At 61.8% G+C, this 188,560-nt stretch carries 157 protein-coding genes, 7 tRNA genes and 3 pseudogenes (1 of these 167 running past the window's edge); 54 read left to right on the top strand and 113 right to left on the bottom strand.

The window, feature by feature from the left end; translation table 11 throughout:
- Positions 1-726: 726 nt before the first annotated feature.
- From IFT47_RS11010 to IFT47_RS10975, 8 genes are all read right to left on the bottom strand, one after another.
- A complete protein-coding gene (locus IFT47_RS11010; protein WP_192172641.1) occupies positions 727-4,302 on the bottom strand; it encodes a glycosyltransferase in 3,576 nt (1,191 codons plus the stop codon).
- Positions 4,303-4,422: 120 nt separating this feature from the next.
- Positions 4,423-6,012: a flagellar hook-associated protein 3 gene (locus tag IFT47_RS11005; protein ID WP_192172642.1), complete on the bottom strand. Its 1,590-nt coding sequence runs from the start codon at positions 6,010-6,012 to the stop codon at positions 4,423-4,425.
- Between the two features lie 13 nt (positions 6,013-6,025).
- Positions 6,026-8,068, bottom strand: coding sequence for a flagellar hook-associated protein FlgK (flgK, locus tag IFT47_RS11000; RefSeq protein WP_192172643.1), 2,043 nt, complete (start codon positions 8,066-8,068; stop codon positions 6,026-6,028).
- 10 nt (positions 8,069-8,078) lie between these two features.
- Positions 8,079-9,371: a flagellar assembly peptidoglycan hydrolase FlgJ gene (gene flgJ, locus IFT47_RS10995; protein WP_192172644.1), complete on the bottom strand. Its 1,293-nt coding sequence runs from the start codon at positions 9,369-9,371 to the stop codon at positions 8,079-8,081.
- Between the two features lie 12 nt (positions 9,372-9,383).
- Complete coding sequence (locus tag IFT47_RS10990) at positions 9,384-10,493, bottom strand: flagellar basal body P-ring protein FlgI (protein ID WP_192172645.1); 1,110 nt, start codon at positions 10,491-10,493, stop codon at positions 9,384-9,386.
- Positions 10,494-10,506: 13 nt separating this feature from the next.
- Positions 10,507-11,220: a flagellar basal body L-ring protein FlgH gene (gene flgH, locus IFT47_RS10985; RefSeq protein ID WP_192172646.1), complete on the bottom strand. Its 714-nt coding sequence runs from the start codon at positions 11,218-11,220 to the stop codon at positions 10,507-10,509.
- 97 nt (positions 11,221-11,317) lie between these two features.
- The gene (gene flgG / locus IFT47_RS10980; protein ID WP_065987266.1) at positions 11,318-12,106 is read right to left on the bottom strand and encodes a flagellar basal-body rod protein FlgG; all 789 of its coding nucleotides are present in this window, start codon (positions 12,104-12,106) and stop codon (positions 11,318-11,320) included.
- 47 nt (positions 12,107-12,153) lie between these two features.
- Complete coding sequence (locus IFT47_RS10975) at positions 12,154-12,894, bottom strand: flagellar basal body rod protein FlgF (protein ID WP_192172647.1); 741 nt, start codon at positions 12,892-12,894, stop codon at positions 12,154-12,156.
- Between the two features lie 271 nt (positions 12,895-13,165).
- Between IFT47_RS10975 and IFT47_RS10970 the strand changes: the two genes are divergently transcribed.
- Positions 13,166-13,345, top strand: a complete 180-nt coding sequence (locus IFT47_RS10970; RefSeq protein WP_192172648.1) for a hypothetical protein — start codon at positions 13,166-13,168, stop codon at positions 13,343-13,345.
- Between the two features lie 1,005 nt (positions 13,346-14,350).
- Here IFT47_RS10970 and IFT47_RS10965 read toward each other — a convergent pair.
- From IFT47_RS10965 to IFT47_RS10935, 7 genes are all read right to left on the bottom strand, one after another.
- A complete protein-coding gene (locus IFT47_RS10965; RefSeq protein WP_192172649.1) occupies positions 14,351-16,087 on the bottom strand; it encodes a flagellar hook protein FlgE in 1,737 nt (578 codons plus the stop codon).
- Between the two features lie 256 nt (positions 16,088-16,343).
- A complete protein-coding gene (gene flgE, locus IFT47_RS10960) occupies positions 16,344-17,678 on the bottom strand; it encodes a flagellar hook protein FlgE (protein ID WP_192172650.1) in 1,335 nt (444 codons plus the stop codon).
- 28 nt (positions 17,679-17,706) lie between these two features.
- Entirely contained in the window at positions 17,707-18,432 is a 726-nt protein-coding gene (locus tag IFT47_RS10955; RefSeq protein WP_192172651.1) for a flagellar hook assembly protein FlgD, read from the bottom strand.
- A 15-nt stretch (positions 18,433-18,447) separates the two neighbouring features.
- A complete protein-coding gene (flgC, locus tag IFT47_RS10950; RefSeq protein ID WP_133775926.1) occupies positions 18,448-18,891 on the bottom strand; it encodes a flagellar basal body rod protein FlgC in 444 nt (147 codons plus the stop codon).
- Positions 18,892-18,894: 3 nt separating this feature from the next.
- On the bottom strand, positions 18,895-19,302 hold the full coding sequence (gene flgB, locus IFT47_RS10945) for a flagellar basal body rod protein FlgB (protein ID WP_192172652.1): 408 nt from the start codon (positions 19,300-19,302) through the stop codon (positions 18,895-18,897).
- 1,062 nt (positions 19,303-20,364) lie between these two features.
- Positions 20,365-21,192 carry a protein-glutamate O-methyltransferase CheR gene (gene cheR, locus IFT47_RS10940; protein WP_192172653.1) on the bottom strand — a complete coding sequence of 276 codons (828 nt, stop codon included), beginning with the start codon at positions 21,190-21,192 and terminating at the stop codon, positions 20,365-20,367.
- 44 nt (positions 21,193-21,236) lie between these two features.
- Positions 21,237-22,169 carry a chemotaxis protein CheV gene (locus IFT47_RS10935; protein WP_192172654.1) on the bottom strand — a complete coding sequence of 311 codons (933 nt, stop codon included), beginning with the start codon at positions 22,167-22,169 and terminating at the stop codon, positions 21,237-21,239.
- 74 nt (positions 22,170-22,243) lie between these two features.
- Between IFT47_RS10935 and flgA the strand changes: the two genes are divergently transcribed.
- From flgA to IFT47_RS10880, 11 genes are all read left to right on the top strand, one after another.
- Complete coding sequence (flgA, locus tag IFT47_RS10930; RefSeq protein ID WP_192172655.1) at positions 22,244-23,005, top strand: flagellar basal body P-ring formation chaperone FlgA; 762 nt, start codon at positions 22,244-22,246, stop codon at positions 23,003-23,005.
- Between the two features lie 170 nt (positions 23,006-23,175).
- Positions 23,176-23,493 carry a flagellar biosynthesis anti-sigma factor FlgM gene (gene flgM, locus IFT47_RS10925; protein ID WP_192172656.1) on the top strand — a complete coding sequence of 106 codons (318 nt, stop codon included), beginning with the start codon at positions 23,176-23,178 and terminating at the stop codon, positions 23,491-23,493.
- 49 nt (positions 23,494-23,542) lie between these two features.
- Positions 23,543-24,010, top strand: coding sequence for a flagella synthesis protein FlgN (locus IFT47_RS10920; RefSeq protein ID WP_074893095.1), 468 nt, complete (start codon positions 23,543-23,545; stop codon positions 24,008-24,010).
- Positions 24,011-24,092: 82 nt separating this feature from the next.
- Positions 24,093-24,833, top strand: coding sequence for a flagellar brake protein (locus IFT47_RS10915; RefSeq protein WP_192172657.1), 741 nt, complete (start codon positions 24,093-24,095; stop codon positions 24,831-24,833).
- Between the two features lie 336 nt (positions 24,834-25,169).
- Positions 25,170-25,424, top strand: a complete 255-nt coding sequence (locus IFT47_RS10910) for a PAAR domain-containing protein (RefSeq protein WP_192172658.1) — start codon at positions 25,170-25,172, stop codon at positions 25,422-25,424.
- A gap of 8 nt (positions 25,425-25,432) precedes the next feature.
- Positions 25,433-26,416, top strand: coding sequence for a hypothetical protein (locus tag IFT47_RS10905; RefSeq protein WP_192172659.1), 984 nt, complete (start codon positions 25,433-25,435; stop codon positions 26,414-26,416).
- Positions 26,413-29,199 (top strand): type VI secretion system Vgr family protein, encoded by a 2,787-nt coding sequence (locus tag IFT47_RS10900; RefSeq protein WP_192172660.1) that lies wholly within the window; start codon positions 26,413-26,415, stop codon positions 29,197-29,199. The genes IFT47_RS10905 and IFT47_RS10900 overlap by 4 nt, the downstream gene beginning before the upstream one ends.
- Positions 29,200-29,201: 2 nt before the next feature.
- Positions 29,202-31,166 (top strand): phospholipase D-like domain-containing protein, encoded by a 1,965-nt coding sequence (locus IFT47_RS10895; RefSeq protein ID WP_192172661.1) that lies wholly within the window; start codon positions 29,202-29,204, stop codon positions 31,164-31,166.
- Position 31,167: 1 nt separating this feature from the next.
- Entirely contained in the window at positions 31,168-32,208 is a 1,041-nt protein-coding gene (locus tag IFT47_RS10890; protein WP_244655931.1) for an SEL1-like repeat protein, read from the top strand.
- Positions 32,209-32,258: 50 nt separating this feature from the next.
- Positions 32,259-33,347 carry an SEL1-like repeat protein gene (locus IFT47_RS10885; RefSeq protein ID WP_192172662.1) on the top strand — a complete coding sequence of 363 codons (1,089 nt, stop codon included), beginning with the start codon at positions 32,259-32,261 and terminating at the stop codon, positions 33,345-33,347.
- A gap of 5 nt (positions 33,348-33,352) precedes the next feature.
- A complete protein-coding gene (locus tag IFT47_RS10880; protein ID WP_192172663.1) occupies positions 33,353-34,147 on the top strand; it encodes a hypothetical protein in 795 nt (264 codons plus the stop codon).
- Positions 34,148-34,407: 260 nt separating this feature from the next.
- Here the strand turns inward: IFT47_RS10880 and IFT47_RS10875 are convergent, their stop codons facing one another.
- Both IFT47_RS10875 and IFT47_RS10870 read right to left on the bottom strand, forming a co-directional pair.
- Positions 34,408-35,880, bottom strand: coding sequence for an MFS transporter (locus IFT47_RS10875; protein ID WP_192172664.1), 1,473 nt, complete (start codon positions 35,878-35,880; stop codon positions 34,408-34,410).
- A 54-nt stretch (positions 35,881-35,934) separates the two neighbouring features.
- Positions 35,935-37,176, bottom strand: a complete 1,242-nt coding sequence (locus IFT47_RS10870) for a glutamine synthetase family protein (protein ID WP_192172940.1) — start codon at positions 37,174-37,176, stop codon at positions 35,935-35,937.
- A 353-nt stretch (positions 37,177-37,529) separates the two neighbouring features.
- Between IFT47_RS10870 and vioA the strand changes: the two genes are divergently transcribed.
- Together vioA and IFT47_RS10860 are read left to right on the top strand one after the other, a co-directional pair.
- Positions 37,530-38,648: a dTDP-4-amino-4,6-dideoxy-D-glucose aminotransferase VioA gene (vioA, locus tag IFT47_RS10865; RefSeq protein ID WP_192172665.1), complete on the top strand. Its 1,119-nt coding sequence runs from the start codon at positions 37,530-37,532 to the stop codon at positions 38,646-38,648.
- Positions 38,649-38,725: 77 nt separating this feature from the next.
- A complete protein-coding gene (locus IFT47_RS10860) occupies positions 38,726-42,241 on the top strand; it encodes a glycosyltransferase (protein WP_192172666.1) in 3,516 nt (1,171 codons plus the stop codon).
- An 80-nt stretch (positions 42,242-42,321) separates the two neighbouring features.
- Here the strand turns inward: IFT47_RS10860 and IFT47_RS10855 are convergent, their stop codons facing one another.
- From IFT47_RS10855 to IFT47_RS10815, 9 genes are all read right to left on the bottom strand, one after another.
- Positions 42,322-43,341, bottom strand: a complete 1,020-nt coding sequence (locus IFT47_RS10855) for a ketoacyl-ACP synthase III (RefSeq protein ID WP_192172667.1) — start codon at positions 43,339-43,341, stop codon at positions 42,322-42,324.
- Positions 43,342-43,348: 7 nt separating this feature from the next.
- Positions 43,349-43,990 (bottom strand): acetyltransferase, encoded by a 642-nt coding sequence (locus IFT47_RS10850; RefSeq protein WP_192172668.1) that lies wholly within the window; start codon positions 43,988-43,990, stop codon positions 43,349-43,351.
- Positions 43,987-44,748 (bottom strand): SDR family oxidoreductase, encoded by a 762-nt coding sequence (locus IFT47_RS10845; protein WP_192172669.1) that lies wholly within the window; start codon positions 44,746-44,748, stop codon positions 43,987-43,989. The genes IFT47_RS10850 and IFT47_RS10845 overlap by 4 nt, the downstream gene beginning before the upstream one ends.
- Complete coding sequence (locus IFT47_RS10840; RefSeq protein ID WP_192172670.1) at positions 44,749-45,852, bottom strand: 3-oxoacyl-ACP synthase III family protein; 1,104 nt, start codon at positions 45,850-45,852, stop codon at positions 44,749-44,751. It lies immediately after the preceding gene.
- The gene (locus IFT47_RS10835) at positions 45,849-46,919 is read right to left on the bottom strand and encodes an aromatic ring-hydroxylating oxygenase subunit alpha (protein ID WP_192172671.1); all 1,071 of its coding nucleotides are present in this window, start codon (positions 46,917-46,919) and stop codon (positions 45,849-45,851) included. The genes IFT47_RS10840 and IFT47_RS10835 overlap by 4 nt, the downstream gene beginning before the upstream one ends.
- Positions 46,920-47,030: 111 nt before the next feature.
- The gene (locus IFT47_RS10830) at positions 47,031-47,258 is read right to left on the bottom strand and encodes an acyl carrier protein (protein ID WP_237254702.1); all 228 of its coding nucleotides are present in this window, start codon (positions 47,256-47,258) and stop codon (positions 47,031-47,033) included.
- 356 nt (positions 47,259-47,614) lie between these two features.
- Positions 47,615-48,325 carry a class I SAM-dependent methyltransferase gene (locus tag IFT47_RS10825; protein ID WP_192172672.1) on the bottom strand — a complete coding sequence of 237 codons (711 nt, stop codon included), beginning with the start codon at positions 48,323-48,325 and terminating at the stop codon, positions 47,615-47,617.
- A 128-nt stretch (positions 48,326-48,453) separates the two neighbouring features.
- Positions 48,454-49,302, bottom strand: a complete 849-nt coding sequence (locus IFT47_RS10820; RefSeq protein WP_197983844.1) for a phytanoyl-CoA dioxygenase family protein — start codon at positions 49,300-49,302, stop codon at positions 48,454-48,456.
- On the bottom strand, positions 49,299-49,877 hold the full coding sequence (locus tag IFT47_RS10815; protein ID WP_192172673.1) for a class I SAM-dependent methyltransferase: 579 nt from the start codon (positions 49,875-49,877) through the stop codon (positions 49,299-49,301). Before IFT47_RS10815 ends, IFT47_RS10820 begins: the two co-directional genes overlap by 4 nt.
- Before the next feature lie 354 nt (positions 49,878-50,231).
- Between IFT47_RS10815 and IFT47_RS10810 the strand changes: the two genes are divergently transcribed.
- The gene (locus tag IFT47_RS10810) at positions 50,232-53,786 is read left to right on the top strand and encodes a glycosyltransferase (protein ID WP_192172674.1); all 3,555 of its coding nucleotides are present in this window, start codon (positions 50,232-50,234) and stop codon (positions 53,784-53,786) included.
- A gap of 16 nt (positions 53,787-53,802) precedes the next feature.
- Here the strand turns inward: IFT47_RS10810 and IFT47_RS10805 are convergent, their stop codons facing one another.
- On the bottom strand, positions 53,803-54,831 hold the full coding sequence (locus IFT47_RS10805) for an AraC family transcriptional regulator (RefSeq protein ID WP_192172675.1): 1,029 nt from the start codon (positions 54,829-54,831) through the stop codon (positions 53,803-53,805).
- 188 nt (positions 54,832-55,019) lie between these two features.
- On the opposite strand from IFT47_RS10805, the gene IFT47_RS10800 reads away from it, so the two are divergent.
- Together IFT47_RS10800 and IFT47_RS10795 are read left to right on the top strand one after the other, a co-directional pair.
- Complete coding sequence (locus IFT47_RS10800; RefSeq protein ID WP_192172676.1) at positions 55,020-56,204, top strand: acetyl-CoA C-acyltransferase family protein; 1,185 nt, start codon at positions 55,020-55,022, stop codon at positions 56,202-56,204.
- A 12-nt stretch (positions 56,205-56,216) separates the two neighbouring features.
- Entirely contained in the window at positions 56,217-57,068 is an 852-nt protein-coding gene (locus IFT47_RS10795) for a 3-hydroxybutyryl-CoA dehydrogenase (RefSeq protein WP_192172677.1), read from the top strand.
- 292 nt (positions 57,069-57,360) lie between these two features.
- Here IFT47_RS10795 and IFT47_RS10790 read toward each other — a convergent pair whose 3' ends face one another.
- The 6 genes from IFT47_RS10790 to gabT form a co-directional block, all read right to left on the bottom strand.
- The gene (locus IFT47_RS10790) at positions 57,361-59,742 is read right to left on the bottom strand and encodes an efflux RND transporter permease subunit (RefSeq protein WP_192172678.1); all 2,382 of its coding nucleotides are present in this window, start codon (positions 59,740-59,742) and stop codon (positions 57,361-57,363) included.
- Positions 59,743-59,768: 26 nt separating this feature from the next.
- On the bottom strand, positions 59,769-60,851 hold the full coding sequence (locus tag IFT47_RS10785) for a WD40/YVTN/BNR-like repeat-containing protein (protein WP_192172942.1): 1,083 nt from the start codon (positions 60,849-60,851) through the stop codon (positions 59,769-59,771).
- 358 nt (positions 60,852-61,209) lie between these two features.
- Positions 61,210-62,169 (bottom strand): omptin family outer membrane protease, encoded by a 960-nt coding sequence (locus IFT47_RS10780; protein ID WP_192172679.1) that lies wholly within the window; start codon positions 62,167-62,169, stop codon positions 61,210-61,212.
- Between the two features lie 174 nt (positions 62,170-62,343).
- On the bottom strand, positions 62,344-62,832 hold the full coding sequence (locus tag IFT47_RS10775; RefSeq protein ID WP_003174918.1) for an Lrp/AsnC family transcriptional regulator: 489 nt from the start codon (positions 62,830-62,832) through the stop codon (positions 62,344-62,346).
- A 44-nt stretch (positions 62,833-62,876) separates the two neighbouring features.
- Positions 62,877-63,551 (bottom strand): 2-haloalkanoic acid dehalogenase, encoded by a 675-nt coding sequence (locus IFT47_RS10770; RefSeq protein WP_192172680.1) that lies wholly within the window; start codon positions 63,549-63,551, stop codon positions 62,877-62,879.
- 51 nt (positions 63,552-63,602) lie between these two features.
- On the bottom strand, positions 63,603-64,901 hold the full coding sequence (gene gabT / locus IFT47_RS10765) for a 4-aminobutyrate--2-oxoglutarate transaminase (protein WP_192172681.1): 1,299 nt from the start codon (positions 64,899-64,901) through the stop codon (positions 63,603-63,605).
- A 214-nt stretch (positions 64,902-65,115) separates the two neighbouring features.
- Between gabT and IFT47_RS10760 the strand changes: the two genes are divergently transcribed.
- From IFT47_RS10760 to IFT47_RS10750, 3 genes are all read left to right on the top strand, one after another.
- Positions 65,116-66,042: a 2-hydroxyacid dehydrogenase gene (locus IFT47_RS10760; protein WP_192172682.1), complete on the top strand. Its 927-nt coding sequence runs from the start codon at positions 65,116-65,118 to the stop codon at positions 66,040-66,042.
- 782 nt (positions 66,043-66,824) lie between these two features.
- Positions 66,825-67,958 carry a colicin E3/pyocin S6 family cytotoxin gene (locus IFT47_RS10755; RefSeq protein ID WP_192172683.1) on the top strand — a complete coding sequence of 378 codons (1,134 nt, stop codon included), beginning with the start codon at positions 66,825-66,827 and terminating at the stop codon, positions 67,956-67,958.
- Positions 67,959-67,965: 7 nt separating this feature from the next.
- Positions 67,966-68,205 (top strand): pyocin S6 family toxin immunity protein, encoded by a 240-nt coding sequence (locus IFT47_RS10750; RefSeq protein ID WP_065987231.1) that lies wholly within the window; start codon positions 67,966-67,968, stop codon positions 68,203-68,205.
- A gap of 340 nt (positions 68,206-68,545) precedes the next feature.
- Here the strand turns inward: IFT47_RS10750 and IFT47_RS10745 are convergent, their stop codons facing one another.
- The 12 genes from IFT47_RS10745 to IFT47_RS10690 all read right to left on the bottom strand — a co-directional run bounded on the left by IFT47_RS10745 (position 68,546) and on the right by IFT47_RS10690 (position 82,653).
- Entirely contained in the window at positions 68,546-69,628 is a 1,083-nt protein-coding gene (locus IFT47_RS10745) for a tartrate dehydrogenase (RefSeq protein WP_192172684.1), read from the bottom strand.
- 20 nt (positions 69,629-69,648) lie between these two features.
- Positions 69,649-71,109 carry an NAD-dependent succinate-semialdehyde dehydrogenase gene (locus IFT47_RS10740; protein WP_192172685.1) on the bottom strand — a complete coding sequence of 487 codons (1,461 nt, stop codon included), beginning with the start codon at positions 71,107-71,109 and terminating at the stop codon, positions 69,649-69,651.
- Between the two features lie 117 nt (positions 71,110-71,226).
- On the bottom strand, positions 71,227-72,396 hold the full coding sequence (gene argE, locus IFT47_RS10735; protein ID WP_192172686.1) for an acetylornithine deacetylase: 1,170 nt from the start codon (positions 72,394-72,396) through the stop codon (positions 71,227-71,229).
- Positions 72,393-73,547 (bottom strand): NAD(P)/FAD-dependent oxidoreductase, encoded by a 1,155-nt coding sequence (locus IFT47_RS10730; RefSeq protein ID WP_192172687.1) that lies wholly within the window; start codon positions 73,545-73,547, stop codon positions 72,393-72,395. Before IFT47_RS10730 ends, argE begins: the two co-directional genes overlap by 4 nt.
- Positions 73,544-74,935 (bottom strand): FAD/NAD(P)-dependent oxidoreductase, encoded by a 1,392-nt coding sequence (locus IFT47_RS10725; RefSeq protein WP_192172688.1) that lies wholly within the window; start codon positions 74,933-74,935, stop codon positions 73,544-73,546. The genes IFT47_RS10730 and IFT47_RS10725 overlap by 4 nt, the downstream gene beginning before the upstream one ends.
- Positions 74,917-75,225, bottom strand: a complete 309-nt coding sequence (locus IFT47_RS10720) for a (2Fe-2S)-binding protein (protein WP_192172689.1) — start codon at positions 75,223-75,225, stop codon at positions 74,917-74,919. The genes IFT47_RS10725 and IFT47_RS10720 overlap by 19 nt, the downstream gene beginning before the upstream one ends.
- Positions 75,222-77,063 (bottom strand): ABC transporter ATP-binding protein, encoded by a 1,842-nt coding sequence (locus IFT47_RS10715; RefSeq protein ID WP_192172690.1) that lies wholly within the window; start codon positions 77,061-77,063, stop codon positions 75,222-75,224. The genes IFT47_RS10720 and IFT47_RS10715 overlap by 4 nt, the downstream gene beginning before the upstream one ends.
- A gap of 1 nt (position 77,064) precedes the next feature.
- Positions 77,065-77,940, bottom strand: coding sequence for an ABC transporter permease (locus IFT47_RS10710; RefSeq protein ID WP_108123039.1), 876 nt, complete (start codon positions 77,938-77,940; stop codon positions 77,065-77,067).
- Positions 77,937-78,893 carry an ABC transporter permease gene (locus IFT47_RS10705; protein ID WP_172612910.1) on the bottom strand — a complete coding sequence of 319 codons (957 nt, stop codon included), beginning with the start codon at positions 78,891-78,893 and terminating at the stop codon, positions 77,937-77,939. Before IFT47_RS10705 ends, IFT47_RS10710 begins: the two co-directional genes overlap by 4 nt.
- A 12-nt stretch (positions 78,894-78,905) precedes the next feature.
- Entirely contained in the window at positions 78,906-80,543 is a 1,638-nt protein-coding gene (locus IFT47_RS10700) for an ABC transporter substrate-binding protein (protein WP_192172691.1), read from the bottom strand.
- A 108-nt stretch (positions 80,544-80,651) separates the two neighbouring features.
- Positions 80,652-81,926 (bottom strand): NAD(P)/FAD-dependent oxidoreductase, encoded by a 1,275-nt coding sequence (locus IFT47_RS10695; RefSeq protein WP_192172692.1) that lies wholly within the window; start codon positions 81,924-81,926, stop codon positions 80,652-80,654.
- A 58-nt stretch (positions 81,927-81,984) separates the two neighbouring features.
- A complete protein-coding gene (locus tag IFT47_RS10690) occupies positions 81,985-82,653 on the bottom strand; it encodes a haloacid dehalogenase type II (protein ID WP_074887989.1) in 669 nt (222 codons plus the stop codon).
- A 544-nt stretch (positions 82,654-83,197) separates the two neighbouring features.
- Here IFT47_RS10690 and IFT47_RS10685 point away from each other — a divergent pair.
- The 4 genes from IFT47_RS10685 (at position 83,198) to IFT47_RS10670 (ending at position 86,802) form a co-directional block, all read left to right on the top strand.
- On the top strand, positions 83,198-83,926 hold the full coding sequence (locus IFT47_RS10685) for an AraC family transcriptional regulator (RefSeq protein ID WP_192172693.1): 729 nt from the start codon (positions 83,198-83,200) through the stop codon (positions 83,924-83,926).
- 77 nt (positions 83,927-84,003) lie between these two features.
- Positions 84,004-84,960 (top strand): DMT family transporter, encoded by a 957-nt coding sequence (locus IFT47_RS10680; protein WP_192172694.1) that lies wholly within the window; start codon positions 84,004-84,006, stop codon positions 84,958-84,960.
- 255 nt (positions 84,961-85,215) lie between these two features.
- Positions 85,216-86,067 (top strand): GNAT family N-acetyltransferase, encoded by an 852-nt coding sequence (locus IFT47_RS10675; RefSeq protein ID WP_192172695.1) that lies wholly within the window; start codon positions 85,216-85,218, stop codon positions 86,065-86,067.
- A gap of 21 nt (positions 86,068-86,088) precedes the next feature.
- Positions 86,089-86,802 carry a cupin domain-containing protein gene (locus IFT47_RS10670; RefSeq protein ID WP_192172696.1) on the top strand — a complete coding sequence of 238 codons (714 nt, stop codon included), beginning with the start codon at positions 86,089-86,091 and terminating at the stop codon, positions 86,800-86,802.
- A 406-nt stretch (positions 86,803-87,208) separates the two neighbouring features.
- Here the strand turns inward: IFT47_RS10670 and IFT47_RS10665 are convergent, their stop codons facing one another.
- Positions 87,209-88,093: a LysR family transcriptional regulator gene (locus IFT47_RS10665; RefSeq protein WP_192172697.1), complete on the bottom strand. Its 885-nt coding sequence runs from the start codon at positions 88,091-88,093 to the stop codon at positions 87,209-87,211.
- Positions 88,094-88,188: 95 nt separating this feature from the next.
- Here IFT47_RS10665 and IFT47_RS10660 point away from each other — a divergent pair, with 95 nt between their 5' ends.
- The 5 genes from IFT47_RS10660 to IFT47_RS10640 all read left to right on the top strand — a co-directional run bounded on the left by IFT47_RS10660 (position 88,189) and on the right by IFT47_RS10640 (position 93,726).
- Entirely contained in the window at positions 88,189-89,325 is a 1,137-nt protein-coding gene (locus IFT47_RS10660; RefSeq protein ID WP_192172698.1) for a DSD1 family PLP-dependent enzyme, read from the top strand.
- On the top strand, positions 89,315-89,749 hold the full coding sequence (locus IFT47_RS10655; RefSeq protein ID WP_192172699.1) for a RidA family protein: 435 nt from the start codon (positions 89,315-89,317) through the stop codon (positions 89,747-89,749). Before IFT47_RS10660 ends, IFT47_RS10655 begins: the two co-directional genes overlap by 11 nt.
- The gene (locus tag IFT47_RS10650; RefSeq protein ID WP_192172700.1) at positions 89,746-90,927 is read left to right on the top strand and encodes an NAD(P)/FAD-dependent oxidoreductase; all 1,182 of its coding nucleotides are present in this window, start codon (positions 89,746-89,748) and stop codon (positions 90,925-90,927) included. The genes IFT47_RS10655 and IFT47_RS10650 overlap by 4 nt, the downstream gene beginning before the upstream one ends.
- Positions 90,924-91,769: a GNAT family N-acetyltransferase gene (locus tag IFT47_RS10645; RefSeq protein ID WP_192172701.1), complete on the top strand. Its 846-nt coding sequence runs from the start codon at positions 90,924-90,926 to the stop codon at positions 91,767-91,769. The genes IFT47_RS10650 and IFT47_RS10645 overlap by 4 nt, the downstream gene beginning before the upstream one ends.
- Before the next feature lie 493 nt (positions 91,770-92,262).
- The gene (locus IFT47_RS10640; RefSeq protein ID WP_192172702.1) at positions 92,263-93,726 is read left to right on the top strand and encodes an aldehyde dehydrogenase family protein; all 1,464 of its coding nucleotides are present in this window, start codon (positions 92,263-92,265) and stop codon (positions 93,724-93,726) included.
- Between the two features lie 238 nt (positions 93,727-93,964).
- On the opposite strand, the gene pepN is transcribed toward IFT47_RS10640, so the two are convergent.
- Genes pepN through IFT47_RS10610 form a run of 6 tightly spaced genes read right to left on the bottom strand, consistent with a single transcriptional unit; the run spans position 93,965 to position 100,538 of the window.
- The gene (gene pepN, locus IFT47_RS10635; RefSeq protein WP_192172703.1) at positions 93,965-96,661 is read right to left on the bottom strand and encodes an aminopeptidase N; all 2,697 of its coding nucleotides are present in this window, start codon (positions 96,659-96,661) and stop codon (positions 93,965-93,967) included.
- 29 nt (positions 96,662-96,690) lie between these two features.
- Positions 96,691-97,521: a DUF2797 domain-containing protein gene (locus IFT47_RS10630; protein ID WP_163022093.1), complete on the bottom strand. Its 831-nt coding sequence runs from the start codon at positions 97,519-97,521 to the stop codon at positions 96,691-96,693.
- Positions 97,518-97,778, bottom strand: coding sequence for a YeaC family protein (locus tag IFT47_RS10625; protein ID WP_074888021.1), 261 nt, complete (start codon positions 97,776-97,778; stop codon positions 97,518-97,520). Before IFT47_RS10625 ends, IFT47_RS10630 begins: the two co-directional genes overlap by 4 nt.
- Positions 97,779-97,807: 29 nt before the next feature.
- A complete protein-coding gene (locus tag IFT47_RS10620) occupies positions 97,808-98,680 on the bottom strand; it encodes a rhomboid family intramembrane serine protease (RefSeq protein WP_192172704.1) in 873 nt (290 codons plus the stop codon).
- Complete coding sequence (locus IFT47_RS10615; protein ID WP_192172705.1) at positions 98,677-99,648, bottom strand: metallophosphoesterase; 972 nt, start codon at positions 99,646-99,648, stop codon at positions 98,677-98,679. Before IFT47_RS10615 ends, IFT47_RS10620 begins: the two co-directional genes overlap by 4 nt.
- Positions 99,648-100,538 (bottom strand): NAD(+) kinase, encoded by an 891-nt coding sequence (locus IFT47_RS10610; protein ID WP_037011709.1) that lies wholly within the window; start codon positions 100,536-100,538, stop codon positions 99,648-99,650. The genes IFT47_RS10615 and IFT47_RS10610 overlap by 1 nt, the downstream gene beginning before the upstream one ends.
- Before the next feature lie 187 nt (positions 100,539-100,725).
- On the opposite strand from IFT47_RS10610, the gene IFT47_RS10605 reads away from it, so the two are divergent.
- On the top strand, positions 100,726-101,727 hold the full coding sequence (locus IFT47_RS10605) for a DUF1853 family protein (RefSeq protein WP_192172943.1): 1,002 nt from the start codon (positions 100,726-100,728) through the stop codon (positions 101,725-101,727).
- Here IFT47_RS10605 and IFT47_RS10600 read toward each other — a convergent pair.
- The 5 genes from IFT47_RS10600 to IFT47_RS10580 form a co-directional block, all read right to left on the bottom strand.
- Positions 101,690-102,973, bottom strand: a complete 1,284-nt coding sequence (locus tag IFT47_RS10600) for an arsenic transporter (protein WP_192172706.1) — start codon at positions 102,971-102,973, stop codon at positions 101,690-101,692. The two genes, IFT47_RS10605 and IFT47_RS10600, sit on opposite strands and share 38 nt — an antisense overlap.
- Positions 102,967-104,118, bottom strand: a complete 1,152-nt coding sequence (locus IFT47_RS10595) for an MFS transporter (protein ID WP_346630701.1) — start codon at positions 104,116-104,118, stop codon at positions 102,967-102,969. Before IFT47_RS10595 ends, IFT47_RS10600 begins: the two co-directional genes overlap by 7 nt.
- Before the next feature lie 364 nt (positions 104,119-104,482).
- Positions 104,483-105,823, bottom strand: a complete 1,341-nt coding sequence (locus IFT47_RS10590; protein ID WP_192172708.1) for an MFS transporter — start codon at positions 105,821-105,823, stop codon at positions 104,483-104,485.
- 150 nt (positions 105,824-105,973) lie between these two features.
- Entirely contained in the window at positions 105,974-107,002 is a 1,029-nt protein-coding gene (locus tag IFT47_RS10585; protein ID WP_192172709.1) for a 1-aminocyclopropane-1-carboxylate deaminase/D-cysteine desulfhydrase, read from the bottom strand.
- 108 nt (positions 107,003-107,110) lie between these two features.
- Complete coding sequence (locus IFT47_RS10580) at positions 107,111-109,150, bottom strand: NADPH-dependent 2,4-dienoyl-CoA reductase (protein WP_192172710.1); 2,040 nt, start codon at positions 109,148-109,150, stop codon at positions 107,111-107,113.
- A 285-nt stretch (positions 109,151-109,435) separates the two neighbouring features.
- Here IFT47_RS10580 and IFT47_RS28100 point away from each other — a divergent pair.
- A pseudogene (locus IFT47_RS28100) lies at positions 109,436-109,909 on the top strand (MCP four helix bundle domain-containing protein); the annotation flags it as partial.
- Between the two features lie 12 nt (positions 109,910-109,921).
- A pseudogene (locus IFT47_RS10575) lies at positions 109,922-111,076 on the top strand (methyl-accepting chemotaxis protein); the annotation flags it as partial.
- A gap of 34 nt (positions 111,077-111,110) precedes the next feature.
- Here IFT47_RS10575 and IFT47_RS27870 read toward each other — a convergent pair.
- Positions 111,111-111,242 carry a hypothetical protein gene (locus tag IFT47_RS27870; protein WP_274598104.1) on the bottom strand — a complete coding sequence of 44 codons (132 nt, stop codon included), beginning with the start codon at positions 111,240-111,242 and terminating at the stop codon, positions 111,111-111,113.
- Positions 111,243-111,284: 42 nt separating this feature from the next.
- On the opposite strand from IFT47_RS27870, the gene IFT47_RS10570 reads away from it, so the two are divergent.
- The 3 genes from IFT47_RS10570 (at position 111,285) to ilvA (ending at position 115,643) form a co-directional block, all read left to right on the top strand.
- On the top strand, positions 111,285-112,436 hold the full coding sequence (locus IFT47_RS10570; RefSeq protein ID WP_192172712.1) for a carbon-nitrogen hydrolase family protein: 1,152 nt from the start codon (positions 111,285-111,287) through the stop codon (positions 112,434-112,436).
- Positions 112,437-112,439: 3 nt separating this feature from the next.
- On the top strand, positions 112,440-113,480 hold the full coding sequence (locus tag IFT47_RS10565; RefSeq protein WP_192172713.1) for an AraC family transcriptional regulator: 1,041 nt from the start codon (positions 112,440-112,442) through the stop codon (positions 113,478-113,480).
- Between the two features lie 618 nt (positions 113,481-114,098).
- Positions 114,099-115,643 (top strand): threonine ammonia-lyase, biosynthetic, encoded by a 1,545-nt coding sequence (gene ilvA, locus IFT47_RS10560; protein ID WP_192172944.1) that lies wholly within the window; start codon positions 114,099-114,101, stop codon positions 115,641-115,643.
- 205 nt (positions 115,644-115,848) lie between these two features.
- Here ilvA and IFT47_RS10555 read toward each other — a convergent pair whose 3' ends face one another.
- The 31 genes and pseudogenes from IFT47_RS10555 to IFT47_RS10405 form a co-directional block, all read right to left on the bottom strand.
- A complete protein-coding gene (locus tag IFT47_RS10555; RefSeq protein WP_192172714.1) occupies positions 115,849-116,727 on the bottom strand; it encodes a DUF2242 domain-containing protein in 879 nt (292 codons plus the stop codon).
- Between the two features lie 261 nt (positions 116,728-116,988).
- Positions 116,989-118,254 carry a 3-phosphoshikimate 1-carboxyvinyltransferase gene (gene aroA / locus IFT47_RS10550; protein ID WP_192172715.1) on the bottom strand — a complete coding sequence of 422 codons (1,266 nt, stop codon included), beginning with the start codon at positions 118,252-118,254 and terminating at the stop codon, positions 116,989-116,991.
- Positions 118,255-118,450: 196 nt separating this feature from the next.
- Positions 118,451-118,527: transfer RNA gene (locus tag IFT47_RS10545), tRNA-Asp, on the bottom strand.
- Positions 118,528-118,649: 122 nt separating this feature from the next.
- Positions 118,650-118,726 (bottom strand) — tRNA-Asp (locus IFT47_RS10540).
- Positions 118,727-118,800: 74 nt separating this feature from the next.
- Positions 118,801-118,876: transfer RNA gene (locus IFT47_RS10535), tRNA-Val, on the bottom strand.
- 161 nt (positions 118,877-119,037) lie between these two features.
- Positions 119,038-120,249, bottom strand: coding sequence for an O-succinylhomoserine sulfhydrylase (locus IFT47_RS10530; RefSeq protein ID WP_192172716.1), 1,212 nt, complete (start codon positions 120,247-120,249; stop codon positions 119,038-119,040).
- 21 nt (positions 120,250-120,270) lie between these two features.
- Positions 120,271-121,779 (bottom strand): amidophosphoribosyltransferase, encoded by a 1,509-nt coding sequence (purF, locus tag IFT47_RS10525; RefSeq protein ID WP_065986403.1) that lies wholly within the window; start codon positions 121,777-121,779, stop codon positions 120,271-120,273.
- Positions 121,780-121,791: 12 nt separating this feature from the next.
- Positions 121,792-122,379 carry a CvpA family protein gene (locus IFT47_RS10520; RefSeq protein ID WP_037011737.1) on the bottom strand — a complete coding sequence of 196 codons (588 nt, stop codon included), beginning with the start codon at positions 122,377-122,379 and terminating at the stop codon, positions 121,792-121,794.
- Positions 122,380-122,658: 279 nt separating this feature from the next.
- The gene (locus IFT47_RS10515) at positions 122,659-123,363 is read right to left on the bottom strand and encodes an SPOR domain-containing protein (RefSeq protein WP_192172717.1); all 705 of its coding nucleotides are present in this window, start codon (positions 123,361-123,363) and stop codon (positions 122,659-122,661) included.
- Positions 123,347-124,653, bottom strand: a pseudogene (gene folC / locus IFT47_RS10510) (bifunctional tetrahydrofolate synthase/dihydrofolate synthase). Before folC ends, IFT47_RS10515 begins: the two are co-directional and overlap by 17 nt.
- The gene (gene accD, locus IFT47_RS10505; RefSeq protein ID WP_192172945.1) at positions 124,650-125,570 is read right to left on the bottom strand and encodes an acetyl-CoA carboxylase, carboxyltransferase subunit beta; all 921 of its coding nucleotides are present in this window, start codon (positions 125,568-125,570) and stop codon (positions 124,650-124,652) included. Before accD ends, folC begins: the two are co-directional and overlap by 4 nt.
- A 284-nt stretch (positions 125,571-125,854) precedes the next feature.
- Complete coding sequence (locus IFT47_RS10500; RefSeq protein WP_192172719.1) at positions 125,855-126,475, bottom strand: phosphoribosylanthranilate isomerase; 621 nt, start codon at positions 126,473-126,475, stop codon at positions 125,855-125,857.
- Positions 126,476-126,534: 59 nt separating this feature from the next.
- Complete coding sequence (gene truA / locus IFT47_RS10495) at positions 126,535-127,359, bottom strand: tRNA pseudouridine(38-40) synthase TruA (RefSeq protein ID WP_122623808.1); 825 nt, start codon at positions 127,357-127,359, stop codon at positions 126,535-126,537.
- A gap of 212 nt (positions 127,360-127,571) precedes the next feature.
- A complete protein-coding gene (locus tag IFT47_RS10490) occupies positions 127,572-130,388 on the bottom strand; it encodes a FimV family protein (RefSeq protein WP_192172720.1) in 2,817 nt (938 codons plus the stop codon).
- A 116-nt stretch (positions 130,389-130,504) separates the two neighbouring features.
- Positions 130,505-131,515, bottom strand: a complete 1,011-nt coding sequence (locus tag IFT47_RS10485) for an aspartate-semialdehyde dehydrogenase (protein ID WP_192172721.1) — start codon at positions 131,513-131,515, stop codon at positions 130,505-130,507.
- 108 nt (positions 131,516-131,623) lie between these two features.
- Positions 131,624-132,187, bottom strand: a complete 564-nt coding sequence (locus tag IFT47_RS10480) for a DUF1285 domain-containing protein (RefSeq protein ID WP_192172722.1) — start codon at positions 132,185-132,187, stop codon at positions 131,624-131,626.
- A 10-nt stretch (positions 132,188-132,197) separates the two neighbouring features.
- Positions 132,198-132,803 carry a DUF4823 domain-containing protein gene (locus IFT47_RS10475; RefSeq protein WP_192172723.1) on the bottom strand — a complete coding sequence of 202 codons (606 nt, stop codon included), beginning with the start codon at positions 132,801-132,803 and terminating at the stop codon, positions 132,198-132,200.
- Between the two features lie 117 nt (positions 132,804-132,920).
- Entirely contained in the window at positions 132,921-133,607 is a 687-nt protein-coding gene (locus IFT47_RS10470) for a TetR/AcrR family transcriptional regulator (protein ID WP_192172724.1), read from the bottom strand.
- Positions 133,608-134,073: 466 nt separating this feature from the next.
- Entirely contained in the window at positions 134,074-134,859 is a 786-nt protein-coding gene (locus IFT47_RS10465; protein ID WP_192172725.1) for a TatD family hydrolase, read from the bottom strand.
- Between the two features lie 15 nt (positions 134,860-134,874).
- Positions 134,875-135,231: a PilZ domain-containing protein gene (locus IFT47_RS10460; protein WP_037011754.1), complete on the bottom strand. Its 357-nt coding sequence runs from the start codon at positions 135,229-135,231 to the stop codon at positions 134,875-134,877.
- A gap of 43 nt (positions 135,232-135,274) precedes the next feature.
- Positions 135,275-136,261, bottom strand: coding sequence for a DNA polymerase III subunit delta' (locus IFT47_RS10455; protein ID WP_192172726.1), 987 nt, complete (start codon positions 136,259-136,261; stop codon positions 135,275-135,277).
- Complete coding sequence (gene tmk, locus IFT47_RS10450) at positions 136,254-136,898, bottom strand: dTMP kinase (protein ID WP_192172727.1); 645 nt, start codon at positions 136,896-136,898, stop codon at positions 136,254-136,256. The genes IFT47_RS10455 and tmk overlap by 8 nt, the downstream gene beginning before the upstream one ends.
- A gap of 43 nt (positions 136,899-136,941) precedes the next feature.
- Positions 136,942-138,165 (bottom strand): endolytic transglycosylase MltG, encoded by a 1,224-nt coding sequence (mltG, locus tag IFT47_RS10445; RefSeq protein ID WP_192172728.1) that lies wholly within the window; start codon positions 138,163-138,165, stop codon positions 136,942-136,944.
- A 3-nt stretch (positions 138,166-138,168) separates the two neighbouring features.
- A complete protein-coding gene (gene pabC / locus IFT47_RS10440; RefSeq protein WP_192172946.1) occupies positions 138,169-138,984 on the bottom strand; it encodes an aminodeoxychorismate lyase in 816 nt (271 codons plus the stop codon).
- Positions 138,984-140,228, bottom strand: a complete 1,245-nt coding sequence (gene fabF / locus IFT47_RS10435) for a beta-ketoacyl-ACP synthase II (RefSeq protein ID WP_192172729.1) — start codon at positions 140,226-140,228, stop codon at positions 138,984-138,986. The genes pabC and fabF overlap by 1 nt, the downstream gene beginning before the upstream one ends.
- Before the next feature lie 107 nt (positions 140,229-140,335).
- Positions 140,336-140,572, bottom strand: coding sequence for an acyl carrier protein (acpP, locus tag IFT47_RS10430; RefSeq protein ID WP_007987170.1), 237 nt, complete (start codon positions 140,570-140,572; stop codon positions 140,336-140,338).
- 186 nt (positions 140,573-140,758) lie between these two features.
- Positions 140,759-141,496, bottom strand: coding sequence for a 3-oxoacyl-ACP reductase FabG (fabG, locus tag IFT47_RS10425; RefSeq protein ID WP_192172730.1), 738 nt, complete (start codon positions 141,494-141,496; stop codon positions 140,759-140,761).
- A gap of 15 nt (positions 141,497-141,511) precedes the next feature.
- Positions 141,512-142,450: an ACP S-malonyltransferase gene (gene fabD / locus IFT47_RS10420; RefSeq protein ID WP_192172731.1), complete on the bottom strand. Its 939-nt coding sequence runs from the start codon at positions 142,448-142,450 to the stop codon at positions 141,512-141,514.
- Positions 142,451-142,588: 138 nt separating this feature from the next.
- Positions 142,589-143,596, bottom strand: a complete 1,008-nt coding sequence (gene plsX, locus IFT47_RS10415; protein ID WP_192172732.1) for a phosphate acyltransferase PlsX — start codon at positions 143,594-143,596, stop codon at positions 142,589-142,591.
- Positions 143,597-143,600: 4 nt separating this feature from the next.
- Positions 143,601-143,783, bottom strand: a complete 183-nt coding sequence (rpmF, locus tag IFT47_RS10410; RefSeq protein WP_003179396.1) for a 50S ribosomal protein L32 — start codon at positions 143,781-143,783, stop codon at positions 143,601-143,603.
- 13 nt (positions 143,784-143,796) lie between these two features.
- Positions 143,797-144,324, bottom strand: coding sequence for a YceD family protein (locus tag IFT47_RS10405; RefSeq protein WP_192172733.1), 528 nt, complete (start codon positions 144,322-144,324; stop codon positions 143,797-143,799).
- Between the two features lie 106 nt (positions 144,325-144,430).
- Here IFT47_RS10405 and IFT47_RS10400 point away from each other — a divergent pair, with 106 nt between their 5' ends.
- Positions 144,431-145,009, top strand: coding sequence for a Maf family protein (locus IFT47_RS10400; protein ID WP_192172734.1), 579 nt, complete (start codon positions 144,431-144,433; stop codon positions 145,007-145,009).
- A 74-nt stretch (positions 145,010-145,083) separates the two neighbouring features.
- Here IFT47_RS10400 and sppA read toward each other — a convergent pair whose 3' ends face one another.
- From sppA to rluC, 3 genes are read right to left on the bottom strand one after another with little or no spacing between them, the layout of a single operon-like run.
- Positions 145,084-146,076 carry a signal peptide peptidase SppA gene (gene sppA / locus IFT47_RS10395; protein ID WP_192172735.1) on the bottom strand — a complete coding sequence of 331 codons (993 nt, stop codon included), beginning with the start codon at positions 146,074-146,076 and terminating at the stop codon, positions 145,084-145,086.
- Between the two features lie 7 nt (positions 146,077-146,083).
- Positions 146,084-146,764 (bottom strand): HAD-IA family hydrolase, encoded by a 681-nt coding sequence (locus IFT47_RS10390; protein ID WP_192172736.1) that lies wholly within the window; start codon positions 146,762-146,764, stop codon positions 146,084-146,086.
- Positions 146,754-147,713, bottom strand: a complete 960-nt coding sequence (gene rluC / locus IFT47_RS10385) for a 23S rRNA pseudouridine(955/2504/2580) synthase RluC (protein ID WP_192172737.1) — start codon at positions 147,711-147,713, stop codon at positions 146,754-146,756. Before rluC ends, IFT47_RS10390 begins: the two co-directional genes overlap by 11 nt.
- A gap of 713 nt (positions 147,714-148,426) precedes the next feature.
- Between rluC and rne the strand changes: the two genes are divergently transcribed.
- The gene (rne, locus tag IFT47_RS10380) at positions 148,427-151,783 is read left to right on the top strand and encodes a ribonuclease E (protein WP_407073232.1); all 3,357 of its coding nucleotides are present in this window, start codon (positions 148,427-148,429) and stop codon (positions 151,781-151,783) included.
- Positions 151,784-151,850: 67 nt separating this feature from the next.
- Here the strand turns inward: rne and IFT47_RS10375 are convergent, their stop codons facing one another.
- The 8 genes from IFT47_RS10375 to IFT47_RS10340 form a co-directional block, all read right to left on the bottom strand.
- On the bottom strand, positions 151,851-152,447 hold the full coding sequence (locus tag IFT47_RS10375; protein WP_192172739.1) for a nucleotidyltransferase family protein: 597 nt from the start codon (positions 152,445-152,447) through the stop codon (positions 151,851-151,853).
- 62 nt (positions 152,448-152,509) lie between these two features.
- Positions 152,510-153,529: a UDP-N-acetylmuramate dehydrogenase gene (murB, locus tag IFT47_RS10370; protein WP_192172740.1), complete on the bottom strand. Its 1,020-nt coding sequence runs from the start codon at positions 153,527-153,529 to the stop codon at positions 152,510-152,512.
- Between the two features lie 46 nt (positions 153,530-153,575).
- Positions 153,576-154,340 (bottom strand): 3-deoxy-manno-octulosonate cytidylyltransferase, encoded by a 765-nt coding sequence (gene kdsB, locus IFT47_RS10365; RefSeq protein WP_192172741.1) that lies wholly within the window; start codon positions 154,338-154,340, stop codon positions 153,576-153,578.
- Entirely contained in the window at positions 154,337-154,522 is a 186-nt protein-coding gene (locus IFT47_RS10360) for a Trm112 family protein (RefSeq protein WP_071551147.1), read from the bottom strand. The genes kdsB and IFT47_RS10360 overlap by 4 nt, the downstream gene beginning before the upstream one ends.
- Before the next feature lie 17 nt (positions 154,523-154,539).
- A complete protein-coding gene (lpxK, locus tag IFT47_RS10355) occupies positions 154,540-155,535 on the bottom strand; it encodes a tetraacyldisaccharide 4'-kinase (RefSeq protein WP_192172742.1) in 996 nt (331 codons plus the stop codon).
- Positions 155,535-155,966, bottom strand: a complete 432-nt coding sequence (locus IFT47_RS10350) for an ExbD/TolR family protein (protein ID WP_065993112.1) — start codon at positions 155,964-155,966, stop codon at positions 155,535-155,537. The genes lpxK and IFT47_RS10350 overlap by 1 nt, the downstream gene beginning before the upstream one ends.
- Positions 155,963-156,637, bottom strand: a complete 675-nt coding sequence (locus tag IFT47_RS10345; RefSeq protein WP_192172743.1) for a MotA/TolQ/ExbB proton channel family protein — start codon at positions 156,635-156,637, stop codon at positions 155,963-155,965. The genes IFT47_RS10350 and IFT47_RS10345 overlap by 4 nt, the downstream gene beginning before the upstream one ends.
- Positions 156,638-156,721: 84 nt before the next feature.
- Complete coding sequence (locus tag IFT47_RS10340; RefSeq protein WP_192172744.1) at positions 156,722-158,938, bottom strand: DNA internalization-related competence protein ComEC/Rec2; 2,217 nt, start codon at positions 158,936-158,938, stop codon at positions 156,722-156,724.
- 153 nt (positions 158,939-159,091) lie between these two features.
- On the opposite strand from IFT47_RS10340, the gene IFT47_RS10335 reads away from it, so the two are divergent.
- On the top strand, positions 159,092-159,607 hold the full coding sequence (locus IFT47_RS10335) for a DUF2062 domain-containing protein (RefSeq protein ID WP_192172745.1): 516 nt from the start codon (positions 159,092-159,094) through the stop codon (positions 159,605-159,607).
- Between the two features lie 171 nt (positions 159,608-159,778).
- Here the strand turns inward: IFT47_RS10335 and IFT47_RS10330 are convergent, their stop codons facing one another.
- The 3 genes from IFT47_RS10330 to IFT47_RS10320 form a co-directional block, all read right to left on the bottom strand.
- Positions 159,779-160,558, bottom strand: a complete 780-nt coding sequence (locus tag IFT47_RS10330; protein WP_065993104.1) for an ABC transporter permease — start codon at positions 160,556-160,558, stop codon at positions 159,779-159,781.
- Positions 160,555-161,487 (bottom strand): ABC transporter ATP-binding protein, encoded by a 933-nt coding sequence (locus IFT47_RS10325; RefSeq protein ID WP_192172746.1) that lies wholly within the window; start codon positions 161,485-161,487, stop codon positions 160,555-160,557. Before IFT47_RS10325 ends, IFT47_RS10330 begins: the two co-directional genes overlap by 4 nt.
- Positions 161,488-161,706: 219 nt before the next feature.
- The gene (locus IFT47_RS10320; RefSeq protein WP_192172747.1) at positions 161,707-162,330 is read right to left on the bottom strand and encodes a glutathione S-transferase family protein; all 624 of its coding nucleotides are present in this window, start codon (positions 162,328-162,330) and stop codon (positions 161,707-161,709) included.
- 213 nt (positions 162,331-162,543) lie between these two features.
- Between IFT47_RS10320 and IFT47_RS10315 the strand changes: the two genes are divergently transcribed.
- From IFT47_RS10315 to IFT47_RS10300, 4 genes are all read left to right on the top strand, one after another.
- Entirely contained in the window at positions 162,544-164,988 is a 2,445-nt protein-coding gene (locus IFT47_RS10315; protein WP_192172748.1) for an acyl-CoA dehydrogenase, read from the top strand.
- A 198-nt stretch (positions 164,989-165,186) separates the two neighbouring features.
- On the top strand, positions 165,187-165,390 hold the full coding sequence (locus IFT47_RS10310) for a hypothetical protein (RefSeq protein ID WP_192172749.1): 204 nt from the start codon (positions 165,187-165,189) through the stop codon (positions 165,388-165,390).
- Between the two features lie 64 nt (positions 165,391-165,454).
- Positions 165,455-165,865 carry a PA2817 family protein gene (locus IFT47_RS10305; protein WP_133776461.1) on the top strand — a complete coding sequence of 137 codons (411 nt, stop codon included), beginning with the start codon at positions 165,455-165,457 and terminating at the stop codon, positions 165,863-165,865.
- 714 nt (positions 165,866-166,579) lie between these two features.
- On the top strand, positions 166,580-167,668 hold the full coding sequence (locus tag IFT47_RS10300; RefSeq protein WP_192172750.1) for an LLM class flavin-dependent oxidoreductase: 1,089 nt from the start codon (positions 166,580-166,582) through the stop codon (positions 167,666-167,668).
- A 74-nt stretch (positions 167,669-167,742) separates the two neighbouring features.
- On the opposite strand, the gene IFT47_RS10295 is transcribed toward IFT47_RS10300, so the two are convergent.
- Positions 167,743-168,561, bottom strand: coding sequence for a class II aldolase/adducin family protein (locus tag IFT47_RS10295; RefSeq protein ID WP_192172751.1), 819 nt, complete (start codon positions 168,559-168,561; stop codon positions 167,743-167,745).
- Positions 168,562-169,092: 531 nt separating this feature from the next.
- Between IFT47_RS10295 and IFT47_RS10290 the strand changes: the two genes are divergently transcribed.
- From IFT47_RS10290 to IFT47_RS10280, 3 genes are read left to right on the top strand one after another with little or no spacing between them, the layout of a single operon-like run.
- The gene (locus IFT47_RS10290) at positions 169,093-171,420 is read left to right on the top strand and encodes a hypothetical protein (protein ID WP_192172752.1); all 2,328 of its coding nucleotides are present in this window, start codon (positions 169,093-169,095) and stop codon (positions 171,418-171,420) included.
- Complete coding sequence (locus tag IFT47_RS10285; protein ID WP_192172753.1) at positions 171,411-172,631, top strand: hypothetical protein; 1,221 nt, start codon at positions 171,411-171,413, stop codon at positions 172,629-172,631. Before IFT47_RS10290 ends, IFT47_RS10285 begins: the two co-directional genes overlap by 10 nt.
- A gap of 10 nt (positions 172,632-172,641) precedes the next feature.
- Positions 172,642-173,298, top strand: a complete 657-nt coding sequence (locus IFT47_RS10280) for a DUF1266 domain-containing protein (protein WP_192172754.1) — start codon at positions 172,642-172,644, stop codon at positions 173,296-173,298.
- Between the two features lie 79 nt (positions 173,299-173,377).
- Here IFT47_RS10280 and IFT47_RS10275 read toward each other — a convergent pair whose 3' ends face one another.
- Entirely contained in the window at positions 173,378-174,283 is a 906-nt protein-coding gene (locus IFT47_RS10275) for a LysR family transcriptional regulator (protein ID WP_192172755.1), read from the bottom strand.
- Positions 174,284-174,483: 200 nt separating this feature from the next.
- On the opposite strand from IFT47_RS10275, the gene IFT47_RS10270 reads away from it, so the two are divergent.
- From IFT47_RS10270 to IFT47_RS10250, 5 genes are all read left to right on the top strand, one after another.
- Entirely contained in the window at positions 174,484-175,092 is a 609-nt protein-coding gene (locus IFT47_RS10270; protein ID WP_192172756.1) for a cysteine dioxygenase family protein, read from the top strand.
- On the top strand, positions 175,089-176,669 hold the full coding sequence (locus IFT47_RS10265) for a rhodanese-related sulfurtransferase (protein WP_192172757.1): 1,581 nt from the start codon (positions 175,089-175,091) through the stop codon (positions 176,667-176,669). The genes IFT47_RS10270 and IFT47_RS10265 overlap by 4 nt, the downstream gene beginning before the upstream one ends.
- A gap of 330 nt (positions 176,670-176,999) precedes the next feature.
- Entirely contained in the window at positions 177,000-178,022 is a 1,023-nt protein-coding gene (locus tag IFT47_RS10260) for an ABC transporter substrate-binding protein (RefSeq protein WP_192172758.1), read from the top strand.
- Positions 178,023-178,046: 24 nt separating this feature from the next.
- Entirely contained in the window at positions 178,047-179,417 is a 1,371-nt protein-coding gene (locus IFT47_RS10255; RefSeq protein ID WP_192172759.1) for an LLM class flavin-dependent oxidoreductase, read from the top strand.
- A complete protein-coding gene (locus IFT47_RS10250; RefSeq protein ID WP_192172760.1) occupies positions 179,414-180,601 on the top strand; it encodes an acyl-CoA dehydrogenase family protein in 1,188 nt (395 codons plus the stop codon). Before IFT47_RS10255 ends, IFT47_RS10250 begins: the two co-directional genes overlap by 4 nt.
- Positions 180,602-180,721: 120 nt before the next feature.
- On the opposite strand, the gene IFT47_RS10245 is transcribed toward IFT47_RS10250, so the two are convergent.
- Positions 180,722-183,010: a molybdopterin guanine dinucleotide-containing S/N-oxide reductase gene (locus IFT47_RS10245; RefSeq protein ID WP_192172761.1), complete on the bottom strand. Its 2,289-nt coding sequence runs from the start codon at positions 183,008-183,010 to the stop codon at positions 180,722-180,724.
- A 48-nt stretch (positions 183,011-183,058) separates the two neighbouring features.
- Positions 183,059-184,006 (bottom strand): ABC transporter substrate-binding protein, encoded by a 948-nt coding sequence (locus tag IFT47_RS10240; RefSeq protein WP_342345376.1) that lies wholly within the window; start codon positions 184,004-184,006, stop codon positions 183,059-183,061.
- A gap of 368 nt (positions 184,007-184,374) precedes the next feature.
- On the opposite strand from IFT47_RS10240, the gene IFT47_RS10235 reads away from it, so the two are divergent.
- Positions 184,375-184,665 (top strand): type II toxin-antitoxin system ParD family antitoxin, encoded by a 291-nt coding sequence (locus IFT47_RS10235; RefSeq protein ID WP_192172763.1) that lies wholly within the window; start codon positions 184,375-184,377, stop codon positions 184,663-184,665.
- 2 nt (positions 184,666-184,667) lie between these two features.
- Positions 184,668-185,024 carry a type II toxin-antitoxin system RelE/ParE family toxin gene (locus tag IFT47_RS10230; RefSeq protein ID WP_192172764.1) on the top strand — a complete coding sequence of 119 codons (357 nt, stop codon included), beginning with the start codon at positions 184,668-184,670 and terminating at the stop codon, positions 185,022-185,024.
- A 138-nt stretch (positions 185,025-185,162) separates the two neighbouring features.
- On the opposite strand, the gene IFT47_RS10225 is transcribed toward IFT47_RS10230, so the two are convergent.
- From IFT47_RS10225 to IFT47_RS10210, 4 genes are all read right to left on the bottom strand, one after another.
- A tRNA-Gly gene (locus tag IFT47_RS10225) sits at positions 185,163-185,238 on the bottom strand.
- A 3-nt stretch (positions 185,239-185,241) separates the two neighbouring features.
- Positions 185,242-185,317, bottom strand: a tRNA-Glu gene (locus IFT47_RS10220).
- 103 nt (positions 185,318-185,420) lie between these two features.
- Positions 185,421-185,496: transfer RNA gene (locus IFT47_RS10215), tRNA-Gly, on the bottom strand.
- Between the two features lie 2 nt (positions 185,497-185,498).
- Positions 185,499-185,574 (bottom strand) — tRNA-Glu (locus tag IFT47_RS10210).
- A gap of 264 nt (positions 185,575-185,838) precedes the next feature.
- Here IFT47_RS10210 and IFT47_RS10205 point away from each other — a divergent pair.
- Positions 185,839-186,612, top strand: a complete 774-nt coding sequence (locus IFT47_RS10205; RefSeq protein ID WP_192172765.1) for a hypothetical protein — start codon at positions 185,839-185,841, stop codon at positions 186,610-186,612.
- Between the two features lie 48 nt (positions 186,613-186,660).
- On the opposite strand, the gene IFT47_RS10200 is transcribed toward IFT47_RS10205, so the two are convergent.
- Both IFT47_RS10200 and IFT47_RS10195 read right to left on the bottom strand, forming a co-directional pair.
- The gene (locus IFT47_RS10200) at positions 186,661-187,143 is read right to left on the bottom strand and encodes a GAF domain-containing protein (protein ID WP_192172766.1); all 483 of its coding nucleotides are present in this window, start codon (positions 187,141-187,143) and stop codon (positions 186,661-186,663) included.
- Positions 187,140-188,033 carry a DUF815 domain-containing protein gene (locus tag IFT47_RS10195; RefSeq protein ID WP_192172767.1) on the bottom strand — a complete coding sequence of 298 codons (894 nt, stop codon included), beginning with the start codon at positions 188,031-188,033 and terminating at the stop codon, positions 187,140-187,142. Before IFT47_RS10195 ends, IFT47_RS10200 begins: the two co-directional genes overlap by 4 nt.
- An 86-nt stretch (positions 188,034-188,119) precedes the next feature.
- Here IFT47_RS10195 and IFT47_RS10190 point away from each other — a divergent pair, with 86 nt between their 5' ends.
- A protein-coding gene (locus IFT47_RS10190) for a hybrid sensor histidine kinase/response regulator (RefSeq protein WP_192172768.1) crosses the window boundary here: on the top strand, positions 188,120-188,560 show its beginning. 1,878 nt of this gene lie beyond the right edge of the window; 441 of the gene's 2,319 nt are visible here — the first part of the coding sequence; the start codon lies at positions 188,120-188,122; its stop codon lies off the right edge, out of view.

The following is a 188,560-nucleotide window of genomic DNA, read 5'->3' as shown; positions in this document are numbered from 1 at the left end:
GTTATCTGCCACCGACCGTTTACGAACGGACGATGGCCTTGAAACCACCTATCGAGGTGTCCGGAATTAGTTGACCACTACATCGTTCGGCACACCGCATAATTGAGGGTGCACATTCAGGCCCCTTCCCGGCTGAAGCCGGTCCCACATTCACACCGCGTACCGTCAGTAGGACCGGCTTTAGCCGGGAAGGCGGCATACGTCATGCCGCAAAAGTGAGGGTGCACATGCGGGCCTTTTCCCGGCAGAAGCCGGTCCTACATTCACACCGCGTACCGTCAGTAGGACCGGCTTTAGCCGGGAAAGCGTCATGCGTCACACCACAAAATTGAGGGTGTGCATGCGGGCCCCTTCCCGGCTGAAGCCGGTCCTACATTCACACCGCGTACCGTCAGTAGGACCGGCTTTAGCCGGGAAGACGTCAGACGTCACACCGCAAAAGTGAGGGTGCACATTCAGGCCCCTTCCCGGCTGAAGCCGGTCCCACGTTCACACCGCGTACCGACTGTAGGACCGGCTTTAGCCGGGAAAGCGTCATGCGTAATACCACAAAATCGAGGATGCACATGCAGGCCCCTTCCCGGCTGAAGCCGGTCCTACATTCACACCGCGTACCGTCAGTAGGACCGGCTTTAGCCGGGAAGGCGTCATGCGTAACACCACAAAATTGAGGGTGCACATTCAGGCCTCTTTCCGGCTGAAGCCGGTCCTACTGAAACACCGTGCTTAATCCGCCAGCCACCCGTTGACCCAGTGCTGGAGGTTGTCGCCGCGCAGGACGTAGTCGCGCATGACCACTTCTTTCAGCTCATCGCCCATGCGGTAGCTGGCGTCCGGGTCGGCCAGGTGCATGCGGATCGCTTCCAGCCATTCGGCGGTGCTGTTGGTCATCACGCGGGTGCATGGCAGGTAGCCGTCGTACGCCCGGGTGTCGGTGCAGATCACCGGGTAGCCGCAGGCGCCGTATTCCAGCAGGCGCAGGTTGCTTTTGCAGTCGTTGAAGATGTGGTGTTCCAGCGGCGCCAGCGCGAGGTCCAGGTTTAGGGCCGCCAATTTGGCCGGATAGGCCAGCAAGCCCACTGACGGATAAAACTCGTGCACGTACGGGCGCAGCGACTCGGGGCACATGCCGAAGAACACCCAGTCGACCTGATCGGCCAGCTCGCGCACGACCTCGGCGATGATTTCCAGATCGCCGGCATGGCTGGTCCCGCCGCCCCAGCCCACCCGAGGCTTCTTCGAGGTCCGGCGCTGGCTGCGCAGGCCGGTCCAGAGCTGTGAAGCCAGCATGTTCGGCACCACGCGGATGTCGTGGTGCATCCCCGACAGCGCATCGGCCAGCGTCACAGTCGACACCACCACCCGATCACACAGGCTGGTGCCCAGACGCACCATCGCTTCCATGTTCGACGGCATGCTGCGCAAGTGGCCGTTCTTTTTCGGCACGCTGATCACGTAGTCGTCCAGCTCGTAAATGCGCCGGGCGTTGGAGTACGCCTTGAGGCTGGCGACCTGATCGATGGAATTCTGGCTGTAGCGGCACTGCACGACGATCACGTCCGGCGACTGACGCTCCAGCTCGATGATCGACGGCAGGTCGTAACTCATCCGCCCTTCGATTCGGCCATCGGCTTCCAGCTCCAGAAACGGCTGGGACACCCGGTAATGACCCACCGCCGTGCTGTTGACCGGGATCGCCAGCACATTCGGCAAACGGCGCGATGAATAAGGGTTCCAGCCTTTTTTAAGGCCCGGTTCCAGGCTATAGAACGAACCGGTCAGGCGCAGGTTCGGGTTGTAGGCCGGATCGCGGGCGAGGATCGGCAGCCAGCGTTTGTAGAAGGCGTGCTGATCGTCGACTTGGGATTGTTTTTCGCGCACCTGTTCCGCCGGTGTCGAGGCGCCGATCGCCAGCACGGCACGGGGTGCCCAGACCACCAGATGGCCGGATTCGCGCACGCGCAGGCAGAAATCCACTTCGCTCAGGCTGCCGGTGAATTCATTGCTGTTCAGGCCACCGAGCTGCTCGAACAAGGCCCGGCGCACCAGCAGGCAGTGGCCGCCCACCGCGCTCAGATCCTGGGCCGCTTGCAACCGCAGCAGATGACCGGGCGCGTGCAGTGGCTCGCCAAAAAACGCAGGGCCGGCCGGGCCGTGGTAACCCAGAATCAGCCCGGCCTGCAGGATGTAGCCTTCGGGGGTGAACAGCTTGGCGCCGACCACGCCGACTTCTTCCCGCCGGCCGTGATTGACCAGTTCGCCCAGCCACGCGGAATCGGCCACCACCGCGTAGATGCTGAGCATCAGCAGGTGCTCGCCGCGGGCGTGGGCAGCGGCGAAGTTGCGCACGTCGGCGCCGTTGCCCTGCCCTTCGTAATGCAGCACGCGCAGGGTATCGCCGCCGATCTGCTGCATGTCCGCCAGCCAGGATCGCGCTTCCGGGTTTTGACTGGCGCAGTCGACGATCAGCACTTCGAACGGCGCGTAAGCGGTCTTCGACAGCAGCGATTCGATGCAGCGCTGCAACGCCGCCAACTGGTCCTGATGGACGATGATGATCGACACCAGCGGACGCGCGTCGCTCAGGTAATCAATGTGATTGACCCACTGCCCTTCCACCTCGCGCAGCTGATGGGCGATGCCCATGCGGTGCAGATGCCCATCGAGCACCGGAGCGTTTTGCGACATGACCTCATCGAGCGCGAGCCACGCCTGGAAGGGAAACTGCGACTCAACGAGGATTTCCGAAACGTGCTGAACCACCACGCCATGGGCTTCGGTCAGTCGCCAGATGGCGTCGTGGGGGGCCAGTTCGCCGTAGGTGGAATCGAAACCGCCTAGCCTGACCAGCGCGTCGATCTGAAACGCCAGCACCCGGCCAACGTAGGGGTAACTGCGCAGCAGGTCGAGGTTGAAGTCAGGCCGGAACACCGGCTCGGCCGATTCGCCTTCGTGCAGCGCGCCTTCGTCGCCGTACAGGCACAGCACGTCCGGCGAGTGGGCAACGCGTTCGGCGAGGATCAGCAGCGCGCAATCGGTGAGCCGATCCCCCGCCCGCAGCAGGTAGCACCAGTCGCCGCGCTCAAGCTGAGGCAACAGGTCATTGAGTTGCGCCAGCCAGTCGGGCTGCAGCGGCAAGGTGAACACACGGCCTTCGAGCACCGGCGCGTCACAAGCGCTGGACAGCACCAGGGTCAGTTCGGCGGCGTACAACTGCGCGTCGAGACTGGCCAGGGTCAGCGCCACACCGGCGGCACTGGCGTGTTCGTCGAGCACCACCGCCACCATCTTCGGCTGCGACGGCCATGTCGCGACGTTATCCGCCACGCGCAGGCGATCGGCGCCAAACAGGGTGCGGAAGCTCAACCATTGCTGGTACAGCTCGGCAAAACTTTCGCTGTCGGTGCCGACCCGCCACGGCAAGGCGGCCTGTCGGTCACCGAGCATGCGGCTGAGGGGCAGTTCTTGCCAGACACGGGGCTGCTCCAGCGCCTGAGTCAGCGGCACGAAGCGCACCCAGCCGTATTCGGGGGCGTCTTCGCCGGTGCGCGCCTTGAGCATCTTGCCCAGCCATTGACGCTCGTCGGTGATCAGATCCCTGACCCACTGCTGACGGCTGAAGCGCTCCGGGTGCAAGCGCTCGGCGCTGAGCACGTCGTTGAGCATGACCATGTTGCCGCGCTTGAGCAGACAGACGTAGAGCACGAAATCCACCAGCGCGGTGAAGCCGTCGCCCACTTCACGGAGCGCCGGCAGAATCACCTGCACATCGCTGCGGCGCATCAACGAGCTGCTGAAGCCGCCGAGGAAGTTGGTCGGCGAAATATCGAATACGGAGAGCAGATCGGCGCCGTAGAACACCGAGCTGGATTCGGCCAGCGGCGCGTTCTCGATGCGCACCGGCAGCTGAATGTCCTGGGGGTCGCAGAAATAACGCTGGGCCAGCACCAGGCTGACGTCGTCATGCTCGACAAGCACGCTGGCCTGACGCGCCACCGCCGCCGGAAAAAGCCGGTCGTCGTCGCAGAAAAACTTGATGAACTCGCCCTGCGCTTCGTGCAGGCACACCAGCAGATTGCCGACGAAACCCTGACGCGTAGGGTTGCGCACGTAACGCAGGGTGACCGGGCTGGAGTCCAGGTACTTTTCAACGATGCCCTGGATCTCGTCGGTCTGGCTGTCGTCGCAGACCACCACTTCAAGGGGCCTATAGGTCTGGGCCAGGGCGTCCTGAAGCGCTCGCTGAAAGAAGCGCGGGTTGTAGGCGGGAATGACGAGGCTGACGAGAGGAGCTGAATTCACGGGCGGGACTCACGAGCGGTGCCGCGCCCCGGGGAGAGGATCGGCATAACCGCTGACAATACGGTTGACGCTCAACGGTGGCGACACCTGTGGATCAGGTGCCGCCCTCCGCTGGGCCGATTACAACTTGCTGAACAGGTTCAGCGCCGACAGTTGGGTGAACACCAGCTGCGAGGCTTGCAGCATGGTTTTCTGCAGGGTCAGACGGGCGATGGCATCGACCGGGTCGGACGCGGTGATCGTGCCCGATTCGGTGGTGCCGTTGTCGATCATGGTCTGGTTGGTCACGCTCTGATCGGTCGCGGTCTTGGCCCGGGCACCGCCTTCGCTGGTGGCATTGATGATCTGCTCGGCCGCACTTTTCAGGTTACCGATGGTGGAGGTCATCGTGGCCTGCAGTTTCTGCTGGGCAATCGGGTCGCCATCGACCTTGCCGTTGAGCGCGGTAATGACCTTGGACAAGGTGTTCAGCACGTTCTGGCTTTGCTGGGTCGAAGACTGCGCGGTGAACTGGTCACCTGCCGCCATCGCCGGCGGCGTGCCGCTGAAGGTGAACGTCACGCCGGAGGCCGTCGCCGTGTTACCGCTCAGCGTGCCGGTGGACACCGCTTTGCTGGTCGCCGGGTCATAGGGCGCTGCGTACAGATTGAAGTTGGTGGCATCCGTAAAGCGCACGACAGCGCCGCCCGACGGGAAGGTTTTGTCGAACGCGGCCTGATCGGTCACCACCGAGCTGGTGATCACATCGGTCGAGGTGTTGGCCGGCAGACGCGAAGTGCTCACGGTGCTGGGGGAAACACCCAGCTGGAAGGTGTGGTCCTTGACGGCCGCGTCGGCGGCGCTGGTGCTTGCGTACTGATCTTTGGTCAAGTTGATGTTCAGGTTCAGTTCCAGGCCCCGGAAGGTGATGGCCTGGTTCGCCGAACTGGTGGACGCAAACTTGCCGGCGGCCGACGCCTCACCCGTCACATCCTGGTTGTTTTTGTCCAAGATGGTATAGGCCGTGCTGCTGGTGAAGGAGATCTTGTAGGGCTGGCCGGCGGTGAAACTGGTGTCGTAGGTGGAGGCATTGCTGACGCTGCCGCCGGACAACGAGATCACGCCGTCATCCGCGCCAGCGACCAGGGTCGTTGAGGTGCGCGTGGTGTTGGTCGCTTGTTCGAATGCATCCCAGCCGGTGGTGTTGCTGGCCATGGAGATGCCCGTGCCAACGGCCAGCAGGTTGCGCGTCTGGTCGCCCTGATAGCTGTAGGTGCCGTCGGAGCTGACGGCGTATGGCGCGGTGGTGCCCTTGGACCCGGAGAACAGGTAGGTGCCGTCGGCGTCCTGGCTGTTCATCAGGCCGAGAATCTGCCCCTGCAACTCCTTGAGCTCGGAGGCGTTGGCCTGGCGGTCCTTGTCGGTGAACGAGGTGTTCGCCGCCCCCAGTACCAGCTCTTGCGCGCGCTGAATCGCCGAGGTGATCGACGTCAAGGCCGTCTCGGTCTGCACGACGGTGGTATTGATCGTGTCGATGTTGGATTTGTACTGATTGAGCATCGTGCCCTGCTGCTGCAACTGCAGCACACGGCCCGCGCCGACCGGATCATCGCCGGCCGTGTTGAGCTTGACCTGGCTGGCCACTTCGTCACCGGTTTTGGTGACGTTGGCGTAACTGCGCGAATAGTTCGTGGCGCTGGTTTCGTAAAACTGGGTCGTTGAGATACGCATGGATTACGATTCCTTAAAGACTGTTGATCAGCGTGCTGAAAATGGCTTGAGCGGCTTTGATGATCTGCGACGAAGCGGTGTAGTACTGCTGATACTTGACCAGGTTGGCGGCTTCTTCATCCAGCGAAACACCGGAAACGCTGTCGCGCGCACTCTTGGCCTGGGTAAGGACGGCGGTGGTGGCCGTCGAATCATTCTTGCCCTGCGCCGCCTTGCTGCCGACGGTGGTAATCATGTTGGCGTTGGCGCCGCTCAGGCTCATGCCCGTGCCATTGCCGGCTGCGCTGTCGAGGGTCTGTTTGGTCTGCAGGGTACCGACCGAGGTCGCGTTGCGGTTGTCCAGAGACCCGGCGCCGGTCATGGCGATGCTGTAGGTGTCGCCACTGTTGGCCGAGCCGGCGAGGGTCATGCCAAACTTGAACGACTGCGCAGCACCCGACGAGTCGGTGTAACCCACTTCCAGACTGATGTCGTTGGACTGGCCTTGAACAATCGACCCCTTGATTGCATTGCCGGACTTGTCTTTGACCGCCGCGCCCTGCGCATCGACCAGCGTATAGGCTTGAGCACCATTGGTGACATCGCCCATGAGCAAACGCATCGGCGTCGAGGCGGTGAGCGCGTTTCGCAGATCGGCCGTCGCGGTCGGGTTGTAGATGTCGGCCTGGGTCGACAAGACAGGCTGGGTGAACGTGCCCGAGCCTTTGCTCACGATGGAGCTGCCGGTCAGCGGACTGGCCGAGGCGATGGCTTTCGGGTCGGTCATCACCACCTTGATACCGTCGGCACCGGTCTTGGTCGGGCTGATCTTGAAGCTGTCACCCTCGGTGGAGGTGCCATTGAATTTCAGCGAGAAGCCGTCGATGACCGGCGCAGTGGTGGCGCTGGTGTTGTACGAACCCATGTCCCTGCCGTCCGGCAGCCGCTTGACGCTGTACTGGCCGCTGGCATCGGTGAAGGTCACCTGATAATCGTTGGTCTGCAGCGCGCCGCTGTTGGCAATGGACACCGCGAAGTTGCCCGAGGACTGATCGTTGGTCGTGTTGGCAAGGCTGCGCTGGCTGGTCAGGCTCGGGTCATTGACGCTGATAAACAGGTTGCTGCCGAAGTTGCCGTTGGCGTCCACACCCTGGTTGAGCTGGCTGTTGATCTGGTCGGAAGCGACCACCGCCAGACGGCCCAGCTCGCTGGCGGCCGGCTGCAGCACGTCGCTGCGATAACGCAGCAACCCGCCAAGCGAGCCACCGGTTACCACACTGGAGACATCAACTTCGTTGTTCTGATATTTCAGTTTCAGCGCATACACGCTGGGGTCGCTGTCACTGGGCACGGCGCTCAGGGTATTGGCGGTGGTGCCGGTGACCAGCGGCTGGCCGGTGCCGATGTAAACGTCATAGCTGCCGTTGTTTTCAACGACCTTGGCGCCGACCAGTTCATTGAGCTGACGTACCGCCTCGGTGCGCGAATCGAGCAGCGTGTTGGGCTGACCGCCGGAAGCCTGGGTCTCGGTGATCTGCTTGTTGAGGACGGCAATGGACGACGCCAGTGCATTCACCTGCCCTGTTGCCGTGGTCAGCTGGGTATTGATGCTGGCGTTCTGGTCCTTCATCTGCGCCGAGATGGTGTTGAACTGACCGGCCAGCGCCGATGCACTGGTCAGAAATGTCGTGCGCGCAGCCGTGTCGGTCGGCCCGGACGCCAGGGCGCTCAGGTCAGTGAAAAACTTCGCCAGCACCGTGCTCACGCCGGTCGAGCTGTCGGACAGCATCGAGTCGAGCTTGCTGGCCTGGCTCAGGTACGCGGTGGCGTCGGCGTTGAGCGATGTGCTGGTCTGCAACTGGTTATCGAGGTAGCCGTTGTAGATGCGGCGCACGTCGGACAACGTCGTACCGGTGCCGATGAAACCGACGCCGATGTTCTGCTGAGCCCCGGCGGCGGTCATCACTTGCTGACGCGAGTAGCCCTGCGTGTCGACGTTGGCAGTGTTGTTGCCGATCGTCGTCAATGCTGCGCTGCTGGCGGTGAGTCCCGAAAGCCCGATTGAGATCAGTGACATGGTTCAAACCTTATAAAGTCGTGGAAGAGCCCGAGGCGGATGCGTAGGTCTGGTAACTCTTCATCTGTTTCGCTATCTGAGAAATCTTGCTGGCATAGGACGGGTCGGTTGCGTAGCCGGCCTTCTGCAGCTCTTTCACAAACTGTTCCGGGTTATCGGCGGATTTCAGGGTTTCTTGATAGCGATTGTTGTTCTGCAGGAAGCTCACCAGGTCGTGGAAGCTGCTGGCGTACGAGTCGTAGGCGCGGAAGTCCGCGGTCTCCTTGACCATCTGGCCGTCACGGAACTCGCTGGTGATCGCGCGGGCTTCCGGTCCTTTCCAGCCGCCCTGGGCCTTGATGCCGAACAGGTTGTGGCTGCTGCCGCCGTCGGACTGACGCATGATCGATTTGCCCCAGCCGGTTTCCAGCGCGGCTTGTGCGACGAGCACGCTCGGATCGACGCCAATACGCGCGGCAGCGTCCTTGGCCAGCGGCATCATCGTGGCGACGAAGTCATCCCGGTTGGCGAATGCACTCTTGCCCGGCGCCAGCGGTGTCTGCACGCGACTGCGCACATAAGCGTCAGCGTCGGCGGAGTACTGAGGCCCGACGGTCCAGTCGCCATTGCTCTGAGACCCTGCGCTTTTCGCGGCGGCCACGGCATTGGAAACGGCGATGCGGTTCTTCAGTGTGGTAGCGCTGGTGCTCGCGTCCTGGCCGGCGGCGGTGGCGGTGTTCGGGACGATGCCGGCCATGATGCGGTCGCTGAGTTTGCTCGGCAGCGACAGGCGACGGGAATTCAGCGCTGCCACGTCGCTGTGCGCGGTGCCGTCGGTTGCGGCGGGCGCAGTCACCGAACGGGTGGCCCACAGCGGACGCTGAGCGATGTGCGTGGCCAGACCGGTCTGGGCAGGCGCGTCGGCTTTGCCGTCGACCTTTGCCGTGGTCTTGTTGTTGCCGGACACAAGCCCGGTGGCCGGCGCGACTTCAGCGCCCTTGTTTTTCGACAGCTGACGCATGAGCACGTCCTGCAGACCAATGCCGCCACCCTCGCGAGACATGCTCACCGACAGCTGCTGGTCATACATGTCCTGATACTGCCGCGTCGCCGCGGTGTTCATCGGGTTGTCCTTGGCCAGCACTTCGTTGGCCGAACGCATGGCCTTGAGCATCTGGCTGACGAACAGCGACTCGAATTCCTGCGCGACTTTCTTGAGGTTGCCCTCGCTGTCGCGATCACCGGTTTTCATGGCCGTCAGACGATTGAGGTCGGTGTACGCCCCTGAATCACCTGAAGAAACGCCGCCGCTTGGAATGCTCATTCAGTTTGCCTCTTAAATCACGATCAGGTCGGCTTGCAACGCGCCGGCCTGTTTCAGTGCTTCGAGAATCGCCATCAAGTCGCCCGGCGCTGCGCCCACCTGGTTAACCGCGCGGACAATCTCATCCAGCGTGGTGCCCGGACCGAACTTGAACATCGGGTGCATTTCCTGCTGGGCGTTGATCTTCGAACGCGGGACCACGGCGGTCTGGCCGTTGGAGAACGCGCCCGGCTGGCTGACGATCGGGTCTTCGGTGATGGTCACGGTCAGGCTGCCGTGGGTCACGGCTGCCGGCGACACCTTGACGTTCTGGCCGATAACGATAGTGCCGGTCCGCGAGTTGATGATGACTTTGGCGGACGTCTGGCCCGGATCGATTTCCAGGTTTTCCAGCACCGACAGGTAATCAACACGCTGATTGGGGTCCAGCGGCGCGGTGACCCGCACAGAGCCGCCATCCAGCGCCTGAGCGACGCCTGGGCCGAGCATGTCGTTGATCTTGTCGACGATGCGCTTGGCGGTGGTGAAGTCGTTGCGATTGAGGTTCAGGGTCAGGGAGTTGCCCTGGTTGAAGCCACTTGGCACGGCACGTTCAACCGATGCACCGCCTGGAATGCGCCCGGAAGACGGCACGTTGACGGTGATCTTCGAACCGTCGCGGCCTTCGGCATCGAAGCCGCCGACCACCAGGTTGCCCTGGGCCACGGCATAGACGTTGCCGTCGATACCCTTCATCGGGGTCATCAGCAGGGCACCGCCGCGCAGGCTTTTCGAGTTACCGATGGACGACACGGTGATGTCGATCTGCTGACCCGGTTTGGCGAACGGCGGCAGGTCGGCGTATACGGCCACGGCCGCCACGTTTTTCAGCTGCACGGTGCCGGAACCCGCCGGCACCTTGATGCCGAACTGCGAGAGCATGTTGTTGAAGGTCTGCAGGGTGAACGGCGTCTGGGTGGTCTGGTCACCCGTGCCGTTGAGCCCCACCACCAGACCGTAACCGATCAACTGGTTGGTCCGTACGCCGGAAATGCTGGCGATGTCCTTCAGGCGCTCGGCGTGGGCGCCCATCGCGGTGGTGAACAGCAGCGCTGCCGCTATCAGTTGCTTGAACGTGATCATGGCTATCCCGCTATCAGAAAGGGAACAACGGGCTGAGGAAGAATCGGTCGAACCAGCCTGGCTGACTGGAATCGGCAAACGCGCCTGTACCGGAATAAGTGATGCGTGCATCGGCGATGCGAGTCGACGACACGGTGTTGTCAGTGGCAATGTCGTCGGCGCGAATCAGGCCGGCGATGCGCACCAGTTCGTCACCGGTGTTCAGGGTCATCCACTTCTCGCCGCGCACCAACAGAATGCCGTTGGGCATGACGTCAGCGACGGTCACGGTGATCGAGCCGGTCAGGCTGTTGCTCTGCGCCGCCTTGCCGTCACCCTTGGTGGCGCGGTCGCCGGTGTATCCGGCGTCCAGGCTGAGGTTGCCGCCGCCAACCGGGTTGTTGGTGCTGACGCCTGCGCCAAACAGCGAGGTCAGGCCAAGGCTGGTTTTGCTGGTCTTGCTGATCCCGGAGCTGGCGGCCTTGCTGGCAGCCATCTTCTCGGAAAGCGTGATGGTGATGATGTCGCCGACCCGATAGGCCTTGCGGTCGCCGTACATGTTCTGCTCGAAACCGGCCTGATAAATCGAACCGTTGCTGGCCGCTGAAGGCAGCGGCGTGCGCGGCAACACCGGCGTGTAATAAGGGTCATTGGGTTTGGCCGCAGGCGCAACGCAGCCGGTCAGCAGCGCGATACCGCACACAGGAGCTGCCAACAGGGAAAGCCGCAATACAGAGAGCCGTTTCATGACACTTAAAACCTCGCGGTGTAGCAGGCGTTTTTCAGGCGCCCCTTGGAATTGATCAGGTGTTTCGCAACAGGACATCAGGCGTTTCAAACAGGGCTTACAGGTTCTGGGTCACGTACTGGAGCATCGAGTCAGCGGTCGAGATCACTTTGGAGTTCATCTCGTAGGCGCGCTGGGTGGTGATCATGTTCACCAGCTCTTCAACGGTGCTGACGTTGGAGTTTTCCAGGGTGTTCTGCTTGACCACGCCCAGACCGTTGAGGCCCGGCGTACCGACCTGAGGTGCGCCGCTGGAAGCGGTTTCCAGGTACAGGTTGCCGCCCTGGGATTGCAGGCCGGCCGGGTTGATGAAGTCCGCGGTCTGCACGTTACCGATGATCTGTGGCGTGGCGGTGTTGGCCGAGGTGGTGATCGACACGGTGCCGTCTTCGCCGACGGTGAAGGTCTGCGAGTCTTGCGGAACGACGATCGCAGGCTCCAGCGCGTAACCGTTGGCGGTCACGATCTGGCCGTTGCTGTCCAGGTGGAACGTACCGTCGCGGGTGTAGGCCAGGGTGCCGTCAGGCTGACGGATCTGGAAGAAACCGCGACCGTTGACCGCCATGTCCAGCGGCTGGTTGGTGGTCTGCAGGCTGCCGGCGGTGAAGTTTTTCTGGGTGCCGACGATGCGCACACCGGTACCCAGTTGCAGGCCCGATGGCAGCTCGCTGTCCTGAGTGGACTGGGCGCCTGGCTGACGCTTGATCTGGTAAAGCAAGTCCTGGAATTCCGCACGGTCGCTTTTGAAACCGGTGGTCGAAACGTTGGCCAGGTTGTTGGAAATGGTCGTCAGGTTGGTGTCCTGGGCGGCCAGACCGGTTTTAGCAACATAGAGTGCCGGAAGCATGTTTGAATCTCCTCGAGCGCCTGTTTATCGGCGCAAGCTGTCAGTCATTAGCCCATTTGCAAGACGCGAGCCATCGACTCGTCATCCTGCTCGGCGGTCTTCATCATCTTGATGTGCAGTTCGAATTGGCGGGACAGCGCCAGCACCGAGGTCATCTCGTCGACGGCGTTGACGTTGCTGGCCTGCAGAAACCCGGATTCGACCTGCACGTCAGCATCGGCCTGGGCCGGTCTGCCGCTTTTGGTGTGCATCAGACCGTCGGGGCCTTTTTCCATGGTGGTCTGGTCGCCCTTGACCAGCTTGATGCGGTCGATCTGCGCCATGACCTGCGGGCTCTCGCCCAGCGAGCGAACGCTGATGGTGCCGTCGGCGCCGATCTCGATCTGCTGCTGCGGAGGCACGGCAATCGGCCCGCTGTTGCCCATGACCGGCAAACCATTGCCATCACGCAACACGCCGAGGGCGTCGATGTTCATGCTGGAGGTGCGGGTGTAGGCTTCGCCGCCGTCGGGCGTCTGCACCGCCATCCAGCCGTTGCCTTTGACGGCGACGTCCAGATCGCGACCGGTGTCGACCATCGCACCCTGGCTGAAGTCAGTGCCGGGACGTTCGCTCATGGCGTACGCCCGGGACGGGTTGACCTCGCCGAACACGGGCATTGAGCGCGCCTGTTCGAGGTCGCGCTGAAACCCGTTGGTCGAAACGTTCGCCAGGTTGTTGGCATGGGCCTTTTGGGCGATGGCGTTTTCCGACGCTCCGCTCATGGCCACGTATAGCAACTTGTCCACAGTCTTCCTCCTCCGACAGACGCTTGCCGCCTGTAGCTGTACTGAACAGGTCATAGCAATAATCGAACCAGTTTTTCAGCGGTGATACAAAGCGTTGATTCCTCAATGATTCCGGCGGCATTTGGCGGACCGGGATCCGGTTTGGGCCGCCGCGCGACAGCGGACTGCCGGTTTCCTGCAAATCGACGGCAGCGAGCGCCAGAAAACTCTCCATGGGGTGCGAAACTTGCAGCGTTTTATGAATTCGCTTGAGTCGCTACGGAAAACTGTCATGGGTCTGCGCATCGCCCTGCTCTTTACATTGATTGCCTGCTCGTTTGCCGTGTGGGCGGCGCCGGCGCCCTACTTCCTCTGGCAAGGCGCCCACCGCACCGTCTGCGCCCAGACCAGCCCGGGCAAAGGCTGGACCCGGATCAGCGCCGCGTATGTGAAGTCGGATTGTTCGATTTGACGGGTTTTGATCTGCTGCAGCTTGATTGCCTGACACGCCGCCTTCCCGGCTAAAGCCGGTCCTACAATGATCTCGGCACAACCGGATATCCCGGCTCGACGCAAGACCTGTAGGCGCGAGCTTGCTCGCGAAGGCGGTTTGTCTGTGCCATCCCTCTCGTCTGACCCACCGCATTCGTCAGCAAGCTGACTCCCACAGGTTATGCGCACGACGCTGAAATCCCGGCGAACGCCGATCCTGTAGGAGCGAGCTTGCTCGCGAAGGCGGTTTGCCTGTGATGAATCAACCATCTGACACGCCGCCTTCCCGGCTGAAGCCGGTCCTACAATGATCTCGGCACAACCGGCTATCCCGGCTCGACGCAAGACCTGTAGGAGTGAGCTTGCTCGCGAAGGCGGTTTGCCTGTGATGAATCAACCGTCTAATACGCCGCCTTCCCGGCTAAAGCCGGTCCTGCAATGATCTCGGCACATCCGGATATCCCTGCTCGACGCAAGACCTGTAGGAGCGAGCTTGCTCGCGAAGGCGGTTTGCCTGTGATGAATCAACCGTCTGACACGCCGCCTTCCCGGCTGAAGCCGGTCCTACACTGATCTCGGCGCAAGCGGATATCCCTGCTCGACGCAAGACCTGTAGGAGTGAGCTTGCTCGCGAAGGCGGTTTGTCTGTGCCGTCCCTCTCGTCTGACCCACCGCATTCGTCAACAAGCTGACTCCCACAGGTTATGCGCATGACGCTGAAATCCCGGCGAACGCCGATCCTGTAGGAGTGAGCTTGCTCGCGAAGGCGGTTTAGCTGTGATGAATCAACTGTCTGACACGCCGCCTTCCCGGCTGAAGCCGGTCCTACACTGATCTCGGCACCACCGGCTATCCCTGCTCGACGCAAGACCTGTAGGAGTGAGCTTGCTCGCGAAGGCGGTTTGCCTGTGATGAATCAACCGTCTGACACGCCGCCTTCCCGGCTAAAGCCGGTCCCACCTTCGCGTTCACGCTAAATCCCGCATCAAGTCGCGCGTATCAGGGTCTGCATCAGTTCCGCCTCCGTCGAGAGGGTTTTCGAGTTGGCTTGATAGGCCGTCTGCGCCTGGATCAGCTCCACCAGCTCGTTGGTCAACGTGACGTTGGAGCCCTCCAGCGAATGGCCGATGACACTGCCCAACGTGCCCACGCCCGGCGAGTCGTAATTGGCGACGCCGGAGGCCAGGGTTTCGACCCAGCGGGTGTCGCTCACCGGCTGCAGCCCCTGGTTGTTGGCGAAGCTGGCAAGCATGACTTGACCGACATTGCGGTGCAGACCATTGCTGAACCCGATCATCAGCATGCCGCTCTTGTCGATCGTCAGCTGGGTGGCCTGCCCCGCTGCGTGGCCGTCGATGACGGGGTTGATGCTGCCCGTGGCGGCGTTGTGCTGACTGATCTTGTTGAAGTCCATGACAATCCCGTCGGCATTTCCCACCGCGCCGTTCGCGCCCCAACGCCCGCCCGGTTTGTTGCCGTCCAGCGGTTTGGCCGGCACCCAGCCTTCGAGGGTCAGGGTGTTGTTGGCAGCGGTCAGCCATTGACTGCCGATCAGCGATTGCAGCGAGCCGCCGGAGTCAAACAGCATGCTTGCCGTCGACGGCGCCGTACTGGTCGGGTCCTGCGGGTTACGCCCGTCGATCAGCGTATGCATCTTCCAGCTGTTGCTGCCGTCTTTGACAAAATACTGGGTCATCTCGTGACGCATGCCGAGGCTGTCGAACACGCCGTAGGTGGACGCCTTGGTGTAAGTAGTGATGTCTGCCGGATTGAAGGTCGGCACGGGCCGCGGCATGAGCGAATCGGCCGGGTCGAGCACGGGCAGGCCACCGTCCAGCAACGGCAGTGAGATAGGGCCCGGCGCAGGCGCGGGGCTGGCGGTCCAGCTGCCGTTGACGTTGATCGCCGGACGCCACTTCTGCAGGGACAACTCGGTGTCGGAAATCATCTTCACCGCCGCCGTCGAACCCGTGACCGAGAGCCTCCCCGCCGCAGACACCTGCAAACCGATCTCCAGCGGAGCGGTGCTGGTGGGGTCCAGCGGATTGACGCCGTCGACGAGAATGTACGACGTCCAGTTGTCGTCTTCAGTCTTGACGAAGTACTGCTTCAGTTCGTGATCCTGTGGCGGAACGCCGGCGTCCTGAATCAGCCGCCCCGTTACCCGCGTGTAGGTGGTCGGGTCGCCAGGGTCGAAGCGCGGGATGGCGCCGAGTGACGGCGACGCCGCATTCAGGTTGAGGGTCTGCTCCATCTTGCCGGTGGCCTTGGGCGACATGTCGGCAGCGTCGATCTTCAGGTCCGTGCGAACGCCGCTGATCACCTCCCCCGCGTCTGTCACCCCATAGCCCTGCAAGCGGCTGCCGTGGGAGTCCACGACAAAATTCTGTGCATCCTTGATGAAGGCCCCTGACCGGCCGTAACTGATGGAACCGGCGTCACTCATGACAAAGAAACCGTTGCCCTGAATGCGCATATCAAGCGCCCTGCCCTCGCTGGTGATGACGCCGCCGGGCGCAAAGTTCTGCGAAACGTTGGCCACCTGCACCCCATCACCCGAGGCCGTCCGGCTGCCCCCGAGCATGGATGAGGAATAGACCGCCGAGAACTCGGCGCGTGAGGATTTGAAACCGGACGTGTGGACGTTGGCAATGTTGTTGCCGGCCACTTCCATGCGCTTGTGCGCCGCGTGCAACCCTGAAACCGCTGTGTTGAATGACATGAACACTCCCTGCGCCGTTGTTCAACGACACGCTCGTCAATGCATCGAGATCGCGGGCAAAGGAATGCAATCGAACGGACCGCGTAAACGACGCCGCTCAATGGCATTTATTTGTCAGCGATCTCGATTCTCGCAAAGACGAAAGTAGGAAGTTTCCAGTTGTAGAGTGGGACGGCTCTCGATATTTCAGTCAAAAAAAAGGCATAAAAAAAGCCCCTCAGAGAGGGGCTTCAGCGAACGTATCCAGGGACCGCTATCAGGTCATCTGAATGATCGTCTGCATGATGGTGCTTTGCGTCGAAATGGTCTTGGCGTTCGCCTGGTAGTTGCTTTGCGCCTTGATCAGGTTGACCAGTTCACCGGTCAGGTCGACGTTGGATTCTTCCAGCGCCTGCCCGGTCAAGTAACCCAGCGTACCCGACTGTGGAGCGCCCGTGACCGGGATGCCCGACGAGGCCGATTCGCGCCAGTTGGTGCCGCCCGCGGGTGCCAGCCCCTGAACGTTGGCGAAGTTGGTCAACGACACCTGACCGATCACCTTGGACTGACCGTTGGTGTAAGTCGCGAACATGTTGCCGGTGGCGTCGATGTTCATCGCTGTGATCTGGCCGGTGGCGTAACCGTCCTGGGTCTTGGTGATTGCACCCGAGACCGCGTTGGTCTGGGTGGTCGCCAGCATATTGAGCTTGATCCCGCCCGCGTTGGCGGACGCGCCGTTGCTTGACCAGGTGGTGGTGCTGCCGACGGTGGTCTTGGCGGCCGGTACCCAGTTGTTGATCGAGAAGACGCCGTCAGTACCTACGCTCACGTTTGGCGAATTGGTGGTATCAGGGGCGCCGGTGCCGCTGGTGATCAAGCCACCCGACGAATCGAAGGTCACTGCGGTCGCGTCAGCAGTAGTGGAGTTTGGATCGCTGATGCTGCGGCCATCGACCAGGCTGTACATCGTCCAGGTATTGGTGCCCGTCTTCGAAAAATACTGGTCGAGGGTGTGTTCGTTACCCTGACTGTCGTACAGCGGCGTGCTGTAGGTGGTGGTGTAGCTGTTGGTGTCGGACGGCGAGAACGTCGCAACCGTCGGAACCGTCGACGAGGAGTTCAGGTTGGAAGCGACAGTGATCAAGCTGGTGCTTTTCGGCGCCAGGTTCGACGAATCCACACGCAGGTTGCTCAGCACGCCGGTGGAGACATTGCCCTGACCGTCAACGCTGTAGCCCTGCAGGTTATTGCCCGCTTCGTTGATGATGTAGCCGGCGGAGTCGGTGTGAAATGCGCCGGCACGGGTGTACAGCTTTTCGCCGTTGTTGCTCAGCATGAAGAAGCCGTTGCCGTTGATCGCCAGGTCCAGGCTGCGGCCGGTGCCGGTGTTCAGCGTGCCTTGGGTGAACTGCTGCGAAACCGCGGCGGTGGTGACGCCGCTGCCGGTGTTGGTGCCGCCGGAGGTGCCGCGAATCGATTGGGCGTACTGGTCAGCAAATTCCGCACGGGAAGATTTGAAACCGGTGGTCGCGACGTTGGCAATGTTGTTGCCGGTAACGTCGAGACTTTTGTTTGCGGCGTAGAGCCCACTAAGACCAACATTGAAAGACATGATTAACTCCTGCGCCGTCTAGTCGGCTCTAAATTCCGATTTGCTTGATTTTTGACAGTGCCACCTGGGTGCCGCCGGCAAGGTTCAACGTCATGTCAGAGCCCGTTGTGCCCATGGTCACGCTGCTCACTGTCGCCGGCAGATAGGTGCTCAGATTAGTAGCGGTGCCGTCCAGATTGCCGTTGGCGACGAAGCTGTAATTGCCCGCTGCCACCGCTGCGCCGCTGTCGTCCAGGCCATCCCAGCTGAAGGACGTGGTGCCAGCCTTCTGAGTGCCCAGATCGATGGTGCGCACGACGTTGGTACCGGTGCTGTCGTAGATCTTCACCGTGGTGTCGGCGCTGGACGATGGCAGCACCACCGAACCGGTCATGGCCTTGCTGGTGTCGACGTAGGTGGAACCTGCGTCCACGGTTACCGAGCGGCCAACCAGCGACGAGGCCTGCAACGCCTGGGACGACTGATACAGGGTGCTGATCGAGTCGACCGAGGTGCTCAGGTTCTGCATGGTTTCCAGACTGCTGAACTGAGCCAGCTGGGCCACGAACTCGCTGTTGTCCTGAGGATCGAGCGGGTTCTGGTTCTGCATTTGCGTGACCAGCAATTGCAGGAATGAATCCTTACCCAGCGAACTTGAGCCGGTGAGGCTGCTGGTGTCGGTGCTGGATTTGGTGCTGGTGCCTGTAGTTCCGGGGGTCGTGCTTTGCAGCCCTTTGAGGAACGTCGAGGTAGCGTCTGTGCTTGAGACCGTCATGGATTTCGCCCTTTATCACTGACCCAGGGTCAGGACCTTCTGCATCATTGTTTTCGCGGTGTTCATGATTTCCGCGTTGGTCTGGAACGAACGGCTGGCCGAGATCATGTCGGCCATCTCGTTGACGACGTTGACGTTCGGGTAATACACGTAGCCGTTCTTGTCGGCTGACGGGTGATTTGGCTCGTAACGTGCTTCGAGGTTGGAGGCGTCTTCGACGATGCCGGAAACCTGTACGCCGGTGCCGGCCTGACCCTGGTCTTCGAACAGCGAGGCGCTGCCGCCGGATTCCTGGCCCTGGAAGACCGTGGCGAACACCGGATGGCGGGCGCGGTAGGTCTTGTCCATGCTGGAGGACACGGTTTCGGCGTTGGCGATGTTGCTGGCCACGGTGTTGAGTCGGGTGTTCTGGGCACTCATGCCGCTACCGGCAATATTGAAAACACTGGATAGGGACATGGATTACTCTCCGCGCAGGGCTGCAACCAGCCCTTTGAATTTGCTGTTGAGCAAGGTAAAGCTGGCCTGAAAACCGATGGCGTTTTCGGCGTAGTTGGCGTTTTCGACCTGGGAGTCGACGGTGTTCTGATCGAGCGACGGCTGCGACGGGGTGCGGTAGAGCAGGCTGGCTTCGCCATCGCTCATGCCTTCGGCTTCGATGTGACGGCTATTGGTCATGTCGAGGGCGAAGTGGCCGTTGTTGCTTTTGTCGCTTTGGGCGGCCAGGACTTTGGAGAAGTCGAGGTCACGCGCCTTGTAGTTGGGGGTGTCGGCGTTGGTGATGTTGTTGGCCAGCACTTCAGCACGCTGGGCGCGGAAGTTGAGCGCTTTTTCGTGGATGCCGAGGGCGTTTTCAAAACTGATGCTCATGTCGGGACCTTTGAGGGCTGACCAGATGTACGTGCAGGAGTTATAGCAATGTGCGTGCCACTTGCTGGAACTGCCGTTTTTCGCGGGCTGCAGGGGTGTTGGTGCAGGGGGATGACAGAAAAGCGGCAAGGGATTTCCGCTCGATGGGAGGAAAGCGGCAAGAGCAGTGCCGTTTTTTTGCCGTTGCCGACGCTGCCGCTTTCAAAAGCCGGAGTCGGCTCTTGCATTGTGTACATCCCTCGCTACTCGGCGGCGCTGATGTTTTGGGCTCGGCCTAACGGCCTTGGTTTCGCCTTCGGCGAGTTACTTGGAAAAGCACCCCAAGTAACCAAGGGTGCTTGCTCCTGGTTTGGCCCTTCGTTCCTCAGGGTACCCTCACTCCGACGACGCTCCGTGGGCCCGCGCCGAACGGACATCCATGTCCTAGCGGCGCTCTCGCGGCATCCATGCCGCTCGGCCCACTCCGCGTCGTCTGCGTTCGGCCGGCACCCAAGTCGCGATTGGCGGTGTCTGGACTTTTTGTGTACGAAGATCAAAAACAAAAGCAGATCAAAGGCTTCCCGGCTAAAGCCAGTCCTACGGACTGCATGCGCTGCTGTTAGTGGGACCGGCTTTAGCCGGGAAGAGGCCAGTGCAGGCGCTTGCTATTTTGCTGATCAGACACCCTACCTGTGGGAGCGAGCTTGCTCGCGAATGCCGTTGCCGTTGCCGTTGCCGTGCTGTTGATCTTCATACGCAAACGGTCCGGTCACCGCCGAACGCGACTTGGGTGCAGGCTGAACGCAGGTCTCGCGGAGTGGGCCGAGCCGCAAGGATGCGGCGAGAGCGCCGTCAGGACATGGATGTCCGTTCGGCGCGGGCCCACGGAGCGAGACCGGAGTGAAGGAACCCTGACGAAGGAAGGGCCCAACCAGGAGCACAAAGCCCTAGGTTACTTGGGGCTTTATCAAGTAACTCGCCGAAGGCGAAATATCTGCCGTGAGGCAGATGCCCTACCAGCGCCAACACGAAACAAAAAACCCCGCCTAAGCGGGGTTCTCATCAAAGCAAAACCGCAGCCAATCACTTGGCCTGATAAATAATCCCGGGACTGCACTGCACCATCTGATAATGATCGGGCAACCCGTTCAACGCCTCCGACGCCCCCAGGAACAAATACCCCCCCGGCTTCAACGTCGAATGAATACGCAGCAAAATATCCTTCTTCACCTCTGCCGAAAAATAAATCAGCACGTTGCGACAGAACACGATATCGAACTTGCCCAACGCCGCATAACTGTCCAACAAATTGAACGAACGAAACTCCACACGGCTCTTGATCGGCGCCTTCACCGTCCAGCGCCCTGGCGTCTTCTGATCGAAGAAACGCTGCAGACGGTCCGGCGACAACCCTCGGCCGATGGCCAGACTGTCGTACTCACCCGTCTTGCAATTGTTCAACATCAGACCCGACAAATCCGTCGCCACAATCTGCGCACCCGACTTCAACTGCCCCGGGTTACTGCGCTCGAACTCATCGATCGTCATCGACAGCGAATACGGTTCCTGACCCGACGAACACGCCGCCGACCAGATGCGCAAACGCTGGTTGGGGCTGGCCTTGATCGCCTCGGGCAAGACCTTGTTCTTCATCACCTCGAAGGGGTACGTGTCGCGAAACCACAACGTCTCGTTGGTGGTCATCGCATCCACCACCTGCTCACGCAAACCACTGCGCGGCTGAGTCTGGATCCGCTGGATCAGCTCGCCCAACGATTTGATGGACTGCTGCTCCATCAACTTGTTGAGGCGGCTGGAAACCAGGTACTGCTTATTTTCACCCAGCAAAATGCCACAGGCTTTTTCCAGGAATACCCGGAACTGATCAAAATCCAAATTACCTGTAGACATGCCGCCTCTCAAATCATGTGAACAGCAAGGAGGAAAACCCCTCCTCAGCTGATATCTGCCGCCTTGATACGATCTACCACCCTCGCCGCCAGATCGTCTGGCCGGAACTTGGCCAGGAAATCATCCGCGCCGACCTTCTTGACCATCGCCTGGTTGAACACGCCGGACAACGACGTATGCAACACGATGTGCAACTTCTGCATGCGCGGGTCGCTGCGAATCTCCGCAGTGAGGGTATAGCCATCCATCTCCGGCATTTCAATGTCGGAAATCATCATCAGGAATTCTTCTTCCGGCTTCTTGCCTTCATCCACCAGTTTGCGCAGGAAATCGAGTGCCTGACGACCGTCATTCAACGCCGTGACTTCCACGCCGACGGTTTGCAGGCAACGCGTCACCTGTTTGCGCGCCACCGAGGAGTCATCGACCGTCAGCACGCGCAGCGACAGAGCCTTGTGCTGAACCTCCGCCGTGACCACGCCGACCGAGATGTTCTCGGACACCGGCGCCACTTCGGCGAGGATCTTCTCGACATCGATGATTTCCACCAGCTGGTTGTCCAGACGCGTCACTGCCGTGAGGTAGTGGTCGCGACCGGTGCCCTTGGGTGGCGGATGAATGTCTTCCCAGTTCATGTTGACGATGCGTTCCACCGCATGCACCAGGAAGCCCTGAATCTTGGTGTTGTACTCCGTGATGATCACGAATGAATTGGTAATGTCAGCCAGCGGCTTGCCACCGGTCGCCAACGCCAGATCGAGGATCGGGATAGTCCCGCCACGAATATTTGCCACACCGCGCACAATCGGACTGGATTTGGGCATATGGGTAAGTTTCGGGCACTGAAGCACCTCTTTTACCTTGAACACGTTGATCCCATACAACTGCTTGCCGTCCAACCGGAACAACAACAGTTCAAGGCGGTTCTGCCCGACCAGTTGAGTGCGCTGGTTTACTGAATCCATCACACCAGCCATGCACCACACCTCCCAAAAACGACCAATTGCGCTACCGGAACGGTAAGCGGCACGGGCCTTGCTATTTACTCATCATGAACACACAAACGACAGTATCCCGACGCCCGGCACCCGCAACCCGCAGCTTTGTCTGCGTGCTGGTCGCGCTGTGTCTGTTGTGTGCCGCCAGCCTGAGCCGCGCGGACAACATGACCCTGCCTGAAACACTTATCGGCGTGACCCAGGGCTTTCTTGAATTCACAGTTGAAGACTACATGGCGACCAACCAAACCGCCGGCCGCTACGAAATTGAAGTCAAGCAGCTGGACCCGCGTCTGCGCATGCCGCTGTGCGACAAGGATTTGACAGCCTCACTGGAAAGCCCGGCCCAGCCCATCGGCCGCGTCACCGTGAAGATACGCTGCGAAGGCACGTCCCCGTGGACGGTGTTTGTGCCGGCCCAGGTACACCTTTACCGCAATGTGGTCACGGCCGTGCGGCCCATGAAGCGCGACGCAATCGTGAGTGAAAACGATGTGGCGCTGCGCGAACGCGACGTCAGCCTGCTGGGGCAAGGCTTCCTGGATTCAGTCGATCAGGCAGTCGGGCAAAAAGTTGTCCGACCAACGGTCATCGACCAGATCCTGACGCCCGTCCACCTCGATCAGCCGCAAATGGTCCATAAGGGCGACCAGGTGGTGATCAGTGCGCGCAGCGGTTCAATGAGCGTGCGCATGCCGGGCGAAGCCTTGTCCGACGGCGGTTTCAACGAGCAAATCCGGGTGAAGAACCTCAACTCCCAACGGGTGATCAAGGCCAATATCGTTGCGCCCGGGCAAGTCGAGGTCGCTATGTAACTGACATGTGAAGGTAAGACCTCTGGCGCTGCGCTTGCGCTTTTCCTACACTCGGAACCCCTGTGCTCCGTGCGAAGTCCATTCGAGACTGTTTTCGCACGGGCCCTAAAGTTATTCCGGGTCTGGCCGAAACCAAGGCAAGCGTCCTAGAACCCAGAGGTTTTTCAATCATGGTCATCGACTTCAATCGTTTGAACAGCTCCACTACCGTTGGCGGTACAACACGTACTGCCAGCACCAAGGAAGCCAGCAAAACCGAAGCTACGGCAGCGGTCAGCGGCACCTCGAGCGTGCCCGGTAGCGGTGAGGCAGTACATTTGAGCAGCGAAGCTCAACAGTTGCAGAAGATCAGTGATTCGTTGCGTGATCAGCCTGTCGTCAACAGCGCCCGTGTGGCTGAGTTGAAGCAGGCGGTCGCCGACGGCAGCTATAAGGTCGACAGCAATCGTGTTGCAAGCAAACTGCTTAACTTCGAAGCCCAGCGCTAGCCCCAGGTCTGCGCAGGGGCTTCTGGACGCTTAAACACCAGGGCATGCGATGCAAGACACTACATTGCTTCAACTGATCACGGACGACATTGCGCCAACCCGGCATCTGCTGGACATCCTGAAGGCCGAGTCAGTGGCGCTTCACGGGCGCAATATGGTCGAGATGGAACACATCCTGGCGCAGAAACAGGCGCTGGTGATCGTGCTCGAGCAGCATGGACGCCGACGTACCCAGCTGATGACCAGCCTGGGTCTGCCCGCCAATCGCGCGGGACTCGAAGAAGTGGCGAAACATTCGTCAGTGGGTGAAGCCTTGTTGACCGCAGGCGATGAACTCAGCGCGCTGATGAGTGAATGCCAGGCGGCCAACGAACAGAACGGCAGCCTCATCCAGCTCCAGCAACTCACCACGGCACAGCAGTTGAGGATTCTCAACGGCGGCGACACGCCCACGCTGTACGACAGTCGCGGTTCGACGTCGGGCAAGGCCAGGCCGCGTCCGCTCAGCCAGGCGTAAGTTCTTGTATCAAGGTGCGCACTGTGGTGGCAATATGCCGCACGCTGCACGCTGCCGTTATTTGCCTGGAGATGGATAGACCGTGAATGCCTCAAGCGCGGACGATGTTCCGCAGCCCCCGAAGGTACTGACCACCCCGTTGGAAATCGCCGCCAATCTGCGGCTGCTGATGGAAAGTCATGACCCGTTGATCATCACGTTTCACGAACGCACCCAGCGTTTTCAGAGTTACGTGATCGACGTCGACCGTGACACCAATCAGGTCATTTTCGACGAGATGATCCCCCGAGATGGCGAGCGTTTCCTTGCCAGCGGTGAGCCCTTCCGGGTCGAAGGTTTTCACGACGGTGTGCGCATCGCCTGGGAAAGCAAAGCCCAGCTGACCGTGATCGAAGAGCCGCGCAGCTATCGCGGCCCTCTCCCTGAAGAAGTCGTCTATCACCAGCGCCGTAACGCGTTTCGCGCGGCCTTGAAGCTGGCTTCGCTGATTGATGTCGAGATTGGCGGCGACCGGCTCAAATTTCCGTTGCGCGGCAAACTGCTGGATGTCTCCGCCACCGGCTGCAAGCTGCGCTTTGAGGGCGATATCTCCGAGCGCATGCAACTGGGCCAGGTCTATGAGCGCTTCATCGCCTCCCTGCCCTTCGGCAACATGACCACGCCGGTCGAACTGCGCTATCTGCACTTCGAAGAAAGGATCAACACCACGTTCGCCGGTGTGCGCTTCCACAACATGAGTGGATTGGTGCAGCGTCAGGTCGAGCGTTTCGTGTATCAGCTGCAGCGCGAAGCGCGACGCTTCGACAAAGACGACGATTTCTGATCGTTTGTGATGACCGGCTGGCGCGTTTCAGAACGTGCTGGCCGGTTGCCGACATCCGCTTCTATCGCCTCCCCCATAACGCGCACATCCAATAGCGCGTCCTGATCCCTTCCCACAACGCCTCCCGCCCCGCTCCACCCCCCTCCAACCCACGCCTGTTCGATCAAAATGCGAACCTCATCACGCCCGCGTGTAGGACTCTTCACCGCGCCAAAGTAGGACGCGTCTTGAAAAAATCTGTGCCACTTTCAAGGCCCTGACCCTGTGTTAATTTCGCGGCTCAAACGCACCGGAGCATGGACGCTCGCCGCGGCCACATCTCAGGGAAGTTTCGTCATGCGCCCCATCATCGTTCTCAACGACCCCACCCTCAAAGGCGGTCGAGTCATTCAAGGCTCGCCCTCCACGTTCCTGCACGGTCTCGAAGTCGCCCGTCACGGCGACGGAGTGCTCTGCTTTCACGGCCCCTGTGCAATCGCCGAAGGGGATGAAACCTGCCTCGTCGATGATCGGCCCATTGCCCGCGACGGGGATCGCCTGCTGTGCGGCGACGCCCTCGTCGCGACCCACGATGACTGCTGCATCCTGTAGGGGTCGTCATGAAATATTCCTTTTTGAAACGGCTGCTCGGCAAACCTGCGCAGCTGCCACCCCCCGCCGTCCCGCAGCAGTACGTGGCGCCACCGCGCAGCATGTACGACCGAATTTCCGAAAAGCGCCTGGCGCAGGAAGCCGCCCAGCGCCTGCTGGACCGGGCCAAACCCCGAGGTGATTTCTGCGCGCAGAGCGTCAGCGTCGAGGACGTCTGGCTCCGATTGCCCGGGCACTCCCTGGACCAGCAGTTACCTGTCCAGGACATCCCCAGGCACGCGAACGCGCTGAGCCACGATTCAAGGCTGATGGCTGCCAACGGCTCGCGCCGACTGTTGCGGCGGATCGAGATCGACGCGGTTCCTCTGCCCTCGATCAACCCGCTCGCCCGCGCCATGGAACTGCTGCAGGCGACCCTGACCCAGTGCCCGCTGCTCGAGCGAGTTGCGGACTGGACGCAGGTTGAAGTGCATCTGTTCACGCCGTCCCATGTCGATCCACTGGTCTGGTTCGAGACCGTGGTGAGTGTGTGGCCCCAGGCGTGGCTGCCCGGCGGCGGTTTCCGTATCGCCGGCCAGGCACCGGGGCCGTGGCTTGCCGAATTGCTGTCCAGCAACCTGAGCATGCCCAATCACCTGTGCCTGAGCCTCGACAGCTGGGCCACTCTGCCGGCCAACGCACACGTTGCGGCTCCGGCGCCCCTGGGTGAGGTGGGATCCCTCGTTTCACTCAAGCGGGACGCGCGGACCGATACCGCGAATACCGCCCCCGAGCAGACCTTCAATCAGCAGTTTCAGGCCCCGTCGCTGTGCGGCCAGGTCGGGACCGTGGCTGCCGAATGGACGCGGATGGCCCTCGGCTGCCTGGCGGCCCGCGCCGCCTCCGGCCAGGCCCAATGGGTGATGGACCTTACCGACAGCGATTCAAGCAGCGGATCAATCATCGCTACCCCCCGTACCGTGCCCACTGCCCCGACAGGAAGTCCGACATGACCTTCGCAACACACTCTGCCTTCAACCTCACTGGCATCAGCCAGGAAGGACGCCTGCTCGAACTCGCGACGCCACTGACCGAGCCGCTGCTGGCCGTGCGCGTCCATGGGGTCGAGCGACTCGGCCGAAACCCGCGTTACTGCGTGGATGTCGTCAGCGAGTCGACACGCCTCGACCCCCATCAATTGATCGGCGAGCCGGTTCGCCTCGCCATCAAGGGCGCCGACGGCAGCCACAGTTACAAACACGGCTTCGTGGGCAGCGCGCGCTACCTCGGCAGCGACGGTAGTTTGCAGGACTGGCAGCTCGAATTCGCGCCGTGGTTCAGCCTGCTGGAATACCGCCAGGATTGCCGCATCTGGCAAGACATGACGTTGATCGACATCTTCACCGACGTATTCCGAGGGCATCCCCAGGCGCAAGGCCGCTATGAATTCAACTTGCGCCACGAGCACCCGCCGCAGTCCTACGTCACCCAGTTCAACGAAAGCGACGCCCACTTTGTGCAGCGCTGGTGCGAGCAGGCCGGCATCTATTGGTACGTCGTCCATGAGGCTGACCAGCACCGGATTGTGTTCGTCGACAGCGTCCTTGACCTGCCGCCGCTGGAGCCGGAAGCGCTGCCTTTTCACACCCAGACGGCCGCGCTGGATCACGACAGCATCGTGGAATGGAGTCAGGCCGACACGCTGCTGAATGGCCACGTTCTGTGGAGCAGCAATAACTACCGCGCTCACCGCCAGCCGCTGTCTGCCCGCTCCATGGGCCTTAATCCACCGGGGGCAGCGAAGACGCTGGAACGCTACAAATACCGAGGCCAGTACGCGTGGCACAGCGAAGACGATGGCAACTGGCAGACACGGGTGCAAATCGAGCAGGTGGAATCAGCCGCGCGGCGCATCACCGGCCATGGCGGCGTCCGGCACATGCTCCCGGGTCACGGGTTCGAGCTGCGCGGGCATCCGCTGTATGAGGACGGGCCCGCTAAACGCCGTACGTTTCTGCTGATCGCCGTCGATTTCTTCGCGCAAAGCAATTTACCCGTTGCACTGACGCGCCGTGAACGGCCCGGCAGCCTGCAATCGCGCCTGAAAGAGCTGGGCGCCGACAAGCCGTCCGAGAAAGGCGAAGGATTTTATTGCAACGCGTTCGAGGCTCAACGCCTGGACGTCCCGTACCGCAGTGCCTTCGAACACCAAAAGCCTGCTAACCCCGGGCCGCAGACCGCCGTGGTCGTGGCGCCCAACGGCGGGCCATTGCAGACCGACGCGCTGAATCGGGTGTGCGTGCGCTTTCACTGGGACCGCCTCCGATCACCGGAAAAAGCACCCAGTTGCTGGCTGCGCATGCTGCAAAACAGCAGCGGCGCCGGTTGGGGCAGTGTCTACGTGCCGCGGGCAGGTGAAGAAGTGGTGGTCACCTTTCTCGACAACGACATCGACCGCCCGCTGATCCTCGGCCAGGTCTACGGCGGCGACAAACCGGCGTGGCATTCCACGGGCCGGATGAGCGGCTACAAAAGCCAGGAAATCGACGGGCTCGGTTACAACCAATGGGTGATGGACGACACCACGGCGCAGTTGCGCACGCAGATCCACAGCAGTCACGGCCACAGCCAACTGAACCTCGGCTGCCTGGTCGATCAACAGGGCAATGACCGCGGCGCGTGGCGCGGTGACGGGTTTGAATTGCGCACCGATGCCTCCGGCGCCATTCGGGCGCCGCAGGGTTTGTACCTCAGCACCTGGCGGCGCACCAAGGCACAAAGCGGGCATCTGGACAGCAGCGAGGCCAGCCAGCAGTTAAGCGACGCCTTGCAGCGGATGACGGCCCTATCCGACAACGCCGCTCAGCACAATGCCCTGTCGCTGGAGGAAGGGGTCGACAACCTGAACCGTCTGCATCAGGCCGCCACGCATTCCCACCGCCAGGGCAATGCGACCTCTCAGGGCTATGACGCGCCGCTGATCGTCGCCTCGGCGCCCGCCGACATCGCCGTTGTCACGCCGGAGAACATCCAGTTGCACAGCGGCCGCCACACCAGCCTCTCCAGCGGTGAAGACATCAACCTCGCCAGTGCACGCTCGCTGCTGGTCAGTGTGGGTCGCAGCATCAGCCTGTTTGCCCGCGACGCCGGGGCGAAGCTGTTCGCGGCCAAGGGCAAGGTTGAGATTCAGGCCCAGGACGACGCCATCGAGCTGACCGCCAAAGACAGCGTGCGCATCACTTCCACCGCGCGAACCATCGAGATCGCTGCCCAGGAGGAAATTCTGCTGACCTGCGGCGGTGCCTTTATCCGCCTCAAGAACGGCGATATCCAGATTCACGCGCCCGGCACCATCGACATCAAGGCGGCGAAGAAAACCATCGGCAACGCCAGCCAGATGGACCGCGAGCAGACGCCGTGGCCGCAAAGCACGGCGGGTCAGACGCTGACCCTGCTGGCCGGGCAAAGCAGCGCCGCCAGTCACCAGCCGTGGACCGGCATGCCTTACACGGTCTTCGCCGACGGGGTTGAGATTGAAAAGGGTGTGATGTCGAGCGACGGGAAAATAAGCGTCGAGCACCGGGTATCTCGCTCGCGCTACCGCGTCGAACTGGCCAACGGCGCCAGCTATGACATCCCGGTCAGCGGCGATTACCTCGGCGATCAGGACAACGGCGCCCGCGCCAACCGCGGCCTGCATCGCCATCAACACAGCCTGACGCCCGGTTCGGGCGAAGCACCCAGTCAGTACCGCGAAGACTACGACCGCCTCAATGGTCCAGACACGGAAGCCTGAAGATGAACACACCCAGCATCACCTGCCCCATCGCCACCCGCCAGACCTCATCAGCTGTCATGAATCAGCGCTGGATGGTCGAGTGCAGCGAGTATTCGCCCAAGCCTGCGACCTTCGAGCCGCTGGTGAATGGCGAACGAGCATTCGGCGCCGTCCACGACGCGATCATGGCCGCGAAGCATTCGGTCGAGATCATCTGCTGGGGGTTTCAGCCTTCGATGTATTTCAAGCGCGGCGGTGATCAGCCGCAGTGCATCGGCGAATTGCTGGTCAATAAAGCCTCCCTTGGCGTGAAGGTGCGCGTGCTGTGCTGGTCCGACAGCGCGCACCTGACTGCGATGTTCGCGGAGAACATGACGCCGGGCCGCAACGTGGCCTCTATTGCATCGCACGCCGGCGACTGGCGATCCATGTGGCAGCAAGCGTATGACTGGGAATGGTACCGCCGCGCCTCACCCCCTGACACCGGTGCCACTTCGCTGGTGGAGAGGGTGTTCCCCGGACTGAAGGGCTTCCGGTTAACCAAGTTACTGGCACAAGAACTGTTCAAGGCGGGCGCGCGGCCTTTCGAAAACATCGAGTTTGCGGTCCGCGACCTGGGCCTGGCCGACCGAGCGGAGATTGCCTACCAAATATGGACCCGCTCCCGAGAGCAAGGCGCGGCAGAGCTTGAGGCCGCCGGCAAGGCGGCGGCGATGTCGGTGATCCCCACCCATCACCAAAAAATGGTGCTGGTGGACTACGAACACGCTGACCGCGCGGTCGGGTTCGTCATGGGCCACAACATGCTCGACCCTTACTGGGACCGCGACGACCACGCCTATGCTCCTGCGGATGATGTGTCCGGCCGCAACGGTTCTACGCCGCGCCAGGACATATCCAGCCGCGTCACCGGCCCGGTGCTCCAGGACCTGAACGCCAACTTCACCCAGGCCTGGCTTAAAGCAACCGGCATTGACCTGCAGACCGCCCGTGAGCCCCTCGCCGCCAATCTCAAACCGCGCAAGGGTTTCGGGCCGCCGATGATGGCGCAAGTGCTGCGCACTCAGACCGAGGCCGGCAAGCGCGACATCCGGACGATGTACCTGCAAGCGGTGAACAACGCGACCCAGTTCATCTACATCGAGAACCAGTACTTCCGCTGGAAGCCATTCGCCGACGCCGTTGTCGACATCGCCCGGCGCCATGCCGAAGGCGGCCGCGACCCCGGCGAACACGGGTACCTGCATTTGTTCGTCGTCACCAACTCCTCCGACGAGGGCATGGCCGACGGCGCCCTCGGCACGTTTCGCATGCTTCGTCAGTTGGGCCGCAGTGAAGTCATGCCCTCTGTGGCGCGTCTCGAACACGATGATTACTGGCAGGCGAAGCTCGATGCGCTGCGCGAGGAGCACTTTGCTGCGTTACGCAAATTGACGGCCTATTACGACCGGGCGGACGCAATGGGCAGGCTTGATGGACCCATCGAACGGTTGGAAATCGAACGGGATGAACTGGTCAGGCAATACAAAGAGCTGGCGGGGAAAATTCACCAGGAGAGAAAAGCGCCTATTACTCCGACAGAAGTCCCGGGATTGAAAGTCCATATCTGCACACTCGTCGCCCCCGACTCCCCGCCTGATAACTGGCTGGAAGTGTATATCCATAGCAAGCTGATGATTGTTGATGACGTGTTTACCACGCTGGGCTCGGCGAATATCAATGAGCGGAGTATGAGCTCGGACAGCGAGTTGAATATATGCGTCGAGGATCCGGCGGTGGCGCGGCCGTTGAGGAGGCAGTTGTGGGGGTTGCATACAGGGAAGGAGGATGTAGGGGATATCAGTGAAGCGTTTAAAGCGTGGGGTGAGAGAATCAGAGCAAATAAGTTAGCGCATGGGCAAGAGCAGGGTGCTACCAACCAAAAACCGGTATGTTCCCTAGTTGAATTTTTACGAACCAGCCCTAGCCGTAAGAACATAGATTGAAATGAACATCAAACTTTACGGACTACTGGTACTGGCGCTTTCCGCAAACGGTTGCGACATGAGGGACGAACCTGTGACATATTTTATTCCTGAAAAGGCTGACTACGATGTTGCGTTCAAACGTCTAGAATTTACTTGCGTGCATGAATCTGACGCATTACCGGGATTGCATCCAGACGCGCAAACTCTATATCGCTACGCGCTGCATTTAACCCAGGTAAAGGGACCGAAAGATTTCAACCTCGCCGCACGATTCTACCGAATTGCTGCCGCGCATGGTCACTATCGTGCCGCGACCAATCTCCAAGCATTGCTATCACAAGGAATGACGAATGCTTCGCATCCGGCACGCGAAACGATCAACCTAGCGGAGGAATTCATGGAGTTAAATATTCCTGGAGCTTACTACGACATGGGCCACTATCTAGAGCTAGGATACGGAGTCAGCCAAGACAGGTCAGCTGCGCGCTACTACTTTAGGCGCTCGGCCGACTTAGGAAATCCGGACGCGCAATACTATGTCGCCGAGCAACTTTTTCAGCTTAAAGGAGGGGGAAAAGTTGCATCTCAAATGCGCAAGTGTGCAATGGAACAAGGCCACCTTAAAGCCGCAGGAGAATATGGTGCTTTGAAGCAAAATCAGGGAGATTTTCCGGAGGCACTGCGTGCTTATCAACTAGCAGTTAAATCGGGTGACTCCTTAACCGCAATGACGCTCAAAAACGCATTCAACGGCGTAGAGCCTGAAAACAGACTTCACTATCTCGCACTCAATAAAGACACCGAGCGGTCCAGGCGGTATCGACTGATCGAAGCCTTTTTAGACAGATACGAACACCTCGGCGCCAAAGTCCCCGACATCGATCAGATCGCACCCCTCCCCCCAGCCAAACTTCCCGATTGGGACGAAACATTCGAATGGAAGCGCAAGCGCGACGCAGCCGTGACTCCGTCGCCACCCAGCAAAGAACTGATCGCGCGGATGTGTGAGGAGAAGCAACTCGATCCAGCCACAGGCTGGCCGTTGAGTGGGTTGAGGTAATACACCTCGCTGATGAGCAATAAAAGCAAATAGTAAATACAAGGACTGATATGAACTACCTCGGATCAGCAGGGTTGCTAATAGCGCTATCTCTGAGCGGCTGCGACACCAAAGTCGAAGAATCAAAAAGCTTCGTCCCTGACTTCACCGATTACAATGCTGTGTCCAGAAACCCGAAGTTTGAGTGCGTGCAGGAGCCGGACTGGCTACAACACATCAGTCCTCACGAGGATGCCTTTTACCAGTTTGGACGGCACCTCTCCCAAGTGAGAGGTCCGAAGGATTTCGATCAAATTGCACGTTACTATCGAATTGCCGCTGCCTATGGTGATTATCGTGCAGCGAGGGGCTTGCAAGCCTTGCTAACACAGGGCAAGACCACTGCTGAGAGGCCAGCCGAAGAAGCTATAGGTCTGGTGAAGCACCTATTAGCCCATGGCAACCCCAGGGGCTATTACGATATGGGGCTTTATCTTGAGTCCGGATATGGAGTGCAACAGGACAGTTCGGCTGCGCGCTACTACATCAGACGCGCGGCTGACTTGGGCAATCCGGAAGCACAATTCCTGACAGCACAATCACTACTTCAATCGTCTAAAAACAGCTTTGTTGCATTATCCATGCTGCGCTGCGCTATGGCACAAGGCAGTGTTGATGCCGCAAATCAGTACTTTGAGATCAGCTCCAACAAAGGGGATTTTGAACAAGCGCTGCTCGCCCTTCGTACCGCCACTAAATTTGGAGACGTCGAAAGCGCATCTGCTTTAGCGAGCACTGATTACGGCAGCGGACTTGAGAGGGACTCCAGGATGTTTAATCCGGACGAACGTGTTGAGGGAGATCGGCGATACAAACTTATTGCACGCTTTCTAACCAGGTACAAAAATCTTGATCCCCAAGTGCTGGACATCGACGAAATCGTTCCACTTCCCCCAACAAAACTTCCCGTCTGGGACGAGACATTTCAATGGAAGCGTGCTCGTGATGCAGCCATTACGCCGTTAGCGCCAAGTAAGTTAACGATTAATGAAATGAGCAGACGAAAAGATCTCAGTCCAACAACCGGATTGCGGTTGAGCCCGTTAAGACTGAAGCTCAAGGCTATCAGAAAGAAATTGCAATGGCGTAGCTGGGATTAAAATTCATGACTAAACGATCGAACAAACTCTTGTGCTTCGTGCTTGCGTCAATCTCAGTGATGAGCTTTCTTGCGATAAGCCAATTCGGTAACCAACCATTTATTATTAAATCACCCGGCGCTGCTTCGTACGTCTTTAACTGGAATCCGCTTCTCGATCTAGACTATGCAAGCGCGGAGTGGGTTTTCGAATCTATCAGCGAGCAAGCGGTGTCGGGAGTGATTAGGGACGCCATCCGGGATCAAGAAATCTGGATAAGGACGCCTGAAGCCACGGTTGACGATAAATACTTCTCCTGTACCCCTATCAGCCTGAAGAAACCAAGCAAATTCGCACTGGCCGCGTTCGACGAAGCGGAAAAGCCCGCTTCCGGGCCTATGGCCAGATTTAACTATGTTGAGGCGGCTCGAGAAGGTTATTGGCGAGCCGCTGCGCGCCTGGTGACTTTGAATCTTGACGAAGGCTACCCTCTCTACGCCGTCCCGCTGGTGGCCTGGCTCCTACAAAACAAGGTTCCAGCGGGACATAACCTACTGGCGGATATTTTAGTCACACATTCTGAGGGACCGGATTTTGATCCGGCGGGTCTTGGAACGTCACTCAGGTGGCGGGCCGCTCTCAATGGCGATCCGGATGCTTTGTCGAAAATGGCAGACCTGCTGACGCGTGAAGGCGAGCCGCAGTTTGCCAAAACGCTGCGTGACTGCGCCGAACGTAACAGGCAAACATTCGGGGAATACGAGGATAGCCCTTGGGATTCATTCCTGCAGTGGCTGCTGGAGGCCGGATCTACCCCGTAGAGTTTTGCCGGATGATGCACCGCATTCTTGAGCAAGCGCACCGCAGGTTCAGCGCGCGACTGATCGGCAGTTGAATGGAGATCAACTGTAGGAGCGACCGGGGTGGCGCTCCACCTTGCTCGCAAATGCGCCAGGCCAGGCGAAATCCATGTCACTTACATTGCGCCTTCGCGGGCAAGGTGGACCGCCACCCCGGTCGCTCCTACAGGTTTAGCGGTAAAGCAGATGCACTCGGCGGGGTCGGAATCAGCCAGGCCCCATCACAAAGGCCGATCCACCCCGACATCCCGACGCACTTCAACCGCCTCCTCCGGCCCAGCCGCATCAGGTTCAGCAGCCACTTCCTCATCCATAATCGCCACCGGACGCACAACGCCCTCACCCGACGCCACAACCCGCTCCACCATCTCTGGCTGCACTTCAGATTCAGCCGCCATATCCGGCGCCACATCCGACGAAACCTCAGGCTCAACGTCCTGCATCTGATCCTGCACCACCTGCTCATCAACCCGAGGGTCAAGGGCAACCACCAGCGGGGAGCTGGACATGCTGTCGGGCATCGCGATGTGGTGCAGCGGGGCATCTTCGACCTGGTGCAGGTTGGTGACGGCTTTTGGACGAATACGCAGCACCAGCACCAGCGCCACGAAGCAGACGAAGGCGTAGAGCATGTTGCTGCCGAACATCTTCATCAGCACGCCGGACACCAGGGGGCCGACACTGGCGCCGACGCCGTAGGTCATCAGCAGCATGGCGGTCAGGGACACGCGGCGTTCGCCTTCGACGTGGTCGTTGGAGAAGGCCACGGCCAGCGGGTACAGGGAAAACTGCAGCAGCGAGGCCAGGAATCCCACCGCCAGCAACAGCTCCATCGGCACGCTGGGGAGGATCGCCAAGGGCAGCGAGGCCAGCACCAGCAAACCTGCTACGCCGCGAATCAGCCAGGCGCGGTCGTAGCGGTCTGACAGCTTGCCCAGCGGTCCTTGCACGATAAGGCCCGCGCCGATGCAGCTGGCCATAAACAGGCCGACATGCTCGGTCGACAGCCCCTGTTGCGCGGCATACAACGGCGCCAGACCGTAGAACGAGCCGATGATCATGCCGGCGCTCAACACGGTGGTCAGGGATTGCGGCACCCGGCGCATGAAGAACAGCGGTTCCAGCGGTGCCGGGTGCATCGGCGCCGGGTGAATGCTGCGGGTCATTGCCACGGGCACGAGGCAGAGCGCAAAACACATCGCCACGAGCATCAGCAGCTCAGGGCCCAGTTGCGGGTGGATGACCAGAATCAGCTGGCCGAGCACCAGCCCCAGGTACGACGCGATCATGTACAGGCTGAACACCGTGCCGCGCTGCTTGGGCGAGGCCTGTTCGTTGAGCCAGCTCTCGATGACCATGTACTGGCACATCATGCCCAGGCCGACAATCATCCGCAGGAAGATCCACGCCGGCAGGTAGTCGAACAGACCGTGGCCCAGGACCGCCGCGCCGACGATCCCGGCGCAGGTCGCGTACGCACGGATATGCCCGATCCGGCCGATCAGCCGGTGGCCGATCTTGCCGCCCAGGGCCAAACCGACATAGTTCGCGGCCATCAACGCACCCACCCACAGGCCATCCACCTGATCGGCGGCCAGACGCAAGGCAAGGTAGGTGCTGAGCAGGCCCGAGCCGATCAACATCATCAGCGAGGCAAAATACAGCGCTCGAAAGGACTTCCAGATTTGGCGCATAGCTTTCCAAAAAACGGAAATCCCCGGCTTCAGAGGATTTCCGAACAGCGATTCTTAAGCCTGAGCGGCCAGAACGCGGCGCTCCCAGGGGGTGATTTCGTTGAAGAAGCTGGTCAGTTCCAGGGTCTTCGACGCGACGTAGCCTTCGATGAATTCGGCACCAAACAGTTCCTTGGCCAACGAGCTGCGAGTCAGACGTTCCAGGGCAGCGTGCAGGGTACATGGCAACGACAGATTATCGGGCACAACGAATTCGCCCTGGATCGGCGGCGACGGTTCCAGCGCGTGCTCGATACCATAAAGCCCCGCAGCCAGACTGGCCGCAATGGCCAGATACGGGTTGGCGTCGGCGCCTGGCAGACGGTTTTCGACCCGACGGGCGACCGGTGCGCTGGCCGGAATGCGCAGGCCCGCCGAACGATTGTCGTGGGACCAGCACGCGTTGTTCGGCGAGGCGAACGGATGGCAAAGGCGCTGATAGGAGTTGACGTTGGGCGCAAACAACGCGGTGAAATCAGCCATCGCCGCCTGCTGCCCGCCGATGAAGTGATGGAACAGCTCAGTGGCCTCTCCCTGATCGTCGCTGAAGATGTTCTGGCCGGTGGTGGTCGCGACCACGCTCTGGTGAATGTGCATCGAACTGCCGGGGGTGTGCGCCAGCGGTTTGGCCATGCACACCACGATCAGGCCGTGCTTGAGCGCGACTTCCTTGAGCATGTGTTTGAACAGAAAGGTCTGGTCGGCGAGCAGCAGCGGATCGCCGTGCAGCAGATTGATCTCGAACTGGCTGACGCCCATCTCGTGCATGACGGTGTCGCGGGGCAGGCCCAACGCCGCCATGCAGGCATGGACTTCCTTGAAGAAAGGCCGCAGGCCGTTGTTGGAACTGATGCTGAACGCCGACTGGCCGTCCTCGCGACGACCGTCCAGACCGACCGGCGGCTGGAAGGGCTGGCTCGGATCCGGGTTGGCGGCGAAGACGAAGAACTCAAGCTCAGTGGCCACCACCGGTGACCAGCCATGCCAGGCGTAGCGGGCGATCACCGACTTGAGCTGACCGCGGGTGGATAGCGGGGACGGCTGGCCGTCGAGCTCGTCGGCGTCGCAGATTGCCAGAGCGCGAGGCTCGTCGCTCCACGGCAGACGGTGAATCTGCTGCGGGTCGGCAATCAGGGCCAGGTCGCCATCGTCGCTGCCGTAGAATTTCGACGGCGGATAGCCGCCCATGATGCATTGCAGGAGCACGCCCCGCGCCAGCTGCAACCGACGGCCCTCGAGAAAGCCCTCCCCGGTCATCACCTTCCCTCGTGGCACGCCGTTCAGATCCGGCGTGACGCATTCAATTTCATCAATGCCCATCAGTCGCTGCGCGAGTGAATGGTGGTCATCGCTACTCATGACTCAAATCCTTTTTATGGGGCAGGCCGCAGGGCGGCAAGGCGTACAAAATAAGCGTCAGGCGTTCGGAATATCAAGCGCATCTTTGCCGCACGGCGGGTTGGCCGGCTTCTTGCTTTTTCGGTGCCATAGCGCCGCAAACGCCATTTCGATGACGGCGAGCGTTCGACGACGCCAGCCATCACAGCGCGGGCGTTCCGCCGTGCGTCAACGCGCACAGCCCGCAGCGCGTCAGAGAGCACAGGAAGCTTATGAGTAAAACGATCCCGGTCACCCAGCCGCTGCTGCCTCCGCTGGAAGAGTTCATGCCCTATCTGCAGCAGATATGGGACAGCAAGCGCTTGACCAACGCCGGGCCTTTCCATGAAAAGCTGGAGAAAGACCTGGCCGCGTACCTGGGCGTCGACCACTTGTGCCTGTTTTCCAACGGCACGCTGGCGCTGCTCACGGCGTTGCAGGCGTTGCGTGTGACCGGCGAAGTCATCACCACGCCCTACTCGTTCGTTGCCACCGCCCACTCGCTGCTGTGGAACGGGCTCAAACCGGTGTTCGTCGACATCGCGCCGGGCACCTTCAATCTCGACCCTGACCGCATCGAAGAGGCCATCACCCCGGCGACCACGGCCATCATGCCGGTGCATTGCTATGGCATGCCGTGTGACGTCGACCGCATCCAGCAAATCGCCGACCGCTATGGCCTGAAAGTGATCTACGACGCCGCCCACGCCTTCGGTGTGCAGCACCAGGGGCAGAGCCTGCTGCGCAACGGCGACCTGTCGGTGCTCAGTTTCCACGCCACCAAAGTCTTCAACACCTTCGAGGGCGGCGCGATTGTCTGCCCGGACGCGAAAACCAAAAAACGCATCGATTACCTGAAGAACTTCGGTTTCGCCGATGAAGTGACCGTCGTTGCCCCCGGCATCAACGGCAAGATGAGCGAGATCAACGCCGCGTTCGGCCTGTTGCAGCTCAACTACATCGATGGCGCGCTGGAACGCAGAAAGCAGATTGATTCGATGTACCGCGAAGCACTGACGCAAATACCGGGCATCGATTTGCTCTGGAGCCCCGGCGAGCACCACAACTATTCGTACTTCCCGGTGCTGGTGGGCGACGCCTTCCCCATCAGCCGAGACGCCTTGTTCGAGCGCTTTCGCGAGCAGGACATTCTGGTCCGGCGCTATTTCTACCCGTTGATCTCGTCGTTCCCGATGTACCGCAGCCTGGAATCCGCCAAACCGGACCGCCTGCAGGTGGCGAGCGACGTGTCGAATCGGGTTCTGTGCCTGCCGATCTTCGATAGCCTCACCCCGGATGAATTCGCCCGCATTATCGCGATCATGCAGACGGTGCTGGCCGAGCACCGCTGAGCCGCGCCCACATTCACATCGCCGGTCCGCCCCCATGAGCGTGAACCGGCGCCCGTCATCCGTCGCAAGGTAACCCGATGAGCGCTTCACGCCTGGTCAGCATCGTCATTCCCGCCTACAAGCCCACGTACTTCGAGTTGGCGCTGCGCAGTGCCTTCGCCCAGGATTACGATCAGCTGGAGATCGTGATCTGCGACGACTGTCGTGACGGCGGCATTCGCGCGCTGGTGGATCAACTGACCCCTGACAGCCCGTTTCCCGTTCGTTATTTCTACAACGAAGATTCGCTGGGCGAGGCGCTGAACGGCGCACGCGGGGTCAGGGAGGCGCGGGGCGAGTACATCAAGTTTCTCTACGACGACGACCTGCTGGAGCCCGAGTGTGTAAGCGCGCTGGTCGACGTGCTGCACGGTTACCCGGACATCACCCTGGCGGCGGCCACCCGTCGACTGATCAACGAGAAAGGCGACGTTCTGCGTGATAACGTCCTGACGTTTTTCCCGTTCCAGGAAGACGTGGTCATACACGGGCCGGAGCTGGTGGCGCTGCTCTCGGAGCTGCCGTTGACCTTCATGGGTGAACCCAGCTCGGTCATGTGCCGGCGCGACAGCGTGTTGGCGTATGGTCAGGACATCATGTCGCTCAAAGGTCTGCCTATTCACTGGCTTGGCGATATGAGCCTGTACGTCAAGCTGCTCCGAGAAGGCAATCTGGCCCTGCTCGGCCGACCGCTGTCGCGCTTCCGCATGACCGACACCCAGAGCAGCAGCATCGCCAGGGCCACGCCGCAGATCGCCAAAGAAGGTCACGCCAACTATTACCGCATCACCAAAGAGCTGGGATGGCTGCGCGAGCTGGCTGACAACGGCGACGTAAAGGTCGCCCCCCTGCGTGACCGGGAGAACTTCGCGCCCTTTAACCTGCGAGCCTGGTTTCTGCAGAAATCCTCGTCGGAGATCCGCCAGGACCAGATTCTGGAGTGGGCCTGGCAGCGACGCCCCGCCGGGCCGCAGAAGCCGCACATCGTGCAGTACTTCCAGCAGCACAATGGCGCGCCGACCTTTGCGGTCATCATTTGCGACCTTCACAATCGGCAGCAGGCGCTGATCAAGACCCTGGTCAGCGTCGAAGCCGCCACCCGCGGCTGGATGCCCCCGAGCGTATTCGTGCTCTACGACGGCAGCCGTGACACGCCGCAACCCGTGGCGGAGAGTCCCGCCATTTATCTGCCGGTGACGGGGCACAACCCCGCGCCGCAGCTCAACCGACTGATGGACGAACAGGGTTTCGACTGGTTCCTGATGCTCGACGCAGGCGCGACCGTGAGCGTGGCCGGATTGTTCAAGGCAGCGGTCAAGATCAGCGAAGGGCCGACTACCCGGGCCCTGTTCGCCGATGAAATCGCCCAGCCCCAGGACGACACGTCGGAAGTCATGCTGCGGCCGGACTTCAGCCTCGACTATCTGCTCAGTTGCCCCGCCGTCACCAGCAAGCACTGGATGTTCAACCGCTATTCGGTCATCGATGCCGGCCGATTCGACCCGCACTACCCTCAGGCCCTTGAGCTGGACCTGATCCTTCGCCTGATCGAGCACGATGGCATGGGCGGCCTCGAACACATTGCCGAGCCCTTGGTCACCTATCGACCTGACGCACGCGAATCGAACCCCGATGAAACGCGAACGCTGCAGCGCCACTTGCTCGCCCGGGGCTATGAAAACGGCCAGGTGATTGAGACGCGGCCCCGGCAATACCAGATCAAGTACGGCCACGCGGGCCGGCCCAAGGTCTCGATTATCATCGCCACCCGGGATCAGATCCTGCTCCTGCAGCGGTGCGTCGAGAGCATTCTGGAAAAAACCACGTACCCGAATTACGAGATCCTCATCGTCGACAACGACAGCCAGACGCCTGAGGCCGTTGACTGGCTGAATGGCGTCGCGGCCATGGGGCTGGAGCAGGTGCGCGTGCTGCGTCATCCCGGCGAATTCGACCGCTCTGCCCTCTACAACAGCGCCGCACGCCAGGCGACCGGCGAGTACTTGTTGCTGCTCGACAACAGTACCACCGTGTTGCACGGCGACTGGCTCGACAACCTGCTCAATCATGCGCAGCGGCCGGAAGTCGGCATCGTCGGCGCAAAACTGCTGGCGCCGGACAACACGATCCGCCACGCGGGCCTGATCCTTGGCCTGCACGAGCCGGTCACCCCGGCGTTCCGCGGCCAGAGCGGCGCCAGCGAAGGCTACATGCAGCGGCTGACGGTGGATCAGAATTACAGCGCGGTCAGCGATGCGTGCCTGATGATCAGTCGGGTATTGTTTGATGCGGCGGACGGGCTGGACGAGGGCGCGCTGAACAATCGTCATCGCGGCGTCGACCTGTGCCTGCGCGTGAAGGAGTCCGGGCGGTTGATTGTCTGGACGCCCCACGTGGTGCTGCTTCACGAAGCGGCCCAGGCCGAAGCGCCGGATGAACACGCAAAGCACGCGTTGTACACCAAATGGCTGAAGTACATCGCCCATGACCCTGCGTACAACGACAATTTTTCAGCCCGCGCCCAGGGCCTGCAGCTGGAAACCAACACCGCGCTGACCTGGCGGCCGCTGAGCTGGCGCCCCGTGCCGATCGTGCTGTCCCACCTGAACGACCTCTGCCCGGGGAGCCAACGCCTGAACGGTGCGCTGGACACCCTCGCTGACGCGCTGCTCATAGAGCATGTGTCCGTGCCTGACGTCCTGACCCTCGGCGAGTTCGCCCGCCTGCGTCCGGAAGCGTTGATTCTCCAATGCCCCTTGAGCGAAGCGTCCCTTGACGACATCCGCACGATCAAGGCTCACAGCCAGGCGCTGCGCCTGTGCGACATGGATCAATACCCGCCGTCAGCCGAGCGATTGTCCGGCGCGCCTTCAGCGCAACAGGTGCGTGCCGGTCTCGAGGCCAGCCTTGCGCTGATGGACAAGGTGGTGGTGTCCAGCACAGGGCTGGCCGACGAACTAAGCGCATTGCATCCGCACATTGACGTCATCGAAACCCGGCTGAGCGAGCACTGGCGGCGAGTGCAGTGCCATTCGCTGCCCCACGACAAGCCACGGATCGGCTGGGTCGGCACGCAGGCTGAGGTGAACGATCTGGCGTTGATTGCGGACGTGATCAAGGCCTTCGCCGACCGGGTCGAGTGGATTATCATGGGCCCGTGCCCGCAGGCCCTGCGCCCTTATGTTCATGAATGGCGCAGCCCGGTGGAAGGTGTCCTGTATCCCGGCGTGCTGGCGTGTCTCGACCTGGACCTCGCCCTGATTCCCGCCGGCGACGACGTGTTCGGCGAATACAGAAGCTGCCGCCTGGCACTGGAATTCGGCGCCTGTGGCTATCCGGTCATCGCCACCGACGTGCAGGGCCTGCGCAACAATCTGCCGCTGACGCGGGTACACAACACGACTGCCGACTGGACCGACGCGATCGACCAGCACCTCAACGATCTGGACGAATCAAAACGACTCGGGCAGGCATTGAAGCAGCGCGTGATGAGTGACTGGATTATGGATGAGGCGTATCTGCAGCGCTGGCTCCAGGTGTTGCTGGACCGCTGAATAAAAAAGGGCTCCTTCGTGGAGCCCTTTTTGCGTGCGGCTGAACAGTCACCTTACGCGCCGGAGGGTGACGCCTTCGCTCACCAGCGAATCACGCAGCCACCCCACGAATACCCCACGCCGAACCCCACCGCCGTGATCACGCTGCCGGGTTGCACCTGGCCTTTCTTCAGGGACTCTTTCAGCGCAATCGGAATGCTGCACGACACCGTGTTGCCGCAGTGTTTGAATTCGGTGATGAATTTCTCCGGCGCCAGCTTCAGTCGACGACGCAGCGCTTCGAGCATGAACTGGTTGGCTTGGTGAAAGACGAACAGGTCGGAAGACTCGACCGTGAACTGCTCGTCGAACAGTGAGGCGAACAAGGCCGGGACCCGGGTCATGGAGAATTCGAAGATCGCCGGGCCGTTCATGTACAGGTCCGCGTCCGAACGGACATTGCCGCTGTCGTCTTCGTACTCGACGGGCATCTGTTCTGCATCGAACGGCCGGCGGGCAGCGCCCATGGGTACGATCAGGTTGTTCGCCCCGGCGCCGTCGCTGCCGTAGCGAAAACGATCGAGGCAAGGCCCCTCCTCGTCCGACGCTTTGATGAGCGTGGCCGCAGCGGCGTCGCCAAACAGCGTACGCACGCTCTTGTCTCGGGGGTTGATGTAGCGGCTGTAGGTTTCGGCGGTGATCAGCAGCACGTTCTTGCACTGGCCGGATTCGATGAAGCCCTTGGCAATGCCCAGCCCGTAGATAAACCCCGAACAACCCTGATTGAAATCGAACGCGGCGCAGTGCTGGGACAGTTGCAGGCGATGCTGCAGGATGCAGGCGGTGGCCGGGAGCATGTGATCGGGGCTTTGGGTGCAGTAGATCAGGCAGTCGATTTGCTCTCGCGCCGTGGCGCTGTTGGCGAAAAGTTTTTCACAGGCGCGAAACGCCAGGTCCGAGGCGGTCTCGTCGTCGGCAATGATGTGCCGCTGGCTGATCCCGGTCTTCTGGAAAATCTTGTCGACGTCCCACTCCGGAAACGCTTCGGCCAGCATCTGGTTGTCGAGCACGCCCTCGGGCAATTCGTATTCGATTTCGGCGATTCGAGCGTAGGTAGGCATGTGGTTCTTATCCTGAGATGCACTTGGCCGGCACACCGAAAACCACGCTGCCGGGTTTGACCGCCCGCAGCACCACGCTGCCGGCGCCGACCACAGCCCCTTTTCCGACGCGCACCTTGGGCAGCACGGAGGCGCGCGAACCGAGGAACACTTCGTCTTCCAGCACCGCGCCGCCGGTCAGATCACAGTGCCCGCTGAGGGTCGAGAACTGGCCGATGACGGTGTCATGGCCGACGGTGCACAGCGAGTTGATCGTGACGAAATCGCCAACGACCAGATCAACCGACAGCACCGAAAACGGACAGACCAGCACGCCCTGCCCGATCGTCACGTTCTCGCCAACGATGGCCGTCGGGTGAATCAGCGTGAAGAACGCCGCGCCCTTGGCCAGCAGCTTTTCCACCACGTACTTCTTGTCGGCGGGCTTGCCGATGGCGCAGAGCAGCAGCTCATCGTCCGCCGGTTCGTAGGCGTCGATGGTCGAGAGGATGTCGGCGTAATGATTGAAGCGATTGAGCGACAGGCTCCCGTCATCAATGAAGCCGCCAATGACGTAATCCGGGTTGTGCTCGACCCAGTCCTTGAGCCAGGAATGGACCTCACGGCCCAGCCCGCCTGCGCCGACGATAATGAGTTTTTTGGTGTTCATTCGGCCAGGTAACCTCCATCGACAACCAGCGACGTACCCGTGACCCAGCGCGCGGCCGGTGACAGCAGATAATTGACGGCGTAGGCCACGTCCAGCGGATGACCGAGCCCCAGCGGATGTTTGCGTTCGATGGCGGCCATGGCGTCTTCGCCGACCAGGCCTTCGAGTTTCTCCGCCATTTCGGTTTTGATCACGCCGGGCGCAATGGCGTTGACGCGAATGCCTTCCCGCGCCAGCTCAAGGGCGGCGGCGCGAACCATGGATTCAACCGCGCCCTTGCTCGCGCAGTAACCGATCAACGCGGGTTGGGCGACCTGAGCCATGACCGACGACAGCATGACGATGCTCGACGGGTTGCGGCACACGCCTTTTTGCCTGAACGCCTTGATCAGGGAAAAACCGGACGTGACGTTGGTGGCGAAAATGGTTTCCCAGTGATCCAGGCCCATGGCCCGAATCGGCAGCGGCAATTGCACGCCTGCCGCATGCACCAGACCGTCGAATGGCGAGCCGTTGCGCGACAGTGCTTTCAGCCAGGCGGAGACATCGCCGCCACCCAGAAAATCAAAGACTTCGACCGAATGCCCTTCGCCTTGCAACTGGCTCAGGGTTTCTTCCAGGCGTTGAGCGTCACGGGCCACGGCGACGATTCGTGCGCCCTGTCGGCTCAGCCAGATCGCCACTTCACGGCCGATCCCGGAAGACGCGCCGGTGACCAGGATGGACATGCCGTCCAGGGAAAAAGGATTGCTCTGCACTTACGCCTCGCTACTGTCTGTGCCGACCAGCGTCAGCGGGCTGATCCACGTGTTGTCGAGATCGACGATGCAACCGGCCCACGAATACCCCACGCCGAAACCGGCGAGCAAGTGCTGGCCGTGCAGGGTCGAGCCGCTGTCGGCCGTGGCCGCATTCGCGCCAAGACTCAACGCCAAGGGAATCGACGCGCTGCTGGTGTTGCCGACGTTCTGCAGATTGAGCACGACCTTTTCCGCCGGCAACTTGGTCTTCTTCGACAAGTGCTCGAGCATGAAGCGGTTGGCCTGATGGAACACATATTTGTCGATGGAGCGTTGCTGTTCCTCGGCGTGCTTTTCCAGGGTGCGCACCAGCCCCGGCACGCGGGCCAGGGTGAAGGCAAAGATCTCGGTGCCGTTCATGTACAGGTCGAACGGGCCACGCACATCGTCTTCACTGGTGGAGCCATCGGCCCCCTTGCGGTCACGAAACCCGCCGCCGGGCACGATAAGGTTCTTCTCGCCACGGCCATCGGTGCCAAGCACGAAAGGCGCGCCGGCAACGGTGTCATCGTGGTCGAGCAACGTGGCGGAACCGGCATCGCCAAACAGCGCGGCCACCGAGCGATCGCCCGGCGCTACCAGTTTGCTGATGGTGTCGCCGACCAGCAGCAGTACGCGTCGGCTGCCGCCACCGGCGATCATCGCCGACGCCATCCACAGTCCATACACGTAACCCGAGCAGCCCATGTTCACATCGAGCGCGGCGGTGGTGACCGGCAAACCGAGGCGCCGTTGCAAGGTGCAGGCGGTGGCCGGGAGCACGTAGTCCGGGGTCTGGGTGATGAAGATCAGCGTGTCGATGGACGTTTTGTCGATGGCCAGATCCGCCAACAGACGCTCGGCCGCCTCGACACACAGGTCCGACGTGCATTCGTCCTGCACCACATGCCGGCGCTCGATGCCGGTGCTGGCCATGATCTTGGCGATGCTCTCGTCGCCGAAGCGCCCGGTCAGGTCCGCGACATCCGACACGCCCTTGGGCAGCGCACAGGCGATGCCCCTGATTTTGACGTTGGCAATGCTGCGCACTGCGTCAGCGCTACTGCCAGTGACGCTACTCATACCCGTTCCTCGTCAACCGTTGTGACGGCACCGGCCTGTCGTGCCCACTCCGCGCAGGACGCCCGAAAATGCAGAAGCTTGGCTTCCAGCGAGCTGTAATACCGCGGGGCATTCCAGGACCAGGTGTCGCCAGGAATTCGTTTGCAGATGGTGTGATCTTCTTCGAACACGGTCCGGTTGTTCTCGGCCGTGGACGTCATGAACGTGGACACGATCTCGTCGTATCGCTCGGACGCGGCCCGCAGCGGGTACAGCTGGCTGGTGAACCAGGTCCGGTCGGGTTGTGCAGAAGGAAAGAAATTCTGCATCGACCACGAGTAACCGTAAGTCGAGGACAGCATCGAAAACGGATACAGAAAGAGGCTCACGTACCCCGCGTAGGCCTCCCTCGGGGTGAAAAAGCGCGACAGGCTTTCCAGCCGTCGGGCGACTTTCTCGTTCTCCACCGGGGCGTACCAGATGGAGTTCTCGCCGTAAAACACATTCTCGCCGATGCCCAGTTTCAGGGTCGCGAGGGTGTCCCGGTGCACGAGGGGGATGTGGTACGGCTCGAGGGCGTTTTCCAGGGCAATCGGCCAGTCGGCTTCAAACACGTAGCGATTGAAATCCGAGGGCTTGTTCAAATCCGGGGTGGTCTGCTCAAGCAAGGTGAAGATGTGCTGACCCAACTGGTCAGGCAGCGACGCCCGGGGTTCGATGGCAAAAAACACCAGCTCGCCACAGGTCGCCAGCTTGAAGAAATTCAGGCTGGCGCTGCCGATGTCACAACCGACGAAACGCTTGGCGTCAGGGATGCGCAGCTGTCCGGCGGCGTAGTTCCAGCCGTGATAGGGACACAGAATCCGTTGCTGGCCTGCGTCTTCGGTGAAAAACCGCGTCCCCCGGTGGGGGCAGCGGTTGTCGAAGGCGATCAGATTGCCCGCGTCATTGAAAACCACGACTTCGAAATCCAGCACATTGAAGCGCACAAAATCCTTGTCGTCGGCCACTTGCGACTTCAGGCAAAGCGGATGCCAGTAGGCTTTCACCAGGTCCGGCGCGATCCGTTGTGAGGCTGTGCACGTCATGAGTCTGTCCAGAAAACGGGGTCACGCGTGAGAGCGCTACAGCCAGGGCCGCGTGGCTGCCCTGATGTTGAAGCGCTTTCGGTAATGGAGCGCCTTATCCGGAAACCGGGTTTATTCCGAAACCAGCGTGATGACGTCCCGGACGGTTTCGCACTTGTTCAGGCGCGAAGCCGAAATGGTTTTCTCCAGGCGCTCGTCGACCAGGGCCATAAAGGTCACCAGGGCAATCGAATCCCAGTCCAGCGGCTGGTCGACTTTGAGGGTGCCCTCATCGGCTTCCATCGCTTCTTCGATCAACGCGACGACTTGCTCTTCCAGTGCCACTGCTTGCTCTACCATCTCTCGCCACTCCACGGACCATGATCGGACGCCTTCGCCGATGCGTAGTGGGACTGAAGCAAGTTCCGAACCAGAACCCGAAAAGCAGGCGCCAGGCCACGGATCGTATGGGGTACAGGGGTTTCCGGGAAAGTTGGAAGAATTGAGGGGAGACAAAAAAACGGCGCGCTCGAGATGCGACCAGGCCGTTGTATCTGGATTGACTGCAGCCAACGACGTAGGTCAGGCGTTCTGCGATCAATCGTGGGAGCGAGCTTGCTCGCGAAGACGCCGGCACACCCAGTCAATCTCCAGCGGCGGAATCCTGTCTTTGCGGGCCACTACGGTGGCCCGCGCTGGATCAGCGCCCATCGTCATTACTCTGCAGTTCTTTCCTCACCGATCTTCGCGCCGCGCATGTGGAACACCAGCATCGTGCCTTCGATGTGATACAACTCCAGGCTGCCGGCCAGGTCTTCCAGGTAGCGGGTCAGCTCGGGAAACTGCGGATTACCGTAGTCATGCCAGACGATGCAGCTGCTGTCGCCACCGAGCATCTTCAGCGAGTTTTCGGTGTCGCGCTTGACGTATTCGTACTCGTGGTTGGCATCGACAAAGATGAAATCGAACTTGCCCGCATAGGGCGACGGATCAAAGGTCATGGAGTCTTGCAGGATCTGCCTGACCATGGCCTTTTTCGGCGACTGGTTGTACTTGCGGCTCGACAGCACGGCCTTTTCGGCGAGCAACTTGTCATCGCCCTGAAACACGACGCCGTCGGTGTCCGGCAGGTCCAGCGTGTAAATGCGTGGCTCGCTGTCGCCGTTGTCCGGCAGATCTTCCAGCACCAATCGGGTGGTGCGCCCGTCGAAGGTGCCGAACTCGAACACGAAGTCCGGGTTGATGGCGCGGACCAGCTTGAGCAGCATCACCGATTCAAATGCCGTCAGGCTGCCGGCGCCGTCGGCGGGGGGCATGAAGAATTTGACCTCTTCTTCCCGGCCGTCCTCAATGCTCAGCACGCGGTAGGGCCGAATGTGCATCAGCGCTGAAGGCGCGTATGTGCGGGTCGCGAGACAGGTATCCATTTTCTCTCCTCAAATCGGTTGTCAGACGCAGGGGCGCATAATTGGGTCAAGCTGCGCCAGCGGGGTCAGTGTTCAGGGGGCGGTATCGACTGATACCTGCAACGCGCGGACAGGTCCGGCGTGTTGAATCATTCGGTTGAGTCAGTGGCGACACGTGCGGCGTCGGCCTTCAACTGCGCCAGTTCTCTTTCGTATTTAACGATCTTCAGAATGCGTGAATTGACGAAGTGACGCGTGATGTCTTTGGGCGAGAAAAATAGGTTGGTCTGCCATTCGCCGCAGATCAGTTCTTGCCCGGTGGGGTCGTCGGCAGGCTGGATAATCATGTCGGCCATGATGCGATCGACGCCCGAAACGTTCGGTCCTGACTCATGCCACAAGCGACTGTCCATTATCACGAAGTCGCCCGGCGCAAGTTCGGGGGTGACCGTCGGCCACTGCACCTCGAAACTGGCGGGATTGATCTCACCGGCATCGCCCAGAGAACCCAACGCGTGTGAGCCCACATGAAACGTCATGCCGCCGTTGTCTTTGTTCACGGCGCTGATCGCCACAAAAACGCTGCACTTGTTGCTATTGCCTGCGTGATAACAACTGTCCTGGTGCAAAAACACTTTGTTCGCACTCAGCGCGTCCTTGATCACAAAGCGATGGTTATACAACGCGATGTGCTCGCCCATCAGCGGCTTCAGCGTATTAGCGAAAACCGGCTCGCGGTACAGGTGCGCGAGGCCTTCGGGCAGCTGTTCGTTGAGGGACACCGGGTTGGCACGATTGACGTCCCGGCCCTTCTTCAGCACCGCGCTGTAAAAGCTTTTCCACTCGTCTTGCCATGCTTCTACGACCGCCCGTGGCACGGCGTTGCGCACCACGAAGACGCCTGTCTTGCGGAACACGTCGACGTTGAACGTGCCCGACGAGAGCGCGGGAATCAGCGCCTCAAGGGACTTCACGGTGTCGTGCACGGCGGCGTTCATATGAAACGGAACGTCAGTTCGCTGTCTTTGGTTTCCTTGAACTTGTTACACCGGGCAAGGACGTTATAGCGAATCGGGAACAGTTCACGGTCCGGGGATTCGAGAATATCGATCTCGACGATATCGAAGTCGCGCAGCAGCGCATTCCAGCCATGTTCGGTAATGCGCCAGCAGTCCGGGCTCGGACCGTGTATGCGCCAGTTCAATGGGGCGGAAATCAGCAGATAACCCTCATGTTTGAGGATGCGGCGAATCTCCTTGATGGTGTCGAACGGGTTCAGCGTGTGCTCGATGACTTCCATGCAAACGACGCAGTCATAGGCGCTGTCGGCAATGAATTCGTTCTTGCGGGTGATATCGCCAACAAGGGTCGGCCCGTAAGTGTCGACGATGTCGAAGGTATCAACGGCGAACTGGGTGAAACTTTCCCGAACCAGCGAACGCTCCTGGGGCCCGACTTCCAACAACCGTCCGGTCTCTTCGTGGAGCAACTCGGCGGTCTTCTTGACGAAGTGCTGCAAGTGATCGCGGGCCAGCTGGAACGTGTCGTTATCGAATTTCGAAGGTGTTGCCATGGTATGTCCCGCTGTCTGCCTGGAGCAGTGATTGGAAGGTGATCGGAGTGAAGCAAAGCCGCCTGTCTTTCGAGTATCGGCATGAATACGACGATCATTAATCTACTCAAGCACGCTTTCCAGCAGGCCTCAAGACCTATCACGCAAGCACAACTGGCCACCCTCGCAGGGCCACTAATTGGCCAGCAGGTGCAGGTTTCACGGCAAAACCTGATGCCCATCCGTTGGCCGGAATATTGCTTCATCGGATGTTCATGCCCGAGGCGTCATTTTCATGACGGGTCGCTTGCGCCCCCCGTTCTGCTGTCAATGCGCCGATGTTCGAGGCACGTTTTTCAACTACCGGATACCCCCATGGATTCTCAACGACTGGTCAGTGTCGTCATCGCCGTCTGCCGTACCGATTTTTTTGAAACCGCGCTGAGCAGCGTGATCGGGCAGACCCACGATGCCATTGAAATCGTGATCTGCGACGACGCCACGGACGGTCTGGCAGAAACCGTAACGGACCTGTACCGGGCGTCGTGCCGCTGGCCGATTCGCTACCTGCGCAACGAATTTCCCGAGGGCGCAGACGCCTGTTTCAACCGCGCCGTTGCCGAAGCTTCCGGGCAGTACATCAAGTTCATGGCGGGTGACGCCGTACTGGCGCCGGACTGCATTCAGCAGATGGTCGCGGCGCTGGAGGTCAATCCCCAGGCCTCACTGGCGACTGCGCACCGCCAGTGGTTGAACGCCGAGGGCGTGGCGCTGCAAGAGAATCTGGCGACCCGCTTTCGCGTCACCGAGCCCACGGTTTTCCACGGGCCTGACGTGGTTGCGCTGCTGGGGGAGTTCACCTGCAATTTCATCGGTGAGCTGAGCAGCGTGCTGTGTCGCCGCGATGACCTGCTGGCGTTGGGCGCCGACCTGTTTTCCCTCAACGGTGAATCCGTCGGCCCGCTGGGGCACTTGGCGCTGTACGCCAATTTGCTGCACGACGCCGAGCTGATCATGCTGCCGGCCACGCTGACGGGCACGCGTATCGCGCCGCAACAGCTGACCGAACAAGGCATCGAAATCGTCGGCACGGACAGTGATCATCTGCCCCTGTTTCATCGGCTGATCCGTGAAGCCGGCTGGGCCAGCACGTCGCTGGACAACGGCTGGGTCAGCGCCCGCCCGTTATCGGCAACCCAGGGGTTTACCGATTTCAACCTGCTCGCGCAGTTGTCCGCGCCGTTGCCGCAACGGCTGAACCCGCAGCAGGTCGAGGCCTGGCTCGGTCATCGCGTGCCGACGGCCGAACAGCAAACGCAGATCGACCAGCACCTGGCCGACGTCGGCGCGCCTTCGCTGTTGGTGGTGATCAAGGATGTTGCCAACGCCCCGGAGAAGATTCAGCGCAGCCTCGACAGCCTGGCCCTCCACGGCGCCCTGCACGCTGCCATGAACGTCGTGGTGTTGACCGACGCGACCGAGCTGCTGGCCACCTTGGTCGGCCCTAGGGTGACCACCCTTGCCATCGGCGCTATGAACACTGCCGCGCTGCTGAATCAGGTGGTCGAAAACCACCGTTTTGACTGGCTGATCGCGATTGACGCCGGCACCCAATTCACGCCGTTCGGCCTCGCTGCCAGCGCGCTGAAGCTGCTCGCATCCCCTGACGCCCGCGCCGCCTTCGCCGACGAAATGCACCGGCGGCCTCGGGGTGGCTTGAGTTCAGCCATGCGCCCGGACTTCAACCTCGATTATCTGCTGAGCTACCCGCTGCTGACCGCAGGTCATTGGCTGTTCCGGCGGCAGACCCTGGTGGACCTCGGCGGCTTCGATGAGCGCTTCGCCGATGCCGCTGAATTCGACCTGATCTTGCGGTTGTATGAGCGTGAAGGCGCCGGGCAGATCGTTCACATCAGTGAGCCGCTGCTGGTCTGTGACCTGCCGGAAGCGGTGGATAATCCTGACGAAATCGCCACATTGCAGCGCCATCTGCAGGTGCGAGGTTATCCGCGCGCGGTCATCGAACACACCCTGCCCCGCCGCTACCACGTGCGCTACGGCCACACCGATCAACCCTTGGTGTCGATCATCGTCCCGACTAAGGATCAGCTGCCGTTTCTGCAGCGCTGCGTCGAAACCCTGCTGCACACCACGCGCTACCTGAATTACGAACTGCTCATCGTCGACAACAACAGCGAAACCCCCGAAGCCCTCGAATGGCTGGCGCGCATCGACGCCCTGGGCTCGGCGCAGGTGCGCGTGCTGCGTTACCCGCACCCGTTCAACTATTCGCGCATCAACAACGTCGCTGCGGCCCAGGCCAAGGGCGATTACCTGGTGCTGCTGAACAACGACACCGCCATCGTCCATACGCGTTGGCTGGACGAATTGCTCAATCACGCGTTGCGGCCTGAGGTGGGTGTGGTCGGCGCCAAGCTGCTGTTCCCCAACGGACGCATGCAGCATGCCGGCGTGCGCCTGGGCATGGACGGCCCGGCCGGTCACCAGCACATCGGTGAGCCCGGGCACATTCAGGGTTACATGCAGCGCGTGCAGGTGGATCAGGACTTGAGCGCGGTGACAGCGGCGTGCCTGATGGTTCGCCGCTCGATTTACGAGGCCGTCGGCGGGCTGGATGAAGAGGCCTTCGTCGTGTCCTACAACGACGTCGATCTGTGCATGAAAGTTGGCGCCCTCGGCTACCTGAATGTCTGGACACCCCACTCGGTCTTGATCCACGAGGGCAGCGTCAGCCAGACCCACGTCGACACCGCCACGCAGCAGGCCAAGCGCAAGCGCTTCGTCGGCGAGCAACTGGCGATGTACCGCAAATGGCTGCCAACCCTGGCGAACGACAGCGCCTTCAACCGCAATCTTTCGTTCGACCTGCAATCTGTCGAGCTCGAACTCAACATGCCGCTGGTCTGGCGGCCGATGGCCTGGCGCCGCGATCCGGTGGTGCTGGCCTACCCCGCCGGCCTCTGGGCCTCGCCCCATGAGCGGGTGATCGCACCGTTCGAGACGCTGCAAGCCGCCGGTGTTGTGGACGGCATGCTCAGCAGCCAGGCGCTGTCGATTCCCCAGGAGGGTCGCTTCAAGCCTAACGTCGTGGTGTTTCAGGCCCGGCTCGACGCCGACCACCTGCAAACCATCGCCCGCGCCCAGCTGTTGCCGGATGCCTTCGTGGTGCTCGACATCAATGACCTGCAACTGGGTTCCCGGACGCCAGGCGAAGACCCGTTCGCCTTCGATGCCGAGTGCGTTGACCTGCTGCAGAAGAGCCTGCATCAGGCCCATCGCGTGATCGCTTCGACCCAAGTGCTCGCCGATATCGCTCGCGAATTTCACGCGGACGTGCGGCTGCTACCTTCGCGCCTGTCGCCTCAAGTCTGGGGCAACCTCGTCTCGCGCCGTGGCGTGGGTGGCAAGCCAAGGGTCGGTCTGGTCAGTGATCGCTGGCAGCCACAGGATCTGCACATGATGCTCGCCGTGGTCGAGGCTCTGGCAGGAGAGGTGGAATGGATCGTGTTGGGCGATGACCAGGGCGTGCTGCGCAGTCATGCCCATGAATCCCACGACCGGCCGCCCGCCGAGCAATACGCCACAGCCGTCGCCGACCTGAACCTCGATCTGGCCCTGCTTCCCGCCGTGGATAACCTGTTCGGCGCCTGCAAGAACAACATCACCCTGCTGCAACTCGGCGCATGCGGTGTGCCGGTGATCTGCAGCGATGTTCGCGCCTACGCCGGCGAATTGCCGGTGACGCGGGTGCCGAACACGCTGGAGGCCTGGGTCAACCTGATTCGTGCCCACACCATGGACCTGACCAGCGCCGCGCTGCTGGGCGACGACTTGCGCGAGCAGGTGCTTCGCGACTGGATGTTCGACGATGCGGCTGTTCAGGCCTGGCGCGAGGCATGGCTGCCCTGATACCGGCGGCGGCTCATCAGTCGGCCGTCATTGAGTTGCTGGCGGCTTGCTTCCTGCGGTAGCCGCCCGGACTTTCCCCCGTCCATTTCTTGAACGCCCGGTGAAACGCGCTGGGCTCCTGAAACCCCACCAAGGACGCGATCTCCACCACGCTCAGCTCGGTGTCGCGCAGCTTCTGCTGGGCGATGCCGCGGCGAACGTCGTCCTTGATCCCTTGAAACGCGCAGCCCTCGCGCTCCAGCCGACGGCGGAAGGTGGTGGCACTGAGTTTCAGTTCATCGGCCATTTCCAGCAGCGTCGGCCAGTGGCCGTAATGGCTGTTGCGCAGGCGCTGATAAACCTGCGCCGCCAGCCCACGCTGGTTGCGGTAGCGAATGACCAGCCACTGCGGCGCAGTGCGCAAAAACGACTTGAGCGACGGCAACGACTGCACCACCGGCAGACGCAGGTGGTGACTGGAGAACTCGATTTCGGTGCGTTGCTCGCCAAAACTCAGGTTGAAACCCCACAGCAGTGAGTCGTCGCTGAGACGCTGACGGCGCTGGCGAAACTGTGCGCGGTCGATGCTGATGCGGCGCCCGCCGAGCCAGCACAGCAGGCTGATCATCAACAGCAGAAACGTCTCTTCACCGAAGCGCTGCCGGACCGGGTCGTCTGTCGTGGTGTCCACCGCGAGCACGGCGCGCGAGCCGCGGACGATGAGGCTGCCGCGAAAGTCGCGCAGGAACAGGCCGAAATTGCTCAGGCACTGGCGCAGGGCCTTTTCCAGAGTGGGTTCCTGAATCAGCCCCCGGCAAATCAGGGCGAAGCTGCCCAGGGGCATGCCGTGGGAGTCGAGGCCGAAAAACTCGTCACCCAGTTCCTTGATCTGAATCAGCCACAACGCCGCAAATGCGCTGGCCGAGACCCGCGCCGTGGGGTCGTCGAGCAGCGCCATGTCGATCTCCGCCGCCTCAAGAACCGACTGCAAACGCAGTGGCTGGTCGCGCAGCGCGTGGACGATCAACTGGACGAAGTAGATCGACACTGAATCCTTTTCCCGCATGACCGCCTTTCCCTTCTTGAATGGTGCACCACGGATCAGGCGCTGATGGTAAAGAACGCCAGCCCATCTGGACAGTTTCGGCATAGGCCCGCCCCGAACGCCGATCTAGACTTGCCCGCAGTCAGCACCGGCTGAAACACCGTTTCGCGGTGCCGCCCCCATAATTCCAATACGTATCAGGAGTCCCCATGAGCACACCCGAAGTTTTCGTCGTCAGCGCACTGCGTACCGCCATCGGTGGATTCGGCGGTTCCCTCAAGGACGTCTCGCCCATCGAACTGGGCACCCAGGTCAGCCGCGCCGCATTGGCCAAATCCGGTATCGCACCGGAGCACATCGGCCATGTGGTCATGGGCCACGTGATCCCCACCGAAGTACGCGACGCCTATCTCTCCCGCGTCATCGCCCTGGAAGCCGGCCTGACCAAAGAAACCCCCGCCATGAACGTCAATCGCCTGTGCGGCTCCGGCCTGCAGGCCATCGTGTCGGCGGCGCAGTCGCTGATGCTCGGCGACACCCAGGCCGTGCTGGCCGGTGGCGCCGAATCCATGAGCCGTGGCGCGTACATCATGCCCCAGGCCCGCTGGGGTGCGCGCATGGGTAATGTGCAGGCGTACGACTACATGCTCGGCGCGTTGCACGATCCGTTCGCCAATATCCACATGGGCATCACCGCCGAGAACATCGCCGAACATTACGGCATCACCCGCGCCGATCAGGACGCCCTGGCGCTGACCAGTCAGCAGCGCGCCGCCCACGCCATCGCCGAGGGCCGTTTCGAGAGCCAAATCGTGCCGATCGAGATCGCCACGCGCAAAGGCACCGTGACCTTCGCCCAGGACGAACACGTGCGTGGCGACGTGACGGCCGAGCAACTGGAGAAGATGAAGACCGCGTTCAAGAAGGACGGCACCGTCACCGCCGGCAACGCGTCCGGCCTCAACGACGGCGCGGCGGCGCTGGTGATGGCCAATGGCGACATGGTCCGCGCGCACGGCCTCAAGCCGATGGCGCGTCTGGTGGCGTATGCCCATGCCGGGGTTGATCCGGCGATGATGGGGTTGGGGCCGATCCCGGCCAGCCGCAAGGTACTGGAGCGCGCCGGCCTGACCGTGGCGGATCTGGACGTGATTGAATCCAACGAAGCCTTCGCCGCCCAGGCCTGCGCCGTTGCCCGTGAGCTAGGCTTTGATCCGGCCAAGGTCAACCCGAACGGCTCGGGCATCTCCCTCGGCCACCCGGTGGGCGCGACGGGGGCGATCATCGCCACCAAAGCGATCCACGAGCTGCACCGGGTTCAGGGCCGCTATGCGCTGGTGACCATGTGCATCGGCGGCGGTCAGGGCATCGCCGTCATTTTCGAACGCGTGTAAGGAGGCTTGTCGATGAGCATGCAACACATCGCCGTGATCGGCGCCGGCACCATGGGCAACGGCATCGCGCAGGTCTGCGCGGTGGCGGGTTTCGACGTGACCCTGCTGGACATTTCCGACACGGCACTGGAGCGTGGCATGGCGACCGTGCGCAAGAACCTCGAGCGGCAGGTGACCAAGCAGACGGTCGCGGCCGATGTCGCCGAAGCGGCCCTGGGGCGCATCAGCGTCACCACGGACTATGGCCAGTTGAATGGCGCTCAACTGGTGATCGAAGCGGCCACCGAGAACCTGGAACTGAAGCTGCGCCTGCTCAAGCAAATCGCCAGCCATGTCGACCGCGAGTGTGTGATCGCGTCGAACACCTCGTCGCTGTCGATCACGCAACTGGCGGCCAGCGTCGAGCACCCGGAGCGGTTCATCGGCCTGCACTTCTTCAACCCGGTGCCGATGATGAACCTGATCGAGGTCATTCGCGGTTTGCAGACGGCGGACACCACCCACATTGCGGCGATCAAGCTGGCCGAGCGGTTGAACAAGACTGCGATCACCGCCGGCAACCGCCCGGGGTTTGTGGTCAACCGGATTCTGGTGCCGATGATCAACGAGGCGATTCTGGTGTTGCAGGAAGGCCTGGCCACTGCTCAGGACATCGACGACGGTATGCGCCTGGGCTGCAACCAGCCCATTGGCCCGCTGGCGCTGGCTGACTTGATCGGGCTGGACACCTTGCTCGCGATCGTCGAAGCGTTCAACGAAGGCTTCAACGACAGCAAATACCGCCCCGCTCCGCTGCTCAAGGAAATGGTCGCGGCGGGGTATCTGGGGCGCAAGACCGGGCGTGGTTTTTTTGTTTATAACTGAAGGCCGGTGAGCACGACCTAAGCGGGTCTGGCGCGGGTTGTGGGAGCGAGCTTGCTCGCGAAGAGGCTTGGACATCCGCCGAAGCTTCAGTGGCAGAAATAAAGTATTCGCGAGCAAGCTCGCTCCCACAGGTATTGCATCCGCTCAGGGCTTAAGGCGGTGCGAGTTCCAATTGAACGGCTAAAGGGGACTGATTTATTTACAACGCCTCACCGTAAATTAATCTGTCCCCGTGCCATAAAATTTGGGGTGGTAATACCGGCCCCTTCCCGGCTGAAGCCGGTCCCACAGGTCAATGGGAAAACAGCGAATTCCCGACCTTGCCCGCCATCTTCTCCGGTTTGATCAGGAACCGCGCCAGCGCCGGCAACAGCCACAGGGCGCCGAACATGTTCCACAGCAGCATGAAGGTCAGCATCAGGCCCATGTCGGCCTGGAACTTGATGGCCGAGAATATCCAGGTGCACACCCCGATCGCCAGACACAGGCCAGTGAACAACACCGCTTTGCCCGTGGACTTCAGCGTCTGGTAATACGCTTCCTGCAACGGCAGTCCCGCCCGCAGGAAACTCTCCAGTCGGCTGTAGATGTAAATCCCGTAATCGACCCCGATCCCCACCCCGAGCGCCACCACCGGCAGCGTTGCGACTTTCACGCCGATGCCCATGAACGCCATCAGCGCGTTGCCCAGCACCGACGTCAGCACCAGCGGCAGGACGATGCACAGCGTCGCCGCCCATGAACGGAAGGTGATCATGCACATCACCGCCACGCACACGTACACCAGAATCAGAATGGTCAGCTCGGCCTGCTTGATGACTTCGTTGGTGGCCGCCTCGATCCCGGCGTTACCTGCCGCCAGCAGAAACTCCAGGCCATCCTTGTTGTTCTGCTGAGCGAACTCCTGCACGGCATGCACGGCGCGATCCAGGGTTTCGGCCTTGTGGTCGTTGAGGAAAATCAGCAACGGCGCCAGGGAACAGGTGTTGTTGTACAAACCGTCAGCGCGGGAAATCGAGCTGTTAAGCACGTCCTTGTTGCGCGACAGCGACTCCCATTTCAGGTTGCCCTCGTTCATCCCCTTGATGACCTGCTTGGACACGGTCACCAGGGAAATCGCCGATTGCACCCCTGGCGTATTCTCCATTTTCCACGACAGCTCGTTCATCGCCGACAGCGTCTGGTACGCCGAACAGCCTTCAGGCGGCGTCTTGACCATCACCACCAGCACATCGGAGCTGGTGGAGTAATTGTTGATGATGAAACTGTTGTCCTGGTTGTAGCGCGAGTCCGGCCGCAGTTCCGGCGCGCCTTGATCGAGGTCGCCGATCTTCAGGTTATGGCCGTACCAGAGGCCGCCCACCAGCGCGACCAGTGCCAATGCCACCGACACGCGGGCGACTTTCGGCGCGGCAAAGTTCGACAGCAGACGCCAGAATGGATGCTCGCGCACGGCATCCTCTTTACTGCGCACCACGGCTTTTTTGCTGATGCCAACGTAGGAAATCGCCACCGGCAGGAGGATCAGGTTGGTGAACACGATCACCGCCACGCCAATGGACGCGCCGATGGCCAGCTCGCGGATCACGCCGATGTCGATGATCAGCAACGTGATAAAGCCGACGGCGTCGGCAAGAATCGCGATCATCCCCGGCAGGAACAACTGGCGGAACGTACGGCGTGCTGCCGTAAGCGCGCTGTCGGCATCACTGGATTGCAGGGCGATGCCGTTAATCTTCTGCACGCCGTGGGAAATACCGATGGCGAAGATCAGAAACGGCACCAGCATCGAGTAGGGATCAAGGCCGAAACCCACCACATGCATCAGGCCCAGCTGCCAGATCACGGCGATCAACGTGGTGCTCAACACGGCGATGGTGCTGCGGGCGCAGCGGGTGAACCACATCAGCAGGACCAGGGTGATCAGGAACGCGATGCCAAAGAACATCACCACCATGATCAGGCCGTCGATGAGGTCGCCGACCTTCTTGGCAAAACCGACGATGTGAATCTCGACATTGGGGTTCTGCGCTTCGTACTTGTCGCGAATCTTCTCTTCAAGCTGGTGGGAGAACTGACGGTAATCCAGCGGCAGCAGTTTGCTCTGGTCGTTAGGGTCCGGGTAGAACTCCTGCAACGGCACATCGACGATGCTCGACTTGAAGTTGTTGGAGACCAGACGCCCGACTTGTCCGGACTTGAGAACGTTATTACGCAGCTTGTCGAGGCTCTGTTGCGAGCCGTCGTAGCTCTGCGGAATCACCTCGCCGCCGGCAAAGCCCTCCTCCGTCACTTCAGTCCAGCGCACGCTAGGGCTCCACAACGACTTGAGGCCGGAGCGGTCGACACCGGAGATGTAGAACACCTCGTCGTTGATCTGCCGCAGGGTCTCCATGTACTCCTTGGAAAAGATGTCGCCCTGCTTGGCCTCCACCGAAATGCGCACGGTGTTGCCCAGGTTCGCCAGGTCGTTGCGGTGCTCCATCATGTTCTGAACAAACGGATGCCCCAGCGGAATCATTTTTTCGAAGCTGGTGGACGGGCGCACCAGGGTCGCTTGCCAGAACAGAAAGATGCTGACCAGCAGGCAGATGCCGATCACCGTCTTGCGGTTGTTGAAAATCAACTGCTCCAGGCGCGTCGGCTTGTCGTGGTGTTGTTGAAGGTTGCTCATGGAAACGTGTCCTCGCCTGCTTGTTCTTATTGTTGAGCGCTGTCAGCGCCCGTCGGCGAGGTGACGCGAACGCCGCCCTGTCCCACCAGAACCAGATTGCCTTTGTCGTCCTCGGCTACGCCGGACAACGAAAGCCGGTCGGGGCGATTGGCAACCGTGAAGCTTTCGCCATCGTCCGTGCTGCGCATGACGCTGCCGCCGTTGCCGACCAGCACGATAGAGTTGTCCGGCATCAGTGAGGCGTTGGCGATGCTGAACTCCAGCGGGCCGCGCTCACCCTGTAGCGGGACGGGCTCCCAGGTGGTACCGAAATCGGTCGAACGAAACAAATTGCCGCGCAGGCCGTAAACCAGCAGCGTGTTGGATTCCGCCGTGCCTACCGCGCCGAACAACGAGCCCTGATAGGGGCCTTCGAGCTTTTCCCAGGTCTGGCCGTCGTCCGGGGAGCGGAACATGCTGCCCTGTTCACCGACCACGAACAGGCCGGCGTCCTTCACGTACGCAATGCCGTTGAGGTGAAACTGGTCTTCGTTGTCCAGCCGGTCGCCGATGTCTTCCCAGTGCTGGCCGCCATCGGTGGTTTCCAGCACCGCCCCGTAGGCACCCACGGCAATCCCGGTGGTCAGGTCCTTGAACCAGACATCCAGCAACGGCGCTTCGCGTTTGAGGTCTTCGAACTGTTTGGTCCAGGTGGCGCCGGCATCGCTGCTGGCGAGGATCTGCGCATCGTGGCCTACCGCCCAGCCGTGTTGCTCATCGACGAAATACACCGCCGTGAGCATCTGGCGCGTCGGCACTTTGGCCTGGGTCCAGGTTTTGCCCTGGTCATCGGAATAGAGAATGTGGCCGCGATCCCCCACCGCCACCATGCGCTTGCCGGCATGGGTTACGTCCAGCAGCAGGCTGCGGGAGGCTTTCGCGGATTCGAGGGCGTAGACGGCGGAATCGCCAGCGTTGGCAGGGGCGTCGGCGGGCGTCCTGTCAGCGGGCGTGCCATTAGCGGGCGTGCCATTAGCGGGCGTGCCATCAGCGGCCAGGGCTGCGCCGCAGAAGTTCGAGGAGAGAAGCAGGGACAGAGCAGCGTGGAGAGGCAGGCTCTTGAAAAGCATCCGGGCGCTGAAATGGCCCCGAATGACCGCAAACCGAGTGCGCCGAATGACGGGCTCACGCATGAAGCTACCCCTTTCTTTATTTTTATTGGGTGCTTCAGAAGGCCGTTTCCACCGCGCAGACGCTCTAGCCTGCACGCGACGTGGCCGTACCGAAGCGACCCCATCCTAGTCAGCTTTGGAAACGTATGACAATCGACATGACGTTATCTTTTGTTAAGCAGCGAGCGCTGATTGGCGTGTTATCACTGGGAGTGATTGAGTTAATTCACCGTGTGTAGCATCGCTGGGCCGTGGAGCTCCCATTCAGGCGTCAACCGTGCCGGGCCGCTCGGCACAGCACGGTTGTCGGCTTGGCTCAGAAAGCGTAAGTGAGCGCCAGCGTGGACATCGTCGTCCTGGCGGACTGACTGCCCGCGTCACCTGCGATACGGAAGCGATCGCCGCTGTGGGTGTCCTTGATCAGCGTGCTGCCTTTCGCCTCGGCGTACACCTGATGATCCACACCCGCCCTCACCGAAAGCTGCGGACTCACACGGTAACTGAGCGCAACCGCCAGACTTTGCATGCGGCCGTCGTTTCCGTAGTCACCGTCGTAGGTCACGCCGGTGACATGATGCCGATCGTGATCCCGCGCCCGAACCCACTGGCTGTATTTGAACCTGCCTTCCAGCGTCCAGTTGCGGAAATGGTAGAGACCGACCAGCCCCACATAAGGCGTGTCGTAGGTCTGCTGATAGGAAATGCCTTTCTCACCTGCCGGGAATTCTCCGGACTCGTCGCGGAACCCCTCGCCCGATGAATAGGTGTAGCGCCCGCCCCTCGCCTGCCAGCCGAACTGATTACGCTGATAACCAAGCATCACACCCAGGGCCACATCATCACGCTTGAGCGCCCACGCGGTGGCGGCGAAATCGGCCTGCCAGGCTTTGCTGACCTGAGTGTCCGGATGATCGGAATAGTGGCTCCAGTCGCCGCGATCTTCCTCCAGCCAGTCGTAATCCTTCAGATGCCCATCGCCCTTCGCCACCCGCGTCCAGCCGTTCAGATCAAGGGACAGCCAGTTTATCGGCTGGTACTTCACGCCCAGATGCAGCGTCGGCACCTGCTTCATGCTCCAGTTCAACTGGCTGATCTTCTGCCCGCTTTCAACGTCGTACACCTTTTCCCGCGCCTGACCATTCAACAGCCCGACACCCAGACTCACCCCAACCGCCCCCAGCTGGAACTGCTCCTCGCGGGTTGTCTGCGCCTCGGCCAACGCCTCGGCGTTAAACGCAGCCAACCCTACCCATAACAGCGTATTCCTGCCCTTCATCACCCACTCCGCACTCTTCTTATTGAGATTTTTGCCCAGCGCCGCACGCCGCTGGACAAGGAGCGAAAGGATGAAGCGCCGCGAAGGAAATCTCTGCCGGGCGGTTCTGAAGGAACTGCGTGAAAGCTAAACGTTGGCGTTGGGAAATTGCCTACAAAGCCGTCGAAGGTCTGTTCAGTGACGCAACAATTTGCGCAATGGCACCCCGTCCTTGAGCACCGGCGACTTGATGACGATGTAGCTGAAGTACTTCGAGATCCCGATGTTTTTGTCGAGCAGGCTTTCCACCACTTCCTGATAGTGCTGGATGCTGCGGGTCATGAAGCGCACCAGGTAGTCATAGCCGCCGCTGATCAGGTGGCATTCCAGCACTTCGTCCACTAAGCGGATGTTGGATTCGAACTTGGCGAAGTCTTCGCGCTTGTGGTCGCTGAGGGTGATTTCGGTGAAAACGGTGACCGAATCGGTAATCTTGGCCAGGTTCAGATGCGCTTTGTAGCTAGAGATATAACCGGCCGACTCCAGCCGTTTGACCCGCTGCAGGCAGGGGCTGGCAGAGAGGCCGACGGCATCGGCGAGGCTGACATTGGTCATGCGGCCGTCCTTTTGCAGTTCGACCAGGATGCTGATGTCGATCCGATCCAGCTTTACGAGCCCTTCCATCACGTACCTCTTGACTGCCGTTGTAAGACAATCTTCTAGCAAAATCAGCGCCGTAAAGACAGCTGATGCTGCGCCACCAGGTCGGCCATGCTGTTGATGCAGTATTCCGCCGCGCAGGGCGAAGGCTGACGCGACCGGTGGCGGCCGATCAGACAGCGGTCCAGCGCGGCGAAGGGCTCGACCGACGGCCTCGTCACGTGCAGGACCGGTTGCACCTGATCGCCCTGATCCGTGAGCCATTGCGGACCTTCGGCCAGGGAAATGAAATCTTCCGGTGCAATTCCCAGTCGCTCGCACAGCACGCCGCGATCCTCGGCATCGCGGTCGCCGCGCACCAGAAGTCGATAGAACTTGCGCAGGTAAAGCATCGCCCCCGGCGCGTCTTCGAACAGCGACCAGTTGCCCGCTGAACGGGCAAAGCTCATGCCCTCCTCCCAACTGGCGTGCAGGCCCCATTTTTCCGCCAGTTGGCGATGGGCGAAGCACAACAGGCCACTAAAACCCAGCTCGGCGAAGCGCGGATACAGGCTCGCAACCACCGCGCTGAATTCGGCCAGCACGTCATCCCTGGCCGGCTGCCCGCCGCGGCTGTCGAGCAGCGGTTGCAGCGCGGCCCAGACACCCGAATCGCGATCCACCAGCACTTCATCGCAATCGATCAGTAACGCTCGGTACTCTGTCAGTCCAAATCCTGTCAGCCCCAAATCTGTCAGCCCCATGTGGATCGAACCTCCCGGATGCATCTGGCCCGTTACGGGCAAGGCGCTGCTTCAATTCGAGTTCAAGACCCGTGCCAAGGCGGCGTCGAGGATCTGCACGGCTTCGTCGACCTGGGCTTCTGTCGTCACCAGCGGCGCGAGGAAGCGCAGCACGTTGCGGTAAACGCCGCATTTGATGACCAGCAAACCACCGGCACGGGCTTCGTCGATCACCCGTGAATTGAGATCGGCGTCCGGGGTGCGCGCGGCGTCATCCTTGACCAGCTCGATCGCCAGCATGAAACCGGTGCCGCGCACATCGCCGATGCGCGGGTAGCGCGCCTGCAAACCGATCAGGCCACGGCGCAGGCGCTCGCCCAAAAGCTGGCTGCGCGCGAGCAGTTGTTCTTCCTCAAATGCATCGATCACCGCCAGTGCCGCTGCGCACGCCAGAGCGTTGCCGCCATAGGTGCCGCCGAGGCCGCCGGGCAGCGGCGCGTCCATGATGTGCGCCTTGCCGACCACGCCCGATAACGGCAGGCCACCGGCGAGGCTCTTGGCGACAGTCACCAGATCAGGCTGGATGCCGGCGTGCTGGTAGCCGAACCAGGTGCCGGTGCGGCCGAAACCGGTCTGGATCTCATCGAGGATCAGCACGATGCCGTGCTTGTCGGCCAAGGCGCGCAGGGCCTGGAGAAACTCCGGCGGCGCGGTGAGGAAACCGCCATCGCCCTGCACGGGTTCGATCAGAATTGCAGCCACGCGGTCCGGTGCCACTTGGGTGGCGAGCAATTCGTTCAGCGCGGTGATTGCGTCAACGCTGCTAACGCCGCGATACGCGTTCGGGTACGGCGTATGGAACACTTCCGGCGCAAACGGCCCGAAGTTCTGCTTGTAGGGTTGGCTCATGCCGGTGAGCGTGGTGCCGAGCAAGGTGCGTCCATGGAAGCCGCCGCGAAAGGCGATGACCGCTGAACGGTTGGTATGGGCACGGGCGATCTTCACCGCGTTTTCCACCGCTTCGGCGCCGGAGGTGAAGAACGCGGCCTTGTAGGCTTCCTGCCCGCCGATCATTTCGCACAGGCGCTGGGCCAGGTCGAGGTAAGGCGTGTAGGCCGCCACCTGGAAGCAGGCGTGGGAGACTTTTTGCAGTTGAGCCTGCACGGCCGCGACCACTTTCGGGTGGTTGTGGCCGATGTTGAGCACGCCGATGCCGCCGACGAAATCCAGGTAGCGCTTGCCATCCACGTCCCACAATTCGGTGCCCTGGGCGCGGTCGATCACCAGCGGGTGCGCGGTCACCAGGCCACGGGGCACAAATTGCTCGCGCTGACGGAGCAAAAGAGGGGTTTCGTCGACTTTGCTGTTCATGGCATTTCCCATCGTGAGTCCGGCAACCTGGAGGCGGTTGCGATGCTGTTCAGGTTACGGCGTGCGGGCAACGCACTTAGCCGAACTTGGCCCGTGAGAAATTCGGATCAACTGTTTTGGCCCCGCCTTTCAACAGATCCTGCGCCGGGCTTGGGGGATGATGTGGGCTGGCTCCCTACACTTCCCTCCAACGTCCTTTCAGCAGGAAACGCCCATGGCCTTGCTCTACAAAGCCGACCCCGCGCGCGCGCCACACTGGCAGACGCTGTTCGCCGAACACGCACCGGACATCGAATGGCGCGCCTGGCCGGACATCGGCAATCCCGAAGAAGTCGAGTACCTGGCCGCCTGGCAGGCGCCGGATGATCTGACGCAGTTGCTGCCCAATCTGAAGGTGCTGTTTGCGCTGTCGGCCGGGGTCGATCAGCTGGATCTGTCGCGGTTGCCGGCGGACCTGCCCGTAGTGCGGCTGCTGGATCCGGGCATTACGCGAGGCATGTGCGAATACGCGACGTGGGCGGTGTTGAGTCTGCACCGGGACATGCTGCGGTACCGCGAGCAGCAGGCGGCGCGGCGTTGGCAGGCGCATCTGTTGCAGCCGGCAGAAAATCGGCGCGTGGGGGTGATGGGGTTGGGCACCCAGGCGCAGCAGATTCTGGCGACGCTGGCGCCGGTCGGGTTTGCCTTGTCGGGCTGGGCGCGCAGTGTTCATGAGATTGAGGGGGTGGACTGTTTTGCGGGTCAGGCGCAGTTGTCGGCGTTTTTGGGGCAGTGCGATATTTTGCTGTGTGTGTTGCCGTTGACGGAGCAGACGGAGGGGATTCTGGACCGGAATCTGTTTGCGTTGCTGCCGCGGGGTGCGGGGCTGGTGAATATGGGGCGCGGCGGGCATCTGGTGGAGGGGGATTTGCTGGAGGCGCTGGAAAGTGGGCAGTTGGGCGGCGCTGTGCTGGATGTGTTGCAGATGGAGCCGGCGGCGGCTGATCATCCGTTTTGGGGGCACCCGCAGGTGGTGTTGACGCCGCATGTGGCGGCGATGACGCAGCCGGCGAGTGCGTTTGGGGTGTTGCTGGAGAATATTCGGCGGTTTGAGCGGGGGGAGCGGATGGTAGGTCAGATAGATCGAAACCGGGGCTATTGAGATCCAGATCAAGATCAAAAGCGTCGGCCTAACGGCCTCGGGTTTCGCCTTCGGCGAGTTACTTGGAAAAGTCGAAAGTCGCACCATCCCCAAGTAACCAAGGGTGCTTGCTCCTGGTTGGGTTCCTCCTTCGTCGGAATACCCTCACTTCGACGACGCTCCGTGGGCACGCGCCGAACGGACATCCATGTCCGCAACGGCGCTCTCGCCGCATCCATGCGGCTCGACCCACTGCGCGTCGTCTGCGTTCGGCCTGCACCCAAGTCGCGATTTGTGGTGTCTGGACTGTTTGTGTATGAGGATCAAAAGCAGATCAAAAGCAGATCAAGGGCTTCCCGGCTGAAGCCGGTCCTACGGGGATCGCCGCCCCTCCCACTGACACCCCGCATGCTTTTTTAGTGGGACCGGCTTTAGCCGGGAAGCTTTCGATCTGATCGTTCCCACCCTCCGCGTGGTAATGCCGCCCCGGACGCTCTGCGTCACGCCATTTATCTTTTGATCGTTCCCCACGCTCCGCGTGGGAATGCATCCCCTGACGCTCCGCGTCATCGGTCTCACTGATGTACGCGCCCTCATAGTGGGACCGGCTTTAGCCGGGAAGAGGCCCGCGCAGTCGCTATCAATTTCGCGGTGTGCCACCCGATGCTTTCCCGGCTAAAGCCAGTCCCACGGCAATCTAAAGCCTGTGCGCCCGGCAACATCCCGTAACCCCCACGCCGTTGACCACTCGTCGACCCGACCGCATCCTGCGCCGCCTCAAATTGGCAGGCATCAACAAGGTCATGTTCAAGGACGACAAAAAAGATCCCTTTGGGGACGACTCGATTTTCAAAGGGCTTCCCAACGGGGGCGCGTCATGGACACCGTGGAATCCGCCTCCCGAACCCGTGCGGGTGCCCACTCCGATGCCAGAGCGCTGGCCGGCCCCGAAGGAGCGCACGGACAAGGTCTTCTCCAAATCCTGCACCGGGGAATGGTGCAGTACTGACGCCGGCACTGAGGTAGAGCCCGCCTCCAACTTCGGCGCAATCATGATGGCGGGCGCCATGCTGTTGCCTTCCGCCTCCGACGCCATTGCCGCCGCACTCGGCGCAGACATGGGACTGGGCCGTATGGCTGGTGGCGGCATCATGCAGCGCAGCCACACCTGGCTGCTTCGCGGAGCCGGCGGCCCGGCGAGTCTGTTCATCGTCGGCATGCTCCCGGCGAAGATGGGCGACGGCACGCTCTACACCGACGACGAATTGCGCAACCTGACCCAGGCGACAACACGGGTGCGTTTCCAGTTGCGCCGTGATGCAGAAGGCGAGTTGCAGATCTACGGCATCCATTCCAAAGCATCCGGCGACGACTCGGTCCGCACCGTGCAAGCCCGCTGGAACGCCGACAAAAGTGCGATGGAAGCCCATCTCAACGGCATCACCATCCTCATGACGCCCCGCCTGGGCCGACACGGGAGACTGGAACCGCTGGTCTACCCTGAAAACAGCGATGCCCGATTAGGCACCATCCTCGTCCACCCGATCCCGGAAGACTCCGATAGCCAACTCGAAGGCCTCCCCGGCGACGACATCACCGCTGAAGACTGCATCTTGGTCTTCCCCGCTGATTCGGGGCTGAGGTCGATGTACGTGGTGTATGCGCGGCCGTTTAATGGGGATCATGGGTATCATCCGCCTCCGCTGGACCTCCCAGGCTTTCCAGACGCCAAGAAAGCAGACAGTAAAACAATGGTCCAAGGTGGTGGAGCGAAGCGACGACGCTGGAAAGATCCCAAAGGCCGAATATTTGAGTGGGATAGTCAGCACGGGACTGTCGAAATGTATGACAAACAAGGCAAGCACTTGGGGGAGTTTGATCCTCAGAGCGGCGAGCGAACCAAGCCGGCCAAGCCCGGCCGTAAAATTGAAAAGTGAGAGTTCTATGTTCCTCTATATATTTGGATTTTTGCTCGACAGCACCGAAGACGACTCGCTGAAATTTGAAATGAAGATAGATCCGTCGTTGAATGACGAAATCGTAGCGCGGCTCGGCCATGCAAGCCTAAACGCGATGGCGGAAGGTGACTGGCCGCTGACAAACGAGCAGGTCACAATGCTGTCTTCAATCACGGGACGCCAACTTCCGACCGATCTGAAGCTCCTGATAGGCGTCGTAGCGTGAGCACAGCACGGGGCCAACCACCCTCTGGATAACTTAATGAGGCGTTCCAACCAAAGCATTCGCGAGCAAGCTCGCTCCCACAGGGACGGTGTCCGGGCATGAAATTTTGATCGTTCCCACGCTCTGCGTGGCAATGCAGCCCCGGACGCTCTGCGTCCCTGTGGGACCGGCTTTAGCCGGGAAGGCGTCGGCGGCCATACCGGAAAAATGATATTGCACACACCGGCCTCTTCCCGGCTGAAGCCGGTCCTACTATTGGAACGCGTACCCTTACGCCTTCCCGGCTAAAGCCGGTCCCACCAACGTCAAAAACCAGTCCCACCGAACACCGCGCCCGCCCCTAAACCAACCTCCCGGCAATCGCCGCCCCCACATCTTGCGTCGAGCCCTTCCCTCCCAGGTCCGGGGTGATCGGGCCTTCGGCAATCACCTGTTCAATCGCCTGCAAGATCCCGTCGTGGGCCGCGCGGTAGCGTTCGTCGCCGTTGCCGAGGAAATCCAGCATCAGCGCGCCGGACCAGATCATCGCGATGGGGTTGGCGATGTTCTGTCCGTAGATGTCCGGCGCGGAGCCATGCACCGGTTCGAACAACGACGGAAACCGCCGTTCCGGGTCGAGGTTGGCAGACGGGGCTATGCCGATGGTGCCGGCGCATGCCGGGCCGAGGTCCGACAGGATGTCGCCGAACAGGTTCGACGCCACGACCACGTCAAACCGGTCTGGTTGCAACACGAACCGCGCGCACAGGATATCGATGTGCTGCTTGTCCCACGTCACTTCGGGGTAATTCGCCGCCATCAACGCCGTGCGTTCGTCCCAGTACGGCATGCTGATGGAGATGCCGTTGGATTTGGTCGCGGCCGTCAGGCGTTTGCGCGGGCGGGTCTGGGCGAGTTCGAAGGCGAATTTGAGGATGCGGTCGACGCCGCGGCGGGTGAATACCGATTCCTGCAGCACGAATTCGTGTTCGGTGCCTTCGAACATCTTGCCGCCCACCGAGGAATATTCGCCCTCGGTGTTTTCACGGATCACCACGAAATCGATGTCGCCCGGTTTGCGTCCGGCCAGCGGACAAGGCACGCCGGGGAACAGGCGCACCGGGCGGATGTTCACGTATTGGTCGAAGTCCCGGCGAAACTTGAGCAGCGAGCCCCACAGGGAAATGTGGTCCGGCACCTTGTCGGGCCAGCCCACGGCGCCGAAGTAGATCGCGTCATAGCCCTTGAGCTGTTCGAACCAGTCGTCGGGCATCATCTGCCCGTGCTGGAGGTAGTAGTCGCAGTGGGCCCAGTCGAGCACATCAATGCTCAGGTTCAGTTGCCATTTTTTCGCCGCCTGTTCCAGTACCCGCAGCCCTTCCGGCAGGACTTCCTTGCCAATGCCGTCACCCGCAATCGCGGCGATTCTGAATGCCTTGCTCATGGTGCGCCCCTTGCAATGAATCAGTTCAAGCCGCCGATGTGGAAGGCTTTGACTTCAAGGTACTCGTCCAGGCCGTACTTGCTGCCCTCGCGGCCGAGGCCCGATTGTTTGATGCCGCCGAAGGGCGCGACCTCCATCGAGATGATCCCGGTGTTGAGGCCGACCATGCCGAACTCCAGCGCCTCACCAAAGCGCCACGAGCGCTTCAGGTCCTGGGTGAAATAGTAGGCGCCCAAACCGAACGGCGTGGCGTTGGCCAACGCCAATGCCTCGGCCTCATCAGTAAAGCGCATCAACGGCGCCACCGGGCCGAAGGTTTCCTCGTTCGCCAGCAACATGCCAGAGTGGGCGTCAGCCAGCACGGTGGGTTGCACGAACGGGCTGTCGCCGGATGGAATCCCGCCGCAGAGCAGTTTCGCGCCCTGGCTCAGGGCATCGTCGATGTGCCGGGCCACTTTGCTCACCGCCGCCGGGTTGATCAGCGGGCCGATGGTCACGCCCTCGTCCAGGCCGTTGCCGACCTTGAGTTTGCCGACCTCCTCCACCAGCCGCGCGGCGAAGCGGTCGTAGATACCCGCCTGCACCAGAATGCGGTTGGCGCACACGCAGGTTTGCCCGGCGTTGCGAAATTTGCTGATCATCACCCCGGCCACGGCCTGTTCCAGGTCGGCGTCATCGAACACCACAAACGGCGCGTTGCCACCCAGTTCCAGGCTCAGGCGCTTGATGTGTTCGGCGCTCTGGCGCATCAGCAGGCGGCCGACGGCGGTGGAGCCGGTGAAGGAAATCTTGCGCACCGCCGGGTTGCCGGTGAGTTCTTCGCCGATGCCCGCGGGCATCCCGGTGATGACGTTGAACACGCCGGCCGGAATACCGACGCGTTCGGCCAGCACTGCCAGGGCGAGGGCCGACAGCGGCGTGAGTTCCGACGGTTTGACGATGATCGGGCAGCCGGCGGCCAGGGCCGGCGCGCATTTGCGGGTGATCATCGCGTTGGGGAAATTCCACGGGGTGATCGCGGCGCAGACGCCCACGGGTTGCTTGAGGGTCAGCAGGCGGCGGTCGCCAGTGGGCGCCGGCATGGTTTCGCCGTAGACCCGGCGCGCTTCTTCGGCGAACCATTTGACGAAGCCGGCGCCGTAGCGGATTTCGCCCTTGGCCTCGTTCAGCGGCTTGCCCTGCTCGCAGGTCATGATCAGCGCGAGGTCATCGAGGTTGTCGATCATCGCCTGAAACCAGCGCTCCAGCAGCCCCGCGCGTTCTGCCGCCGGGCGCGCGCGCCAGGCCGGCCAGGCCTGCTCGGCGGCTTCGATGGCGCGGCGGGTGTCGACCGCGTCCATGGCCGGGACCTGCGCCAGCAGATCGCCGCTGGCGGGGTCGCGGACGTCCAGGGTGGCGCCACTGTCAGCAGCGATCCACTGGCCGTTGACGTAGGCGCGTTCAGCCAGCAGGCCGGGGTCTTGCAAGCGATTCTTGAGCATGGTCGAGTCCTGATCCGAGACAGATTCCAGTCTAGGGATCTGGCTCGGACGAGGATGCCGAAAGCGCCTTCAAACCAGCGCGGCGTGCTGAAATTCACGTCAGGACGGCAGGCTCTGCTACGCCTTCAACGAGCCCAGTAATCCCTGCAGAAAGCGCTCGCCGGCGTCCATCTGGCTGACCTCGATAAACTCGTCGGGCTTGTGCGCCTGCTCGATGGAACCGGGGCCGCACACCACCACCGGCACGTCCAAACGCTGCTTGAACAGACCGCCTTCGGTGCCGAACGAAACTTTGGTCATACCGGTGTCCGGCGCAGCGAACTGCTTGAGAAAGCTCACCGCTTCGACCGTCGGGTGGGTGTCGAGGCCGGGGTAGACGTTGATGGTTTCGATCTCGATGGCCGCCACGCTGGAGAGCTTTTGCGCCTCGCGCACGATCACTTCGGCACGGTCGCGCATCTGCTCGATGAACTGATCCAGATTGTCCGCCGGCAGGCTGCGCACCTCGAAATCCAGGGTGCACAGGTTCGGCACAATGTTCAGCGCCTTGCCGCCGCTGATCTGGCCGACGTGCACGGTGCTGTAAGGCACGTCGTAGTCGGTGTCCTGAGCGCCGTGCTGTTGCAGATGCTGCTGGCTCTCCCGCAGGGAGGCGATGAAGTCGCAAGCCACGTGAATGGCGTTGACCGAGCGCGGCGCAAGGGACGAATGAGCCTCCTGACCCCGGCAATAGGTCCGGTAGGAGCCCTTGCCCTTGTGGCCCAGCACGAACTGCATGTTGGTGGGCTCGCCAATAACGCAGAGGAATGGCCGCACCGGCGCCAGGTGCAGCACGTCGAGCAAGCGCCGCACGCCGACGCAACCGATCTCCTCGTCATGGGACAGGGCCAGTTGCAGCGGGCGGTTGAGGGGGCGTGTGAGTGAGTGCTCTGCCGCGTCGAGCATGGCGTCGATGGCCAGGGCGATGAAGCCCTTCATGTCGCAGCTGCCACGGCCATAGATGCGCCCGTCCTGCACGGTGGCGGCGAAGGCCGGAAAGGTCCACGCCTGCCCCGCCGCCGGCACCACGTCGGTATGCCCGGACAGCAACACGCCGGGCTGGTTTTTGGGACCGGTGCTGGCAAACAGGTTGGCCTTCTTGCCACTCTCGTCCTTGACGATCAGCGACTCGATGCCCTTGGTCAGCAGCAGGTCGCGGACGTAATCGATCAGGGCCATGTTGGACTCCGACGACACGGTTTCGAAGGCCATCAGCCGTTTCAGAATCTCGAGAACGCGGGGTTTCATGAGGCGTGGCTCCGTTGCACGGCGGGATGGGCAAAACGCGTGATGGAGAATGCCTCGATCGGGGTCGTGGTGCGACCGGTATCGAGCAGTTCGGCCATCACGTCACCGACGCCGGGGCCGAGCTGAAAGCCGTGGCCGCAGAAGCCGAAGGCGTAGAACAGCCCGTCGACAGTGCCGCTGGGGCCCATGATCGGCAGCGAGTCCGGCAGGTAGCCTTCAATGCCGCTCCACACGCGGATGATGTTCAGATTGCCGACGCCCGGCAGCAGCCGGCGCATCTGCTCGGCCTGATTGAGGATGCTGCGCGGTTCGACAGCGGCGCGACGGTTGAGCATGTCCGGTTTGCTGCGAAAGCCGCCCCCGATGACGATGTTGCCCCGGGGAATCTGGCGGAAATAAATCACCTCTTCGGCGATCTTGGTGTACACGCCGATCACCGTCGGCAAGGCGTAGGGCACCGGTTCCGTGACCGCCATCTGCGGGCCGTGGGTGTCCAGCGGCACCGGTTCCCCGAACTGCGCCGAGAGTTTCTGGCCCCAGGCGCCGGCGGTGATCAACAGCTGCGCGGCGTGGAACTGACGGCCGTCGGTGGTGGTGACGTGAAAATCACCGCCGACCTTCTGGACCTCGGCCACTTCCGTGCGCTCTTCAATCTGCGCCCCCAGGCGCCGCGCGGCGCGGGCAAAGGCCGGCGCGGCAAGGCGCGGGTTGGCGTGGCCGTCGTGAGGGGCGTACGAGCCGCCTTTGACGTCCGCGCCGAGAAAACCAAAGCGCTGATGCAGCTCGGCGCCCCGGTAGATTTTCAGGTCCAGCTGCTCGGCCTCCGGGGCGGCGGCATAGGCCTCCAGCTCGGCGATTTCGTCTTCGCGATAACACACGCGCATGTGCCCGGTGGGGATGAATTCCAGATCATCGTCGATCAGTTCCGGCAGGCGTTTCCACAGCGCGTACGAGCGGTTGGCCAGCGCCAGTTGCCCGAGGAATCGTCCTTGCCGGCGCACGTTGCCGAAGTTGACGCCGCTGGCGTACTGACCGACCTGGTCGCGCTCCAGCAGGATCACCGACTGCCCGCGCTGACGCAGAAAGAACGCCGTCGCTGAGCCCATCACGCCGCCACCGACGATCACCACATCTGCTTTTTGCACGCTCATGGCGACACCTCCTCAATGAGCATCGACAAGGGTTTGACCGGCGCCTGCCCGCGCTGGCGACCGACTTCCTGCACCTGCACGCCGGCTTCTGCGGCGATCACTTCGGCACCCGCTTGCGAGCAATAACGCCCTTGGCAGCGGCCCATGCCGACCCGGCTGAAAGCCTTGGCGCGGTTGACTTCGCAAGCGCCCTTCTCGTTGACCGTGCGGCGCAATTCGCCCGCCGTGATCATCTCGCAGCGGCAGACGATGGCGCTGTCGGGCAAGGCCTTGGCCTGTTCAGCAGCCCAGGGAAACGCTTCGGCCAGGCCCAGACGAAACTGGTCCATCACCGCCAGCGCCTGTTGCTGTTCATCGCGCAGCCCGGCATTGAACGGCTGTTTGAGGTCTTCCAGCAGCGCCAACGCCACTCGCCGCCCGGCATGCTCGGCAGCATCGGCGCCGCGAATTTTCGCCCCGTCGCCCGCGGCATAGACGCCGTTCACCGAGGTCCGACCGGCCTCGTCCGTCGCCAGCCACCATTGGCTGGAGGCTTCATCGAAGGCCATGGCGCAACCGGCCAGATCACCCAGCTGGGTTTCCGGACGCAAGTGATACCCCAGCGCCACGGCATCGGCCTGCACGGTCACGGCCTTGCCGCTGCCCGTCGTGAAACGCACGCCTGCCACGCCATTGGCGGCATCGCCCAGCACCTCTAACGGCTTGACGCCGAGATGCACCGGCACTTTGGCTTGATACAACTGCGCCAACAGTTTCATGCCGGTCCACAGCAGACCCGGCCGCGCCAGCAGCTTGGGCAGGGCTTTGATCCGCAGGCTGAAGGGCGAGGTATCGAGGACCGCGGCCACAGTCGCGCCGGCTTTGACGTACTGGCTGGCGACCAGGTACAGCAACGGCCCGCTGCCCATGAAGACCACGCGATGACCGATGGAAACCGCCTGATTCTTCAACGCGATCTGCGCCCCGCCCAGGCTGTAGGTGCCCGCCAGTTGCCAGCCTTCGATGGGCATCAAGCGGTCGGTGGCGCCGGTGCAGAGGATCAGCGCGTCATAGTCCAGCGTGGTGTGGCGGCCCTGATTGGCGCAGCACAGCTGCCCCGGCGTGAGGTTCCACACGAGGGTATCCGGGCGGTAATCGATGGCGCTACGGATGCGGTCGAAGGTCTGGTGCAGGTCCTTGGCCTTGTCGGCTTCGCTGCCATACAAAGTGCTGTAGTCGCGGGTGAATCCGTCCGGCTGGCGGCGGTAGATCTGCCCGCCGTCGCGGCGGTTTTCGTCCACCAGAATCGGTTTGATGCCGGCCGCCAGCAGGGTTTCGGCGCAGCGCACGCCGGCCGGTCCCGCGCCGACGATGACGACGCGATGGGTGCTCAGCTGTGCAGTGGCCATGTCGCCTCCGGTTGTGTGGTGACGATGTCCAGCCCGTCGCGGACTTCGTTGGAGCAGGCGCGCAGGCGTTCGCCGCCACGGGTCCAGACCCAGCAATCCTGGCACGCGCCCATCAGGCAGAAACCGGCGCGGCGGCCGCTGTCGAATTCCGACTGGCGCAGCGCGGTGCCCTGGGTCAGCAACGCCACCATCAGCGTGTCGCCCTGCAATGCGTCGACCGGCGCGCCATCCACGGTCAGCTTGACCGTCGGCCGGCCCTGTTCGGCCAGCCTCACAAAACGCCCTTTCATGCATACGCTCCAAAGCTTGTGGGGGTGACGCCGCGCTGGGTCGCCAGCAGATCGGCGGCGTCGCGGTGGCACAGAATTTCACTGCCGTTGTTCAGGGTGCGGCGGTTCGGCGCGGTGCGGTTGCACAGGCCGTCGATGCGCATCGGGCAGCGATTGAGGAAGGTGCACAGCTCCGGCAGGTTGGCCCGATCGCCGATCGGCGGCAGCTCGCCGCTGGTGGCGCCGCAGGTTTCCAGCCAGCCTTGACGCAGTTCCGGCACCGAATGGATCAACAGGTCGGTGTACGGGTGGTACGGCGCTTCGGCAAAGGATTCGCGGCGGCCGGCGTGGACTTTGTGGCCGCTGTACATCACCACGATGTCGTCGCACAGCGCGCGCACGGTGGAAATGTCGTGGCTGATGAACAGGTAGGACACGCCCAGTTGCTGACGCAGGTCGCGGAGCAGTTCGAGGATCGCCGCGCCGACCACGGTGTCGAGGGCCGAGGTGACTTCATCGCAGAGAATCAGGTCGGGCTTGGCAGCCAATGCCCGGGCCAGATTGACCCGCTGCTTCTGGCCGCCCGACAGTTCATTGGGACGGCGGTCGGCCATGTCCCGGGGCAGGCGCACCAGGTCGAGCAGCTCGCCGATGCGCGCCTGCAACGCCGCGCCCTTGAGACCGAAATACATTTTCAGCGGACGGCTGAGGATGGTCGCCACGCTGTGCATCGGGTTGAGCGCGGTGTCGGCGTTCTGGAAAACCATCTGAATCCGGCGAAACTGCTCCGGCGTGCGCTCGGACAGGCTGCCGCCCAACGGCTGGCCGTCGAAGGTCAGGCCGCCGAGGGCCGGGGTCAGCAGCCCCGCCACGACCCTTGCCAGGGTGGATTTGCCCGAGCCCGACTCACCGATCACGCCGATGGCCTGGCCACGTCGCACGGTCAGGTCGATGTCTTCCAGCACGCGAATCGCCGGCATGCCCTGCAGGTTTTTGTTGCCGTAGCCGGCGGTCAGGCCGGTGATGGTCAGCAGTGGGCTTTCTTCAGCAACGCCACACGGCGGACGAATGCGCGTGTCGGGGCGCGCAGCCGCCAGCAGGCTGCGGGTGTAGTCGTGGGCCGGTGCCTTGAGCAGCGGCGCGGTAGCGCTTTGTTCGAGAATCTGCCCGCCGTTGAGCACGACAATCTGGTCGGCCATTTGCGCGACCACGGCCAGGTCGTGGGACACGTAAACCGCCGTCGCGCCGCGTTCTCGCACCACGCGCTTGAACGCCCGCAGCACGTCGATCTGGGTGGTGACGTCCAGCGCGGTGGTCGGCTCGTCGAGCACCACCAGCAGCGGGTCGCTGATCAGCGCCATGGCGGCCATCACCCGTTGCAGTTGCCCGCCGGAAACCTGGTGCGGGTAGCGGCGGCCAATGCGTTCCGGGTTTGGCAGGGCCAGGTCGCGGAACAGGCCGATGGCCTTGGCTTCCAGTTCGGCGCGGGTGCCGAGGCCGTGGATTAACGGCCCTTCCACCACTTGGTCGAGGAGTTTTTTCGCCGGATTAAAGGCAGCAGCCGCGCTCTGGGCAATGTACGAGACGCGATTGCCGCGCAGGCCCTGCAACTCTTTTTCGCTGAGGGCGAGCATGTCGTGTTCGCCGACCTGCACCACGCCACCGGACAATCGGCAGCCCCGTCGCGCATAACCGAGCAAGGCCAGGGCAATCGTGGTTTTGCCGGAGCCGGACTCGCCGATCAGCGCCAGCACTTCGCCCTTCTCCAGGGCAAAACTCACGCCCTTGACGATCTCCACTTCGCTGCCCGGATCACCGGCCACCACGCGCAAGTCTTCGACGCGAATCAACTGGGTCATATCAATGGCCTCCCGAGCGGCGACCGCGTCGCGATGACAGGTAGTCGATCAGCAGATTGACGCCGATGGTCAGCGTGCCGATGGCCAGCGCCGGAATAATGATCGCCATCGCGCCCTGATTGAGGCCGCCGATGTTTTCCCGCACCAGCGAACCCAGGTCGGCGTCCGGCGGTTGCACGCCGAGGCCCAGAAAACTCATGCCGCTGAGCAACAGCACGATGTAGCCGAAACGCAGGCCTAGGTCGGTGAGCACCGGGTTGAGCATGTTCGGCAGGATTTCCCGGCACGCCACGTACAGCTTGCCTTCACCCCGGGTGCGCGCCACTTGCACGTACTCCAGCGCTTCGATATTGACCGCCATGCTGCGGGCCACCCGGAACGAACCGGGGATGTAGCTGATGACCGCCGTGCAGATCAGCAGCGTGACCGACGAGCCGAAGGCCGAGACCATGATCAGCGCAAGCATTTTGCTGGGGATCGAAATGAAGGCGTCCATGATCCGGCTGATGATTTCGTCCAGCCACTTGGGCGAAACCACTGACAGCAGCGCGCAGCCGGTGCCGAAGAAGCTGGCCAACAGCGCCGCCACCAGCGACAGGCCGACCGTGAAGCGCGCGCCCACCAGCACTCGGCTGAGCATGTCGCGGCCCAGGTAATCGGTGCCGAAGGGATGCGCCAGGCTGAAGCCTTCGAAGATGTTGTCGGAGATCACTTCCCCGACCGGGTGCGGCGCCAGCCACGGGCCGAACAGCGCCACCAGCAGCCAGATCACGCAGACGGCAGCACCGACCAATCCCAGCCAGGACGGGTTGCCGGAGACCTTGGCCAGTGCCAGGGCTGAAGACGCAGGCCTGGATTTCGCAATGAGCGGGTTCATTGGTTTCTCAGCCTCGGGTTGGAGAGGATGGCGCAGAGGTCGGCAAGCAACACCAACGCCAGATAGGCCGCGCAGAACAGCATGGTGCAGGCTTGCACCAGGGCCATGTCGCGGTTGGTCACGGCATCGACCATCAGGCTGGCGATGCCGGGGTAGTTGAAGATGGTCTCGACGATCACCACCCCGCCGAGCAGGTACGACAGGCTCAGGGCGATGGCGTTGGCTATCGGCCCGATGGCGTTGGGCAACGCGTGGCGCAGGACGATGCGGATCGGGCTGACGCCTTTGAGGCGGGCCATTTCCACGTACGGGCTGTCGAGCTGGTCGATGACGGCGGCACGGGTCATGCGCGCCATCTGCGCCACGATCACGCAGCACAGGGTCATCACCGGCAGCGCGTAGGTGCGCAGAAATTGCAGCGGTGACGTGATGTCGGTGGCGTAGGACAGCGCCGACAGCCAACCGAGGTTGACCGCGAAAATCAGCACCGCCAGGGTCGCCACCAGAAACTCCGGCACTGCAACCATCGCCAGGGTGATGAAACTCAGGCAGCTGTCGATGCGCCCGCCCCGACCCATGGCCGAACCGATACCGAGGATCAGCGCCAGCGGCACCGACACCAGCGCCGTGGCGGCCGCCAGCATCAGCGTGTTCGGCACCCGGCCGGCCATCAATTCACCCACCGGCATCGCGTTGGACACCGACTGGCCCATGTCGCCGGTGAGCAGGCTCATCAACCAGTGCAGATAGCGCAACACGCCGGGTTGATCGAGTCCCAGTTTCAGGCGCAGTGCCGCCACCTGTTCAGGGGTGGCGAACTGGCCGAGGGATTGCTGCGCCGCGTCGCCCGGCAGCACGGCCGTGATCGCGAACACGACCATGGACACGATCAACAGGGTCACGACCCCGGCACCTAAGCGCCGGCAGATCAACCACAGCGTATGGCTATTCATCGCACTGCCTCCTCAAGCGTCCAGCCACACCTGCTCGGCGAACATGTAGCCCATGAAGCCGCCCAACGGGTTCGAGTCGTAGCCCTTGATGCGCTGGTCGACGCCGTCGATGTTGCTGATGAACACCGGCACGCCGATGCCGCAGTGATCGTGGACCAGGGTCTGCATGTCGCCGTACATCTTGGCGCGCTTGGCGTCGTCGGTTTCGCCCCTGGCCAGCATCAGCAACTGGTCGAACTGATCGTTCTGCCAACCGGACTCGTTCCATGGCGCCTTGGACTGGAAGAACTGCGAGAACATCACGTCGGCGTTCGGTCGCGGGTTGATGTTGCCGAAGCTCAACGGGTGCTTCATCCAGTGATTGGACCAATAGCCGTCGCTCGGCAGGCGGTTCACGTCCAGCTTGAGGCCGGCCTGTTTTGCCGATTGCTGCAGCAGCACGGCGATGTCCACCGAACCGGTCGCGGCAGGCGACGCCATTACCGGCATGGTGATGCTTTCCATGCCGGCTTTCTTCAGCAGGAACTTGGCTTTTTCCGGGTCGTAGACCGTCTGCGGCAAGTCGGTGTTGAAGTAGCGCGACCCCGGCGCAATCGGGTGATCGTTGCCGACCACGGCGAAGCCACGGAACACGGCGGATTTGACCTGTTCGCGGTCCAGCAGCAGTTTCATGGCCTGGGTGAATTCCGGGCTTTTGCCAGGCAGCTGGTCCTGGCGAATGATCAAGTCAGTGTAGTTGCCTGAGGGTGCATCGACGACGCGGTGTTTGGGGCTGGCGGCGATGCGCGTGGTGGAGCGCGGGTTGACCTCGTTGATCATGTGCACGTCGCCGGACAGCAGCGCGTTGACCCGCGACGGCTCGTCGGCAATGGCGATGAATTCGATCTCGTCGAGGTACGGCAGGCCCGGTTTCCAGTAGTTCTTGTTGCGCACGGCCACCGAGCGCACACCCGGCTTGAACTCGCCGACGGTGAACGGCCCGGTGCCGATGCCTTTGTTGAAATCGGTGGTGCCCTCGGGAACGATCAGCAGGTGCGACACGGCGAGGATCGACGGCAGTTCGGCGTTCGGCGCGCTGAGGCGGATCTGCACTTCGTTCGGGCCGGTGGCCTTGATTTCGGCGAACTGCTCCATCAGCGGCATGACTTTGGAGCCGGTGATCGGGTCCTTGTGGCGGCTGAGGGAGAACACCACGTCGGCGGCACCGAGGCTCTTGCCGTTGTGGAAGGTCACGTCCTTGCGCAGGGTGATGGTCCACAGCGTGGCGTCGACGTTGTCGATGCGCTCGGCCAGTTCCAGCTGCGGCACCAGGTGCTTATCGAAACGGGTCAGGCCGTTGTAGAACATGTAGTGACGGGCATAGTCGGTGGACAGCGCGCCCTTGGCCGGATCGAGGGTGTCGGCGGTGGAGCTGGACATGCCGGCGACGCGAATCTTGCCGCCGGGTTTGCCCTTGCCGCCGGCTGTGGCTTCTTCGGCGAACAGTTTGCCGGCGCTGCCGAACAGGCTGCCCGCCCCCGCTGCGGCGACGCCGGCAAGGCCGAGCATCTGCAAGGCGTTGCGCCGCGACATACCGCGATTGAGGCCTTCGAATACCCGCAGGCTGTCTGGGCCGGAGATAAGCTCGGGGGTGTCTTTGTGGTCAGTCATATCAAGGCTACCTGTCGATGATCGGGATATTCGAGTGCTCACGGATGTCCGGAGCGTCCTGGAAACGCAGACGACGGTGACGCTACAACGGGCGACTCAGCGCAGGCGTCAGTGCAGATAGTCCTGCAAGCGGTAATACGCGCCCACGAACGGCAGAAACCACGGCTTGCCGAAGTGACCGGGGATCGCCGGCCAGTCCAGTTCACGCCAGGGATTGGCCGCCGCGTTGCCGGCCATCACCTCGGCCATGACCTGGCCCATGTGCACGGACATCTGCACGCCATGGCCGCTGTAGCCCATGGAATGGAACACGCCGCCGTGCTGGCCGGCGCGGGGCAGGCGGTCGGACGTCATGTCCACCAGACCGCCCCAGCAGTAGTCGATTTTCACGTTGGCCAATTGCGGGAACATGTTCAGCATCGCCGCCTGCAGCACCTTGCCGCTCTTGGCGTCAGATACGCCGTCGGACATGGCAAACCGCGCACGGCCGCCAAACAGCAGGCGGTTGTCCGGGGTCAGGCGGAAGTAGTTGCCGATCTGGCGGCTGGTCACGTACGCCCGGTGCTGCGGCAACAACTCGTCGATCAGCGCCTGGGGCAAGACTTCCGTGGCGATGACAAAACTGCCCACCGGCACGATCCTCCGGCGGTACCAGCCGAGGTCGCCGTGCTGGCAAGCGCCGGTCGCCAGCAGCACTTGGCCTGCGTGCAGCGAGCCCTTGGCGGTGTTAACCTGATAACCGCCGGCCTGGGGCTTCCAGTCCTTGACCGGGGTGTGTTGGTAAATCATTGCGCCGCGCCGGGCAGCGGCTTCCGCCAGACCGACCCCAAAGCGGCCGACGTGCATCTGCACGCCATTGCGCTGCAACAAGCCACCGTGAAACTGCGACGAGTTGACTTCGGCACGGGTCTGCTCGGCATTCAGCAGCTCGACGTCGGCGTCCACCTCCTGGCGAATCAGCTCGCAGGTGCGGGCCAGGCCTTCGTAATGCAGGGGTTTGGCCGCCAGCTTGAGCTTGCCGTTGCGCAGCAGATCGCAGGCGATCCCTTCCTGCTCGACCAGCGACACCACGGTCTGCACCGCTCTTTCATAGGCCTGGTAATAGGCGCGCGCCCTGGCCGCACCGAGACTGGCGTGCAGACCGGCGTAATCCTGCGCCACGCCGGTGTTGCACTGCCCGCCGTTGCGCCCCGAGGCTTCGCCGATGACCCGACCGGCGTCCAGCACCACCACGCTGGCCCCCTTGAGCGCCAGGGCCCGCGCCGCTGACAGGCCGGTGAATCCACCGCCGATCACGGCCACGTCGACCTGCCCGGGCAAGCCGCCGAGTTGGGCACCGGTGAAGGCCGGTGCGGTGTCGAGCCAATAGGATTCACTGCCCATCTTTAACCCCTTATTGCTAAAACGGCGGCGCTGAAACGGCGTGGAGACGGCGTTTGAGTTACAGGCCCACGAGCGCCGGCAGTCCGCCGATGTCGGTGATCTGCTGGTACTCGAAGTACGCATTCGCCGGGACTTCATGACCACGGGCCACGAACGCCTTGTGCTTGATCTTCATGTCGTGGGCCGACATCAGGTCGTAACGGAAGCTCGAAGACACATGCAAGATGTCTTCCGGGCCGCAGCCGAGGTTGTCGAGCATGAACTCGAACGCGGCCAGACGCGGCTTGTAGGCCTGGGCCTGTTCGGCGGTGAACACCTTATGGAACGGCGCGCCGAGCTTGTCGACGTTGGACATGATCTGGCTGTCGCTGGCGTTGGAGAAGATCACCAGGGGAATCTTGTCGGCGATCTTCGACAGGCCGGCCGGCACGTCGGCGTGGGGGCCCCAGGTCGGCACGGCGTCGTAATACAGTTGACCTTCATCGCGGTACTCGACGCCCCAGCGCTTGCAGGTCCGGGCCAGGGCAGTCTTGAGAATGACGTCGTACGGCTGCCAGTCGCCCATGACCTGATCAAGGCGATACGCCGAAAAGTCTTTGACGAACTGGTCCATCTGTTCAGGCTTGACGCGGTCGGCGAAGAGCTCGCGGGTCATGGTGCCCATGTGGAAGTTGGTGAGCGTGCCGTAGCAGTCGAACGTAATGAATTTGGGACGAAGAAAGCTCATTGAGTGCGGTCCTGAAGTCAGTTGAGTGTGGCAAGCGTTCGCTGCCCTGGCGGCGCGTCGGCCTCGTTGCAGCACAGCTTCATTACATCACTGTGAAATCAGCATATGCCGTCTAAAACGACCCGTGCTTAATACAAACCACCGTTTTGGTGGCTGGGCTCAGCAGAGTTTGCGGTGCGCGCCAGCCTTGGGCAGGGCCTGTGTTTGTGCGCTTTTAGGGGGCTTTTGAAGGCGTTCGGGCGGGCAAAGGCTTAAGAATGGGCGTCGGGGCGGCAGATAATGTGGCGTGGTACGCGCGGGATTAACTGATTCTGCGGTGAGGGCAGATTCTGCTTTCGCCCCCTCCCTGGATGACGGCTGACTGACCCGGGCTCAGCCACTGCGGTGCAGCCATTCTGTGTCGGCGTGCAGGACATCGGGCGGGCACAACGGCCTGTTCGCCAAGTGGTAGAATCCCGCCCCCCGCACCGCATCGGTAAGGTGCACGGGCACGGGCACGGCGAATGCTCGACCCTGAATGACCCGCCTGGCGGGATGGTGCGCTATGTTTGTAAACCTTGAAGTCCGCAGCTACGACAGGGAAAACCCCAATCACCAGCACGACCACACTCAGTTGGTGCTGCCGATCCGCGGGCGAATGGAAATCAACGTGGACGGTCGTGAAGGGGCTATCGATCAGTCATTGGCAGCCGTGGTGATGCCGGGCTCGGCGCACTCCCAACTCACCCACGTTGACAGCCGGTTTCTGATCCTGGACTGCGCCGCGACTACGCTGGAGGCCTTGCACATCGCGCCGCTGGCCAAGCGTGTGTACGTGCCGGTTTCCCCCGCCACCCGGCGGCTGATCGAGTTCGCCGAGCTGATCGGCAATGAGCAACTGGCCTTGAGCGCTTCACAGCTCGGCCCGCTGTTGCTGTCCTCCCTGTTGTCGGACACCGTCGGATCGCCGTCGCCCATGGCTCAACTGATGGGCCGTCTGCGAGCCACGCCCGGTGACCACTGGAGCAATGAGGTCATGGCGCACGCGGCAGGCATGAGCATCAGTCAACTGCACCAGCGATTCCGGCAAATGTTCGGACAAAGCCCGCAAACCTTCCTCACTGATCTGCGCATTCAGGAAGCTCAGCGATGGCTGCGTGGCACCTCGTTGTCGATCGCCGAGATTGCCTTGCGTGCAGGCTTCTCCGATCAGGCCTCCTTCACCCGGGCCATGCAGCGTGTCAGCGCCACGACACCCGCCGCATACCGCAAGGCGCACAAACAGCCTGGGTAAAAAATTCGACCGGTACGGACAATACGCCCCGATTCCATTGCCCCAGACTTGTGGCTTTAGGGTTTGGAGCGGATGAAATGTTGGCTGATCGAGCACTGCTAAAAGGCATCGGCTACGGGGTGTGTGCGGGGCTGTGCTGGGGGGTGATTTTTCTGGGCCCGCAGCTGACGCCGGGCTTGAGCGGCCTGCAGTTCGCCGTCATCCGATTCCTCTGCTACGGCGCCATCTCCGCAGCGCTGTTGATGCCCCGGTGGCGCCGGGTCTGTGCGCAACTCGGTATGGCTGACTGGAAATCACTGTTCTGGCTGAGCCTGATCGGCAACCTCCTCTACTACTCGCTGGTGGGCACCGGTGTGCAATGGGTCGGCATCGCCACGACATCCCTGATTGTCGGACTCATTCCGGTCATCGTGACGCTGGCAGGCCGTCATGACGCCAACGCCGTCCCTTTGCGCAAGCTGATTCCTTCGCTGTGTTGCGCGGTCGGGGGCGTCGTACTGATCAGCTGGCACGCCCTGTTCAAAGGCGACAGGCCGGATGCATTGACCAACGTTGGCGGGATTTTGTGTGCGGTGGGCGCACTGGTGACCTGGAGCTGGTACGCCGTGAGCAACGCTCGGCGACTGGTTCAAGTCACCGAGGTGTCGTCCCATGACTGGGCGCTCCTGACCGGGGTGATGACCGGCGCGCAGTCCCTGCTGTTGGCAGTGCCTGTCCTGGGGTTTCAGGCCTGTACGTACAGCGCCGCGGACTGGCTGCATGTTTTGGGAGTGGCCGGGGGCGTCGCCTTGCTGTCCTCGGTGGTGGGTGGCGCGTGCTGGAATCAGGCAAGCAGGCTGCTGCCGCTGGCGCTCAGTGGACAAGTGCTGGTGATCGAGACATTGGCGGCGCTGGTGTTCGGCTTTATATGGGAGCACCGACTCCCTGACAACTTTGAGTGGGCGGCCATTGTGCTGCTGGTGACCGGCGTTGTCTGGTGCCTGAATTGTCACCGTGGCCCGCGCCGTGAGGCGAATGCGTCGGTGGGTGCATGAACGGTGCCCATCCGGCAAAAGTCTGTCTACCGCCCGCTGCAACTGCTTGAAAAAAGCGCTCGGTGCCGTGTTATTCAGCATCAATGTCCCGTGGCATTTGCTGCCGCCCTCGCCCCGGATTTAAGTACGAAGTAGGGTCCCGTCCCCCGGGGCGCGACGAATCTGCCGAATATCCCGAGCCCTCTTGTCAGCCCTCACATCAGGTGGGATACAGGCGTTCAGTGCCACTTGAATAACGCATAACGGAGCCTCGCCATGTCCGCCCTGCCGCACCCTTCTTATACCTATCGCCCCATGACCGTGGCCGACTTGACCGCCGCCCATGATTTGTCAGTGCAACTGAAATGGCCCCATCGCCTGGACGACTGGGCGATGCTGCACCGGGTCAGCGACGGCTTCGTTGTGATGGATGGCGGCCGCCTGATCGGCAGCGCCTTTGTCTGCTCCCAGGGTGACTTCGCGACCATCGGACTGGTGATCGTCAGCAACGATTATCAGGGCCAGGGCATTGGCCGCCGCTTGATGGAGATGGCCCTCGCCGCGTGCGAGCCGCGTACGCCGATTCTTAACGCCACCGTCGCCGGCAAGCCGTTGTATGCCAGTCAGGGTTTCGTCGAATTTGGCCGGGTGCAGCAGCATCAGGGCCAGGCCATCGTCCCGGCGCTGGTGGAGCTTGCTGACGGTGAAACCTGCCGCGCGCTGACCACCGACGACCACGCCGCCCTGCTCGACCTCGCCAAAGCCGCCAGCGGCCTGGACCGCCGCGACGTGCTGCGCGACCTGCAAGTGGAGCACGCCGTGGGCATCGAGCGTGACGGTCAGCTGCGCGGTTTCGCCCTGCTGCGGCCGTTCGGGCGCGGGCGCTGCATCGGGCCGGTGGTGACGGAAAACATCCATCAGGCCCAGCACCTGATCGGTGTGTTGCTTGCGCAGGTGCCGGACACCTTTGTGCGTATCGACATCCCCGTGGCCTGCGGCCTGAGCGACTGGCTGGAAACGGCGGGCCTGAAGAACATCGACACCGTGGTGCAGATGGCCCGAGGCACCCCGCCCGAGGCCAGTCAGGGCGTGCAACCTTTTGCGCTGATCACCCAGGCGATCGGCTGACTTTTTTACGGAGCATCAACCATGTCATCTCCCGGTATTTTGTTGTTGGCGCGCGCTGATGGCAGCGGTGTTTCCACCTCTTTCAACTCGGCGCCGTTGAGCGCCTTTGATCCCTTTGCCGAAGCGCGACAGGTGGCGTGGCGCGGCGATGACGGGGTGTCGGCCGGGCTTGTGCGGTTCACCGGCGACGCGTTGATCGAGGACTTTCCCTACAGCGAGACGCTGGTGGTGCACGCCGGCCATATGGTGCTGAGCAGCGCGGAGCAGACGCTGGAGTTGGGCGTCGGTGACAGTGCGGTGATTGGCCGTGGCAGTCGCGTGGCGTTGCATGCCAGCACTGGCAGCGAGTGGGCGTTTTGTGCGGTGGATGTGGCGGATACCCCTGCGCGACCCGGTTTGACGCTGTTGCCGGCGCATACGTGGCTGGAGCCGTCTGCGACGCTGGAGCCGCCGATTTTGATCGGGCCTGCGCCGCAGTGTCGGGCGTTGAGTCTGTTCGAGGATGAGGTGACGGCGTTGAAGGTGGGGATCTGGGATTCGACGCCGTATCAGCGCCATGGTCGTGCGCATCGGTTGCATGAGTTGATGCATCTGTTGGAGGGGAGCGTGACGCTGGCCGATGATGAGGGCGGTGAGGTGACGGTTAATCCGGGGGATACGGTGTTTGTGGTGAAGGGGGCGTTTTGTGCGTGGACCAGTACGGTGTATGTGCGCAAGGTCTATGCGGTGAAGTGATTTTTTTTAATCAAGATCAAGATCAAGATCAAGGGCGTCTGCCTGGGGGCAGACTGTTTCGCCTTCGGCGAGTTACTTGGAAAAGCACCCCAAGTAACCAAGGGTGCTTGCTCTCGGTTGGGCCCAACTTCGTCGGGTTCCTTCACTCCGGTCCCGCTCCGTGGACCCGCCGCCATCCGCCATCCATGGCGGGGGGCGGCTCTCGCGGCATCCATGCCGCTCGGCCCACTCCGCGAGACCTGCGTTCAGCCTGCACCAAAGTCGCGATTGGCGGTGTCTGGGCTTTTTGCGCACGAAGATCAAAAGCGCGCTTACGCTTAGTAGGACCGGCTTTAGCCGGGAAGAGGCCAGTCGCAGCGCCGACGTTGTTGCGGTGTAACGCCTGCTTGCCGATCGAACTCGCCGTTCACACCTTCAACGCATCTTCCAGAAACGCCACTAACGCTTGCACCCTCGGGCTGCGCAGTTTGCGGGAGGGTACGAGGAGGTTGACGGGGGCGCTGTCGAAGTTCCAGTCGGCGAGGACGCGGATGAGGTTGCCGCTGGCGATGGCGTCGCTGACGTCCCATTGCGAGCGCAACACCAGGCCCAGGCCTTGTTCGGCCCAGCGGCGGGCGACGCTGCCGTCGTTGGTCAGCAGGGCCGGTTCGACGCGCAGGGTTTTGCGGGCGGGGCCTTTGCGCAGGTGCCAGAGGGTGACGTCTTCGTCGTTCTCGCGGATGCAGATACAGCGGTGGGCGCTAAGTTGGTCAGGCGACGTCGGCTCGCCGTGTTCTTGCAGGTAGGCCGGGCTTGCGCACAGCCAGCGTTCGTTGGGGGACAGTTGCCGCGCGGTCCACAGGCTGTCGTTGAGGTGGCCGATGTGGATCACGGCGTCGCTGTCGTGGCGATCCGGCCAAGGTGTTTCGCGCAGGTCCAGGTGCAGGCACAGCTGCGGATGCAGCCGGATGAAACGCGCCAGCAGCGGCGCCAGTCGCTGTCGTCCGAAACCGAACGGCGCCGCCAGTCGCAGGGTGCCGACCAGTCTTTCGTCCTTTTGCCGGAAGGACTCGGGCAGTGCTTCCAGCTGTTCCAGCAACAGCGCGCTTTCCCGGGAGAAGCGTTCGCCATCGGCCGTCAGGCTCAGGCGGCGGGCGTCGCGGTTGGCCAGGGTCAGGCCCAGTAGGGTCTCCAGTTTGCGCAGGCGCATGGACAGCGCCGGCGGCGAAACATTGAGCGCTCTGGCCGCCGCACTCAGGGATTCGGCACGGCTCAGGGCGACAGCCAAGCGCAGGTCTTCGATGGAGATCATTCACTCTTACTTAATGATTGATGAGACTGGATTGAACCACACCTTAACGACAGCTGAGTAGAGTGCAGCCTGTCCCTCGCCACCCGAGTTCCGTCATGTCTACGCCGATCGCTTCTCTCGACACGCCCGCCGCGCTGGTGGACGTCCCGCGCATGCAGCGCAACATCCAGCGCATGCAGCAGCGCATGAACAGCCTCGGCGTGCGGTTGCGTCCCCACGTCAAGACCAGCAAATGCCTACCGGTGATTCAGGCGCAGATGGCGGCCGGCGCCAGCGGTGTGACGGTCTCGACGCTGAAAGAAGCCGAGCACTGTTTCAACCAGGGCATCAGCGACGTGTTGTATGCGGTCGCCATCGCGCCCGGCAAATTTTCTCAGGCACTGGCGCTGCGGCGGGCCGGCTGCCACCTGAGCGTGCTCACCGACAGCGTTCAGGGCGCCCATGCCATCGTCGCCTTCGCGAAGGAGCACGACGAACGCTTCCCCGTCTGGATTGAGGTCGACTGCGACGGTCATCGGTCCGGCCTCGCTGCCGAAGACCCGGCACTCATCGACGTGGCACGCATCCTCATCGACGGCGGCGTGCAGCTGCGCGGTGTGATGACCCACGCCGGTTCCAGCTACGAACTCGACAACCCCGAAGCCCTGCAAGCCCTCGCCGAACAAGAGCGAGCCCTCTGCGTTCGCGCCGCTCAACGCATTCGTGACGCCGGGATGGCCTGCCCGGACGTCAGCATCGGCTCCACGCCCACTGCCCTCTCGGCCCTGAACCTGGAAGGCGTGACCGAAGTGCGCGCGGGCGTCTATGTGTTTTTCGATCTGGTCATGCACAACATCGGCGTCTGCCAGGCCGACGAGTTGGCCCTGAGCGTGCTGACCACGGTGATCGGCCATCAGCAGGACAAGGGCTGGATCATCACCGACGCCGGCTGGATGGCCATGAGTCGTGATCGCGGCACCCAGCGTCAGCGCCACGATTTCGGTTACGGCCAGGTGTGCACCGAAACGTGCGAGTGGATCGAAGGGGCGTTGGTCACAGGCGCCAATCAGGAACACGGGATCGTTACCTTGGGCGGCGCCGACAGTGCCGACCTCGCCACACGTTTCCCCATCGGCAGCCACCTGCGCATCCTGCCCAACCACGCCTGCGCCACCGGCGCGCAGTTCCCGGATTATCACGCCCTCGACGCCGACGGCGCGGTGCACACCTGGAGTCGTCTGCATGGCTGGTGATCTCGAAATCATTCACACGCCCCACGCAGCGGCGCCGGGCGGGCATTATTCCCAAGCAGTGGCTTACGGCGGCGTGGTGTACGTGTCCGGGCAGTTGCCGGTGCGCGCCAATGGCGAGCACAGCGCCGACCAACCGTTCGAGGTGCAGGCCTCAATTGCCCTCGACAACCTCATGGCGATCCTTGCACAAGCGGGTTTGAGCCCCAGCGATCTGCTGAAAGTCACGGTCTACGTCGTGGGCATTGAACACTGGCCGGCCTTTGACCAACTCTATGGGCGATACCTGGGTGAGCATCGACCCGCCCGCGCCGTGGTGCCGGTCCCGGTCTTGCATCACGGTTACCTGATCGAAATCGAAGCCGTGGCGCGTGACCTGCAACCCCGCGGCCTGCCAGCCCGTAACCTGCAAGAGGAGCCTTCATGAATCCGCAAAAAAGCGATGTGCTGGTGATCGGCGGTGGCGTCATGGGCGCCTCGTCGACGTTTTTCCTGCAGCGGCGCGGTTGCTCGGTGACGCTGCTGGAGCGCGACCAGATCGGTCAGTACGCCAGCGGCGTGAACTTCGGCAACGTCCGCCGCCAAGGGCGTTATCTGGGCCAGCTCGAACTGGCGAACCGGTCGTGGGGATTGTGGAAGCGCCTGCCGGAGTTGATCGACGACGACCTCGAATTCATCCCCAGCGGGCACATGCGCGTGTGTTATCGCGAAGACGAAATCGCCGAGCTGGAGGCCTATGCCGCTGCCCCGGAAGCCGAGCAACTGGACCTAAAAATCTATCGCGGCGCCGAGCTGCACAAGCGGTTCCCCTTCCTTGGCGCAGAGGTGAAAGGCGGCTCCTACGCGCCCCACGACGGTCACGCCAACCCGCGTCTGGCGGCACCCGCCTTTGCCCGCGCGGCTCGTCGGCTTGGCGCACGGATCGAAGAACGCACCGAGGTTGCCGACGTGCAAAAGGTCGGCGGCGTGTTTCACGTCACCACCACTGACGGGCAATTGTTTGTCGCCGAGCAGCTGTTGATCACCGCCGGCGCATGGGCGACCAGGCTGTCTCAACAGTTCGATGAACCCGTGCCCTTGGAGCCCAACGGCCCGCAGATGTCGGTGACCGAGCCGGTGCCCTACGCATTGCCGACGGTGATCGGCGTGTTCACCAAGATCAAGGAAGAGGTGATCTACTTTCGGCAGATCCCGCGCGGCAACATCATCATCGGTGGCGGCGCCCGTTGCGCGCCGGACATGGTCAACCGTCGGGCGTTTTTCAAGCCTGAAAGCCTGCTCAATCAGATGCGCCAGATGAAGCGGCTGGTACCCGGCGCCGAGAAACTCAACATCATCCGCACCTGGAGCGGCATCGAAAGCTACACGCCGGACTCCCTGCCGGTGATGGGCCGCAGCGGCATGGTCGACGGGCTGTTTTACGCCTTCGGTTTCTGCGGCCATGGCTTTCAGCTCGGCCCTGGGGTCGGCGATGTGATGGCCGAACTGATCAGCACCGGCAGCACCAGCACGTCCATCAGCCCCTTCGACATTCGCCGGTTTACTCAGCCATCACTCGTACCGCAATTGGCGACCAGCCTTTTCAGCACAGGAAAACTCATATGAGCGACGCCTACGTTTATCGCATGGCCACAGCGGCCGACATACCCGCCGCCCACGCGCTGTCCGTGCAGTTGAAGTGGCCCCATCGCGAGGCAGACTGGGCGATGGTGCAGCGCACGTCCGAGGGTTTTGTTGCCGAGCATGAGGGGCAATTGGTGGGCGTGGCGTTTGCTTGTCATCAGGGGGCTTATTCTTCCATCGGGCTGGTGATCGTCAGTGATCAGCACCAGAGCAAAGGCATTGGGCGCCGGTTGATGAACCTGTGCCTGGACGCCGCCGCGCCGCGCACGCCGATCCTCAATGCCACTGAATCAGGGGCGCCGCTCTATGTAAGCATGGGTTTCGTCGAATACGCGCGGATTCAGCAGCATCAGGGCGTGCCTCAGACGCCGCCTGTTCCGGCTGCGATGGGGGCTGGGCTTTGTCGCGAAGTGACCGAGGCCGACTACCCGCAGGTGATCGAACTGGCCAACGCTGGCAGCGGGCTGGATCGCACGGCGGTCCTCAATGACCTGCTGCCGATGGCGGAGTGTGTGGTGGGCGTCGAGGTTCACGGGCAACTGAAAGGTTGCGCCCTGCTCCGCCGTTTTGGCCGCGGGCATCTTATCGGGCCGGTGGTTGCGCAGAATCTGGAGCAGGCGCAACAGATGATCACGCACTTGCTGGGCCTGATCCCTGGCGCGTTTGTGCGTTTCGATATTCTGGCTGATTGCGGACTGGTGGATTGGCTGGAAGGTCTGGGGCTGCCATGCGTTGATCGCGCGCCCCGCATGGTGCTGGGCGAACCGCCGCAGTCGCGGGATGGGATTGCCCAGTTTGCGATGGTGACCCAGGCGATTGGGTGAACGTTGCCAGGCGCGGCGCCATTTGTAGGACCGGCTTCAGCCGGGAAAGCGTCAGGCGCCACACCGCAAAATCGATGGCGCTCACACGGGCCTCTTCCCGGCTGAAGCCGGTCCCACTGAAATCAAAAGCGCGTGCACCCCCCAATGATGCAACGCGCTGCCTTTAGTGGGACCGGCTTTAGCCGGGAAAGCGTCGGATGCCACACCGCAAAATTGATGGCGCTCACACGGGCCTCTTCCCGGCTGAAGCCGGTCCCACTGAAATCAAAAGCGCGTGCACACCCCAATCGTGCACACCCCAATGATGCAACGCGCTGCCTTTAGTGGACCGGCTTCAGCCGGGAAGGCGGCAGCGGCAACACCGATGGATTCAGCAGATTCTCCCTTGCAGGCCGCAACAACGGCATCTTTTGCCTGGGCCGGTTTGTTAGCGTATCGAGACGTCAGGACTCGCTGTTCGCAGCACTTATCACCGCTCCAGGGAGCTAGCTGGATGACCTCACACTCTTCACACACCCACGGCCTTGAGCTGCACAGCGCCGGGCAGTTTTACATCAATGGCGAGTGGACTTCACCCGCGGTTCCGGCTCTTCTGCCGGTGATCAATCCCGCCACTGAAGAGGTGGTCGCCGAGGTCGCGCGGGGTTCGGCCGAGGACGTTGATCGGGCCGTCGCAGCAGCGCGCGCGGCGTTCCCCGGATGGTCAGAAACGCCAGTCGCTGAACGCGCATCGATCCTGAGCAACATCCACGCGCTGATCCTCGAGCGTAAAGAGCCGCTGGCCCAGGCCCTGTCGCTGGAAATGGGCGCGGCCATCAGTTTCTCCCGCGCCATGCAGGTACCGCTGGCCGCCGAGCACGTGCGGGTGGCCCGGGATCTGCTGTCCACCTACCGCTTCCAGACCGTCGAAGGCAGCACCGCCATCGAGCGGGAAGCCATCGGCGTCTGCGGCCTGATCACGCCGTGGAATTGGCCGCTCTACCAGATCACCGCCAAAGTCGCGCCGGCCCTCGCCGCCGGTTGCACCGTGGTGTTGAAACCCAGCGAGCTGTCGCCGTTGAGCGCTTTGCTGTTCGCTCAACTGGTCCACGACGCCGGCCTGCCCCCCGGCGTGTTCAATCTGGTCAACGGCAGTGGTCCTGACGTCGGCGCCGCGATCGCCGCACACCCTGACATCGACATGATTTCCATCACCGGCTCGAACCGTGCCGGCGCCCTCGTCGCGCAAGCGGCGGCCGTGACGGTAAAACGCGTGACCCAGGAACTGGGCGGCAAGTCGCCGAACGTCATGCTGCCCGACGCTGACTTCGCCAAGGCCGTGCCGCTGGGGGTGCTGTCGGCCTTCCGCAACGTCGGCCAATCGTGCAGCGCGCCGACCCGGATGATCGTGCCCCGCGCCCGCCTCGCCGAAGTCGAAGCGCTGGCCGCCGACACCGCCAACGCGTTGATCGTCGGTGACCCGCAATCCCCCGACACCCAACTCGGCCCGATTGCCAACGAAGCCCAGTTCAGCCGCGTCCAGGCGATGATCCAGGCTGGCATCAGCGAAGGCGCGAAACTGCTGTGCGGCGGGCCGGGCCGCGTGCCGGGGTTTGAAAAAGGTTATTACACCAAGCCAACGGTGTTCTCCGAAGTGGGCTCGGCGATGCGCATCGCTCAGGAGGAAATCTTCGGCCCGGTGCTGTGCATCCTCGCCTACGACACCATCGACGAAGCCGTGACCATCGCCAACGACACCGTCTACGGTCTGGGCGCCCACGTGCAGGCGCAGGACCTCGAACTGGGCCGCGCCGTCGCCTCGCGCATCCGTGCCGGGCAAGTGCATTTGAACCATCCGGCGTGGAACCCCATGGCCCCTTTCGGCGGCTACAAGCGCTCGGGCAATGGCCGAGAGTACGGAGTTATGGGATTTGAAGAGTATCTGGAGACCAAGGCGATTATCGGCTTCAACGCCTGATCGCCAGCTGGCCGGGATCCTTGGACGTCGCAAATTGTGGGACCGGCTTCAGCCGGGAAGGCGTCATTCGTCACACCGCAAAATGGGTGGCGCACAAACCGGCCTCTTCCCGGCTAAAGCCAGTCCTACGAAGGCGTCGCGTGCAAGACAGCATCCGAAGCCGCTGAAACCAGGAATCAGCGCCCACAAAAAAGGGCTGTCCGCGCAAACGGACAGCCCTTTTCAACAACCGCCCGATTTACGCCAGGCTTTTGCTGACCACTTCATACACGTCCGGCGACAGCGGGCCGGAGGCGAGGATGCGCTCCAGTTCCGCCTTCATCAGCGCTTGCCGCGCGCTGTCGTACTTGCGCCAGCGGGTCAGCGGCGCCAGTTGGCGGGAGGCGATCTGCGGGTTGAATCCGTTCAGCTCGATGACCAGATCGGCCAGGAAGCGATAGCCCGAACCGTCCGCCGCGTGGAAGTTGATCAGGTTCTGCCCGGCAAAGGCACCGATCAGGGCACGCACCTTGTTCGGGTTCTTCATCGTGAACGCCGGGTGCTGCATGAGCGCTTTCACACGCTCCAGCCCGCCCGGCAAGGTGCTGCCGGCCTGTACGCTGAACCACTGATCCATGACCAGTGCGTTGTCCTTGAAGTTTTCCGCGAACACTTCCAGCGCCTTGGCCTTCTCGGCCTCGAACGGCGAGTTCACCAACACGGCCAGGGCGGTCAGGCGCTCGGTCATGTTGTCGGCCGTGTCGAACTGATCGATGGCGGCGGCCAGGACTTCCGGCTTGCCGGTCTGCATCAGGTAAGACAGCGCGATGTTCTGCAACGCACGGCGAGCGAAGTGCTCGGACGCAGCCACATACGGCGTCTGCTTGGACAGCTCGCGGTTGGTCTGATAACGCGTCCACAGTGCGTCGCTCAGTTTGTCGGCCAATTGCTGACGGGCAAACTCCCGCGCGGCGTGGATCGCATCGACGTCCGCCACTTCGCTGATTTCGATCAGATACGCCTCGCCCGGCAGCGACAGCATTTCCGCGACCATGGCCTGATCCAGAGTCTCGTCCGTCAGCACCGTGTGCAGCGCGGTGATCAGACGCTGATCCATGACCAGCGGCTCGCCCTTCTGGTGCTGGGCAATCAAGTCCTGCAGCACTTGAACCGACAGTTGCTGACCGGCGTCCCAGCGGTTGAAACCGTCGCTGTCGTGCTGCATGAGGAACATCAGCTGATCGCGGTTGTACGGGAAGCTCAGTTTCACCGGCGCCGAGAACCCGCGCAGCAGCGAAGGCAGCGGCTGCTCGGCGATGTCGATGAAGGTGAAGGTCTGCTCGGCTTCGGTCACCGAGAGCACGCGGGAGGTGTTCACCGCCGGTGCCTCGCCCTGCAGGCGCAGCGGAAGCTCCTGACCCTGGGCGTCCAACAGACCCATGGCGACCGGAATCACGAACGGCAGCTTCTGATCGCCCGGCTGGCCCGGCGTGGTCGGCGTGCTCTGACGGAAGGTCAGGCTGTAGGTCTTCGCGGCAGCGTCGTAGGACTCGCTGACCGCCAGACGCGGCGTGCCGGCCTGGGAATACCAGCGCTTGAACTGAGTGAAGTCGACACCGTTGGCGTCTTCCATGGCCTTGACGAAGTCGTCGCAGGTCACGGCCTGGCCGTCGTGGCGCTCGAAGAACAGGTCGCTGCCCTTGCGGAATCCTTCCACGCCCAACAGGGTGTGGATCATGCCGACCACTTCCGCGCCCTTTTCGTACACGGTCAAGGTGTAGAAGTTGGAAATCTCGATGAAGCTGTCAGGGCGCACGGCGTGGGCCATGGGGCCGGCGTCTTCGGCAAACTGGTGAGTGCGCAGGTAGGCCACATCCTGGATACGCTTGACCGTGGCCGAGTTCATGTCCGCCGAGAAGCCGGAATCACGGAACACCGTGAAGCCTTCTTTCAGCGACAGCTGGAACCAGTCGCGGCAGGTGACGCGATTGCCGGTCCAGTTGTGGAAGTACTCGTGGGCGACGATCGCTTCGACGCGCTGGTGAGCAGCATCGGTGGCGGTTTCGGCGCGGGCCAGCACGGCGCTGGAGTTGAAGATGTTGAGGCCCTTGTTCTCCATGGCGCCCATGTTGAAGTCGTTGACCGCAACGATCATGAAGATGTCCAGATCGTATTCGCGGCCGTAGACCTCTTCGTCCCAGCGCATGGACTTCTTCAGGCTGTCCATGGCGTGCTGGCATTTGTCGACGTTTTCCGGCTCGACGAAGATGCGCAGCGTGACCTTGCGCTGGCTCATGGTGGTGAAAGTGTCTTCGATGCACCACAAGTCACCGGCCACCAGTGCGAACAGGTAGGCCGGCTTCTTGAACGGGTCCTCCCAGGTTGCCCAGTGACGCTGGGTGTCATCGGAGGGGCCGGCGGCGATCAGGTTGCCGTTGGACAGCAGGATCGGGAAAGCCTGCTTGTTGGCGCTGACCGTCGTGGTGAATTTGCTCATCACGTCCGGGCGGTCGAGGTAATAGGTGATCTTGCGGAAGCCCTCGGCCTCGCACTGGGTGCAGAACATGCCACTGGATTTGTACAGGCCTTCCAGGGCGGTGTTGGTTTCCGGGTGGATCTTCACGGTGGTGTCGAGGGTGAAGGTCTCGGAGGTGGGCTGGACGGTCAGGCTGTCAGGGGTCAGCCGGTAGCCGTTCTGTGCAAGGTCGCCCTCGGACAGGTCGACATCCGCCAGCTTCACCGACAGCAATTCAAGCTGCTGGCCGTCGAGTTCCAGCGGTGGCAAGGCCGCGCCTTGAGCAAGGGCGGCGCGCTCCGGGTTGCGGCGCATCACCAACTGCGCGTGGACCAGGGAATGGTCGTCGAACAATTCGAATGTCAGGTGGGTCTCGTCAATGAGGTACTCAGGCGCCTGATAATCCTTCAGGTAAATCATTTTCGGCTGGTCGGTGCGCATGCGGTTGTCCCTTCTTCTGCTAATACGGGCTACTGATGCACGGCGAGTTGATACGCCGTGTATTTGCGAATATTGATCACGCCGGTGTCGAAGATCAGGTACTGCCCTTTGACGCCCAGCAGGGTGCCTTCGGCGATCGGATCCTTGTCCAGATTGAAGCTGACGATCTTGGTCGGGTAGGCCTCTACCGGGTATCGGATCTCGATGGGCTCGACATCGTTCATCACCTGAATGGCCTGCAGGCCAAAGCGCATCTGCAGCGCGACCAGGCCTTCGGCGCAGGACTCGAACAGTTGCTGACGAATCGCGGCCAGGTCAACCGCCGGCGCGTCGCCCTTGAGCAGCGCGCGCCAGTTGGTGCGGTCGGCCACCTGGCTGCGGAACAGGTCTTCCACAAAGCCGGACTGCTGGCGCGTGGCGCAACGCACAATCGGCAACGCCTGACTGGCGCCCTGATCCAGCCAGCGCGTCGGCAGCTGGGTTGCGCGGGTGATGCCGACTTTGACGCCCGACGAGTTGGCCAGATAGACCACGTGATCGGTCATGCAGAACTGCTCGCCCCACGCCGGATCGCGGCAGGTGCCATGCTCGTGATGGCAGCGTTCGGGGCTCATGATGCACAGGTCGCACTGCGCCAGCTTGAGCATGCACGGGTAGCAATAGCCCTGGCTGTAGCTGGTTTTGGTGCGCTTGCCGCAATGGCTGCAATGAATCGCACCCAGAAACTCAAGGCGCACGGTCTTGCCGATCAGCGGATTGACCGGGATCTGTGAATCACCCAGCCGGAACGCGTATTCCACCCGCGAGGCCTCAAGCCGCGCGGACATTTTGTTGACGGAGCCTCTGCCGATTTCAATCAATGAATGGAGTCCGATTTGAACAGGATATTGGGCACTGGCGCCGACTTCGAGGCGCACTCTTGCGGGCCCATGTAGCCGATGCGCTGGTCCTCGGGCACGTTGCGCACTTCCCAGGCAATCAACGCCTGCAGCGACAGCTCACGTTGCTCCTGGGTCAGCTTGCGGCCGTCGGACCATTTGCCGATTTCCACCGCCAGCTTCAGGCTTTCGTAGACGTCCGGGGTGATGTTTTCGATCATTTCGACAAAAGAGGACATTGGGTTCTCCCAGAATGTAGAGGGCAATTTTAGTGTTTGCGGCGGGCCAGCGCACCGCCCACAAGACCTGTAGCACAACCGATGATCAGTCCGCCGACGTGGGCGCCGTTGGCGATTTCGCCAAACCCGAGCGCACCGACGACGCCGGACAGGCACACCACCAGCCAGATCAACATCATCCCCAACACACCCCGTGGTAAACGATACATGGGGTAGGGGGCGAGCAATTGAAAGATCCAGCAATGGCCGAGCAAGCCATAAAGTACCCCGGACAGGCCGCCGAACAGGCTCGGGCCGCTCCAGAAATACTGGACGTAATTTGAAAACGCGCTGAACGCCAGGGTCAGCCCGAGCAATTGCCAACCGCCCTGGCGCATTTCGATGCGCCGACCCAGTTCCCAGAACCACAGCGCGTTCATCACCAGGTGCAGCAGGCCGAAGTGAATCAGCATCGGCGTGACGACCCGCCACCACTGCCCTGCCCCCAGGGACGTTTCCACCGGCAGGAAGCGGATGTACTCGCCGTTGACGCGGAAGTCGTTGAAGGTCAGCCAGCTCAAGGCCTCGAAGTTGTCGCCGAGCAACGTGACGCCGGCGACGATCAGGCACAGCAGCAAGACCACGCTGGTCACCGGGCTGCTGCGCACTTGCACCAGCGGGCTCGGCCTGCTCACGGCCACGACTTCGCGACCCGGCGGCAACTGCGCGGTCGGGTCGCCTTCGGGGTATTGCTGATACAGCTGGCGGATGTCATCGGCCAGTTGCGGCGCATCGGGCACCCACAGCACTTGCTCGCCGGCCTCTTCGCTGACCCGATGGGGCACGTTGAGGCGCCGTAGCAATTCGACAAAACCGCTCAGGTCGGTTTGAAGCGGCAGGCGTAAGACAGCAACCGGACTCATTGACCTATCTCCGGTCGGGTGACGTCGACCCAGACGAACTTGTCCGGGTCAATTTGGGTTTCCTGATCCAGCCGGTAGGCGACCAGTTTGCCGTAGAGCACGGCGCTGTAATCCAGGCACGCCAGATTGGGGCGGATCGGCGCGGGTATGCCGCTGCGCCAGTAGTGACCGACGAACAACAGCGGCTCATCGGCGCCGTACCGCAGCAGCGCGTTTTTCTCGCTGGGGGACAGCGGCCGACGGGCCACCGGCTCCGGCAGCGCGTCAGGCTGGAACACCACGTCGCCGTAGGTCTGCGGGTCGTCTTCCCAGAATTTGGTGCGGAACGAGGCGCGGGTCAGGCCGTCGCCACCGGTCAGGGTCATGCCGTGGGGCAGGCGCATGTCGGTGCCGCGCAGCAGCCGATCAAACACCGCGCTGGCAAAACTGCCCGGCTCCGCCGAGGCCTGCACGAAGGCCTGATCGATGCGGCCGTCGCCATGAACGCTGCGCAAGGGCTCGATCAGGCTGGCATCCCAACAGGCGTGGACGACACGAAAGCGCTCGGCGTCGATGAACAGCGGCAGCTGGTAAAACCATTTGAGAAAGTCATTCCAGTCACCGGGGTGCTGCTCGAACTGCGCCAGGGTTTCGCCCAACAGGCGGGCATGGCGCGGCGTATGTTCGCGCACCCACTCATGGCCGCTGTCGGGCGGCGCCGGCGTGCTCCAGCCCAGGGCGTTGAATTCATGGTTGCCCATGATGCAGAACGCCTGGCCGGCCTCGACCATGTCACGGACGATGTGCAGCGCTTCGCGGATGCGCGGGCCGCGGTCGATGATGTCGCCGAGAAACACGGCGATGCGTTCAGGGTGGCGCCAGACGCCGGCCTGAAAGCGGTAACCAAGGGTGTCGAGCAAGTGCTCAAGGGTCTGGGCACAACCATGCACGTCACCGATCAGATCGTAGCCACGCGCGGGATCGAGCATCAGTCGCTCCCGCCGCCAAGCCGACTGCCCCAACCGAGTTTGGTCCGGCAGACTTCGTAGTAGTTGTGGTCGAGGGGGTGAATGAGGCGCAGCTTCTGCGGCTTCTTTTTCACGGTCACGGTGTCACCCGGCGCGCAGGTGAAGTGGTTCTGGCCATCGCAGGAAACCTGTGGGTAGATCGTCATGTCCTTTGAGACAACGATTTTCAGCTCACTGTTTCCATCGACGACAATCGGCCTGCCGGACAGCGTGTGCGGGTACATCGGCACGATGACGATAGCGTCGAGCTTGGGGTGCATGATCGGGCCGCCCGCCGACAGCGCGTAGGCCGTGGAGCCGGTGGGCGTGGCGACGATCAGGCCGTCGGCCTTCTGGCTGCAGACGAACTGGCCGTCGATGTAAATTTCGAACTCGATCATCCGCGTGGATTTGCCGGGGTGCAGCACCACGTCGTTAAGGGCGTCGCCCTGGCCGATCGCTTCGCCATGGCGGCGCACTTCGGCCTGCAGCAGGAAACGGTTTTCCACCAGATAGTGGCCGTCGAGCACTTCGGCGACTTTGACTTCCAGCTCATCGGGGCGAATGTCGGTCAGGAAGCCCAGGCTGCCACGGTTGATGCCCAGCACCGGCACGTTGTGCTTGGCCAGCGCACGGGCAGCGCCGAGCAGACTGCCATCGCCGCCGACGACGATGACCATGTCGCAGACTTCGCCGAGCATCTTGCGCGAAGAGGTCTGCAAACCATGCCCCGGCAGGACCTCGGCAATGGCGTCTTCGAGGATCACATGCAGGTGCCGGGATATCAGGAATTTCTTGAGTCGGCGAACGGTCTCCACCACCTGGGTACTGCCCAGGCGACCAATGATGCCGATATTTCGAAATTGCTCCATGGGGCTCCCGCAGGCTTGATGCGTGTAAAGAACGCGATTATGGGCGAAGGGGTCGGGGGCGGCAAATGGGCTCTCTGCGCGCAACCTTCGAGCAGCGCCGTTCCAAGGGTACGAAATGTACGGGTTGCTTCCGAAGGCGACGGTGGAGCGGTGGCCCCAAGCGCCCATCACCCGCTATTCTGCCTGGATGAATAACCCTTTCCCGTCCCTGAGCGCCCTGCCCCGTCAGCTGCGTACGCCCACCGTGCGTGACCTGGCGTGGGTGATCCTGTCGCCGCCTCTGCTGGCGGAAACCCGGTGGCCCCAGCGTCACCCGCTCAGCGGCAGTGACTGGGTGCAGCAGCCCGAGGCGCTTGAAGTTTTTTTAACGCAGCTGGACCAGGACGACAGCGCACTCAGCGACTGGCTGGCGAGAAGCTCGACGCGCCGGCTCGGGCTGTATTACGAGCGGCTGTGGCAATTCGCAATCCAGCACGCGCCAGACGTCGAGCTGCTCGCGGCGAATCTGCCGATCCAGGGCGAAGGGCGCACGCTGGGCGAGCTGGACCTGCTGCTGCGGGATAAAGACGGCGTTCACCACGTCGAGCTGGCGATCAAGCTCTACCTTGGTCGGGAAGACCAGGACGGCGAAGATCCGGCGCACTGGCTGGGTCCCGGCTCCGTCGACCGGCTGGATGTGAAGCTCGCCCACCTTAATGAGCATCAACTGCCCATGTCAGGGCGCCCGGAAAGCACAGCCGTTCTCGCCGCGCGAGGTGTGGAGACCTTCAGCGCTTCGCTCTGGTTGGGGGGTTATCTGTTTTATCCGTGGTCCCTTTATCTCGGGCATAGGACCGACGCCCCGCCACAAGGGGCACACCCTGAGCATCTGCGCGGCACGTGGTTGCATCAGAAGGACTGGCCGGACTACGCAGAAAACAGCCTGGACGGTCGCTGGCAATTGCTGCCGCGTCCGGCCTGGCTGGCACCGGCGCGCTGCGACGAGGCATGGACACCCCGTGAGTTTCAGGACTGGCTGGACGCCCTCGACCCGCTGTCGCCGGCGCAACTGCTGGTGCGCCTGATTCGCCATGCCGACGGCCACTGGGAAGAGGCCGAGCGGCTGTTTCTGGTGTCGGACCTGTGGCCGAACGTGCCGGACCCGCGCCGCGTTACAGGCTCAGTCGCAGCACCAGCGCCGCGAGGGTAATCAACAGCACCGGCACGGTCAGCACGATGCCGACGCGGAAGTAATAGCCCCAGCCGATGGTCACGCCCTTCTTTGCCAGCACATGCAGCCACAACAGCGTCGCCAGACTGCCGATCGGGGTAATTTTCGGGCCCAGGTCGCTGCCGATGACGTTGGCGTAAATCATCGCTTCCTGCAGCACGCCGTGGGCGTGGCTGGCATCAATGGACAACAGGCCAATCAGCACCGTCGGCAGGTTGTTCATCACCGACGACAGCAGCGCCGTCAGCACGCCCGTGCCCATCGCCGCGCCCCACAAACCGTGTTCGGCAAAGCGATCGAGCCAGGTCGCGAGGTAATCGGTCAGGCCCTGATTGCGCAGGCCGTACACCACCAAGTACATGCCCAGGGAGAAAATCACGATCTGCCACGGCGCGTCTTTCAATACCTTGCGCGTCGAGATGCGGTGGCCCTTGGCGGCAATGCCCAACAGGATCGCTGCGCACACGGCGGAGATGGCGCTGATGGGAATCCCCAGCGGTTCCAGGGCAAAACAGCCCACCAGCAGAATCCCCAACACCCACCAGCCGGTCTTGAAGGTCGCGCGGTCCTTGATGGCCGAAGACGGTTCGGCCAGTTGCGAGGCGTCGAAGGTTTTCGGGGTATCGCGGCGGAAGAACAGCATCAGCACTGCCAGCGTGGCGGCGACGCTGACCAGATTCACCGGCACCATCACCGAGGCGTAGCGGTTGAAACCGATGCCGAAATAGTCGGCGGACACGATATTGACCAGGTTGGAGACCACCAGCGGCAGGCTCGCGGTGTCGGCGATGAACCCCGCCGCCATGACGAAGGCCAGGGTGGTCGCCGGCGAAAAGCGTAGCGCCAGCAGCATCGACATGACGATGGGCGTGAGGATCAACGCCGCGCCGTCATTGGCGAACAGCGCCGACACCAGCGCGCCGAGCAGCACGATAAACGCGAACAGCCGCCGGCCCTTGCCGTTGCCCCAGCGCGCCACGTGCAGCGCGGCCCAGTTGAAAAACCCGGCCTCGTCGAGCAGCAGGCTGATAATGATCAGCGCAATGAACGTCCCGGTGGCGTTCCAGATGATGTGCCAGACCTGAGGGATGTCACTCAGGTGCACCACCCCGAAAATCAGGGCGAGCACTGCGCCAAAGGTTGCACTCCAGCCGACACCAAGGCCTTTGGGTTGCCAGATCACCAGGGTGATGGTGACCAGAAAAATCGCGACGGCTATCAACATCTTTTTGAAGTTCTCGGAAGCAGGATGGCGAGGATGCCCAACAGCGGCAGGTAGGAGCACAGCGTGTAGACATAAACGATGCCGTGAAGATCCGCGAGGTGCCCCAATAATGCAGCGCCGATACCGCCGAAGCCGAACATCAGGCCGAAGAAGATGCCGGCGATCATACCGACGTTGCCCGGCACCAGCTCCTGGGCGTAGACCACGATGGCCGAAAACGCCGAGGCCAGGATGAAACCGATGATCACGCTGAGCACGCTGGTCCAGAACAGGTCGGCGTAGGGCAACGCGATGGTGAACGGCGCCACGCCCAGAATCGAGAACCAGATCACCGCCTTGCGGCCGATGCGATCACCGATCGGCCCGCCGAAGAACGTGCCCGCCGCCACCGCCGCCAGAAACATGAACAAGTGCAGTTGCGAGCTGGCGACCGACAGCTGGAATTTGTCGATCAGGAAGAAGGTGAAGTAGCTGGTGAAGCTGGCCATGTAGAAGTACTTGGAGAACACCAGCATTGCCAGCACCACCAGCGCGCTGGTGACCCGCCGTTTCGACAGCCCGTGGGTCGCCGCCTGGCCGGCCTTGATCTTGAACAGCGCCAGGTGCGCCTTGTACCAGCGGCTGATCGCGTACAGCAGGCCTACGGAAAACAGCGCCACCAGCCCGAACCAGGCGATGTGGCCCTGGCCGAACGGGATGATGATCGCCGCCGCCAGCAGCGGCCCGATAGCCGATCCACTGTTGCCGCCCACCTGAAAGGTCGATTGCGCCAGGCCAAAGCGCCCGCCTGAGGCCAGCCGGGCGATGCGCGAGGCTTCGGGGTGAAAAGTCGACGAGCCGATGCCGATCAACCCTGCGGCGAGCAAGATCAGCGGGAAGCTGCCGACGGTCGCGAGCAGCATCACGCCGCCCAGAATGCACAACGAGCCAACCGGCAGCACCAATGGGTTGGGATGACGGTCGGTGAAATAGCCGACCCAGGGCTGAAGCAACGACGCCGTGACCTGAAACGTCAGGGTGATCAGCCCAACCTGGGTGAAACTCAGGCCGTACGAGGCCTTCAGCATCGGGTAGATCGAAGGCAGGATCGACTGGATCAGGTCATTGAGCAGGTGCGCCAGTGCCACCGCACCGATGATGCGCATGACCAAGGGGCTTGATTGCGCTGATTGCGGGGCGGGAACGGGTTGGGTATCGGTCGCGGGCACGGTTGCAGGGCGAGTAACGGCCATCGGGTCCATCCATCGAACGTTGACGCGCCGTCGGACTCGTTACAGAACATGTCAGCGGCACAAGGGGTCGCCAATGTGCCATTTTTTGGGGCGCGGCTGCCATGTTTTGTTGCTGATTTGTGAGTGGGATAGCGTGTTGCAGTTGTTCTGGCACCCCGTTATCGTCTGGCAGGCGCAACCCTTGTGGGAGTGAGCTTGCTCACGAAGACGGCCTGCAATCCGCCGAAACTCCAGCAGATATTCCGACATCTACGCGAGCATAGAGCACCGCCCCCAGTCAAACCACCGTCTGCAATCTGCCCCGCGCCGTCAGCGAACCCTCGACCTCATGCAGCGACACTTTGGATGTCTCCGGCAGGGCCAGCCCGCCCGCCAGCGCCAGCAGCGCGATCACGATCAGGTAAAACGCCGGCGCCAGGTTGCTGCCCGTCGCGCCGATCAACCAGGTCGCCATCAACGGGGCCGTTCCGCCGAAGATTGTGTACGCCATGTTGTAGGTGATCGCCGAAGCGGTGTAGCGGGTGCGTGTCGGAAAGGTCTCCGACAACAGCGCCGCCGTGACCACTCCGCACAGGACCGCGCCAATCGCCAGCAACATCACGCCGACGATCGACGCCACGAACGAACCGGAACTGGCCATCAAAAACGACGGATACACCACCACGATCAGCAGGACGCAGGTGCTAAGCACTGTCTTGCGGCGCCCGACCTTGTCGGAAAATGCCCCGGCCACCGGACAGATGGCGGCGGCGAACAGCAAGGCAATCAACGACACCAGCAGCGCCGTCGCACGGCTCAGCCCGCCCGCCACCTGCAAGTAGGTCGCGAAATAGGTGGTGAACATGTAGAACGACAGCGCCGTCAGCGACACGAACGCGCCGAGGCAGCAAATCGCCGCGCCGTGGTTGCGCAGGGTTTCCTTGAGGGGCGAATGAGCGACAGCATGCTCCTGCTTGACCGCCTGAAACGCCGGGGTTTCGTCCAGTTTCCAGCGCAGGTACAGCCCGACCAGCCCCAACGGCGCTGCGATCAGAAACGGCAGCCGCCAGCCCCAACTGCCCATGGCTTCGGCGCTCAGCGAGGCTTCCAGCGCGTAGGCAATGATCGCCGCCGCCGCGAACGCCGAAAAAGTCGATACCGGCACGAAGCTGCCGTACCACGCCCGCTGCGTGCGTGGCGCGTGCTCCATCAAGTAAGCGCACGCCCCCGCGTACTCGCCGCCGGCAGAAAAGCCCTGGGCGCAGCGAATGAGGGTGAGCAAGACGGGCGCCGTCACGCCGATTGCCGCGTAGGTCGGCAACAGACCGATGATCGTCGTCGCCCCGGCCATCAACAGGATGGTGAACGCCAGCGTGCGTTTGCGGCCGATACGGTCGCCCAGCATGCCGAAGAACACCCCGCCCAGCGGCCGAAACGCGAAGGCCACGGCGAACACTGCGAAGGTTTTCAATAACGCCGCGCTGGCATCGCCGCTGGGGAAGAACTGCTGGGCGATGGTCGTGGCCAGAAAGCCGTACACCGCGAAGTCGAACCATTCGACGAAATTGCCGATGGCGGCGGCAACGATGACTTTTCTCAGAGTGGCAGGGTCAACCTGCTCAAGGACGGGAGTGGTCATGCATACCTCGGCGCACGTGGGAAAGATCCGATTATCGACACAGCGCCCTGCCCGCCCGACTCCAGAAATGCCGCCGACGTACTCAGGACCGACCTGTCGGGAGGTGTGGGCCGCAGGATTCGTGCCAGTACGCGAATGCGTGCCTGGGCGTCAGCGATGTGCTAGTTCAGGATCGAAAGTTCGTTTGCCCTGTAATCCCCCCGTGTGCAGGAAAATCAGCCGCGTGCCCTTGGCGACTCGGCCCGAGATCACTTCGTCGTGCAGCGCCAGCAAAGCCTTGCCGGTGTACAGCGGCTCGAGGGGTATTCCGGATTCGGCTTCGTGGCGCGCGATGAAATCGAGCAACGCGGGGTCGGTCTTGGCGAAGCCGCCACGGCTGGCGTCGAGCAACCGGTAACCCTGAGGTTTACAGCTCGCAGCCAACGTGGCGTTAAGCGCCTTCTGATCACGTTCTGGCAAGGTCGCCGGTTTCGACAACGACACCGCCCCTGTAGGAATGAGTTTGCTCACGAAGGCTGAAAGAATGTCCTCCACATTGCCCTCAACCCCATGACCATCGGGCACCGCCATCGCGCCGATCACCTCATGCTGCCCCGCCTCCGCCAGCACCAGTCCAGCCAATGTGGTGCCAGTCCCGCACGCCAGCCACCAGCAGTCGTAATCTTCCCATCCCAAAAGGCCGAGCTGGCTGCGCGCCTGTTCGACGATTTCAACGCAGCCCACTGCCCCGTCGAGCCCGCTGCCGCCTTCAGGCACCGGATAAAGATGCGGATAACGCTCGCGCCACGGCACCCAGAAATCCGCCTCATGCCGCGCGCGATATCCGGCGTAACCCAGCCAGTGCAGCTCCATGCCGAATGCCTGCAGATCCAGCACCGTCGGCGTCTCGACCGCATGCCCGCGCAACAACCCGACCGTGGCAAAACCAAAGCGCTTACCCGCCGCCGCCAGCGCATGCAGGTGATTGGAATGCGCGCCGCCCAGGCTGATAACGCCCTGTGCGCCGGCCTGTTCAGCCGCCACCAGATGGTGCTTGAGCTTGAACCATTTATTGCCGCTGATCAGCGGATCGACAAGGTCCAGCCGCAGGATCGCCGCCTCCACGCCGGCTGCCTGGAGCCAGTCGAAACGGAGGAGTTGCAGCGGTGCACAAGGAAGTGGTGATGAAGGAGCAAACATGAAATCGGTCGGGCAATGAACGGTGCGCGAGTCTAGCACTCGTCAGGCTGGAGTCTCGGTTTGGGGGGCCGTGTTGGGGGATTCCCCAACCGTCAGCCCCCCAAACCCTTACAACCCCGCCGCCAACCGCGACCCCTGATCAATCGCCCGCTTGGCATCCAGTTCAGTCGCGACATCCGCCCCGCCAATCAGATGCACGCTCTGCCCCGCCGCCTTTAGCCCGTCATACAGTTCACGCAGCGGATCCTGCCCGGCGCAGATCACCACGTTGTCCACCGGCAATAGTTTCTCCTCGCCCTCTGCCCCAATCCGAATGTGCAGACCCGCATCGTCAATCTTCAAATATTCCACGCTGTTGAGCATCTGCACCTGTTTGTTCTTAAGCCCCGTGCGATGAATCCAGCCGGTGGTTTTGCCCAGGCCATCGCCAACTTTCGTGGCCTTGCGCTGCAGCAGGTACACCTGACGCGCCGGTGCATGGGGATGGGGCTTGATCCCGGCCACGCCACCCCGCGCTTGCAGTTGGGTATCGATGCCCCACTCATCCCAGAACGCATCGCGATCCAGGCTGGTGTAGACGCCCTGATGGACGAGGAATTCCGACACGTCGAAGCCGATGCCGCCCGCGCCAATCACGGCGACGGACTTGCCCACCGGCTTGCGGCCGAGGATCACGTCGAGGTAGCTCAGCACCTTGGGGTTGTCGACGCCGGGGATGGCGGGCGTTCGTGGCGCGATGCCGGTGGCCAGAATCACTTCGTCATAGCCTTTGCCGAGCAGGTCATCAGCCGTGACCCGGGTGTTCAGGCGCAGGTCGACGCCGGTGGTTTGCAGCTTGCGGCCGAAGTAGCGCAGGGTCTCGAAGAACTCTTCCTTCCCCGGAATGCGCTTGGCGATGTTGAACTGCCCGCCGATTTCGCTGGCCGAGTCGAACAACGTTACTTCATGCCCGCGCTGGGCCGCGACGGTTGCGGCAGCGAGGCCCGCAGGACCGGCGCCGATCACGGCGATTTTGCGGACCTGAGTGACCGGCAGGTAATTGAGCTCGGTTTCATGGCAAGCGCGTGGGTTGACCAGGCAGCTGGTGAGTTTGCCGCCGAAGGTGTGGTCGAGACACGCCTGGTTGCAGCCGATACAGGTATTGATCTCGTCGCTGCGACCCGCCGCGGCCTTGTTGACGAATTCGGGGTCGGCGAGAAACGGGCGCGCCATGGAGACCATGTCGGCGTCACCTTCGGCCAGCACCTGCTCGGCAATTTCCGGGGTATTGATGCGGTTGGTGGTGATCAGCGGGATCGACACCGAGCCGCGCATTTTCGCCGTTACTTTAGCGAACGCAGCGCGCGGCACCTTGGTGGCGATGGTCGGAATCCGCGCTTCGTGCCAGCCAATGCCGGTGTTGATCAGCGTGGCCCCCGAACGCTCGATGGCCTGGGCCAGTTGCACCACTTCTTCCCAGCTACTGCCGCCCTCGATGAGGTCGAGCATCGACAGTCGATAAATGATGATGAAATTCGGGCCGACGGCTTCACGCACGCGCCGCACGATCTCTACCGGCAGGCGCATGCGGTTGTCGTAGCTGCCGCCCCAACGGTCGGTGCGATGGTTGGTGTGGGCGACGAGAAACTGGTTAATGAAATAGCCTTCGGAGCCCATGATTTCGACGCCGTCGTACTCGGCGGTCTGCGCCAGGGTCGCGCAGGTGACGAAATCCTGAATCTGCTTCTCGATGCCCTCTTCGTCGAGCTCTTTGGGTGTGAAGGGGTTGATCGGCGCCTGGATCGCGCTCGGTGCCACTTGCTTGGGGCTGTAGGCGTAGCGCCCGGCGTGAAGGATCTGCATGCAAATCTTGCCGCCAGCCTCATGCACGGCTTTAGTGACGACACGATGGTTGGCGGCTTCTTCCGGCGTCGACAGCTTGGCCGCCCCCGAATACACCCCGCCTTCAGCGTTCGGTGCGATACCGCCGGTAACCATCAGGCCGACCCCGCCCCGTGCGCGCTCGGCGAAATACACCGCCATGCGCTCGAACCCGCCCGGCTTCTCTTCAAGCCCGGTGTGCATCGAGCCCATCAGGGTGCGGTTGCGCAGCGTGGTGAAACCCAGGTCCAGGGGAGCGAGCAAATGCGGGTAGTGGGGGGCGGCCATAAAAACTCCATCGAGCATCATCACGGGGCGCGAGCGCTCTGTGGCGCTCGTCGAATCAGTCAGGGCCTTGGATGAGCGCCTTGTACATGGCGCTAACAGTAAACAGCAGCCCGATCATGCTCAATGACTGAAAGTAACAATTCAATGATCTAGCGGTGCACCTCATCGTTCATCGGGCCAGCCTCCAGATTCGGCCTTCGGCGCCGATAGCCCCACAACGACCTTGCCGCACCGCCTCGATGGCTGAGCAATGTCCTTTTTCTCAATACCTCGGCAGGACGATCAATGAGCTGGATCAATGATGCAAAAATTTCGACCAAGTTGATCACAGCCTTTACGCTGTGCGCATTCATTACCCTGGGCGTGGGCGTACTCGGAAGCCGTGGTGTTTCTGACCTGTCGGACAGCCTGAAGCTGGTGTTCAGCAACAACCTGGTGTCCGTCGCAAAAACCGGCCAGGCCAAAACCAACGCCGTAGGGCAAAGCCGCGATCTGTATCGGTTATATACGGCGACGGCCGCCGGCATGCCCCAGGGCGTGAAGGACGAAGTGATTGCATCGATGAACGCCAACCAGCAGCAAAGCGAGAAAGCGTTCGCCGAATACCGCAAGACCCCGCTGGCCGACGATGAGCGCGCGGCGGGCGACCAGATGGAAAAAGACTGGCCGGCCTACCAGGCACTGGTCCAGAAATACGTCGGCCTCATGAAAGCCGGCGACCTTGATAACGGCCGTGCCTTGTTGTTTGGCGATCTGCAGGCGGCGTTCCGCGTGGTGCTCGATGAATTGACCGTTATGGTTGAGTCCAATAACCGGCAGATCGGCGAAGGCGCCGAGGATGCCGCCCGCATGGAGTCCTCCGCCAAGACCTCGCTGTACATCGGCATCGCTATTGCCTTTCTGGCGGCGATCTTGCTGGGTATGTTCATCAGTCGCCTGATCAGCCGTCCTCTCGCCTATGCGGTCACGAGCGCGCGGAGCATTGCCGGCGGTGATCTGACTCAACAGATTGTCAGCACCGGCCGTGATGAAGCCGGGCAATTGTTGACGGCGCTGGGCGAGATGCAGGGCAGCCTGAAAAGCACCATTCAGCAGATTGCCGATGCGTCCAGTCAACTGGCCTCTGCCGCAGAAGAGCTGACCGCCGTCAGCGATAACGGCAGCCGAGGGTTGGTCCGCCAGAACGACGAGATCCAGCAGGCCGCGACCGCCGTCACGGAAATGACTTCCGCTGTGGAAGAAGTGGCGCGCAACGCCGTGTCGACTTCCGACGCGTCTAGGACCACCAGCAAACAGGCCAGCGAGGGCCGCGACCAGGCCCGTGGCGCCGTCGAAGCCATCAACAGCGCGACCACCGAAATCGCCACCTCGACCAACATGGTCCGCGACCTCGCCGTGCAGGTCCGGGACATCGGCAAGGTGCTGGACGTGATTCGCGGCATCGCCGAACAGACCAACCTGCTGGCCTTGAACGCCGCCATCGAAGCCGCCCGTGCCGGTGAGCAGGGCCGGGGCTTTGCCGTGGTCGCCGACGAAGTCCGGGCCTTGGCCGCGCGCACCCAGGCCTCGACCGGTGAAATCGAAGGCATGATCAACAGCGTCCAGGCCAGCGCCGACCAGGCGGTCGGGGCGATGGGAAAAAGCCAGTCGCTGGTGACCGACACCCAGGCGCTGGCCCAGGCAACGGGTCGCGCGCTGGAGCAGATCGCCGACGGCATCGCCCAGATCAACGAACGCAACATGGTCATCGCCACCGCATCCGAGGAGCAGGCGAATGTCGCGCGCGAGGTGGACCGTAACCTGGTGAACATCCAGGATCTGTCTACCCAGACAGCGGCCGGTGCGCACCAGACCAATGCGTCGACTCAGGACCTTTCCCGCCTGGCGGTTTCGTTCAACACGCTGGTCAGCCGCTTCCGCCTGTAAACGCGCTGCCCGTGATGCCTGCAAATCGCCGGCATCACGGTTGATTCATACAGCGCAGGCGGCCGCCGACGCCGCCTCGCTTCAATGCCTTCGCCGAATGGCCGCCCTGGTCGTTGGCAAACCTTCTCCAAATCGCCGTTTTGCCGTAGCCTTCCGGCAACGTCATGGCGCCCCGTGCGCCTTCTTCAGAGGCAGCTCTCCTTTCTTCATGCGCAAAGTTCTCGGCTCACTTACCGCAGCAGTGCTGGTGATGCTTCTCGTCAGCTACGGGCTGTGGACGGGCAAGCGTCATGTCGGGCACTACCTGACGGACCTGCGCATCCAGTTGGTGATCAACGACGGGCAACCCGGGGAACGCGGCAACCTGCTGGGCATTCAGCCCGAGCTGTTCCCTTCCGATTATTCGAGCGTCAAGCGCCTGCACCGCAAGCTGGCGTCCTATCTGGTGCAGGCTCGCGACCATGGGCTGCTCAACGATAAAACCATCGTGGTGCTGCCCGAGCACATCGGCACCTGGTTGTTGGCGGTGGACGAAAAAACCCAGTTCTATCAGGCCACCACTCTCGAAGAAGCCATGAACTGGCTGGCGTTCAGCAACCCGCTGCTGTTCATCGACGCGGTGATTCACGCGCGGGGCAGCAGCCGCTTCGAGGATGCGCGTTTGCGCATGAAGGCGCACAGCATGGCGCAGGACTATCAAACCGTGTTCGGCGGGCTGGCGAAGGAATTCGGGGTAACGCTGGTGGCGGGCTCGATCGTGCTGCCCAGCCCGCAGGTGGAAAACGGTGAACTGCGCATCGGCCGTGGCGCGCTCTACAACAGCAGCCTGGTGTTCGGCCCCGACGGCCTGCCCTTGGGGCAACCCCAGCGTCAGTTGTTTCCGGGCTGGAATCAGCGGGGATACATCCGACCCGGCAAGGACGCGCCGCTCAACGTAATCGACACCCCCGCCGGGCGACTGGCGACGCTGATCGGCAGTGACAGCTGGTACCCCGACAACTACGCGCGCCTCAATGCCAGCGGCGTCGAGCTGATTGCGGTCCCGGCCTACGTCGCCGGCACGGACGGCTGGTCGCAACCCTGGCGCAGCGACAAGCACGACGCGCTGGCGGCCCATCTGAACCTGGGCGCCAAGCCGATCACCCAGGGCGAAGCCTGGCGTCGATTGGCCCTGACACCGGCCAGCACGGCGAAGGCCGGCGTCAGCGTGTTCATGCGCGGCCAGTTCTGGGACCAGGGCAGCGCCGGCCACAGTTTCGCCAGCCGCGACGGGCAGAGCATCGCCGAGCAATCCATCAGCGCCGCCCCGAAAGGCGTCCGCACCGGTCATGGCGCGCGCCTGATCAATCTGTGGTTGTAACCGATGACCTCCCCTCGCGTGCGTCTGGGCGATCTGTCCGTGGGTTTCGTCCACAGCCTCGCCGATGCTGTTCGCGGCGAAGGCAAGAACCCGCAACCGCTGCTTCAGCAATACGGCCTGGATGCCGCGCGACTGGGTGAGGCCGGCGCCCGGCTGTCGATCCCGCGCTACATGCGCCTGGGCCATGGGGCCATCGAACTCACCGGCGTGCCTGCCCTGGGCCTGCGGATGGGCCAATCCAGTCGCTTGAGCCACGCCGGGCTCGCCGGCATCACCGCTGCCCAAGCGCCAACGGTGCGGGAAGCGGCGCGGACGCTGATTCGCTTTGAAGCGCTGTACGGCTCGAATTATCGCGGCCAGTCGAGCCTGTACGAAGACAGCGCCGGTGCCTGGCTGCGTTTTTACTCGATCAGTCCGTACAACGACTACAACCGCTTCGTGGTGGATTCGATTCTCAGCGGCTGGCTGCATCAGCTGTCGACCCTGAGCGGGACGAAGCTTGTCGCCGAACGTCTGGAGATCGAATTCGACGCCCCCGCCTACGCCGCGGAATACGCCACGCTCTGCGAGCAGCCCGTGAGTTTCGCAGCGGGCGTCAACCAGTTGCGCCTCAACCAGCATCAGCTTGGCCTGCGCAACCCCGACCACGTGCCGAGTACCTGGCGGCATCTGCTGCAGGTGTGTGAACGGGAACTGGAACAGCTCACCCGCACTCGCAGCCTGCGCGAGCGCATCACCCAATTGCTGGGGCCGTTGTTGAATGGGGGGCGGGAGCCGGATCTTGAAGAAGTGGCCGCGCGACTGAAGCTGCCCACCTGGACGCTGCGCCGCAAGCTGGCGGACGAAGGCACACAGTTTCGCGCGATCCTCAATGACACCCGGCGCGACCTCGCCATGACCTACATTCGGGACACCGAACTGGCCTTTGGCGAAATCGCTTACTTGTTGGGATTTGCGTCGGCCGAAGCCTTTCAGCGGGCCTTCAAACGCTGGACCGAACAGACGCCCGGTGCGTTTCGTCGTAGCCAGCGCCAGTCGCTCTGACTGGCAGGCGTGGGCTTTCTTACAACTCAGTGGCGTCTTCGGCAGGTTCCAGCGGGTCCATCTCGTACGCCTGGTATTCCAGCAGTTCTTCCTGGTACTCGTCCATTATTGCGCCCTCGTGGCGGGTTCTTGTGATCGATGGTGCTTTTGTGTCGCTGAGTCATTCAGCAGCAGATTCACTGACTACGCGCCCAACCCTAAAGTGCCCTCATGAACAAAAAATGAAGTCCCGTTGAACACTAGACGCGCCCGGATAAACGGCAAGTGCCAAATGATCTCCAAGCCTTCTTTGGGCTCGCCCTCCGTTTTTTTCGGCCTGCCAGTTTTTTAGCGATGACGGGGTTAGCCCCCTTGACGACCTCGCCGTGTTCGCAATAGTCTCGACGCCATGAACGCACCCCAGCATTTCTTCGTCCAGATAATTATTACCGCCATTCCAGTCATGGCGGGTTAGCCGACGTTTGCACCCAACCCGCCCTAGAGGCGGGTTTTTTATCTCTGTCTCCCGGGCCAAAAACCACATCAGGAGCCAGACATGATCATTCGCCCTTCCCTCGCTTTCTTCGCCGCCAACCTGATCATCGCAAGCCTTTCCACGAGGCCCACACGATGAATCAGATGCCAGCCCAGCCGCTCGTTCAGGGCGACTTGCTCAATCACTACGTCAAAAAGATCCTGACCTCCCGCGTGTATGACGTTGCCGTGGAAACCCCTCTGCACGCCGCCCGCCAGCTGTCTGCGCGCCTGGGCAATAACGTGCTGCTCAAGCGCGAAGACTTGCAGCCGGTGTACTCCTTCAAGATTCGCGGCGCGTACAACAAGCTGGCGCAGTTGAGTCCGGAAGAACTGGCGCGGGGCGTGGTGACGGCGTCTGCGGGCAATCACGCCCAAGGCTTGGCGCTGGCAGCAAAGACCCTAGGCGTGTCCGCCACCATCGTCATGCCCAAGACCACCCCCGAGATCAAGGTCGAAGGCGTGCGCTCTCGGGGCGGAAAAGTCGTACTGCACGGTGACTCGTTTCCCGAAGCGCTGGCGTATTCGCTGAAGCTGGTTGAGGAACACGGCTACGTCTATGTTCACCCGTATGACGATCCCGACACCATTGCCGGGCAAGGCACCGTGGCGATGGAAATCCTGCGTCAGCATCAGGGGCCGTTGGATGCGATCTTCGTCCCGGTCGGTGGCGGCGGGCTGATTGCCGGCATCGCGGCGTACGTGAAATACCTGCGCCCGGAAATCAAGGTGATCGGCGTCGAACCGGACGATTCCAACTGCCTGCAACAGGCCATGGCCTACGGCGAGCGCGTGGTGCTTCAGCAGGTCGGGTTGTTCGCCGATGGCGTGGCGGTGGCGCAGATCGGGCAGTACACCTTCGAGATCTGCAAGGATTACGTCGACGAAGTGATCACGGTCAGCACCGATGAAATCTGCGCGGCGATCAAGGACATCTACGACGACACCCGCTCGATCACCGAGCCCGCCGGCGCCCTGGGAGTGGCCGGGATCAAGAAGTACACCGAACAGTACGAAGTCACCGGGCAGACCTTCGTTGCCATCGATTCCGGAGCCAACGTCAACTTCGACCGCCTGCGCCATGTGGCCGAGCGCGCTGAGCTGGGCGAAGGCCGCGAGGCGATCATTGCCGTTACCATTCCGGAACAGCCGGGCAGCTTCAAGGCGTTCTGCGCAGCAATCGGCAAGCGGCAGATCACTGAATTCAACTACCGCTACCACACTGACCGCGAGGCACACATCTTTGTCGGCGTGCAGACCCACCCCGACACCGACCCGCGCAAAGCCCTGATCGCGAGCCTGACGGAGCAGGGTTTCCCGGTGCTCGACCTGACCGACAACGAACTGGCCAAACTGCACCTGCGGCACATGGTCGGCGGGCATTCGGAGAGGGTCAGCGATGAGGTGGTGCTGCGCTTTGAATTCCCGGAGCGGCCGGGCGCGTTGTTCAACTTCCTGAACAAGCTGGGCGGGAAATGGAATATTTCGATGTTCCACTACCGCAATCACGGCGCCGCGGATGGCCGAGTGGTGGCGGGGTTAGTGGTGCCGGAGGATGAACGGCATCTGGTGCCCCAGGCCCTGGCGGAGATTGGGTATCCGTATTGGGATGAAACCAAGAACCCGGCGTATAAGCTGTTTTTGGGGTGATGCGGCTACGAACGACACCGAAGATCTGCAGGCCCAGCGCACCCTTGCTCGCGAAGACTTCAGTACAGCCACTAAACCTCCAGTGGCTGAAATGACCACTTCGTGAGCAAGGTGGAGCGCCACCCCAGTCACTCCCACAGGTTTTGAGTTTGCTGCATGTGCGGTGTCAGCACGCGGCACCTCACCTGGGAAGTAGCAGCGCAGCTCACTGCGCCGGCGTTGACTCAACCGCTGGCGCAGCGCTCGGCTCGGTGGTCGTTGCCGGCGCAGGCGTTGTGGCAGGCGCGGCCTCCGCAGGCGTCGCTGTTTCGGCCTTCAACGGCTCCGGTTCGGCAGGCGCAGGCATTGGCTCGCTGCTCTGTTCGGCAGCGGGCGCAGGCTGAGTCGCAGGGGTTGCCAACGGCGCTGGCACAACTGGCGTCGTTGCAGCTGGGGCGGCAGCGGCAGGTGCAGCCGCCGGCTTCTGCTCGGTCAACGCCGCCGGTTTGCCCGGCACCGGCTCAGGCATGCCCAGGTCGGTCTTTGGCTTCTCTTCAATGTGCGCGGCTTTCTTCACTTCAGGCGGCAGGAAGTTTTCCACCAGCCCGAAGAAACGATCATAAAACTTGGACGATGCCACGGTTTCACTGGCGACCTTGACCATCGAGTCGTCGGTCGAGCCAATCGGCATAGACACCGAGCCCAGCACCCCTACCCCCAGGCTCGCCGAGTTGTTGACCTTCTTCAACGCATAGCGATCCTGCAGTGCGTTGGCGAACATGGTGGTCTTGTTGTCGGCACTGCCGTCCGGCGCACACACAACGTTGAAGCTGATCTCCATGTGGGTTTCGCCGGTCTGCTGGAAGCTTTTATGGCCGCTGATCACTTTGGGATCGCTGCTGGTGATGATGTAGCCCTGGCTCAGCAGTGCCCGCCGGGCCGCTTCGCAGGTGGCGGCATCCGACACCGGGTAGTTGCGGGAGAACGTCCCGGCATCGTCGAAATTCTCATGCTCATAGACCGTCGGTTTTTTCGACGAGCAGCCTGCGGCAGCCAGCAGGGTAATGACCCAGCATGCGGTACGAAAGCTCAGTAATTTAGGCATCAAACATCCTGGGGCAATTGGTCGACTGAAAGTGGACCGGAGAAAACGCCGGTAAGTCTGCAACAAGCCTGCCATGGGATCAACGCAGAGTTTGCAACCGTGTGGATACATCGAAAGGGTAACTGTGCACGGGGCCTGCACCCGTGGGCCTGTCCGGGAAGCGCAGGGTGCGCTGATCAGACCGCAAGAGGGTCGGAAAAATCGGCACGCCGGGCCTGGCATCGATCAGTCGACTGCCTCAGGCCCGGCATGCTCTGGGCTTCAGACCTCGCCGTGCACCAATTTCACGCCGAGGAATTCCAGCGCACGCCAGTAGCCGGGGTAAGTTTTGCCGACGCATTCCGGATCCTGAATCCGCACGCCTGCCACCTTCAAGCCGGCCAGCGCGAAACACATGGCAATGCGGTGGTCGGAGTGCGTGTTGATCAAGGCGTCGCTGCTGGTCCCCGCCAGACTCGGATCAGACGCAACGAGTAAGTCATCCCCTTCTACCGAGGCCAGTCCGGGGCGGACCTGATTCAGGCCATCGTGCAGCGCCTGAACGCGATCGCATTCCTTGACTCGCAGGTTAGCCAGATCGACGAAGCGCACCGGCGTCTCGTTGAAAGCTGCCAGCACCGCCAGTGTAGGAATCGCGTCCTGCATCTGTGAGCCATTGATGACCGCAGGCATCTTCGGAAACTGCACGATCACTTCCATGGCCTTGGCGTCTGGCTGAGTGAACGCCTCCCCCGCCACGCCCAGGTCGATCTTGCCGCCGGTCAATGCCTCGGCAGCCCACAAATAAGTCGCGGCCGATGCGTCGGGCTCAATCTGGTAATCGCAGGCGGTGTAACCCGTCGGCGCAACGCGCCACAACGCATCATCCAGCACCTCGACCTCGGCCCCGAACGCACGCATGCAGGCGATGGTCAGGTCGATGTAGCCACGGGCGCCGATCTCCTTGCCGGTCAGCGCCACTTCAATCGGCGCATCGCCACAGGCCGCCACCATCAACAGGGCGGAAACGTACTGACTCGACAGGCCGCCGTCGATTTCAAAGCGAGTGGCGGTGATCGAACCGGTCCCGTGCACCACCACCGGCGGACAACCGGTGGCGCTTTCCGCGTTCAAGCCGCCTTTGCGCAGTGCCTCCAGCAACGGGCCGATCGGGCGCTTCTGCATGTAGTGATCGCCGTCCAGCGTAACGCTGCCATTCACCGTGCACACGGCCGCTGTCAGGAATCGTACCGCGGTCCCGGCATTGCCGAGGAACAGCGCGTCTTGCGGCGCCTCAAGATGCCCGCTGCTGGTGACGACGAAGCTGGTGTCGTCTGGCTCGTCGATGGTCACGCCCATCTGCCGCAGGGCGTTGGACATGTGACGGGTATCGTCGCTTTTCAGTGCACCGCGCAAATGGCTGGTGCCCTTGGCGAGGGCTGCCAGGAGCAGCGCGCGGTTGGTGATGGACTTCGAGCCGGGCGGCGACACATGGCCCGTCAGCGGTACGCCCGGCGGGATGACAGTGATGGTTTGGTTCATGCCCATGGTCCAGCTCTCCAAATTCGAAATCAGGCACCGCACAGCGCCGCGTTTACAGCCGGCGATGATGGCATTTATCGCCGGGCTGTGCAGCATCCAGCGCGACAGGCGATGCTTTCGCCAAATCGCAGGCACAAAAAAAGCGATCCAGGGATCGCTTTCTCTGTTGCTTCAAGGCGTTCAAGGACCGCGAAGCTATGTATGGCGCAGCGGACGGGACTCGAACCCGCGACCCCCGGCGTGACAGGCCGGTATTCTAACCGACTGAACTACCGCTGCTTGTCGCACAGATTTGCATCTGCTTAACGCTGTTGAAACCGACCCTTGGGCCTGCTTCGTAAAACACTGACCGAAAACCTTGGTTTTCAATCTCAAACCGGGAAACCCCAATTCGGAAAATGTGGCGCAGCGGACGGGACTCGAACCCGCGACCCCCGGCGTGACAGGCCGGTATTCTAACCGACTGAACTACCGCTGCGCATTGCGTGGACTTTCGTCCTGCTGAATCTCAGTATCCTTCAGCGTCTGATGCTGCTGTGAAACACTCAACGATGGTGGGTGATGACGGGATCGAACCGCCGACCCTCTGCTTGTAAGGCAGATGCTCTCCCGGCTGAGCTAATCACCCTTGCTTCGCTGAGGCCGCGAAATTTACGCAGGTGACGAACCTAAGTCAATAGCCCGCTTGAAGTTTTTTTAAAAAGAGCGATTTTTAGCAGCAAGCACGAAGCTGCACATCAGGAACAAAAAAGCGAGCCCCGAGGCTCGCTTTCTTGTTCAGGCACCTGCTTACAACGCAGCCAGACCCCGCGCGAGATCCGCCTGCAGGTCAGCGACGTCTTCCAGCCCTACCGCAACGCGGATCAGGCTGTCACGAATACCGGCGGCTTCACGTTCCTGCGGCGACAGCCGACCGTGGGACGTGGTGCTCGGGTGGGTGATGGTGGTCTTGGTGTCGCCCAGGTTGGCGGTGATCGAGATCAACCGCGTGGCATCGATGAAGCGCCACGCGCCATCCTTGCCACCCTTCACTTCAAAGCTCACCACCGCGCCGAACGCCTTCTGCTGACGTTTGGCCAACGCGTGCTGCGGGTGGCTCTCGAGACCGGAGTAATGCACCTTCTCGATGCCCTCCTGCTGTTCGAGCCACTGCGCCAGTTCAAGGGCGCTCTGGCAATGGGCACTCATGCGGATGTTCAGGGTTTCGAGCCCCTTGAGGAACAGCCAGGCGTTGAACGGGCTCAGGCTCGGGCCCGCGGTGCGCAGAAAACCGACGACTTCTTTCATCAGTTCGCTGCGACCGACCACCACGCCACCCATGGCGCGGCCTTGACCGTCGATGAACTTGGTCGCCGAGTGCACGACCACGTCCGCCCCCATGCGCAGCGGCTGCTGCAGGGCCGGGGTGCAGAAGCAGTTATCGACCACCAGCAGCGTGCCCTTGGCGTGGGCGATTTCCGCCAGCCCGCTGATGTCGACCAGCTCCGCCAACGGGTTGGAAGGCGATTCGACAAACAGCATCTTGGTATTCGGTTTGATCGCCGCGTCCCAGCCGGACAATTCGGCGAGGGGGACGTAATCGACCTCGACCCCGAAGCGCTTGAAGTACTTTTCAAACAGGCTGATGGTCGACCCGAACACGCTTTTCGACACCAGCACATGGTCGCCGGCGCTGCAGAAGCTCATTACCGTAGCGAGAATGGCGGACATACCGGTGGACGTCGCCACCGCCTGCTCGCCGCCTTCCAGCGCGGCCATGCGCTCTTCGAACGAAGCCACGGTCGGGTTGGTGTAGCGCGAATAGACGTTGCCGGGAATCTCTCCGGCGAAGGTCGCGGCCGCCTCGGCTGCCGTGCGGAACACGTAGCTGGACGTGAAAAACAGTGGATCGCTGTGTTCGCGTTCCGGCGTGCGGTGCTGACCGGCACGAACCGCGAGGGTGTCGAAACCGACGCCCTCGAGATCGCTGTCCAGTCGACCGGCATCCCATTCCTGAGTCATGCCGCCTGCTCCTTGTCTGGATTAGTTGTTGTACAGATCGATGATCGCGCTCACCGCCTGAGTCTTGACCTTGGAGGCGTCATTGCGCGCCTGCTCGATCTTGTTCAGGTAGTGCTCGTCGATGTCACCGGTCACGTACTTGCCGTCGAAGACCGAACAGTCGAAATTGTCGATCTTGATCTTTTTGCTGCCGCTCACCGCCTCGATCAGGTCATTCAAGTCCTGATAGACCAGCCAGTCGGCACCGATGAGGTCGGCCACGTCCTGGGTGGAACGGTTGTGAGCGATCAGCTCGTGGGCACTCGGCATGTCGATGCCGTAGACGTTGGGGAAGCGCACGGCCGGGGCCGCGGAACAGAAATAGACGTTCTTGGCGCCGGCTTCACGGGCCATCTGGATGATCTGCTTGCACGTGGTGCCGCGCACGATGGAGTCGTCCACCAGCATCACGTTCTTGCCACGAAATTCCAGCTCGATCGCATTGAGCTTCTGGCGCACGGATTTTTTCCGCGCGGCCTGGCCCGGCATGATGAAGGTGCGGCCGATGTAGCGGTTCTTGACGAAGCCTTCGCGGAATTTCACGCCCAGGTGGTTCGCCAGTTCCAGCGCCGCCGTACGGCTGGTGTCCGGAATCGGGATGACCACGTCGATGTCGTGATCAGGACGCTCGCGCAGGATCTTGTCGGCCAGCTTCTCGCCCATGCGCAGACGCGCCTTGTAGACCGAGATGCCGTCGATGATCGAGTCCGGGCGCGCCAGATAGACGTGTTCGAAGATGCACGGGGCGTATTTCGGGTTGGTGGCGCACTGACGGGTATGCAGCTTGCCGTCTTCGGTGATGTACACCGCTTCACCCGGGGCCAGGTCGCGGATCAGGGTGAAACCGAGCACGTCCAGCGAGACGCTCTCGGAGGCGATCATGTACTCGACGCCTTCGTCGGTGTGACGCTGACCAAAGACGATCGGGCGGATGGCGTCCGGGTCGCGGAAGCCGACGATGCCGTAACCGGTGATCATCGCCACGACCGCATAACCGCCACGGCAACGCTTATGCACGTCGGTGACGGCCGCGAAGATGTCTTCCTCAGTTGGCTGCAACTTGCCGCGCACGGCCAGCTCGTGGGCGAACACGTTGAGCAGGACTTCAGAGTCGGAGTTGGTGTTGACGTGGCGCAGGTCGGATTCGTAAATCTCCTTGGCCAACTGCTCGACGTTGGTCAGGTTGCCGTTGTGCGCCAGGGTGATGCCGTAAGGCGAGTTGACGTAGAACGGCTGGGCTTCGGCTGACGTGGAGCTGCCTGCCGTTGGATAACGTACGTGACCAATGCCCATGTGCCCGACCAGACGCTGCATATGGCGTTGGTGGAACACGTCCCGAACCAGACCGTTGTCCTTGCGCAGAAACAACCGGCCGTCATGGCTGGTCACGATACCGGCAGCGTCCTGGCCGCGGTGCTGGAGGACGGTGAGCGCGTCATAAAGCGCCTGATTGACGTTCGACTTGCCGACGATACCGACGATGCCACACATGCGACACAACCCCTACTTAGTGGAACTGGATTTACCGAACACTTCCGGCGGCGTTGTAGGCGGCAGGAGGTGATCCTTGAACGGGATGTCAACAGGTACGCTGACTCCGCTGGCTAGCCACTTGCTGGACATCCCGAGAATCAGGTTTTTCGACCAGTCAGCGACCATGACAAATTGCGGGAGCAGCCTGGACTGCTGCCACCATTGATCCTGTTGCACCGGGCCCAGGCTCAACAGCCCGACCGCGACGACAACCAGCAAGGCTCCGCGCGCCGCGCCGAAGACCATGCCCAGAAAACGATCGGTCCCGGACAGCCCGGTGACGCGAATCAGTTCTCCAATCAGAAAGTTGACCATGGCGCCGACCAGCAGTGTGGCGACGAAAAGAATGGTGCAGCCCGCAATCACGCGCGCCGAAGGTGCTTCGATGTAGTTGACCAGATACTGGGCCAGCGATCCGCCAAACATCCAGGCGACGGCACCTGCGATGATCCACGTCAGCAAGGACAGTGCTTCTTTGACGAAGCCGCGCTTGAGACTGATCAAAGCGGAGATGGCGACAATTGCAATGATCGCCCAGTCAACCGGAGTAAATGACACGTCGCAGCCTACAGACTGATAAGGCGGCGGATTTTAGCAGAGCACTCGCCTGCCGGTAAGCAGCGATTGCGGATGAAGGCCAATTAAGGCGAACTATTGGACTTTGTTCGAGGTCGGGGCGGGTTGAACCCTAAGTCGAGGGTGTCAGATCCGGCCCCTTCCCTGGTGGGACCGGCTTTAGCCGGGAAGGCGGCATTTGCCACACCGCGAAATCGAGGGTGGCTGATCCGGCCTCTTCCCGGCTAAAGCCGGTCCTACTGGGGGAAGGCGTCAGTCGAGTTACCTACGCTCCGGCTGGAAGCGCACGACGATGCCTTTGATTTTCTGCTGCTTTTCCAGCGTGTCACGCAGACGATCGGCTTCGGCGCGCTCGATCACCGGGCCCACGAAGACACGGTTCACGCCATCGGAGGTGCGGATGTAGGCGTTGTAGCCCTGAGTGCGCAGGGTCTTCTGCAGATTGTCGGCGTTGGCGCGGTTGGACAGGCTCGCCAGTTGCACCGACCACGTGACCGACAGACCATTTGCATCGACTCGGCTGGTGTCAGCCGCCGATGCGACGGGTGCTGGCGCTTGAGCGGGTGCAGGTGTCGGCGCCGGAGCAGGTTTCGCGGGCGCGGTCTGAACGGCCTTAGGCGCAGCAGCCACAGGCTTGGAAGGCGCTGGCGCAATGGGCATTGCCGGCGGCTGCTGACTGGTGCGCTGCTGAACGGGCTGAGCAGTATGGGTGGACTGAGCAGGCTGGGTCAGTTCGTCATCGGTCGGCACGGGCTCCTGCGGCAATGGCTGCTGTTCAGGCACGCTGACCGGCTCGACCTTGATCGGCGAGGTGGCCGGCGCTTGCGGAGCGGCAGGCGCATCGACCTGCACACGGCGGGCTTCGTCCTGACGCGAAAACAGCATCGGCAGAAAAATCACCGCGATGGCAATCAGCACCAACGCTCCCACCATGCGCTGTTTGTACGCTTTATCCAGCAAAGCCATGTGTCACTTCCTCCGTGACGCGCCAGCAAGCCATTCCAGGGCCTCGGCTACGCAGTAAAAAGACCCGAACAGAACAATCTCGTCGTCGGCTGTCGCGTGGGCGCACTGGGCTTCAAGCGCCAGCGCGATACTCGGGTGAGACGTCACGCGAGCGCCAAGGTTCTGCAACGCCTGTTCGATCTCTTGTGCCGGACGACTGCGCGGCGTTGGCAGCGGCGCCACGGCCCAGCTGCTGAACGTTTCGATCAACTCCGCCAGAACGCCTTGCAGGTCCTTGTCATTGAGCAGACCGAACACCGCCAGCCGCTTGCCTGCCACCGGTCGCTGATTCAGGCGCTGGGCGAGAAACGTTGCCGCATGGGGGTTATGGCCGACATCCAGCAGAAGGCTCAGCGATTTGCCCTGCCAGTCGATGCTGCGACGATCAAGGCGACCAGTGACGCGCGTGTTGACGAGCGCATCGCGAAGGGTCGCCTCATCCCACGGCAAATCCAGCAGCAGGTAGGCCTGCAGCGCCAGGGCCGCGTTCTGCATGGGCAGGTCGAGTAACGGCAGCGAATGCAGTTCGACTTTCCGGCCGTTTGCGTCGGTGCCCGACCAGTCCCAACCCGTCGCGTTGATCTGCACCTCGAAATCGCGACCGCGCAGCGACAGCGGGCAATTCAGTGACCGCGCCTTGTCGAGCAATGGCTGCGGTGGATCGAGATCGCCGCACAGCGCGGGCTTTCCTTCACGGAATATCCCGGCCTTCTCGAAGGCCACGCTCTCACGGGTATTGCCTAGAAACTCCGCGTGATCGACACCAATGCTGGTGACCAGCGCCATGTCGGCGTCGATCAGGTTGACCGTATCGAGCCGCCCGCCGAGACCGACTTCCAGCACGACGGCGTCCAGCCCGGCGTGCTCGAACAGCCAGAAGGCTGCCAGCGTGCCCATCTCGAAGTAAGTCAGGGAGACGTCGCCACGGCCACGCTCGACCACCTCGAACGCCGCGCACAGCTCGGCGTCAGTCGCCTCAACGCCCTGCACCTGGACACGCTCGTTGTAGCGCAGCAGGTGCGGCGAACTGTAAACGCCGACCTTCAGGCCCTGTGCCTGCAACAAAGAAGCAACGAATGCGCAGGTCGAGCCCTTGCCGTTGGTGCCGGTGACGGTGATCACTTTCGGCGCCGGCCGGGTCAGGCCCATCTGCGTGGCCACCTGCTGCGAACGTTCCAGCCCCATGTCGATGGCCGAGGGGTGCAGTTGTTCCAGGTAACTGAGCCAGTCGCTCAAAGAGCGTGCGGTCATAGGTTGGCCGGAGCAGGCGGCACAACGATCGGCTCAAGTTTCGGCGCCACGAATTTCGGCGTCGGCAGCCCCATCATCTGCGCCAGGACGTTACCCAGACGCTGACGCAGTTCCTGACGGTGGATGATCATGTCGATCGCGCCATGGTCGAGCAGGAATTCGCTGCGCTGGAAGCCTTCCGGCAGCTTCTCGCGCACGGTCTGCTCGATCACGCGAGGGCCGGCGAAGCCGATCAGGGCCTTGGGCTCGGCGACAATGATGTCGCCCAGCATCGCCAGACTGGCAGAAACACCGCCGTAGACCGGGTCGGTCAGCACGGAAATAAACGGCAGGCCTTCTTCACGAAGACGCGCCAGCACGGCCGAGGTCTTGGCCATCTGCATCAGAGAGATCAGCGCTTCCTGCATGCGCGCACCGCCGGAGGCCGCAAAGCAGATCATCGGGCAACGGTTTTCCAGCGCGTAGTTGGCGGCTTGTACGAAGCGCTCACCCACGACCGCACCCATCGAGCCGCCCATGAAGGAGAACTCGAATGCGCTGCACACCACCGGCATGCCCAACAGGGTGCCGCTCATGGAAATCAGCGCGTCCTTTTCACCGGTCTGCTTCTGCGCGGCGACCAGGCGATCCTTGTACTTCTTGCCGTCGCGGAATTTCAGACGGTCCACCGGCTCCAGATCAACGCCGATCTCCTGACGGCCTTCGGCGTCCAGGAAGATATTCAGACGGGCACGGGCGCCGATGCGCATGTGGTGGTTGCACTTCGGGCAGACGTCCAGGGTCTTTTCCAGCTCCGGGCGATACAGCACCGCTTCGCAGGACGGGCACTTGTGCCACAGACCTTCGGGCACCGAGCTCTTCTTGACCTCGGAACGCATGATCGAAGGGATCAGTTTGTCTACCAACCAGTTGCTCATGCTTTCTTTCTCCAGTACCGATGGCTCGAACGCGATGGCAATCGGTGCCATGCGCATGCCCTTAAACCAATGTCATGTACGGTGCCGCCAAATGTCGTACAGCGATCGGCGCGAGGCCTGACCTGCCAGAACAACATTCACCAACACCACTCTCAACTTCCATCACGAGACGCAAGACGTCTTCGCTCAATCAATTCGGCCACGCGCATCAGCGGATGGCAGGCTAGTGGACGGCGACCGTTGGTCCGCCGTCACATCCCGGCCAATGTTGCCGGGCAAATGCCCTAAGCCCCGTGTACAGCACTCATGAATGCACGGATCTTGTCGTGGTCCTTCAGTCCTTTGGACTTCTCCACCCCGCCGCTCACATCAACCGCGTAGGGCTGCACCTGCGCGATGGCCTGGGAAACGTTGGCCGAGGTCAGGCCACCGGCGAGAATCACCGGTTTGCTCAAATGTTTTGGAATCAGCGCCCAATCGAAGGTTTCACCCGTCCCGCCCGGAATGCCCGCGACATAAGCGTCGAGCAGGATGCCGCAGGCGTTGGCGTAGGCATCGCAACTGGCCGCGATGTCGTCGCCGGCCTGAACGCGCAGGGCCTTGATGTACGGACGGTTGTATCCCTCGCACTGCTCAGGGGTTTCATCGCCGTGAAACTGAATGAGGTCGAGGGGAACGACGTCGAGCAACGCTTTCAAGTCAGCGCGCTCGGCATTGACGAACAGGCCGACGGTGCTGACGAAGGGCGGCAGCGCGGCAACGATAGCCTGGGCCTGCTCCACCGTCACGAAGCGCGGGCTCTTGGGATAAAACACCAGCCCGATGGCGTCAGCTCCCGCGTCAACGGCGGCCAACGCATCTTCTATGCAGGTAATCCCGCAGATCTTGCTGCGAACGGCTGACATGTAGTGGAGACCTCAAGCCTTGCGAAAGTCCCGGATGGTAGCAAATGCAGTCACCTGCGTCAGCCGTCCAGTTCCGAGAAGCCAGTGAGAAAATGCGGGCCGATGTAGCGATCCGGTAATGGGAACTCGTCGCGGTATTCCACCTGAACCAGGTACAGGCCGAAAGGATGAGCCGTCACCCCGCCAGTTCTTCGCACTCGGCTTTCGAGCACTTCCTTCGCCCACTCGATCGGCCGCTCCCCTGCCCCGATGGTCATCAGGACGCCGGCAATGTTGCGCACCATGTGGTGCAGGAAGGCATTGGCCCGGACATCGATGACGATCATCTTGCCGTGGCGGGTGACGCGCAGATGGTGAAGCTGCTTGATCGGCGACTTGGCCTGGCATTGCCCGGCACGGAACGCACTGAAGTCGTGGGTACCGACCAGATACTCGGCGGCCAGCGCCATGCGTTCGGCATCGAGCGGGCGGTGGTTCCAGGTGATTTCCTGGCCCAGGTGCGCCGGGCGGATCTGATCGTTGTAGATCACATAACGATAGCGACGGGCGATGGCTTTGAAACGCGCGTGAAAATGCGCGGGCATGACCTTGGCCCAGGTCACGCTGATGTCGTGGGGAAGATTGATATTGGCGCCCATGGTCCAGGCTTTCATGCTGCGCTCGGCCTGGGTATCGAAGTGCACCACCTGACCGCACGCATGCACGCCCGCATCGGTGCGCCCGGCACACATCAGTGACACCGGCGAATCGGCCACTTTCGACAGGGCATTTTCCAGCGTTTCCTGGACGGTCAGCACGCCGGTCAACTGGCGCTGCCAGCCGCTGTAGCGCGAGCCTTTGTATTCCACGCCCAGGGCGATTCTGGAAAAACCTTCGGCGGCCAGTTCGGCTGCCGCTGTTTCTGCCTCGGTGTCTGTAGTTGCCAAGAGCTTAAAGCCTGTCGATGTGCGCAAGGGCGGCCATTATACGGATCGAAAAGAAAGACGCCATCGGCAGCGGCCAACGGTTAACCCGGAGGCGAGGGACAAGCCGAAATGCCCGACCCGGAAACGCAAACGACCGCCGAAGCGGTCGTTTATTACAGCGGTGAATCCGCTCAGACAAGGCGCGACAGCATGTCCCGTGCTTCGGTCTTCTGGCCGTCGTCACCTTCCGCCACAACCTCATCGAGGATGTCGCGCGCGCCGTCGGCGTCGCCCATCTCGATGTAGGCCCGGGCGAGGTCCAGCTTGGTCGCGGCTTCGTCGGTGCCGGACAAGAAGTCGAATTCCGGTTCGTCGTCCGCCAGCAGAGCATCGTCCTCGGTGAAATGAGGCGATGCTTCCACCGGCTTGTCCAGCGCCGTGTCGAACGGCTTGGCAATCGGTGGCTGCTCAAGGCTCTGGGAAAGACGGTCCAGCTCGGCATTGACGTCGTCGATCTCGGAGGCGAACGCCTCGGACGCCTGCTCGGTTTCCATCTCGTCAGCCAGTGAGAGGTCGAAATCGGCAGGCAACTCGATGTCGTCTTCCAGCCCAGGCTTGGTGGCGCCCAACGATGCAGGCTGTTCGAACGGCGGCAGATCACGCAGATCGTCTTCCATTCCCAGCAAGTAATCGTCTTCGGCCTTCAACGCCGGCTGATCTTCTGCCAGATCCAGATCGAAATCGTCCAGATCGGCCGGTTTGGCAGCAACGGATGTCGCCTGCTGCTCGCGCAGGATCGCGTCGAAATCCAGATCATCGGCAGCCGACCCGGCAAACGGCGCGTCCAGGTCCAGATCGTCGAGGGCAGCGTTGTCCTGCGCAGCGGCGCGGTGTGGCGCAGCAGCAGGGGATTCGCTGTCCAGGTCATCCAGGCTCAGGTCAAAGGCGTTGTCGAACTCTTCGTCCAGCGGCACTTCGGTGACCGTTTCGGCAGCCGGAGCAGGCTGCGCGGCGACTTCAGGCTCATCATGGAGCAGCTCTTCAACGTACTTTGCGTCCATTTCCGCTGCCAAAGCCGCCGCTGCTGCCACCCCTGCGGCCGCCGCAGCCGCAGCGGCCATGGACGGATAGCGGGATTTCAGCTCTTCGACTTCAGCGTGGTTCTTTCCCGTGGCGATCAGTTGCCGCTCCTGCGCGACAAACCCGGATTTGTTGTCCTGCTCGGCATAGACTTCCATCAGCTTGAGGCGCAGATCACTGCGCTGCGGCTCGTGCTTGATGGCGTCTTCGAGAACGGCGACCGCCTGATTGGTGCGGCCATATGCAATGTGGATTTCAGCCTGAACGAGCGCGTCAGCCGGATGTTCGCGGACCGGCTCGGCGACGGTCGGCGCCGGCGGCGTCTTTGCGTGGGGCGCCGGCGCCTCCAGGCCTTCGAAGCTGCTGGCAGGCATGTCCATGTCGGACGCGAAGTCAGACTCTTCGGCCAAGGCACGTGCCATCTGACGATGCCGTTCGGCTTCGATCAGCGCGTTGCGGCGGCGGGCCAGCAGCAACAGAAGCAGCAGCAACAGCAACAACGCGCCGCCGCCGATCAACCCCATCAGCATCGGGCTGGCGAGGATCTTCTCGAGGGCGCTGCGGTTGTCTTCATCGACCACCGGTTCTGTCGGCACAATCAGCGCTTGATCGGGCGTGGCGCTGGTAACTGCCGCCCCGTCCACTGGCAATGCGTCTTCCGGGGCGATTTCGTCGGGGGCCTTGCCGGCGACATCAGGCGCCGCCGCGTTCGGCACGACCTGGGCCTGCATCGCCGGGTTGGCGGCGTTGTTCGGATTGGTGACGCTGTTGGGGCTGACCGCGGGATTGGCAGGATTGGCGGCATCAATGGGCGGCGGAACCGCTGCGCCCGACGCCTGCATCTTCGCCAACTGGTCATTCTTCAGTTGAATCAGGCGCTGCAGTTTGTCGACCTGGCTTTGCAGGTCGGTCATGCGGCTCTTTAGCTCGGCATTGTCCCGACGCGTGGTATCCAGGCTTTCCTGGGTGGTCGCCAGCTGGTTGCTGATATCGGCATTGTCACCGGCTTTGCCTTTCGCGCCCGCCTTGTTGGCAGAGACGAGGCTGAGGTTGTCCTTGGCGTCAATCTGCGACGGCGCAGCGCCAGCCCGGTCGCGACGGGTCGCATCAACCTGACGCGCACCGCTCGGCAGGCGTCGGCCTTCGCGCCAGGCGCGATTCTGCTCGGCCACTTCGGCCACCGCGCGGGGCTGCGCGAGCGCTGTTGATTCCTGCGGCGACGGCAGACGCAACACCTGACCTTTTTTCAGGCGGTTGATGTTGCCGGCAATAAAGGCATCAGGGTTCAGCGCCTGAATCGCCAGCATGGTCTGCTGTACAGTCCCGCCATTTTTCACGCGCTCGGCAATTTCCCAGAGCGTGTCGTTATTGGCGGTGGTGTATTGAGTGAATTTGGGTTCCGGCGCCGGCGCTGGAGCGGGCGTTGGAGGCGCAGCGGCCGGTGTTTCGGCGGCGGGAGCCGGAGCAGGCGCGGCGCTCGGTGCCGTCGAAGGCAGTTGAGCGGCGGCCGCAGCGGCTTGCGGCGAGAATTTCGGCGGGTCCAGCAACAGGCTGTACTCGCGCAGCGCACGGCCATTGGGCCAGAGCACTTGAACCAGGAACTTCACGTAGGGATCGCGGATGGGTTTGGTGGAGGTGATGCGCAACACGCTCTTGCCACCGGGATTGACAACCGGAGTAAAGGTCAGGTCATCCAGGATCGCCACCCGGCCGACGCCGGCCTGAGCAAACTCCGCAGAAGTCGCCAGACTCGGCACTACCTGGGAGGCATTGAGGTCCTGCACTTCCGTCAGCTCGATTTCGGCCAACAGCGGCTGATTCAGGGTCGACTTCACGGTCAGACCGCCGAGGCCGAGCGCTTGGGCCATTCCCGATGACAGCGCCGAAGCCGCAGCGATTGCTAAAACGAGTTTACGAACCTGAACCATAGCCCATCCCTTGTTTGAAATTTCCCCGGCAATCGCGAAGATAATGCCTGCTCGGGTGTAGGGCGTATCGACACGCCGCAGCTAGAATGATTCTTCGAGTTGTGGGCAAGTATCTTTTACGCAACATCTTTTATCAACAACTCAGCCACCTGCACAGCGTTCAACGCGGCGCCCTTGCGCACATTATCCAGCGTGACCCAGAAATTCAGTTCACAAGCGTCGTCGACGCCCCCGCGCAAACGTCCTACATAGACAGCATCCTGTCCTACCGCGTCGCCCACCGGCGTCGGGTAATCGCCGGCCTCAACCAGCTCGATGCCCTCAGCCGTTTCCAACGCCGCATTGACCGCGTTGATGTCAACCGCCTCGCGGGTCTGCACCGACACGCTCAGGCTGTCGCCGAAGAACACCGGCACCTGGATGCAACTCACGCCGACCTTGATTAAAGGCAGCGAGAGCAACTCGCGCAACTCACTGACCAAACGTTTTTCAAGTGGCACATGACCTTCGGCGTCAGGCTTGCCCACCTGGGCCAGCACGGTGAACGCCATCTGCCGGTCAAACACCTTGGGTTCGAGGGGGCGAACGTTGAGCAGCTCGGCGGTTTGCCGGGCCAGTTCGGTGACCCCTTCGCGGCCCATGCTCGACACCGCCAGGCACGCCGTCACGGTGATCCGCTCGATGTTCAGCAGTGCGCGCAACGGCGCCAGCACCAGCGCGAGGGCGGCGGTGCTGGAACTTGGGCAGGCCACCTGCTGCGGTGTGGCCAGATCAGCCAAACGGGCGCCGTTGACCTCGGGCACCACATTCGGCGCCTGCTCGACGGACAAGCCGGCGGACAGGTCGATCACCACGCAACCGGCGGCGGTGGCGCGCTCGGCGTAGCTGCGCGTCACGGCAGCGCCCGCGGCGAAGAACGCAATCTTGGCCTTGCTGAAATCAAAGGCATCGACTTCACGCACGCGGACGTTCTTGCCACGGTACGGCACCGAGCTGCCGGCCGATTCGACACTGGCGAGCAGGTGCAAATCGCCGACCGGGAAGTCGCGCTCTTCGAGAATCTGGACGATGGTTTCGCCGACAGTACCGGTGGCGCCAATCACGGCGATATCAAAGGACTGACTCATGGAAAAACCTCAGGAAAAATCGGGGGGCGGCACTGTAACTGCCTGGCAAAAGTCAGGCAATTGGCCGCGAGCGGATTAGCGAACGTGGTGGAAACAGAAATGGAGGGATCAGGGCTCAAGGCCAATGGGGAAGAATTCGCCACCACTCCATACCCCCAGCCAGCGCTGGCCGTCGATCTCACGCACCACGGCCAGGTCCACCAACTGATAGAAGACGTTGCGGTGGATCAGCGCTTCGAGGTTGTTGCGCACCAGAATATAAGGCGCCGGTTCCTGGCTCTGCGGATCGAGGTCAATACGCAGCGGGTGGTCGGTCCCCGCCTCCACCACGTCGTCGACGTTGGTAGTAAAGCGCAGCAACTGCGACTCACCGCTGCCTTCAACGTCCAGCAGGACCGCCACAAAAGGGGCGTCGTCGACCTTGATGCCGACCTTCTCGACCGGGGTGATCAGAAAGTAATCGTCGCCATCACGGCGAATAATGGTGGAAAACAGCCGGACCATCGGCTTGCGACCGATGGGCGTGCCCAGATAGAACCAGGTGCCATCGCGGGCGATGCGCATGTCGATGTCACCGCAGAAATCCGGGTTCCACAGGTGCACCGGCGGCAAGCCCTTGCCGCTCCTGGCAATCTGGGCCAACAGATCGTTGGCTTTGTCCTGCCCACTCATACGCCACTCCTCAGCGGGCTTCGACGCCCAGCAAACCCCGAGCGTAAGCTTCCATCGGGGGTCCTAGCAAATCCTCGGGCTTGGTGTCGTACAAAGTCAGCAGACCACCACGGAGGTGAATGCGTGCCGAATCGATAAGGTAGCGAGTGTTGGTTTCGATCAGCATCAGCTGTATGACGCCGTTGTCGATGCCAAGACGGTCCACTGCTTCCTGGTCGGACCACTCGTCAAACGTGCCGATGCGGTCATCAGCCTTGGCAAAACGTGTGTACAGCAGATAATGCGCGCCGGCGGCCCGAGCCTCGTTCATCGCGTCATCCAGACCTTCCGGGGCGCGGGCGCGTCGGACCATCGGGAAGTATTCGATAAAACCGTTGAAGGCTTCTTCGGCCACGACATTGGGACGCGGGTAGGCGCCGCCCGGAGGAGCAAAGGCGCCTTGGGCGATATAGATGAACGAGTCAGGTTGCACGCGAAAGTTGTTCAACCGGCGGGTCGAACTGTGATCCAGCAGCCCGGCGTCACTGAGCTCATCGTGAGCGCCTTGTGCCAGATCGCTGACGTGCATGCAGCCACTCAACGCCAGTAGAGCCAGCAGTAAAACCAGGCTACGCATGTTTATCTCCAAAGTCCGGCGACGGAAAACCGGCGAATGGCCGGTTAATGCAGCTTTTGCGCCATGTCGGACCTGGAGAAGGTTTCGCTCGCTGAATCGGGTTTTTGCGGCTGCGATTTATTCGGCAGCAGGGTCAGCCTGGGAGTCGGATTGGCGCTCGGGTTTGGTCTCGTGGCCGTGGTCGACATCCCGCTTGCGCTTGTTGCCCATGCGCACACCGATGTCCATCAGGAACTGGAAGAAACCTTCCTGATCTTCAAGGACATTGCTCCAGAACGGCGAGTGGTACAACGCCACCGCGCCATGCACCAGAGCCCAGGCGGCGCAGTAGTGGAAATACGGAGGAACGTCTTCCAACTTGCCTTCGGAAATTCGGCCCTTGATCAACAGGGTCAAGTGCTCGAAGTTGGAGGCGCGGATCTTATGCAACTCCTCGACCAGCTCCGGCACCTGATTGCCCTTGACCACCTTCTCTTCCAGGCGGTCAAACAGCCGGTAGCGCTGGGGGTCGCGCATGCGGAATTCAAAGTAGGCGCGGGACAGCGCTTCCTTGTCCTTGTCGACGTCCGCCGAATGCAGCAACTCGTTCAAATCGCGCTCGTAGTCGAGCATCAGGCGCAGGTAGATCTCGGCCTTGGATTTGAAATGCTTGTAGATGGTGCCTTTGCCGATACCCACGGCATCCGCAATCATCTCGACAGTGACGCTGTCTTCGCCCTGTTCAAGGAACAGCTTGAGCGCGGTGTCGAGAATCTCCTGCTCACGGCGGCGAAACTCACGGACTTTACGAGGTTCTTTCTGCATAGGAGGAGACTGTGGGTTCGAAATCGGAAGCGCCACATTATGCCTATCCCGCAGCAGAATGCACGAACGATCAGACCTGTATCCGTTTTCTGACGATTTTCGACAACGGCAGGCAAAAAGGAAACGCTCGAGGCCGAAACAGTCTCGGTTTTTGGCGGGATGAGACAGGCAGTCGAAAATCAGGGGCGTCGGTGGAATTGCGGTATCAGCAGGCCGTCAGGTATTCCAAAACTGTTTAAAAATCGTACAGCGTGCGGCTGGACGCCTGCGGATTATAGCCAATACTTATATTCGCCAACGCAGCATCTCCCCCAAGTGCCAGCGTTGGTAAGGACACCAATGGATAGCGTGTCTTTGTTTTACTCCTAATGGTCTTAACCCGGATTCACCCCCCAGAACCCGGGTTTTTTTTGCCTGCGATTTGCTGAACGCCAGGGGCTTGGCAAGCACTGCCATGCACGGCGGATCAGCCCTTGACGCGCGCCAGCGGGAACAGCCGCTTGAAGTTCTCGCTGGTCTGCTCGGCAAAACGCGCGTAGGTCTCGCCGCGCAACATCGCCAGAAACTCGGCCACTTCACGCACATATTGCGGCAGGTTGGGCTTGCCGCGATACGGGATCGGCGCCAGGTACGGCGAGTCGGTCTCGACCAGCAGACGGTCGGCGGGCACTTTGCTGGCGACGTCCCGCAGCGCGTCAGCATTGCGGAAGGTGACGATGCCGGACAGCGAGATATAAAACCCAAGATCGAGCGCGGCCTTGGCCATGTCCCAGTCTTCGGTGAAGCAATGCAGCACGCCGGCTTGAGGCAACGCGGCTTCGCGTAACAGCGCCAGCGTGTCGGCACGCGCACCGCGGGTGTGGACGATCACCGGCTTGCCGGTCACGTTGGCCGCCTGCAGATGAAGCCGGAACGAGGCCTGCTGCAACTCGGCCGCCTCAGGCTCGTAGTGATAATCCAGCCCGGTTTCGCCGATGGCCACGACGCGCGGATGGTTGAGTTCGCCGAGCAGCCACTCCAGCGCAGGCGCCTCGCCGGGCTTGAGGTCCAGCGGGTGAATGCCGACCGAGCAATCAACGTCGTCGTAGCTATCGGCCAGCGCTTTTACGGCACCGGCATTCTCGGCACTGACGCCGATGCACAGGAAGTGCCCGACGCCCCGCTCTCTCGCCGCTTGCAGGGCGTTGTCGAGGGAGCCGTCGTGGGCGCTGAGGTCGAGGCGGTCAAGGTGGCAATGGGAATCTACAAGCATGGCGGCGGGGGCAACTTACATCGTGTGGGTAGGACGGTCGGACTTAAGCGCTCCGGCCAGGTAGTTTTCAATCATGTTGCGCGCGGTGTTGTCGCCATCGTTGAACTGCACCCCAACGCCAGCGGCGCGGTTCCCCTGAGCGCCCTTCGGGGTAATCCAGGTGACCTTGCCCGCGACCGGAATCTTTTCAGGCTCGTCCATCAGGTTGAGCAACATGAAGACTTCATCGCCCAGCTTGTAGCTTTTGCTGGTGGGAATGAACAGGCCGCCGTTTTTGATGAACGGCATGTACGCGGCGTACAGGACGGACTTGTCCTTGATGGTCAGGGACAGGATGCCGTTACGTGGACCTGGACTCAGTGGCACGCTCATCTCGTTTCCTCAGGCAATGCATGATGTCATGCAGATGGCCAGTCTAACCCTGTCCGGTCAGGCCTGCCCACTGCACCAATAACGCTTCGAGCAACAAAACCCGGTTGAGGTTCGCTTTTGACATGACCTTCTGGCGCTGCAGCAGCACCCAGTCCTGAATCGCCAGCACATTGCGCTGGGACGATTTCTGCGCCAGATACTGCACGACCTTGCGCATGTCAGTCAGGCCCAGGCCTTCTTCGTCCTGGGTCAGCTGATAGCGCAGGATCAGGCTCGACCAGTCGCAGAACCAGTCGAACAGCAACAACAGCGGTATGTCCTTCCAGCCTTCGGCCAGCTGGGTCGGCGATTGCTGGCCCTTGAGCAGCTTTTTAACGCCGTCCACCACCAGCGCCCGTTGCTCATGAACACCCTGGGCGTGCAGCTTGACCGCCACCAGGGGCGAACCGGCCGCGAGGGTCAGCAACTCAACGCGTTCCTGCTCGGTGCAATCGGGCAGCGCATCGGCCAGCCAGGCGATGCTCATGGCATCACTGGGCAGCGGACACGCCTGTTGCACGCATCGGCTCTTCACCGTAGGCAGCAGCCGACTCGGCTGATGGCTGACCAGTAACAGAACGGTGTTGCCCGACGGCTCTTCCAGACTTTTCAGCAGGGCATTGGCGGCGTTGATGTTCATCGACTCGACCGGCTCGATCAGCACCACCTTGCGCCCGCCCATCTGCGCGGTCTGTACCACGAAACTGACCAGATCGCGCACTTGATCGACCTTGATGGCCTTGTCGGCTTCTTCAGGCTCCAGCACGTAATGGTCGGGGTGACTGCCGGCCGCCAGCAGCGAGCAGGATTTGCATTGGCCGCACGCTTCAAGGCCTGCCGGGCGTTGGCACAGCAGCAGGTACATCAAACGCTCAGCCAGCGCCCGCTTGCCGATACCGGCCGGACCGTGCAGCAAATAGGCGTGAGCATGTTGCTTGCGGCCCGCCAGTTGCTGCCACAGGCCATGCTGCCAGGGATAAGCCTCAGCCATGCCGGCGAGCCGCCAGCAGCGCGGTCAACTCAGGCACCAGCACATCAAGGGAAGCCTGGACTTCAGTCAGCGGCAGCGCCGCGTCTACCAGGCGGTAACGCTCAGGCGCAGCGGCCGCGCGCGACAGATACGTACTGCGCACGGCGTCGAAGAACGCTCGGCCCTCTTGCTCGAAACGGTCCAGCTGACCGCGCGCGGAAGCCCGGGCCAGGCCGATCTCGATGGGCAGATCGAACACCAGGGTCAGATCGGGACGCAGCGCGCCCTGGACGAAATCTTCCAGCACGGCGATGCGTTCGATGGGCAGGCCTCGGCCGCCTCCCTGATACGCGTACGTGGCATCGGTGAATCGGTCGCAAAGCACAACGGCGCCCCGCGCCAACGCCGGGCGAATCAGCGCGGCGAGGTGCTGCGCGCGGGCGGCGAACATCAGCAGCAGTTCGGTATCCACGAACATCTGCTCGTCACCCGGCGTCAACAGCAGCTCGCGGATACGCTCGGCGAGCGGCGTACCGCCGGGCTCGCGGGTCAGGACGACATCAATGCCCTCACTGCGCAGCCGTTCGGCCAGGTAGTCGCGGTTGGTGCTTTTGCCCGCGCCTTCGGGGCCTTCCAGGGTAATAAACAAACCGGTCACGGGCAGTCCTTGGTCAGATTCATGGCGAGTGTGCTCGCGGTTGTCATTTGCCGGGGTCATTGGCTGGAGTCGACGGAGCTGCAGCGTCTGTCTGCGGTTTCGGCGACTGCTCGCTCGCGTCCGGCTCAGCCCCCTTCGGCTCGGTCGCCTTTGATTCTGTCGATGGCGGCTCTATGGGTTGCGGCTCTGAAGGCGGCTGCTCGACGGTATTCGCCGGCAGCGCCGGTGCAGCGACAGGCGCCGGGCTGGAACGATAGTCCGCGCGACGCTTGAGCTGAAACTCCTTCACTGCTGCGTTGTGCGCATCCAGATCGGCGGAGAATACGTGACTGCCGTCCCCTCTCGCCACGAAGTACAGGCTGTTGCCGGCCACCGGGTGCATCGCCGCATGGATCGCTTCACGCCCGACCATGGAAATCGGCGTTGGCGGCAAACCGGAGATGACATAGGTGTTGTAGGGCGTAGGTTCTTTCAGCAACGCGCGGGTGATCTTGCCGTTGTACCGGTCGCCGAGCCCGTAAATGACGGTCGGATCGGTCTGCAGCAACATGCCTTGCTGCAAGCGACGCACGAACACACCGGCAATCTGGCCGCGTTCCTGAGGCACGCCGGTTTCCTTTTCCACCAGCGATGCCATGATCAGCGCCTGGTAAGGATCGGTGTAAGGCACATCGGCAGCGCGCTTCTCCCATTCCTCCTGAAGTACTTCATCCAGGCGGTTGTAGGCTTGTTTCAGCAGCTCGACGTCGGTCATGCCGCGCACGTAGCGATAGGTGTCCGGGAAAAACCGGCCTTCGGGGAAGACGTCCGGATGCCCCAGCTTCGCCATCAGCTCGGTGTCGCTGAGGTCGCTCGCCGTCTGCTCCAGCTTGACCTGTTTGGCCAGTGCCGCGCGCACCTGACGGAAGGTCCAGCCCTCCACCAGGGTGACGCTGTACTGCACCACTTCACCTTTTTGCCAGAGATCGAGCAGCGACTCGGCGTTCATGCCCGGTGCCATGCGGTATTCGCCACTGTGCAGTGACTGGCCCTGCAGATTGAAGCGCCAGTACAGGCGCAGCCAGAACGCGTCCTTGATGACACCGTCGGCTTGCAGCCTATTCAGCACGCCGGTCGGCGAAGAGCCCGACGGCACATCCAGCAGTTTTTCCTGGGTCAGATTGAGGGGCTGCTGCAGCGCGCTGTTCTGCTGCCAATAAGCCACGCCCAGCAACAGCCCCGCCAGAACCACACCTGTTTCCAGCAAGACGAGTAATTTTCGGATCACGAATCAGATATCCAGAAGCCCGCGAACAAGGTGTTGGAGTTTACGGGTCAGCGGCCCAACCGGCCAGTTGAGATGCTCGACGCCGCGCACCGGCCAGATGCCGTACACGCTGTTGCAGACAAACACCTCATCGGCCTTTTGCAGGTCGGACATCTGCAGGTCAAGCTCACGGGCCGGCATGTTCTCGCGCTCCGCCAGCGCCAGGATCTCGGCCCGCATCACGCCGGCCACGCCACAGCGGCGCAGGTCCGGCGTCAGCAGCACGCCGCCCTTGACCATAAACAGATTGCTGTAGACCGCTTCAACGATACGCCCCGAAACGTCCCGCATCAGCCCTTCGGCGTACTCGGCACTTTGCCATTCGCCACGGGCCAGCACTTGCTCAAGGCGATTGAGGTGCTTGAGCCCGGCCAGCAGCGGCTGCTCGGCGAGGCGGGTCTGACAAGCGAACAGTTTGACGCCCTGCGCTGCATGGGCCTCGGGATACGCCGGCAGCCCACTTGCCTGGAGGATGCGTCGCGGCTGCGCGTCCGAAGTGGGTGCATAGCCCCGCACGCCATCGCCACGGGTAACGATGAGCTTCATCACACCGTCACCCAACTGGGCAGCGAAGCGGCAGCATTCCTCTTCGACCAACGCCAGATCCAGGTTCAGCGCCAGGCGCTGTGCCCCCAGTGCCAGGCGTTGCAGATGACGCGGGAAGAGCAATGGCTGTCCGGCCTTGACGAGGACGGTCTCGAAGAGACCATCGCCGTACGCCAACCCCCGATCCTTGACGGCAAGGGAGTCAGCAGCAAGGCCATCGATCCAGCTCACGATCATTCGGCGTACCGGCGGAAGACCAGCGAACCGTTGGTGCCACCAAAACCGAAGGAGTTGGAGATCACCACGTCGATCGGCATCTTGCGCGGCTCGTGGGGAACGAAGTCCAGGTCGCAGCCTTCATCGGGCTCGTCGAGGTTGATCGTCGGTGGCGCGACCTGATCCTTGATCGCCAGCACACTGAAAATCGCTTCGATTGCACCGGCGGCGCCCAACAGGTGGCCCGTCATCGACTTGGTCGAACTGACGGCCAGTTTGTAGGCGTGCTCGCCGAACACCTTCTTGATGGCGCTGACTTCGGCCAGATCACCTGCAGGCGTCGAGGTGCCATGGGCGTTGATGTATTGCACGTCCTCTGGACGAATCTTCGCGTCACGCAGGGCATTGGTGATACAGCGCGCGGCACCGGCGCCGTCATCCGGCGGCGAGGTCATGTGAAACGCATCGCCGCTCATGCCGAAGCCGATCAGCTCGGCATAAATCGTCGCGCCCCGGGCTTTGGCATGCTCGAGCTCTTCGAGGACCATGGCGCCGGCACCGTTGGACAGTACAAACCCATCGCGACCCTTGTCCCACGGACGGCTGGCGCGGGCGGGCTCATCGTTGCGGGTAGACAGCGCGCGCGAGGCGCCAAAGCCGCCCATGCCCAAGCCGCAGGCCGCCATTTCAGCGCCGCCGGCAATCATCACGTCGGCTTCGTCGTAAGCGATGTTGCGCGCGGCCATGCCGATGCAGTGGGTGCTCGTGGTGCACGCAGTGGCAATGGCGTAGTTGGGGCCCTGTGCGCCGAGGTGGATCGACAGGAACCCGGAAATCATGTTGATGATCGACCCCGGCACGAAGAACGGGGATATCTTGCCTGGCCCCTGTTCATGCATCAGCCGGCTGGTGTTCTCGATATTGGTCAGGCCCCCGATGCCCGATCCCATCGCCACGCCGACGCGCTCGCGATTGGTGTCGTCGATCTCGATACCGGAGTTGCGCACGGCCTGAAAGCTGGCAGCCAGCCCGTACTGGATGAACAGATCGAGTCTGCGGGCCTCTTTGGCCGACAGGTATTCCTCGACGTTGAATCCCTTCACCGATCCGCCAAAACGGGTGGTGTATTTGGACAGGTCCGTGTGTTCGATAGGCCCAATGCCACTCTGGCCAGCCAGAATGCCTTGCCAGGTGCTCGGCACATCCGTGCCCAAAGGCGTCAGCATACCCATACCGGTGACCACGACGCGTCTACGCGACACAGGACTCTCCTTTCTTCTATTGATGAAACGCTGCCCTATTCAAAGAAAAAACCGCACGCCAGGGGCAGTGCGGTTTCTCCAGGACAGCAAACTACGATTACAAAATCTTACGCCTGGTGGGCAGTAACGTAATCGATAGCGGCTTGTACGGTGGTGATCTTCTCGGCTTCTTCGTCAGGGATTTCGGTCTCGAATTCCTCTTCCAGAGCCATTACCAGCTCTACGGTATCAAGGGAGTCGGCACCCAGGTCTTCAACGAAGGAAGCAGTGTTCACGACTTCCTCTTCCTTGACGCCAAGTTGTTCGGCAACGATTTTCTTGACGCGCTCTTCGATGGTGCTCATACCGTGTTTTAACTCCTAGTGGACAAATTCAGGCAGCTGGCCGATGGGTAAGTGTATAGAAGAGGTTTTGCGCATTTCAAGCTAAACGCAATTCCCGCTACGCCCAACAGCCCTCTACCCCTTAAAAGATTTCAGCTTTATAACGGATTTTAGACAGCCCGTATGACATTTTTTCGATACGACCGGTCACATGTACATGCCGCCGTTAACGGGGATTGTAGCCCCGGTAACGTAGCCTGCACCTTCTGAGGCAAGAAAAGCGACAACATGCGCGATCTCTTCTGCCTGCCCCAGTCGGCCCAGAGGAATCTGTGCCGTCAGGGAATCACGTTGCGCTTCTGGCAGCTCGCGGGTCATGTCGGTGTCGATGAAACCCGGCGTCACCGAGTTGACCGTCACTGCGCGCGACCCGACTTCACGTGCCAGGGCACGGCTGAAGCCTTCCAGACCCGCCTTGGCGGCTGCGTAGTTTACTTGACCTGCGTTGCCCATGGCACCCACCACCGAACCAATGCTGATGATCCGGCCCCAACGTGCCTTGGTCATCCCGCGCAGAACGCCCTTGGACAGGCGAAACAGACTGCTCAGGTTGGTGTTGATGACGTCATGCCACTCGTCATCCTTCATGCGCATCATCAGGTTGTCACGGGTGATACCGGCGTTGTTGACCAGGATCAACGGCGCACCAACGCGTTCGGTGATCTGGGCCAGCGCGGCGGCAACGGATTCGTCGCTGCCCACGTCCAGCGCCAGGCCGAAGCCTTCGATGCCGTTTTCCTTGAAATAAGCGGTGATCTTCTCGGCGCCGGCTTCGGACGTCGCCGTACCCACGACGGTGGCGCCGTTACGACCCAGTTCAAGGGCGATCGCCCGGCCAATGCCACGGCTCGCGCCGGTGACAAGTGCAACTTTACCCTGACTCATGCAGGCGTCTCCTAATCAGGCCAGCGCCGCGCGAGCGGCGGCGAAGGCGTCTGGGGTATTGAGGTTGTGAGTGGTCACGCCATCAGCGCAGCGCTTGTTCAAGCCGGCGAGCACCTTGCCCGGGCCGCACTCGACCAGTTGCAGGGCGCCCTGAGCCGCCAAGGTCTGAATCGATTCGACCCAGCGCACCGGCTTGTACAGCTGCTGCAGCAAATCGGTTTTCAGCGTTTCGAGATCGGACACGACACTCGCAGTGACGTTCTGAACCAGCGGGATCTGCGGCACCTGCCAGTCGATGGCGGCGATGGACTCGGCGAAGCGTTCGGCTGCCGGACGCATCAGTTCGCAGTGGGAAGGCACACTCACCGGCAACGGCAAGGCGCGCTTGGCGCCTTTGGCCTTGCAGACTTCGATGGCGCGCTCGACAGCGGCCTTGGCACCGGCAATCACAACCTGCCCGGGCGAATTGAAATTCACCGCGCTGACCACCTCGCCCTGAGCCGCTTCGGCACAGGCGGCTATAACCACCGCATCGTCGAGACCCAGAATGGCCGCCATGCCGCCCTGCCCCGCCGGCACAGCTTCCTGCATTAATTGACCGCGACGCTCGACCAGCTTGACCGCGTCCGCAAGGCTCAGGCTGCCGGCCGCGACCAGCGCGCTGTACTCACCCAGGCTGTGGCCGGCGACATACGCCGGGCGCACGCCGCCTTCCGCCAGCCACAGGCGCCACAAGGCAATCGATGCAGTGAGGATGGCAGGCTGGGTTTTATCGGTCTGGTTGAGGCTCTCTTCCGGGCCCTGCTGGGTCAGCGCCCAGAGGTCATAGCCCAGCGCAGCGGAAGCTTCTTTGAACGTCTCCAGCACCAGCGGATGCTGCGCGCCCAGCTCGGCCAGCATGCCGAGGGACTGCGAGCCCTGGCCCGGAAAGACAAATGCGACGGAAGCAGACATTAACAAGCCCCTGATTATTCTCGTCAAAATGAGCGTCCGGCGGGCCGAACGCGAGGTAATTCAATGTGTTGCGATGGACAGTTGGATGACCATGCGGTCACAGGCGTCACATTCTAGCCCAAGACTCGCATTGAAGCCTTAAAGCAGATCCTCAAGACGACCGCGCAAGCGCTGCGGGAGGTTTTCCTGAATCTCGATCAGCGCCCGCTGTATCGCGCTCTGGAAACCCTGAGCATCGGCCGAGCCATGACTCTTCACCACGATGCCCTGCAAACCGAGAAAACTGGCACCGTTATGCCGCGCCGGGGCCAGATCGGCCTTGAGCCTGCCGAGCACAGGCCTTGCCATCAAACCCACCAGTCGCGACAACACGTTGCGGCGAAACAACCGCTCAATCCGCTCGCCAATCATCAACGCCAGGCCTTCGCTGGACTTCAGCAGCACGTTGCCGACAAAGCCATCGCAGACCACGACATCCGCCTCCCCCCGATACAGGCCATCCCCTTCGACAAAGCCGATGTAATTCAGCCCCGGCGCGGCCTGCAAAAGACTCGCGGCCAACTTGACTTGCTGATTGCCCTTGATGTCTTCGGTGCCGACGTTCAGCAGTGCGACTCTGGGTCGCACCACGCCCAGCGCCTCGGCGGCCACAGAACCCATCACGGCGAACTGATAAAGATGTTCGGCGGTACAATCCACGTTCGCACCCAGATCCAGCAACTGGCAATAACCGCGCTGTGTCGGAATCGCGGCCACCATGGCCGGCCGGTCGATACCGGGCAAGGTTTTCAGCACGAAGCGGGACAGCGCCATCAAGGCACCGGTATTGCCTGCACTGACACAGGCGTGGGCCTTGCCATCGGCGAGAAGCCCCAGCGCAACGCGCATCGACGAATCAGGCTTGCCGCGCAAGGCCTGGGACGGACGCTCATCCATGGTGATGATCTCGCTGGCATGCACAACGTGCAGGCGTGAGCGATCGACACCGGAGTGGCGGGCGATGAGTTCTTCAAGAAGGTGGGATTGACCGACGAGGGTCAGGTGCAACGAGGGTGTAGCAAGCAGGCAGGCAATGCTGGCCTGAACAATGTGGCGGGGACCGAAGTCCCCGCCCATTGCATCGATCGCGATGACCGGAGCAGACAAGAAATTACTCGTCAGCGCCCTTGTCGATCACTTTACGGCCACGGTATACGCCTTCTGGCGATACGTGGTGACGCAGGTGAACTTCACCGGTGGTTTTTTCTACAGACAGAGTGCTAGCCTCGAGAGCGTCGTGGGAACGACGCATGTCACGGGCAGAGCGGGATTTTTTGTTCTGCTGAACAGCCATAATTGATTAACTCCTAAACGTTTGGGTCACGCTTTAACTGCGCCAATACACTGAACGGGTTGGACCGCGTTACCTCGTCCTCGCTCGGTTCGGACTCGTTGAGGTCCGCCGGCGGCTGGCATTCTTTCGGATCATGAGTTGGAACAATGGGCAAGGCGAGCAGAAGCTCATCCTCGATCAAAGCCAGCAGATCCATGGGATCTTCGCCGAGTTCCAGCACGTCATAGCCTTTCGGCATCGACTGGGTGTTTGCACCCTCCTTCACCACGGCATAACTGCATTCGCTGTGGATCGGAAAGGTGACCAGCTCAAGACAACGCTGGCAAACCATTTTGACTTCGACGTCAATTGCACTGTGGATAACCACAGCGCGCTGCTCGTCTCGCTCAAAAACGAATTTCGCCTGCACCGTACCGAGATTGTCAGCAAGCGGGTCGCAGAGTCTCTCCAAATCAGCCAGCAGCATCTCTCCCTGAAGAGTAGTGCCACGATCAGCTAATTTGCGCGGGTCAACGTGAGGTGGAATCGGGTCATTCAACATAGGCGCAGCATTCTAGGGACGACCCTGGCGACTGTCAAAGGAAATTCAGGCCTGTTCGCAACCTGACCTGCTGATTACACTCGACTTTCATGTTTCGGAGCCACCCATGCTGCCTCTACTCCTTGCTTCCAGCTCGCCTTACCGCCGTGAATTGCTCGATCGCCTGCGCTTGCCATTCGTCTGTGCGTCGCCTGACATCGACGAAAGCCGCCGGCCGAACGAGCCTGCCATCGACCTTGTGACTCGCCTGGCGCGTGAGAAGGCCATGGCACTGGCCGAGCGATTCCCCGACCACCTGATCATCGGCTCGGACCAGGTCGCCGTGCTTGGCGAGCAGATCCTTGGCAAGCCGCACACGTTCGAGCGCGCGCTGGAACAGCTGAAGGAGAGCAGCGGCAACAGCGTCAGCTTCCTCACCGGCCTTGCGCTCTTCAACAGCCGCACGGGTCAGTGCCAAGTTGATTGCGTGCCCTTCACCGTGCACATGCGCCAGCTGGACGAGGCGCGTATCAGCCGCTACCTCCACGCCGAACAACCCTATGACTGCGCCGGCAGCTTCAAGGCCGAAGGACTGGGCGTCAGCCTCTTTCGCAGCACCGAGGGCGCGGATGCGACCAGCCTGATCGGCCTTCCTTTAATACGCCTGGTGGACATGTTGATGAACGAAGGCATCGAGCTGCCCTGATTTCGACAAAATAAACAGATGCGAAAAGCCCGACCAATGGCCGGGCTTTTCTTCACACGCGAAGGCTGAAGCGATCAGCGCAGGGACGGCCCCTTGAAACCTGCCCACATCGCGATCTGCTCGGCCACGCTGGCGCCCATCTTTTTGGAGAAACGATCGAACGCCGACTCTTGCACCGTGTAATCGACCATCTCTTTCTCGCCGATGATATCCCGCGCGACGTAGCTGGCACTGCCAAGCCCATCGACCAGACCCAGACCCACCGCTTGCTCGCCTGTCCAGACCAGCCCCGAGAACAGTTCCGGATGGTCCTTGTCTTTCAGGCGATCACCGCGACCCGCCTTCACGCTGGCGATGAACTGCTTGTGGGTAGTGTCCAGAACGCCCTGCCAGAAGGCAGTCTCGTCAGGCTTTGGCGGCTGGAACGGATCAAGGAACGCCTTGTGCTCGCCCGACGTGTAGGTACGACGGTCAACACCCAGTTTTTCCATCGTGCCGACGAAACCGAAACCGGCTGCCGTGACACCGATCGAACCCACCAGACTGGCTTTGTCCGCGTAGATCTGGTCGGCGGCGCTGGCGATGTAATACGCACCGGACGCGCCCAGATCAGTGATCACCGCATACACCTTGATGTTCGGCTTCTGCGCGCGCAGACGACGGATCTCGTCGTAGATATAGCCGGACTGCACCGGACTGCCGCCCGGGCTGTTGATGCGCAGAATCACGCCCTTGGTTTTTTCATCTTCAAACGCTTTCCGCAAACTGCCAACGATGTTGTCGGCGCTGGCCGCCTCGGTATCGGCGATCATGCCCTTCACTTCGATCAGCGCCGTGTGGCTCGTGCTGCGTGAAGCGCCCTTGCCGAAATCCATCAGCGGCGAGAACAGTGCCAGTGCGCCGAACAGATAAAGAAAGGTCAGGGATTTGAAGAAGATTCCCCAGCGCCGCGACCGACGCTGCTCCTGCACGCTGGCGAGCAGGGTCTTTTCCAGCAGTTTCCAACTTTTTGCATCCCCTGCGTCGTCGCGCTCTGGCGAAGACGGAGATTTCCATTCGTCCGACATAGATCAGTTACCCCAACAACGAAGTTTCAGCAGTCCGCGCACCCAACCAGGTGCGCAATTCGGAAAAGTGCTCGATCGCCAGACGCGGCTGGTATTGAAGCAGGGAGCCAAGCGCTTGCGCGCCGTACCCGACAGCCACCGAATCCATTCCGGCGTTACGCGCCATCAGCAGATCGAACGAAGCGTCGCCAACCATCAGCGCCTTTTCAGGCCTGACGCCGCAATGCTGCAGGATTTCATTGAGCATCAGCGGATCGGGCTTGCTGGCCGTTTCATCCGCCGCGCGGGTGGCGTCGAAGAAGTCGGTCCAGCCGTGCGCCTTCAACACCCGATCCAGACCACGCCGGGCCTTGCCGGTGGCGACCGCCAGACGATAGCCCTCGGCACGAAACGCCTCCAGCGACTCATGCACCCCGTCGAACAGTTTCGAGGGTTCAACGTCCATGGCCATGTAACGGTCGGCGTAGTGCTGCCGGAAATCGATCAGATCATTGGCCGTGATATCCGGGTACAACGTGCGAATAGCTTCCGGCAAACCCAGACCAATGATGCCCTTGATCGCGGCATCGTCGCGCACCGGACGACCGGCAAGCTGTGCGGCGGCTTGCATCGCGTCGACGATACGACCGATGGAATCGGACAGCGTGCCGTCCCAGTCGAATATCAGCAGTTCGTAATCAGGGCGCAAGCAGCAATCGCTCCACGGTCTTGGCCCACATCTCGTCGACGGGCGCTTCGAGTTTCAACTCGCCACCATCCGGCAGTGGCACGGTCAGGGCATAGGCGTGCAGGAACAGACGCTTGCCGCCGAGATCACGAATTTCGCGGCTGAAATCTTCATCGCCGTACTTGGGGTCACCGGCGATGCAGTGGCCGGCATGTAAGGCGTGGACGCGAATCTGGTGGGTACGGCCGGTAATGGGCCGGGCTTCGACCATGGTGGCGAAGTCGCCGAAGCGGCGCAGGACCTTGAACAGAGTCAGCGCCTCCTTGCCCTCCTCATTGACCTCGACCATGCGCTCGCCGGAGCGAAGATTGCTCTTGAGCAACGGTGCCCGGACCTGCTTCTGCGCGGTCGGCCAGTTTCCGCGGACCAGCGCCATGTAACGCTTGTCCACGCCGTCGCCGCGCAACTGTTCGTGCAGGTGGCGCAACATGCTGCGCTTTTTAGCGATCATCAGCAGCCCGGAGGTGTCACGGTCCAGACGGTGGACCAGTTCCAGCTCCTTGGCGTCGGGACGCAGCTGACGAAAGGCTTCGATGACGCCAAAGCTCAAGCCGCTGCCGCCGTGAACCGCGATGCCAGCGGGCTTGTTGAGGACGATCAGGCCTTTGTCTTCATGGACAATGGCGGCCTCAAGACGCTGCAGCAAACCCTGGGCAACCGGCACAGGTTCGTCGCGCTCAGGCACTCGAACGGGTGGGACGCGCACGACATCGCCCGCCTGAAGCTTGTACTCGGGCTTGATCCGGCCCTTGTTCACACGCACTTCGCCCTTGCGCAAAATGCGGTAAATCAAGGTCTTGGGAACGCCCTTGAGGTACGTGATCAGAAAGTTATCGATGCGCTGACCGGCAAATTCCGGCGCAACCTCTACCAGCCGGACGCCGGGGGTTGGGGGGGTAAGATTTGTCATGGCGCAAATCATAACAATTTTTTATGGATTTGAAGCACTTAATGATTGCTGCTATAGTCGCGAACGCCGCCAAAAGCGGCCTGGACAGCGGACAAACGGTATGACAGCCGGCCCTGCCCAACGCAATTCACGAGGGCGCGAGGCCGTCCTACGGGGCTTTCGGTGACAACGGAAGATATGCAAGCGTAACGAGCGCAGGTGACATGAGGCCTGAAACAAGCCCGATCGCAGAGTGAGTCACTCGCCATCGAGGCCCACGTTCAAGGCCAGTTCACAAAGTGCAGTCGCTGGCAGTCGCTCCGGGCGAATGCTTCGGAAACCATGCCTTATTTGAGCCATGACGCGCGGACTTCCCATGGAAGATCGCGATAAATGCAACCCGCTGCGGATTCAGCGCACGGCAGCACCCGAATTATCAGGGATACGTGTGGGGTGGAGACGCACAACCGTCGGACTGTGTAGCACAAGGCTTTATTCAAGACGCTTCATATCGTCCGCTACCGATGGTTGATTCCTCCTCCTGACAAAGCTTTTGCTGACAGGGTGTCATTTGTCACCACAGCAAGCAGGAACGTCGTCGCGACTCGGCCCCGCTGGCCGAACCTCGTTAGACACTGGAGTGTTCAAGCACTCCTGACGTGCCCTGACACCGACCGTGAGAAGTCGTGTGTGCCGAACGCCGTTTCCGGCAGCCCGGAAACCGACGGTACTACATGAAAAGAATGCTGATTAACGCAACTCAACCCGAAGAGTTGCGTGTTGCGCTGGTAGACGGCCAGCGCCTCTACGACCTGGACATCGAATCCGGGGCCCGCGAACAGAAGAAGGCCAACATCTATAAAGGCCGGATCACGCGTATCGAACCCAGCCTTGAAGCCGCGTTTGTCGACTTCGGCTCCGAGCGTCACGGCTTTCTGCCGCTGAAAGAAATCTCCCGCGAATACTTCAAGAAGTCGCCCGAAGGCCGCGTCAACATCAAGGACGTCCTGAGCGAAGGCCAGGAAGTCATCGTTCAGGTCGAGAAAGAAGAGCGCGGCAACAAGGGCGCTGCCCTGACCACGTTCATCAGCCTCGCAGGCCGCTATCTGGTCCTGATGCCGAACAACCCGCGCGCCGGCGGCATTTCCCGTCGTATCGAAGGCGAGGAGCGCAACGAACTGCGTGAAGCGCTGAACGGCCTGATCGCCCCTGCCGACATGGGTCTGATCGTTCGTACTGCCGGCCTTGGCCGCAGCAGCGAAGAAATGCAGTGGGACCTCGATTACCTGCTGCAACTGTGGACCGCGATCAAAGAGGCTTCCCTCGACCGCTCCGCGCCCTTCCTGATCTATCAGGAAAGCAACGTCATCATCCGCGCCATCCGCGACTATCTGCGCCAGGACATCGGCGAAGTGCTGATCGACAGCGTCGAAGCCCAGGAAGAAGCGCTGACGTTCATCCGTCAGGTGATGCCGCAGTACGCCAGCAAGATCAAGCTCTACGAAGACAGCGTTCCGCTGTTCAACCGTTTCCAGATCGAAAGCCAGATCGAAACCGCCTTCCAGCGCGTCGTCGAACTGCCTTCCGGTGGCTCCATTGTCATCGATCCGACCGAAGCACTGGTGTCCATCGACATCAACTCGGCGCGCGCCACCAAAGGCAGCGACATCGAAGAGACCGCCCTGCAGACCAACCTTGAAGCGGCTGAGGAAATCGCCCGTCAACTGCGTCTGCGCGACATCGGCGGCCTGATCGTCATCGACTTCATCGACATGACCCCGGCCAAGAACCAGCGCGCCGTGGAAGAAAAGGTCCGTGAAAGCCTCGAAGCCGACCGTGCCCGCGTTCAGGTGGGTCGCATCTCGCGCTTCGGCCTGCTGGAAATGTCCCGTCAGCGTCTGCGTCCATCCCTGGGTGAGAGCAGCGGCATTGTCTGCCCGCGTTGCAACGGCACCGGCATCATTCGTGACGTTGAATCGCTGTCCCTGGCAATCCTTCGCCTGATTGAAGAAGAAGCGCTGAAAGACCGCACGGCCGAAGTGCGCGCTCAAGTGCCGATCCCGGTCGCTGCGTTCCTGCTCAACGAAAAACGCAACTCGATCACCAAGATCGAACTGCGCACCCGCGCGCGCATCATCATTCTGCCGAACGACCATCTCGAAACCCCGCACTTCGAAGTGCAGCGTCTGCGTGATGACAGTCCGGAAGCCCACAGCCTGCAGACCAGCTATGAAATCGCTGCCGCTGCTGCTGAAGTGGAAGAAGTTGCACCGCCTGCCGCTGCTACCCGCACCCTGGTTCGCCAGGAAGCGGCAGTCAAGACCGCTCCGGCCCGTGCCAACGCACCGGTTCCGGTTGAAGCCGCTGCACCGGTTGCCGCTGCCCCTGCACCGGTTGCCCACGAGCCAAGCTTGTTCAAAGGCTTGGTGAAGTCGCTGGTCAGCCTGTTCGCTTCCAAGGAAGAGCCTGCCGCTGCCGCACCTGCCGCCGTGGTAGAAAAACCGGCTGCCGAGCGTCCTGCGCGCAACGATGAGCGCCGTAATGGCCGTCAGCAGAGCCGCAGCCGTAATGGTCGCCGTGACGAAGAACGCAAGCCGCGTGAAGAACGTGCGCCGCGTGCCGATCGCGAAGAACGCGCACCCCGTGAAGAACGTGCCCCACGTGAGGAACGCGCGCCTCGTGAAGAGCGTGCACCGCGCGAGGCGCGTGAAGCCCGTGAAGAAACTACCGCACCGCGTGAAGAGCGTCAGGCCCGTGCGCCTCGCGAAGAGCGTCAGCCACGTGCTGGGCGTGAAGACCGCAAGCCGCGTGAAGAGCGTGTGCGTGAACTGCGTGAGCCGATCGACGCCGCACCGGCTGTCAACCTGCCCCGCGAAGAACGCCCTGAGCGCGCCCCGCGTGAAGAGCGTCAGCCGCGTGCGCCGCGTGAAGAGCGTCAACCACGCGCCGAACAGGCTGTAGTGGCTGCCGAAGACGAAACCCTGCTGACCAGCGAAGAGCAGCAGGATGACAACCAGGAGCACGCCGAAGGCGATCGCCCTCGTCGTCGTTCACGTGGTCAGCGTCGTCGCAGCAACCGTCGTGAGCGTCAGCGTGATGCCAACGGCAATGAAATCGAAGGCAGCGAAGGCGTTGAGGGTTCGGAAGGCTCTGAAGCCCACGACGGCGAAAGCACTGAGCACAGTCATGAGTCCCATGACGAAGTGCACGCAAACGCCGACCGTGGCGATGTCGCTGCAGGTGCAAGCGTTGCTGCCGTAGCGGAGCGCGTCATCAGCGCCACCGCCGAAGCCGATGCCCACCGCCAGGCTGAACGTGCGAACACGTCCGTTGAAGCCCGCGCGACTGAAGCAGCACCGGTGGCTCAGGCCTCCGAAGCAGCGCCAGAAGCGCCCGCCGTCGAGTCCCCTGCCCCTGAAGCCAAGCGCTCTGTGTTGCCGGAAGTGGAAGTGGCAACATTCGACGCCTCACTGAGCCCGTTCGAACGCCAGGTGAAAGCCGCCGCTGAAGCCGAATCGACCGACACGCCAGCCAGTGCCGAGACTTCGGTCGCTGTTGAAGCGCCAGCGGTTGTGGAAGCCCCGGCCTTTATGCCGACTCCTGCGCTGGTGCATGAGGCGGTTGAAGTCGCCGTGGCTGAGCCGGTTCACGTTGTTGAGCCTGTTAAAGCCGAGCATGTCCAGGCTGCTGAGCCTGTTCAGACGGCCGAGCCTGCCGAAGCGTCTGAGCTCGTTCAGATCTCTGAACCTGCTCAAGCCGCCGAGCCAGTGCACGCCAAGGCCTCGGTAATCGACGCGCCGACCGTGGTTGAACCCGTTGCTCAGCAGCCTGTGGCCGCTGAACCGGTCATCGCGCCAGCCGTAGAAGCGCCAGCTCAGACTGCAGCGCCGGAAATCGTCGCTGCGCCAGTCGCTGTCGAACCTCCTCAAGTGCCGGTTGCAGAACCGGCCAAAGAAGAGACGCCTGCGCTGCCGGTTGCCAGCAATGGCCGTGCACCGAACGATCCCCGTGAAGTGCGCCGCCGTCGTCTGGAAGCCGAGCGTCAGCAGAAAGAGGCGCAAGCCTCGGATGAGCCTAAACCGCTCGTTTAATCGGCGGTAACTAAAAAGCCCCACCTGTGTAAGCAGGTGGGGCTTTTTTATGCCTGGAGGTTTGAAATCAGCCGGGTTGAAAGATCAGCGCAGCAGGCACGTCCACGTCCCACAACACACCTGGGTCGTCAACCTCGATCTCCTTGATCCGCGCGCCCTGGAAAAGCCGTTTGGCGCCCTTCTCCCCGGCAAGTGCCATGAGCGCCGGCCCGAACGCACGACCAAAAGCGACGGGGTGCCCATAACGCCCGCCATGGACCGGTACGCTGATGGCGTCGTCCTCCACCGAGCAGGCCACGCGCTCGAGTGTGTCAGCATGAATGAAGGGCATGTCGCCCAACGCAATCAACCAGCCGCGATGAGCAGGCTCGGCCGATACAGCAGCGGCGATGCTGTCGCCCATGCCAGGGGAATCCAGCACCACCACTTCACAGCCGTGGCGCAGACCCAACTCGGCCACGCTGCAGTAATCGGCTCGTGTCAGAAGGACGGTTTTATCGGCGAGGGTTTTTACGTGGGCAAGCACCTGCTCCAGCACCGATCGCTCCATGCCGTCACGCCCGATGCATTGCGCCAGCAGCTTGTTGCGGTGGTCACCGGCAACCGCTCGATAGCGACTGCCGAGGCCCGCCGCCAGCACGACGGCACACAGCGTTTCACTCATGTTCAACCCTCATGGGATACACGCTGACTGAAACTCAAAGCGGAAGAGGACGGATCCCACGGTCAATACAGGTTAGGCTCCATCTCAAGCGCAACACCGAAGCGCTCGAGGATGTCCGCCTGAATCCGCTGCGCGAGACCGAGCAATTGCCCGCCCGATGCCTGGCCGTAATTGACCAGCACCAGCGACTGCAGCGCATGAACGCCGGCGTCACCATCGCGAAAGCCCTTCCAGCCCGCCTGCTCGATCAACCAGCCGGCCGCCAGTTTTACCTGACCATCGGCCTGAGGGTAGCCGACCACGCCAGGGTGCGTGAGTTTGATGACAGCCACACGCTCGGCGGACACCAGAGGGTTCTTGAAGAAGCTCCCCGCGTTGCCCAGCGTCGCGGGGTCCGGCAGTTTTTCGCTGCGAATGGCGCAGATCGCCCGGCTCACGTGGATCGGCGAAGGCTCTTTGATGCCCTGCTCTTCCAGCCGCTGACGCACCGGACCGTAATCGAGATGCAGGCTCGCCGAGTAACTGAGCTTGAAGCGAACCCGCAGGATCAGCCAGCGGTTTGGCTGACGCTTGAACAGGCTGTCCCGGTAACCGAACGCGCAGTCGGCCAGGGCAAATTCCCGCAGCTCGCCGTTGTGTCGATCGATCGCGGTCAGGCTGTGGAAAACATCCTTGAGTTCAACGCCGTAAGCGCCGATGTTTTGCATCGGTGCAGCGCCGACGGTGCCCGGGATCAGGCTGAGGTTTTCCAGCCCGGCCAGTCCCTGAGCGAGCGTGTCCTGGACGAAAGGATGCCAGGGCTCCCCAGCCTCCGCTTCAACAATGGCGCCGCCGCAATCCTCGTGGGTGATGCGGATGCCCCGGCTGGCCATGCGCAACACGAGGGCATCGACGTCACGGGTCAGCAGCAGGTTGCTGCCGCCGCCGATGACCATCAGCGGCACGTCGTGGCTGGCCGAATACGCGAGGGCCTCGCGCACGTCGTCGTCGCTGAACGCCTCGGCAAAACGCCGGGCACGCACAGCCACGCCGAACGTGTTGTAGGGCTTGAGAGACACGTCGTGCTGCACATTCAGCGTCATGGGTGCATCCGCGAAAACAGTGGAAGAGTGACCAGACCCATGCCCATCAACCCTCCAGCAGACGACGAACGCGTTCCAGGTCTTCGGCGGTGTCGACGCCGGCCGGAGGCGCTTCAAGGGCATCGGCCACGTGAATGCGCACGCCGTGCCAGAGCGCACGCAACTGCTCGAGGTTTTCGGTGTTTTCCAGCCAGCATGGGCCCCAGCTGACGAAGTCGTGGAGGAACCCGGCGCGGTAGGCATAAATGCCGATGTGACGGCGATACGGCACGCCTTCCGGCAGCTCGTCGCGGGTCTTCGCCAGCGCATCGCGAGCCCAGGGCAGCGGCGCGCGGCTGAAGGTCAGCGCCAGACCATTGAGGTCCGAGCAGACCTTGACCACATTGGGATTGAACAGTGATGCCACGTCCTCGATCGGCTCGGCGAGGGTCGACATGCGCGCTTCGGGGTGTGCGGCGAGATTGTCGGCAACCTGATCGATCACGGCGGGCGGGATCATCGGCTCGTCGCCCTGGACGTTGACCACGATGGCGTCGTCGGCCAGACCCAGCTTGGCGGCGACTTCAGCCAGGCGGTCGGTCCCGGAGTTGTGATCGTCGCGGGTCATCAGCACTTCGGCGCCGAACGACTGGCAGGCGTCGACGATGCGCTGATCGTCAGTGGCAACCACCACGCGCTCTGCGCTGCTTTTGCACGCCTGTTCCCAGACGTGCTGGATCATCGGCTTGCCGGCGATGGTTTTCAACGGCTTGCCCGGAAAGCGACTGGAGCCGTAGCGTGCCGGAATGACAACGGTGAACGCTGCGGTCATTTGTCCAGACGCTCGTCGGCGGTGAGGGTGCGCGCTTCGCTTTCCAGCATCACCGGGATGCCGTCGCGGATCGGATAGGCAAGGCCGGCGCCTTTGCTGATCAGCTCGGTTTTATCGGCGCTGAGCTTGAGGGGACCCTTGCAGATCGGGCAGGCAAGAATGTCGAGCAATTTGGTGTCCATAAGAGATCCTGAGCGAGTCATGGCAAAAGACGGGTTAACTGCGAATCGAACCAACTGACGAACGCCGGCGAAGGCGCGGCTTCCACGGCCAGATACCACCAGTCCGGCGCGGCGAAGGAGGCGCATTTGACGGCGTCCTTCTCGGTCATGACCACGGGCAATGCCGGAGTGAACGACAGGGATTGGGCACTGAACACGGCGTGGTCGGCGAACGCATGTGGAACAGGCCGCCAGTGTAGTCCTTCGAGGGTGTTGAAGAAACGTTGTGGATTACCGATGCCGGCCACTGCGTGGACCTGCTGACCGGGCAGGAAATGATCGACCGGCCGGCGTTCACCGGTGACCAGGTTGACCAGCGTGGAGGGCTTGAGCTGAAACCCAAAGCCGTCTTCGCGATCAGCGCCCGCGCCGTTGTACAGCAGCGCATCTACGCTTTGCAGCCGCTCGACTGGTTCGCGCAACGGGCCCGCCGGCAGGCAGCGGTGATTGCCAAGCCCGCGAACGGCATCGATCAGCACCAGTTCGAGGTCGCGGTTCAGGCGATAGTGCTGCAGGCCGTCGTCGGAAAGAATGAGGTCGAGGGGCTCTTCAGCCAGCAAGGCGCGCACGGCTTGCGAGCGGTCCGGGTCGATCATCAGTGGCACGCCGGTGCGATTGACGATCAGCAGCGGTTCATCGCCCGCGTGCTCGGCAGTCTGTTGCGGCACTACGCGCCAGGGCAGGCTCGGCGGCTTGGCGCCATAGCCCCGACTGACCACACCGACGCGCAGGCCGCGGGCCCGGCAATGGTCGATCATCCAGAGAATCAGCGGCGTCTTGCCGGTGCCGCCGATGGTGATATTGCCGACGACAACGACCGGAACGGGCGCTTTATAGATGTCGCCCTGCCCTGCGAGGAAACGCGCGCGCTTGCGGTTCACCACGCGCCGGTACAGGCATTCGAGCGGGCGCAATAACACCAGCGCCGGATGGCCGTTGTACCAGGCGTCGAGCAGTCGGTCAGTGAATGCCATCAGTTAGCCGATGCGGCCTCGACGGTGGTCATGCGCAAATGAGCGAAACCGAGTTTGCCGGCAGCATCCATGGCGGTAATCACCGCCTGATGGGGGGTCTTGCCGTCAGCGCTGATCGACAGCGGCAGGCTGGTGTCGCCCTCGGACTCCTTTTGCAAGGCATCAATCAGGGTTTCCAGCTTGCTGTCGCCCAGCAGCGTGTTGTTAACCGAGTAAACACCGTCGGCATTGATGGTGATGTCGAGGTGCTTTTTGTCGACGTCATCGGCCGAAGCACCGGTCACCGCCTGGGGCAGGTCGACGCGCAGCTGGGTTTCCCGGGTGAACGTGGTGGTCACGACAAAGAACAGCAGCAGGATGAACACCACGTCGATCAGCGACACCAGATTGATGTCGATGGTCTCCCTGGGCTTGCGACGGCGGAATTTCACTTCTTCTTGCCCTCGCCACGCGCGGCAGCCTTGATGTCCGGCTTGGCGTCGGTCAGATCGACGTCACGATCGCCCTGCACGACTTCCACCAGCTTGATGGCTTCCTGTTCCATGCCGACGACCAGTTCATCCACGCGGCTTTGCAGGTAGCGGTGAAAGAAGATCGCGGGAATCGCGACGGTCAGGCCAGAGGCGGTGCAGATGAGTGCCTTGCCAATACCGCCGGCGAGCATACCGGCGTTACCGGTCATGCCGCTGCTGGTGAACGAGCTGAAGATGTCGATCATGCCGAGCACGGTGCCCAGCAGACCCAGCAGCGGGGCCATGGCAGCGATGGTGCCGAGTGTTGCCAGATAGCGTTCGAGCTCGTGAATAACCCGGGCTGCGGCCTCCTCGATGCACTCTTTCATGATCTCGCGGCCATGACGGGAATTGGCGAGGCCTGCGGCGAGGATTTCACCCAATGGCGAATCGGCGCGCAGCTCTTTGAGCTTTTCGGCGCTCAGCTGGTTGTCCTGAATCCAGCGCCACACCTGGCCGAGCAAATGCGGCGGCGTGATGCGGCTGGCGCGCAGGGTCCAGAGGCGTTCAATGATGATTCCGACGGCGGCGATGGAACTCAAAATGATCGGTAGCATCATCCAGCCACCTGATTTGACCAGTTCCCACACAGCGACCACCCCCTCAAAAAAAGTGGCGCCACTCTAACATAGCGTCGGCGCCTCGCCGAACGTGTCGATGAATAACCAGACCTTTCAGTCACGCCAGAAGCGTCGCGTCCTACGTTCGGCCATCGCCGTTTCGTAGGCGCCCAATTGCACGGTGATAGCGCCCAGCACAGCGCTGTCGTGAATCTCCATGCCAGACCATGCATACCGCGACATCACCAGAGGATGGGGATGACCGAACGCATTATTACGGCCACGGGAAATCAGCACGCCCCGGGCGCCGACCGCGCGCAGAAACGCCCGGGACGACGAGCTGCGGCTGCCGTGGTGGGGGGATTGCAGCCAGTGGGCGCTGACGTTGAAGCCATCGGCGAGCATGGCGCGCTCTGCCTCCACGTCGATATCACCGGTCAGCAACAGCCGCTCGCCGTTGGCCTCGACGCTGAGCACGCACGAGGCCTGATTGCCCTCGGCGGCTTGCTCCCAACTCCAGGTGGAAAAAACGACTTCATCCCACGTCCATGTTTCCCCGTTACTGCAGGACTCGGCCGACAACTCGGCAGGCATGCGCCCTACGTCTCCCGCCAGCACTCTCGCAACGAGCACGCCTTTTAGAACAGCGGCGGCGCCACCGGCATGATCAGAATCGGCATGACTGAGCAGCAGCGTGTCCAGCTGCCTGACCCCGGCGCGCCGAATGGCCGGCAACACCACGCGCTCGCCGATATCGAAATCGCCGAAGCGCGGCCCCGCGTCGTACAGCAGGGCGTGATCACGGGTACGGAGCAATATGGCAAGACCCTGCCCTACGTCCAGTTGCAACACTTCGACTTGCCCGGCGGGCACTGTCTTCTGCGGCGGAAAGATGCACAGCAACAGTAACGGCCAGCCCAGCGGACGCATCGGCAGGCCTTTGGGCAGTAACAGCAGCAACGCGCCGAGCAGGCTGAGCGGCCAGACCCACACCGGCACGTGGGGCCCGGTCCAGGCGGGAGCGAGATCCGCCATGAACGAGAGCCATCGAAACAACCCGTCCATCGAACCGCCCCCCAGCCACAGCAGGCTTTCGCCAAGGGATGGAATCGCCAGCAGCAGCGTGCCGAGCAACGCCAGCGGCAGAATCAACAGGCTTACCCACGGCACGGCGAGCAGATTGACGACGGGGCCGCTCACGCTCACCGGCAGGTTCAGCGCCAGCAACACCGGCATCAGGCCAAGCGCAATCAGCCATTGTGCGCGGGTCCAGCTCTGCAGCCAGCTCCACCGCCCGAGTCGCCCGCTGAAGATCAGCATCAGGATCGCGACGGCCAGAAACGACAGCCAAAAGCCGGGGCGCAGCGTGATCAACGGCTCGGCGATCAGCACCAGATTCAGCGCCAGCAAAAGCGGCCACGTGGTGCCCAGATGGCGAAACCGCAGACGCCACAGCAGCACCAGACCCAGCATGGTGACAGCCCGCTGCACCGGCACTTCAAACCCCGCCAGCACGCCATAGGCCAGCGCGCCCGAGAAGGCCGCGATGCACGCCGAGGGCAGCCAGGGTAAAAAAGCCGGCCACGCGCCCCAGCGGGCCAGCCCGGCGACGAGCCCGTAGAGCAAGCCGGCAAGCAAGCCGATGTGCGTCCCGGAGATGACCAACAGGTGAACGGTGCCGGTATCCTGCAGGACCTGCCAGTCGGCGGCGCTCAGTCCTGAATCGTCACCGAGCACCAAAGCAGCCAGCCCGCCCTGTCGGCCCTGGGCATCCACACTGAGCAGGCGCTGGCGGATGCCGTCGCGCCAATTGCCCCGGGCCGGTTCGAGCAACTGACCGTCCACCACGGTGCCGGTAGCGCCAATGCGCTGGGCCAGCAGCCATGCCTGGTAATCGAACGCGCCGGGGTTGACCAGCCCGCCCGGGCGTTTGAGCTTGACCGCCAGACGCCAGCGCTCTCCGCTATTGACCGGCGGGCCGCCGTACCAGCCGATGCGGATCTGCTCGGGCAATCGCGCGCGTCGTGAAACGGGATCATCCAGCTGAAAACGCACCACGCCGTCGACGGTCTGCGGCAGCCCGACCACGCGCCCTTCCAGCCAGAGCGTTTGCCCATCGAGGCGCTCGGCCAGTCGGTCATCCAGCGCCGACGACGCCGAGACGCAGGCCCAAGTGAGGCCGAACAGGTAAAACGCCAGCGGGTAGGTGCGAAACGGCAGCATCATCAGCGCCACCACGGGCATCGCCAGCAGCAACCAGACCGGCGGTAGTGCTGGCAAAAAACGTAGCGTCAGCAATCCGAGTGCAAGTGCGAGCATCCCCGTGCGCATGAGGCTTTCCTTGTCTGCAGGCTAAATCAACCTCCATGGCTTAGCCGATGCCCCGGCACGCGCGCTTATTAATTGTCACAAAGTCTGAATTTGCGTTTGCGACTATCCGTGCATACTTCCTCGAATTTCCCGCCCACCTCGCCGGATTCCCGTATGCCACGCCACCTGATCAAGCGGTACATGCCCGATCCGAACAGCATCCGGGAACACAAATCCTTACGCTTTCTTGGCTCTCTTCTGCACGACCCCAACCTCTGGCACCTCAATCGACGCTCCGTAGCGCGCGCAATGGGGATCGGGCTGTTCGCCGCCTTGATGCCGATGCCATTGCAGATGCTGCTGGCCGCCGTGCTGGCGATCTGGGTGCGGGCCAACATGCCGATTGCGGTGAGTCTGTGCTGGCTGACCAACCCGCTGACGATGCCGCCGGTGTTCTATTGCACCTACAAAATCGGTGCGCTGCTCATGGGCTTGCCGCCACGGCATTTCCCGGACGAACTGAGCTGGGACTGGATCAGCGGGCAGCTTTCTACCCTGTGGCAGCCATTTTTGCTGGGGTCGGTGGTGGCGGGGATCGTGCTGGGCGTGGCGGGGTATTTCGGGACGATGGGGTATTGGCGCTGGTGGGTCGGACGGCAGTGGAAGCAGCGCAAGGCTAAACGTCAGTAGCGCCAACGCCGCCAATCCGGTGGGAGCGAGCTTGCTCGCGAAGAGGTCAGTACATCCGCTACCCATTCAGCGCGTGTAATGGAGTCTTCGCGAGCAAGCTCGCTCCCACATAAGAATGCGGCGGACTCATAATCGAGTCCGCCGCTATTTCACAAGATCGTCCTAAATCTGTTACTGACGCATCCCGCGCCCGCTCACCAGCAGTCGCGCACAGCCCAGATAGAGCACGATGGTCGCAACGACCATGAACGCCAGGGCGATGCTGATCTTGATGTCCGACACGCCGAGGATGCCGAAGCGGAAGGCGTTGACCATGTGCAGCACCGGGTTGGCCAGCGACACGGTTTGCCAGAACGGCGGCAGCAGGTTAATCGAATAGAACACCCCGCCCAGGTAGGTCAACGGCGTCAGCACAAAGGTCGGGATGATCGAGATATCATCAAAATTGCGCGCAAACACAGCGTTGATGAAGCCCAGCAGCGAAAAGATTGTCGCGGTCAGCAGCACCACAATGATGGTGATCCCCAGGTGATGCACCTGCAGGTCGGTGAAGAACATCGACAGCATCGTGACGATCACCCCCACCGCCAGCCCGCGCAGTACGCCGCCGATGGTGTAGCCGATCAGAATGGTGTGCGGCGACACCGGCGAGACCATCAGCTCTTCGACCGAACGCTGGAACTTGGCGCCGAAGAAGCTCGAGACGACGTTGCCGTAGGAGTTGGTGATCACCGACATCATGATCAGGCCGGGCACGATGTACTGCATGTAGGTGAAGCCACCCATGTCGCCGATCTGCCGACCGATCAGGTTGCCGAAGATCACGAAGTACAGAACCATGGTGATCGCCGGCGGCAGCAGGGTCTGCGGCCAGATCCGCATGAAGCGCCGGACCTCACGGTAAACGATGGTGTTCAGGGCGATCAGGTTGGGACGCAGCTCCGAGCTCATATCGCCACCTTCGCCAGATTCTTCTCGACCAGACCCACGAACAACTCCTCAAGGCGATTGGTTTTATTGCGCAGGCTCAGCACCTGAATGTTCTGCAGCGACAGCTGGCTGAACAGCGACGTGATGCCGATGGTCTTGTCGACCTGCACCTCAAGCGTCTGGCTATCCACCCGTTTCACCGGATAACCGTTGAGCTGAGGCGCGGCCTGCAGTGGATCGCGCAGGTCCAGCAGGAAGGTCTCCACATGCAGCTTGTTGAGCAGGTTCTTCATGCTGGTGTTTTCGATGATCGTGCCGTGATCGATGATGCCGATGTTGCGGCACAGCTGCTCAGCCTCCTCCAGATAATGCGTGGTGAGGATGATGGTGATGCCCTTCTCGTTCAGCTCGGTGAGGAAGGTCCACATCGAACGTCGCAGCTCGATATCAACGCCGGCAGTAGGCTCGTCGAGGATCAACAAACGCGGCTCATGAATCAGTGCGCGGGCAATCATCAGTCGGCGTTTCATGCCGCCGGACAACGAACGTGACGGCGAGTCGCGCTTGTCCCACAACCCAAGCTGGGTCAGGTACTGCTCGGCGCGCTCTTTGGCGATCTTCGGCGGAATGCCGTAATAACCCGCCTGAGTCACGACGATATCGAAAGTCTTCTCGAACTGATTGAAATTGAATTCCTGCGGCACCACGCCGATCGAGCGCTTGAGTTGCGCCGGATTGGTATCGAGGTCGTGGCCGAAGATGTTCACCGTGCCGCTGGTTTTGTTGACCAGGGTCGAGATGATCCCGATGGTGGTGGATTTGCCGGCGCCGTTGGGGCCGAGCAATGCGAAGAAATCACCCTCGGCGACGTCCAGATCAATGCCCTTGAGGGCCTGGAAACCGTTGCCGTAGGTCTTGGTTAGCTGCCGGATGGACAGAGCTGAACTCATGACTGAACACACACCAATAAAAAATGAAAAGGGAAGATAAACGAATACGAACGTGCAGTTGCCGGGCTCACAGGGGCGCTGACATTTACCGTGCTGCGCAGCTGGAATATCAGGCGCAACACAAGGCTACAAACGCAGTGGCCGCAATGTTGCGGGCCGATGCCGCCCAAGTACAGCGACATCGATTGATAGTCAGTATTAACTCGACGCGGGCTGAACTCAGGTCAGTGCGGTCATGACGGCCTTTCGATACGCCGGACGCTGTTGCAAACGCTCGTACCAGGCTTTGAGGTGGGGCAGCTCGCGACGTTCAATCGGCATTTCGAACCAGGGATAAGCGAAGCAGCCGAGGGGAATGTCGCCCACGCCGAATTCGTCGCCTGAGAGGTACGGCTGATGCGCCAGTGCTGCGTCGACGATGACCAGCAGGCGCTCGACTTCAGCTTTGGCCGCGTTGATCTGCGTCCAGTCCTGTTTGTCGGCCGGCGTGCGTACTACGCCCCAGAACACCGGGCGGAAAGGGCCGGCCAGCGTCGACGTAGTCCAGTCCATCCACTTCTCCGCCTGAGCGCGCGCCTTGGGGCCGGCGGGATAGAAAGCAGAATCCGGCGCGTATTGAGCCGCCAGATAACGGACGATGGTGTTGGATTCCCACAGCACGAACTCGCCGTCTTCAATCATCGGCACCACACCGTTGGGATTCTTCGCCAAGTACTCGGGCTGATCGTTAACACCAAAGGCGCCGCCGGCATTCAGCGACTCGTATTGCAGTCCCAGTTCCTCGGCGATCCACAATGCCTTGCGCACATTGGACGAGTTCTTGCGGCCCCAGATCTTCAACATGTTGTCATTCTCCGTGTGGTCAACGAGCGATGAGTGGCGTTTGCGGCGGGCCACAGTCTACTCCGGGATGCGGGTGTTCGAGCCACAACTTCCTGTGCATCGGCCAGCCCCCGAACTCCCTTGGTAGCCCGGGGTCACTATCGAAGCGCGGGCCAGAGCGGTCGACTGCGCAGCCGGTTGCGCTTATCGCACCGTCATCATGGAGGGCTGTTTATGTTGTTGCTGTGGATCGTAGTGTTGGTTGTCGGCGTGGCCTGGCTGGCCCATCGGCGAGTTGCGCCCTTCCCCGCCCTGGGCATCGTCGCGGTGTACCTGCTGGCGATGGGCGCGTTCAGCCATGCCCACGGCTGGATGATCATCCCGTGGGTGTTGTGGATTGGCGTCGCGTTGATGCTGGCGCTGCCGGACCTGCGCCGCAAACACTTCAGTGCGCCGATGTTCTCGTGGTTTCAGAAAGTGCTGCCGCCGATGTCCGCCACCGAGCGTGACGCCATCGACGCCGGCACGGTGTGGTGGGATGGAGAGCTGTTCAGCGGACGTCCGGACTGGAACACCCTGCTCAGCTACCCGAAAAGCAAGCTGACCGATGAAGAGCAGGCGTTCCTCGACGGCCCGACTGAAGCACTGTGTGCCATGGTCAGCGACTGGGAGATCGGTCAGGCCATGGACCTGCCGCCGGAAGCCTGGGCGCATATAAAGGAGCATGGTTTCTTCGCGCTGATCATTCCCAAGGAATACGGCGGTAAAGGCTTCTCGGCCTACGCCCACTCGCAAGTAGCGATGAAGTTGGCGACCCGCAGCGGCGATCTGGCCTCCACCGTGATGGTTCCTAACTCACTGGGCCCGGCGGAACTGCTGCTGCATTACGGCACCGACGAGCAGCGCAATCATTACTTGCCGCGCCTGGCGCGAGGCGACGAGATCCCGTGCTTCGCACTGACCGGGCCGCTGGCCGGCTCCGACGCAGGGGCCATGCCTGACACCGGGATCATCTGCAAGGGCCAGTGGGAAGGTGAGGAAGTCATTGGTCTGCGCCTGAATTGGGAAAAGCGCTACATCACCCTCGGTCCCGTCGCCACCCTGCTCGGCCTCGCCTTCAAGGCCTACGACCCTGAGCATTTGCTCGGTGACGAGACAGACCTGGGCATCAGCCTGGCGCTGATTCCAACCGACACCGCCGGTGTGGAAATCGGTCGCCGTCATGTGCCACTGGGCGCGGCGTTCATGAACGGCCCGAACTCCGGCAAGGACGTGTTCATTCCGCTGGAATACCTGATCGGCGGCCAGGACATGCTCGGCAAAGGCTGGATGATGCTGATGAATTGTCTGTCGGTCGGACGTTCGATTTCCCTGCCGGCGGTCGGTACCGGCGCTGCGAAGTTCACCAGCCTCGTTACCGGGCAGTACACCCAGGCGCGCGAGCAGTTCAACGTACCGCTGGCAGCGTTCGAAGGGATTCAGGAATCCCTCGCGCGCATCGGTGGCAACGCATGGCTGATGGACAGTGCGCGCATTCTGACCGCCAACGCGGTGGACCTGGGCGAGAAGCCTTCGGTGCTGTCGGCGATCCTGAAATACCACCTGACCGAGCGTGGCCGCGAGTGCATCACCCACGCGATGGATGTGCACGGCGGCAAGGGCATCATCATGGGCCCGAACAACTACCTCGGTCGCTCATGGCAAGGCGCGCCGATCTTCATCACCGTGGAAGGCGCGAACATTCTCTCGCGCAACCTGATGATCTTCGGTCAGGGCGCTATTCGCTGCCATCCGTTCGTGCTGAAGGAAATGGCCCTCGCCGGCCGTAAGGATCACGATCGGGCGGTGGTGGAATTCGACGGTCTGCTCATGCAGCACATTGGCTTCGCCGTGCGCAACGCGGCCAGCACGCTGGTGCTGAATCTGGGGCTGGGGCATTTCGAAAGCGTACCGGGGGATCGCCTGAGTCAGGGTTATTTCCGCGCACTGAACCGGCAGGCTGCTGCGTTCGCGATGTTGGCGGACCTGAGCATGATGCTGCTGGGCGGCGAGCTGAAACGCCGCGAGCGCCTGTCGGCGCGTCTTGGCGATGTGCTGAGCCACATGTACCTGGCGTCCGCCGCGCTCAAGCGTTACCACGATCTGGATTATCCCGAAGCGCTGGCGCCGCTGTTTTGCTGGTCCATGGAAGAAGCGCTGGGTGAGTCCGAGCGCGCGCTGGACGAGTTGCTCAGTAATTTCCCGAACCGCATTCTCGGCGGGCTGCTGCGGGTGATCGTGTTCCCGTTCGGTCGTCGTCACAAAGGGCCGTCGGACAGGCTCGATGCGCAGGTCGCGGAGATCCTTGGCCGTGCCAAGGGCGACCCGGCGCTGGAATCGGTGCTTGCCGGTTGCTATCGCCCGACTGACGCAGAGGATCCGGTCGGCGCGTTGCAGCACGCCAGCGACTTGCTCGGCGGCGCCAAGGCGATCCGCAGCAAACTTCATCACGCGGTGAAAAGCGGCCAGGTCAAACCGGCGGGTGGCGAGCATCTGATCGACGCCGCGCTCGACGCAGGCGTGCTGCAGGCGGCGGAAGCGGAAACCTTGCGCGCTACAGAGGCGGCGCGACGCAAGGTGATCGATGTGGATGATTTCGACAAGGAAGCGCTGGTCGCCACCGAAGGCAAAACCCGCTAACAACGACGTACCCTGTAGGAGTGAGCTTGCTCGCGATTGCGGTGGGTCAGCAACATGCACGTTAGCTGACACGCCGTCATCCGCGAGCAAGGGAATCGCTCCTGCAGTTGCTGCCCACGACTTACGTCTACATACACCGCTCTAGCGAATTGTCCTACACTCCTTGGTAACAACAAGAAAAACCCAAGGGGACGCATCATGATTAACCAACGCCTGACTCATCGCTGCCTGCTCTCTGAAATTGCCTCGGGGGAGGATCATTACAGAGGCAAGCCGACACAAACCCTGCAAACCCTGCTGATGATGGGCTTCGTCACTCGTCTGCCCAGTCCTGACCGTACCTATGCTCATCTTGCGCTTACCGAAGCAGGCCATCGGTATCTGGCCGGGTTGTGGCATTGAGATAGCCGCAGGCGGCGGGGGCCTCTATACTCCCGCGCCTGTTTTTGTCTCTGAGGGCTTCATCATGGCCGACGCCAATCTCGACCACATCATGAATCTGCTGTTGCATTTGCGCGGCATCCTGGTCGCGCTGGGAGAGGCCGAGCAGGTCCCCGAAGAAAGTCATGCGCTGTTTCTGGAGCGTTATGATGAGTTGCTGACGCTGTTGCCGGCTGATCCGATCGAGAGTCAGTATCTGGGGCAGGATTTGTTGTGTCAGGTGATTCAGCGCTATCCGCAAATTGCTCATTTGGTGCCGCGGGATTTGTTGTGGTTTTTCGCGGGCGATTGTCTGCATTTCATGCCGGACGATGAGATTGATTTGTATACGGCGCTGGAGGAGCGTCGGTTTGAGGCGATGGAGAACGAGGAGCCGTTCGACTGGAATCAGGAGAAGCAGTTGTTGGCGATGTCGCAGTCTGAGTCCAAGCATTGATCTGAGGTTATCCGGATCAAGATCAACATCAAGATCAAGATCAACATCAAGAGCGTCCGCCTGGGGGCGGACTGTTTCGCCTTCGGCGAGTTACTTGGAAAAGTCGAAAGTCGCACCATCCCCAAGTAACCAAGGGTGCTTGCTCTCGGTTTGGCCCCTCCTCCGTCGGGGTTCCTTCACTCCGGTCCCGCTCCGTGGGCCCGCGCCGAACGGACATCCATGTCCTGACGGCGCGCTCGCCGCATCCATGCGGCTCGGCCCACTCCGCGAAACCTGCGTTCAGCCTGCACCCAAGTCGCGTTTTGCGGTGTCTGGACATTCTGCGTATGAAGATCAAGATCCAGATCAACGGCAGATCAAGGGCTTCCCGGCTGAAGCCGGTCCTACGGGGGACGCCGCCGGTCTTTCTGACTGCGCGCACTTGTAGGACCGGCTTTAGCCGGGAAGAGGTCGGCATGGGCGCCGCGAATTGATCGTTCCCGCGCTCTGCGTGGGAATGCAGCCCAAGACGCTCCGCGTCGTCATTGAGCTTGGCAGTGGCTCTGCCGCTCAACAAAACATTTTGTGATCTTACCTGTCCGCTAAATGCATATTTTTTATAATTAGCTTAGCGCCAAATCGAATTTCACAGACCCTCGACTTCCCCCTATGTTGCTGACTCGCACCCGCGCCCTCCCCTTGGTGCAGGTTGTTCCATCAGCACGAGGAATTGTCATGAGCGTCGAGTTCATCGGTTATATCGCGACCCAACCCGGATCGGAGATTCATCCGCGCAGCGGGCCGGCGGTCCAGCCTGAGTATGTGGAGAAAGTCGCCCGTGCCCATGAAGAGGCGGGCTTTGATCGTGCGCTGGTTGCCTACCATTCCAACAGCCCGGACAGTGCGTTCGTGGCGTCTTACGCGGCCAGCGTCACGACAACATTGAAGTTTCTCGTCGCACACCGTCCGGGTTTTATCTCACCCACCGTCGCCGCTCGGCAATTCGCCACGCTGGATGTGTTCACTGGCGGGCGGATTGCGGTGCACATCATTACAGGCGGCGATGATCAAGAGCTGCGAGCGGACGGCAGTTTTATTGGCAAGGATGAGCGTTACGCGCGCACGGACGAGTACCTCGGCGTGGTGCGCCAGGAATGGACGGCCGACAAGCCGTTCGATCACCACGGTAATTATTACCAGTTCGAGGGCGCTCATTCGTTGGTCAAGTCGCCGCAGCAGCCGCATATTCCGCTGTATTTCGGGGGTGCCTCGCGGGCTGCGCTGGAAGTTGCCGGTAAGCATGCCGATGTCTATGCGCTGTGGGGCGAGACCTACGAGCAAGTCAGGGACATCGTCAAACAGGTGCGGGCTGAAGCCGCAAAACACGGCCGGACGGTACGTTTCAGCCTGTCGTTGCGGCCGATTCTGGCGGAGACGGAGGAAAAGGCCTGGGCGCGTGCGGACAATATTCTTGAGCGGGCGAAGGTACTGGCCCAAGCGTCCGGCTTTGAGCGACGCGAACCGCCGAATGAAGGCTCGCGGCGTTTGCTGGAAGCCGCGGCCCAAGGTGCGCGTCTGGACAAACGCTTGTGGACCGGCATTGCCGGACTGCTCGGCGCGAAAGGCAATTCCACCGCGTTGGTGGGTACCGCAGAGCAAGTGGCCGAGGCGCTGCTGGATTATTACGACTTGGGAATCACGACGTTCCTGATTCGCGGTTTTGATCCGCTGGAAGACGCAATCGATTACGGCAAAAAACTGATCCCGCTGACACGGGAATTGGTCGCGCGGCGTGAGCAGGAGAAGAACGAGAAAGTGGCGTAATCGCCGCCTGCGCGGCAGGCCTCCTCAACACCCCATGCCAGGCGCGCCGCGTAACGGCGCGCCTGGATTCGACATCACGCCTGATAATCCGTCCCGTGCCGATCCAGTTCGCGGATCAGCGCGTTCCAGTGCCGTGTCACGCCCGGACCCGTGCCGCTTTTCAGGACTTTGGCCTGTTCTTCCACTTTCCTGACCACTTCCTCGGGCGGGAAGATCAATTCGGCATTGCCCGCCGCCTGCGCCGCGATCTGAATGTTGCACGCGTATTCGAGGTTGTGGAGCTGCTGAAACGCGTGCTCGACACTCACCCCTGCCGTGAGCAGACCGTGGTTGCGCAGGATCATCACGCTCTTGTCGCCCAGGTCTGCCACCAGGCGTTCACGCTCGCCGAGGTCCTGCGCGATGCCTTCGTAACCATGGTACGCCACGCGCCCGGAGAACCCGAGGGAATGCTGGGAGATCAGCAACAGCCCGTTCTTCTGCGCAGAGACGGCAATCCCGTCGCGGGTGTGGGTGTGCAGCACCGCCTGTAAATCAGGGCGCGCGGCATGGATGGCGCTGTGGATAACGTAGCCGGCGTTGTTGATGCCCAGGCCGGTCGGGTCATCGACGAGGGTGCCGTCGATGTCGACCTTGACCAGATTGGACGCGGTGATCTCGTCGAACAGCAAGCCAAAGGCGTTGATCAGGAAGTGCTCATCAGGCCCCGGCACGCGCGCGGAAAAATGCGTGTAGATGTGGTCGGTCCAGCGTTTCAGGGCGGCGATCCGGTAAGCCGCCGCCAGTTTCACCCGCACCTCCCACTCTTCCGGGCTGACCCGATCACGCACGCTGCCGGCGTTGACGGCGGTGCTGACGCTGGACTGAACAGGTAAAGAACTGACGTTGCTCATGCATGACTCCCTGGTGGTCTGGTTCAGACGTAATCGGGGAAGCCTATGCGCTGAGCAAACCATTTAGAAATCACATTTTCTTCTAAGCTAATTATCAGTATTTTTTATTATCAGCCTGAGCTTTCCATCAGGCGGCGTCGGCTGACAATCAGACCTATCAGCTGCATTGATGCCGTCAGACTGCCTACCGCAATATTTACTGACAGTTCTTCGCCCCTCTTTCAACCGCGTCTAAATCGTCTCATACCGGTGGAGACCAGCAGCAGCAATCGCCCAGAAGCAGCCATTTGCAGGCGATGCCGCCTCAAGTGCGATGCACAGCGTCTACCCGCTGATTGCTCCGCAACTACTGGACTCCGCCCCGCCCAAGTCTTGGTTTTTCAAACCTCCACTGGTAGCGTGCCGCGCCTCGCGGTATCGCCCGCTCCCCTTTCGTCATCGTTTCCGATACGGGGACTCGCCGCCCCCTACTCAAGGACGCTGCGCGTTATGCATATGGCGATGCACGGTCATTAGCAAATGGAGTTAACAATGACGCAAAACAGCACCGTGCTGTCCGGCATCCCGCTGGATCAATTTATGGACCGTGTTGAGGTCGAGCATCAAGAACACGGCGCCGACTTTTTACTGGGCCAGTTGCGCGCACAGCCGCTGAAGGCGATCTCGCTGGAATCGATCACCCGTCTGCACGTTTTGTGGGTTAACGCCGGTGACGCTGAAGCAGCCAGAGCGGTGCTTACCGACGACGGCCAAGCTTTGATCGAGGTTACGCCTGACGATGCGCGCAACGAACTCAAATTCAACCTGCTGCTCTACCAACTGCGACTAGGCAACTATTTGAAAGACGAGCAGGGCCTGCTGCAGGCGTTGGACAGCCTGCAGCAACTGACCAAGGAACCGCTGCCGTTCGACATCGAGCGGTACTGGCGCCACCACATCTTCGAAGATCTGCAGCACACAACGCTCGATGTGGCGCTCCGGGCCATCGAAGTGAGCCACACCCTGTCACTGATCAATCCCTGCCGTCACACTTTGCGGGCTTGGGACGATGCCGATCAATACCGGCGCCGGGCCAGGGTACTGGCCGCCCATGACCGTAACGAAGAGGCGCGTGAAACCGCGCTATCGGCAGTTGCCGCTTTGCGCACAGCCAAAGAAGATCAGGATGTCGACGTTAACGACTGGCTGTGGCTGGGCGATTCGCTGATCGAAATCGTGCCGTTGCGCCTGGCGATGTTTGAGCAACCTGTGATGCGACTGATCGCAGAGTTGGCACTGCCCCAACGTCGGGAATATGAAGTGCGGCTGGCGCGTTTGGCCGCCCGGTCACTGCACGCCCAAGGCGATCTGGCAGGGGCGTTGAAAATCTGTGAAGTGGCGACGCTGAGCTTAGGGGCCGACGGCGGTGACAACTTCGTTGATTTCCATTTGCCTTGGCTGCTTGAGGACGGCCAGATCGAAGAGGCCGGGCAACGTGCGTTCGTGGAAATTTATGAAATGCGCGACGAAATGTGGCCGGGCACGGCTGCTTGGGTACACGATCGCCTGCTCGATGCCGAGGATGCATCCGCATGGTGGCCGTTGTGCGTGATGCGTGCCTGTGACGATCAAGCGGTGCTGGAGCGGTTCATTTCCGGCCTGCCGTCGCGTGACGAGTCGATGCCGACCTTGGGGCCGCTGCTTGATGCCATGCATGCCAAAGGCCACGAGCTTGGTCAGATCGACAACGTCTTCACCGAGGCCCTTGCTGAAGCCAGGCGCCGCTCGCCAAACCACCCGTGGATCAATCGCCTGTTGGCGGTGCGGGAACGCATTGCCGGACGAATTGACGCCAACACTGAACTTGCCATGCTCCGCGAGGCAGTCCCCGCCGGCAATATGCAGGACAACCGCAGCGCCTTCAGCCTGCTTAGCGCCCACGCGAGTGTGTTCGGCATTATCAATGCCCTGCGCCAACCTTTACCTCCACTGGCCGGTGGTATGTACTACTACCGGTTTGCGGTCCACACCGAGGGTCTGGTCGAAACGCACGTCGAGCAACTCTCGAGCGATGAGGCAGACCAAGCCTGGGCGCTGCTGAGCCAAGTACAAAAGGCTGCCTACGAACACGGCCAGGCTCGAATGGAGCAATGTTTCTCCAGCGGCCGCGGGCACCGCTTCGATGCCTGTGCGCACCTGTACTCAATGCTGTGCAACAACTTGGCAAATAACTACCGGCGCTACAACGACCAACGCATGTATGAGCAGGCCATTGAGCTGCATTCCCGAGGCATCGCCGCCAGCTCGTTCGCAGAACATTATCAGGGCATCCTCGAAAACCGAATTCTGCTGGAGGACAACGAGGGCATCGCCGACGCTGCCGAACACCTTTGGCACTACGCAGCCGACTATGGCTACAGCCGCCACGACCCTGAAGAATACCTACTGGGCGTCACCCGTGCCCTGCACCGCCTGGACCGCAACCGCGAAATATTGATCTGGCTGGAGCGTATCCTCCAATGGCAGGAAGAGCGCGGCGTACGCGACCAAGATTTGGAGTACTCGGAGCTGTTCGTAAGGACGAAAATCGCCTTGTACTTGTCGTTCAGTTTGCCGGAGGCGGCCACCAGCTTGTGGCTACGCTACGCACCGCACATTAACGAACGCGACGAGGCATCCCTCCTGGGCTGCGCCGGAGAAGTACTTGAAGGGCTTGGCCGCAAGGAAGAAGCTTTGGCGTATTACCAGCGCTCCATCCTGCAAAGTGACCCGAACAACGCGGCCGACCAGCACAATATCGAAATTTTCCGCCAGAGCATCGCCGAGCTGGAGGCTGCTGGAACACCAGACTGCAAGACCTGGTGGCAGATATGGCGGTGAAACCGCAAGCGCGACAATCCGGTTACGCCTCGCGCAACGCACTCAATGCTGATCAGCTCAAGCGCGGGATTGCTGAACGCAGCAAGGCCCGTGGTGATGCGCCAGAGGTGGGCAAATGGTTGCTCAATCATTATTACCGTCATCTGGTTGGCAATTTCGAACCCGCGCGGCGGATCCTGACCCTGGAGCAGGCTGCCGAAGCACTGGGCGCCGAGCCGCCCTCATGGATGCCAAGGCATTTGAGCGACGCCGGCAAAAATTCGCAGCAGACACCCGCGCCGCTGGTTTGGGTCGATCCGCATCAAGCGCCACTGCTGGCTCAAGAGGCCTTGCTGGTGGAGTTCCTGACCTCTCGCCAGGGCACGGCGCTGGCCGGTAAGCTCGACCGCATCAACTGCCCGCAGGCGCTGGCGCTGTGGCAAAAAGAACATGCGCAAATGGCGGAGCGGGTCGAGCTAGGCTGGCGCAAGAGCAACCCCGAGGCATTGCTCGCTCGGGTGACCACCGCTGAGCACGTATTACAGGAGCTGCGTCCCGAGAGCCCCTCGCTGCGCGCGGAAATGGCCTTTGAAAGCTACGTGATGCGCCACTGCCTGGGCCAGTTCGCTGATCGTCGTGCCTTGACCGGCGGCTACGGCGAGCGCTACGCAGAAGCGCTGGAGCAGCGGCGCATGCGCGTGTTCAGTTTCCGCGACAGCCAGGGCCAGCCACACATCACCATCAGCCTGATCGTTCAGGCCGACGGCACCTTGACCGTCGAGCAGGTCAAGGGCAAGCAGAACCGGCCACCGGTCGAGCGTTATTACCAGGACTTGCTGCAGTGTCTGAATGCCCTCGGCACCGACCAGCAGACGCCCGACGACTGCATTGCAATCGGCATCGTGCGCACCGAAGTCGGTTGGCAGCGAATCGAAACCGTCAGCGACCCGGCCGCTCAGAGTCGTCTGGTAGCCTGTTATCCGCAACTGTACGACTGCCTAGATGCGCCCTCGGCCATGGTCGAATGGCTGGTGGCCGGACGTCAGCCACAGCAGTTCCTGCAGACTGCCCCGCACGCGGCTTCGGTCAAGTACGCCACTCGCCACATATTCTGCGAACGCGTTGAGCTTTCGTCTGATGCCCCGCTGTACCTGACCGAAGATGTGCAGTGGCCTGATATGACCTCGCCGCTGGCCGGAGAAATCCAAGCATGGCAGGCTCGGGCAAGATAAGGAGAACGGCATGTTTTTAAGTATCGCAGCGGTTGTTTCAGGCTGGTTGTTGTGGCGAACATTCAGGGCGAGGGGCGGCGCATCGTTATTCAGCCCGCGCAAGCACTGGTCGCTACTGTTAGCCAGGCCCATGGCTGACGCAATGGAAATCGAGGGCTTCTACTCGCCAGCATGCGATCCCTTCACCGAGCAAGCGCGGACGACCGTGCGCGCAGCGTTGCTCTACCAAGCCGGAATACGCAGCAATTTCAATGACGAGGCGGTGCGGAAGCACTTCAGTGCGACGCTCGAACAGCAATGGTACAGCCTCGACCTGCAGGCGCTGACGGCCGAAGATGAACCCCGTGCAGCCATGGCTTTTGCCTGCGCGCGGGTGGCGTTTCTGGTCCGCTGTGCATTGCTGATGCGCTGGCTCGAACCCGAACTTGCCTGGCGTGTCCTGCTGCTGAACGCACAGCGGGCGCAGGACTGCTTCGACAGTTGGGCAGATTTCGGTAGCGCCTATAAGCTGGGGCGCGAGCAGTGGGTTGCAACGTTTCGCGTCGATTCGCTGGGCGAAGCGTTCCACGAGCAGCATCTGCGCCAGTTGCTGGCAGCCGGCAGCGGTGCTTGGGCCGATATTCACTGGCAAACGCCTGCGGCGTTGAATCCAGTTTTGGCCGAGTAACGCCTGTGCTACGGCGAGGACTTTTCCTGGTAGTCAAAACGGTGTCTTGGTCAGACCGTCCACCACCACGTCACTGCCCTCAAGCCGCATCCCGCTCCTGCTTCAGCGATTGCGCCACCAGACTGCCGAAGGACGCCACCGGCGCCTGCAGATTGCCGAGGAAGCGTGGGTAGATCAGCCACAAATCCATCACCGGTTTGAAATCCTTGAGCGGCATGACCGCCAGTGAATCGCGGTGGACGCTGCGTTCCAGCAGCGGACGCGGCACCAGACCCAGGCCCATGCCATCGGCAACCAGCCCCAGTTGCAGCTCGGTGCCGAAGGTTTCCAGATTGACCTTCAGGCTTAACCCCTGATCAGCCAGCGTGCGTTGCAGCCCGGCGCGGAAACCGCAGCCATCGGGGTTGAGCACCCAGCCCAGCTCGTAGCAGTCCGCCAGCTTCACCGGCTTTTTCGGCAGCGCGCTCCTGGCGCACACCACCACCAGCTCCATCTTGCCGATGGACTCGCCGACGATGCCTTCAGGGAAGATCTTCCCGGCCGGGAACAGCGCCGCGGCCGCGTCCAGTTCGCCATTCTCGATTTTTCCGATCAGGTGGCTGCCCCAGCCAGTGATCACTTGGGCGCGCAGGTCGGGAAATTGCCCGCGCAGGTGTTTCAACGCATCCAGCAGAACGACGTCGCCGATGGTTTGCGGCACCCCCAGCCTGAGCAAACCGCTGGGCGGCGTGTCGCTGGCGACGAGTTCACGCAGAGAGTCCATTTCCCGCAGGATCGCCAGACACTTCTGATACACCTGCGTGCCCATTGGCGTCGGCTTGAGCGGCTTGGTGTTGCGGTCAAACAATTCGACGCCCAGCGCTTGCTCGAAATTCTGCACCCGGCGCGTGATGGCGGGTTGAGTCAGGTCGAGGGATTCAGCGGCATGGCTGATCGACTGGCAGCGAATGACCGCTACGAAAGCATCGATGTCATCAATTTTCATTCGGATCGCACATGGAATAAGAGAAACAAGATAGGCAAAAATCATAATGGCTATCGAAGGCGCTGGATAGCCTCACAACGGCCGGCACCCTGCGAATCGGTTATCAACGACTTTTTGGTTATAACCTAATCATCAATAAATAGCATATTAGCCAGGCGCATTATGCTTATATTAAGCACCCCCTTCCGACCGGAGCCGATATGACTCACATCCGACACCCTGAACGACTCAGGGCCTTTATCGGCGCGTTGGCCGAGCTGACCGATAGCAACCCGGGCGAAGGCGACCTGCTCTCCCGGGGTGGCAGGCTGCTGGGGCAACTGGTCAGTCATGACGACTGGCTGCCGGATGAGTTCGCCGTGCCCGATCCGGCGCGCTATCAACAGTTTCTGTTGCACGCCGACTCACGGCAGCGGTTCTCGGTCGTCAGCTTCGTGTGGGGGCCGGGCCAGAGCACGCCGATTCATGATCATCGCGTCTGGGGCTTGATCGGCATGCTGCGCGGCGCCGAGTATTCCCAGGGGTTCGCCCGCAGCGCCGATGGCCGGCTGGAACAGGAAGGCCCGGCGATTCGCCTGGAGCCCGGTCATGTCGAGGCGTTGTCGCCGCGCAGCAACGACATTCATCAGGTCAGCAACGCCTTCGACGACCAGGTGTCGATCAGTATTCATGTCTACGGCGCCAACATCGGCGCCGTGAAGCGCGCTGTTTACCAGCCCGATGGCAGCGAAAAACTGTTCATCTCCGGCTATTCCAACGCCTTTCTCCCGAACATCTGGGACCTGTCCAAAGAGAACCAAGCCCAATGAGCCATGACACCCGTTCATACGCCGACATCCGCCGCGCCCTGCTCGCCCATGAAGAGGTCGCGCTGGTGGATGTGCGCGAAGAAGCCCCGTTCGCCGAAGCTCACCCGCTGTTCGCCGCCAACATCCCGTTGTCGAAACTGGAGCTGGAGGTACTCGCGCGCGTCCCACGTCGCGACACCGCTGTCACCGTTTATGACAACGGCGAAGGTCTGGCCGAACGCGCCTTGAAGCGTCTTCAGGAACTGGGTTACAGCGACGTCAAGCTGCTTGAAGGCGGGTTGCAGGGCTGGCGCAACGCTGGCGGCGAGGTGTTCATTGACGTCAACGTGCCGAGCAAGGCGTTCGGCGAACTGGTGGAGCATCATCGCCACACGCCGTCTTTGGCCGCAGAAGAGGTCAAGCAGTTGCTCGACGCCGAGGCCGACGTGGTGGTGCTGGATGCGCGGCGGTTCGATGAATATCAGACCATGAGCATTCCCACCGGCGTCAGTGTGCCCGGTGCCGAACTGGTGCTGCGTGCCCGTGAGCTGGCGCCCGATCCCAACACCCGGATCATCGTCAATTGCGCCGGCCGTACGCGCAGCATCATCGGCACCCAGTCGCTGGTCAACGCGGGCCTGCCCAACCCGATTTCCGCCCTGCGCAATGGCACCATCGGCTGGCTGCTGGCCGGGCAGACCTTGGATCACGGGCAATCCCGGCGCTTCCCGCAGGTCACTGAAGCGACCCGGGAAGTTGCTCGGGCGGATGCGCGCAACGTGGCGGACAAAGCACGAGTGAAACGAGGCAGCCGCGCGGACCTGCCGGTCTGGCAGGCAGAGACGACTCGCACAACGTACCTGTTCGATGTGCGCACGCTGGAGGAATTCGAAGCCGGTCACGTGCCGGGTGCGCGTTCGACGCCGGGCGGCCAACTGGTGCAGGAGACTGACCATTACGCCAGCGTGCGCGGCGCACGAATTGTCTTGCTCGACGACGACGGCGTGCGCGCGAACATGTCGGCTTCGTGGCTCGCGCAGCTCGGCTGGGAGGTGTTCGTGGTGGACGACCTGGGCCCTGAGGATTTCAGCGAAAAAGGCGGCTGGAACGCGCCGAGTCCGCCCGCGGCGCAGGTCGAGGAGATCAGCGCCGAAACACTGCGCCAGCGGCGCGAACACGGTGGCGTGGCGGTGCTGGATTTCACCGCCAGCGCCAACTACATCAAGCAGCATATTCCGGGTGCCTGGTGGACGCTGCGAGCCGACCTTGCCAGCGCGCTGCAGAACATTCCGGTCGCCGAGCGTTACGTGCTGACCTGTGGCAGCAGCAAACTGGCGCGCCTCGCAGTGTCGGAGGTCGAAGCGCTAACGGGCAAGCCGGTGTTTGTGCTCAAGGACGGCACCGCCAGTTGGGTCGCGGCGGGGTTAGAGCTTGAGCACGGCGAAAGCCATCTGGCCTCCCCGCGCATTGATCGCTATCGCCGGCCTTATGAAGGCACCGATGCGCCGCGGGAGGCGATGCAGGCGTATCTGGATTGGGAGTACGGATTGGTCGAGCAGTTGGGCCGCGACGGGACCCATGGGTTTTATGTGATCTGAGCCGTCGCTTGACGGCTGGCCCCCGTCGCGCGGACGACGCCAGCCGCTGTGGGAGTGAGCGTGCTCGCGAAGATGGCGTTCCAGCCGCTGAAGATTCAGCGCGTGTGCCCGCCACCTCGTGGGCAACCGCTCCTGCACAAAATGCATCGCCCCAAAAATAGTTATGCATTAATGTAATAATTAGTATCCGCATCATCACACAAATACATAATTAGCATATAACCAAAAGATACTTCTATTCCGTTTCTTATAGGCATAAGGTCAATCCCCTGCCGACCCCTTCTCCAGGCGGAGGCCAAGAATCCACTTCCACGCCTGGAGACACGCACCATGTCCGCCCCTTTCACTCCCCTGCTCCGCGTCCGACACGTGATACTCGGCGCACTGCTCGCATTGTCATTCAGCCAAATCACACAGGCCGCCGAGCCACTCCAGCCGCTGCTCGTCGCTAACCAGAAGTCCGCGCTGAAGGTGCTGCTGGAGGTGTCCGGCGAGCTCAAGGACGTGCCCTACGAGATCAAGTTCTCCGAATTCCCTTCGGCATCGCCATTGGGCGAAGCCCTGAACGCAGGGGCCGTTGACGTTGGCGCACTGGGCGACGCGCCGTATGTCTTTGCGCTGGGCGCGGGTGCCGCGTTGAAGGTCATCAGCATCACCCACGTCAGCGGCCGCTATACCACTGCATTGATCGTGCGCAACGACTCGCCGATCAAGTCGGTTGCCGACCTCAAGGGCAAGCGCATCGTCACCGGACGCGGCTCCATCGGCCATTACCTGGCCATCCGCGCGCTGAACGAAGCGGGCCTGAAGACCAGCGACGTGAATTTCGTCTACCTGCTGCCCAGCGAGTCGCGGCTGATCCTCGACAACGGCGATGCTGACGCCTGGGCCACCTGGGCGCCCTACACCACCGTCGCCACGCAGAACGGCGCGCGCATTCTGCCCAACGGCCCGGACTTGCTGACCAATCATTCCTACCTCGCTGCGACCAGCAAGGCTATCGCCGACAAGCGCGTGCAACTGGACGACTTCGTGGTGCGCCTCGACCGCGCCTACCGCTGGGCCAACGCCCATCCCGCCGAATATGCCGCCGCCCAGACCAAAGTCACCGGGCTGCCATTGGCCGTGCACCTGGCGGTCAACCAGGACACCAAAATGGAACGCGTGAGCATCGATGACGGCGTCATCAAGGGCTTGCAGAACACAGCGGACATCTACCAGCGCGAAGGCATCCTGAATAAGCACGTCGACGTGTCCCACGGCTTCGATGCGGATTTCAACGCCATCCGCCTGGCCGCCGAGCAATCAGCCGAGCAAGCCGCCCACCAAAACAATCCCCAAGCTGCGCGCTAAGCGCTCGACTCAGGAGCACACATCATGAGCAAGCCTCGTCAACTCAAATTCGGTGCCATGGTTCACGGCGTGGGCCACGGTTGGGGCGAGTGGCGCCATCCGGATGCGCAGGCCGACGCCAGCACCAACTTCGACTGGTATAAAGGCCAGGCCCGACTGGCTGAAGACGCGAAATTCGACTTCGTGTTCATCGCCGACAGCCTGCACATCCACGAGAACTCCAGCCCGCACTACCTCAACCGTTTCGAGCCACTGACCATTCTCTCGGCGCTGGCCGCCACTACCAGCAGGATCGGCCTGGTGGCGACTGTGACCGTCAGCTACACCGAGCCCTTTCAAGTGGCGCGGCAGATCTCTTCCCTGGACCACATCAGCGGCGGCCGCGCCGGCTGGAACGTCGTTACCTCATGGCTCAGCGGCACCGCCGAGAACTTCAGCAAGAGCGAGCATCCGCCCCACGCCGTGCGCTATCGCATCGCCAGGGAGCACGTGTCGGCGGTGAAAGGGCTGTGGGATTCCTGGGAGGACGACGCCTTCACCCGCAACAAGCAGACGGGTGAGTTTTTCGACCGCAGCAAGCTGCACGCCTTGAACCACGCGGGCGATTTTTTCCAGGTCAAAGGCCCGCTGAACATCGCCCGCTCACGCCAGGGTCAGCCGGTGCTGTTTCAGGCTGGCACCTCCGAGGACGGGCGCAACTTCGCTGCAGAGTATTCCGATGCGATTTTCGTCCACGCCGAGTCCCTGGAAGAGACTCAAGCGTATTACGCCGACCTCAAGCGCCGCGCGGTCGGCTTTGGGCGCAACCCGGATGACCTGTCGATTTTGCCGGGCATTCGCCCGATCGTGGGTCGCGACGCCGAAGAGGTTGAGCGGCGTTATCAGCAAGCGGTGGAATTGGTGAGTATCGAAGACGCCATCGTCGCGCTGGGCCGGCCGTTCAACGATCACGACTTCCGCCAATACCCGCTGGATGCGCCGTTTCCGGACCTGGGCGATCTCGGCGCCAACAGCCAGAAAGGCGGTTCGGATCGGATCAAGCAGCAGGCCAGGGAGGAGAACCTGACCCTGCGTCAGGTTGCGCTGGATTTCTCCCGCCCCCGCCGCGAGTTCGTCGGCACGCCCGAACAGGTCGCCGACCAGATTCAGCACTGGTTCGAGAACGGCGCCAGTGATGGCTTCATCATCAATTCGCTGTTGCCTGATGGGCTGAAATACTTCACCGAGTTGGTGATTCCGGTCCTGCAGCAACGCGGCCTGCAACGCAGTGATTACACCGGCTCGACCCTGCGCGAACACTTTGGTCTGGAGTTTCCCGTCAATCGTCATACCGCCGCGCGGTTGGCAGCGGCTGCGAAGGTCACGGACGCTGAAAAATCGCAGGTCCCGGCATGAGCGCAGGATTGAATCGGCAACCTGATGCTTCAGCAGATGCCGAGACCGAGGCGGCCTTTGTGGCGCGTTTGCAGGGGATCACCGAGCGGCTGGCCGAGACCGCGCAGCACTACGATGAAACGGCTGAATTCCCACACGAGAACTTCCGTTTGCTGCACGAGCAAGGTCTGCTCGGGCTGACCGTGGAAGGCGCGCTGGGGGGCGGTGATGCGGATCTTAAGCGGGCACAGCAAGTGATCAGCGCGGTGGCGCGCGGCGAGCCTTCCACTGCGCTGATTCTGGTGATGCAGTACATCCAGCACGCACGCATTCGGGAAGTCAAAAACTGGCCCGAGCATTTATACCGACAGGTGGCGCTGGACGCGGTGCATAAAGGTGCGCTGATCAACGCGCTGCGGGTCGAGCCGGACTTGGGCTCGCCTTCTCGCGGCGGGCTGCCGGCGACGATTGCGCGCAGGACGGCGGAAGGCTGGCGGATCAGCGGTCGGAAGATTTACTCGACGGGGAGCCACGGCCTGACCTGGTTTAACGTTTGGGCGCGCAGCGATGACGCGGATCCGCTGGTCGGGGTGTGGCTGGTGCGCAAGGACAGCCCGGGCGTGAGCATCATCGAGGACTGGGATCATTTGGGCATGCGCGCGACCTCCAGCCACGAGGTGATTTTCGACGACGTGCTGGTGCCGCTGGATCATAGGGTCAACACCAGCCCGGCGAGTTCGCCGCAGCCTGAATTGGATGCAACAGGGTTGCTGTGGATGTCGGTGTTGTTGTCTTCGGTGTACGACGGCATTGCGCAATCGGCGCGGGACTGGCTGGTGAATTTTCTGGAGCAGCGCACGCCGTCCAACCTGGGGACCTCGCTGTCGACGTTGCCGCGCTTTCAAGAAGTACTCGGCCATATCGACACCTTGTTGTTCGCCAACCGGACACTGCTGGAATCGGCGACTCATGGGCTGACGCCGGCCAGTCATGGGGCGCAGATCAAATACCTGGTGACCAGCAACGCTATTCGCGCGGTTGAACTGGCGATTGAAGCCACCGGCAACCCCGGCCTGTCCCGCAGTAACCCGCTGCAACGGCATTACCGCAACGTCGTCTGCGGCCGAGTGCACACGCCACAGAATGACGTGGTGTTGCAGGGGGTGGGCAAGGCCGTGTTTGCCGGGCGAGCAGTCAGGCAGTAAGTAGCGCCGCATTCCACAGTAGGACCGGCTTCAGCCGGGAAGGCGCCAGTGTGAACACCCCAAATCTTGCAGCGTGACACCCGACGCATTCCCGGCTAAAGCCAGTCCTACGTTCGCCGATCAAGCCAGCATTTCAGGCGGCTCGAACGCGGTGATCGGCGGTACTTCGCCGTGCCACTTTTCAACGTCAACCGTCACTGTCTGCGCCGAGCAGCCCTGAGACAGACTCGAAGACCCAATGTCTTCAGTCAGCACATTCGGGTTGCCGTGCTTCTCCAGGCTCTTCGCCTGCCCCTTCACCAACGGATCAAACCAGGCGCCTGTGGCGATCTGTACCACGCCCGGGCGAATGTCGTCGGACACAATCACCCCGGCCAGAAAAGCACCTCGATCGTTGAACACCCTGACCACATCCCCCTCGGCAATCCCTCGCGCCAAGGCGTCCTGTCGGTTGATCGTCAACGGCTCCCGCCCATGAACTTTCGAGGCCTGGCTGTACGCGCCGTGATCGTATTGACTGTGCAGGCGCGTCTTCGGCTGGTTCGACAGCAGATGCAAGGGAAGTGGCTGGGTGGGCTTGTCCAGCCACACGGGATGGCCGGGGCAGTCGGCATAGCCAAAGCCTGCGATCTTCTCACTGAATATCTCGATCCTGCCCGACGGCGTCTGCAGCGGATTCCCCTGGGGATCATCCCGAAAGGCCTTGAGCAGCACAGTATCGTCTGCCGGGTAATCCACTTCGAACACGCCCTTGCGCCAGAACTCGTCAAAATCCGGCAGCTCGATGGCAAAGCTTCCGGCACGTGGTCGCGACTCTTCATACAGCAAGCGCAGCCATTGCCCGGCATCACGGCCCTCAGTAAACACCTGCTCGCAGTCCAGCCGACGGGACAGCCCGGCGAAGATCGCATAATCATCCCGCGCCTCCCCCACCGGCTCGATCACCTTGTGCATGGCGATCATGAAGCGGTCGGACGCCGCGCTACCGATGTCATCACGCTCCAGCGCAGTGGTCGCAGGCAGCACAATGTCCGCGTGTTTGGCCTGAGCGGTCCAGAACTGCTCGTGAACGATGATGGTTTCCGGACGCTGCCAGCCCTGCAGCAGTCGATTGATGTCCTGGTGGTGATGGAAAATGTTGCCGCCGGCCCAGTACACCAGTCGGACGTCCGGGTAGTGATAACGCTTGCCGTTGTAATCGAACGCCTCGCCGGGATTGAGCAGCATGTCGGTGACCCGCGCCACCGGGATGAAATCCTTGACCGGGTTCACGCCCTGGGAAAAGCGCGGCCCGGAAAACGCCCTGCGCCCGCTGCCGGTGTTGTTCATGCAGCCATAACCCAGCCCGAAGCCGCCGCCGGGCAGACCGATCTGCCCAAGCATCGCCGCCAACGTCACGGTCATCCAGAACGGTTGCTCGCCAAACTGTGCCCGCTGCAGTGAATAGGCGACGTTGATCATCGTGCGCTTGCCGGCCATCTCCCGCGCCAGGCTGACGATCCGTTGCGCCGGAATATCCGTCAGCGCTGCCGCCCACTCCGGCGTCTTCGCCACGCCATCTACCGCGCCGAGCACATATTCGATGAAGCGCTCATGCCCCACCGTATAACGACGCAGAAAATCTACGTTGTGCAGTCCTTCGTCCACCAGCACACAGCACAGCGCCATCATCAGCGCAGTGTCGGTGCCGGGCCGCACGGCGAGCCACTCATTGCGCTGCGGTCCGGTTAAATCATCACGCAGCGGGCTGACGTTGACGAACTGCACGCCAGCGTCCGACATCCTGCGAATGCCGTTGCTGACCAGATGATCGCTGGCACCCCCGGGGCTGCATTGCGCGTTCTTCAACGGCAACCCGCCAAACGCGACGAACAGCTCGCAATGCTCCGCCAGATTCTGCCAGGAGGTGTGGGCCGCCAGCAGCCAGTCCATGTTGCCGACGATGTGCGGCATCAGCACCCGGCCGGCGCCGAGGCTGTAACTGTCGACGCTGTAGACGTAGCCGCCGCAGCTGTTGAGGAAACGGTGCAACTGGCTTTGCGCATGATGAAACCGCCCCGCGCTGCCCCAGCCGTAACTGCCGCCGAATATCGCTTTGTTGCCATGCTCACTCTTTACCCGCGACAACTCGGTGGCGACCAGATCCAGCGCAACATCCCACGGCACCTCGACGAAGGCTTCGTTGCCGCGCAAGTGCGGGTTGCGCAGGGCCGGATGATCGTCGAAGCGCTCGAGAAAACTGCGGCGCACGGCCGGCCGACGGATACGCGTGGCCGAGTCGATTGCCCCGGGAATAGACGAACCAATCGGCGAAGGGTCCGCGTCCCACTCCACCGGATCCATGGCCTGAAGCCGTCCGTCAACAACCCGCGGACGGTAAGCGCCCCAATGCAACGAGGTGAAACTCATGGGTGAATGCTCCAGCAAGTGGGCCTGTGCGGTGACTGCCGTGATCGATCAACGCGCCGCTTGTGCCGACGCGTCAGCCCCGGCGTCAAGCGCAGCGGCAAAGGAGTCGTCGAACACAGTGCCAGCCGGATAGGACTTCGTCAGCCCCGCAGCGTTGAAAAAGTCGATGGTCTGCTGCGCCTGGGTTATGACCTGGGGTGAAATCGGCAGCACCACCGTCGCCGAACGCTCGAACCAGCCCCGCGCCACCTCGGGGTCGGCCTTGGACAGGACCGCCCACGCATTAGCGTACGTGTCGGTGTTCTGCTTGTTGGCGACCGACCAGGCCCGAGCTTTTTGCAGGCGCTGGAGGAAGTCGGTGATTTCCGGGCGCTTGTCTTTGATCGAGCGGTCATTGGCGACGACAAAGCTCTGCGCCGGGATCAGGTTTTGCGCGGTGGTGATCACCCGCCCGCCCTGGCGCTCCTGCTGAATCACGTAGGGATCCCACGTGGCGATGGCGTCAACCGAACCACCGTCCAGAGCATGGGAAGCGTCCAGCGCACTCAAATATCGATATTCCACCGCATCCCGCGCGATGCCGGCCTTGTCCAGCGCAGTCAGCATCAATTGCTGGCTCCACGAACCCTTCCAGATCGCCACCCGCTTGCCTTTAAGGTCGGCCACCGATTTGATCGGCGAATCCTTGCCCACCACGATCGCCACCCCCACCAGGTTCTGCCGTGAAACGCCAATCACCTTGATGGGCGCCCCTAACGCGCCGAGAAACAACACCGGCGCATCACCCAGCAAGCCGACGTCGAGGCTGCCGGCATTCAGCGCTTCCGCGACGGGTGAGCCGGCGGTGAACTGTTTCCATTCCAGCGTGTAGGGCAAATCGTTGAGAACGCCAGCGGCTTCCATGACGGTTCGGGCGCCATAGCTTTGATCGCCCACCACCAGTTCTGCGGCATGCACCGCGCTGAGTGAGCTGGTGAATAGAAGAAGGGATAACACAGGACGCAACAGAAGGGATTTGATCGACACAGGCAATCTCCGGGGAGGCTCCATCGGAACCGGATCATGAAATGAACGCCGGTCCGCCTGTGCGGTAGCCGATTCTTGGGCCTGCGCCGGGTGAAGCAGCGTCAGGGATCAGAACCATAGCATCGAAGGTTATATTAATTAAATTCAATATATTTATATGGAAATATGCGGAATGTGCAGGAAACCGCGAAAGTGCGTGAGCTTGATAAACCTAACGATTTTGCTTAAAGAGGTATGTATTGCATCGCTCGCCCATCATCCCGAACTAGGCGACTACGGGGCAATGGCATAGTATGCCAACATTCAATGGGCTCACATCTCTCAACCTGGAGCGGACTATGGCTACGCGTAACGTTGTACTGACCACGCATCAGGAACAGGTAATTCACGAACTGGTCCAATCCGGGCGGTACCAAAATGCCAGCGAAGTAATGCGCGAAGGACTGCGGCTGCTGGAACAGCGAATCGCTGAAGATACGGCAAAAGTTGAGGCCCTTCGCCAAGCCACCTCGATCGGCTTGATGGACCTTGAGCAGGGTCGCTTCACCGAACTCTACGAAGGCGACCTCAAGCAGTACCTCGAAGATTTGAGCGTTGAGGCAAATGTCGCCACACGCGCGAAGAACTGAGCATGTCGCACTATCGTATATCCAGCGCAGCGCGCGCCGACATCATCGACACTCTCAAGCACTCTCAGGCGCAGTTTGGCGACCAAGCACGACAACGCTATCAAGCGCTGATCCTTGAAGCGCTGCAGCTCATCGCTAACGCGCCCCACCGCATCGGCAGCTGTCAGCGGGATGAACTTGCACCGGGTCTTCGCAGCTTTCACCTCACTTACGCTCGCCAGCATGCCAGGCACATCCATGGTCCAGTCAAAAGCCCGAGACATCTCGAGTTGTATCGTGTGGCTAAAGACGAAGCAATTGAGGTCGTCAGGCTGCTTCATGACGCTATGGAAGTGGAGTTGCATGTACCACGAGCCTGATCCACTGCCTGCCAAAGCTGCGCACTTGCTCACTCGCCGAAAATGAGGACGCTGCGTGCGCCACTTTAAGAGAGCTTATTTTCTTCAAATCCCGGACAAACAAAAACGCCGCTCTGTTGAGCGGCGTTTTTGAGAATTTGGAGCGGGAAACGAGACTCGAACTCGCGACCCCGACCTTGGCAAGGTCGTGCTCTACCAACTGAGCTATTCCCGCAAATGGCGTCCCCTAGGGGACTCGAACCCCTGTTACCGCCGTGAAAGGGCGGTGTCCTAGGCCACTAGACGAAGGGGACACAGCCTGGAAACACCATGGTGTTGTGTTCCAGTTCCAGAAACACATCCGAAGACGCTTTCTGGTTTCACTCAACTTCGCCCGAAAGCAAAGCTGCTTAAAAATGGAGCGGGAAACGAGACTCGAACTCGCGACCCCGACCTTGGCAAGGTCGTGCTCTACCAACTGAGCTATTCCCGCAATGGCGTCCCCTAGGGGACTCGAACCCCTGTTACCGCCGTGAAAGGGCGGTGTCCTAGGCCACTAGACGAAGGGGACACGCTACAACATTCACTCCCTGCTACGCTCTGCTGTGTGCTTTACGCTGCAAGTGGCGCGCATTCTATGGATGGATATAGGGGTCGTCAACCCCTCAGTGAAAATATATTCAAATCAATGACTTCGCCCTCTATTTAGGCAATGAACGGCCGATACACACGTGTCAGCCGCCATGGGGAATATCAGGCGGAGTGACAGGACCACCTTCCCGCGATAGTGGATAGCCACTACACTCGCGCAAATTACTTGACTGAGGCTTGTGCGGTGACACCACTCTTTATCACCTTCTTGGTTGTAGCAGGCATCGTGCTCCTCATTGCGGTGGGCTACCTGAATCATGTCGCAGAAGGCAAAAAGGTCGAGCGCGCGCGAAGCATGGTCGAGCTCAATGATCGGTTACGTCGCTGCAGCGAGCTGTCGGAAACCTTCCCCGGTCAGCTGATGACACCGGCGCTCAAGCTGCTGCTGGTGCGCCTGGAGCTGAACGTGGTCAAGCGCCTGCTCGCTCTGGAAAAAAGGAACAACCCGAACCTTCAGGAACGCCAGGCTGAACTGGAAGCGCTGGTGGCCCAGGGTGACGCGATCACGGTCAGCAACCCGGCGAGCCCGATTCAGACCGAAGCCAAGGCCAAGGACGTGCGCTTTCTTTTAGAAGCCATGCACGGCCAGGTCACGCGAGCGGCCCACGATGGTTTCCTGCAAACAGCTGAAGCCAAGCACTGGATTCGCGAGATCCGCAATTTGCTGGTGCTGCTGCACATCGAGTTCTTCAACAACCTGGGCCAGCACGCGATGAGTCAGGAGCAGCCTGGCCAGGCCCGTCTGGCATTTGAGCGCGGCGTTCAATATCTGAAAAATCAGCCTGAGCCCGCGCCGTGGAAAGCCCACCTGCAGGCCATGGAACGGCAACTGGCCAAGGCCAACTCCATGGTACTGGACACCATTGCACCGACTGAAGACGACAATAACGAGCTGACCGAAGGCTTGAAGGTCGTGGACGCCGACGCCGAGTGGAAAAAGAAAGCTATCTACGACTGATGGCTGACGCCTGACGCACCGCGCAACACGGTGCGTCAGGACTTCATCTCAGCAATCGGTTGATTCCAGGAAAATCGCCGCCAGCCGCTCAATCCCCGCCTGATCTTCCTCGCTGAAGCGCCCGACACTCGGGCTGTCCAGATCCAGAACGCCAATCAGCTTTCCGTCCTTTATCAAAGGCACCACCACCTCGCTATTGGAAGCACTGTCGCAGGCGATGTGTCCGGGAAACTCATGGACATCGTGCACGCGCTGGGTTTCGCGGCTCTGTGCCGCCGTGCCGCAGACGCCCTTGCCGAACGGAATGCGCACGCAGGCGATCTGGCCCTGGAACGGACCCAGCACCAGCTCTTCGTTGCGATTGAGGTAGAAGCCTGCCCAGTTCAAGTCGTCGAGCTGGCTAAAAAGGAAGGCCGAAAACTGCGCCGCGTTGGCGATGAAGTCGCGCTCGTCGGCCAGCAGGGATTCCAGTTGTGCAGCCAGCAGGCGGTAGCCATCAAGGCCCTCCCCTGCAGAATTCAAATCGATCATGCGTCTTGCTCCAGCATTTTCAAACCTACCCAATAACGGGCGAACTGATACGCGCAACGACCGTTGCGGTTGCCACGGCCGGTCGCCCAGCGCACGGCGTGGATCTCAAGCGTTTCATCGCGTTGCCATTGCAGGCCTGCCTTGGTCGCCAGTTCGCCAATCCAGTGCTCCACCACATCCAGGAAATGCTCCTGGGTGAAGGGATAGAACGACAGCCAGAGGCCGAAGCGGTCCGACAACGCAATTTTGTCCTCGACCGCTTCGCTCGGGTGAATCTCGCCGTCGTCACCACGCTGCCAGTGAGCGTTATCGCTCTCCTTCTCCGGCACCAGATGACGGCGGTTGGACGTGGCGTACAGCAGGACGTTGTCCGGCGCTTGCTCCAGCGAACCGTCGAGCACGCTTTTGAGCACCCGGTAGTCGCCTTCACCGGATTCGAACGACAGGTCATCGCAGAACAGTACGAAGCGCTGGGGCAACTTCTGCAGTTGCTCGACCACACGCGGCAGATCGCCCAGATGATCGCGCTCGATCTCGATCAGGCGCAGACCGGCTTTGGCGTGCTCGGCCAGCAAGGCGCGGACCAGCGACGACTTGCCCGTGCCACGGGATCCCCAGAGCAGCGCATGGTTGGCGGGCAGGCCGTCGATGAACTGCTGGGTATTGCGGCCCAGTTGCTCGCGCTGGCGGTCGACGCCGATGAGGTCGGACAGGCGCATGTCCAGCGTGACTTCCAGCGGCATCAGGTAACCGCCGCGGCCTTCGTGCACCCAGCGCGCGGCCAGCGTCGTCTCCCAATCGACGGGCTGACGCACCGCCGGCAACAGAGGTTCGAGACGCGCCAGTACCGACTCGGCGCGCTCCAGAAATGCGTTCAATCGAGAATCCACGGTTTCTCCTTGATTTAACGGGTTAACGCCCGGCCGCGATCAGCTATGCTTGCCATGCGACGGACACAAGAAGTGACAGTGCCTTTATGGATATACCGATCACCCACCGGCTGTCATTCAAACAGGCCCGTTTGACTGTGCTGATCGGCTTTGTATTGGGCACGCTGCTCAGCCTGTTTCAAATTGCCCTCGATTATGCCAGCGAAGACGCGTCCATCGATCGTGAAATTCGCTCCTTGCTGCAAATCAGCCACAACCCCGCCTCGCGCATTGCTTACAACCTGGACGCAGAACTGGCGCAAGAGCTGACCCTCGGCCTGCTGCACTCCCCGGCCGTGGTCGGCGCGCGGCTGACCGATAACAACAACGTTCAGCTCGCTGCCGTGTCTCGACCCTTGGCGAACAGCGCTTACCGGATGGTCAGTGATTTCCTGTTCGGCGGGAGTCGGCAGTTCGAAGACATGCTGCATCTGGACCACATGCCTGACGAGTCGATCGGCACCTTGCACCTGGACGTCGACACCTTC

This window comes from Pseudomonas sp. CFBP 13711 (assembly GCF_014842265.1).
Classification (GTDB): domain Bacteria; phylum Pseudomonadota; class Gammaproteobacteria; order Pseudomonadales; family Pseudomonadaceae; genus Aquipseudomonas.
The sequence above is the reverse complement of the archived record's forward strand: the minus strand, read 5'-3'. Positions and strand labels throughout refer to the sequence as shown.

What these genes read in the sequence shown, in the direction of transcription:
- IFT47_RS11005 (WP_192172642.1), bottom strand. Translation starts at nt 6,012, where the DNA reads ATGCGTATCTCAACGACCCAGTTTTACGAAACCAGCGCCACGAACTAT.
- flgK (WP_192172643.1), bottom strand. Translation starts at nt 8,068, where the DNA reads ATGTCACTGATCTCAATCGGGCTTTCGGGACTCACCGCCAGCAGCGCA.
- flgJ (WP_192172644.1), bottom strand. Translation starts at nt 9,371, where the DNA reads ATGAGCATTCCAAGCGGCGGCGTTTCTTCAGGTGATTCAGGGGCGTAC.
- IFT47_RS10990 (WP_192172645.1), bottom strand. Translation starts at nt 10,493, where the DNA reads ATGATCACGTTCAAGCAACTGATAGCGGCAGCGCTGCTGTTCACCACC.
- flgH (WP_192172646.1), bottom strand. Translation starts at nt 11,220, where the DNA reads ATGAAACGGCTCTCTGTATTGCGGCTTTCCCTGTTGGCAGCTCCTGTG.
- flgG (WP_065987266.1), bottom strand. Translation starts at nt 12,106, where the DNA reads ATGCTTCCGGCACTCTATGTTGCTAAAACCGGTCTGGCCGCCCAGGAC.
- IFT47_RS10970 (WP_192172648.1), top strand. Translation starts at nt 13,166, where the DNA reads ATGGGTCTGCGCATCGCCCTGCTCTTTACATTGATTGCCTGCTCGTTT.
- IFT47_RS10965 (WP_192172649.1), bottom strand. Translation starts at nt 16,087, where the DNA reads ATGTCATTCAACACAGCGGTTTCAGGGTTGCACGCGGCGCACAAGCGC.
- flgE (WP_192172650.1), bottom strand. Translation starts at nt 17,678, where the DNA reads ATGTCTTTCAATGTTGGTCTTAGTGGGCTCTACGCCGCAAACAAAAGT.
- IFT47_RS10955 (WP_192172651.1), bottom strand. Translation starts at nt 18,432, where the DNA reads ATGACGGTCTCAAGCACAGACGCTACCTCGACGTTCCTCAAAGGGCTG.
- flgC (WP_133775926.1), bottom strand. Translation starts at nt 18,891, where the DNA reads ATGTCCCTATCCAGTGTTTTCAATATTGCCGGTAGCGGCATGAGTGCC.
- flgB (WP_192172652.1), bottom strand. Translation starts at nt 19,302, where the DNA reads ATGAGCATCAGTTTTGAAAACGCCCTCGGCATCCACGAAAAAGCGCTC.
- cheR (WP_192172653.1), bottom strand. Translation starts at nt 21,192, where the DNA reads ATGTCTACAGGTAATTTGGATTTTGATCAGTTCCGGGTATTCCTGGAA.
- IFT47_RS10935 (WP_192172654.1), bottom strand. Translation starts at nt 22,169, where the DNA reads ATGGCTGGTGTGATGGATTCAGTAAACCAGCGCACTCAACTGGTCGGG.
- flgA (WP_192172655.1), top strand. Translation starts at nt 22,244, where the DNA reads ATGAACACACAAACGACAGTATCCCGACGCCCGGCACCCGCAACCCGC.
- flgM (WP_192172656.1), top strand. Translation starts at nt 23,176, where the DNA reads ATGGTCATCGACTTCAATCGTTTGAACAGCTCCACTACCGTTGGCGGT.
- IFT47_RS10920 (WP_074893095.1), top strand. Translation starts at nt 23,543, where the DNA reads ATGCAAGACACTACATTGCTTCAACTGATCACGGACGACATTGCGCCA.
- IFT47_RS10910 (WP_192172658.1), top strand. Translation starts at nt 25,170, where the DNA reads ATGCGCCCCATCATCGTTCTCAACGACCCCACCCTCAAAGGCGGTCGA.
- IFT47_RS10905 (WP_192172659.1), top strand. Translation starts at nt 25,433, where the DNA reads ATGAAATATTCCTTTTTGAAACGGCTGCTCGGCAAACCTGCGCAGCTG.
- IFT47_RS10900 (WP_192172660.1), top strand. Translation starts at nt 26,413, where the DNA reads ATGACCTTCGCAACACACTCTGCCTTCAACCTCACTGGCATCAGCCAG.
- IFT47_RS10895 (WP_192172661.1), top strand. Translation starts at nt 29,202, where the DNA reads ATGAACACACCCAGCATCACCTGCCCCATCGCCACCCGCCAGACCTCA.
- IFT47_RS10890 (WP_244655931.1), top strand. Translation starts at nt 31,168, where the DNA reads ATGAACATCAAACTTTACGGACTACTGGTACTGGCGCTTTCCGCAAAC.
- IFT47_RS10885 (WP_192172662.1), top strand. Translation starts at nt 32,259, where the DNA reads ATGAACTACCTCGGATCAGCAGGGTTGCTAATAGCGCTATCTCTGAGC.
- IFT47_RS10880 (WP_192172663.1), top strand. Translation starts at nt 33,353, where the DNA reads ATGACTAAACGATCGAACAAACTCTTGTGCTTCGTGCTTGCGTCAATC.
- IFT47_RS10875 (WP_192172664.1), bottom strand. Translation starts at nt 35,880, where the DNA reads ATGCGCCAAATCTGGAAGTCCTTTCGAGCGCTGTATTTTGCCTCGCTG.
- IFT47_RS10870 (WP_192172940.1), bottom strand. Translation starts at nt 37,176, where the DNA reads ATGACCGGGGAGGGCTTTCTCGAGGGCCGTCGGTTGCAGCTGGCGCGG.
- vioA (WP_192172665.1), top strand. Translation starts at nt 37,530, where the DNA reads ATGAGTAAAACGATCCCGGTCACCCAGCCGCTGCTGCCTCCGCTGGAA.
- IFT47_RS10860 (WP_192172666.1), top strand. Translation starts at nt 38,726, where the DNA reads ATGAGCGCTTCACGCCTGGTCAGCATCGTCATTCCCGCCTACAAGCCC.
- IFT47_RS10855 (WP_192172667.1), bottom strand. Translation starts at nt 43,341, where the DNA reads ATGCCTACCTACGCTCGAATCGCCGAAATCGAATACGAATTGCCCGAG.
- IFT47_RS10850 (WP_192172668.1), bottom strand. Translation starts at nt 43,990, where the DNA reads ATGAACACCAAAAAACTCATTATCGTCGGCGCAGGCGGGCTGGGCCGT.
- IFT47_RS10840 (WP_192172670.1), bottom strand. Translation starts at nt 45,852, where the DNA reads ATGAGTAGCGTCACTGGCAGTAGCGCTGACGCAGTGCGCAGCATTGCC.
- IFT47_RS10835 (WP_192172671.1), bottom strand. Translation starts at nt 46,919, where the DNA reads ATGACGTGCACAGCCTCACAACGGATCGCGCCGGACCTGGTGAAAGCC.
- IFT47_RS10830 (WP_237254702.1), bottom strand. Translation starts at nt 47,258, where the DNA reads ATGGTAGAGCAAGCAGTGGCACTGGAAGAGCAAGTCGTCGCGTTGATC.
- IFT47_RS10825 (WP_192172672.1), bottom strand. Translation starts at nt 48,325, where the DNA reads ATGGATACCTGTCTCGCGACCCGCACATACGCGCCTTCAGCGCTGATG.
- IFT47_RS10820 (WP_197983844.1), bottom strand. Translation starts at nt 49,302, where the DNA reads ATGAACGCCGCCGTGCACGACACCGTGAAGTCCCTTGAGGCGCTGATT.
- IFT47_RS10815 (WP_192172673.1), bottom strand. Translation starts at nt 49,877, where the DNA reads ATGGCAACACCTTCGAAATTCGATAACGACACGTTCCAGCTGGCCCGC.
- IFT47_RS10810 (WP_192172674.1), top strand. Translation starts at nt 50,232, where the DNA reads ATGGATTCTCAACGACTGGTCAGTGTCGTCATCGCCGTCTGCCGTACC.
- IFT47_RS10805 (WP_192172675.1), bottom strand. Translation starts at nt 54,831, where the DNA reads ATGCGGGAAAAGGATTCAGTGTCGATCTACTTCGTCCAGTTGATCGTC.
- IFT47_RS10800 (WP_192172676.1), top strand. Translation starts at nt 55,020, where the DNA reads ATGAGCACACCCGAAGTTTTCGTCGTCAGCGCACTGCGTACCGCCATC.
- IFT47_RS10795 (WP_192172677.1), top strand. Translation starts at nt 56,217, where the DNA reads ATGAGCATGCAACACATCGCCGTGATCGGCGCCGGCACCATGGGCAAC.
- IFT47_RS10790 (WP_192172678.1), bottom strand. Translation starts at nt 59,742, where the DNA reads ATGAGCAACCTTCAACAACACCACGACAAGCCGACGCGCCTGGAGCAG.
- IFT47_RS10785 (WP_192172942.1), bottom strand. Translation starts at nt 60,851, where the DNA reads ATGCTTTTCAAGAGCCTGCCTCTCCACGCTGCTCTGTCCCTGCTTCTC.
- IFT47_RS10780 (WP_192172679.1), bottom strand. Translation starts at nt 62,169, where the DNA reads ATGAAGGGCAGGAATACGCTGTTATGGGTAGGGTTGGCTGCGTTTAAC.
- IFT47_RS10775 (WP_003174918.1), bottom strand. Translation starts at nt 62,832, where the DNA reads ATGGAAGGGCTCGTAAAGCTGGATCGGATCGACATCAGCATCCTGGTC.
- IFT47_RS10770 (WP_192172680.1), bottom strand. Translation starts at nt 63,551, where the DNA reads ATGGGGCTGACAGATTTGGGGCTGACAGGATTTGGACTGACAGAGTAC.
- gabT (WP_192172681.1), bottom strand. Translation starts at nt 64,901, where the DNA reads ATGAACAGCAAAGTCGACGAAACCCCTCTTTTGCTCCGTCAGCGCGAG.
- IFT47_RS10760 (WP_192172682.1), top strand. Translation starts at nt 65,116, where the DNA reads ATGGCCTTGCTCTACAAAGCCGACCCCGCGCGCGCGCCACACTGGCAG.
- IFT47_RS10755 (WP_192172683.1), top strand. Translation starts at nt 66,825, where the DNA reads ATGTTCAAGGACGACAAAAAAGATCCCTTTGGGGACGACTCGATTTTC.
- IFT47_RS10750 (WP_065987231.1), top strand. Translation starts at nt 67,966, where the DNA reads ATGTTCCTCTATATATTTGGATTTTTGCTCGACAGCACCGAAGACGAC.
- IFT47_RS10745 (WP_192172684.1), bottom strand. Translation starts at nt 69,628, where the DNA reads ATGAGCAAGGCATTCAGAATCGCCGCGATTGCGGGTGACGGCATTGGC.
- IFT47_RS10740 (WP_192172685.1), bottom strand. Translation starts at nt 71,109, where the DNA reads ATGCTCAAGAATCGCTTGCAAGACCCCGGCCTGCTGGCTGAACGCGCC.
- argE (WP_192172686.1), bottom strand. Translation starts at nt 72,396, where the DNA reads ATGAAACCCCGCGTTCTCGAGATTCTGAAACGGCTGATGGCCTTCGAA.
- IFT47_RS10730 (WP_192172687.1), bottom strand. Translation starts at nt 73,547, where the DNA reads ATGAGCGTGCAAAAAGCAGATGTGGTGATCGTCGGTGGCGGCGTGATG.
- IFT47_RS10725 (WP_192172688.1), bottom strand. Translation starts at nt 74,935, where the DNA reads ATGGCCACTGCACAGCTGAGCACCCATCGCGTCGTCATCGTCGGCGCG.
- IFT47_RS10720 (WP_192172689.1), bottom strand. Translation starts at nt 75,225, where the DNA reads ATGAAAGGGCGTTTTGTGAGGCTGGCCGAACAGGGCCGGCCGACGGTC.
- IFT47_RS10715 (WP_192172690.1), bottom strand. Translation starts at nt 77,063, where the DNA reads ATGACCCAGTTGATTCGCGTCGAAGACTTGCGCGTGGTGGCCGGTGAT.
- IFT47_RS10710 (WP_108123039.1), bottom strand. Translation starts at nt 77,940, where the DNA reads ATGAACCCGCTCATTGCGAAATCCAGGCCTGCGTCTTCAGCCCTGGCA.
- IFT47_RS10705 (WP_172612910.1), bottom strand. Translation starts at nt 78,893, where the DNA reads ATGAATAGCCATACGCTGTGGTTGATCTGCCGGCGCTTAGGTGCCGGG.
- IFT47_RS10700 (WP_192172691.1), bottom strand. Translation starts at nt 80,543, where the DNA reads ATGACTGACCACAAAGACACCCCCGAGCTTATCTCCGGCCCAGACAGC.
- IFT47_RS10695 (WP_192172692.1), bottom strand. Translation starts at nt 81,926, where the DNA reads ATGGGCAGTGAATCCTATTGGCTCGACACCGCACCGGCCTTCACCGGT.
- IFT47_RS10690 (WP_074887989.1), bottom strand. Translation starts at nt 82,653, where the DNA reads ATGAGCTTTCTTCGTCCCAAATTCATTACGTTCGACTGCTACGGCACG.
- IFT47_RS10685 (WP_192172693.1), top strand. Translation starts at nt 83,198, where the DNA reads ATGTTTGTAAACCTTGAAGTCCGCAGCTACGACAGGGAAAACCCCAAT.
- IFT47_RS10680 (WP_192172694.1), top strand. Translation starts at nt 84,004, where the DNA reads ATGTTGGCTGATCGAGCACTGCTAAAAGGCATCGGCTACGGGGTGTGT.
- IFT47_RS10675 (WP_192172695.1), top strand. Translation starts at nt 85,216, where the DNA reads ATGTCCGCCCTGCCGCACCCTTCTTATACCTATCGCCCCATGACCGTG.
- IFT47_RS10670 (WP_192172696.1), top strand. Translation starts at nt 86,089, where the DNA reads ATGTCATCTCCCGGTATTTTGTTGTTGGCGCGCGCTGATGGCAGCGGT.
- IFT47_RS10665 (WP_192172697.1), bottom strand. Translation starts at nt 88,093, where the DNA reads ATGATCTCCATCGAAGACCTGCGCTTGGCTGTCGCCCTGAGCCGTGCC.
- IFT47_RS10660 (WP_192172698.1), top strand. Translation starts at nt 88,189, where the DNA reads ATGTCTACGCCGATCGCTTCTCTCGACACGCCCGCCGCGCTGGTGGAC.
- IFT47_RS10655 (WP_192172699.1), top strand. Translation starts at nt 89,315, where the DNA reads ATGGCTGGTGATCTCGAAATCATTCACACGCCCCACGCAGCGGCGCCG.
- IFT47_RS10650 (WP_192172700.1), top strand. Translation starts at nt 89,746, where the DNA reads ATGAATCCGCAAAAAAGCGATGTGCTGGTGATCGGCGGTGGCGTCATG.
- IFT47_RS10645 (WP_192172701.1), top strand. Translation starts at nt 90,924, where the DNA reads ATGAGCGACGCCTACGTTTATCGCATGGCCACAGCGGCCGACATACCC.
- IFT47_RS10640 (WP_192172702.1), top strand. Translation starts at nt 92,263, where the DNA reads ATGACCTCACACTCTTCACACACCCACGGCCTTGAGCTGCACAGCGCC.
- pepN (WP_192172703.1), bottom strand. Translation starts at nt 96,661, where the DNA reads ATGCGCACCGACCAGCCGAAAATGATTTACCTGAAGGATTATCAGGCG.
- IFT47_RS10625 (WP_074888021.1), bottom strand. Translation starts at nt 97,778, where the DNA reads ATGTCCTCTTTTGTCGAAATGATCGAAAACATCACCCCGGACGTCTAC.
- IFT47_RS10620 (WP_192172704.1), bottom strand. Translation starts at nt 98,680, where the DNA reads ATGAGTCCGGTTGCTGTCTTACGCCTGCCGCTTCAAACCGACCTGAGC.
- IFT47_RS10615 (WP_192172705.1), bottom strand. Translation starts at nt 99,648, where the DNA reads ATGCTCGATCCCGCGCGTGGCTACGATCTGATCGGTGACGTGCATGGT.
- IFT47_RS10610 (WP_037011709.1), bottom strand. Translation starts at nt 100,538, where the DNA reads ATGGAGCAATTTCGAAATATCGGCATCATTGGTCGCCTGGGCAGTACC.
- IFT47_RS10605 (WP_192172943.1), top strand. Translation starts at nt 100,726, where the DNA reads ATGAATAACCCTTTCCCGTCCCTGAGCGCCCTGCCCCGTCAGCTGCGT.
- IFT47_RS10600 (WP_192172706.1), bottom strand. Translation starts at nt 102,973, where the DNA reads ATGTTGATAGCCGTCGCGATTTTTCTGGTCACCATCACCCTGGTGATC.
- IFT47_RS10595 (WP_346630701.1), bottom strand. Translation starts at nt 104,118, where the DNA reads ATGCGCATCATCGGTGCGGTGGCACTGGCGCACCTGCTCAATGACCTG.
- IFT47_RS10590 (WP_192172708.1), bottom strand. Translation starts at nt 105,823, where the DNA reads ATGACCACTCCCGTCCTTGAGCAGGTTGACCCTGCCACTCTGAGAAAA.
- IFT47_RS10585 (WP_192172709.1), bottom strand. Translation starts at nt 107,002, where the DNA reads ATGTTTGCTCCTTCATCACCACTTCCTTGTGCACCGCTGCAACTCCTC.
- IFT47_RS10580 (WP_192172710.1), bottom strand. Translation starts at nt 109,150, where the DNA reads ATGGCCGCCCCCCACTACCCGCATTTGCTCGCTCCCCTGGACCTGGGT.
- IFT47_RS27870 (WP_274598104.1), bottom strand. Translation starts at nt 111,242, where the DNA reads ATGACGTTGCCGGAAGGCTACGGCAAAACGGCGATTTGGAGAAGGTTT.
- IFT47_RS10570 (WP_192172712.1), top strand. Translation starts at nt 111,285, where the DNA reads ATGCGCAAAGTTCTCGGCTCACTTACCGCAGCAGTGCTGGTGATGCTT.
- IFT47_RS10565 (WP_192172713.1), top strand. Translation starts at nt 112,440, where the DNA reads ATGACCTCCCCTCGCGTGCGTCTGGGCGATCTGTCCGTGGGTTTCGTC.
- ilvA (WP_192172944.1), top strand. Translation starts at nt 114,099, where the DNA reads ATGCCAGCCCAGCCGCTCGTTCAGGGCGACTTGCTCAATCACTACGTC.
- IFT47_RS10555 (WP_192172714.1), bottom strand. Translation starts at nt 116,727, where the DNA reads ATGCCTAAATTACTGAGCTTTCGTACCGCATGCTGGGTCATTACCCTG.
- aroA (WP_192172715.1), bottom strand. Translation starts at nt 118,254, where the DNA reads ATGGGCATGAACCAAACCATCACTGTCATCCCGCCGGGCGTACCGCTG.
- IFT47_RS10530 (WP_192172716.1), bottom strand. Translation starts at nt 120,249, where the DNA reads ATGACTCAGGAATGGGATGCCGGTCGACTGGACAGCGATCTCGAGGGC.
- purF (WP_065986403.1), bottom strand. Translation starts at nt 121,779, where the DNA reads ATGTGTGGCATCGTCGGTATCGTCGGCAAGTCGAACGTCAATCAGGCG.
- IFT47_RS10515 (WP_192172717.1), bottom strand. Translation starts at nt 123,363, where the DNA reads ATGGCTTTGCTGGATAAAGCGTACAAACAGCGCATGGTGGGAGCGTTG.
- accD (WP_192172945.1), bottom strand. Translation starts at nt 125,570, where the DNA reads ATGAGCAACTGGTTGGTAGACAAACTGATCCCTTCGATCATGCGTTCC.
- IFT47_RS10500 (WP_192172719.1), bottom strand. Translation starts at nt 126,475, where the DNA reads ATGTCAGCCGTTCGCAGCAAGATCTGCGGGATTACCTGCATAGAAGAT.
- IFT47_RS10490 (WP_192172720.1), bottom strand. Translation starts at nt 130,388, where the DNA reads ATGGTTCAGGTTCGTAAACTCGTTTTAGCAATCGCTGCGGCTTCGGCG.
- IFT47_RS10485 (WP_192172721.1), bottom strand. Translation starts at nt 131,515, where the DNA reads ATGAGTCAGTCCTTTGATATCGCCGTGATTGGCGCCACCGGTACTGTC.
- IFT47_RS10480 (WP_192172722.1), bottom strand. Translation starts at nt 132,187, where the DNA reads ATGAGTGGGCAGGACAAAGCCAACGATCTGTTGGCCCAGATTGCCAGG.
- IFT47_RS10475 (WP_192172723.1), bottom strand. Translation starts at nt 132,803, where the DNA reads ATGCGTAGCCTGGTTTTACTGCTGGCTCTACTGGCGTTGAGTGGCTGC.
- IFT47_RS10470 (WP_192172724.1), bottom strand. Translation starts at nt 133,607, where the DNA reads ATGCAGAAAGAACCTCGTAAAGTCCGTGAGTTTCGCCGCCGTGAGCAG.
- IFT47_RS10465 (WP_192172725.1), bottom strand. Translation starts at nt 134,859, where the DNA reads ATGCTTGTAGATTCCCATTGCCACCTTGACCGCCTCGACCTCAGCGCC.
- IFT47_RS10460 (WP_037011754.1), bottom strand. Translation starts at nt 135,231, where the DNA reads ATGAGCGTGCCACTGAGTCCAGGTCCACGTAACGGCATCCTGTCCCTG.
- IFT47_RS10455 (WP_192172726.1), bottom strand. Translation starts at nt 136,261, where the DNA reads ATGGCTGAGGCTTATCCCTGGCAGCATGGCCTGTGGCAGCAACTGGCG.
- acpP (WP_007987170.1), bottom strand. Translation starts at nt 140,572, where the DNA reads ATGAGCACCATCGAAGAGCGCGTCAAGAAAATCGTTGCCGAACAACTT.
- fabG (WP_192172730.1), bottom strand. Translation starts at nt 141,496, where the DNA reads ATGAGTCAGGGTAAAGTTGCACTTGTCACCGGCGCGAGCCGTGGCATT.
- fabD (WP_192172731.1), bottom strand. Translation starts at nt 142,450, where the DNA reads ATGTCTGCTTCCGTCGCATTTGTCTTTCCGGGCCAGGGCTCGCAGTCC.
- rpmF (WP_003179396.1), bottom strand. Translation starts at nt 143,783, where the DNA reads ATGGCTGTTCAGCAGAACAAAAAATCCCGCTCTGCCCGTGACATGCGT.
- IFT47_RS10405 (WP_192172733.1), bottom strand. Translation starts at nt 144,324, where the DNA reads ATGTTGAATGACCCGATTCCACCTCACGTTGACCCGCGCAAATTAGCT.
- IFT47_RS10400 (WP_192172734.1), top strand. Translation starts at nt 144,431, where the DNA reads ATGCTGCCTCTACTCCTTGCTTCCAGCTCGCCTTACCGCCGTGAATTG.
- sppA (WP_192172735.1), bottom strand. Translation starts at nt 146,076, where the DNA reads ATGTCGGACGAATGGAAATCTCCGTCTTCGCCAGAGCGCGACGACGCA.
- rluC (WP_192172737.1), bottom strand. Translation starts at nt 147,713, where the DNA reads ATGACAAATCTTACCCCCCCAACCCCCGGCGTCCGGCTGGTAGAGGTT.
- rne (WP_407073232.1), top strand. Translation starts at nt 148,427, where the DNA reads ATGAAAAGAATGCTGATTAACGCAACTCAACCCGAAGAGTTGCGTGTT.
- IFT47_RS10375 (WP_192172739.1), bottom strand. Translation starts at nt 152,447, where the DNA reads ATGAGTGAAACGCTGTGTGCCGTCGTGCTGGCGGCGGGCCTCGGCAGT.
- murB (WP_192172740.1), bottom strand. Translation starts at nt 153,529, where the DNA reads ATGACGCTGAATGTGCAGCACGACGTGTCTCTCAAGCCCTACAACACG.
- kdsB (WP_192172741.1), bottom strand. Translation starts at nt 154,340, where the DNA reads ATGACCGCAGCGTTCACCGTTGTCATTCCGGCACGCTACGGCTCCAGT.
- IFT47_RS10360 (WP_071551147.1), bottom strand. Translation starts at nt 154,522, where the DNA reads ATGGACACCAAATTGCTCGACATTCTTGCCTGCCCGATCTGCAAGGGT.
- lpxK (WP_192172742.1), bottom strand. Translation starts at nt 155,535, where the DNA reads ATGGCATTCACTGACCGACTGCTCGACGCCTGGTACAACGGCCATCCG.
- IFT47_RS10340 (WP_192172744.1), bottom strand. Translation starts at nt 158,938, where the DNA reads ATGCGCACGGGGATGCTCGCACTTGCACTCGGATTGCTGACGCTACGT.
- IFT47_RS10335 (WP_192172745.1), top strand. Translation starts at nt 159,092, where the DNA reads ATGCCACGCCACCTGATCAAGCGGTACATGCCCGATCCGAACAGCATC.
- IFT47_RS10330 (WP_065993104.1), bottom strand. Translation starts at nt 160,558, where the DNA reads ATGAGCTCGGAGCTGCGTCCCAACCTGATCGCCCTGAACACCATCGTT.
- IFT47_RS10325 (WP_192172746.1), bottom strand. Translation starts at nt 161,487, where the DNA reads ATGAGTTCAGCTCTGTCCATCCGGCAGCTAACCAAGACCTACGGCAAC.
- IFT47_RS10320 (WP_192172747.1), bottom strand. Translation starts at nt 162,330, where the DNA reads ATGTTGAAGATCTGGGGCCGCAAGAACTCGTCCAATGTGCGCAAGGCA.
- IFT47_RS10315 (WP_192172748.1), top strand. Translation starts at nt 162,544, where the DNA reads ATGTTGTTGCTGTGGATCGTAGTGTTGGTTGTCGGCGTGGCCTGGCTG.
- IFT47_RS10310 (WP_192172749.1), top strand. Translation starts at nt 165,187, where the DNA reads ATGATTAACCAACGCCTGACTCATCGCTGCCTGCTCTCTGAAATTGCC.
- IFT47_RS10305 (WP_133776461.1), top strand. Translation starts at nt 165,455, where the DNA reads ATGGCCGACGCCAATCTCGACCACATCATGAATCTGCTGTTGCATTTG.
- IFT47_RS10300 (WP_192172750.1), top strand. Translation starts at nt 166,580, where the DNA reads ATGAGCGTCGAGTTCATCGGTTATATCGCGACCCAACCCGGATCGGAG.
- IFT47_RS10295 (WP_192172751.1), bottom strand. Translation starts at nt 168,561, where the DNA reads ATGAGCAACGTCAGTTCTTTACCTGTTCAGTCCAGCGTCAGCACCGCC.
- IFT47_RS10290 (WP_192172752.1), top strand. Translation starts at nt 169,093, where the DNA reads ATGACGCAAAACAGCACCGTGCTGTCCGGCATCCCGCTGGATCAATTT.
- IFT47_RS10285 (WP_192172753.1), top strand. Translation starts at nt 171,411, where the DNA reads ATGGCGGTGAAACCGCAAGCGCGACAATCCGGTTACGCCTCGCGCAAC.
- IFT47_RS10280 (WP_192172754.1), top strand. Translation starts at nt 172,642, where the DNA reads ATGTTTTTAAGTATCGCAGCGGTTGTTTCAGGCTGGTTGTTGTGGCGA.
- IFT47_RS10275 (WP_192172755.1), bottom strand. Translation starts at nt 174,283, where the DNA reads ATGAAAATTGATGACATCGATGCTTTCGTAGCGGTCATTCGCTGCCAG.
- IFT47_RS10270 (WP_192172756.1), top strand. Translation starts at nt 174,484, where the DNA reads ATGACTCACATCCGACACCCTGAACGACTCAGGGCCTTTATCGGCGCG.
- IFT47_RS10265 (WP_192172757.1), top strand. Translation starts at nt 175,089, where the DNA reads ATGAGCCATGACACCCGTTCATACGCCGACATCCGCCGCGCCCTGCTC.
- IFT47_RS10260 (WP_192172758.1), top strand. Translation starts at nt 177,000, where the DNA reads ATGTCCGCCCCTTTCACTCCCCTGCTCCGCGTCCGACACGTGATACTC.
- IFT47_RS10255 (WP_192172759.1), top strand. Translation starts at nt 178,047, where the DNA reads ATGAGCAAGCCTCGTCAACTCAAATTCGGTGCCATGGTTCACGGCGTG.
- IFT47_RS10250 (WP_192172760.1), top strand. Translation starts at nt 179,414, where the DNA reads ATGAGCGCAGGATTGAATCGGCAACCTGATGCTTCAGCAGATGCCGAG.
- IFT47_RS10245 (WP_192172761.1), bottom strand. Translation starts at nt 183,010, where the DNA reads ATGAGTTTCACCTCGTTGCATTGGGGCGCTTACCGTCCGCGGGTTGTT.
- IFT47_RS10235 (WP_192172763.1), top strand. Translation starts at nt 184,375, where the DNA reads ATGGCTACGCGTAACGTTGTACTGACCACGCATCAGGAACAGGTAATT.
- IFT47_RS10230 (WP_192172764.1), top strand. Translation starts at nt 184,668, where the DNA reads ATGTCGCACTATCGTATATCCAGCGCAGCGCGCGCCGACATCATCGAC.
- IFT47_RS10200 (WP_192172766.1), bottom strand. Translation starts at nt 187,143, where the DNA reads ATGATCGATTTGAATTCTGCAGGGGAGGGCCTTGATGGCTACCGCCTG.